At 46.2% G+C, this 230,686-nt stretch carries 165 protein-coding genes, 2 tRNA genes and 5 pseudogenes (1 of these 172 cut by a window edge); 87 read left to right on the top strand and 85 right to left on the bottom strand.

Features of this window, described 5'->3' with window-relative positions:
- Nucleotides 1-308 precede the first annotated feature (308 nt).
- From M2134_RS03600 to M2134_RS03615, 4 genes are all read right to left on the bottom strand, one after another.
- Nucleotides 309-1,055, bottom strand: coding sequence for a hypothetical protein (locus M2134_RS03600; protein WP_280749968.1), 747 nt, complete (start codon nt 1,053-1,055; stop codon nt 309-311).
- A 403-nt stretch (nt 1,056-1,458) separates the two neighbouring features.
- On the bottom strand, nt 1,459-2,031 hold the full coding sequence (locus tag M2134_RS03605; protein WP_280750161.1) for an N-acetyltransferase: 573 nt from the start codon (nt 2,029-2,031) through the stop codon (nt 1,459-1,461).
- A 28-nt stretch (nt 2,032-2,059) separates the two neighbouring features.
- Nucleotides 2,060-2,836: a class I SAM-dependent methyltransferase gene (locus M2134_RS03610; RefSeq protein WP_280749969.1), complete on the bottom strand. Its 777-nt coding sequence runs from the start codon at nt 2,834-2,836 to the stop codon at nt 2,060-2,062.
- Nucleotides 2,837-3,058: 222 nt separating this feature from the next.
- Entirely contained in the window at nt 3,059-3,805 is a 747-nt protein-coding gene (locus M2134_RS03615; protein ID WP_280749970.1) for a DUF5131 family protein, read from the bottom strand.
- 119 nt (nt 3,806-3,924) lie between these two features.
- On the opposite strand from M2134_RS03615, the gene M2134_RS03620 reads away from it, so the two are divergent.
- On the top strand, nt 3,925-4,431 hold the full coding sequence (locus M2134_RS03620) for a GNAT family N-acetyltransferase (protein WP_280749971.1): 507 nt from the start codon (nt 3,925-3,927) through the stop codon (nt 4,429-4,431).
- On the opposite strand, the gene M2134_RS03625 is transcribed toward M2134_RS03620, so the two are convergent.
- The 5 genes from M2134_RS03625 to M2134_RS03645 form a co-directional block, all read right to left on the bottom strand.
- Nucleotides 4,428-5,252, bottom strand: coding sequence for a DUF2202 domain-containing protein (locus M2134_RS03625; RefSeq protein WP_280749973.1), 825 nt, complete (start codon nt 5,250-5,252; stop codon nt 4,428-4,430). The genes M2134_RS03620 and M2134_RS03625 overlap by 4 nt on opposite strands.
- Before the next feature lie 135 nt (nt 5,253-5,387).
- Nucleotides 5,388-5,675, bottom strand: coding sequence for a hypothetical protein (locus M2134_RS03630; RefSeq protein ID WP_280749974.1), 288 nt, complete (start codon nt 5,673-5,675; stop codon nt 5,388-5,390).
- A gap of 96 nt (nt 5,676-5,771) precedes the next feature.
- Entirely contained in the window at nt 5,772-8,225 is a 2,454-nt protein-coding gene (locus M2134_RS03635) for a TonB-dependent receptor (protein ID WP_280749975.1), read from the bottom strand.
- A 1-nt stretch (nt 8,226) separates the two neighbouring features.
- The gene (locus tag M2134_RS03640; RefSeq protein ID WP_280749976.1) at nt 8,227-9,009 is read right to left on the bottom strand and encodes a FecR domain-containing protein; all 783 of its coding nucleotides are present in this window, start codon (nt 9,007-9,009) and stop codon (nt 8,227-8,229) included.
- Nucleotides 9,010-9,011: 2 nt separating this feature from the next.
- Entirely contained in the window at nt 9,012-9,509 is a 498-nt protein-coding gene (locus tag M2134_RS03645) for a sigma-70 family RNA polymerase sigma factor (RefSeq protein WP_280749977.1), read from the bottom strand.
- Nucleotides 9,510-9,659: 150 nt separating this feature from the next.
- Here M2134_RS03645 and M2134_RS03650 point away from each other — a divergent pair, with 150 nt between their 5' ends.
- Nucleotides 9,660-10,013 carry a DUF1801 domain-containing protein gene (locus M2134_RS03650; protein ID WP_280749978.1) on the top strand — a complete coding sequence of 118 codons (354 nt, stop codon included), beginning with the start codon at nt 9,660-9,662 and terminating at the stop codon, nt 10,011-10,013.
- An 18-nt stretch (nt 10,014-10,031) separates the two neighbouring features.
- Here the strand turns inward: M2134_RS03650 and M2134_RS03655 are convergent, their stop codons facing one another.
- A complete protein-coding gene (locus M2134_RS03655; RefSeq protein WP_280749979.1) occupies nt 10,032-12,164 on the bottom strand; it encodes a hypothetical protein in 2,133 nt (710 codons plus the stop codon).
- On the bottom strand, nt 12,118-13,212 hold the full coding sequence (locus tag M2134_RS03660; RefSeq protein ID WP_280749980.1) for a hypothetical protein: 1,095 nt from the start codon (nt 13,210-13,212) through the stop codon (nt 12,118-12,120). The genes M2134_RS03655 and M2134_RS03660 overlap by 47 nt, the downstream gene beginning before the upstream one ends.
- A gap of 217 nt (nt 13,213-13,429) precedes the next feature.
- On the opposite strand from M2134_RS03660, the gene M2134_RS03665 reads away from it, so the two are divergent.
- The 3 genes from M2134_RS03665 to M2134_RS03675 all read left to right on the top strand — a co-directional run bounded on the left by M2134_RS03665 (nt 13,430) and on the right by M2134_RS03675 (nt 15,573).
- Entirely contained in the window at nt 13,430-13,996 is a 567-nt protein-coding gene (locus tag M2134_RS03665; RefSeq protein ID WP_280749982.1) for a hypothetical protein, read from the top strand.
- Nucleotides 13,997-14,003: 7 nt separating this feature from the next.
- A complete protein-coding gene (locus tag M2134_RS03670; RefSeq protein ID WP_280749983.1) occupies nt 14,004-14,957 on the top strand; it encodes a hypothetical protein in 954 nt (317 codons plus the stop codon).
- 199 nt (nt 14,958-15,156) lie between these two features.
- Complete coding sequence (locus tag M2134_RS03675) at nt 15,157-15,573, top strand: DUF1810 domain-containing protein (RefSeq protein ID WP_280749984.1); 417 nt, start codon at nt 15,157-15,159, stop codon at nt 15,571-15,573.
- Between the two features lie 143 nt (nt 15,574-15,716).
- Here M2134_RS03675 and M2134_RS03680 read toward each other — a convergent pair whose 3' ends face one another.
- From M2134_RS03680 to M2134_RS03700, 5 genes and pseudogenes are all read right to left on the bottom strand, one after another.
- Nucleotides 15,717-17,396, bottom strand: coding sequence for a hypothetical protein (locus M2134_RS03680; RefSeq protein ID WP_280749985.1), 1,680 nt, complete (start codon nt 17,394-17,396; stop codon nt 15,717-15,719).
- A gap of 2 nt (nt 17,397-17,398) precedes the next feature.
- Nucleotides 17,399-17,761 (bottom strand): LytTR family transcriptional regulator DNA-binding domain-containing protein, encoded by a 363-nt coding sequence (locus tag M2134_RS03685; RefSeq protein ID WP_280749986.1) that lies wholly within the window; start codon nt 17,759-17,761, stop codon nt 17,399-17,401.
- A 149-nt stretch (nt 17,762-17,910) separates the two neighbouring features.
- Nucleotides 17,911-19,212, bottom strand: a complete 1,302-nt coding sequence (locus M2134_RS03690) for an ElyC/SanA/YdcF family protein (protein WP_280749987.1) — start codon at nt 19,210-19,212, stop codon at nt 17,911-17,913.
- A gap of 48 nt (nt 19,213-19,260) precedes the next feature.
- Nucleotides 19,261-20,655, bottom strand: coding sequence for a glycosyl hydrolase family 28 protein (locus M2134_RS03695; protein WP_280749988.1), 1,395 nt, complete (start codon nt 20,653-20,655; stop codon nt 19,261-19,263).
- 58 nt (nt 20,656-20,713) lie between these two features.
- Nucleotides 20,714-21,196, bottom strand: a pseudogene (locus M2134_RS03700) (glycoside hydrolase family 127 protein); the annotation flags it as partial.
- A 151-nt stretch (nt 21,197-21,347) separates the two neighbouring features.
- Here M2134_RS03700 and M2134_RS03705 point away from each other — a divergent pair.
- The 14 genes and pseudogenes from M2134_RS03705 (at nt 21,348) to M2134_RS03770 (ending at nt 48,646) form a co-directional block, all read left to right on the top strand.
- The gene (locus M2134_RS03705; protein ID WP_280749989.1) at nt 21,348-22,442 is read left to right on the top strand and encodes a Fic family protein; all 1,095 of its coding nucleotides are present in this window, start codon (nt 21,348-21,350) and stop codon (nt 22,440-22,442) included.
- A gap of 495 nt (nt 22,443-22,937) precedes the next feature.
- Nucleotides 22,938-24,494 (top strand): IS21 family transposase, encoded by a 1,557-nt coding sequence (gene istA, locus M2134_RS03710; protein ID WP_280749990.1) that lies wholly within the window; start codon nt 22,938-22,940, stop codon nt 24,492-24,494.
- A gap of 32 nt (nt 24,495-24,526) precedes the next feature.
- The gene (istB, locus tag M2134_RS03715; protein ID WP_280749991.1) at nt 24,527-25,258 is read left to right on the top strand and encodes an IS21-like element helper ATPase IstB; all 732 of its coding nucleotides are present in this window, start codon (nt 24,527-24,529) and stop codon (nt 25,256-25,258) included.
- 213 nt (nt 25,259-25,471) lie between these two features.
- On the top strand, nt 25,472-27,064 hold the full coding sequence (locus tag M2134_RS03720) for an Hsp70 family protein (RefSeq protein WP_280749992.1): 1,593 nt from the start codon (nt 25,472-25,474) through the stop codon (nt 27,062-27,064).
- Between the two features lie 7 nt (nt 27,065-27,071).
- Nucleotides 27,072-28,424 carry a hypothetical protein gene (locus tag M2134_RS03725; protein ID WP_280749993.1) on the top strand — a complete coding sequence of 451 codons (1,353 nt, stop codon included), beginning with the start codon at nt 27,072-27,074 and terminating at the stop codon, nt 28,422-28,424.
- 137 nt (nt 28,425-28,561) lie between these two features.
- Nucleotides 28,562-31,960, top strand: coding sequence for a hypothetical protein (locus M2134_RS03730; protein WP_280749994.1), 3,399 nt, complete (start codon nt 28,562-28,564; stop codon nt 31,958-31,960).
- Between the two features lie 45 nt (nt 31,961-32,005).
- A complete protein-coding gene (locus M2134_RS03735) occupies nt 32,006-34,768 on the top strand; it encodes a hypothetical protein (protein WP_280749995.1) in 2,763 nt (920 codons plus the stop codon).
- A gap of 53 nt (nt 34,769-34,821) precedes the next feature.
- The gene (locus M2134_RS03740) at nt 34,822-37,587 is read left to right on the top strand and encodes a hypothetical protein (protein ID WP_280749996.1); all 2,766 of its coding nucleotides are present in this window, start codon (nt 34,822-34,824) and stop codon (nt 37,585-37,587) included.
- Nucleotides 37,588-37,592: 5 nt separating this feature from the next.
- Nucleotides 37,593-38,366 carry a hypothetical protein gene (locus tag M2134_RS03745; protein WP_280749997.1) on the top strand — a complete coding sequence of 258 codons (774 nt, stop codon included), beginning with the start codon at nt 37,593-37,595 and terminating at the stop codon, nt 38,364-38,366.
- 57 nt (nt 38,367-38,423) lie between these two features.
- Nucleotides 38,424-44,018 (top strand): hypothetical protein, encoded by a 5,595-nt coding sequence (locus M2134_RS03750; RefSeq protein WP_280749998.1) that lies wholly within the window; start codon nt 38,424-38,426, stop codon nt 44,016-44,018.
- Nucleotides 44,019-44,042: 24 nt separating this feature from the next.
- Nucleotides 44,043-44,513, top strand: a complete 471-nt coding sequence (locus M2134_RS03755) for a hypothetical protein (protein WP_280749999.1) — start codon at nt 44,043-44,045, stop codon at nt 44,511-44,513.
- Nucleotides 44,510-45,166, top strand: coding sequence for a M50 family metallopeptidase (locus tag M2134_RS03760; protein ID WP_280750000.1), 657 nt, complete (start codon nt 44,510-44,512; stop codon nt 45,164-45,166). The genes M2134_RS03755 and M2134_RS03760 overlap by 4 nt, the downstream gene beginning before the upstream one ends.
- A gap of 74 nt (nt 45,167-45,240) precedes the next feature.
- A pseudogene (locus M2134_RS03765) lies at nt 45,241-47,570 on the top strand (DUF4011 domain-containing protein); the annotation flags it as partial.
- On the top strand, nt 47,546-48,646 hold the full coding sequence (locus tag M2134_RS03770; RefSeq protein ID WP_280750162.1) for a Fic family protein: 1,101 nt from the start codon (nt 47,546-47,548) through the stop codon (nt 48,644-48,646). The pseudogene M2134_RS03765 and the gene M2134_RS03770, both read left to right, overlap by 25 nt.
- 130 nt (nt 48,647-48,776) lie before the next feature.
- Here the strand turns inward: M2134_RS03770 and M2134_RS03775 are convergent.
- The 3 genes and pseudogenes from M2134_RS03775 to M2134_RS03785 form a co-directional block, all read right to left on the bottom strand.
- Nucleotides 48,777-49,274 (bottom strand): annotated as a pseudogene (locus M2134_RS03775) (hypothetical protein); the annotation flags it as partial.
- Nucleotides 49,275-49,815: 541 nt separating this feature from the next.
- A complete protein-coding gene (locus tag M2134_RS03780; protein WP_280750001.1) occupies nt 49,816-53,520 on the bottom strand; it encodes a DUF4450 domain-containing protein in 3,705 nt (1,234 codons plus the stop codon).
- 171 nt (nt 53,521-53,691) lie between these two features.
- Nucleotides 53,692-57,393: a two-component regulator propeller domain-containing protein gene (locus M2134_RS03785; RefSeq protein ID WP_280750002.1), complete on the bottom strand. Its 3,702-nt coding sequence runs from the start codon at nt 57,391-57,393 to the stop codon at nt 53,692-53,694.
- 178 nt (nt 57,394-57,571) lie between these two features.
- Here M2134_RS03785 and M2134_RS03790 point away from each other — a divergent pair, with 178 nt between their 5' ends.
- Together M2134_RS03790 and M2134_RS03795 are read left to right on the top strand one after the other, a co-directional pair.
- A complete protein-coding gene (locus tag M2134_RS03790) occupies nt 57,572-57,808 on the top strand; it encodes a hypothetical protein (protein WP_280750003.1) in 237 nt (78 codons plus the stop codon).
- A gap of 203 nt (nt 57,809-58,011) precedes the next feature.
- A pseudogene (locus tag M2134_RS03795) lies at nt 58,012-58,551 on the top strand (DUF4982 domain-containing protein); the annotation flags it as partial.
- Between the two features lie 248 nt (nt 58,552-58,799).
- Here the strand turns inward: M2134_RS03795 and M2134_RS03800 are convergent.
- Both M2134_RS03800 and M2134_RS03805 read right to left on the bottom strand, forming a co-directional pair.
- Nucleotides 58,800-59,618 (bottom strand): carboxypeptidase-like regulatory domain-containing protein, encoded by an 819-nt coding sequence (locus tag M2134_RS03800; RefSeq protein WP_280750004.1) that lies wholly within the window; start codon nt 59,616-59,618, stop codon nt 58,800-58,802.
- Nucleotides 59,619-59,745: 127 nt separating this feature from the next.
- A tRNA-Asp gene (locus M2134_RS03805) sits at nt 59,746-59,819 on the bottom strand.
- 137 nt (nt 59,820-59,956) lie between these two features.
- Here M2134_RS03805 and M2134_RS03810 point away from each other — a divergent pair.
- The gene (locus M2134_RS03810) at nt 59,957-61,270 is read left to right on the top strand and encodes a pyridoxal phosphate-dependent aminotransferase (RefSeq protein WP_280750005.1); all 1,314 of its coding nucleotides are present in this window, start codon (nt 59,957-59,959) and stop codon (nt 61,268-61,270) included.
- 145 nt (nt 61,271-61,415) lie between these two features.
- Nucleotides 61,416-62,012: a YqgE/AlgH family protein gene (locus M2134_RS03815; protein ID WP_280750006.1), complete on the top strand. Its 597-nt coding sequence runs from the start codon at nt 61,416-61,418 to the stop codon at nt 62,010-62,012.
- Here the strand turns inward: M2134_RS03815 and M2134_RS03820 are convergent.
- From M2134_RS03820 to recR, 3 genes are read right to left on the bottom strand one after another with little or no spacing between them, the layout of a single operon-like run.
- Nucleotides 62,009-62,536: a GNAT family N-acetyltransferase gene (locus tag M2134_RS03820; protein WP_280750007.1), complete on the bottom strand. Its 528-nt coding sequence runs from the start codon at nt 62,534-62,536 to the stop codon at nt 62,009-62,011. The genes M2134_RS03815 and M2134_RS03820 overlap by 4 nt on opposite strands.
- Nucleotides 62,537-62,540: 4 nt before the next feature.
- On the bottom strand, nt 62,541-63,722 hold the full coding sequence (locus M2134_RS03825) for a glycosyltransferase family 2 protein (protein ID WP_280750008.1): 1,182 nt from the start codon (nt 63,720-63,722) through the stop codon (nt 62,541-62,543).
- Between the two features lie 5 nt (nt 63,723-63,727).
- Complete coding sequence (gene recR, locus M2134_RS03830) at nt 63,728-64,351, bottom strand: recombination mediator RecR (RefSeq protein ID WP_280750009.1); 624 nt, start codon at nt 64,349-64,351, stop codon at nt 63,728-63,730.
- A gap of 211 nt (nt 64,352-64,562) precedes the next feature.
- On the opposite strand from recR, the gene M2134_RS03835 reads away from it, so the two are divergent.
- The 6 genes from M2134_RS03835 to M2134_RS03860 all read left to right on the top strand — a co-directional run bounded on the left by M2134_RS03835 (nt 64,563) and on the right by M2134_RS03860 (nt 70,702).
- Nucleotides 64,563-64,766 (top strand): hypothetical protein, encoded by a 204-nt coding sequence (locus tag M2134_RS03835; RefSeq protein WP_280750010.1) that lies wholly within the window; start codon nt 64,563-64,565, stop codon nt 64,764-64,766.
- A gap of 516 nt (nt 64,767-65,282) precedes the next feature.
- Nucleotides 65,283-66,554 (top strand): replication-associated recombination protein A, encoded by a 1,272-nt coding sequence (locus M2134_RS03840; RefSeq protein WP_280750011.1) that lies wholly within the window; start codon nt 65,283-65,285, stop codon nt 66,552-66,554.
- 52 nt (nt 66,555-66,606) lie between these two features.
- A complete protein-coding gene (serC, locus tag M2134_RS03845) occupies nt 66,607-67,677 on the top strand; it encodes a 3-phosphoserine/phosphohydroxythreonine transaminase (RefSeq protein ID WP_280750012.1) in 1,071 nt (356 codons plus the stop codon).
- A gap of 13 nt (nt 67,678-67,690) precedes the next feature.
- A complete protein-coding gene (locus tag M2134_RS03850; RefSeq protein ID WP_280750013.1) occupies nt 67,691-68,608 on the top strand; it encodes an NAD(P)-dependent oxidoreductase in 918 nt (305 codons plus the stop codon).
- A gap of 93 nt (nt 68,609-68,701) precedes the next feature.
- Nucleotides 68,702-69,949, top strand: a complete 1,248-nt coding sequence (locus M2134_RS03855; RefSeq protein ID WP_280750014.1) for a DUF1015 domain-containing protein — start codon at nt 68,702-68,704, stop codon at nt 69,947-69,949.
- Nucleotides 69,950-70,075: 126 nt separating this feature from the next.
- Entirely contained in the window at nt 70,076-70,702 is a 627-nt protein-coding gene (locus M2134_RS03860) for an HAD family phosphatase (RefSeq protein ID WP_280750015.1), read from the top strand.
- A gap of 47 nt (nt 70,703-70,749) precedes the next feature.
- On the opposite strand, the gene M2134_RS03865 is transcribed toward M2134_RS03860, so the two are convergent.
- The gene (locus M2134_RS03865; RefSeq protein WP_280750016.1) at nt 70,750-71,718 is read right to left on the bottom strand and encodes a hypothetical protein; all 969 of its coding nucleotides are present in this window, start codon (nt 71,716-71,718) and stop codon (nt 70,750-70,752) included.
- A 336-nt stretch (nt 71,719-72,054) separates the two neighbouring features.
- On the opposite strand from M2134_RS03865, the gene M2134_RS03870 reads away from it, so the two are divergent.
- Both M2134_RS03870 and M2134_RS03875 read left to right on the top strand, forming a co-directional pair.
- Nucleotides 72,055-73,176, top strand: coding sequence for a hypothetical protein (locus tag M2134_RS03870; RefSeq protein WP_280758119.1), 1,122 nt, complete (start codon nt 72,055-72,057; stop codon nt 73,174-73,176).
- 73 nt (nt 73,177-73,249) lie between these two features.
- Nucleotides 73,250-76,096, top strand: coding sequence for a hypothetical protein (locus M2134_RS03875; protein WP_280750018.1), 2,847 nt, complete (start codon nt 73,250-73,252; stop codon nt 76,094-76,096).
- Here the strand turns inward: M2134_RS03875 and mnmA are convergent.
- A complete protein-coding gene (gene mnmA / locus M2134_RS03880) occupies nt 76,074-77,153 on the bottom strand; it encodes a tRNA 2-thiouridine(34) synthase MnmA (RefSeq protein WP_280750019.1) in 1,080 nt (359 codons plus the stop codon). The genes M2134_RS03875 and mnmA overlap by 23 nt on opposite strands.
- A gap of 185 nt (nt 77,154-77,338) precedes the next feature.
- Here mnmA and M2134_RS03885 point away from each other — a divergent pair, with 185 nt between their 5' ends.
- The 15 genes from M2134_RS03885 to M2134_RS03955 all read left to right on the top strand — a co-directional run bounded on the left by M2134_RS03885 (nt 77,339) and on the right by M2134_RS03955 (nt 100,959).
- The gene (locus M2134_RS03885) at nt 77,339-79,387 is read left to right on the top strand and encodes a dihydrofolate reductase (protein WP_280750020.1); all 2,049 of its coding nucleotides are present in this window, start codon (nt 77,339-77,341) and stop codon (nt 79,385-79,387) included.
- Nucleotides 79,378-80,031 (top strand): DNA alkylation repair protein, encoded by a 654-nt coding sequence (locus tag M2134_RS03890; protein ID WP_280750021.1) that lies wholly within the window; start codon nt 79,378-79,380, stop codon nt 80,029-80,031. The genes M2134_RS03885 and M2134_RS03890 overlap by 10 nt, the downstream gene beginning before the upstream one ends.
- A gap of 59 nt (nt 80,032-80,090) precedes the next feature.
- A complete protein-coding gene (locus tag M2134_RS03895) occupies nt 80,091-80,561 on the top strand; it encodes a transcriptional repressor (protein ID WP_280750023.1) in 471 nt (156 codons plus the stop codon).
- A gap of 18 nt (nt 80,562-80,579) precedes the next feature.
- The gene (locus tag M2134_RS03900) at nt 80,580-81,851 is read left to right on the top strand and encodes an adenylosuccinate synthase (protein ID WP_280750024.1); all 1,272 of its coding nucleotides are present in this window, start codon (nt 80,580-80,582) and stop codon (nt 81,849-81,851) included.
- Between the two features lie 131 nt (nt 81,852-81,982).
- Nucleotides 81,983-82,669, top strand: coding sequence for a zinc metallopeptidase (locus tag M2134_RS03905; protein ID WP_280750025.1), 687 nt, complete (start codon nt 81,983-81,985; stop codon nt 82,667-82,669).
- Nucleotides 82,670-82,717: 48 nt separating this feature from the next.
- Nucleotides 82,718-83,623: an EamA family transporter RarD gene (gene rarD, locus M2134_RS03910; protein ID WP_280750026.1), complete on the top strand. Its 906-nt coding sequence runs from the start codon at nt 82,718-82,720 to the stop codon at nt 83,621-83,623.
- An 82-nt stretch (nt 83,624-83,705) separates the two neighbouring features.
- Entirely contained in the window at nt 83,706-84,896 is a 1,191-nt protein-coding gene (locus tag M2134_RS03915; RefSeq protein ID WP_280750027.1) for a uracil-xanthine permease family protein, read from the top strand.
- Nucleotides 84,897-85,007: 111 nt separating this feature from the next.
- A complete protein-coding gene (locus tag M2134_RS03920; protein WP_280750028.1) occupies nt 85,008-86,624 on the top strand; it encodes an alginate lyase family protein in 1,617 nt (538 codons plus the stop codon).
- 32 nt (nt 86,625-86,656) lie between these two features.
- Complete coding sequence (locus M2134_RS03925; RefSeq protein ID WP_280750029.1) at nt 86,657-89,650, top strand: family 43 glycosylhydrolase; 2,994 nt, start codon at nt 86,657-86,659, stop codon at nt 89,648-89,650.
- A gap of 76 nt (nt 89,651-89,726) precedes the next feature.
- Nucleotides 89,727-90,911 carry an exonuclease SbcCD subunit D C-terminal domain-containing protein gene (locus tag M2134_RS03930; protein WP_280750030.1) on the top strand — a complete coding sequence of 395 codons (1,185 nt, stop codon included), beginning with the start codon at nt 89,727-89,729 and terminating at the stop codon, nt 90,909-90,911.
- Nucleotides 90,908-93,988: an AAA family ATPase gene (locus tag M2134_RS03935; RefSeq protein ID WP_280750031.1), complete on the top strand. Its 3,081-nt coding sequence runs from the start codon at nt 90,908-90,910 to the stop codon at nt 93,986-93,988. The genes M2134_RS03930 and M2134_RS03935 overlap by 4 nt, the downstream gene beginning before the upstream one ends.
- A gap of 399 nt (nt 93,989-94,387) precedes the next feature.
- On the top strand, nt 94,388-96,241 hold the full coding sequence (mutA, locus tag M2134_RS03940) for a methylmalonyl-CoA mutase small subunit (RefSeq protein WP_280758120.1): 1,854 nt from the start codon (nt 94,388-94,390) through the stop codon (nt 96,239-96,241).
- Nucleotides 96,242-96,362: 121 nt separating this feature from the next.
- A complete protein-coding gene (scpA, locus tag M2134_RS03945; protein ID WP_280758121.1) occupies nt 96,363-98,510 on the top strand; it encodes a methylmalonyl-CoA mutase in 2,148 nt (715 codons plus the stop codon).
- A 133-nt stretch (nt 98,511-98,643) separates the two neighbouring features.
- The gene (locus M2134_RS03950; RefSeq protein ID WP_280758122.1) at nt 98,644-99,828 is read left to right on the top strand and encodes a helix-turn-helix domain-containing protein; all 1,185 of its coding nucleotides are present in this window, start codon (nt 98,644-98,646) and stop codon (nt 99,826-99,828) included.
- A 51-nt stretch (nt 99,829-99,879) separates the two neighbouring features.
- Nucleotides 99,880-100,959, top strand: a complete 1,080-nt coding sequence (locus M2134_RS03955) for a TlpA disulfide reductase family protein (RefSeq protein ID WP_280758123.1) — start codon at nt 99,880-99,882, stop codon at nt 100,957-100,959.
- Between the two features lie 12 nt (nt 100,960-100,971).
- Here the strand turns inward: M2134_RS03955 and M2134_RS03960 are convergent, their stop codons facing one another.
- Complete coding sequence (locus M2134_RS03960; protein ID WP_280758124.1) at nt 100,972-102,093, bottom strand: DUF1887 family CARF protein; 1,122 nt, start codon at nt 102,091-102,093, stop codon at nt 100,972-100,974.
- Between the two features lie 120 nt (nt 102,094-102,213).
- Here M2134_RS03960 and M2134_RS03965 point away from each other — a divergent pair, with 120 nt between their 5' ends.
- On the top strand, nt 102,214-102,822 hold the full coding sequence (locus M2134_RS03965; RefSeq protein WP_280758125.1) for a porin family protein: 609 nt from the start codon (nt 102,214-102,216) through the stop codon (nt 102,820-102,822).
- A gap of 101 nt (nt 102,823-102,923) precedes the next feature.
- Here M2134_RS03965 and M2134_RS03970 read toward each other — a convergent pair whose 3' ends face one another.
- From M2134_RS03970 to M2134_RS03985, 4 genes are all read right to left on the bottom strand, one after another.
- A complete protein-coding gene (locus M2134_RS03970) occupies nt 102,924-103,865 on the bottom strand; it encodes a ribose-phosphate pyrophosphokinase (RefSeq protein WP_280758126.1) in 942 nt (313 codons plus the stop codon).
- A 160-nt stretch (nt 103,866-104,025) separates the two neighbouring features.
- On the bottom strand, nt 104,026-105,717 hold the full coding sequence (locus tag M2134_RS03975; protein ID WP_280758127.1) for an alpha-amylase family glycosyl hydrolase: 1,692 nt from the start codon (nt 105,715-105,717) through the stop codon (nt 104,026-104,028).
- Nucleotides 105,718-105,719: 2 nt separating this feature from the next.
- Nucleotides 105,720-106,568 (bottom strand): patatin-like phospholipase family protein, encoded by an 849-nt coding sequence (locus M2134_RS03980; RefSeq protein WP_280758128.1) that lies wholly within the window; start codon nt 106,566-106,568, stop codon nt 105,720-105,722.
- Between the two features lie 538 nt (nt 106,569-107,106).
- Nucleotides 107,107-107,592: a low molecular weight protein-tyrosine-phosphatase gene (locus M2134_RS03985; protein WP_280750040.1), complete on the bottom strand. Its 486-nt coding sequence runs from the start codon at nt 107,590-107,592 to the stop codon at nt 107,107-107,109.
- A 123-nt stretch (nt 107,593-107,715) separates the two neighbouring features.
- Between M2134_RS03985 and M2134_RS03990 the strand changes: the two genes are divergently transcribed.
- Nucleotides 107,716-108,456, top strand: coding sequence for a hypothetical protein (locus tag M2134_RS03990; RefSeq protein WP_280750041.1), 741 nt, complete (start codon nt 107,716-107,718; stop codon nt 108,454-108,456).
- An 8-nt stretch (nt 108,457-108,464) separates the two neighbouring features.
- Here M2134_RS03990 and priA read toward each other — a convergent pair whose 3' ends face one another.
- The 4 genes from priA to M2134_RS04010 are packed head-to-tail and all read right to left on the bottom strand — an operon-like array spanning nt 108,465 to nt 116,087.
- Nucleotides 108,465-110,930 (bottom strand): primosomal protein N', encoded by a 2,466-nt coding sequence (gene priA / locus M2134_RS03995; RefSeq protein WP_280758129.1) that lies wholly within the window; start codon nt 110,928-110,930, stop codon nt 108,465-108,467.
- 1 nt (nt 110,931) lies between these two features.
- A complete protein-coding gene (uvrA, locus tag M2134_RS04000; protein WP_280758130.1) occupies nt 110,932-113,772 on the bottom strand; it encodes an excinuclease ABC subunit UvrA in 2,841 nt (946 codons plus the stop codon).
- A 30-nt stretch (nt 113,773-113,802) separates the two neighbouring features.
- The gene (locus M2134_RS04005; RefSeq protein ID WP_280758131.1) at nt 113,803-114,762 is read right to left on the bottom strand and encodes a lytic transglycosylase domain-containing protein; all 960 of its coding nucleotides are present in this window, start codon (nt 114,760-114,762) and stop codon (nt 113,803-113,805) included.
- A gap of 8 nt (nt 114,763-114,770) precedes the next feature.
- Nucleotides 114,771-116,087, bottom strand: a complete 1,317-nt coding sequence (locus M2134_RS04010; RefSeq protein ID WP_280758132.1) for a gliding motility-associated C-terminal domain-containing protein — start codon at nt 116,085-116,087, stop codon at nt 114,771-114,773.
- Nucleotides 116,088-116,418: 331 nt separating this feature from the next.
- Between M2134_RS04010 and M2134_RS04015 the strand changes: the two genes are divergently transcribed.
- From M2134_RS04015 to M2134_RS04030, 4 genes are all read left to right on the top strand, one after another.
- Nucleotides 116,419-117,033 carry an HU family DNA-binding protein gene (locus tag M2134_RS04015; protein WP_280758133.1) on the top strand — a complete coding sequence of 205 codons (615 nt, stop codon included), beginning with the start codon at nt 116,419-116,421 and terminating at the stop codon, nt 117,031-117,033.
- Between the two features lie 224 nt (nt 117,034-117,257).
- Entirely contained in the window at nt 117,258-119,063 is a 1,806-nt protein-coding gene (locus M2134_RS04020) for a LysM peptidoglycan-binding domain-containing protein (RefSeq protein WP_280758134.1), read from the top strand.
- Nucleotides 119,063-119,755: a porin family protein gene (locus M2134_RS04025; protein WP_280758135.1), complete on the top strand. Its 693-nt coding sequence runs from the start codon at nt 119,063-119,065 to the stop codon at nt 119,753-119,755. The genes M2134_RS04020 and M2134_RS04025 overlap by 1 nt, the downstream gene beginning before the upstream one ends.
- A gap of 78 nt (nt 119,756-119,833) precedes the next feature.
- Complete coding sequence (locus M2134_RS04030) at nt 119,834-121,867, top strand: DUF2264 domain-containing protein (RefSeq protein ID WP_280758136.1); 2,034 nt, start codon at nt 119,834-119,836, stop codon at nt 121,865-121,867.
- Nucleotides 121,868-122,000: 133 nt separating this feature from the next.
- Here the strand turns inward: M2134_RS04030 and M2134_RS04035 are convergent, their stop codons facing one another.
- The gene (locus M2134_RS04035) at nt 122,001-122,558 is read right to left on the bottom strand and encodes a 30S ribosomal protein S16 (RefSeq protein ID WP_280758137.1); all 558 of its coding nucleotides are present in this window, start codon (nt 122,556-122,558) and stop codon (nt 122,001-122,003) included.
- A 145-nt stretch (nt 122,559-122,703) separates the two neighbouring features.
- Here M2134_RS04035 and M2134_RS04040 point away from each other — a divergent pair, with 145 nt between their 5' ends.
- A complete protein-coding gene (locus M2134_RS04040; RefSeq protein ID WP_280758138.1) occupies nt 122,704-124,908 on the top strand; it encodes a sodium-translocating pyrophosphatase in 2,205 nt (734 codons plus the stop codon).
- 137 nt (nt 124,909-125,045) lie between these two features.
- On the top strand, nt 125,046-126,443 hold the full coding sequence (locus M2134_RS04045; RefSeq protein ID WP_280750053.1) for a Gfo/Idh/MocA family oxidoreductase: 1,398 nt from the start codon (nt 125,046-125,048) through the stop codon (nt 126,441-126,443).
- A gap of 177 nt (nt 126,444-126,620) precedes the next feature.
- Here M2134_RS04045 and kdsB read toward each other — a convergent pair whose 3' ends face one another.
- Entirely contained in the window at nt 126,621-127,370 is a 750-nt protein-coding gene (gene kdsB, locus M2134_RS04050; protein ID WP_280750054.1) for a 3-deoxy-manno-octulosonate cytidylyltransferase, read from the bottom strand.
- Between the two features lie 73 nt (nt 127,371-127,443).
- On the opposite strand from kdsB, the gene M2134_RS04055 reads away from it, so the two are divergent.
- Nucleotides 127,444-128,085 carry an ATP-binding protein gene (locus M2134_RS04055; protein ID WP_280750055.1) on the top strand — a complete coding sequence of 214 codons (642 nt, stop codon included), beginning with the start codon at nt 127,444-127,446 and terminating at the stop codon, nt 128,083-128,085.
- Here the strand turns inward: M2134_RS04055 and M2134_RS04060 are convergent.
- Nucleotides 128,074-129,435 carry an NfeD family protein gene (locus M2134_RS04060; RefSeq protein ID WP_348525026.1) on the bottom strand — a complete coding sequence of 454 codons (1,362 nt, stop codon included), beginning with the start codon at nt 129,433-129,435 and terminating at the stop codon, nt 128,074-128,076. The genes M2134_RS04055 and M2134_RS04060 overlap by 12 nt on opposite strands.
- A 306-nt stretch (nt 129,436-129,741) precedes the next feature.
- Between M2134_RS04060 and M2134_RS04065 the strand changes: the two genes are divergently transcribed.
- Entirely contained in the window at nt 129,742-130,248 is a 507-nt protein-coding gene (locus M2134_RS04065; protein WP_280750057.1) for an RNA polymerase sigma factor, read from the top strand.
- A 250-nt stretch (nt 130,249-130,498) separates the two neighbouring features.
- Here the strand turns inward: M2134_RS04065 and M2134_RS04070 are convergent, their stop codons facing one another.
- From M2134_RS04070 to M2134_RS04115, 10 genes are all read right to left on the bottom strand, one after another.
- Nucleotides 130,499-131,665, bottom strand: a complete 1,167-nt coding sequence (locus M2134_RS04070; protein WP_280750058.1) for a glycosyltransferase — start codon at nt 131,663-131,665, stop codon at nt 130,499-130,501.
- A 2-nt stretch (nt 131,666-131,667) separates the two neighbouring features.
- Nucleotides 131,668-132,825: a diaminopimelate decarboxylase gene (gene lysA / locus M2134_RS04075; RefSeq protein ID WP_280750059.1), complete on the bottom strand. Its 1,158-nt coding sequence runs from the start codon at nt 132,823-132,825 to the stop codon at nt 131,668-131,670.
- Nucleotides 132,826-132,895: 70 nt separating this feature from the next.
- On the bottom strand, nt 132,896-134,218 hold the full coding sequence (locus tag M2134_RS04080) for an aspartate kinase (protein ID WP_280750060.1): 1,323 nt from the start codon (nt 134,216-134,218) through the stop codon (nt 132,896-132,898).
- A gap of 75 nt (nt 134,219-134,293) precedes the next feature.
- Nucleotides 134,294-134,965 carry an ATP-binding cassette domain-containing protein gene (locus M2134_RS04085; RefSeq protein ID WP_280750061.1) on the bottom strand — a complete coding sequence of 224 codons (672 nt, stop codon included), beginning with the start codon at nt 134,963-134,965 and terminating at the stop codon, nt 134,294-134,296.
- Between the two features lie 132 nt (nt 134,966-135,097).
- The gene (gene hisIE / locus M2134_RS04090) at nt 135,098-135,691 is read right to left on the bottom strand and encodes a bifunctional phosphoribosyl-AMP cyclohydrolase/phosphoribosyl-ATP diphosphatase HisIE (RefSeq protein WP_280750062.1); all 594 of its coding nucleotides are present in this window, start codon (nt 135,689-135,691) and stop codon (nt 135,098-135,100) included.
- 26 nt (nt 135,692-135,717) lie between these two features.
- The gene (hisF, locus tag M2134_RS04095) at nt 135,718-136,470 is read right to left on the bottom strand and encodes an imidazole glycerol phosphate synthase subunit HisF (protein WP_280750063.1); all 753 of its coding nucleotides are present in this window, start codon (nt 136,468-136,470) and stop codon (nt 135,718-135,720) included.
- 104 nt (nt 136,471-136,574) lie between these two features.
- The gene (hisA, locus tag M2134_RS04100) at nt 136,575-137,294 is read right to left on the bottom strand and encodes a 1-(5-phosphoribosyl)-5-[(5-phosphoribosylamino)methylideneamino]imidazole-4-carboxamide isomerase (protein WP_280750064.1); all 720 of its coding nucleotides are present in this window, start codon (nt 137,292-137,294) and stop codon (nt 136,575-136,577) included.
- Nucleotides 137,291-137,881, bottom strand: a complete 591-nt coding sequence (hisH, locus tag M2134_RS04105; RefSeq protein WP_280750065.1) for an imidazole glycerol phosphate synthase subunit HisH — start codon at nt 137,879-137,881, stop codon at nt 137,291-137,293. Before hisH ends, hisA begins: the two co-directional genes overlap by 4 nt.
- Nucleotides 137,882-138,577: 696 nt before the next feature.
- Entirely contained in the window at nt 138,578-140,026 is a 1,449-nt protein-coding gene (locus tag M2134_RS04110; protein WP_280750066.1) for an alpha-L-fucosidase, read from the bottom strand.
- A gap of 20 nt (nt 140,027-140,046) precedes the next feature.
- Nucleotides 140,047-141,129: a glycoside hydrolase family 88 protein gene (locus M2134_RS04115; protein ID WP_280750163.1), complete on the bottom strand. Its 1,083-nt coding sequence runs from the start codon at nt 141,127-141,129 to the stop codon at nt 140,047-140,049.
- Nucleotides 141,130-141,385: 256 nt separating this feature from the next.
- Between M2134_RS04115 and M2134_RS04120 the strand changes: the two genes are divergently transcribed.
- On the top strand, nt 141,386-142,240 hold the full coding sequence (locus M2134_RS04120; RefSeq protein WP_280750068.1) for a patatin-like phospholipase family protein: 855 nt from the start codon (nt 141,386-141,388) through the stop codon (nt 142,238-142,240).
- A 4-nt stretch (nt 142,241-142,244) separates the two neighbouring features.
- Here the strand turns inward: M2134_RS04120 and M2134_RS04125 are convergent, their stop codons facing one another.
- From M2134_RS04125 to mtaB, 6 genes are read right to left on the bottom strand one after another with little or no spacing between them, the layout of a single operon-like run.
- Nucleotides 142,245-142,589 (bottom strand): MGMT family protein, encoded by a 345-nt coding sequence (locus tag M2134_RS04125; RefSeq protein ID WP_280750069.1) that lies wholly within the window; start codon nt 142,587-142,589, stop codon nt 142,245-142,247.
- A complete protein-coding gene (locus M2134_RS04130; RefSeq protein ID WP_280750070.1) occupies nt 142,586-143,593 on the bottom strand; it encodes a tetratricopeptide repeat protein in 1,008 nt (335 codons plus the stop codon). The genes M2134_RS04125 and M2134_RS04130 overlap by 4 nt, the downstream gene beginning before the upstream one ends.
- Before the next feature lie 58 nt (nt 143,594-143,651).
- Entirely contained in the window at nt 143,652-144,578 is a 927-nt protein-coding gene (locus M2134_RS04135; protein ID WP_280750071.1) for a hydrogen peroxide-inducible genes activator, read from the bottom strand.
- Nucleotides 144,579-144,618: 40 nt separating this feature from the next.
- Entirely contained in the window at nt 144,619-145,644 is a 1,026-nt protein-coding gene (locus tag M2134_RS04140; protein ID WP_280750072.1) for a glycosyltransferase family 2 protein, read from the bottom strand.
- A complete protein-coding gene (locus M2134_RS04145; RefSeq protein WP_280750073.1) occupies nt 145,641-146,537 on the bottom strand; it encodes a lysophospholipid acyltransferase family protein in 897 nt (298 codons plus the stop codon). The genes M2134_RS04140 and M2134_RS04145 overlap by 4 nt, the downstream gene beginning before the upstream one ends.
- 5 nt (nt 146,538-146,542) lie before the next feature.
- Nucleotides 146,543-147,856: a tRNA (N(6)-L-threonylcarbamoyladenosine(37)-C(2))-methylthiotransferase MtaB gene (gene mtaB / locus M2134_RS04150; protein ID WP_280750074.1), complete on the bottom strand. Its 1,314-nt coding sequence runs from the start codon at nt 147,854-147,856 to the stop codon at nt 146,543-146,545.
- Between the two features lie 112 nt (nt 147,857-147,968).
- Here mtaB and M2134_RS04155 point away from each other — a divergent pair, with 112 nt between their 5' ends.
- On the top strand, nt 147,969-149,633 hold the full coding sequence (locus M2134_RS04155) for an AMP-binding protein (RefSeq protein ID WP_280750075.1): 1,665 nt from the start codon (nt 147,969-147,971) through the stop codon (nt 149,631-149,633).
- Nucleotides 149,634-149,706: 73 nt separating this feature from the next.
- On the opposite strand, the gene M2134_RS04160 is transcribed toward M2134_RS04155, so the two are convergent.
- Nucleotides 149,707-150,582: a sugar phosphate isomerase/epimerase family protein gene (locus M2134_RS04160; protein WP_280750076.1), complete on the bottom strand. Its 876-nt coding sequence runs from the start codon at nt 150,580-150,582 to the stop codon at nt 149,707-149,709.
- A 347-nt stretch (nt 150,583-150,929) separates the two neighbouring features.
- Here M2134_RS04160 and M2134_RS04165 point away from each other — a divergent pair, with 347 nt between their 5' ends.
- The 3 genes from M2134_RS04165 to M2134_RS04175 are packed head-to-tail and all read left to right on the top strand — an operon-like array spanning nt 150,930 to nt 153,399.
- A complete protein-coding gene (locus M2134_RS04165; RefSeq protein ID WP_280750077.1) occupies nt 150,930-151,436 on the top strand; it encodes an RNA polymerase sigma factor in 507 nt (168 codons plus the stop codon).
- A gap of 47 nt (nt 151,437-151,483) precedes the next feature.
- Nucleotides 151,484-152,512, top strand: a complete 1,029-nt coding sequence (locus M2134_RS04170; protein WP_280750078.1) for an agmatine deiminase family protein — start codon at nt 151,484-151,486, stop codon at nt 152,510-152,512.
- A gap of 8 nt (nt 152,513-152,520) precedes the next feature.
- On the top strand, nt 152,521-153,399 hold the full coding sequence (locus tag M2134_RS04175; protein ID WP_280750080.1) for a carbon-nitrogen hydrolase: 879 nt from the start codon (nt 152,521-152,523) through the stop codon (nt 153,397-153,399).
- Here M2134_RS04175 and M2134_RS04180 read toward each other — a convergent pair.
- From M2134_RS04180 to M2134_RS04215, 8 genes are all read right to left on the bottom strand, one after another.
- Nucleotides 153,396-153,974: an LUD domain-containing protein gene (locus M2134_RS04180; RefSeq protein WP_280750081.1), complete on the bottom strand. Its 579-nt coding sequence runs from the start codon at nt 153,972-153,974 to the stop codon at nt 153,396-153,398. The genes M2134_RS04175 and M2134_RS04180 overlap by 4 nt on opposite strands.
- Before the next feature lie 272 nt (nt 153,975-154,246).
- On the bottom strand, nt 154,247-156,442 hold the full coding sequence (locus tag M2134_RS04185; RefSeq protein WP_280750082.1) for a glycoside hydrolase family 97 protein: 2,196 nt from the start codon (nt 156,440-156,442) through the stop codon (nt 154,247-154,249).
- Nucleotides 156,443-156,488: 46 nt separating this feature from the next.
- Complete coding sequence (locus tag M2134_RS04190; protein ID WP_280750083.1) at nt 156,489-158,978, bottom strand: alpha-amylase family glycosyl hydrolase; 2,490 nt, start codon at nt 158,976-158,978, stop codon at nt 156,489-156,491.
- A gap of 74 nt (nt 158,979-159,052) precedes the next feature.
- The gene (locus M2134_RS04195) at nt 159,053-160,417 is read right to left on the bottom strand and encodes a DUF5115 domain-containing protein (protein ID WP_280750084.1); all 1,365 of its coding nucleotides are present in this window, start codon (nt 160,415-160,417) and stop codon (nt 159,053-159,055) included.
- 20 nt (nt 160,418-160,437) lie between these two features.
- A complete protein-coding gene (locus M2134_RS04200) occupies nt 160,438-161,607 on the bottom strand; it encodes a SusE domain-containing protein (protein WP_280750085.1) in 1,170 nt (389 codons plus the stop codon).
- A gap of 19 nt (nt 161,608-161,626) precedes the next feature.
- A complete protein-coding gene (locus tag M2134_RS04205) occupies nt 161,627-163,240 on the bottom strand; it encodes a RagB/SusD family nutrient uptake outer membrane protein (RefSeq protein WP_280750086.1) in 1,614 nt (537 codons plus the stop codon).
- A 20-nt stretch (nt 163,241-163,260) separates the two neighbouring features.
- On the bottom strand, nt 163,261-166,335 hold the full coding sequence (locus M2134_RS04210) for a TonB-dependent receptor (RefSeq protein ID WP_280750087.1): 3,075 nt from the start codon (nt 166,333-166,335) through the stop codon (nt 163,261-163,263).
- Nucleotides 166,336-166,414: 79 nt separating this feature from the next.
- Complete coding sequence (locus M2134_RS04215; RefSeq protein ID WP_280750164.1) at nt 166,415-167,503, bottom strand: glycosyl hydrolase 53 family protein; 1,089 nt, start codon at nt 167,501-167,503, stop codon at nt 166,415-166,417.
- 258 nt (nt 167,504-167,761) lie between these two features.
- Here M2134_RS04215 and M2134_RS04220 point away from each other — a divergent pair, with 258 nt between their 5' ends.
- Both M2134_RS04220 and M2134_RS04225 read left to right on the top strand, forming a co-directional pair.
- Nucleotides 167,762-169,231 carry an IS66 family transposase gene (locus M2134_RS04220; protein WP_280750088.1) on the top strand — a complete coding sequence of 490 codons (1,470 nt, stop codon included), beginning with the start codon at nt 167,762-167,764 and terminating at the stop codon, nt 169,229-169,231.
- A gap of 199 nt (nt 169,232-169,430) precedes the next feature.
- Nucleotides 169,431-170,444, top strand: coding sequence for a LacI family DNA-binding transcriptional regulator (locus M2134_RS04225; RefSeq protein WP_280750089.1), 1,014 nt, complete (start codon nt 169,431-169,433; stop codon nt 170,442-170,444).
- A 5-nt stretch (nt 170,445-170,449) separates the two neighbouring features.
- Here M2134_RS04225 and M2134_RS04230 read toward each other — a convergent pair whose 3' ends face one another.
- The 4 genes from M2134_RS04230 to M2134_RS04245 all read right to left on the bottom strand — a co-directional run bounded on the left by M2134_RS04230 (nt 170,450) and on the right by M2134_RS04245 (nt 175,559).
- Nucleotides 170,450-171,163 carry a murein L,D-transpeptidase catalytic domain family protein gene (locus M2134_RS04230; protein WP_280750090.1) on the bottom strand — a complete coding sequence of 238 codons (714 nt, stop codon included), beginning with the start codon at nt 171,161-171,163 and terminating at the stop codon, nt 170,450-170,452.
- 101 nt (nt 171,164-171,264) lie between these two features.
- Nucleotides 171,265-172,284 (bottom strand): L,D-transpeptidase, encoded by a 1,020-nt coding sequence (locus M2134_RS04235; protein ID WP_280750091.1) that lies wholly within the window; start codon nt 172,282-172,284, stop codon nt 171,265-171,267.
- The gene (locus tag M2134_RS04240) at nt 172,275-173,348 is read right to left on the bottom strand and encodes a CorA family divalent cation transporter (RefSeq protein WP_280750092.1); all 1,074 of its coding nucleotides are present in this window, start codon (nt 173,346-173,348) and stop codon (nt 172,275-172,277) included. The genes M2134_RS04235 and M2134_RS04240 overlap by 10 nt, the downstream gene beginning before the upstream one ends.
- 66 nt (nt 173,349-173,414) lie before the next feature.
- Nucleotides 173,415-175,559 carry an AAA family ATPase gene (locus tag M2134_RS04245; protein ID WP_280750093.1) on the bottom strand — a complete coding sequence of 715 codons (2,145 nt, stop codon included), beginning with the start codon at nt 175,557-175,559 and terminating at the stop codon, nt 173,415-173,417.
- A 900-nt stretch (nt 175,560-176,459) separates the two neighbouring features.
- Here M2134_RS04245 and speA point away from each other — a divergent pair.
- Nucleotides 176,460-178,352: a biosynthetic arginine decarboxylase gene (gene speA / locus M2134_RS04250; protein ID WP_280750094.1), complete on the top strand. Its 1,893-nt coding sequence runs from the start codon at nt 176,460-176,462 to the stop codon at nt 178,350-178,352.
- Nucleotides 178,353-178,371: 19 nt separating this feature from the next.
- Here the strand turns inward: speA and M2134_RS04255 are convergent, their stop codons facing one another.
- From M2134_RS04255 to M2134_RS04270, 4 genes are all read right to left on the bottom strand, one after another.
- Nucleotides 178,372-179,703, bottom strand: a complete 1,332-nt coding sequence (locus M2134_RS04255; protein WP_280750095.1) for an MATE family efflux transporter — start codon at nt 179,701-179,703, stop codon at nt 178,372-178,374.
- Nucleotides 179,704-179,766: 63 nt separating this feature from the next.
- Nucleotides 179,767-181,116 carry an alpha/beta fold hydrolase gene (locus M2134_RS04260; protein WP_280750096.1) on the bottom strand — a complete coding sequence of 450 codons (1,350 nt, stop codon included), beginning with the start codon at nt 181,114-181,116 and terminating at the stop codon, nt 179,767-179,769.
- A 21-nt stretch (nt 181,117-181,137) separates the two neighbouring features.
- A complete protein-coding gene (locus M2134_RS04265) occupies nt 181,138-181,722 on the bottom strand; it encodes a YIP1 family protein (RefSeq protein WP_280750097.1) in 585 nt (194 codons plus the stop codon).
- A complete protein-coding gene (locus M2134_RS04270) occupies nt 181,712-182,008 on the bottom strand; it encodes a DUF2089 family protein (RefSeq protein ID WP_280750098.1) in 297 nt (98 codons plus the stop codon). Before M2134_RS04270 ends, M2134_RS04265 begins: the two co-directional genes overlap by 11 nt.
- A 563-nt stretch (nt 182,009-182,571) precedes the next feature.
- Here M2134_RS04270 and M2134_RS04275 point away from each other — a divergent pair.
- The 11 genes from M2134_RS04275 to gltB all read left to right on the top strand — a co-directional run bounded on the left by M2134_RS04275 (nt 182,572) and on the right by gltB (nt 199,392).
- On the top strand, nt 182,572-183,180 hold the full coding sequence (locus M2134_RS04275; protein ID WP_280750099.1) for a hypothetical protein: 609 nt from the start codon (nt 182,572-182,574) through the stop codon (nt 183,178-183,180).
- On the top strand, nt 183,177-183,467 hold the full coding sequence (locus M2134_RS04280; protein WP_280750100.1) for a transcriptional regulator: 291 nt from the start codon (nt 183,177-183,179) through the stop codon (nt 183,465-183,467). The genes M2134_RS04275 and M2134_RS04280 overlap by 4 nt, the downstream gene beginning before the upstream one ends.
- Nucleotides 183,468-183,533: 66 nt before the next feature.
- The gene (creD, locus tag M2134_RS04285) at nt 183,534-184,856 is read left to right on the top strand and encodes a cell envelope integrity protein CreD (RefSeq protein ID WP_280750101.1); all 1,323 of its coding nucleotides are present in this window, start codon (nt 183,534-183,536) and stop codon (nt 184,854-184,856) included.
- Between the two features lie 1,273 nt (nt 184,857-186,129).
- A complete protein-coding gene (gene dapF, locus M2134_RS04290) occupies nt 186,130-186,966 on the top strand; it encodes a diaminopimelate epimerase (RefSeq protein ID WP_280749827.1) in 837 nt (278 codons plus the stop codon).
- 38 nt (nt 186,967-187,004) lie between these two features.
- A complete protein-coding gene (locus M2134_RS04295) occupies nt 187,005-188,216 on the top strand; it encodes an LL-diaminopimelate aminotransferase (protein ID WP_280749828.1) in 1,212 nt (403 codons plus the stop codon).
- A gap of 204 nt (nt 188,217-188,420) precedes the next feature.
- Nucleotides 188,421-189,125, top strand: a complete 705-nt coding sequence (locus M2134_RS04300) for a hypothetical protein (protein ID WP_280749829.1) — start codon at nt 188,421-188,423, stop codon at nt 189,123-189,125.
- Between the two features lie 23 nt (nt 189,126-189,148).
- Nucleotides 189,149-189,505, top strand: coding sequence for a P-II family nitrogen regulator (locus tag M2134_RS04305; RefSeq protein ID WP_280749830.1), 357 nt, complete (start codon nt 189,149-189,151; stop codon nt 189,503-189,505).
- A 31-nt stretch (nt 189,506-189,536) separates the two neighbouring features.
- Complete coding sequence (locus M2134_RS04310; RefSeq protein ID WP_280749831.1) at nt 189,537-190,913, top strand: ammonium transporter; 1,377 nt, start codon at nt 189,537-189,539, stop codon at nt 190,911-190,913.
- A 94-nt stretch (nt 190,914-191,007) separates the two neighbouring features.
- Nucleotides 191,008-192,042, top strand: a complete 1,035-nt coding sequence (asnA, locus tag M2134_RS04315; RefSeq protein WP_280749832.1) for an aspartate--ammonia ligase — start codon at nt 191,008-191,010, stop codon at nt 192,040-192,042.
- Between the two features lie 148 nt (nt 192,043-192,190).
- Nucleotides 192,191-194,380: a glutamine synthetase III gene (locus M2134_RS04320; RefSeq protein WP_280749833.1), complete on the top strand. Its 2,190-nt coding sequence runs from the start codon at nt 192,191-192,193 to the stop codon at nt 194,378-194,380.
- A gap of 446 nt (nt 194,381-194,826) precedes the next feature.
- Entirely contained in the window at nt 194,827-199,392 is a 4,566-nt protein-coding gene (gene gltB / locus M2134_RS04325) for a glutamate synthase large subunit (RefSeq protein WP_280749834.1), read from the top strand.
- 89 nt (nt 199,393-199,481) lie between these two features.
- Here gltB and M2134_RS04330 read toward each other — a convergent pair whose 3' ends face one another.
- Entirely contained in the window at nt 199,482-199,838 is a 357-nt protein-coding gene (locus M2134_RS04330; protein ID WP_280749835.1) for a four helix bundle protein, read from the bottom strand.
- A gap of 82 nt (nt 199,839-199,920) precedes the next feature.
- Here M2134_RS04330 and M2134_RS04335 point away from each other — a divergent pair, with 82 nt between their 5' ends.
- From M2134_RS04335 to M2134_RS04355, 4 genes are all read left to right on the top strand, one after another.
- The gene (locus M2134_RS04335; RefSeq protein WP_280749957.1) at nt 199,921-201,336 is read left to right on the top strand and encodes a glutamate synthase subunit beta; all 1,416 of its coding nucleotides are present in this window, start codon (nt 199,921-199,923) and stop codon (nt 201,334-201,336) included.
- A 305-nt stretch (nt 201,337-201,641) separates the two neighbouring features.
- Complete coding sequence (locus M2134_RS04340) at nt 201,642-203,546, top strand: amidophosphoribosyltransferase (RefSeq protein WP_280749836.1); 1,905 nt, start codon at nt 201,642-201,644, stop codon at nt 203,544-203,546.
- 77 nt (nt 203,547-203,623) lie between these two features.
- Nucleotides 203,624-208,000 (top strand): carbamoyl-phosphate synthase (glutamine-hydrolyzing) large subunit, encoded by a 4,377-nt coding sequence (carB, locus tag M2134_RS04350; protein ID WP_348525025.1) that lies wholly within the window; start codon nt 203,624-203,626, stop codon nt 207,998-208,000.
- Nucleotides 208,001-208,177: 177 nt separating this feature from the next.
- Nucleotides 208,178-209,107: a hypothetical protein gene (locus M2134_RS04355; RefSeq protein ID WP_280749837.1), complete on the top strand. Its 930-nt coding sequence runs from the start codon at nt 208,178-208,180 to the stop codon at nt 209,105-209,107.
- 86 nt (nt 209,108-209,193) lie between these two features.
- On the opposite strand, the gene M2134_RS04360 is transcribed toward M2134_RS04355, so the two are convergent.
- The 6 genes from M2134_RS04360 to M2134_RS04385 all read right to left on the bottom strand — a co-directional run bounded on the left by M2134_RS04360 (nt 209,194) and on the right by M2134_RS04385 (nt 214,200).
- Nucleotides 209,194-209,622 (bottom strand): DUF5606 domain-containing protein, encoded by a 429-nt coding sequence (locus M2134_RS04360; RefSeq protein ID WP_280749838.1) that lies wholly within the window; start codon nt 209,620-209,622, stop codon nt 209,194-209,196.
- Nucleotides 209,623-209,708: 86 nt separating this feature from the next.
- The gene (gene coaE / locus M2134_RS04365) at nt 209,709-210,290 is read right to left on the bottom strand and encodes a dephospho-CoA kinase (protein WP_280749839.1); all 582 of its coding nucleotides are present in this window, start codon (nt 210,288-210,290) and stop codon (nt 209,709-209,711) included.
- Nucleotides 210,287-211,300: a CdaR family protein gene (locus M2134_RS04370; protein ID WP_280749840.1), complete on the bottom strand. Its 1,014-nt coding sequence runs from the start codon at nt 211,298-211,300 to the stop codon at nt 210,287-210,289. Before M2134_RS04370 ends, coaE begins: the two co-directional genes overlap by 4 nt.
- A 15-nt stretch (nt 211,301-211,315) precedes the next feature.
- The gene (gene yajC / locus M2134_RS04375) at nt 211,316-211,630 is read right to left on the bottom strand and encodes a preprotein translocase subunit YajC (protein WP_280749959.1); all 315 of its coding nucleotides are present in this window, start codon (nt 211,628-211,630) and stop codon (nt 211,316-211,318) included.
- 57 nt (nt 211,631-211,687) lie between these two features.
- Nucleotides 211,688-212,614, bottom strand: a complete 927-nt coding sequence (nusB, locus tag M2134_RS04380; protein WP_280749841.1) for a transcription antitermination factor NusB — start codon at nt 212,612-212,614, stop codon at nt 211,688-211,690.
- 149 nt (nt 212,615-212,763) lie between these two features.
- Entirely contained in the window at nt 212,764-214,200 is a 1,437-nt protein-coding gene (locus M2134_RS04385; protein WP_280749842.1) for a nucleoside hydrolase-like domain-containing protein, read from the bottom strand.
- Nucleotides 214,201-214,374: 174 nt separating this feature from the next.
- Here M2134_RS04385 and M2134_RS04390 point away from each other — a divergent pair, with 174 nt between their 5' ends.
- On the top strand, nt 214,375-214,734 hold the full coding sequence (locus tag M2134_RS04390) for a DUF3276 family protein (protein WP_280749843.1): 360 nt from the start codon (nt 214,375-214,377) through the stop codon (nt 214,732-214,734).
- A 92-nt stretch (nt 214,735-214,826) separates the two neighbouring features.
- Here the strand turns inward: M2134_RS04390 and M2134_RS04395 are convergent, their stop codons facing one another.
- Nucleotides 214,827-214,994, bottom strand: a complete 168-nt coding sequence (locus M2134_RS04395; RefSeq protein ID WP_280749844.1) for a 4Fe-4S binding protein — start codon at nt 214,992-214,994, stop codon at nt 214,827-214,829.
- 162 nt (nt 214,995-215,156) lie between these two features.
- Between M2134_RS04395 and M2134_RS04400 the strand changes: the two genes are divergently transcribed.
- Nucleotides 215,157-215,861 carry a porin family protein gene (locus M2134_RS04400; protein ID WP_280749845.1) on the top strand — a complete coding sequence of 235 codons (705 nt, stop codon included), beginning with the start codon at nt 215,157-215,159 and terminating at the stop codon, nt 215,859-215,861.
- Here the strand turns inward: M2134_RS04400 and M2134_RS04405 are convergent.
- The 3 genes and pseudogenes from M2134_RS04405 to rsfS form a co-directional block, all read right to left on the bottom strand.
- Entirely contained in the window at nt 215,848-216,681 is an 834-nt protein-coding gene (locus M2134_RS04405; RefSeq protein ID WP_280749960.1) for a phosphatidate cytidylyltransferase, read from the bottom strand. The two genes, M2134_RS04400 and M2134_RS04405, sit on opposite strands and share 14 nt — an antisense overlap.
- Nucleotides 216,682-217,511: 830 nt before the next feature.
- Nucleotides 217,512-219,464: pseudogene (ftsH, locus tag M2134_RS04410) on the bottom strand (ATP-dependent zinc metalloprotease FtsH); the annotation flags it as partial.
- Nucleotides 219,465-219,496: 32 nt separating this feature from the next.
- Nucleotides 219,497-219,856, bottom strand: coding sequence for a ribosome silencing factor (rsfS, locus tag M2134_RS04415; RefSeq protein WP_280749846.1), 360 nt, complete (start codon nt 219,854-219,856; stop codon nt 219,497-219,499).
- Nucleotides 219,857-220,034: 178 nt separating this feature from the next.
- Here rsfS and M2134_RS04420 point away from each other — a divergent pair.
- Nucleotides 220,035-220,105, top strand: a tRNA-Gln gene (locus M2134_RS04420).
- Between the two features lie 119 nt (nt 220,106-220,224).
- Here M2134_RS04420 and M2134_RS04425 read toward each other — a convergent pair.
- The 3 genes from M2134_RS04425 to M2134_RS04435 all read right to left on the bottom strand — a co-directional run bounded on the left by M2134_RS04425 (nt 220,225) and on the right by M2134_RS04435 (nt 221,173).
- Nucleotides 220,225-220,620 carry a pilus assembly protein HicB gene (locus M2134_RS04425; protein ID WP_280749847.1) on the bottom strand — a complete coding sequence of 132 codons (396 nt, stop codon included), beginning with the start codon at nt 220,618-220,620 and terminating at the stop codon, nt 220,225-220,227.
- A 70-nt stretch (nt 220,621-220,690) separates the two neighbouring features.
- Nucleotides 220,691-220,873: a type II toxin-antitoxin system HicA family toxin gene (locus M2134_RS04430; protein ID WP_280749848.1), complete on the bottom strand. Its 183-nt coding sequence runs from the start codon at nt 220,871-220,873 to the stop codon at nt 220,691-220,693.
- 123 nt (nt 220,874-220,996) lie between these two features.
- Nucleotides 220,997-221,173 carry a hypothetical protein gene (locus M2134_RS04435; RefSeq protein WP_280749849.1) on the bottom strand — a complete coding sequence of 59 codons (177 nt, stop codon included), beginning with the start codon at nt 221,171-221,173 and terminating at the stop codon, nt 220,997-220,999.
- 705 nt (nt 221,174-221,878) lie between these two features.
- On the opposite strand from M2134_RS04435, the gene M2134_RS04440 reads away from it, so the two are divergent.
- From M2134_RS04440 to M2134_RS04460, 5 genes are all read left to right on the top strand, one after another.
- Nucleotides 221,879-222,658: an ion transporter gene (locus M2134_RS04440; RefSeq protein WP_280749850.1), complete on the top strand. Its 780-nt coding sequence runs from the start codon at nt 221,879-221,881 to the stop codon at nt 222,656-222,658.
- Between the two features lies 1 nt (nt 222,659).
- Nucleotides 222,660-223,742: a type I restriction endonuclease gene (locus M2134_RS04445; RefSeq protein ID WP_280749851.1), complete on the top strand. Its 1,083-nt coding sequence runs from the start codon at nt 222,660-222,662 to the stop codon at nt 223,740-223,742.
- Nucleotides 223,743-224,322: 580 nt separating this feature from the next.
- A complete protein-coding gene (locus M2134_RS04450) occupies nt 224,323-226,161 on the top strand; it encodes a silent information regulator protein Sir2 (RefSeq protein WP_280749852.1) in 1,839 nt (612 codons plus the stop codon).
- Nucleotides 226,162-226,203: 42 nt separating this feature from the next.
- Nucleotides 226,204-229,839 carry a DUF4450 domain-containing protein gene (locus M2134_RS04455; protein ID WP_280749853.1) on the top strand — a complete coding sequence of 1,212 codons (3,636 nt, stop codon included), beginning with the start codon at nt 226,204-226,206 and terminating at the stop codon, nt 229,837-229,839.
- Nucleotides 229,840-229,850: 11 nt separating this feature from the next.
- Nucleotides 229,851-230,686 carry the 5' portion of a glycoside hydrolase family protein gene (locus M2134_RS04460; protein ID WP_280749854.1) on the top strand. Its footprint extends 241 nt past the window's final position, so the window shows 836 of its 1,077 coding nt (coding positions 1-836); its start codon is at nt 229,851-229,853; its stop codon lies beyond the right edge, outside the window.

The raw sequence follows: 230,686 nt of genomic DNA on the forward strand, positions 1-230,686 counted from the left end.
GAGGTTCATATTATTGTAATTTTACCGCTCGTCGGGACGGGTGGTCCCGCCCCTTGCCGCTAGGGCGCTCCCCGACCGATGAGTATTGATTTATTAAAAAAAGATGCTGACACAGTTTCTCGGACACGCCCGGAAATTTCTCGTTCCTTGTTCCCTGTTCCTTTCTCCTTTCTCCCTGTTGGTGATTTAGGAGTAGAAAGGTGAAAGTAGAAAGCCTCTTTCCTTGTTCCTTTCCACCCTCTTTCTCCTTTCTCCTTGTTCCTTTCTCCTCTTCGTCTTTCTCCTTTCTCCCTTCTCCTTGTTCCTTCTTAGAAGCCGTCTTCTTTAGGCATCTTCTGAAAAATGGATGCTGACCGGTCTTTCTCACTGCTGACTATCGCGGTGATTACTTCTTTTACATCGCTATATCCCTCCGGGTAATGATCGTCGAGGTCGAGGTCGGGGAAGGTGGTTCCATTGATCTCGAACTGGTTTTTCACCGGAAGTTGATCCACATCTTGCTGGGTAAGGGTCTTGCTGTACATCTGAATCGCTTCAAACATAGATCCGACCAGCATATAGGTAGAGCAGACTGCCAGCGTGATCGTATCGCCGGCAAGGAAGTCGCGGCTCAGGTACATCTTGCAGGTGAGTTTGTCTTCGCTGTTGAAGGCAAATACATTCGTGAGGTTGAGGTTGCCGTTGGCTATCACGACTTTGCCTGTGAAGTTGCTGTCGTTGATAGCTTCATAGAGGTAAGCGATTTGTGGGCGGTTGACATCGTAGTCTGATTTGACCTTGATGTAGTTCATGTAGTCGCCGTTGTGTTTTACAAACTGGTTGTTGGGCGAGCCTGCTTTGCCTTTTTCAAATCCGATATAGACAAGCGGATTGATTGCTTTGGCCAGCTTCACCGTTCCGGTAAAGCCTTGCCGTTGCTTTACTTGCAGCGGGGTGCGGCTGTTGTTTGTTGTCACTCGCTTGGAAGCAATTGTTTTCCCGTTTACATAACGATAGGTAATGTTGCCAAGGGATTTGCGGCCTTCGCCAATGGCGGTACTTTCGATTTGTGCCATGATGATCAGGTTTTAGTAAGTTAACAAATAAATAGGTCTATTATCGTAATAGTTTTCTTTTGGTTAAATCTTGGTCAAATCTTAACGTATCCCAAAGATAAATCTTTCCTGAATACGAAGCAAGAGCGAAGGCATACCGAAGGCATATCGAAGGCATGCCGGATGAGGTGTGTATTTGCAAGCCGGGGTTCGTAGTCGGTCTTGCTTTCTGATTCGGGGTGTTTCGGGCGGGGTTTCATTTTGTTAGTTGATATACGAAGGGGTTGGGCGGCGGGGTGACAAAATGTAAAGGGGCGGGTGGTAGGGACTTTAACATTAAATAACACAATCGGTCGTAAGAAGTAACTATTCAGCGACGGGCGCTGAATAGTTACTAAGTTAAATATGGTGAAGCGCCACAGCATTAGCGGTCTGACTCTTCATCGCGCCAGTGCTGGGGCTTGTTGAGCTCGTCGCAACAGCGGATCTTGCCTTTCACAGTCTCGAAGCCTTTCGGGCCGATTGCCTGAACCATCCAGTAGTCGCGGTATTCCTCGGCGATCGGGTAGGGGGCGGGATAGCCCAGTCGGGCGGCATCGGGGCGGAAACCATACTTCGGGTAGTACTCCGCGTGGCCTAAGACGAAGACGAGGGCTGAGTCTTTCTCGCGCAGCTTCTCGATGCCCGCTTCGATCAACATACCGCCTATGCCTTGCCGTTGGTATTCGGGCTTGACGGCGAGGGGGGCGAGTATGTGCATCATGGGCTGCGACTCCGGGTCGTCGAAATAGACGCGGGTGAACAGGATGTGGCCTACCGGTTCGCCCTGGTAAAGGGCTAACAGCGAGACAACCGGCTCGGCAGTAGGGTCGGCCAAGAGGTCGGCTACCAGTCGGGCCTCTTTGTCGTAGCCAAAGGCTTGCTTTTCGATCGCCATGATGTCGTCGAAGTCGTTCGTGTTTGTTTCTCTGATTTGGATGTCTTTTACTTGTTTCATCTCTTTTATACGTTTGTTGTGTAGTGAATTAAATCTTTTTCCCGATATAGAACACGTAACCGTAATAGGCTTTGTATTTGTTGTACAATACCTCCTCACGGCGTTGGTTGTATATGAGACTCTCAACTGTCTCGTTGCCGGGATACTTCTTCAGGAAATCGTCCTGTGCCTTGTGGCAGGGGGCGAAATAATGATCGGTCCAACAGGTTTCCGGAATGATAAAGGTGGCGACAGGGACGTAGCCCGCCTGTTGCATTTGGGCGACCTTGTTGGGGATGGTATCGATCTCCGGATAGCTCGACATCCAGAACTCGTTGATCTCATCGGGGCGCTCGTCGGTAAACCACGTGGCCTCCGACACGGCTATGTAGGCACCCGTTTTCAGGTATTGTCGCCATTCGTTCAGTCCGCGTTCGAAGCCGATGTTGTAGATCGCCCCTTCCGACCACAATAGGTCGAGCGATTCTTTTTCAAAGGGAAGGGGATCGGTCATGGAGCCGATGAGGCCTTTCATGCGGCTTTGCAGCCCGAGTCGTTCTGCGTTCCGGTTGAAGATCCGGATAAAGTCGGGGAAGAGGTCGAGTGCGGTGATCTTGCCGGGCACATACTGCGCCAGCGTCACCGTTTGCCCACCTGTTCCGCAGCCGATATCGGCAATGCAGGAATCGTCAGTCAGCTTGCCGATGAAGTCCAACGCTTTACGCGTTGTTTCGGGACTGCCCGGTCCCTGACGTTCTACTTGTGCGAAGTATTCGCAGATTAAACTAAAGTCGAAATCGTATACTGTTTTGTTTTCGTTATTCATGATTGTTACATATTATTATTATGACATAGGGACAGGGACGTAATACGCCTTCCGCAAGTCATAAGTTATTCTTGTATAGATGTGAAAATAACTCCGGCAAGAGCATGCCTGAGTATAGACTAAGGGATAAGCCCGACAGAACGCCAGAACTTATTTACTACACCAAATCCTTCTTTGTTGTTGTCATAGGGAGGCAAAGATACAATAATTTTCGGAAAATACTTATACGCTGTGATTTATTCCCGCCTTGCGAGCCTGTGCGTGTTGCAGGCGGCGGTTGATATTGTACAATTTGCCCTCCTTGATAAACTTGGCGCCGGTTTGTTTGAACCAGAATGCGACCTGCTGCGCAAGGCATAGGTCGTGCAGTTTCATCACCCAGTCGTAATCGCAGGGGCGGGCATTATACCCCGACTCGCCGCCGACCACCACCTGTTCGACCCACGAACCGATGGCGTACGCGCTGAGATCGATAGCCTCCAACAGCGGTTCGCAGATGATGATCTTGTGCATTATGGGTGCCTCTCTGTAGATTGGCAGGCGGTAGTCGGCACGGTCTTGGTTCTCGACCGTACAGCAGATGGTTACGTTCTCATAGCCCTTGCCCCAGTCGTCGGGCAAGGATAATATCAGGCGATCAATACGCTTGGTAATCATCATAAAGTGTAGATCCTTGCGCAGGCGCATCATTTGCCAGGCTTCCGCACGCCACTCGTCGGCCTCTTCCACAAAGAAATCGGAGGTGAAGCAGGTATAGACCATCGATCCCGGAGGAATCTTGTAGTCCCCATTGCGCTTCTTCTGGATAGGCAGATCGAAGTTCTTGGTCTTGCCGACAATACTGCTATCGACTCCCCGCTTCGCATCGCCCCGGTAGACGTAGCAATGCCGGCAACCCGCGCTCAGCTTGTGACAGCCGTGCCAGGGATTCCACATCTTGGACTTGGGATAGATGGCGTTGCGGGGCATACCTGTTTTATCTGAAGCAAAAGTACGTATTAAAAGAACTTCAACATAATTATGGGCCTGATGATTGATAATTTTCTGTATCTACCTTAAATACGCTACTTTTGTATTTTGACCATGGTATGACAGTCAAACAAATAAAAGAGAATAAGAAAGACTATCTGGAAGGAGAAAGGAGAAAGGAAAAAGGAGCAAGGAACAGAAAAGAAATCTCTTTCTCCCCTTCTCCTTTCTCCTTTCTCCTTGTTCCTTGCTCCCGTTATCTGGAGGAGGGTGATCTGTTTGCCCTGTATGATGAGGACCTGAAAGCAGTATGTGTCGTAGCTCACATAGACAATGATGTTTGCGAGTTGAAGAATATAGCCGTCTACCCGCAATTTCATAGACAGGGCTATGGAAGGGCGCTTATCTCGTATGTCTCAACGCTCTATACCGGATACAAAACGATGCTTGTCGGCACAGGAGAAACGCCTTCGATCCTTTCATTCTACAGGCAATGCGGGTTTGAGGTGTCCCACCGTATCAAGAACTTCTTTACGGATCATTACGACCATCCGATCGTTGAGGAAGGGGTTCGGTTGGTTGATATGGTTTATTTGAGGAAGAAGTTGGGGGGATCCGGTTTTTAGAGTGTGTTATAGTTAATTCCTGCCTTGTATTTGGAACCTTTTCTACTTTGTTGCTGATTCCCTTTTCCGCTATTGGTGTTTTTCTCCTGTTTGCCTTTCTGCTGATATTTATTGCCTTTCTCCGGTTGGGAGGTAATAATATCCTGATAGCTGATATCGTCTAATAACATCGGCATGTAGACTTCTCCTAATGCATTTATTTGACGAACAATAGATCGTAGATGATTCCTAGAACTTCTAAGTAGATTGGAAACAATGATTTTAATATTAGGATTTGAGATACTCTCTAAAATATGATTATACGTTATAATATTCTCTTCTTCCAACAAGGCAATCACTTTATAGGCGTTTACCAGGCTATTGCCTTCAGCTACTAATTCGTTATAACGGCTTTGCCTCTTTTCATCCGTAAAAACACCCGGAGAGCTTAAGGCCGGATAATCAATTTCATAGTAATCGAAAAGTTTTTCAAGCGTTGCGATATGTGTTGCTTCAGCCAGGCTGATGTTAATAAACGGCAGAGTAGCAGGATAAAGAGATGAAAATACTATGTTCAAATCGCGCGCCATTTTTTCATCTTCCCGTACCCCATACAAAAACTCAATTTCGTCAGCCGTCAATGGCGATGTGGCTTCTAAAACTCGACAGATATTCTCCACCACAAAAGAAGAGGTTCCTTCTGCCGACACTTTCAGAATACTTATAGTTTCCGAATTGCTAACTCCGGCATTATCATCGAAATCAGTATCACTGTTGCATGAGAACAATAGGAACGAGAATGCCAGATATGCCCATGTGAATAATTTGTTGTTCGTATTCATACCTTTTTATTGTTACTTGTTTAATGTTTTTATAAATAAACCGCATGGGATAGGAGATACCCCACTGGCTGGCTTAATAAAAAATGCCACCTTATATCAAAGTGGCATTTCAAGTTTTAAAAAACAGGTGTTCTGTTATTTTCGACCTTTCTTTTGACCGCTACCGTCTTTTTTCGGAATACCGGTTCCATCGCAATTTCCTGTACAAAGGCCTAATGCTACATTATCGCATATTCCGTCGTTGTTCGCATCAACAAAGTTAACGCACGGTTTATCCGTTTTTGATTGAATGCATACTCCGAAGATCTTTTCGATAGTTGTTTTTTGCTTCTGGTTTTTCCCTTTTTTGTCCCCGCTTTGTGCAGAGGCAACTCCCATTGACAGAACAATGGCCAACGCCGTCATAAACAGTCTTGTCTTCATTTTTTTCTCTTTTTGGATTAATAAATAGAATTATGTCTTTACATGCTGCATGCTTTACTAATCAACCGCATGAGCTACATTTTACCCTACTTGTTTTCAGAATAAAATTTCGATAAAGATCATAGGAGTGAAGGGAGTGGCTTTTGTATAGATGTTTGTAACTTCTTTCCGGTCGGAAAAAAGATAATTGTATTTCATGTTTTCATTATTCAATACATTCAGAATGGATGCACCCGCCTGCAACCGGAAGGAACGGAATTGATGATTATATCTAAGTCCGATGTCCAGCCTCTGGTAATTGCTTTCTGACTCCTGAATCGTATTGTTCCCCTGCAGAATGCCTTGTCCGTCTTTAAAAGCAGGAGAGAAGCCGGTGCCCCAAACATAATTGGCCGACAGGGTGATTTTTCTGATAGCGAATATGCCTCCCAGTTTGACTTCATGTCCGGTTTCCTTTTTTCGATCAGTGATATGACACAAAGAGTAAGAGCCAAACAGCGATACCCGATCGAATTCTTTTTTCAAAAACAGATCCATGCCTGTGATGTCCACATTTGTTTTATAGGGCTCGTTCGATAAACGCATAATATTTTTATTCTTTTTGTAATAGCCTTCGAGATTTACTAAGAATCCATTTTGGCTGTATGCTAAGCCGGCAAGCGTATGCATGGAGGACATGATGCTGTCCGGGTGTATCTTCCATACAAAATCGGTATACTTGTCGGTTTGTATCGGAGTGCGGGAAATATATTGGCGATACAACCCCCAGGAGGCTGTGGCCGTTATTGCTTCAGAAAAAGCGTATCTGCCGGAAAAGCGGGGTTGGATATAAAAAGTATTGTTTGCCAGGTCGGCCCGCACGCTTCCGTTCAGGGAGAATTTCCCCCAGGCGAAGTTGTCAGACAGATATAGAGCCGGCACTGTTAAGTTGTTTTTATTCTCATCTACCAGATCCTTATAGAAAAGAATTTCCCCGCCCAGTTTTATCTTCTGATGTGTCCCCCAATGAAAGGAATGATTCAGGTCTATCCGCATTTCTTCGATGCGGTTTTTTGTCGAAATAGTTATTTCCGGTTCGGATTGGTTTCCCTGACGTTTGGTAACATGGTCGTTTTGCGTATCCAACCGAGAATAGCTTACCGTGAAGCGAGAAGAGAAGGCATTTCGCCATACTTTATTATACATTGCGCTTCCGGCATATTGATGACTGTTTTGCGAAGCATTTAGGTCATAGGCGTCCTCTTTTGCAACCGAATAGTCAAAGTCATCATTTGAGGTGTAAAGCGATATCTGGTAACTATCGTTGCCGGAAGTGTTGCCTGCGTATTTTATGTTAATGTCATGGAATTGATAATCCGGAGATAGATAAATATCACTTATCGTTTCTTGAGGTTTGTTATTACCCTGTCCATTCCCGTTTCCGTTTCCATCTCCATCACCTTTTCCTTTGCCATCACCTTCCTCATTACTATTTTTGCCATACGGATTTAATTCTTCCACATCATACAGGTTATAGAACGTTTGCCGGTAAGATGCCATTAAGACAGAGCGTTTAGACACAGGAACAGAGGCAAAGACATTCGCCGTAAGATTACTTACGGTCGCTTTGACAGTCGGTTTATTCCGATTGCCATCGATCCCTATGATTTCGGCGATTCCGCCAATTCGGTTTCCGGACGAAGCGTCATACCCACCTTTCAACAAGCGGATCTCTTTTACCATGAATGGATTGATAAAGCTGATGTGGTCGCTAAAACTCTTTAAGCCGAAAAGAGTGAATCCGTCGAATGTTATTTTGCTCTCACCGTTATTGCTTCCCCACACAATCAAATCGTCGGACGGCTCCCCCGATGCTCTTACGCCCGGCATCATGCGCAAAAGGTTGAACACGGAATTATCGCCGCTTCCCGGCATTTGTCCGGCAACCGCATAGTTCAATCGCATCTCTCCCGATGTTTTGCCCGATTGCATCATCATGGCAGTTGAAGAGGGTGATACGGTTATCTCCGGTATCATCATCAGGCGGGGAGTGGTATGCAGTGCGTGATGTCCCGCCGAAAGGATGGTGTCTATACTGTTGTATCCCAGATAGTAGGTTCGTATCCTGGTAGAACTCTCATGGCTTTTTAAGGAGAAAAAACCCTTTTCGTCTGTGATAATTGTCCCGTTACCGGTTTGGATATGGGCATACGCCAGCTTTTCGCCATTCGTATCATCAGCTATGACGCCCGACAGGATATATTCTTTTTTTGGAGGAGAGGGTTGTTTCTGTGTTTCTTCCGGATAAATAACATATACATTCCCTGTTTTCTTGTACACCAAAGGTTTATCTTTCAATAGATAAATCATGGCGTCGTCCATGGTTTCGAACACTTTCGTTTCTGTAATCCGGTATATCGAAACAGCTTTACTGTCGAACGAAATCTCTACGCCCAGGTTCTGAAGGACCTTATCCAAAGACTCGTCGATTGCATTGATTTTTATCTCCTGCGCATACATCACAGGATACACACACAACAATACAAAAACAATATACAAAGATCTATTCAAGTCATTTTCTTATTTTAAGTTCTATGCCAAAAGGTTCTTGTATGATTTGCAAAGCCTCTTCCGGATGATCCGGCTTGGTGAAGTTTCCGCTGTAAATATAATCCATATTTTCCGGAACGATGATTTTTATATCGTATTGCCGTTCGATTTCCTGAACAACGTGTATCAAGGGCTCTTCGCGGAAGATAAACCGATTGTTTGTCCAGCCTATCTTTTGCATGATTTCTTCGTTATTGACCGCCTGCAACACACCTTCTTTAAAAACTGTTTGCATACCCTCGGTCAACACCACCGATTGATTGTCTGAATCAACTTTTACTTTTCCCGACAGGCAAGCCACCTCGTATCGTGCCGAACGGGTAAAGACATTGAAACTGGTTCCTAACACAGTCACGATTCCGCGCGAAGCGTGTACCTTAAATTCTTTTCCTTTTTCTACCTGGAAATAGGCTTCTCCAACTAAACACACCTCTCTCGATAGGCGCCACCAAAGAGGTTTGTAGGTCAGTTTGCTTTCTGCATTTATGGTCGCTTGCGAACCATCAGGAAACGTCAGGGCAAAATGCTCTCCTTTCGGAACCACCACTTCTTTGCTATACAGGAAAGCAACCGAAGGAAGTAGGATCAAAAGAATGGCTGCAATGCTCGCATAGCGAAACAACGAGCGTTTATAGAAAGGTACTCTATTATCCTTTTCGTCTTCCAATCCCGCAAATTTCTCCGCCCAGATCTCTTCTTTCGACCGGCTCCAGGTAGGTTGTATTTTTATCTTTTCTATATTCATAATTATAAAAGTTTCGTTTTTAGAAATTGCAAGGCACCTGTGATTCGCTTTTCCACAGCCTTTACGCTGATGCCTAACCTGTCGGATATTTCGTGGTATTTCAACTCCTCATTCCGGCTCATTAGAAAGGCTTCGCGTTGCAATTCGCCCATTTCACTTAAGGCAGATGAATACACGGCTTTCAATTCCTCAAACTGCAACATCTCCTGAGGCGACAAAGGCTCAATACCTGTTCCAACCATATCTTTGGCATAGTCGAGTCGGGTTGCACTTTTCCTATAATCGCTTATCACCATATCATTGGCAATCTTATAGAGAAGAGCCTTGATGTTCTTCGTGTCAAACACATCTCTCTTCTCCCAGACACGCATAAATACATCCTGTGCGATATCGGATGCGACATCTTCATCCGCACATCTGTAATAGATATAATTACGGATAGGGTCAAAATACAGATCAAATATGTCTTTAAACTCCGGCTTTGTCAATGTATTCTTCAATTACAATTTATATATATACCGTATAAACAAAAAGATACCCTACTAAGAAACGGCGTAAAGATCCGAAAGTTTTTTGATTTGAAGACAAAAGCACTCAATGGGAGTGAAGTATTTATTAGATTTGTAACCGTACCTAAAAAAAACAAAAATATGAAGGACGAAACAGTTGCCAAAGATATAGATACTTATATCGCCGCTTCTCCCGAAGAACACCACGCGCGTCTGAATGAAATGAGAGAGCTGATTCTGCAAACGGTTCCTCAGCTTCAGGAAACCATCAGCTGGGGAATGCCTACATTCAAACTGCGAGGCAAGAATCTAGCACATTTCGCTACGCATAAACACCACTTAGGCTTCTATCCGGGAGAAGAGCCCATCGTTGTGTTCAAGGAGCAATTGACAGCGTATAAGACCTCGAAAGGAGCAGTGCAACTGCCTTGGAATAAATCGCTTCCCAAAGAGTTGATTCGGGATATGTTATTGTGGCAGGCGAAACATATTTAGAAGCTGTAGAAATAGTCTTTAAAGCTTTTTCGACCTTTTTTTGCTCAACCAATCTTTACGTGTGTCGCAAACAGCTTGACGATACAGATAAAAATCGGCCGTGCGGTACTCTTTTCGCAACTGCTTGGCTACATCGCGCTCCGGCGAATGAGGCTGCCAACCGGCATTGAGAAAGATATTCAACCATTTGTAGTTAAACTCTCTGTCAGTCGTGTAAGTAAAAGCCTTGACCGTGAGTTGTTGCGCCTTTTTCTGAAGACGGGAGATCCACACCTGATAGTCCTTCGGTTCTCCACTACCTTGCACATATTGGGTTAAAGCCCAACAGTCGCAGGTAGCACGCAGCAATCCCAATGCATAACGGAAGGTGGCTTCGGCCTTTAGGTGAGGCGATTGTGCGGTATACATCACTTGTTGCAGATCGTTCATCTGTGTGGCGAAGCGTAACTTATAGTGCATGGGCGATGAAACTTTTTTTCGTGCATATAACGGTTCGGCAAAGGGCTCATAGTAAAAGCTGTCATATATATTGAGTGTAGTGTCATAAGCGGCATGGTGTTCGGCCAATAAGCTGGCGGCTTTATCGAACGACTCTTCGCGCATATATTTCGTGGCGAGAATCTCTTTGAGGTAATCGGGATTCTTGTAGCAGTGTGTTGCACAGAAACGTTGAAAAGCATTTTCTCCCCCTTTTTCGAGCACCTGTATATAACCAGCTACTCCCTGGGTAGAGAGCGTATCCATCATCTCGAATATATCGGTGCGGAAATCGGGGTTCCAAGGGTTGCCCCAAGCATCTTTCTCTTCAAGTTTTTTTCGATAATCTACGAGGGTGCGATAGCGTTCGCTTACCATCCCGGCCAACAATAACGCCTCTACCTCTTTGTCTTTTTGCAGATAGCGGGGAATCATTACCGTCAAAGCAATCCGACGCAATGCATCGTTATAATAGTAATGACCCCAGTTTGCAAACATATCCCAGTCGTCATATCTTTCGATAATGGCGGGGGTGATGTTTGCCCGAATACGCTTGTCGAGCCATGTCAACTGCCCCGTAATGGCGTTGTCGAAAGCCTTATCGTACGTTCCGGTGAGTGCCTGGAGGTAGATTTGAAAAATGCGAACGTAGTCGTGTGTAGCTTTACTACCTTTAGCTTGGATAGCCTGGTTGATATAATATAAAGAGGCATAGTTATCCCCTTGCTGATGGGCGCTGTAGGCAAGTAGTTGCCACCACATGGCGGGCTGCTCGACACGAGAATCATGGATCGCCTGCATAGCCAGTTCCGTCCAGGCTGCCCGTTCCTTGGGACTACAGCTATCGCTTTTTATGAGGTGGCGATTCGCCTCTTCAATAATCCATTGTGTGTTGGGCGTTTGACGCAACAGGAAGTGAGCTTTCTCCAGTGGAGTATCCTCAATATTCAGTTGCCGAATACATGTCCAAAACTCCTCTCCAAACCGATAGATATTGCCATAGTGTGTCATGGCTGCATGCCAATTTTCCGCACGGTATTCAACACCTGCCAGATATTCCTCCGCCATCTCTCGGACTGCAGAGGGAGGAAGCTGTTTGAACTGTTCATGCCACAACCGCCGACAGAGCGTATAATCTTCCATCGTTACGGCTGCCCGTACGGCCTGCAACAGGTAGCGCGCTTTCAATCGACTGCCTTTATATGCTAATGCCTCTTCGAGGATCTCCCGCATATCCTGATAATCCAGTTCCTCTTTGGTGGGATACCACCAGGGATCAAATCGTTTGAATCGTTCTCGTTCGCATTTCTTGGCCAACAACAGAAAACGGATCGCTTCTTTATCGTTCTGTTTTCTAAGGTAGGCGACAAAATCGTTGAAACGCATCCAGTCAGGCAAGTTTCTTTGTTCAATCAGTAATAGCTCTTCGTAGGTGTACTGATACACCACTTGTCGGATATCTTCGAGAGCTATGTCCCGCTGCCCGGTATAGGTCTGCCAGTCGCGCAGGTTGGCTTCCGTTTGCTCTTTCAGTTCTTTTTCTAAACTCCAATCAAATCGGAAAAGGGGCAAATCCTCAGCCGACTCCGTGTACATACGGAATGGTCCGCAGGCAAATGCCGGAACACTACTGAACAACAACAGGAGAGTAATTATAGATACGCTTGATTTCATCGGGTGTATAATTTGACAGTTGGGTAGAATCGAGGTGATAAAGAAGTACACTATGCCGGTCTAATTGCGGCTCTATCAGTGCCTGACTGGCCATGATTTCTTGCATCTCCGCTTTCTCGAAGCGGATCTCCATACCCGTCGAAAGCCATTGTTCTTCTTGTTCAAAGTCGGTGGTGACGATGTAGAGATTATCTTTCTTCTGTTGCAGATTCGGATGATCGGGCGAGAGTCCGCGTAATAGAAACCGAAACGCTTTGTTTTCGAAACAGACAGCCCAGGAGAAAGCAGGATAACCCACGTCCAGGGGCAATGTATAATCCTTCAATCGGTGGGCATACGGTGCCACATCGCGTGCCGATAGAATAGAGTTGACAGTTAAATAATCGCGCACACTTCCGGTATTATAACACATCAATATACCGTGATCGGCAGGTGGCACAGGCATATTGAGCTGATGCAGCCGAATCGTAACGGAGAGGCGGATACGTTCTTTGATGAGCAAATCGCGCAGTTTCTCCAAAAACATAAAATAGGGTTGCTCGGTTCCTTTTGTCCAATCGCAATCGATCTGTATCTCGCGGATAGGCCCTATGTCATGGGTTTCCGACATCGTCCGGATACGCTGAAGCAGTAGCTCCGGCAGTGTATCGACAAACCGGGCATGGGTAAATAGTTTATGTTCGAGAAAGACTGTCGGGATTATCTCCACCCCACGAGGAATCGGATCGATAAAGCGGAGCGTAGCGTTGGGCACGGCATCGTTATTCTCGTCTACTACATCAAAATAGCGCAGATAAAGCCGCTTGATATTGTGATCGGCCAGGAAGAGGCTGTCAGATTCCGCAAAACGAAAGGTGGTTTTCCAATAATAGATCGCGTTATCGCCCCGAACTGGTGTTGAGGTTTCCATGGGGTGAGTCTCTTTCTCTTTCGGCTGCTCCTTCTTTTTTGATGCTGTTTGTTCCTTTTGGCAACCAACCAAAGCGAGTGTCATAAGCAGCGAAAAGAGAAGAGTATTGCGCCACAAAAAATAGTTTATGTGTGTCATTCTGCGAGCCTTTTATGTTATGTTGGACTTTCTACAAAGATACCCACCCGGCAGGGGTAGAAAGACTATAAATATCCCGGATTGTATGAAATAGCCGCCTTGCTGTATGAAATGATCCACCAACGCATCTTTCCTACAATCCTATTGATTATCTGTTTGTTTTGTTCTATTTTTGCGAATAAGAGTAGTTTCGATTTATATAATGAATATAGGTGTGATGAAAGAAAAAGGAGAAAATATACTGATGTTTCTTGCCTATGCCTTTGCGATTTTTACGGGTTTAATTCTATTGGTGGGATTAGCCCATTGGATTTATGCAAATTGGGGAAGTGCTTTAACGATTATCGGCATTGTAATGTGCCTTGTCTTAAGCCTAATACTCTTCTATTTTATTGCGTGGATAAAGGAAAAAGTAAGTGATTATAAGAAATTCAAGCGAGGTGAGTTTCCGCCTGTATATATTGACATTAATAGAATTGACAAACTTTTTCTTCCAGATCCACGCTCCCAGATTTCATTAGAAGAGCGTTATAAATCTGCTTTTTCATTTGGAATAAGAGTTCCCCGAAAATACCTGAGCAATTTAACCGTAAAAGGGGATATGCCCCTGATCTGTATGGAAGAGATTCTAAAAATGAAGAATCTTTCCCGCTTAGACTTAAGTAGAGTCCGATTTATGGACACACCGGACAAAGGCCTGTTAGAACAGATTTTTTGCAAATTAGAAAAGCTGGAGGTGCTTATACCTCCTCCTTTTGAATATTGGGTAGAAAACTATAAATAATCCTTTTATGAATATCGATTTATTACATCAATTATGCACTCTTCATTCCACTTCCGCAGCAGAGGAAGATGTGTTTGCTTGTATGAAACAATGCTTTGAGAATAATGGTTTTGATGTAGTTTCAAACAATTATTATGTTGCGGGGAGAAAGCATTTGTCGGATGACTTTCCCACTCTTCTGCTGACCGCTCATGCCGATTCACCGGGATGGGCTATTGCGGATTCAAAGGCGATACATGATGAGGTGTTTCTATCCTATCGTGTCAGGAGTATCGGAGATATATCTTCTTGGCTTGATGCGGCGGTTGTTCTCAAGACAGGTGATATGAAAATAGAGGGGCGATTGTCGAATGGATGTTTTCTTGTGAAGCCCGAGGAGTTGAAAGGGGGGACAATCCGGAAAGATGACCGGATCTGTTTCTGCCCAAAATTCCAGCTAAAAGAGAACATCCTGGAGGCCACCTTTTTAGATAACCGAATCGGTTGCTTTTTGTTAGCGAAGATAGCGGAGGCGTTTTCCGAGTGGGAGATGAAATATAATCTGGTTTTAGCTGTTTCTTCTTCAGAAGAGACAACAGGTGACGGTGCAGATAAATTAGCGGAGGATGTGAAGGCAGATGTTGTCGTTGTACTTGATACTACCTACGAAGAAAAAAATGTGCGGTTGGGGAATGGCGCTGTTTTAACTCTGAAAGATGATGGTATTCAGTTGGATGATAAGATAGCGACAAAGCTCATTGACTTAATCACCGGGAATGGAATAAAATTGCAAACAGAAAAGACGTATGGCTATACCGATACGATCTCGTTTATAGAGAGTCCGAACGATGCTCTTATCATCTCGTTATTGATAGCCCAGAAGAATAATCATTCATTCTTTGAGCAGATTGACACCAGAGATATCGACTCCTATTTTGACGCACTTAAAACACTCTGTTGTACTGATTTTTCCTGTTTTTAAGCATCTTATTTGTGGTTGTTTTGAATTTATTATCAAATTAGCACAGCACAACTTGTTTACTTGCAATGTGAGAAAAAAAGGACGACTACAACGAACAAATATTACATCAAATTGTTATAAAATCAAGATTTCTTGATATCATTTTTGAGTGATTATTCTAATTTTTATTCTTTTTGTTTAATCATTAAATTCCTGCATCATGTCTTACAACTTACATCGATATATCACTGCACAAGAGGCCGTTTACGAACAAGTAAAACAAGAATTGCTCGCAGGTTATAAACACAGCCATTGGATGTGGTATATTTTTCCACAGATTAAAGGTTTAGGACGTTCCTCAACTTCTGTCTATTATGCTATTGAATCATTGGATGAGGCAAAGAATTATCTGGAACATCCCGTATTGGGAAGTCGCTTGGAGGAGTGTTGCCAAATACTTTTGGAATTAGAGGATAAATCGGCAGAAAGTATATTTGGAGGGATTGATGCTAAAAAACTGAAATCATCAATGACATTATTTGCCTTAGTATCCGAAAAGGAGATTTTCCGAGAAGTTCTTCAGAAGTATTTTGGAGGGAAAGAAGATGTTAGAACAAAAAAAATAGTTTCAAAATAGGCATTTACTAATAACATAAACCGTTTAGATATATACTAAAAAGACTGAACTGTCAACCGGAAATAGAAAAAGACAGAGAAGCTTTATTCGTTACATTTTCTTTTCAAGGAGGACACGAGGCATTATCTCGGATATCTGGTGTTTCATCTTTCATTCCAATAAATCATTGAAGCTTCTTGATGTACTATTACTTCGCCATTGATCCATTCAAACTCGTCAACAGTCGCATCTTTATAAATTGTTAATTCCAAATTACAATCCAAGCACCCCCACATTCCGGCATGACATATATAGATGTAATTATCATGTTCAAACCGATAATGAGTATATAAACCGCTTCCTCCAATGATTTGCACTCCATTAGTCAAAATTAGATCAGGTTTATCACTTATCGAACGACCTTTTTCCCATGAAGCATACCGATATACATTATTGTTTTCGGACGCTTCAATACAATCAATCCGTACCATATATGTGTCGGTTTCAACCAAGCAGACTGGAGAAATAAACGTCTTTAGACTCTCATGCAAATCATTTCTCTCGTCTTCAATCAACTTGTTCCTGATCGTTTTCTCGCGATTTGATGTGTGTTGTATTAAACAAATATCATAATCTTCATAAAAGCAATTAAATGTTATCAATGGCATATGGTAAGAACCGGTTTCTTCATTTATCACAGCACCACGCCAACTAACAAAGATGTTTTCAAGATCGGCATTACTGATTTTATCAATCAATACTGGACAAAACACTTCATCAAATCGCTCAATGAATTCTTTCTCATTTTTTATCGGAGGTATGGGGTAAGTTCTTTCAAGAGGATATGAGATGATGTGACTCAACCCCTCTTTATCTTTTCTTTTTGTCATTTCGACAATATGCTTTGCTCTCTCATTAATTCTCTTATAGTCAAAAACATTATCTTCTTCGGCATGTCTTCTCCACACAATATAACTGGCCTCTTCCGGGAGGTTGGGGTCTTCGATTCCAAATTCCTGACGGATATTGTTTTCATCCATCCACCAACCAAAGGAATGGCTGCCCACCAGGTAGATGGCGTTGGTAACCTGTAGGTCTACTAAGGCTTGTGCGAAGTCGTGGAAGGATTCTGCGCTTAGGCTTTCGATCATCATAATCTCACCGTTCCGGTCGCATAGGGAGCGGCGGATGGATTTGTTCTTGGGGTTGTTCTCTACCAATCGACCGTTATCGACCAACGGGTATTGGCGGAAGAAATACCCTTCTTTCTCCGTGGCACGTTCGAAGAGTGGTGAATTATCAGCTACACCGATGGTGATTTGATTGTCAATAATGGCACAATACCCTTTTTTTGATAATCCCCAAGCAAGAGGTTTGCCCTTTAAGACAAAGGCGCCTACAATCTTGTGGTTATCCCGGCGAATATCTGCCGCCTGTGCCGCGTAGATAATCGAGGGGTCCTGTTTGTCCAGAGGCCCCACATGCAGTGTCATCTCTGCGCGGTGCGGGATATAGATGCGCAAAGGGATATCGTTAATCAAGGTATCAATCGTTTGGATATACCCTGTGGTGAGGGTGTCAATGGGTAATTCCAATGGAGTGATCTCAGGTTGCACAGGTGCGGAAGCCTCCACCTCCGGTTCAAAAAAACTCTCCGCTTCTTCTTTACTCTCCGCTTTTTTTGTCGACAACAGGTAAGCAACGAGCAGCCCGCCCAAGATTAGCACTAAAACGATAACAGCCAATAGCCAACCTTTCGATCGATATCGAGAAGTTGAGCGCATAGAGATGTTTTTTCCTCCGATCACGCGTATTTCATTGTCCTTAATATCTTCTTGTTTCATAGTCATTTCTCCTCTTTTTCGATAAATTCCTTCAATTGTTTCAACGCTTCGCGCGAGGCCGATAGCGTATAGTTGATCGTTTGGGCATCCGACAATACAATCTTTTGTTTGGCGATATGAATGTAATGTATGTATTGGCGGTTGATAATCAAAGACTTCCCGATGCGTATAAAGAAATAGCTCTCGTTACCCAGTTGGCTGGCAATCATCTTTTCTATCTGTCCCAGTTGATACGAGAGCAATTTCGACTCTCCATCCGCCTGAATTAGGTTCGAATAGTTTCCATCCGATGAGATGTAAACGATCCGTTCGGGCAGAATGCGTACCAGGTCGTTCGAGGTCGATATGATAAAATGCTTTTTCATGGTGTATTTTACAGTATACAAATATAAGCGGATTACCTTGTTTTTTTATTCTCACCCGCATGAGAATTTTTTCTCACGCGGGTGAGAATTTTTTTATAGGCTCAAAACAGGTTACTTGATATGTAGCCTTCCGGTTCGAGCAAACGCTCTTATTTGAAGAATGTGATCCAATTTGTTGCGCAAGGTTGGATTGTGTGGTGTATTTCAACCGGCTTGTTTTTTTCATTCCGATACCAGGAATAATTCCAGCCTGTTCCCATATCAAGATAAAGCGCTTCTATTGCTCCTGCTTTTTTTAAGCTATTAATGAAATTGTCAAACCGAACCATGCCTTTTGAATCGGCAATGGCCAGGCGATTTCCAATCATACACAAAGCTCTGAACTCATTTATATCTGAAGCAGGGCGAGTGTATGGAACTTTTTCGCCTTCATGAATTAACATCTCCTGTGCAAAACCACATCCACCGGCTTTTGCAGCCTTGTTAAACTCTGCGGAGTAATTTTTATATAAGAACTTGGGGCCTCCGTTATAATATACAAAAGCGCCCGTATTACGGGTACATGAGTATCCCTTTTCTCTTTTCCCCTCACTCACATGGTCACCGGCAATGTTTTCATGCTTGAATTTATACTGCATGGCTCCGGTGAATGCCGCTGCGGCAAACATGATGACGGTTTTTTCGGATTTTGCAGGCCTTACTCCGCAACGCAGATCTATATGTCGGTAGTTGGGGTAGTAAATGGTCAGATTACAGGTATCAACTATTTCGACAGGATTCGGTGTTTTGGATTGTGGAAATGCATCCTCCTTCTCTTGAAATACCGGCTTTTGGGCAGTGAGGATATCTATAAACATCTTGACACGTGCCAAACATTCTCGTAGTCCGTTTTTGAGGCGACTTTGTTTTACGGGTGATGGAGCTGCGTTGATGGCTACGGCATGAATCCCATTGTTCTCGGCAAGCCATATGGCTCTTTCGTTATGATATTTTTGAGAAATAAGTATGAGGCTGTCCAGACCATATACCTCTTTGGCTTTAACGATGGAATATAGCGTTCGCGTTCCTTCATAATCAAGGATGATCCTTCCTTTCGGGACACCTCTGGCTACCAGTGAATCGAGAATTGCCTTTGGCTCATCGCATCCGTTCTTCTGTGTGATAGAATAATCGCCTCCGCTTGCAATGATATAATCCACCTTTCCCGCCTTGTATAACTCATCGGCGGTCTGGATGCGGTAATCGAAATAATAATTGTGCGCGCCGGCAGGCGTTATCGGTGATGTTGCCAACAGTAAACCGGCCTTATGAGCGGGTATCTCTTCAACCGTATCATAATTCTTCCCCGAAGCATTCCACGACACAAGGAGATAGCATCCCGTAATAACCAACCCCATAATAGCCAAAATGACTACGGTAGCCCTTAAAAATATTTTTGATTTGACTGTCATAGGGGGCTTGTTAACGTTTTACGATAAGCTGTCTGTTTTTCACTATGATCATTTCACCGTAACCCCCTCGATGAACTCATTTGTGGTGAAATAATTGATATCGTCTATTCTTTTCCCGTTGATGATGATATTCTCGAAAAGGATATTTTTTACCTTACGGTCTTTATCATAGCCTTTTAGGATAGGCGGATTTTCGCCTATGCCATTATAAGTTATATTTCGGAATGTGACATCTTCGATGCCTCGCCCGGGAGCATGATCGTACTTATCATTGAAACGCACATTCACATTAATAAGACGCCCTTCCTGAATACTCTCCACGCGGATGTCTTCAAAAAGGACACGTCGCACCAGGTTGCGGTCGCCAACATCAATCGTCATAGCTCCCTGGTATGGAATATCGTCCTCATCGTGTTCTAAGATATCGATATTTTGGAAGGTGATATCTTCCAAGGTATCGCCCGGCTCACGCTCGTAGTCTCCATGCCCACCGATATTGATCGGATGAGCTATATCGGCCCATAGGGTAGAATTCTTTACTGTTATGTTTTTTACATCGCCGTAATAACTCCAACGATGTGCATAAAGGGCTATACAATCATCGCTATTGCGCATAAAGACATTATCGATTTCTACATTCCGGCAACTCATCAGGTCTAATCCGTCACTCCATCCTTTACAGCTAAAACTCTTTAGGTTACGAATAGTCAGTCCGTCGGCTTCACCGCCAAAGACCGTATAATGATCGGGATTGATGACTGTGATACCCTCAATCAATACGTTTTTTGAATGGGTTACTTCCACACCACGAATCGGTTGATCCAGTATGCCTCGGCCAATAATACGCACATTCTCCGCTTTATCTACCAATAATTTGGCTCTTACCACCGCTCCGGGCGCCAGATAAACCGTCGTATTCGATGGGATACGAATCTGATTATTGGGTTGGTCTTTCGGCGTATGTACTCCGGGACCCATATAGATCACACCCTTCTCACTTTTCGTATAAGTTTCCGTTTCCAGCGGATTGGCGAAAAGATGCAGGTTATGCAAACGGTCACCATTGAACTCAATGGATAAGTACGCTGGTTTCTCTAAGGTAAAGAGAATCGTATTTTGATGAACCGTATGCTTAATCCCTTTAGAATAGGGACGAATGGCTACCTCTCCGATCAATCCGTTATTCTTTTTTACCATTACTTCTACAGGAGTTCCCATATCGAATTGCACCATAGAAGCATTCTGCACATTATCCATATCAACCCGTACGTTATATTCAAACAGATCTTGCCATTCCCCTCCGGGAATGCGTACACGCACGGTATAGTCGTCATTGTGACGACTATACAATAGTTCGCGAGGAACAGGATGAATTACCAAATCTCCGGCTAATATATAACCACTTATCAATAAAGAGAAAAATAGGAATAAGGAGCGTTTCATATGCATATCATTTATATTGAAATACGAATATAAGAAGTTATTTACCTAAAAGCGTAAATTACTTAATCAGATTCCAATAGACCACATAACGTTGATGGTGGATTCTATGGATAGGCTCCAGGCGAATCTGCTCGTTGATGGCTTGGAACACCAATGGTTTATCGGTCGTTTGAATATAGTCAGACAAACGCTTCTTATCTATTTTTAGTCCTGTCTTTAGGGTTGCCGGCACCCGATAGTCATAGGTGTAATAATCATTATGTAGTTCCGGATCAGAGAAAGGAGCGGGAGACTGCATACCCTCCATTCCCATCGCACCCGCCAACACCAACGGACCATAGGTGATGGCAAAAACATCCGGATTGTCATTGGCTTCCGCTACTTGCAGTGTCATCGGGAAGGTTATTTCAACCCTATCGCCCTCTCTCCATGTTCTATTCAATACGATATAGCTGGATGGCTTTTGTTTTACAGCGACTCTCTTTCCATTGATCTTTACCGATACCTGTTGAGCCCAGGAGGGATAGCGCAAACGCAGGGCGTATTTTACAGGCTTTAAAGGTACTTTTCTTTGATTCCATAATAAACTCTTTTATTGGTTTTCTTTGCAAAATATGCGAAGATAATTTGTGGTGCGGAGAAAAAGGAGTATATTTGTCGCAATAACTGCGTAGAATAAAACTGTAAACTTTATGTATATATATCAGACTAAGGATTGGCCGAATTTCACATGGGATAATGGCAAACTGCTTATATTGTTAGCTAATGTAAGACATTTGCAGGGTCGTTTATTGGGACAAATGGAAAGTTTAGGGTTTAAATTAAAAGAAGAAGCCGTACTTTCTACGTTGACTTTGGATGTTCTGAAATCAACTGAAATAGAAGGAGAAATCCTGAATAAAGACCAAGTGCGTTCGTCTATTGCCCGTAAATTAGGCTTGGATGTATCCGGCCTGGTCGATTCGCCCAGAAATGTGGATGGTGTTGTAGAAATGATGCTTGATGCCACGCAGAACTATATGCGACCGATAACCACTGAAAGGCTATTGGGTTGGCATGCCGCACTTTTCCCGACCGGTTTTAGTGGTATGTGTAAAATAGAGGTCGGCAAGTATCGGAGTGGTGATATGCAAGTCGTTTCCGGAGCAATGGGCAAAGAGAAAGTTCATTATGAAGCTCCTAAACCGGATCAGGTGGAAGCCGAAATGAGTTTATTCTTGAAATGGTTTAATGATACATCATCAGAGATAGACCCTGTACTGAAAGCTGCAATCGCACATTTCTGGTTTGTTATTATTCACCCATTCGATGATGGGAATGGTCGTATTGCGCGTATTATAACAGACCTTCAACTTGCTCGAAGCGATGGAAGTTCACAGCGTTTCTACAGTATGTCAAACCAGATACTTGTTGAGCGTAAGAAATACTACGAAGTATTGGAAAAGGTTCAGCATGGAACAAGCGATATAAGTGAATGGCTTGTCTGGTTTCTTTCCTGTCTTGAAAATGCGCTAATAAACAGTGGTGATGTATTGGAGTCCGTTCTAACAAAAGCCAAGTTTTGGGAAAAGCATAGCCAAACGCCGCTTAATGATCGGCAACGGTTAATGCTTAACAAATTGTTAGATGGATTTGATGGAAAACTAACGTCTTCCAAATGGGCTAAAATAACGAAATGCTCGCAAGATACAGCTATCCGCGATATACAAGATCTCATTAATAAGAAAATTTTGCAAAAAGAAATACAAGGAGGTAGAAGTACAAATTATGAATTGATTGTAACATAGGTGCTTCCCCATTTTTCAACATCTTGTGCTTTCTTAGTAGAAAGTTCACATTAAAGGTACTTTTCTTTAATCCCATGATAAACTCCTTTCGTGGTTACAAAATTACTATTAAGAGTTCATTTATGAGCTATGTAAAATCCTGAAATACAGTGAATAAGAATCCAAAAAGTGGGACTTTTTGTGAGAATTATAAAGTCCCACGAATTAGCCTTTTTTGATTGCGTTTTAATGGGATTTTTTGCTGGGGTAGGTAAAAAGAAAAAGTCCTGTATTCTATTGAATATCAGGATTTTTCTTTGATTTTCTAAATCTATTAGCGGTGGAAAATCCACTCCCCATTGACCCCTGTTCGCCAATCAAAACTGATCCCCTTCGCCAATCGAAATTGACCCCGTTTGCCAATTGAAATTGATCCCCTTCAATCGAGTCATTTGTTAGTTGTTATTGAGCCTTCTTAAAGCTGTTACTTTAAACAGATTTTAAGAAAACAGGATTATGGCCAATAAACAAATTAGTATGCAAAAGATTCGCCAAGTGCTACGTTGTTATGCACAAGGAAAAGGGACTAAAGCAATGAGTAGTATGCTCAGTATGTCCCGCAACACGATTAAAAAGTATCTTCAAAAGTTCCAGACATTAGAATTGAGTTATGAACAGGCACTGGAACTGAGTGACAGTGAACTGGCAGAACTGTTCCAGGAGAAGCCGTCAGAGGAGATTGTCTCCAAGCGTCAACAGGATTTAGAGAAACTGCTTCCCTCTTACTGTAAACGCCTTAAACGTAAAGGGGTTACTCGTGAGATGTTACACGCAGAATACCTCGCACTTTACCCTGACGGCTACGCCCGTTCGCGCTTTAATAGTTACATTCAACGTTATGAACAGCGTTCGCGTCCCATCATGCATTTGGAGCATAAAGCGGGCGATAAGGTTTTTATCGATTTTGCGGGCAAGAAACTATCTATAGTGGACAGTTCTACGGGTGAAATCAACGAAGTCGAGGTTTTTGTAGCCATTCTCCCTTGTAGTCAGCTCACTTACGTAGAAGCGGTCCATAGCCAAAAGAAAGAAGATCTGATTACAGCCTGTGAACATGCTTTTTTCTTTTTTGAAGGTGTTCCTCAAGCCATTGTGCCGGATAACCTCAAGGCAGCCGTAACCAAGAGCAGTAAGTATGAAGCTATCATCAATGATGACTTCGCATCTTTCGCCGAACATTACGATTGTACAGTAATCCCCACCCGAGCTTACAAGCCACGCGATAAAGCACTGGTAGAAGGAGCGGTAAAACTCATTTATCGTAGTATCTATACTCGACTTGAAGACCGGGTGTTCCATGATCTGACTACATTAAACGCGGCTATACGTGTCGCATTGGAAGTGCATAATAATACACCATTCTCCGGTCGTGATTATAGTCGTCGTGAACAATTTGAGGAGATAGAGCGGATGTATCTTAGCGGGCTAAACCCTATTCGTTATGAGCTCAAAAAACAATCTCAAGTAACAGTTATGAAGAATGGGCATATCCGTTTAAGTGAAGATGCGCATTACTATAGCGTGCCCAGTAAATACATAGGCAAGAAGGTTAAATTGCTCTATACATCTTTTCTTGTGGAAGTTTATTATAAATACGAAAAGATTGCCGAGCATCCCCGTGATCTCTCTCGTTACCGATATACAACCCATGTGGACCACCTGGCATCTCATCACAGGTTCCAAACCGATTGGAGTGCGGAGAAGTTTATCCAGGAAGCTGCTGTTATCCATCCTGATGTAGCAACATACATAGGTAAAGTCATAGAATCTAAAGCGCATCCGGAGCAGGCTTACAAGTCTTGTAGTGGGATATTAAGCTTCGTTCGTCGTGTTGGAGCCAAGCGGTTAATTAATGCCTGTCGTTGGGCTGAAAGCTATGGTTTATATAACTATCCGGCTATAGAAAGAATACTTAGTAATCGTCAGGATGAACTGCCGTTGGAGAATGAAGCAGATATAAACAAAGATCTCCCTTCTCATGAGAATATCCGGGGGAAAGAGTATTACCGGTAAGAAGAAAACAACAATACAAAAGAACAGAAGAAATGGAAATGAATAAAGAAACGCTTGATAAGATGACTCAAATGCGTCTTCAGGGAATGTATTATGCTTTTAAAACCTCGCTGGAATCGTTACACAAAGAAAGCATGACCATTGATCAGTTTGTATCATGGCTTATTATCTCAGAGTGGGATGACCGTCGTAATCGCAACATTCAGCGGGCTCTCCGGCAAGCTTCCTTTCGTCATAAAGCCTCGGTGGAAGAAATAGACTTCTCCATAGAACGGGGATTAGACCGTAACCAGGTTCAGCGATTAGCTGAGCTTGGTTTTGTGGCAGAGCATAAAGACCTGTTTATAACCGGAAGTACAGGAACTGGAAAGAGTTACCTGGCTTCGGCTCTGGGACATCAGGCCTGTTTAAAAGGATATAAGGTGCTATACTCTAATACTTCCCGGTTAATGGGAGCACTTAAGGCGGCAAAAGCTAAAGGAACGATATTGACCGATCTGAGGAAAATAGAAAGAATGGATCTGTTGATATTAGATGACTTTGGATTACACCCTTTTGATGCAACAGCCAGAATGAACCTCTTGGATGTAATAGAAGACCGGTATGGAAAGAAGTCGACTATCATTACATCACAAATACCCGTAGGAGATTGGCATGATATGATTGGTGACAAAACAGTCGCTGATGCTATACTGGACCGCATTGTTCATCAGGCGATCAGAGTAGAACTTTACGGAGAATCGCTCAGAAAAAAGAAAATCTAAAAAGAAATGATTATTTTTGTGAAATTAATTAAAATGTAAACCCGGCTAAATAGAATGTTTACAAACCTCAAAAACAACCTCAAAAACGACCTCGCTTTGAAGCGCAACTTTAAGGGGTCACTTTGAATTGGCCGAAGGGGGTCACTTTCGATGGAATTTCCAGTGGTGAATGAACTGGTTGTGGAATGAGATTTTAAAACACTATGCGAATTAATGATTAATTACGAAAGTATGATAGCAATCGGCTATGATTATGGAACCACCACCTCCTGGATGGCGACTCTAAAAGAGAATGGAGAATCTAAGCTCGCCTCTATGTGCTCGGATCTTTTCTTGTGCAATAACGGGAATAACTTGCTCTTTGATGAGCACGCCCTGCGTAGTAGAGGCACCCAAGGCGCATATATTAAATCACCCAAACGTTTTATTGCAAGAGCCGATTGGACAGGCTTCGAGGGAAAATACGGTCTTTGTTTACGCGATGCGATCGGGAAATTCACAGCCAACCTCATCGATCGGATAGGCGATTGTCGTCCGGCGGAGGATCGTCCGGCACATATCACCATCACGATTCCCAACAGCTACGATGGCGAGCGTATGCGTTATATGCGACACTGTTTTGAGCGGTTGTTTGCTGAGCGTTATGATAAGTTTATCCTTCATCTTCTGCCGGAGCCTATCGCGGCAGCCCTTCATTATGCGATGCACACGCCTATTCCGGGAGGGGTGGAAGAGCGTCGTTACTTGGTGATTTGCGATATCGGTGGTGGCACGACCGATCTGGCAACTATCTTCCTTCACCGCAAGAAGGTGGCAGACAACCGCTATGATGTCTGTTTTCGGGTGGTGGCAACCACGTCAGACAGTGTCTTGGGGGGTGACGATATCGATGAGATGCTTTTTAATTTCGTATTGAGAGATATTCACAATGACCCGACGGAAGGTCTTTCGCGTTTAGCCGATCAAGTAGATGCTCGCAAGCGAATCACCGACTCCAAGATACAGCTGTCCGGCACGGAGGCGTCCGATGTGGAGTTGACATTGCATGATAACAGCCGAAAAGTATATCGTTTGACACGTAAGATGATCAAGGATGAGCTACAGCTGACGGCACTTGAAACGCACTCTCATACGTTTCATGAACGCCTCAACGGATTGATGCATCAGCTCAAAAACGAAACGGAAATGCAATACAAAGAGGCGGGCTTCGGTACCTTCGATTGGTCAAATGTTATCTTATTGCCCGTGGGCGGAAGTATGCGTATGCCCCTGCTTCGTGAGGAATTTCAACGGGTATTCTCTAAAGCTACGATGCATGATATGGCCACTGAAGCGCGTGAGACCTATGACAGTGTGGTCTATGGAGCGATGTACTATTCGATGATTATGAACCATATGCCATCCAACATTCGAGAGGTGAAGATTGAGGGACGCTCTCGCCATCCTCTCTCCGTGGCCTACTTGGATAATCGCCTGCATTCCCTCGTCCATGCCAATATGCCGGACGGCATGTATCAGACAGATGCCCTTCGTCCGCTACGCATTGAGGCGGACGGAACGTTCGAACTCACCACCTTACGTCTCTTTTTACGCGATGGCGACTCGGTAAATGCAAACGATCAAGCCGATTATGTCTTTGAGATCAATCAGGTGTTTCAATCCAACGGACGTGCGGCCGGTGATATCCCTATCACCTTGCGTGTGGAGATGAAAAATGGCGAATTAGCGAGTGCAATGATTTTCATTCCTGCCGTTGATGCGGAAGGGAATGATTTTGAAAAGAATGTTTATCCATATAACAAATAAGTGGAATATGAACCGAAGAAGTCTATTGATTAGTTTCATCGCTCTGCTCTTGTTCTCATCGATCGGCACCCGCGCCGCTTCGACCGCCGAGGAAGAGGAGGTGCTGAAGCATCATCTGATACTGGCCATCAACTGGTCGCCAAGACCGAATCCGACGGATGGCTGGGAATCATCGCATGAAACGAAAGAGGCGGTGAAACGACTTTCCAAATATATAGTAAAGGACGGCAAAGGGGATGATCGTGAAGTGTTAACAACGGGTGATTATTATTCATGTGTCGCTTTCCGAGCCGAAGTCTTACATAATACCCTCGATCACTTTGTGCAACCTATTGTTTACCAGGATCAACCGGTTGTTTTTTGGAATGGTCGAGATCATAAAGACTTCTCCAAGCGCGTGAGCAATGACTGGAGAAACTGGTTGCGTAGTTCGCCTTTTCAAAGTCCAGACAATGCAAGCTTCTCGTTGCTTACTGTCGCTAAACCCTATTGTTTACACTATTTTTCCGGGGTGCCGGAGAAAAAAGAGATAAACCGTACCTTTATGATTGTTGTCACTGACCGCACATTCAACGGGGATATGTATAATGAGATACTCAATTTACAGCAGTTTAACATACATAACCATTTGACCGGCATAAAGGACGATGATGTTTATCCGATCTGTTATGCAGTCAATCAATCCTATTTTATACGGCATATTAAAACAGAAGCTATCCGGCACAATGGCAACGCATGGAGTAATCCGCAAGGCTATGTCGACCTGTATGAATTTGTCCCTTTGCAGAAGAACTTCCAGCTGGCTACCGTCCTTGATCTGCCGGCACATTTGAAGGCGAGGCGGGTGCGTGGCAATAAGTATGCTTGTGACTTATCTTTGAGTAATCGCCGCCATCCGTCGTATATGCCTGTTCGCTTGGAAGCATCGCTCGACAGCACGTTGCTGAAACGATGGAATGAGAACGAATTGCCGGAGACCACGACGTATACCTTCGAGGTCGAGAGTAGCAATCGCCCGAAGACGCTCCACCTCAAAGGGTGGGTGCGACTGATCGACGATGTGTACAACACCACGCTGCTTTCTCCCTCTCCGCGAGCGACGGAGGAAGCCGGTCGCGACGGCTTGCATGTTGCCTTTGAGATAGCATATGAGCCGAAAGCAAAGGTGTTTTTTCTTCCTATGCCCGATATTATGTGGTTCTCGTTCTTCCCCGACGATCAAGCGACGGCGGCCTTGGTGTGGGAGCTGATCATCGGCTTTCTCTTATTGGTAGCGACGGTCATATTGGTGATCTATCTCTTCAATAAGAATCAATATTTTACCCCGTCGGTAGACGAAATAAAATTCAAATTATCATAACCCCTTTCAATCTATATATGATGAACGTTACAATCAAAGACTCACAAGTCTACCCTATATCGTTAGATAGATCTCAACCCGATCAACTCATTCGTATACCTACCGGTTTATACGTGCAGGAAAAAAACTATTTAGGTATGAAATGCAAGCCTCGGGGTAGTTATACCTTATCTGTCGAGAATCTTGATGCGGGCGATCTTATCCTACGAGAAGGAGGCGATAAAGAGCTGATAAAGCTGCTGTGTGGCGACCGGGAGGGCTCTTCGCTGGATCTCACCCTCTCGGACTATACCACCCACTTCCATATATCACTCGATGCCTCGGCGGTAGTTGGGTATAAGAAGCAGCTCGATCAGATATCGGAAGAGAAGGCATATACAGATGTAAGCTTTCAACTTCAGCTTAGCCACGAGGGGGTAAAAGGAAAGCTCTCGGATACCATCACGATCCGAGTGAAAATTGAAGATCCGAAGCTGAAGCTGGCTTTTCGCTTCGAGCTTGACCGGGAGCCGATCACCTATGATGCCGAAGTGACCGACAAGCAGTCCGTCGGGTCGTTGGTGATAAACCATACGATGCAGCTTGCTTGTGCACCGGAGATGGCTGTCTCCTTTACCCTGCGTGTAGAGAGTGAGGGAAGCCCCTATGAGCAGTTTATCATGCTCGACTTTGAGGCACTTAAAGAGTCTAATCCCATCAAAGCCGGTGGGGAAGTGGTGATAGATGGGGTATCAACCTCGGTTTTAAGGCGCAGCACTGAAATCAGAGCCAATCGTCCGACTTTATTCAAGCTGGGACGTATCAAAAGTAATGATCCGACAAATGAGATAAGCATCCCTTTGCTGCTTGATATGACCAAGATCGTCAATCCCGGAGAGGACGAACAAGCATTCAAACTCACGCTGGAAGCAGATTGCTTTGGTAAACTCTTTGGAGAAGATATCCTTCAAAACGAGGTGCTCACCCAAACGGTGACCGTTCACAAAAACCGACAGTTGAATGAGTTGAAGGTCATGTGCTGCAATGGAGCAATGGATCACGAGAATGAGCTCGTTGACGGAGTGTACGATTGGGGACGCAAATTGCTCAGTCCTAATATGACCAATAAATGTGTTATCCGACTACGGAATGCAGCTGCGGCTACCGATACCGCTCACCCGAACGCCAGTGTGATCATTCGCCATCTCCGGCAGACGCGATTGGATTGCGATACAAAGCGTGTTGTACTTAAAGGCAATAAGAAACCTGAAGCCTATTTCCGCTTGACAGATGCCAATCTGGTAGCGATCGATACGCTTGAGGAGAATACGTATCATCTCTATCCGATGCAAACCAATCGCGGAGCAGAGCTTGAACTACATCTGGCCATCGAGTCAAACGCGGTGAGAGAAATTCGCCGGGATGCGAATGGCAGCTTTTCCTCGCCTATGTCCATCTCTTTTGCCTTCGATTATATCATCAGCCTTTCGGGCGAACTCCCTGCCGATGAAAGCGCATGGGAGCACTATGACGGGTCTATCCGGTGGGTGATGGAGCAGGTTCCCAACCCCGAATGGCTGAGTGTCGACTTCGGGACATCGGCGATTGTTGCCTCGTATGCTAAGAATTTTTCCGTTGATAAGGATCCGTTGCTCGATCTCAAGCAGAACAAAGATGTACTCCTCCGCCGAACACATAAGGGACATCTCAGGCAGAAGGATGAAACGCTCGAGCCTAACCCTTTTATTCCTTCGGTTATTTCGCTGAACTCTGTCGACAATGAAGGTGACTTTGACAAGAGACGTAGTGATGCGGAGTTTAAGGAGTATCCCATTTGGTTATCACCCTCTACCGGTATGATGGATATCATGCTTCCTTGTCTGAAAACGCTGATTGGCTATAAAACACTCCCCAATATCCTTTCGGAAGGGGAACGCATACGCTTCAAATATAAGGTGGATGGGAATGAAGTGCTACTCTTCGATGAAGAGGGGGAAGCCGTCGAATGTGGTTTGGCCTATGTCAATACCATCTTGGAAGAGGTCTATAAGCAACTCTTTCAGCATTATATCTGTCTTGAGCACGAAGAGAACCCCATCGATGCAAAGAGGCTGCATAAGGTGGTGCTTTCGGTACCCAATACGTTCACGCCCAAACATCATGCCTTGCTGAAAAACATCGCAAAGAAGAACTTCCCGAATTTACGACCTGAATACCTGCAAGTAGTGAGTGAGTCGGATGCGGTAGCCTGTTACTATTTAGCCAAAAGAAACGAATTTTTCGAGAATGCCCGTTTTTTGGACGAGGAACGTAAGAGTAAGCTGAGTGAGAACGAGCGAGTATTGGTGTTCGATATGGGAGCCGGGACGCTCGACCTTACCTATTTCATCAAGAAAGTAACACCTGACGGACGGACCTTTATTGATATGCAGGGCAAAATAGGACTGAACAAGGCGGGGAACTACCTCGACTACCTGCTTGGCGAGATCTTATGCGATCTGTTAGAAACGAAGGTGAAAGATGTCAAGCCGAAAGATGTGCAACGATTTAGACAATGGCTGGAAACAGACAAGGCACAGCGCGAGAAGAACGTGACGGACAAGAAGGAGTGTGAGTCGTTGAAGAATTTCCTGAAAGATAAGATAAAGCCGTTTTTGAATAATCGAGAAATGGAGATTCCTGCGCATGACACGTTTGAGTTTGTATCGGCTGAAGGGTCACTTTGCATGAAGGATATTTGTCAGCACCCCAAATACAAAGCATACATCAAGGAATGCACCGAAGAGGTGTTGGACAATCTACAAGCACTTCTCCGGACAGAGGATACAGGGAGCATGATGGGCTACAGGAATGCTTCTCTTCCTATCGATGTGTTGGTGTTCTCCGGTCGTAGCACAGCTTTGTTGGATATCCGACAGGCTGTCGCAAGACATATCAACCGGAATGCCGATAGCGACGAGGTGCTTTGTGCCGATCTGACTACCACTTCACTCATTCGATTGAAAGATGTGTTGACCGGCAATCATCAGAACGATGATCCAAATAACGGAATATCACTGAAAACAGTCGTTACTTTCGGCTCGCTGATCTATGCCGACTGGATCAATCGCCCGACTCTTTTCCATTTTACCGGAAAGAAAGTGTTTGCCGATTATGGTCTGTTGATACGGCATGTCAATAAAGGCTGGGAATGGTATCCGCTGATTACAAGCCAAACACCGGAATTGCCCTCTTCCGCCAATCGATATGCTGCTCAAGTGATGTTTAGCAACAGCTTAATTTATTCGATGGAACAGGCGCAAGAGATTATTTTTGCTCAAAGCTATAGCCGAGATCCGGCAAGCGACTGGAGAGACGGTCGCAAAGATATGATCACGGAAATGGCCTATTTCAATGTGCCGGATGGTGCGCATGGCAATCAGCCTATCAGCATGACGATTGATGCCAATAATACCATCACCTGTTTCATCGACGGTTTTGGACAGATCAGTTTGGAACCTCATGATGATTTCCAAAACGAATCACTCCGCAAAAGTCTTTGGCCGGTGGTGTTCTAATAGGATGAAAAACAAAATCTAACAGCAACGAAAAGATACATAAGGATGAAAAGAAATAACACATACACTGTGATGCAGTACTCGAAATGGATATGCCTCCTCCTTGCATTCACCTGCATGGGGATGGATGTTTTGGCACAAGAGACAACAAATGAGCCGCAACCTGAAGAATATTTTGACTTGATAGGCGAAAGAGACGGAAATGGCAATCTTCGCTTTGTGATGGGTAAGGATGAAGTCGGGTTCCTGAGAGATCCCAATGACTATGCGGGATACAATGAATTAAGATACTACATCTTTACCAATAAAAGACTGATTAGAGTTTCTGATAGTGATTCGGAAGGTTTGTCAGGCATTAGGACTGTAGTGCCTTTCGACTCGTTGGTGATTAACGACGTTTATAAAAAAGGAGGCTCGAAGTCCTTAGAGATTAGCAATGAACGCCCTCGAGGATATAAAAAGATCAACTCGGAAACGTTTGTTCTCAAAGATGGGAATAACAATAAGACAATCACTTTTTTTGTCGTAAATACCGGAGATTGGGATTGGAAAGAGTCGGAGGTGCGCATTGCAAAAAATGGAAGCAACTATGGAATACAAAAGTTGACAGAAGAAGAGTCTATGGCGTGTGATAGCATTTTTATGTCGGGAGACTCTATCGCGTTGGAAGTTAAGCGAAAATTAAGGGGCTTGATTCAGCATGTTACGCTTGCCGGGAAGACCTTGGAAGGCAAGTATAGGCTACAAAATGATAACACTTTGCGAGAAAAGGACGATATTGCACCTACTGCCGCGACCTTCATGGTAGACAAGGCTATCCTTCCCGCCGTAACAGATACGACAGAAGTACCTCTTAAAATAACGTTTGGCTTTGTCAAGGATGGAAGCTATCAGCAAGTAGTAAAAACAGTAAACATCAAAGTGGCTCCTAAGAAGGAGGACAGTAAAATAGTGGCATGGTTAGGTACGATATATGGGAAAATCATCGGAGGTTTTTTCCTAATCCTTATCCTAATTATTATCCTCGCCGCTGTAGCTCTTGGGATAAAAAAAGGGTTTCATCTTCTTAAAAAAAGAATGAGAGCTTCACAATCAGTCATAACGGCTCCTCAAGAAGATGTCGGTCCTATTATTCCTCCTCTGGAAAAAGTAGAAGAACCGAAAGGTAATGTTCCTCTACAAGTATTTGATAATCTATCAGACAACGAGGGCGCCAATTTGTTGAAGGAGTATCTTTTATATGTTTATCCCTCTTCAGTATGGAAAGATAACGAAAGTGAATTAAAAAATAAAATCTACAAGTCTTGGGTGCGTCAATGTTGTAAAGAGCTGAATAAAATACCTTTGGTGCAAATTGACAAGTCGCAATATACAGCCGACAACCTGTCTAAAACGATTGAAGAAGGCTTTATCGGGCAAGAGGCTAAATCTATTTTGGATGCGTTTCGGGATAATGCCTGTCAAGGGGAAAAGGATTACAAAAAGATTCTGGAAAGATATCAAAAAGCATTAATAACCGAAGGGCAAAATAAAGCCGCTATGAGCGGCAATGATGCTTCCTCGTCTGACAGCATTATCAAGGAAAGAGAAGAAACAATAAGATCGCTTGAGCAACAAGCAAAAAAACTTGAGGAAGCGCTTAGGGCCGAACAGGATAAAAATGAGAAAAGCATCCTTGCATGGCAGGATGCAGAGAGCAAGATTCGCAAGCTACTCATGAACCTTCGATCGATGCTGAAAGAGCAACGTTTTGACGTAGAAGACAAAGAGCCTCAAACCGTTTTTGAGGCTATCCAGCTGATAGAAACTGCCGTGAAGGGAGGCGTGAATGATCCGGACAAACAGGTAGAAATTGATGATCTGAAGCAGTCTTTAGCGGATGTAACTGCTCTGGCGGAAAAAGAAAAGGAACAAGCTAAAAACGACCTCGATGCGCAGAATAAACTCTTTGAAGAGGAGAAAGCACGACTCGAGGAAGAGCATACAAAGGTGATAGAAGCCCGGAAAGAGGAGCTTCAATCGAAACATGAAAAAGAGCTTCAGGACAAAGAAAACGAATATCAAGAGAAGATCGAGAAACTCCAGAATGATCATATGGGAGTATTGGGAGATAAAGATGGGAAAATAGATAAGTTGGGTGTAGAGATTGGCGATCTTAAAATGAAGATGGAAGAGCTCGGCAAGGAAGCTCATTCCGACTGTGCCTTTTATATTCAGACGTTGATGGATCAGATGAACGCTGCACAAAAGCTTATGGATATACTCTACCAAACGACTTGCAATACCAGTGGAGAGAAAAGTCAGTATGCCAATGTGATAAGAAAAGTGAAAGAGAGCTTTGAGAAGTTCGGCGAACAAGTAAATCAAAGAAATACGCCTGATCAATGGGGAGCCCTGAGCACTAAACTTCCACAGGTGCGTGAAGAATTGCAAGACTTCATAGCCGCCGGACTGCGGAATACCGGATGGGTGAATATGGTGAATTACCTCCATCTATATGCCGGTGCGAGCCAAGAACTCAATGATTCGTTTAATGCCAATGGCCTGTCGACAACCGCTCTTGCTCAACTCTGTGCGGATACGCAGAGGATGATCGGGTTGTTCGGTGTCAAAGTGGTGGTGCCCCATCTACTTGTCGATAAATTTGATGTTCAATCGTTTGACTTTGACAATGGCGACAAATGGATTCAGTCGTTTGCGGCGGATTTGCGCCCCAAAGATTACGAATCGAGGGTGTTCGATATGAGCTGCATCGGCTATCAGATAGAAGGTAATTCATACAATAAACCCAAGGTGTTCTATCTGTAATTGTATTATTCTTTTTTTCTATATATACACACACAATAAACGGAGGATAAGTTATGAGACTGCAAAACCTGTATATTAACGACTGTTTTGATCATGTAATAGATTACGACTCGACGAGCGATTTTGTTGAGAACTTTGTTGTGCAATCGCCGGATACCGGAGATGATATGCCGCTTCTTACCTTCAGTGCATTAAAGGGAGAGAATGCATTCGCGATAGAAACAGAGCGCAAGACCGATCGCGCTTCTTTCCGTTCTGCAACGATGATGTTGGCAGACAAGACAGGAGAGGTGGATGAGTTGACGATCGTTCTTGATTTTGTAATAGAAGAGGATATCCCGGCTCCCACACAAACAGCTCCGGAAAGTGAGGATAATCGAGATCCTTTTATTGTGGATGATGAGGATGATGCTGATGAGTCAGCGAATGCAATAGATGAGGACAATACTGCTTTGTCTGTGATAGAAGGAATCGCTGCCCTGAGGTGGAGATCCTTCGATGCTCCCGGTGACCGAATACTCTCGCTCCAAATGGCGAATCTTCGTAATCGATGTGTGAAGATCTGTGTTGAATGTAAGTTGACTTATCAAACACCTTTTGGTAAAAAAAATCCTACCAAGAAGATTCTCCTTTATGTAGGGCCCAAAAGTGTTATATCCGATGTGGTGCTTGATTTTGGCTCGGAGGCAACACAAATGACTGTCTTCTCAAGAAATTGTCCAATAGATATTAGGGGTTTTTCCAATCTTTTCCCCAATATCAAAGCCTCATATCCTACTATGAAAGAGGAGAAAAATGATAATTTCTATCAATTTGATGCGTCTAATCCAAAGCTCTTTCGTTCTCACTTTTTCATAAAAAAAGAATTTGCAGAGAGCGATGTGAAGCAAGCCAAAAAGGATCTTTCTTCAATGCCCAATGGTGATTTGCTCAAAGTGTTGACGACCAAATCGGAAGTACAAGGGTACGGGAATAACTATATAGTCTCGCCGAATGTTAAATTGACCAGTTTTGGAGGCATCGAGCTTCCTCAGGTGACAATCGGTGATAGATCTGTGTCAACGGGGCAGGTAGACGGGAATGATGCTTATTTCTTTTATCGCTCGAGTATTTCTTTGTTTATCCAGCAAGCATTGAAAGAATTGATCACACAGAACGCAGGTACTCGTTTTGTCTCGTTCCACTTCTTGATGCCAAACGTCTATCTGCAGACTGAGATAGTTAAAATCCTGCGACTCTTACAAGGTGACATTGCTTCGCTTCTTGAAAAAGAGGACTACGCAGCTATTCAAGGATTTGAAGTAACGGCTGTATCTGAGAGTGATGCCTCGGTTATGGGGGTTTGTGAGTATAAAAGGCACGATAATCAACAACTTGATAAAGGTAACTACTTGTTGTTGGACGCAGGTAAAGGGACACTTGATTTCTCGCTCGTTAAATATGACTATAACCGGGAAAGGAATCATTACACGTATGAAAATTTGTGGCGTTCGGGAATCATCGGTGCCGGAAATAGTTTGACGTATGCCTTCCTCATAACGCTTCTGCACCAGTACTTAGATGAGCGCTATGATAAGGAAGGTGGAGTGACAAAGTCTGACCTGCGTCGATTTATCTATCGGAATATGCTCGGACAAGATACAACGAAGCAAATTGCAGGAGCAGGTGACCCGGCAGAGCTTCTCAATATGATGCGGACGGCAGATAGATACAAAATGTATTCATCCAAGGAAGGCGTGGTGAGAGAGCATGAAGAGGCCTCAGCGAACGATCTTGATTCATTTCAATTGAACGGTTTCAATGGTTGGTTGGAGAGTGGAATTGCCGGAAACAGGGTTCATACACTAACACACAAAGAATATATCACACAAATGATAGATTCTCTTGTTAATGAAACGATGAATACTATTCTCGAATTGCAAGCCGGGCGAGGGGAAAAATACAAAATCGACTATGTTATATTTGCCGGACGCGCTTTTCATCTGAACTTATTCAAAGATGCGTTGTTCAATGCGCTGAAGGAACAATACCCACATCTGAAGGAGGTAAAGTTTCTTTCTGATCATGCGGCAGTCTCGATGAAAGATATCTGTATGGTTTGTGTTGATCCGTTAAGAATGGGTCATTATAACCGAAAAATTCTTTCCAAACCGGTGTTACAACAGAAAGCTCCAACAACACAACAAGCCGCCCCCCAAACGCGGGATCTAAAAACAAGAAGTTTTCTCGATACAATTTTGAGGCTACTAAAAAAAATCAAAGGTATGCCGGATGAGGAAGACATCAAACAAGCGGAGACCTCGGAGCAACTGCCTTCGGGGAATATTGGAGACAAATTGTTGGGTTGGTATGATAATGTACTCGTATACGATAATGTACCGCAAACAACAAAAATGCCTCTTAGAGGAATAGAATGGGAAGCAATACAACACCCGGAGTGGGCACGTATCATTATTGGTGGGGTTATCTATCCATTAGACGGAATAGGGAAAGGGAAGATCAGAGTCTTTTTTGATGGAGAAAACTATGTGGTTCGATCGGAGAATAGTTGTATTCATTTGACTCCTCGATTTGCTTTGAAAACATCACCTTTCTTGCAAAACTCTTTTTTCCCCAATATCAGACCTGCGGAGCAAGGAAATGTAGAGCTGGTGACGGTCATAAAGTCTTATTATGAAGCTATGAACGAGGATGAAAACGAAAAGAGTAATGATGAATACAAGGATCTCAATGAGAATGAAGAAACTACAACCTCTTCTTCTAAAAAGAATGAAGACATTCTGGATAAAAGTATTAATGACGCATTTTCTGAACTTTGATTAATATGGGAACAGTAATATTGATAATACTCGGAATAGCCCTTGGTTTTGGTTTGGGAATATTCGCATGGGGGAAAATGGGTGGCGCTAAGCTCAAGGAAGATGTGGTGCGGTTGAGAAAAGAGAAGAAGGAGTTGGAGGTGCATTATCAGGAGCAAAAGACAAAGCTGAGCAACCTTTCCAAAGCGGCTAAAGCGGTCAGTGATCTTCAGAAGGCGATTAAGAATGGAATCCCGGACTTTTCGTCTGAGTCGTCCGAAGAGAAGAGGTTGTACTTGATGGAAAACTTTTGGAATGCCTATTATAATGGGGAACAATTTATTAAAGAACGTTCTCCTGAAAGTGATCGTTTTTTTCGTGATCTCTATCGTGCGTTGAAGGCGACCGAGACCCTGAAAGAATTGCAGGAGAAAGTGACCACCCCTTTCTATGAAGCGATGGATCAAGCTTCTCTTGATGCGGAAGGTGTACGAGAAAAGTTGTTGAAGATGGCAATGCAGATGTATGATGTGGTCAGCTCGTTCCAATCTGTCAACATGCGAAAAATAGAACAAGGGTTAAATATAGGGATTGTTAAAGGTGATAAAACAGAAGAACAAGCCCTGGAAGAAGCGAAGATAATTACAGATATAGAGCAGGAGACTCCCCGCTGGATCAGAAGCATTGCTTCCGGCGTGAAGGGTATAGGAGTGGAAGATAAAGGAATCATCATTTCCGGGTACAAATTGGCTCCTCAGCGAGAAGATCTCGTGGCAGAATCGCCAACGGAGGAATCCTGATCTATTAGCTAAAGACGAAGAATAGGAGAAAAACAAAATATAGAGGAGAGCAAAAAGATGAAATCAAAGGTAATTCAAATAGGGTTAATTGTGTTAGCTGTCGTGTGTGTAGCCTATATCATATACAGCAATATCACTTTAAATTTTACGGTGTTAGCGTTTCTCTTTCTCTTGGGCGCTTTTTTGATCACTCGGGAGGATTCCTCTACGCAGCCTGATCCTTATCTACGGGATCTGGGAAAATCGAATACAGGGATTCTAATCCTTTCTTTTGCCGTTTTGCTTACTTGCTATACGTTGAGTAACTATTTCTTTGCAAGGAATGAGATCTATTCAAACAGTGATCACCATGCGGTACGTATCGATGGAGTTAACATCCATAATCCGAAGGGTTTTGTGGTGGCGGGTGATCATGAACATGCGTTCTTTGATAATAGTCATTTTCAGGGGACCATGCGCATCAGAGAGTTCGATGATCAGCATGTCAGGTTGAGGCTGGATGGGTTCACCCAGGCTCTTTATCTTGACCGATATGGGGAAGAGAGTATATTGGTATCATCAGAGCTGCTCAATAGAGAGTCGCTGATTCCTGTCCAAGCGACCGATAAACTGCAATTTATTGGGAATAGAGATACGTGTGAAATAGCCTGGAATTATCACTTTGTGAAAAAATGGAGAGGAAGTGATACGGCAGAATGCCACTATAGTTACACCAATAAAGGGGTGACTCATAGGGTTGCTGAAAACAGAATAATTAAGAAAGGACTTGATCTGAATACCATTTTAGGCGAAGTGGTAAGCAATATTGATTTTAAGGGTGTGAACTTGCTACGGGATAGGCATTCTTCCAAGTTGAAGCCAAAGGACTATGCCCAAGAAAGCTTTGTGATAGAACTCAACCGTGAAGCTTTCGAGCAGCCCTCGATCCGTGAGATTAGGGTGCTTAGCCTCGACGGGACGGTTAGAACCTATGCGATAAATGCCTTGAAACGTACATCCGAAGAGGTCGTGATTCCTATAGGTCAAGCTTTTACTATAGGGTGTTTGGGCGGCTTAAAGTCACTACCTGTCCGTTTAATGAATCACAATGGTTTGTTGTCCCTCGAATATGTTACACCTCAATATCACTATCTTTCTTCTCAGCATAAGGAAGGTGCGAACACTGTATTTATCACCACCTCGCTCTCAAGAGAAATTATTGAAAACCAGAACCCGCCCGAAAACATAATGCTGTTTGACTTTTTCAACAGTGAAGAGAACGGGAATAATTTTCAATCACCCATTTATCTTTCTTATGTGGCCGGTCCTACAACGCAAGAGATGAGTTTCTTGATTAATAGAGAGACTAATCTCATTGCCGGCGAGCAGATCCCGGCTGTTATGTCACAAAACGGCCGTCTGATGTGGCAGATAGAGGTAGAAGATTTCAAAGCGACGGCTCCCTATATAAATGAGAATAATATCCTCCTGTTTATTATTATCTTGGGCGCCTGTTGTATACTCAATATTGTTTTTGGACGTTCATTAGGACATCGAAAGCCTCACACCGCTATTGAGCAGATTGCTTATTTAGCTTTGATACTTTTCTTCTCTTTCCGTCTGTTGTTGATGTGGAGAGCCGCAGTGTTTCCCCCGGTTGAACTCGCCTCTATCTATGAGTTTCTCCACTTTTTCAGAAGTGAAGCCGGCATACGCTATCAGTTTATCGGATTAACGATCTTTTTCGCTGCTATCCAATCTATCAAATTGATACAAATTCCTGCCACTGGATCAAGAGGTTTCAAGATCTTCGCAGACTTTCTGTATTTGTTTTTTCCTACACTCCTCTTGGTCGGTGCAGAGATTTTTCTGTTTGACCTTTCAGCGTATGGTCTGTTTGCGCTCCCGTTTGGCATCTATTTACTACTCAAAGGCTGCTTCTTTTTCTTTCGACGTTTTCTCGATAAGCCGAAGTGGTTTAATCGCAAGTGGGCAAAGCTGATGAAGAATAAATGGTGGCCCGTTTGGCTTTTTCTTCGTTTTTTGGTAACCGGGTTGATTCTTCTCGCAGTCTTTAAACTCATTCCGCTTGGAGGTGCCGTTGTATCTCTCTTGCTTCCTATTTGCCTCTATTTCTTGTTCGAGTTTTTCTTTTGGCGTTATTGGCCGGGTGCAAGTGAAGGTATATATAAGGAAATAAAAAGAACGAAACGTCTCACCTTATCTCAGCTTTTCTCCACGGGATTAGGACTTTCTCTTCTGAATGGATTAATGTTTTCATGCGTTTTCTTTTTCTTGGATGGTGGTTTCGGCCTCATATTTATTTCGTTCTTTCTTTTAGTCTCCCTGTTGAAACTCTTTGACTTTGTGAATAGTTTTTATGACTATACAGACAGGAAATACATACGAATTGCTTACTCTGTCATCATCATCGGTCTGCCCATTCTTTTTATTGTATTTCTTTTTTATGAGAAAGACATTTTGGCTTGGCTTGCTACGGCTTCTCCATCCCTCTGTATTATTGCCATAGGAGTAGCACTCGTGGCTGTTGCCGGGCTCATCGGGGCTTTGGTCCTCAGGATTAAACCTAATCTGAAATCACTATCCATTACAATTGTTGCGGCTTTGGTGCTTAGCAGTATATTTACTTTTGCATATAAAGAGGTCGTACTCACCAAACATACGGCTCAACGTATGTTGGTTCATATTCTGACGCCTGAAGAAGGATTGAAAAATACGAAAACGGCAGAGGATGAACGACGTTTCTTTGAAGCCTCCATCAACGACTATATTTTGAATGTATATAACCGGCAAGCGAATGAGGTCGGTGTGGTTGGAGGGAAGGCAGACACCTACTTCAAGATGCAAAAGCATAGTCGTGTGGGTGCTATGTTTGGTGCACAAACGAGTGATATTCTCATGGCACGTTTTGTTATTGCCGAGCACGGCAAGTATTTGCCCATTCTTTTCCTCTTTCTATATCTGTTTATGCTCTATCTCGGTGTGAAGATGAAAACAACCTATCGAGCGAGCAAGATGCTGTTAGTCCAAATCCCGGCATTGCTTTTTATCCATAGTCTTTTTGTCTGGTTAGCCAATACGCAGATGTTTATCTTCGTGGGGCAAGACTTCCCTCTTTTCTCTCTCCATTCGAAGTTTGCGCTGCTTTACTACTTTGTCTTGACGACTCTTTGGGTATGTGTGGCGACGATAGAGAAAGCAGGAGAAATACAAACAATGAAAGATAATAATACGGATGCTCCGCGCTACTATCATAGAACCTATGGGCGAGTGTTTTCCATTGTATTTGGTTTTATGCTTTTGCTGTTTGTTGGCAGATATGCTCCCGAAAAAAACGAGAGTTTTGCGGACAAACGGTACACATTGACAGATTTGTTAGAAGAAACAAAAGATAAAATATCGCGATTAAACGTAGAATTTGCCAAGTTCCAGGATTCTACCCGGATAGCTACGCCTAACTTATCGGATGTATCCTATGTCACGTCTGCGTTCCATTATCAGCAGGAGGGTTTCATTAAATCAACTTTAGGTAGTGATTCCACCTTTTTCTATCGCATCTGGGAGCGGTTTGCCCTCAAGGGAGGGGCTAAGTCAAACAAAAGCAGTTCGTTGATTCACGCTCGTCGAAAAAACGATGTGCTATTTTTTGATGTGCGCACCAATTATTTCAATCGAAATCTTCCAACGATAGAGGTCGATTCTTGGCGGGGAAGCATTGTGGCCGGCAAGCCACAAATCCATACTGACAGAATGATGACAGAAAATAATAGCTTCCGTCAATTTGTTTTGCCTCGCAGTTGGGTTCGCTCGACGGATGATGTGGTTCTGCTCAAGCACTTGCGTCAGCGAAATACCACCATAGGCAACGATAGGGAGAACTATGGCGACTTTACGCTCGAAAGCGGATATGCGTCCGCTTGTCGCCGATTCCCGTATGACCGGTTCAATTCGGAGGGATTGGAATCGGTTGCCGCTGATACATATTTTGCACGCAATGTCGTTATTAATGGCAGCCGTTCATTTGTCTATCCTATGGCTGAACGCTTTTTTTGGTCTTATACGTTTGCCAACGAGGTGGCTTGGCAGAAGAATCGCCAAACGGTGAAAACAGCATCGTTTCACGATGATATAGGTATTACAATCGATCGTGAGCTCACCTCCGATATATATCAAACGATCGGTAATGCTTTTGATAGCAGAAATCTCCATGCGCCGTATATGTCGGTTGTCGTGGCTGATGGCGATGGACAGATCCGTGCGATGGTTGATCGAAAGACGGAATATGTTCTTAATCCGAACAATAGAAAAGAGTTGCAAAAAGTGGAAGATGATTTGTATATGGACTCCGATTCTGAAAAGAATGATGGTTACTTCGGGAATATGAACCTGTTCGCTATGCCTGACGGGCCGGGATCAAGTCAAAAGCCTATTGTTTGGACGGCTGTGGCATCAGGTGTCGATTATGATTGGAAAAATTTGCAGATCTTGCGCTTCTCCGATCAGAACGGTAATATCGGATTAGACCTTAGCTCGGAGGGAAAATATTACACGCGTTTCTTCAATGGTGAGCGCCTGTATACGGATCGGAGAGAGAGTAGATTGACCTTCGATGCCTTGCGAAGTGATGAAAACAATGGCGCGGGTGTTGGCCTTCGTGATTATATTCGCAAATCAAGTAACTACTATAATGCCTTGATGCTCTATATCGGTTCATTCCATAGTTTTCAGATGAATACCGCTACAGAGAGTCGGCCGGATCCCGCGGCAATGTTTGTTGAGGTTAACCGGAGAGAGCTATTTACTCCTCAAGGACGGGTTATCAGAAGTGCATATGATTTGGCTTTCCCCGTGCTAACACGTAGCCAAGAAAATTACAATCGTTTGTTCAAGCTAAACCGGACGATGCCGCGAGATTATGAGAACTCCTTGTTGTTTACGCGTCTGTATACTATGTTTGGCTTTAATAGCGGTGAAAAAATATCCTCGCTCTATGAAGGACTTAATTTAAGCACTCACCCGACGAAGCGTACGAATACGTATGCATTTGTGGTTAATCCCATGTATACCTATAATTTACTTTCTAACTCCGACAGAGAGTTTCTGCTTAATGCGATCCACTATGCTGCGGTAGGCGGTGGCGTCCCCTGGCAAGTATCTCCTTTGTCGATGGCTCAAATCTTCGGGCAGTTAACGATGCTGAAGAAAAACTATCGCCTGACGCTTGAGCCTATTCGGGAGGAAAAGAAGGAGCATGAATCATATACAGACCTCTCGGCCGGTTACTTAGAGGCGCGGAGCGAATTCCTCGCAGGGATGAATGGGGTATTTTCTTCTGTCGGTACAGCCGGCTCGATTGGTGCCACTCGAGAGAGTACTGCCATGAAGAAGGGCGGTTATTATCTCTATGGAAAGACAGGGACGAGCAATGAAATCGGTACCACAAACTCCAACCTCCATCGGTTGGGTGTAGTTATCACCAATCAACCGATCGAGGCACTCAGCGTCGAGCAGTTAGAAAGGGTGAAGTTCTATACCGTTTATTTCACGGCCAGGTATAACCGGTACGTCCCATTTTACGGGATTATTTTGGATCAAATTATCGCCTCGGATAGCTTTAGAGAATATATGTCCGGTGATCAGGAACAGGACTAAAAACAATTTTGAAAAGAAATGATTATGAAAACAAAAAATAGAAATAGCATCTTCCCGTGGCTTATCGCCCTGATATGCTTGTCGCTGGCATGTTTCTCCTTTCAATTCAAGAAGGACAAACTGGTTGAGGTGAAGGATGACACTCGTATCCTTGTCCATTTGAACACCGATACCATAAAAGATGCACTTGATGCTCGAGCTGCCGACTGGGGTACCATCGATAGTGATTGGTCGCCTAACTTTTTCAAGAAAGAGTCAGGTGGATTTATCATCGAGTCACTCCCGGGACAAAAGTTTTATGATATACTATGTGCCGATAGCGCTGCTTTCAGGATTGCCCGTGATTATCCCTATCTTTTCCACTTTAAAGAGACCGAGGAGGGCGGTTGCCGTTTTAGGATGGCGCGCAAACAGGGTAAAGACGGCTATGTGGTGTTCCCCACCTGGTTGCTTGTAGAACTGATTGAAAGAAAAGTATTGATTCTACCCCAATGAAACGATTATCTACCCTGATAGGGAGTTTATTGTTGCTTATCTTAGCCGCATTGACGATCTATGACGGATACTATTTCTTAGTGGCCGCCTTCAAGCAATTGAACAGCTATCTCTGGCTGGGTGTCGGTTTTCTATCATGTATTGTCGTGAATAAGCTTTTGTTTGATCAGCTTAGACTTATCAAGGTGCATATTCACGAGTCGGCACACGTCATAGTGAGTTGGATGTTCTTCCGGCGAGTGACCTCGATAGAAGTGCGCGAAACCGATGGGATGATGTATCACATTCCGGGAAGAATAGGCTCCTCATTCATCAGCTTGGCGCCCTACTGCTTGCCCTATCTGACCTATTTCTTTCTGATAATCCGCTGCTTTGTCATGGGGTCGTCGGTTTGGATATTCGATATGATCATCGGTTTCACCTTGGCGCTACATGTGGTCTGCTTCAAAGAACAGACCAACTCCAATCAGCCCGATTTGAGACAAGAGCCTCTCTATTTTTCATACCTTTTCATCTGGACCTTCCGACTCTTTAATCTATTGCTTATCCTGCTTTGTTTCTTCAAAAAAAGTGGTAATAGCCTCAATCTGGATGGAGCCATAGCTTACATTTTCTCTAATTTTTACAGTACTATTCTAAATCTCTTCTCGTAATCTTTACTGGTCGAATAAAATAACAATATTTCGCGAAGAAAGAGGACTGCAGATCGAACAAAAAACAGCAAGCCATGAATAAAGAATCTAACCTAATCCAAGTGGAGTTTATCTATCTCCCTGTTGTTAATTTTGCTTTGCAGCAGAATCGAGTATCTGTTATTCGTCTCTTCTCTATCGAGAATATCTCCGATAAGGAGCTGAAAAACATAAAGATAAATCTCCAAATAGAGCCCGATTTTGCAGACTCAATACCCTATATGATTGAGTCTATCCAAGCTCATGAAACGGTTCGGATCAGTGATCTAAAGTTGAAATTGTCGACCAATTTCTTTGCTCAAATCACCGAACGGATGGCCGGTCACATCTCGTTACTAATCTCCTCCGAGAACGAAACGCTCTATCAAAAAGATTACGCGATTGATATCTTAGCATTTGACCAATGGAGTGGGATCTCTATATTGCCCGAAATGCTATCGGCTTTTGTCACGCCTAATCATCCCGCCATTACTTCCATCCAGAAAAGAGCCACCTTAATCTTGGAATGGCTAACAGGAAGTCCCGCACTGGATGAATACCAGAGTCGCAATCCGAATCGAGTAAAAACACAAATTGCAGCCCTATATTATGCGATCGTCGAACAAGAGATTATCTATAGTTCTGTACCCGCTAGCTTCGAGTCGGACGGTCAACGGATACGATTGGTCGATAATCTCTTGTCTCAGAAGCTGGGAACCTGTCTCGATATGGCATTGCTCTATGCGTCTTGTTTGGAGGCAATCGGCATCCATCCCTTAATCATTATTACCCAGGGACATGCTTTTGTAGGGGCTTGGCTTATCCCTGACACTTTTCCTGATGCGGTGATTGATGATCGCTCTTTCTTGACAAAGCGCACAGCTGAGGGAAATAATGAGATCATCTTGATTGAAGCAACCTGTATGAATAAAGGGGATAAGATCTCTTTTGACGAAGCTGTAAAAAGAGCCAACAACACGCTCCAGACGAGAGATTTTGTATTGGCATTGGACATTAAACGAGCTCGATTCTCCGGCATCAGGCCTTTACCTCAAAGAATATTGAACGGAGATCATTGGGAGATAAAGGAGGAGGAACCCGAAATGTCGGAAAAAGAGATGGCTTCCCCTGAGGCAATCAATCCTTATGATTTATCTGCCTTCTCGGCCGATATTCAAGTAACCAAGCAGCTTTTGTGGGAACGGAAGTTGTTGGACTTGAGTCTACGCAATAACCTATTGAATACCCGAATAACTAAAAATACGCTTCAACTCATCTTAGCCGATCCGGATAAGTTTGAGGATGCCCTAGCTTTAGGCTTCTCCCAAAGCCTTTGGACTGGGAAAACCCACTTTATGACTTTGGTATATACAACTCGATCGCTCCTACCGATCCCATCATTGATCTGATTAAGTCGGAGCTTACTCAGAAGAGGCTAAGGACTTACCTTTCCGAAACCGAGTTGGATCGGGCATTGAAACATCTATACCGCTCATCGAGGATGTCGATAGAAGAGAATGGAGCGAATACCCTCTATATTGCACTAGGTCTATTGCGTTGGTACGAGACTCCCATTAGCGAACGCCCACGTTATGCTCCTATCCTACTTCTTCCTGTCGAGATGATCCGAAAATCGGCAGCAAAGGGCTATGTTATTCGTTCTCGCGAGGAGGATACAATGCTGAATATAACCTTACTTGAAATGCTTCGGCAGAACTTTGGCATCCAGATCCCGGGATTAGATTCACTGCCCATTGATGAGAGCGGGGTGAATGTCCGGCTTATCTATTCCATCTTCCGAAACTCTATAAAGAACCAACCGAAATGGGACGTCGAGGAACAAGCTATATTGGGGATATTCTCTTTCAATAAGTTTATCATGTGGAATGATATCCACAACAATGTAGGTAAATTGATGGAGAATAAGTTGGTGCTTAGTCTTGTTAGTGGGAAAATAGAGTTCGAGGTGAATGATACGATGATAGACGCTTCCTATTTGGATAGAACAGTAACTCCGGCTGATATCGTTCTTCCTATAAGTGCCGACTCCTCGCAATTGGAAGCGGTCTATGAAGCTGTCAATGATAGAACTTATATCTTACATGGTCCTCCGGGAACTGGGAAATCACAAACCATTACAAATATCATAGCTAATGCACTCTACAAAGGGAAGAGAGTTCTCTTCGTAGCTGAGAAGATGGCTGCTCTTTCTGTCGTGCAAAGTCGTCTGGAGGCTATCGGACTAGCCCCTTTCTGCCTAGAGCTTCACTCCAATAAAGCTAAGAAAAACGCGGTATTATCCCAACTAAAAAGGAGTACCGAAGTAGTGAAACCGAGTTCTCCCGAGAATTTTGAAAGAGAATCCAATCGTTTGTTCAGACTAAGGCTTGGCCTAATTTTACTTGGGATAATGGGAAGCTACTTGTATTGCTTGCCAATGTTAGGCATTTGCAAGGGCGCTTATTGGGACAGATGGAAAGTTTAGGCTTCAAGCTACAAGAAGAAGCCGTCCTTTCTACGTTGACTTTGGATGTGCTGAAGTCAACTGAAATAGAAGGAGAAATTCTGAATAAAGACCAAGTGCGTTCGTCTATTGCCCGTAAATTAGGCTTGGAGGTATCCGGCCTTGTCGATTCGCCCAGAAATGTGGATGGTGTTGTAGAAATGATGCTTGATGCCACGCAAAATTATGCTAAACCGATAACCTCTGAAAGGCTATTGGGTTGGCATGCTGCACTTTTCCCGACCGGTTTTAGTGGTATGTGTAAAATAGAGGTCGGCAAGTATCGGAGTGGTGATATGCAAGTCGTTTCCGGAGCAATGGGCAAAGAGAAAGTTCATTATGAAGCTCCTAAGCCGGATCAGGTGGAAGCCGAAATGAATTTATTCTTGAAATGGTTTAATGATACATCATCAGAGATAGACCCGGTACTGAAAGCTGCAATCGCACATTTCTGGTTTGTTACTATTCACCCATTCGATGATGGGGATGGTCGTATTGCGCGTATTATAACAGACCTTCAACTTGCTCGAAGCGATGGAAGTTCACAGCGTTTCTACAGTATGTCAAACCAGATACTTGTTGAGCGAAAGAGATACTATGAAGTTTTGGAAAAGTCTCAACATGGAACAAGCGATATAACAGAATGGTTGGTTTGGTTTTTAGCTTGTCTTGAAAATGCCTTACTCAATAGTACTGATACGTTAGATTCCGTTCTGAAAAAAGCTCGTTTCTGGGAAAAACACAGCCAAACTCCACTGAATGATCGCCAGCGGTTGATGCTTAACAAATTATTAGATGGATTTGATGGAAAACTGACATCTTCCAAATGGGCAAAGATAGCAAAATGCTCACAAGATACAGCCATACGGGATATACAAGACCTCATAAACAAGAGTATTTTACAGAAAGAGGCACAGGGAGGAAGAAGCACGAATTATGAATTAATTGTCCCGTCCTAAATGAGTGTAACAGTCTTTTTATAGTACGGGACAATACATAATATCAAAATTATTCCTTTACTCTTTTCTGGGAATAACATTTTGATCCGTCCAGGGAAAGAAAAAAATCAAATGTTTCTATTGCCCTCTTACCCCCACCCTGCATAGAGCTGTATAAACCGCATTTGTTACCTTTGGGGATATATATTTCAGAGAGGTTAAAATCTGATTTATAGAGATCACGGATATCTATTGTAGCTATATAGGTAAGCAGATTGGCACCACAACATGAATTAATCAACTCCTCATAAAATTGCTGGTAACAGACTTGTTCTTTTCCGTTTCTTGATTTTTTATCAGGAAAACGTCCGATTGCTTTTTCTCCATATTGGAGTAGTATTTCCTTCACTTGGGATGGATTCAGATTTAGGGCATCTACCATGTCACCGAAATAACTTTCTTCATAGGAATAACCTCTGGAAGACTCCAACCAGTGCGAATTGATGCAATCATAATTAGAGAGTAACTCAATCCGAACAGGAATTTTACTTGAATTACGGATAATATCTTTTAGCGGATCGGAGTCATCTCTATCATAAATAGTATCCTTAATCTCATCTTCATTTTCTTCGAAGAACTTTTCTGCCTCCCATTTCTTATACCCCATATGGGTCAATTCTTTTTTTAGGTTTTCCATAATAGCCAATAGATTGGAAAAAAGAAGATTGGGGTAATGAAATATCAGGTTATTCGCATCATACTTTATATGATTTTCAAAGTATTCTCCCCGGTATATTTGTTTATGGAGACGGAGAGGCTAAATTTAGTCATTTTACGTTTGAAATAATCGAATAAAAAAGATTAATTATTATAGAATATACTCTTTAAAAGAGATTCATTTGGTGATTATTTTTTCATCTGGAATAGCCGGACTAGATATCTGTAGGACACTCCATCTACTTTTATATTTGCACCGGTAATCAGAGTTTCTAAATAATTGACAACTATGCTGCTAATTGTTTTCTCATGAATGAATAGTGATGAAGTTGTTATTAAGAACAATCCGAAGAATATCTCCTTTAGGAAAACTGTCCTCTTTTTTATATATAAATTGAAAATTGGTAAATAAAAAAATGGGGCAGACTTTCAGCTATTGAGATAGCTTTAGAGTCTGCCCCAGTTTTAAGTTCTTATTTCATAAGTGTAATACCCATCAAGCCAATAACAACTTCGTTGGCAACAGTTTCCAGAGAGAGCGATTCCAGTTCTTTCTCGCAATCGAGCGGAAGATCGAGCAGGGTAACCATACCTCCCTCTATATAAATAGGACTGTTTGACATGCGTTTACCAAGTTCACCGGCATGATATTTGCTCACACTTCCATCCTGTAACCTGATTCTCCATGGGCGAGGTTGACCGGAGCGATAAGCCCATCCGTCAATGAAGATATCCTGATCGAGAGGTAACAGATTGTCGGGTAATACGAGTTCAAGTTTATCTTTTGAACCGTCTTTGTAGGTAATCGTGATTTCTCCGTTAAGCACATGGGCTTGCATGTGGTAAGTAGATCCGGCCACAAACAGATAGGCTTTTGATGCATTTCCGGTTATGGGAACAGTCACAGAAGAGGGGTAATTATCCCACAATGTCGTAAAGATGATATTCTTTTCTCCTTTCTCTCCCGGTGTCAGAAAAGGAACGCCTTGTGGCATATTGATTACACCATCATTCTGTGCCGAAAGTGCCCTTAAACCTGCATCGTCAATAACAGAAAGATCGGTTGGATGACACCATTGTCCCATACCTTGGGTAGGTACCTGGAGAGTAGTATATGGCCATCTGGGAGCCAGATATTTACCATATTCAAAGATATCACTTACCTTATCGTTGAATGCCTGCGAAACAGATACGGTTCTGTATTGTGTTTGAGCAGAATTGTCAATATTCCAATTGATTGTTTCCAAGGTATATGAGCCTGTTGTACCTTTAACCAGTATCTTATTGGTTCCCATTGTAGCCAACTGATTGTCAAAACTAAAATTAGTATGACCGCCGGGTGAAAGATTGATGTCTTTTCGGGTATCTACACCGTTCAGGTAAAGGCGTCCTTGCAGGGTTTGATTCATATTGTTTATCAAGGCAAACTCCAACTGTCCGGATTCCGGGTTAGATTTGATTTCAACCGGCTGCTTAATATGAACATCCACCGGTTGCCAGAAGGTAAAATCACCTTGCTCCACCTGAATAAATACTGTTCGGTGTCCTTCTATACCAATTACACGTCCTTTTACTCCTGTTGCCGTCAATGAGGGCTGACTGAAAACATCCTGAGGGTCATTCAAGGCTAACGGAGTATTCTTCAATGGAACAGTAATTTCATCACCTTGCGCCACAGCTACGGATATCATTTCCTTATGAAGGGGTTGTCCTTTCCACTCTACGGTGATTTCATATTTCTCCGATATTCCGGCAGAGATTCTGATGGCAGATTGCCCGATTGTATTGTCTATACGTTCGCAATATACTTTTTTACCGTTTACCTTTACGATTGGAAGCTGGTCGAAACGGGCATTCAGTTCAACGGTAAGTTCAATACCGGATGTCTTGAATAACGGTTTAACGATGTAACGGTCGGTATTTCCTTTCCGGTTGTAGCTGAAGTTCATATTCTGCGTTTCCAGTTCCGCGTAATTCCAATCGGCAGGGAAGCCCGGACGGATGGTTAACTTGTTATCGGTCAGGTCGGGGATGATGCCGAACATACCTTGCACCATAGCCCTAACGCCCATAGATACGGGATCGGCAAAGTCGCGGTAGGTTTCTCCGCGGGCAGCATCATAGTAAGAAACCTGTGTAATGTTGCCAGGGCCGGAACCGAAGTACATGGCATCTAAAATGGCACCTTTGTACATGCGGTTGGCTTCTTCATACCGTCCGGATTGCCAGTAGGCCAAAGCCGTATGGACAATTTCCGCAAAAGCAACGTTATTGATCGACCACATATAGGGCTGCCAGTTGGTTGTACCTACTACATAGTTGGTGGTATCCGCATAGTTTTTGGCTACAACGGGGATATTGATGAGCCGGGTATCTACATAGCGGGATGCCTGATAGGCTTGGAAAGGGTCGTGTATGTCTGAGTCAATGGCATGGTAGAATGTCCATAATGCCGGTTCTTCATGACGCATTTGATGTCCCATATTATCTTTGAATTCTGCCCACCAGCCTTTTTCTTTTATCCATAATTTCCGGTTAAGTGCCGAAAGTATCCGGCCGGCTTCTTTTTCGTAAGGAGCCGGGTCTTCACCTATTTTCCGGGCAAGGTCGGCCATTAACTTATTGGCACGGTAACTATAGGCGGTTGAGTGGGTCACTTCGCCTCCATTGTATTGCAAGGCATCGGATGCCCAGATACAACAATATGCATCATAAAGTCCGTCGTTATTAGGGTCGTATGTATTCTTTTCCCACGCCAAATGAAGCTTCAGGGCCGGGAATACTTGTTTGACATAGTCCATATCACCTGTCCAATTGAGATGCCACAACAGTTCGTCGATAAAAACAACATTCATATCATAGTGGTGCAACACGTCTGTTTTGTTCGGAGAACGACAGATGTATCCGTTACTGTACATCGGGGTACCCCATACTTTGGCCGAACGAGCTAAGTATAACGCAGAGTCCTGTAAATGAGGCAAGGTGATAGGTACATTGGTTAATTGTGAATTGAGATAACCATTGAAATGTGTTCTGGCTCTGTCTGTCAGCCCCATAAGGTCGGCAAGGTAGGCAGCACGCCAACCGGTTAATGGTACACGCCAGCCAATGGCTCCATGCAAATATCCCGGGTCTTCCCAGATGGCATCTTCTGCTCCCGAGAAAACGCCGCCCAATGTATTTAGGTAAGGGTCGGGTGTATTGACTTTCATGGTAGACGCAATCTTTGTTCTAAACTCTACACCTTTGTCAAATGCTTTACCCAACTGGTTATAAGCAAAACCGGCATGACTTTTTGGGTTGTGCATCTCAAAATAGAAAGGTACACTGCTTATTGCATATTCAGCAATAATAACCGGAGTTTTGGTTCTTTCCGATTTCACCAGTTTATCCAATTGGTCAATCAGGTTACCGTCGGCTTCACGAATAGTAGCTCCTTTAGGGAATGTTCCGGTAATACTCAGTGTATTGGCAGGAAGGGTTTCGGATATTATTTTCGATTTATCTATCGTTTTAGGATTTTCGTAAGCCTCATCTAAGGATAACGGACGTGTATTCATGCCATAGAACAAGGTAAATGTATTCTTATCTATATCATATACATTATCTTTACAGTTCGTAGCCTTGATATAAAAGCTGTTGGCCGGATCGGCTCCAATATCTCCTTCACGCGAGAAACGTTCGTTGCTGGCACCTCCATAAATCCATAGTATTTTTGTACCCGCAGGAATGTTTTTGGTTTGGTATTTTACAACCAGACCGTCACCATCGGATAGGGCTACGGCGTCAATCGTCAGCACACCACTTCCTAAATACTTCTTATCTTTTATTATATAAGTACGTTGACCCGATTTGAAACGAGACTCGATAGACTCCATATCTTTTATCCATGTGGTAGCGGTGGGAGTAGCAATAGCCATGTAAACGCTTCCTCCCAGATTAGGCATATAAAGCCCGAACTCCGGGAAATCGCTTGTTTCAAAGCGAAATCCGGTATTGGTACCGTATATGGCGCGGGTAAATCTTTTATCGCCATTGGTAATTACAAACTCTTCACCGTCGGGTGTATACCGCAAGGTTCTTTCTTTTCCCTGCCAGTAAAGTGCAGGATTAATGTCTTGTGCTTTTGCTGCTGTCACTAATAAGGTGAACAACAGGAATAGAACTTTCATCTTCATGATTCTCATAATACTTTTTTAAAATATAAATAATAAAGCAAAAGTATGAGACATTGCTGTATGGGGGTTATCACAGCGTATTATTGATTTATCACAGCGTATCAAACATTATAAGGAACAATGCTTCAAGCATCCTAAGATAATGCCGAATGAATGAAACATGGACGGGCTCTAGCTATTATCTTTCATATAAGCCGAAGGAGTTTTTTTGAACTTCTTAGTGAAACTGCGGGTAAAGTTAGATGCTTCCGAGAATCCGGTCATTACAGCGACTTCACCAATAGTATGAGTCGTTGTCAGTAACAGTTCGCTTGCCTCATTCAGTCTGATCGTAACTATAAACTCCTGAACGGTCTGATTGGTCATGGCTTTGATTTTACGAAAAAGTTGGGCGCGGCTTACTGCCATTTCGCTTGCAAACAAATCGGGAGTAAAATTAAGGTCGGCAAGATGCGAGCGAACGACTTCAACGGCATGATTGATAAACTTCTCATCGGCGGCGTTCACGGATATTTTCTTCAATTCCATTTTTGTTGCGTTCCCGAATAATGACCTTAACTTTTCACGGGATTCAATGAGGTTCTGAATACGAATTCGAAGTAATTGGGTATTGAAGGGTTTGCTGATATAATCGTCTGCTCCGGTTTCATATCCTTCCATACGGGCTTCATCGGACTGGTGGGCCGTAAGCAGGACTACAGGTATATGACTGGTACGCTCATCTTTCTTTAATTTTCCGCAAAGTTCGAAGCCCGACATTTCGGGCATCATTACGTCAGATACAATAAGGGTCGGGATGGTTTCAAGAGCCCTCTCCCAGCCCAGTTTTCCATTTATGGCAGTTATTACCCTGTAATTATCCGACAGGGATTCTTTTATATAATTCCGAATATCGTCGTTATCTTCGACTACCAATATCAAAGATTTATCGGATGTGTAGTTTTCCTCTTCTATGGATTCGTTTTCTTCGATGTTTTCTGTTTCCATAAGAAGTATCCGGGCATCTTTTTCAGAGATTTGGTTGTTATCGGAGATTTTGATTTCTGCTTTTAATGCATTAGGAAGAAGTACTGTAAAGGTAGAACCTACTCCAGGTTCGCTATCAACAGTGATGTTTCCTTTGTGGAGATAGATGAGTTCACGGGTCAATGCCAACCCAATACCCGATCCGATGTTTTTGTTCTTCCCGTTGTCTTCTACACGGAAGAAAAGGTCGAATATCTTTTCTTTCATTTCAGACGAAATGCCTATACCCTGATCTATGACTTGTATGGTGAACAATGAATCGCTAACCGATAATTTCACCGCAACCATTGTATCTTCCGGTGAGTATTTGATAGCATTGGATAAGAGATTAACCAATACCTTATCCAGTATACCTGCATCAAAAACAAGTATGTGGCTTTTCATGGATGTTTCGAGCTGCAATGTGATGTTCTTCTTTTGAGCAGCTAATTCAAACATTCCCAGCACATTCTTTACGAACACAATGATATCGCTTTCGTGAAGATGCAATTCCTGCTTTGAGGATTCGAGTTTTCGAAAATCCAGAAGTTGGTTAATTAAGGTTAGTAAGCGTTGTGCATTACGGTACATCAGTTGATATGTTTTCTGTACTTCCCTGGGGGCGTCTTGCGTTTCGACCAATTTTCGCAAAGGATCGATGATTAGGGTTACCGGACTTCTAAGTTCATGCGAAATACCTGTGAAAAAAGTAGAGCGTAGTTGGGATACTTCTTCTGCTTTCTCAGCTTTCACTTTTTCCAACTGCATGCGGTATTTCAGGTTTCTACGTGCATTAATATTCCTTATTATGACAATGCAAATAAGCAGGAACAGTAAGATGTATATGCCATAGGCTAACCCGGATGCCCACCAGGGAGGTAATATCGTGATTCGCATTTCAATGGGTTCTTCGTTCCATATCCCATCACAGTTGGCACCTTTTACTTTCAGGGTGTATTTACCTACCGGCAGACCGGAATAAATTACACTGCGTCGGGTGGCATTGGTGTATATCCATTGGTTATCAAAGCCTTCGAGTTTATAGGCATATCGGTTTTGAGTAGGATTGGAATAATGTAGCGCCGCAAATTCCAATTCAAACTCCTTATTTGTATGATTGAATATGAGATGATTGGTTTTAAATACGGGATTTTCCAGTATCACCTTTCCGTTTACTTCCTGATGGACTTCCACGGATTTATTGTGTATCTTCAAACCTGTGAAAACTATCTTTGGAGGATAAGGATTATCTTTGATTTGATTAGGAAAGAAAGCATTCAGGCCATTATTTCCACCAAAAAACAATTCTCCCGTACGTGTATTCTTACCGTAGGCGTCCTCAGAGAACTCATTATCCTGCAATCCATCCGACTTATCGTAATGACGATAAGTTACGTCTTTTCTATTTAAACGGGTAAGTCCATGACGGTGACTGACCCACACTTCATCATTAATACAAACAATTCCCCTTATCAATGCATTCGACAGGTATTCAATATCTTCAAAATGTATAAATTGTCTCCGGTTGACATCGTACATATTCAATCCTCTTGCTGTCCCAATCCATATATTGCCATCGTCATCAACATCCAGAGCATAGAGATAATCATTATTTAGGGAATGCAGATCGCCTTCCTGATGTTGATAGTAGGTCGCCTTTATGTTGACCGCAGTCTGCCCACTGATTTCATAGTCCATGAAAGTTAATCCATTCTCTGTAGCAATCCACAGTCCGCCGTCTTTTCCGGGAGCGATGCTGCGGACAGAATTATAAACTAAGGTTTCATCAGGGTTATAGGATACGAAGTCTTCTGTTTCGCTGTTGTAACTCAACATACCTTTCCATGTACCTATCCAAAGTATACCATGACTGTCTTCCTGAATAGCATATACAAAGTTATCATCTATGGCGGTAGCGGTTTTATCTACGAAATGTTTTATATCACCAGTCAGGCAGTTATACCTGTACACACCATATTGTGTTCCTACCCAGATGACACCCTTGCTATCCTGATATATTTTCCGAATACGTTTTTCCTGTAATGTGGTTTTTTTAGATGGTGAGTAATTGAAATAAATATATTGAGAACGGTCGGGTGACATTCGTATCAACCCATTATTACGTGTGCCAACCCACAAAAAGTTTTCGTTATCTTCGCATATCACTCTGATGGCATTGTCGGATAAGTAATCTGAATGGGCGAACTCAAAAGTATAATGATTGAACTTTTTACGGTTTACATCTGTATAATGAAAACCCCCGTTTTCGGTTCCAACCCACAGAATATCATTGTCATCAAGGTATATGGACAAAACATAGGAATCAAACAGGCTGCCTTCTTCGGATGCTTTCCCTTTATAGACGTAACGCTCTCCGGTTTGGTTGTTCAGTTGAACCAACTGATGGTTAACCACTTCCCAAGTGTGTTTCCCATCTGTCACAGGATCGGGGACTATTTTGCTTATTGTAGACCTTAGGTGTTTTTGTAACTCAGAACTGAGTTCATCAAGCTGAAAACGGGTAAAATCGTCTTTATCGTCATTGTATTTACATACTTCGGTTGTAGTGAAAAAAGAGATCCATACATCGCCATTATCATCCCGAAACAGATTAGCTGGACGGTTGTTGACGGGGGTATTGGGAGATTTACCGGAATGGTAGATTTTAATTCTATAACCATCAAAACGACACAAACCTTCTGCAGAAGCAATCCACATAAATCCATTCTTGTCTTGAGCAAAAGCGTTGACAGTGTTATGAGGCACCCCATCATCTACTGTGAGGCGATGAAAATAGAGTTGTTGCCCATGGAGGCAAAGGGAAATGGGGATAAGAATGAATAGGATGATTATGACTCTGATGTTCATTAGTTCTGTAGCTTTATATATTCTTCAAAAATAGAACTTTTTATGGTTTTTCTGGAGATTTCTCAAAATAGAAATTTCAATGGCTAAAATTTGATTAAAGGCTTTTATTGTATATCAGGGAAATGAAAGTAGTTATGAACTGGGGCGTTCAACCGCAGAAGAAACTAAAAATTTTATAGTGGAACTGTTGGATGACGCCGCAAAAGTCCTTCCCTGGGCCTATGAAACGTCCAATCCGGGCGACTACGACAATGCCGAAAATGATATGGGTCGATGGACACGTGCCGGTGCGATGGCCTTGAAATGTAAGGTATTGCTTTTTGCCGCTTCGCCGCTTTTTAATAGTGCTGAACCTTTTTATGGGGGGGGCTTCGGAAGCCGAAGAGCAAAGACTTGTATGGTACGGTGGTTATAAGCCGGAATTGTGGGCCGACTGCCTGAAAGCTTGCGATGAATTCTTTACTGAACTGGAACAAAAAGGTTATTATAAGCTTGAAACGGCTGTAACTGGCAATCCCACTCCCGGAGAGTTCAGGGTAGCTTAAAGATGGAGACGGTCCTGAAATGTATAAATCGACTGTAACCAACACTATAAACAAAAAAACTAATGCTCGTGCCTATAATAGAAATCAGGATTCATTTACAGTTGAATTGGTGCGTCGTTGGTATGATTACTGGCGTGAAAGACCTGGCACTGGGAAACGAGTTAGTTCAGGAGGGGTAAAAATTATTTTCTCAGATAGCAATACACATTTCCGCGGGGCAGAGAACTATCGTAGAAGTGGTGTCGTAGATCCAATGCGTATTGAAAAAGATGCTTTTTTTGCTCATCAAGTAATGTGGAACGGTTGGGTAGACACAGATAAGTATCAAACCTATATTGTGGGACATTGGAATTATCCGGAAAACACAATAAAGCCTGTTTATGTAGTATCTAATGGTGAAGAAGCAGAGCTATTCCTAAATGGTAAATCATTAGGAAAGGGGAAGCGTGGCTATAACTTTCTTTTTACTTTCGAAGACATATCTTATGCATCGGGAAAGCTGGAGGCAGTAAGTTATGACGGATCAGGAAAAGAAGTTAGCCGATATGCATTATCATCGGTTGGTGAGCCTGCAAAACTCAAACTGACTGTCATGCAAAATCCGGAGGGATTTAAATAGTCGTTCATACAAATATTACTGAATACAGGTAGAACAACACCATTAATGACACAATGAGGATGACCTTTGTATTTCTCTATAAGTTTAATTGCAGGAGGGAGTAAGGGGATATTGCACATAACTTCCGTATCAGTTCTGTTATACCCAAAGCGCACTCTGCAACCCGTTCGTAATTGACAACACTCAAATTATCTTTGGGTGTAATATTAGGAATTGAATCAATATAGTCAATACAACTCTTATTATCTTTCAACATTTGCTCTAACACTCAGACTAAATCCAATTGGTGCCGTTTCCCATTTCCCTTGACTCGTTTTCCTGTGATAAGTTTTTTGTTTCAGACTCATCGGGAACCAAAGGCCTCCATTTCCTAAGTCCCTGATGTGTTCTAATGTTACCAGGAAATTTCCGTTAACAACAACATTATACCCCGTTAAATCAATCTTTAAACTGCCGTTGAGAATATCTTCTTTCGAAGCAATTACATATATTGGCTCTACTAAAATGTTCTCAAAGTTGTTTTTCTCTTTCACTTCATAAATATTCAAACGATAGAAAATGGTATCGTATGCACACGAGGAGATATTGACATTTACACTTCTGAGTTCTGCTCTTTTTTTGTTCTTCATCAACAGGCCACATTCGTATCCAAGATTATTATTTTCAAATCCTGTAACGCCAATTCCCTTTTTCGCGGTTATCCCAAACACTTTTTCTTTAAATTTCCGAGGTGTAACAACCACTTCGTTGAGCAAAAATGGTTTTTCTTTTAAGTGTATTGTATCGTTTTCTTTCATGTGTGATATTCTCATAGAATAAGATTCATAACCAACGCATGAAAACAACAAAGAATCGTTTAAGTATTGAGTTTCTACCGAAAAGTCAAATTGTCCATTCATATCAGAAACAGTCCCTATGTTTTTCCCAACAATCCCAATATTAGCATATTCTATTGGCAAGTTATTCTCCGCATTCAAGATGCTTCCTGTAATTCTATTCTGCCCGTAAAGTGTGCTGAATATCAAAATAAAAACGAGTACTAAGGTTGTTCTCTTTTTCATAACACATCTTTTATTTACTTTTTACCACCTTGTGTTAGTGTGTCCTAAAGGGATAAAAAGAAAGCCTGTAAAATGCTATTTTACAGGCTTTTTGTCTTCGTAATCGACCGATTGTTAGTTTTTTAAGCGGTATGGACGGGACTCGAACCCGCGACCCCCTGCGTGACAGGCAGGTATTCTAACCAACTGAACTACCACACCAAATTTGTTTGAGAGGCTATTCCTTTGAATAGCGATGCAAAGATAGGGGGTTTATTTGATTTTGCAATAGATTTGGGTGAAAAAATGAGAGTGAGCGATAAATTTCCTATTTTTGCGTAGACATAAAAACAACGAAGATGAAAAGAGAAACACCGGTAGATTTCCAGACCGCAAAGCGCGTTATCGAAGGGTATGGATTGCCTGATTTCGGAAAAGCAACCATACGTGAAGTAGTGGCTATATCCACACAGTTAGAAGAAGAAACGGGTGTGGAGTTTATCCACATGGAGATGGGGGTGCCCGGCCTCCCCGCAGCACAAGTAGGCCTCGATGCCGAGATAGGCGCACTGCAACGTGGTGTGGCCTCTATCTATCCTAATATTAATGGTATTCCGGAGGTGAAACAGGAGGCGTCCCGTTTTATCAAGGCATTTATCAACGTCGATATCTCCCCGGAGGGGTGTGTGCCGGTGACCGGATCTATGCAGGGTACTTACGCCTCTTTCCTGACGGCCACGCAATGTACTCCCGGCAAAGATACGGTTCTCTTTATTGATCCCGGTTTCCCGGTACAGAAACAACAAATCGCCGTGATCGGTTGCCATTATGTTTCTTTCGATGTGTATGAATATCGGGGTGAGAAACTTCGTGAGAAGCTGGAGTCGTATCTCTCTTCCGGTCGCATTGCTGCATTGATCTATTCTAATCCCAACAACCCGGCCTGGTTTTGTTTGACCGAGGAGGAGTTGAAGGTGATTGGCGAATTGGCTAACAAATACGATGTGATAGTCATTGAAGACCTGGCCTATTTTGCGATGGATTTCCGGAAAGAGTTGGGTACGCCATTCCAAGCGCCTTATCAGGCTACGGTAGCCCCTTATGCCGATCATTATATTTTGCAGATATCGGGCTCTAAAGCCTTTAGCTATGCCGGTCAGCGCATAGGGGTGACGGCTATTTCCGATAAGCTCTATCGTCGTGCCTATGAGGGATTGACTCAGCGTTATGGCGGCGGCACTTTCGGTACGGTTTATAGTCATCGCATTCTTTACGCTCTCTCGTCGGGCACCAGCCATTCGGCGCAATATGCCTTGGCGGCTATGTTTAAGGCAGCCTCCGATGGGTCGTTTGATTTTATCTCGGATGTGAAAGAGTATGGACGTCGTGCCGCTCGTTTGAAAAATATATTCACAAATTATGGTTTTGAGATTGTGTACGATCATGACCTGGAAGAGCCAATTGCCGACGGTTTCTATTTCACCATCGCCTATCCCGGCATGACGGGCGGCGAGCTGATGGAAGAGCTGATCTATTATGGTGTAAGCGCTATCTCCCTGAGTACGACGGGAAGCGACCAGCAAGGATTGCGTGCCTGCACCTCCTTCATCAAGGAGCATCAATATGAATTATTAGAAAAACGTTTACAACAATTTAAGGAAAATCATTCCTGATAACAGGGGTTGAAATAGATGGAAAAGGAGGCATTTGTCTCCTTTTTCTATATCCGCTAATACACTTTAGCGATCTTTTGTTTTGTTTATTCATTAGAAATGTTATATATTGTCATGGTTTTGCAAACATCCAAAGCTAAGGACAATGCCTACTAATAAGAACATATTCAAAATAACGCATAATAATCTCTATCCCAATCAGGGCAGTATACTCATCTCTGATCCGTCGTTGCAAGATCTTTATTTTCAGCGATCGGTTGTTCTATTGGTGGAGCACAACCGAAAAGGTTCTATGGGTTTTGTCTTGAATAAGAAAACCGAATTGCTCGTTAACAACTTCTTCGATGACTTTGCTAATGAAGCGCCTATCCCTATTTATCTGGGTGGTCCAGTCAGCCCGAACCGTTTGTTTTTCATTCATTCCTTAGGTCCTAAAGTCATACCCGGTGCTCTTTCGATCAATGATTCGCTGTTTTTCGACGGCGACTTCGACGCCTTGAAAGAGTATATCTTAAGCGGTCATCCGGTGGAGGGGAAGATTAAGTTTTTCTTGGGCTATTCGGGCTGGACAGAAGGGCAACTCGGGCAGGAAATAGATAGTGACGCCTGGGTGGTGGCTCGTCCCCAGAATGAAAGCATTATACCAGCTGATGGCGATTCCTACTGGAAACGATCGCTGGAAGTGTTGGGGCAACGCTATCGCGCCTGGATCAATTACCCCAAAGATCCGCAATTGAATTAAGCGGGATGCTGTAATTGCATGATAATGACATCCTCATATCCCTCTTCCGCTGTTATCCAATCGGTTAAACATCCTGTTTCTTTGAACCCGCAACGGAGGAAAAGCGATCGGCTGCGTTCGTTTGTTGCGGGGATATGTGCATAAAGCTGATGCAGTTTCAGGAAAGAGAAGGCATAGCCGATCAGTAGTCGAAGCGCCTCGGTGGCCCAACCTTTTTGTTGACAGGCGGGATCGATCAATATGCCCACTCCGGCCCGGCGGTTGTGCGGATCGAAATCGAACAGGTCGATCATACCGATCGTTTTCTGTTCTGCCGTGATTTCTATCATAAGGCGCAACTGTTTCAAGTCATAAATATCGCGTCGCGACTCGGCAATATATTCCCTGAGTACATATTGGGAATAGGGCGCCAAGGTGCTGCTGACCGACCAAAGCGCGGAGTCATTCTCCCACCGATAGAGCCGATCAAGATCTTCCGGTTCCAAAGCGCGCAGGCGTATTTCATCATTCTGTAACAGGCTCATAGGCTTATTTTGAAGGTGATATCAATTGACCATTTTCTTTGTGATAGATATGGAAAACAGCCTGCTTATTTGGCAGTTTGTCCATAAATAGCAGCATCTGCTCGTAGCGTATATCGGGCGCACAAAAAACATAGTCGGTAAACTCTTTCATCTGGTTGCGCCGGTTGATCGCGTCCATCGCCCGCTCCGTATCTAAATCCCACAGATTGACATGTTCCAGATCCGGCATTTTTTTCACTGCCACATTTTTTATCGCCGGAAAATCATCTTCGTGGCAGAGTATCAACAGGCGACGATGTTTGATAGCTTTCCGTTTCTTAGTCTTATCTTTGGAAGAACCGAAAAGGGAGCCGGCAAACACCATCATGCCAACACCGGCCTTTATTAGTCCGCTCATCAGCCAACCCGAGCGGGGATAATATTTCTTATAAAATATAAGCATCGCCCCATAAAAAGCTTTGATATATTTCATATCACCATGTTTGGTCGACTCTCCTTTATAATGTAGGATACGCTCCGGCAGGTAATAATTCTCATAGCCTGCCAGTTTGATACGGTATGACAGGTCGATGTCTTCTCCATACATAAAGAAAGCCTCGTCGAACAGACCCGATTGCTTCAGTGCCTCCTGACGCGCCAGGATGAAAGCCCCGGCCAATACATCTACTTTATGTTGTTTCTCCGGCGAGAGATAGGGCAGGCTGTAGCGGGCAAAGGTGCGCGACCGGGGGAACAACCGGGCCAATCCGAATAATTTACAGAACGAGACCCATGGGGTAGGGAAGGCCCGTTTGCTTTCGGGCAGGAAAACACCATTTGCGTTCAGCATTTTCACCCCGACAGCGCCGGCTTTAGGATGCTCATCCATGAAATAACAAAGCGTGCGCAAGCTCTCTTCCCCGACAACTGTGTCCGGGTTCAATATCAATATATATTCTCCTTTTGCCTGTCGGATCGCTTGATTATTGGCTTTAGCAAATCCCGGGTTGTCGTCATTGGCAATGAAAATGACATCCGGAAAAAGCGGTCGAAGGTATTCGACGGAGCCGTCCGTAGAATTATTATCGACCACAAAGATCTCCCGATCCATGCCGACGGTAGCCGCCCGAACCGAATACAGGCATTGCTCCAATAGATATTTTACATTGTAATTGACAATGACGACCGATAACTTCTCCGTGTACATACGCTTTACATTTTTATGGAATCGGAATAACAGGTACGGTTCAGGATCGACCGTCCGAGTGTCACCTCGTCGGTATACTCCAGCTCATCACCGATCGATACGCCGCGCGCGATCACCGATATCTGTATATTCAAAGGAGATAATTTGCGGTATATAAAGAAGTTGGTCGTGTCGCCATCCATGGTTGTGCTTAGGGCCAGGATGACCTCTTTGACCCCCTCGCTCTGCACCCGCTCAATAAGGCTGCTGATCTGTAAGTCGCCGGGACCAATGCCTTCGATAGGCGAGATACGCCCGCCGAGCACATGATAGACACCATGATACTGCCCCGTATTTTCAATGGCCATCACCTCTTTGATGCTTTCTACCACGCACACCAGGGAATGATCGCGTTTGTCGCTGGCACAGATCGTACATAAATCATCATCGCAAAGGTTGTGGCACGACTTGCAATACTTCACCTCCTTGCGCAGAGCCAAGAGGGCACCCGCGAATTTTTCCGTATAGGACTCTTCCCTGCGGAGCATGTGAAGCGCAAGGCGAAGGGCCGTTTTCCGACCTATCCCGGGCAATGAGGAAAGTTCGGATACAGCATTTTCTAATAAAAGCGACGGATATCTTTGGCTCATGGCAGTTTTCTTATATAAAACACAAAGATAATACCAACGAAACGATTTCGGGGAATGCGTGCAGGAAATTATTTGGTTTTTCCGCCCAAAATCCCAAAATCGAAGTGTAAGCAAAAATGGGCGATTTTTGGTGGTTTTTCCCTTTTTTGCTTACACTTCGGTTTGTTAAAAAGTGTTACCCGCGGGACTAATTTTAAAAACCCCTACGTTTTTGAAAAAATTCTCGGGCGGTTTTGACAAAATGTCAAAATGGAAGATCTTCGAAAGGGAGAAGATGGGAAGGAGAAGGGAGAAAGGAGAAAGAAGAAAGGGAATAGGAATCGAAGATCGCTTAGCCGAAGGCGCAGAGCAAATAGGAGATGTTGGCACAGGTGGCACCGTTTTTTCAAATAGGAGGAAATGGGAAGGTTTGTAGAAAGCCCGGAAGGGCTTCAATCTGGATAACCCCGTGCAAGCCGCTAGGCGCAGCTCGGGGTAGAAGTAATGTCTATATAATGAGCTCCGTAGGAGGTCAACTGTTAAGCCCCTACGGAGCTCGTTTTTATTATACTTTCGTCCCCCGAGCTGCGCCTAAACGGCTTGCACGGGGTTATCCACATCTAAGTCCTTGCGGACTTTAGAATCAAATCTTACAATATCTGAAGACGCCCCTTTCTCCCTTCTCCTTCAATTTTTCCAAGATCCCCTCCTCCCTTCTCTGTCCAATAACCCTTTACTATATTCGGATAATGAAGAGATTAGGGAGGAAAATGATGCCCAATTTTGTGTGCGAACAATATCATTCTGATAGCGTGAATGGCTGATTGGGTGGGTTGAGGCGGTGTTTTGCTTTCATTTTGATAGTTTTTTCTGCTTTTTAACATCGTTTTTTGCTATTTTTTTTGAGGCAAAATTGTTGATAAAGTAAAGAAAAAACCCGACTTTTGTCCCCATGTTGAGTCAGCCTTTAGCAGAACGCATGCGTCCGAAGAGCTTAGAAGATTATATCGGACAAAAACATTTGGTGGGAGAGGGTGCCGTCCTACGGAGGATGATTGAATCCGGGCGTATTCCTTCTTTTATCTTATGGGGACCTCCGGGGGTTGGTAAAACAACGCTTGCCCAGATCATCTCCAACAAACTGGAAGCGCCTTTTTACACACTGAGCGCGATCAGTTCGGGCGTGAAAGATGTGCGGGAGGTGATTGAGAAAGCAAAGAGTAACCGGTTTTTCAATACGGTTTCCCCTATCCTTTTTATTGATGAAATCCATCGCTTCAGCAAATCGCAACAGGACTCGCTCCTGAATGCGGTAGAACGAGGCATTGTTACACTGATTGGAGCCACAACGGAAAATCCTTCGTTTGAAGTGATCCGTCCTTTGCTGTCGCGCTCCCAAGTGTATGTATTGCAATCGTTAGGCAAAGAGGATCTGTTGGAGCTATTACACAAGGCGGTATCGGAAGATATCCTCCTGAAGGAGAAACATATTAAACTGACAGAGACCGATGCCCTTTTGCGCTATTCCGGCGGGGATGCGCGTAAACTGTTGAATATATTGGAATTGGTTATTGCCGCGGAGGAGACTGACGATATTGAGATCACCGACGATAAGGTGGTTGAGCGTCTGCAGGAGAATCCGGCAGCCTACGACAAAGGCGGGGAAATGCATTACGACATTATCTCGGCCTTTATCAAATCGATCCGGGGCAGCGATCCGGATGCCGCCATCTATTGGCTGGCACGCATGGTGGAAGGCGGGGAAGACCCGGAATTTATCGCGCGGCGCTTGGTGATCTCGGCGTCGGAAGATATCGGACTGGCGAATCCGAATGCCCTATTGTTGGCCAATGCCTGCTTCGATGCCCTGCGCAAAATAGGATGGCCGGAGGGGCGTATCATTCTGGCGGAGACCACCCTGTATCTGGCAACCAGTCCGAAAAGTAATTCGGCTTATATGGCTATCGACGACGCAATCGCTTATGTGCGTGAGAGTGGCAATCTGCCCGTTCCGTTGCATCTGCGAAACGCACCGACCAAATTGATGAAAGAGTTGGATTACGGAAAGGAATATAAATATGCCCACAGCTACGAAGGCAATTTTGTCAAACAGGATTTTCTGCCACCGGAAGCCTTAAAAATGCGTTTCTGGAAAGGACAAGACAATCCGGCGGAGGCACGTTTGACAGAACATATGCGCAAGCTTTGGGGAGAAAGATATTGATAATTGATATTACTAAATAATGGTTTTATACTAACATTTAAAAAACATTCGTATGAAGAAGCACAATTTTAATGCAGGACCTTGCATTTTGCCGCAATCAGCCATTGAGTCAGCTATTGCTGCTATCAAAGATTTTGATGGAACAGGCATTGGTATTCTGGAAATCTCCCACCGTACGCCAGGATGGGAACGGATTATGGCAGAAACAGAACAACTATGGAAAGAATTGCTGAACATACCCGAAGGATACAAAGTGCTTTTCCTGGGTGGTGGCGCAAGCACGCAATTCTGCTACGTACCTTTTAACCTCTTAGGCAAGAAGGCCGCTTACTTACAAACAGGTGTTTGGGCGAAAAAAGCCATTAAGGAAGCGAAACTCTTTGGCGAAGTAGAAGTGGTGGCTTCTTCGGAAGATGCTAACTATACCTATATTCCGAAAGACTATACAATCCCTGCTGACGCGGATTATTTCCATATTACAACTAACAATACGATCTACGGAACAGAGATCCATACCGATATCGATTCGCCGGTGAATCTGATCGCCGATATGTCGTCCGACATCATGAGCCGTCCGGTGGATGTATCTAAATATGCTATGATCTACGGTGGATCACAGAAGAATGTAGGTCCTGCCGGGGTTACTTTCGTGATTATCCGCGAAGATATCTTAGGCAAGCTCGACCGTCAGATCCCGACGATGATCGACTACCGCACACATATCAAAGAAAGCTCTATGTTCAACACACCTCCGGTATTCCCGATCTTCGTGATGCACCAAACCCTGACATGGGTGAAAGAACTGGGTGGCCTGGAAGCGATGTATAAAATCAACAAAGAAAAGGCTGATCTGTTGTATGGCGAAATCGATCGCAACCCGATGTTCGTAGGTACGGCAAAAACAGAAGACCGCTCGTTGATGAATATCTGCTTCGTGATGGCGGAAGGATATAAAGAAAAAGAGGCTGACTTCATGGCATTTGCTAAAGAAAAAGGCATGGTAGGTATCAAGGGACACCGCTCGGTAGGTGGATTCCGCGCCTCAGTTTACAATGCTTGTCCGCTGGAGAGCGTGAAAGCGTTGGTTGCCTGCATGCAGGAATTTGAACAAATGAACAAGTAATCCGGATAATAGAATGAAAGTACTTATAGCAACCGATAAACCATTTGCGAAGGTCGCAGTGGACGGAATACGTAACGTGATCGAGGGGGCCGGTTTTGAATTAGCCCTGTTGGAAAAATATACGGAGAAAGCGCAACTGTTGGATGCCGTAAAAGACGCCAATGCGATCATTATCCGTAGTGATATCATCGACGCGGAGGTATTAGACGCAGCGAAGGAATTGAAGATTGTGGTACGTGCGGGAGCAGGATTCGACAATGTCGATCTGGCAGCTGCTACGGCTCACAATGTCGTGGTGATGAACACACCGGGACAGAACTCCAACGCGGTAGCCGAACTGGTATTGGGTATGCTGGTATATGGTGTACGTAATTTCTATAACGGCACATCCGGCACCGAACTGAAAGGTAAGAAACTGGGTATTCTGGCTTACGGAAATGTGGGTCGTAACGTAGCACGCATCGCCAAAGGCTTTGGTATGGAGATCTATGCCTACGACGCCTATACGCCGCAGTCGGCGATTGAAGCGGATGGTGTGAAAGCTGTAGCCTCAACCGAAGCCCTGTTCAAAGAATGTCAGATTATCTCTTTGCATATCCCGGCCACTGCCGAAACAAAGGGATCGATCAATTTCGACCTGATGAACTCGATGCCGAAGGGAGCGATTGTGGTAAACACAGCCCGTAAAGAGGTCATCGACGAAGCCGGTCTGGAAAAGATGTTCGAAGAGCGTCCTGACTTCAAGTATCTGTCGGATATCAAACCGGCGAACGACGCGCTGTTGAACGAGAAATACCCCGACCGTTACTTTGCCACTCCTAAAAAGATGGGTGCTCAAACGGCAGAGGCTAATATCAATGCCGGCATTGCTGCGGCAGAACAGATTGTTGATTTCATCAAGAATGGCAATCAGAAATACAAAGTTAATTAAATAAAGATTTTCCTATAAAGTCCTTGAGGTCTTTAAAGTCTTTAATGACCTTAAGGGCTTTAAGGACTTTAAGAATATAACAGAAAAACAACCATGAAAATAAAACCATTTAAAGGAGTACGCCCTCCCAAAAATCTAATCGAAGAAGTTGCTTCGCGCCCGTATGATGTATTAAACTCGGAAGAGGCACGCGCGGAAGCCGCAGGTAATGAGAAGTCTTTATATCGTATCATCAAGCCGGAGATTGATTTTCCGGAAGGAATGGACGAACACGATCCGGCAGTCTATCTGAAGGCAGCTGAAAACTTCAACATGTTTCAGGAAAAAGGATGGCTCGTTCAGGATCAGAAAGAGCATTATTATGTGTATGCACAAACCATGAATGGCCGCACGCAATATGGTCTGGTTGTTTGTGCCTACGTGGAAGATTATATGACCGGTAAGATCAAGAAACACGAACTTACCCGTCGCGACAAAGAGGAAGATCGCATGAAACATGTTCGGGTGAACGATGCGAACATCGAACCGGTATTCTTTGCCTATCCCGACAATGCGGAACTGGATCGCTTGGTGATGAAATATACCGAACGCGAACCGGAATACAATTTCGTAGCCCAATTGGATGGATTCGGCCATACGTTCTGGATCATCGACGACGAAAAGGATATGGAACGCATCACCGAGATGTTTGCTGAGATGCCTTCGTTGTATATTGCGGACGGGCACCATCGCTCAGCTGCCGCAGCTTTGGTAGGTAATGAGAAGGCAGGTTTGAACCCGAATCACCAGGGAGATGAGGAATACAACTACTTTATGGCGGTTTGTTTCCCGGCGGGTCAGTTGACCATCATCGACTACAACCGTGTGGTAAAGGATCTGAACGGTCTGACAGAAGAAGAATTCCTTGCGAAAGTGGGAGAGAACTTTTATGTAGAAGAAAAGGGAGCGGAGATATATAAACCCGAAGCACTGCATAATTTCTCGCTCTATCTGAACAACAAATGGTATTCATTGACAGCGAAACCGGGCACTTACGACGATAACGACCCGATCGGTGTGTTAGACGTAACGATCTCTTCCAACTTGATCTTAGATGAAGTATTAGGCATCAAAGACCTTCGTTCAGACAAACGCATTGATTTCGTAGGAGGAATCCGTGGATTAGGCGAACTGAAACGCCGCGTAGACAGTGGAGAAATGAAGGTCGCCCTGGCTTTGTATCCGGTTTCTATGAAACAGTTGATGGACATCGCCGATACAGGCAACATTATGCCGCCGAAGACCACCTGGTTCGAACCGAAACTGCGTTCGGGTTTGGTGATACACAAGCTGACGAATTGATAATTGATAATTGATAATGGATAGTTAATGAGAGGTCGTTGTCTCTTGTTAATTATCCATTTTTTTATTGTGGGTTATCAATTATCAACTATCAATTATCAATTATCAACTATCAATTAACAACAGATGATAAAATATGTAGTTTTTGATTTAGGAGGAGTCATTATCGAATTGGATCCGCAGCGCCCTATCGATCGTTTCAGGGAGATGGGCGTGAAGGATGCGGAGAAACTGATCAATTCGTATGAGCACAAAGGCATTTTTCTGCAGTTTGAAAATGGAGAGCTCGACCTCGAAGGGTTTCGGACAAAGCTGAGCGAGCATGCCGGCAAGGAGCTGTCGACCGACGATATCTATTGGGGTTGGATGGGATTCATGCTCGATGTGTCGCAGGAAAAATTGGATTATATGCAGTCGCTCCGCGAAAAATACCAGGTATGTATTCTCAGCAACACGAATCCGATCATTATGCATTGGGCCAAAAGTGGCGTTTTCTGTCCCGCAGGCAGGCCGTTGACTGACTATTGTGACAAGATTTACGCCTCCTATGAGATGAAAATGACAAAGCCCAACCCGCTGATTTTCGAAGCGATGATGGCCGATCAGCAGATGAACCCGGCAGAGATTCTCTTTATTGACGACGGAATACGAAACATAGAGGCAGCTTCCCGCTTGGGCATTCATACCTATCTGCCGAAAAACGGCGAGGACTGGCGCGCAAAAGTCGATGCCCTATTACAAGAACTGGGCTGAAGCAAAAAAGGAACATCTGTATGGTCGACAAATCGCGCGCTTCTACCCTAAAGTTTGTCGACCATTTTTCGTTGTTCCTTGAAAAACAGGATGCGCTCTTTTTCCGCACTGTTGGATATTAATACAGAGGTTAGTTTTAGATTGTTGATTCTGCGACACATCTCCTGGCATACATGAGGCTTAAAGGTTAGGAATGACCGGATGCCATAGGCTTCGACCGAATAAAACCAATAATCGCCAAAGCGCATATAGACCTGAGAGGTATCAATATTCATGGGCGATATATAGAGATCGAACGGGTTGCCACTCTCTTTGAATCGACCTTCTGCGGCTCTCGTCTCACAATCGTCAAGCAATGCGAACAACTCTTTCTTCAAGCCATCAGTTTCCTCTTTCGATAAGAGGGATATACTCTTGAAATATTGTATATCATCAATCAACTTTGCTATGATCTTACTGTCCCATATGTAGAAGGTATGTTTGATTTGACTGTATTCTTTCATATGGTTTAGGAAGAGGGCTGACAACCGGTTGGGCATTTCCACCGTGTCGAATCTTTTGAATGACTCTATATCGCTGTAGTAGCGTCCCCATTTGAACAGCATAAACCGCGAAAGCTCCTTGTACTGCATAAAGAAATGCCTGGTGAGGAAACCGATGGCTCCGCCGGCTTCGGTGTGAGGCTCTTCCAACAGTTGCCTCAAGAGGGGGATGCTCTGTTCCATCGTCTCCATGTCGAACCCCTGCTCGGTGACTGTCAGCGGGAGATCCATTTTCCAGGAGGGGTAATCGCCTTCCGGCTGTTCACTGAGCAGTTTGTCCAAAGAAATCGCGTATTTATGCGCCAAGATGCCCATCTCATCCGCGCTAAAGCGTACATCGCCCCGAAGCCTGCGATAGACCGATACCTCGTCCATATCGAATAGGTTGGATATCTCATGGACAAGACCTGGTTTGTTTTGACGTATCTTGTCCATCACACGTAAGAATAGGGTGTTTAATAATGGATTGTTCATAGTATAAGGTTTTTGTAATTAGCAGACTGACTGCCTTTTATTTTCGCTGAAGATACTGAAAAGAATCCAATCTACCGCCATTTTGCGCAAACAGTTTTGCCGCTTTCCCCATTCTTAACATTTATTGTCTGAAAACGCCCTTCACCCTGTTTAATATCTTTTTCTGACAATAAAAACAGGCTCTTTTTGACATTTATATACTTGACATCAAATCTTTTACTCCCTACCTTTACCGACGGTCGATTATGGGTGGCGGCTGTTTTTACTCCTTAAGGCAGCGGCTGCCGGAATAATCACTAAGCGAAATAGAAGGTATAACTTTTAAAACGTAAGATAATGAAGACCAAAACTATTTTTTCTATGTTGATCATAGCGTTATTCGCATTCGTTTCATGTAGTAAAAACGATGTCCCTCCCGGCAATCGTGACACCAAATCTTTTTACATTCAGATCCGGAAAGCCAGCGAGAAGAGCCGTGCGGAAGGGGCTGATATGTCGGATCAGGAGGTGAACTTCTCGGATGGTTACCTTATTTTTACTACGGCTGACGATATCGGACGCGTGATTCGTATTGTCGCCTCTAACGCCGGAGACAAGCAAGTATTGGTGTCGCAGCTGGAGGCAGGGGTTGAGATCGAGAATATTCCCGCCAGCACGACGCATGTATATCTCTATGGAAACCTGGGTGAATCCCTATCGGGTATTGCCGCCGCGGCGATAGAAGGAGGCAGTATCTCTACGGTGGAGGCGCTGACATGGGGGCTGGGCGACATACAGAATGAGACGAATGATGTCGCCAAGGTGCCGGTTTACGGGAAAGGGGATGTGGCTCCGGGTGAAGAAGAAACCGATCGGCTTGAATCCCGCTTCGATGTTTACCCCGTTGCTTCCCGTCTGCAGATAGGGGAGATCAGCTGTTCGGATGATGAGCGGGTGACTAAATTGACCCTGAGTGGTATCTACATCAATGGCTTCTATCACAGTATGGATGCGGATAATACGTTTTTGGACACCTACCTGGTGGATAATGGCATTGACATGACAAAGTATCCCGCAACCGGTTATGAAGACTATCCGACAATGAGTGATGTCGGTTTGGCAACCGATCTAATGGACGAAGCAGCTACGCCCACCTTGACCGATGGCTATTGGGCATACAACTTCTTCCCGGCTACCATGCCGCATATTGTGTTGCATTTCACAGAATTGGAGGTGGGAGGTGAAGCCGTTTCGGGTAATAAGTACGCAACGGTCTCCCGATACAGTACCTCTCCCGAAGGAGGTGAAGAAAATGTCTTTACCACCGCGTTGGCAGGCTATGTTTACACCTTGAATATCGATATAACGGACTATGAGCAACAACTTTCGGATCGTCCCGAATCAAGTAGCTCGGTTATTGGATATGTTATTATCAATATCATTGACTGGCAAGGTGTGACTCTTTATCCGGAATGGTAAGAGGATAAACCCTTTCGGTCGACGAAAGAGGCTTGGGCTGCATCGGGTAGGGGCAACGGCGGATAAAAAAGTGATGAATTGGCATGATATGATAACCAAGATCTTAATACGGAAATTGTTTACGTTGCTAATTGTAGCAGTGGGGTTGGTGTCTTGTAGCTGGGAAGTGCCGGTAAACACCGGTATCGACCCGGTTACCGACCCCATCATCGTTACGCTGGAAATGCGCGTTTCGGGCAATTCCATACCGGCAACACGCGCCCTTGGAAAGCAACACGAAGAGGAGGTATCTGAGGTCGTCGTGTTTCTCTTTGAGAAAGGAACGGAACTCCGTTGGGATACCGCCTTGAAGTATGTTGGTCGATCAGTAGGTGAACCGCAAGAGACCGGCGCAAGCAAGCAATTTTCCGTGGAGCTCTATTCCGGCGAATGGGATCTATGGGTGCTGGGCAATGCGCAAAGCTTGATAGATAAATTGGAGGGATTGCATAATGATACGGATATTTATTCGGAAGCGTTTATAGCGCTGGGATTGACGAAGTCGGATTTGCAGGCCGAACTCACCAAGACGGTGACCGGAAAATGGCCTGTGGATCCGACAGGTCCGAGCGGAGTCTTCCTTATGCCCATGTGGGGGATGTCGGACGCCGTTCTGATAGACCCCTCATCTCCCCATATTACCCAAACAATCAATCTATACCGTATGCTGGTGAAGATCGATGTGGAGGTGCAACGTGAGGCTGATACAGAAGAACCGGAACTCTATCCCGGTATCCCCTTGTCGCAGTTTGAATTGACTTATGTCAGTTTACATAATTATACTACTTCAGGTCGTCTGGTGCCGGGGCTTACGGCAGAGGATGGCGATTGGATCAACAGCAGCGGGGGATTTGCTCTTCGGACAAGTCTACCGGAAGCACCCGGTGGTGTCTACGGCTGGGAAAGCAATAAGCGCTTGGAATGGAGTGATGAAGCCGATTTTACCACTGCCGGAACCGCCCTAAATGGTGTGATCTACACCCTGGAAGCCGATTCCGGAACACAAAATACGAACCGTCCCTGTCTTATTATTGGCGGGAGGTACAATGGCGATGATGACATAACCTACTACCGCGCGGATTTTTTAGACAAAAACAAAAGCCATCTGGATCTCTTGCGCAATCACAGATATACGTTTCTTATCCGTAAGATAGGAGGTGTTGGTTCTTCTACGATACAGGACGCGTATGAAGCCGGGCCGACCAATCTCGAAGCCCAAGTGGTCGAATGGAACGAAGGCGGATACCTGGATGGGGTATGGAATGGAGCCTATGAAATCCGTTTCTCCGGCAGGAGTGTCCACTTCAATCAGTTCGGTGAACCCGATCATCAGGTTCTCAAAGTGCGCTCGAATGTGCCAACGCTTACGTTCGATGATTTTGCAAATATTACCGCCGGACCGAACGATCAGGTTTGGACAGCCCAAAGCGACAATCGGTGGTCGAATAACCATTTTTCTCTGCAGATCGATGAGGTATCAACCCTGGGTGGTTATACCGAGTACACCTTGACCTTTGAGGCATTGCCTACGGCCATAGGGGATCCGGCGCGTAATAGTCTGTTTTATGTGAAAGGCTATATGCTCCAGGCAACTATCGAAATAACGCAGGAGCGGCATCAGCCCTATCGTTTGTTGACCTCGCCGAACCCGGCGTATGCCATTGCCATCGATGGTACACCGCAGCGCGTTAAGGTAGAAGTGATTAGTACGCATTCTTACAAAATAGATTTTATGGAATATACGGATATGTTCGATGCCGTTTACGAAGTGCCCGTGGGCGGGGCGCCTCTGGTGATGACCAACATACCGGCCTCCACCACTGAGTTATATGTGGCGGTTAATGAACATACCGAAGATGTGGCGCGTGTGGGAGAGTTTTATCTTCAACATATGGACTCTCAGAGCGATGCTCCGGCGTCTGTCTATAGCGTTTTGCAGATGACACCGATTCTTCTTGCGGAACTTGAAGAGGGAGGCCATGAGATGCAAATGCCGAAACGGGGTGGAGAGGTAACAATAAAAGTAACCTCTAACCTGGCCTCCTGGTATCCTGTTCTTTTTATCGACGGTGAGGAATATGAGGGAGATAAGTTAGCTTATTTCAACGTGGAGACCGGTGTGAAGAATCAGACTGTTCAGTTTACCGTTCCCGAATTGCCGAGTGATGCTACAAGCAACAAGCTGTATGAAATCATGTTCAAGGACACCCGTGGCAAGACAGAAACGGCCATCCTTATCACAATCACACAAAAAGCTCAGAACGGTGTCCCTCCGACGGGTGGAACGAACGCGCCTGAAGCTATTCTTGCTGTCGACGAAAATGGCGTTCTCAATCTCGACGGTCGGGGATATATTGTCTTCTTTAAGTGGGGCTCTACCATCGCTATCTCCGGAGCGGCCACCTCCTTTGATGCTTCGCAGATCGCTTGGGCACCTGAAGAATATGATGTGAGTCTGATTGGCGACGATTGGGCAAAGGTTCCTTATGCCAGTGATAATATCTACCTGAACGCGTTGCCGCCTAATCTCCCCGCGGATGGTTTGGGCGATCCTTGTCGACTGGCCTCGAAAAGCGGGGTGGTAGGCGGATGGAAAATGCCAACGACGGCGGCCTTTACTGGTATTGAAGCTTGGAACACCAAGACGATACAAAATGTAACTGTATGGGGACGTCCGGGGAATAATGGCATATTTTATCCGGCAGCTGGAAGGCGTTTGAGTGGAACCCTTACTGAAGTCATGCAGACAGGGTATTATTGGAGCTCAGTGCCCAATGGTATTTATTCAGCTCTTGTCTTCTATTTCAATTCGGGAGCGCTATTCCCGGGCAATAATGGCGGACGAGCTGTTGGGCATGCTATTCGTTGTGTTCCTGAATGATCATTCCGCTTCCCAAGCAGAGATGATGATCCCGGTCATACACTACCCCAAACTGTCCGGGGGCGATTCCCTGTATCTTGTCTATGGACTCAATCCGGTAGAGGTCGCCGATGCGGCGGATAACGCCAGGGGTAAATTCCGGGGTATGGCGAATCTTGAAGGTGATTTCTTTTTCGTCCGCAAACTCTCCCCATGGGTCTTCGGTGATGAAATTGAAGCCCTGTAGGTTTATCGTTCGGCCATATTGTGTCTCCGGGTCATATCCGTTAGACACATAAACAATATTACGTCGCGTATCTTTCTTGATAACAAACCAAGGGCCACCGCTCAGTCCCAGCCCTTTGCGCTGCCCGATGGTGTGAAACCAGTATCCGTTGTGCTTACCCAGTATTTTACCGGTTTCCATTTCTATGATCTTGCCGGTACGTTTGCCCAGGTAGCGTTCGATAAAATCGTTGTAATTAATCTTTCCAAGAAAGCAGATGCCTTGACTGTCTTTGCGCTTGGCACTGGGGAGCTTTTCGCGTTCGGCTATTTCACGCACCTCGCTTTTCATCAGGTGACCGATCGGGAACATCAGCTTCTGTATCTGCAAACGGGTGATCTGCCCCAGGAAATCCGTCTGATCCTTCAGCGGGTCTTTGGCAGTTGATAACCATACCTTGCCATCTATTTCGGTTGTTGTGGCATAGTGACCGGTGGCAATCTTGTCGAAGTCTTTTCCCCATTTCTCTTCGAAACAGCCAAACTTGATATATTTATTGCACATCATATCCGGGTTGGGTGTTAATCCCCGTTTAACCGATTCAATGGTGTAGCTTACCACCTTTTCCCAATATTCATCGTGTAGCGAGACCACTTCCATGCGACAGCCATACTTGCGGGCTATGTATGAGGTGATTTCTATATCCTCTTCAGCCGGACAGTCGATATACCCATCCTTATCCTCCATCCCTATACGGATATAAAAAATGGTTGGGTCATAACCTGCCTCTTTCAGCATGTGTACGACAACCGAACTATCCACTCCTCCGGAAACCAATGCAGCTACTTCCATACGTTTATATCTATTTTACGTCTGCAAAGGTACAAAATAGTTAAGTAACAATTTGGGGCAACCGGGGGCTTCTCAAAAATTCTCACGCGGGTGAGAAAAAATTCTCACCCGCGTGAGAAAAAAGACACTATCTTTGTTCCCCGTGTATTATACAACCGAAATTTGATAATATAAAATAGGAATGTATGAAAAAAATAATTGTAACATGTATGGCTGCATCCGTATTATTGGCTTGTACCGAATCGAAAAAAGAGGCGAAAGATATGCCTCAGGAGTTTACTTATGTGGTAGATCAGTTTGCCGATCTGCAGATACTTCGTTATCAGGTGCCCGGATTTGAATCGCTTTCTTTGCAACAAAAACAATTGTTGTATCATCTGTCGGAAGCGGCATTGATGGGACGTGATATTCTTTTCGATCAGAACAACCGTTATAACCTGCCTATCCGGCGTACGTTAGAGGCTGTCTATAATGCCTATACAGGTGATAAGAACGATACAGAATACAAGGCGCTGGAAACCTATCTGAAAAGGGTTTGGTTCTCCAACGGTATACACCATCACTATGCGGAGGATAAAATCCTTCCGACCTTTTCCGTGGATTATTTCAAGGCTTCGGTTTCAAAGCTCGATAAGTCATTGCTTCCATTGCGCGAAGGACAGTCGGTTGAAGCCTTTTTGGAAGAGATCGTCCCGGTTATGTTCGATCCGGCAGTGATGTCTAAACGCACGGTGCAGAGCGGCGAGCAGGACATCATCATGGCCTCTGCCAATAACTATTACGGAGAAGGTCTCACCCAGAAAGAGGTGGAGGCGTTCTACGACAAGATGAAAGATCCGAAAGACAATACCCCTATCTCGTATGGCTTGAACAGTCGCTTAGTAAAAGAAAACGGCCAGTTGACAGAAAAGGTCTGGAAGGTGGGCGGACTGTACACGAAGGCCATCGAACCAATTGTCGCTGAGCTTCAGAAGGCGATTCCTTTTGCGGAGAATGAACACCAGAAAGCGGTGATCGAAAAGCTGATTGAATTTTATCAAACAGGCGATTTGCGCACCTTCGATGCCTATTCGGTGCTCTGGGTGGAAGATACGGCTTCGGAAGTGGACTTTGTCAACGGTTTTATTGAAACCTATGGTGATCCGTTAGGGTTGAAGGCCAGTTGGGAATCAACCGTTAATTTCATCAACCATGAAGCGACCAAACGCACGAAGATTATCAGCGACAATGCCCAATGGTTTGAAGACCATTCGCCGGTGGACGATCGCTTCAAAAAGAAAGAGGTCAAAGGGGTGACGGCAAAGGTGATCACCGTGGCGATGATTGGAGGCGATTGCTATCCGGCCACACCGATCGGTATCAACCTGCCGAATGCCGACTGGATCCGCCGTGATCATGGTTCTAAATCGGTTACGATCGAAAATATTACGGAGGCCTACGACAAGGCTTCGCAAGGTGGTGGCTTGGGAAGTGAATTCATCTGGAGCGATGCCGAGCGTGAACTGATTAAGAAATATGGCTTCGAAACAGGCAATCTGCATACCGACCTGCATGAATGTTTGGGGCATGGCTCAGGTCAATTGTTGCCGGGCGTTGAAAGTGATGCGTTGAAGGCTTATAGCTCTACCCTGGAAGAGGCGCGTGCCGACCTGTTCGGGCTTTATTATATGGCCGATCAGAAATTGGTGGATCTGGGTCTGGTGCCCGATGCGGAGGCCTATAAAGCAGAATATTACAATTTTATGATGAACGGGCTGATGACGCAATTGGTTCGCATCGAATTGGGCAAAAACGTAGAAGAGGCGCATATGCGCAACCGCCAACTGATTGCTAAATGGGTGTATGAAAAGGGAGCGGCCGACAACGTGGTGGAATGGAAAAAGAAAGAGGGAAAGACCTATGTGGTGATCAATGACTACCAGAAGCTGCGCGCGTTGTTCGGCGAATTGCTGACCGAGGTACAACGCGTGAAAAGCGAAGGCGACCTGGAGGCAGGCAAGAAATTGGTGGAAGAATATGCCGTTAAGATTGATCCGGCGTTGCATGCCGAGGTGTTGGAGCGTTATGCCAAACTGAATCTGGCCCCCTATCGTGGTTTTGTTAATCCGGTGATGAAAGAGGTGAAAAACAATGCCGGTGAGGTGACCGATATCCAGCTGGATTATACCGAAGGCTATGTAGAACAAATGTCACGTTACGGTCGCGACTATTCTTTCCTGCCTGCATGGAACTAAAAGAGATCCGCAAACAACTCCGTCTGGCGATGAATGGCGTTACATCGACCAGCATGCGCCAGAAAGGAGTTGGTTATAAGATCAATTTCGGTGTTTCGCTGCCGCAACTGAAAACAATTGCGGCAACGCATACGCCTGATCGCATATTGGCCGAAACGCTCTGGAAAGAGGATGTCCGGGAGATGAAAATCCTGGCCGTTCTTCTTTATCCGCAGAGCGAATTCGATGAGGCACGAGCTGATGCTTGGGCAGTGGATATCGCCGATCCGGAAATAGCCGGGCATTTTTGTTTTCTCCTGTTGCAACACCTCTCTTTTTCAGAAGAATTGGCCATGCGCTGGATTCGCCGTCGGGAAGGATTCTTCAGGCAGATGGGCTTCCTGTTGCTGGCTCATCTTTTTCGATATGGAGATTTCAGCCGAAAAGAACACCTGATCCTTTTCTCGGAAGAGGCGAAAGTGGCGGTTCGCACAGGAACATTGCCCGAAAAACAAGCTGCCGCGGCAGCTGTCAAACGCTATGGAAGCCAGTCGAAAGAGCAGGCTCTTTTTCTGTTGGATTTATTTAAGGCAGGGGAAGGATCGCCGGAGGAGTGGCAGGAATTTCAGGAAGAACTTGAATTTGAGTTCGATTATTCTCTTTAATCGGGTATGTGGTTTAGAATAAATGCGCTACCTTTGCCTTTCGTGTGAAATAATACCTGATGGAAACAAAATTATATAGTGAATTAAAGCAACAGTTCACCGACTATCTTGTGGATAAGAAGATGCGGAGAACGGAAGAAAGGTACACTATATTAAAGCACATCAGTGAGATAGACGGTCATTTCGACATGGTCAGCCTGCATGAACTGCTTGATAACAATAATTTCCATGTCAGTTTAGCTACGCTTTATAACAATGTAGATCATTTCATCCAGGCCGGATTAGTCGTACGCCACCATATCAGTCCGCAGATTGTCCATTACGAATTGCGGGTGCATGCCGAAACGCATCAACATTTGGTATGCACACATTGTGGCGATGTCAGGGAGATACGGAACAAAACACTACGGGCAGATATTAAAAACCTGAAGTTGCGTCGTTTCACACCGGAATATGCGAGTTTGTATATTTACGGTATTTGCAGCAAATGCACCTTCCGTATCCGACAGGAAAAGCGAAAGAATAATTAACAACGATATTGAAACACAATGAAAGTAGACGTTTTATTAGGATTACAGTGGGGCGACGAAGGCAAAGGAAAGATTGTCGATGTGTTGACACCGAATTACGATGTGATAGCTCGTTTCCAGGGTGGACCGAATGCAGGTCATACGCTGGAATTTAATGAACAGAAATATGTCCTACGCTCGGTTCCTTCGGGTATTTTCCAGGGAGGAAAAATGAATGTGATCGGCAATGGTGTGGTGCTCGACCCACTGTTGTTCAAACAAGAGGCGGAAGCGCTGGCTGCCAGTGGACATGATCTGAAGAAGCGACTGTTCATCTCCAAAAAAGCCCATCTGATCCTGCCTACGCATCGTGTGTTGGATGCCGCCTATGAAGCAGCCAAAGGAGAGGGTAAGATCGGTACGACCGGGAAAGGCATTGGTCCGACCTATACGGATAAGATCAGCCGCAACGGAGTGCGGGTAGGGGATCTCCTGCTCGATTTCGAAACGATCTATGCAAAGGCCAAGGCGCGTCATGAGGAGATTCTGAAGTCACTTCATTACGAATACGATATCCGTGAGTTGGAAAACGAATGGTTCGAAGGCATTGAATACCTGAAAGAGTTTACATTGATCGACAGCGAACATGTGATAAATAATTGCCTGAAAGAGGGAAAAGCGGTGTTGGCAGAAGGTGCCCAGGGCACGATGCTGGATATCGACTTCGGCTCTTATCCGTTTGTGACCTCTTCCAATACGGTTTGTGCGGGATGTTGCACCGGATTGGGTGTGGCTCCACGTAGTATCGGCGAAGTATATGGCATCTTTAAAGCCTATTGTACGCGCGTGGGCAGCGGACCGTTCCCAACGGAATTGTTCGATGAGACAGGTGATAAATTGTGTGACATAGGCCATGAGTTTGGCTCGGTGACAGGACGTCGCCGTCGTTGCGGATGGATCGACCTGGTGGCGCTGAAGTATGCGATCATGGTAAACGGCGTGACCCAACTGATCATGATGAAGAGCGACGTGTTGGATAGCTTTGAAACAATCAAGGCTTGTGTCGGTTATATTGTAAATGGGGTAGAGGTAGATGAGTTCCCATACTCGATTGAAGAAGATGTGAAGCCGGTGTACGTGGAACTACCCGGATGGAAGACCGACATGACAGATATGACAAATGAGGATGAGTTCCCGGAAGAGTTCAATGCTTATCTCTCCTTCTTGGAAGAGGAGCTTGAAATTCCGATCAAGATCGTTTCTGTTGGACCTGACCGCGAACAGACAATCATTCGCTACACAGAAGAATAAAAACGAAGAAAAATAGTCTAAAAGAAATAAAATGGCAGAAGACCACACACCCGAGGGTAGGTCGTCTGCCATTTTTTGTATTTGGCAAAGTTTTTGCTTTATAGTTTTTGAATAAATAAATATAATAGAAGATGTCAATTTATTGGATTATTTTTATTGGAACCGCGTTACTAAGCTGGTTGGTATCCACCAATCTTCAACGCAAGTTTGAACGGTATTCGCAAATCCCTCTGCCGGCGGGATTGACAGGAAGGGAAGTGGCTGAGAAGATGTTGCGTGACAACGGGATTCATGATGTGCAGGTAGTGGCTACGCGTGGCATGCTAACTGACAATTATAATCCGACAAATAAAACGATTAGCCTGAGTGAATCGGTCTACGCCAGCCGTAGTGTGGCGGCCGCAGCTGTGGCAGCACATGAGACAGGGCATGCTATTCAGCACGCGACGGCGTATGCACCGCTGAAGATGCGCTCGGCATTGGTGCCGGTGATCAGCTTTTCTTCCAATATCATGACCTGGGTGTTATTGGCCGGTATGTTGTTGTTGAAGACATTCCCGGGTTTAATGCTCTTTGGTATAATCTTGTTTGCTACCACCACGTTGTTTAGTTTCATTACCTTGCCGGTAGAAATCAATGCCAGCCAACGCGCTTTGGCCTGGTTGAGCAACGCAGGATTGACCAATGTCAATACACACGACAAAGCGGTTGATGCGCTTCGCTCCGCTGCTTATACCTATGTGGTAGCTGCTTTGGGTTCATTAGCAACCCTGCTTTATTATGTTATGATATTCCTTGGAGGACGAAATAGGGATTGATAGATTCGACAGACTTCTTACCTTTGTCTGCTCAACAAACAAATAAAGATGTCGTCTAATCATAAGAAATTAAGTTATAATCAAGGGATTGTTTATGCCCTGGGGGCTTATGTCGCCTGGGGACTTTTCCCTATTTATTGGAAAGCTATAACGGGTGTGCCGGCCGTCAACGTGCTGGCACATCGCATTGTATGGTCATTTGTTTTTCTTCTTATCTGGGTATTACTTACCAACCGGCAGACGTTTATCAATTATGTAAGGCAACCGCGCCTTCTGTTGCGGTTAGGGCTGGCCGGATGCCTGATCAGCATTAACTGGGGCATATACATCTATGCGGTAGCGAGCGGTCATATTGTTGAAGCCGGTTTAGGCTATTACATCAACCCGTTGGTGAATGTGTTTCTGGGGTATGTATTCCTGAAAGAGCGGCTGGCAACGATGCAGAAAATAGCCGTTGTATTGGCGCTTATCGGGGTGGTCTATTTTACCGTTAGTTACGGCCAGTTCCCTTGGATATCGCTATTGCTTGCCATTTCATTCGGTCTGTATGGTTTGTTGAAAAAGAAGGCAAATCTCGAATCGATGCCGGCGTTAACCATAGAGACCATGATGGTTTTTCCGATCGCTTTGACCTATTTAATCTATACGGCGGAGAGTGCTGTGGCTATTCCTTTCTTCCCTTCGTCGGGCATCACAAGCGCGTTGCTGATTCTGGGCGGCCTGGTCACGGCGATTCCGCTCTTTTGGTTTGGAAAATCTGCCCAGGTAATCCCTTTATCCACCATGGGGTTTATTCAATACCTGAATCCGACGCTGCAACTGCTTCTTGGCATATTTGTCTACGGTGAAACCTTTGGTATCGAATATGGTATTTGCTTTGCCTTTGTTTGGGCCGGGTTGATCTGTTATACCATCAGCATTCTGAAAGGTAAAAAGGTGAGAATTGCCAAGTAGGAGGGATGCCTCTTAAAAGAGAATTCGCTAAATACTACCATATTGTAATTGAAAAAACTATTTTTGTCTCAAAATACATAAAATGGAGACAAACAATCTTTCTCCTTTGCGTAAAGGGGTTATCGGAGTGCAATTTTTGTTTGTTGCTTTTGGGGCAACTGTTTTGGTACCGCTATTAGTTGGACTTGATCCGGCAAGTGCTTTGTTTGTAGCAGGTGTCGGAACGCTTATCTTTCATCTGGTTACCAAAGGCGTCGTTCCGATTTATCTGGGGAGTAGTTTTGCCTTTATCGCTCCTATGATTAAAGCGACTGAGTTGTATGGTTTGCCGGGCACCATTTTTGGATTAATAGGCGTGGCACTCGTCTATTTCCTTATGAGTGCGTTTGTGAAGTGGCGAGGTATTCAATTTATTCAACGCCTGTTCCCACCGGTGGTCATTGGCCCGGTTATTATTCTGATTGGTATCTCCCTCTCATCTACAGGTGTGAATATGGCGAAAGAAAATTGGATCCTGGCACTTATCTCTCTCTTTGTCGCTGTTGTCGTTTCCATCTATGCAAAAGGAATGTTGAAACTGATACCGGTGTTTTGTGGTATCATTGTCGGGTATATTGCTGCACTTATTTTCTTCGATATCGACTTCTCCGGCGTGCATGAAGCGGCCTGGTTTAGTTTGCCTCATTTTGTTTTCCCTCAGTTCTCCTGGGAAGCGGTGGTTTTTATGATCCCGGTGGCTATTGCTCCGGTCATTGAACACATCGGTGATGTGTATGTGGTAAACACCGTGACGGGCAAAGATTTCGTAAAAGATCCGGGACTTCATCGTACATTCCTGGGCGATGGGCTGGCTTGTCTGTTTGCCTCTTTTGTAGGTGGGCCTCCTGTCACCACCTATTCGGAAGTAACCGGAGCGATGGTGTTGACCAAAGTGTTTGATCCCTTGGTGATTCGCATCGCGGCCGTAACAGCCATCCTGTTTTCTGTCGTAGGAAAGATTAGCGCCCTGTTGAAATCTATTCCTAACGCCGTTTTGGGAGGCATTATGTTATTGCTTTTCGGGACAATCGCCTGTGCCGGCATATCCAATATGATTCATAACCGCACCGATCTATCGGACACCCGAAACATCATAATTGTTTCTTTGACGCTCACCATCGGTATTGGCGGAGCTGTCTTCACCTGGGGTAATTTCTCCTTGTCGGGCATTGGATTGGCTGCCTTAACCGGGGTTTTGTTAAACTTGATATTGCCTCAGAAACAAAAACAATGAAATGGTTTACAGTTTGTTTGCCTAATATCTTCTCGTGATACTTGGGTGAATGACACCGTACATTCGTATTAGTAGTGATATAGAACTAATATAATTAAAACCATTTCTGTTATGATATCAAGAAAAATACTATTTCTCTTTGTCCTTTTAGGCATTATTTCTGGTGCCTTTGCTCAGCAGTTTATTCATCCCGGATTGCTTCATTCCGAAGAATCGTTGGAAAGAATAAAGCTTTTAGTTGATAAGAAATCGCAACCGGCTTATGGCTCGTATGAAATCCTTACTAAGTTGCCGGAAGCCCGGAGCGATTACTCCATGGGAGGACCTTTTGAGATTATAAGCCGCGATGGGAAGTATAGTTACACCAAAGGTCCGAGTGAGCATGATTTTAATGCAGCCTATTACAATGCACTCCTTTGGCAGATAACGGGGCATAAGGCACATGCGGATAAATCGATGGAGATCATCAGGGCATACGCTGCTACCCTTCGGGAAATACCCCCGACGAATGATGCGCCGCTTTGTGCCGGATTGCAGGGCTTTATGCTGGTAAACGCGGCAGAGATCATGCGATATACCTATCAGGCGCCCCACTGTTCGGGAGGCTGGAACGAACAGGATACGGAAGCGGTAGAAGCGATGTTTCGGAAAGTGTTTCTGCCGGTGTTGAATAAGTTCTTTCAAACCAAACCTTATACGAATGGGAATTGGGGTATTGCCGTGGCCAAGGCGAAGCTCTCTTTTGGGGTGTTTTTGAATGATCGCGCACTCTATAACGAGGCGATTGATTTCTTTTATCACGGGAAGGATAATGGCAGCCTACCCAATTATATCGCTGAGAGCGGCCAATCACAGGAGGCGGGCCGTGATCAACAGCATGTGATGCTGGGTGTGGCCTGTTTTGCAGATATGGCCGAGGTGGCCTGGACACAAGGGAATGACCTGTATGGCGCATTGGACAACCGTATCATGAAAGGGTATGAATATATGGCTAAGTCGAACTTGGGCTACGAGGTTCCCTTTGTTACCTGGAAGGATATAACCGGGAAATATTCTCATCTCTCAACCTTTGGAAAAGATGGTATGGGCCGTTTTCGTTCCGTCTTTGAGATTGCTTACAACCATTATGTTGTGCGGAAAGGATTAGAGATGCCCTATACGAAAATTGTGTTAGGCCTCGTACGTCCCGAAGGAGCCGGATTTACCTGCGATAATACAGGCTTTGGTAGTTTACTCTATTATTTAGGAGAGGATCTGAATGCCGGTAAAGAGAAAGATCGAATAGAGGAAGATTTAACCCAACTAAAGGCATGGACTTTCTCAACAGGAGCATATCGGGCAGTGAATGGGGTGATGTCGTTTGTCTCCTCAGGCATCAAACTACAGAAGCGTATTTCATACGATCCGTCGACGTATCCGAATATTGTCGTGAAAGCTCCCGCGATCCCTACGACGGCGAATAAAAAATGGTTAACTTTGTCTTATAGTATACAGGCAGCTCCTGAGTTTTGGGAACTAGACTCAGACAAAGCTACAAAAATAGGTGAAGATCTCTATGTATTTAAGATCACCGATTTCCAATCAAACAATGGGGCACCCTTTTCAATACGTCCAACGAATGTAACTTTGATATTGAATTTTGGTGATACCTGTGGCAGTCCCGTGGTGGTTGAATGGGTGCGTTCATACACCGATGCGGAGATCTTATCCTTGCGTGCAAACGAATGATTGTTGCCATTATTTATTTAGTACCTAATGATATGAGAACACGTCTATTTTTCTTTTTTATTATTTTTTCTTCATTACTCGCAAACGCTCAATATTTCAATCCGATTATTCCGGATAATGTGGCCGATCCTTCCATCTCGAAATTCGGGGATACCTACTATTTGTATGGGACAACTGATATCGACAAAGGATTAGATCAAATGGGACCTCCTGTTGTATGGAAATCAAAAGATTTTGTGAACTGGAGCTTCGAAGGCACTATCCTGCCGGAAATAAAATGGAATACCCCCTATCTCTACACCAATAAAGAGGGGATTCAGAAATATGGCTATTTCCGCTATTGGGCACCGGGGAGAGCTGTGAAAAAGGGTGACCTGTATTATCTGTTTCCGACGATTGTGTCGCCCGATGGTACCTGCCCGGTCTATACTTTGGTCTCTGAATCGCCGGAAGGACCTTTCCGATTCCAAAATGGTGATGGTCTTTTCTGGGGAGAAGTGCCCGAAGGCAAGACTGCCAGCCAACCCTTTTTGCCGGATATCGACGGGGAGCCTTTTACGGACGATGATGGACAAACCTATATGTACTGGCGTCGTTGGAAAGCCGCGCAGGTGAGCCCTGATTTTACACAAATTGAAGGCGATATCGTGACTATTCCTACCAAACGAACCGCTTACTCCGAAGGACCAACCCTCTTCAAACGAAACGGTCTTTATTACTACGTCTATACTCAAGGGGGAGATCAGAACTACCGCAATGCCTATATGATAAGTAAAGAGGGGCTTCTCACCGGCTATAAGGCGCCGGCAGGAAAAGATGTCTTTATCTCTTCTTCGCTGGAGAATGGCGTATGGGGACCTGGTCATGGAAATGTCTTTTATGATGAGGATTCCGACACCCACCTGTTTACCTATCTGGAATTTGGCGAAGGCAGCACCACGCGGCAGGTTTTTGTTGATAAGATGGAATTCAATCGGGACGGTACGATAAAAACCATTGTTCCCGGATTCGAAGGGGTTGGGTATTTAAACAATACGCCCGATAAGCGAATCAACCTGGCGTTGAAAGCTAAGGTGACAGCGTCGAGTCATAAAGCCCCGCTGACCTCCTCGAAAAAAGTATATACCAACTTTGATGGTGCGGAACCGGACGAAGCTACAGCCGTTATGGCCACGCGTGAGTTTACCTATGAGCCGAAAAATGCAATAGACGGCTCGAACGGAACACGTTGGATGGCTTCAGGCGATGACAAACGCCCCTGGCTGATGCTCGATTTCGGAGAACAGAAAAGCTTGGCTACCTGCGAGATGTCATTCAATTTCCCGGCGTTTGGCCATGCCTGGATACTCGAAAAATCACTGGATGGCAAAAGCTGGGAGGTCTGTGCCATGCAAAATGAAGCGGTGGCTCGTTCGCCACATGTGGCTTGTGATTTAGGAGAAGCAAGATATCTGAGAGTTAAAATAATCCAAGGCGATCCCGGACTGTGGGAGATAAAGGTGTATGAAGATGATAACACATGGGGAGCCTGGACCCAGTGGGGTGATCAGGGCAACGGTACCTATCGTAATCCTGTCATTCCATCCGACTACAGTGATATCGATTGCATTCGGGTAGGCGACGACTATTATGCGATCTCCTCTACCTTTCAGTATTCGCCCGGTATGGTGGTTCTCCATTCCAAAGACTTGGTGAACTGGACAATCAAAGGGCACGTGGTGTCCGATCTGAATCAGATCAGCGAAGAGATGAACTGGACACGTATGAACCGGTATGGTCGGGGCATTTGGGCAGGAGCTATTCGCTATCATCAGGGCAAGTTTTATGTCTATTTCGGTACACCCGATGAGGGCTATTTCATGTCGACCGCTTCCGATCCGGCAGGCCCGTGGGAACCATTGCACTGCATCAAAGCCGAAGCCGGATGGGACGATTGTTGCCCTTTCTTTGATGAGGATGGGCAAGCCTATTTTGTCGGCACTCATTTTGCCGATAACTACAAAACCTACCTCTACCGGATGACGGCAGACGGACGAAACCTAATCGAAGACTCAAAGATATTGATCAACGAAGGAGCCGGTCGTGAAGCCAGTAAGCTCTATAAAATCAATGGCACCTATTATCATTTCTTTAGTGAAGTAGGGCAGGGAGGACGTTATATCATGATGCAACGTGCCTCTTCCATTACGGGACCCTACCTTGAAAAGAAGCAATTGAGCCATGTGCAACGCGAATACAATGAGCCCAACCAGGATGGTCTGCTGGAAGGACCTGATGGGAAATGGTATTTCTTTACTCATCATGGTACGGGCGACTGGGCAGGCCGGATAGCCAGCCTATTGCCGGTGCATTGGATCGATGGGTGGCCAATCATCGGTCGGCTGGGGCAGGATGGTATCGGCACCATGGTTTGGCAGGCAACTAAGCCTTCCAACCAGTATCCGGCTCAAACACCACAGGCATCCGATGACTTTAGTAAAGCCCAGCTTTCTCCTCAATGGGAGTGGAACTACCAGCCCCGTAATGAGATGTGGTCGTTGACCGAAAATCCCGGTAGCCTGCGTCTAAAAGCTTATCGTCCCTTGGTGGCGGATGAATTGCTGAAAGCCGGAAACACCCTGACGCAGCGCTGCTTTCGCACAAACAAGAGCGAAGTAGTTGTTAAGATTAACCTGGAAGGTATGGTAGACGGGCAGAAGGCCGGTTTATGTCATTACTCTAAAGCTTACGCCATGTTGGGTGTCAGTCAGTCGGGTAAAAAACGCGTGTTAGCATTTCAAACCGATAAAGAGATAATCAAGGGCCCCACCATCAAGGGATATCATATATGGCTTAAATCGACTTGGGGGCTGGATGGGAAATGCCAATTCTCTTATAGTCAGGACGGAAAGCACTTCCTGCCGTTTGGCGAAGATTATCAACACACATGGGGCTATTACCGCGGAAGCCGTATCGGTATCTATAACTTCAATAATAAAGAGGATGCCGGATATGTAAATGTCGAAGATTTTACCTATCTTTATTGAGGTTCGTAAACGCACCAACCAAGTTCGCATGCCGGACTTGGTTTTTTTACATTGTTAGCTATAAAGTGATAGAATTATGAGACTTATTCACACCGCCGACTGGCACTTAGGACAACTATTCTTTGATTACGATCGTAAAGCGGAGCATATGCTTTTTTTGGAATGGTTGAAAGGCAAGATCGGGGAATTGCGCGTAGACCTATTATTGATTGCAGGCGATATCTTTGATAGCCCAAACCCCTCGGCAGAATCCCAAAGGATGTATTATCATTTCCTGCGCGATGTGACGGCCGCCAATCCTGAATTACAAATCATCATCATTGCCGGAAACCATGACTCCGCCGCCCGTTTGGAGGCTCCCAATCCGTTGTTGGAAGATATGCGTATCTCGGTGCGTGGGGTGGTCAAGCGATTAGACGATGGAGAGATCGATTTTGAGCACCTGATTGTTCCGCTGGATAAGGGGGGCTATTGCCTGGCTGTGCCCTATCTGCGGCAGGGCGATTATCCCGATGCCGAAACCTACACACAAGGGGTTCGCAATATGTATGAAGATATCTATCGTAAGGTAGAAAACAGGGGCGCGCCTATTATCGCCATGGGACATTTGCAGGCGACGGGTTCAGAGATCTCGGAGACCGATCGCTCTGAACGAACCATCATCGGCGGCTTGGAGTGTGTCTCTCCCGATTCGTTTCATCCGGATATTGTTTATACGGCTTTGGGACATCTTCATCGCGCTCAACGGGTATCGAAGCGTGAGAACCTGCGCTATGCTGGTGCGCCGTTGCCGATGTCATTCGCCGAGAAAAATAATAAACAGGGCGTTACCTTGGTTGAGATAACCGATACAACGAAGATTGAACGTATCGAGTTTGATGCGCCTGTTAAGCTGTTGAGCATTCCGGCCGAGCCTATGCCGTTGAGTGATGTGTTGCTTGCGATCGCGGAACTGCCGGAGGGTGAGATAGATGCCGCATCACCCTATCTGGAGATCAAAATAGCGATCACCGAACCAGAGCCCTCGCTTCGCCATCAGATAGAAGAGGCATTGAAAACAAAATCCGTGCGATTGGCCCGAATCGTAGCCATTACGCCCAAGCGCGATACTGAAATGCCTACCATCTCTTACGAACAATTACAGACAATCAATCCGATGGACATGGCTATTGATATTTATCGTCGCCGCTTTGGTGGCGAGGATATGCCGGAAAAGATGAAAACGCTGTTACAAGGATTAATACGGGAGGAAGGAATATGAAGATATTAGCCATAAGAGGAAAGAACCTCGCCTCGTTGGAAGGCGAATTTGATATTGATTTCACGACAGAACCGTTGCTGTCGGCCGGTATTTTTGCCATAACGGGGAGTACCGGTTCGGGAAAGTCTACCTTGCTCGACGCGCTTTGCCTGGCGCTGTTTGATGATACGCCACGTGCTAACCGAGCAGGGGAAAATGTGAATGTAATCGATGTGCGAGATCAGACAATCAACCAGAGAGATTCCCGTAATATCCTGCGTCGCGGAACAGGGGAGGGGTATGCGGAGGTGGATTTTATTTCGCTTGCCGGGGAGAAATACCGTAGCCGTTGGAGCGTACGACGTTCACGAAATAAAGTGGATGGCGCACTGCAGAGTATCGGGTTTACGTTGACCAATCTAACAACAAACACGGAAGAGCAAGGCCGAAAGACGGAACTGCTTGCCAAAATAGAGCAACTCATCGGATTGACCTTCGACCAGTTTACACGTGCCGTATTGCTTGCCCAGGGTGATTTTGCGACCTTCCTGAAGGCTAATCAGAAGGAAAAAGCCGAGTTGCTTGAAAAGCTGACAGGCACTGAAATCTATTCCCGTATATCGGTCGCTATTTTCGATAAGTCGAGAAGTGCCGAGCAAGAATTGAATAACCTCAAAGAGCGTATCAAAGATATTGAATTGTTGTCGGATGAAGAGCAGGTGGCGCTGTCGGAAGAGAAGGAGACGATCGCGAAGGATGTGTTGGCGTTGAATGCGAATATAGAAATATGGACTAACAAACTGAAGTGGATTGCCGACGAGTTGGCACTGAAACAGGGTGTTGAGCAGGCTGAACGCACGTTGGCTACAGCGCAACAAGCCATCGATGAGGCAAAACCCCGATACGATTACCTGGCTCGGCTGGATAGCGTGCAGGAGATTCGGGATTGTTTTGGTGAACTAAAAAATGCCAATCGTCAGCTGACGGATAACCAAAAAAGTCTTATAGACCACGAAGAGGCGCTGAACAAAAACGGGTTGTTGTTGAAAGAGGCGTTGGAGAAGATCACCGTTTGTGAAGCGGATAAAAAAGCGCATGAGAAAGATCTACTGGCTGTCATGCCGAAGATAAAAGAGGCTCGGGTGTTGGATATTCAACTTATAAACGCGAAAGCTAATCTCTCTGCGGCCGACAAAGAGAAAAAAGGGGCGGATGACAAGAAAACGAAGCTCGAAAAGAGTATCGCAGCAACACAGGCATCGCTTGACGCTGCAACAGCGAAAATCAAACAGATAAACAATTGGTTTGAGCAACATGCCCAATACCAAACCATAATGCCACGGGTGGATTTGATTGTGAACCTTCTGAGCGATTTGGAGAATGTAATCAAGCAAAAGGCAAAGAACGAAACAACTTTGGCATCATCTAAAACGGTTCTCGACGGTGAAACAGCTCAATTGCTGGAACTAACCAATGAGGCCGCGCGCTTGAATAGCCTGCTCCCTTCTGAAATCGCTGCGTTGCGCGCGAAACTGGAGGATGGGATCCCATGTCCGGTTTGCGGCAGCACGCATCACCCCGCAAGCCAAGTAAGCGGCGAGAGCCTGGAAGAGGCGGAATTGAACAAAGCCAAAAAAGCGGTGGCGAAGAAGCTGGAGACCTTGACGCTTCAGGTAGAGGAACGAAAAGCGGATCATATCCGTTTGACTACGGTTATTGAGAATTACACGACGCAAGCGAGCGGTGCTAAAAAACAGTTGGATGGTTATCTCGCCAATTTCCCGGAATGGGAGCAGGCCTTCAAGCGAGGTGGTATGCAAGCCTCGCTGAAAGAGATGGCGGCTGTCTGGGATAAAAATGAAAAGGCAAAGAGCGAGGCAAATGCCCAGATAGCGAATGGTCAAACCAGCTTGCAACTCGCCGGCGAGCAGTTGACAGAGGCCATAGATAGCTGTGTTGCGAAAGAGAAGACATGGGAAGATGCGAAGGTGCTATTGGATAATCTCCAAAAGAATAGAGCGGTCTTGCTCGATGGAAAGGATGCCGATGAGGTGGAAGCGGCTTATTCGAAAAAAGGGGAGAAGCTGGCAGCAGCGTGGACCGCTTTGGAAAAGAAGCAGAGCGATATCACGGCAACGAATAACACGCTGTCGGGTACAATCGCCCAAATCAAACAGGAAATAGAAAAACTGACGAAGCAAAGCGCTTTGGCTCAAACAGCGGTCGACGACTGGTTGTCATCGAAAGAGGGAACGATTTCCTTGGAACACTTATCGGAGCTATTATCGAAAAATAACACTTGGATAACCGTCGAACGCGAGCAGTTAAACCGACTGCATCAACAGAAAACAACCTCTTTGGCAACCCTTGCCGAGCGAAAGAAAACCCTGGAGAATCATGCTTCGAAGGAGAATAAACCAACGGAGGAGGAGACAACAGAAGTCTTACAACAACTGTTGGCGGAGAACAAACAACTATGGCAACAGAAAACAGAGCGTAAGGCGGAAATTGATCTCCTGTTTGTCAACCATCGACGAGGCCAAGCGCGCGTCAAGGAAATCGAACACGAACTAAACGAAAAAAGCCTGTTGTCGGAAAACTGGAAAAAGCTCAACGAGGTGTTTGGCTCGGCTGACGGATCGAAATTTAAGGTCCTGGCACAAGGCTACACCTTGGATATCCTATTGTCGTATGCCAATAAGCATTTACAGGAACTGACCAAGCGATATGCCATTCAGCGCATTCCCGGCGTATTGGCTTTGCAGGTAGTCGATTTAGATATGCTTGGCGAAACCCGTTCGGTCCACTCACTATCCGGGGGAGAATCCTTTCTGGTGTCGCTGGCGTTGGCACTCGGTCTCTCCTCACTCTCTTCGAACAGAATGAAAATCGAGTCGTTATTTATCGACGAAGGCTTTGGATCGTTGGACATCGAAACCCTACGTGTCGCCATGGACGCCTTAGAGCGTTTGCAAACACAAGGACGAAAAATCGGTGTCATCTCGCACGTCGCCGAAATGACCGAACGAATCACCACCCAAATCTGTGTCGAAAAAATGGTAAACGGCCGAAGCAAAATTGAGATAAAAGGGGCATAGCCCCAACTTACGATTTAAAACTTCAGCAGGACTTTTTCATCAAAAACCAAGGACTATTTTTTCAAACTCCCGCGGGTAACACTTTTTAACGTACGAGATTGTAAGTAAAAAGCCCTTTTTGCTTACAATCCGTATTTTAGCACTTTTGATGAAAATACATTTTAGAGCTAACTTATTAAATCGATAGATTTGCCTCCTGAGTTCTCCAATTATGGCATAGGAGATATTACACAGGATATCGTTTTAAGCTATTGAACACATCCCCTAAAAGGCGTTAAATCCGTGTGGATTTTAGGGGGTATTCCATTGGCTGTCCTATTTATTTATCCTACCTTTGCACCCTGTTATTAAGCTATATAGTAATTATTACTAATACCAGTATTATAAACAAAACATATTATGGCAGAACTAAAAGAGAAACTTTTCTCGGAATTCGCTCCTGTTTCTACGGAAGAATGGATGGCGAAGATCACGGCCGACCTGAAAGGAGCGCCGTTTGAGAAAAAGCTTGTTTGGAAAACAAGCGAAGGATTCAATGTAAATCCTTTCTATCGTGCGGAAGACATCGAAGGTTTGAAGACGGCGACGTCGCTTCCCGGTGAATTTCCTTACGTTCGTGGAACAAAAACGGACAACGACTGGAAGGTACGCCAAAACATTGATGTAACTGATTTCAAAGCGGCCAATGCGAAAGCGTTGGATGTATTGAACAAAGGGATTACCTCTTTGGGATTCCATTTCTGTGGCGAAGATGTGACGGCAGAAAACATCGCTACACTGTTGGAAGGCATTTGTCCGGAATGTGTAGAACTTAACTTCAAAACTTGCAACAACAAAGCGGCTACACTGATCGGTCTGTTGGCAGACTACCTGCAAGCGAAAGGTGTTGATCTGGAAAAATGCGAAGGTTCGGTGTCTTACAATCCGTTCAAAAAACCGTTGGTAAAAGGTGTTGCCTTCGACGGTTGGGTAGAACAAGCAACGGCTGTTCTGAACGCTGGCAAAGCGCTTCCGGCATTCCGCGTATTGGCAGTTGATGCTTGCACGTTGAACGATGCCGGTTCTTATATCTCTCAGGAGCTGGGTTACGCCCTGGCCTGGGGTAATGAAATCATTGCCAAACTGACGGAGGCTGGTTTCTCGGTAGACGAAGTAGCGAAGAAGATTAAATTCAACTTCGGAACGACTGCCAACTATTTCATGGAAATCGCGAAGTTCCGCGCAGCCCGTTGGTTGTGGGCGGAGATTGTGGCAGCCTACCAGCCGGCCTGTGACTGCGCCTGCAAGATGGTGGCTCATGCTCAATCATCGAACTGGAACATGACCGTTTACGACGCGCATGTGAACCTGCTTCGCACACAAACGGAAGCCATGTCGGCTGCTATTGCCGGAGTGGATTCTATTACGGTAGCTCCGTTCGACCAAACATACCAGGATTCGGATGATTTCTCAGAACGCATCGCGCGCAATCAGCAGTTACTGTTGAAAGAAGAGTGTCACTTCGACAAGGTGGTTGACCCTTCTGCCGGTTCTTATTACCTGGAGGTATTGACCGGTTCGATTGCCGACGAGGCATGGAAACTCTTCTTGGAAGTGGAAGACAAAGGTGGATTCTACGCAGCAGTAGCTGCCGGTGAGGTACAGAAAGCGGTTAACGCCTCTTCCGTAGCCCGTCGCAAAGCGGTTGCTACCCGTCGTGAGATCCTGTTGGGAACTAATCAATATCCTAATTTCACTGAAGTGGCTGCCGGAAAGATCCAAAACGAAGACGATTGCAACTGCGGATGCGGAGCGAACGCAACGATCGAGAAGCTCGACTTTTCACGTGGTGCTTCCGAATTCGAAGCCCTTCGTCTGGCAACAGAAAAGAGCGGTAAGACTCCGAAAGTATTTATGTTGACAATCGGTAACCTGGCAATGCGCCTGGCTCGTTCTCAGTTCTCCGGTAACTTCTTTGGTTGTGCCGGTTACAAACTGATCGACAACCTCGGTTTCGAAACCGTTGAGGCTGGTGTGGATGCAGCCTTGAAAGCCGGTGCTGACATTGTCGTGCTTTGCTCAAGTGATGACGAATATGCGGAATATGCTCCTGCTGCTTACAAACTGCTGGCCGGAAAAGCTGAGTTTGTTGTAGCCGGTGCCCCTGCCTGTATGGACGACCTGAAAGCTCAGGGTATTACTGAATTCATCAATGTGAAGAGCAACGTGCTTGAAACATTGAAGGCGTTTAACTCCAGATTAGGTATTAATTAAGAAGTTAGAGAAGTCAGAGGAGTTAGAGAAGTCAGAGAAGTATTCTTAACTTCCAATGAGCGAAGCGAATGGTAACTTCTTTAACTTCCAGGCGAAGCCGATGACTACTAAAAAAGAAATTATGAGACCGAATTTTAAGAATATAGATATTAAGAATGCCGGATTTGCAGCGACGAATGCTGCGGAATGGGCAAAAGAGAATGGAATCTCGGCAGATTGGAAAACACCTGAGCATATCGAGGTGAAATCTGTTTATACAAAAGAAGACCTGGAGGGGATGGAGCATCTGAATTATGCTTCCGGTTTGCCTCCTTTCCTGCGTGGACCGTATAGCGGTATGTACGCGATGCGTCCCTGGACGATCCGTCAGTATGCCGGTTTCTCCACCGCAGAAGAGTCAAATGCCTTCTATCGTCGTAACCTGGCTTCTGGACAGAAAGGTCTGTCGGTAGCGTTCGACCTGGCAACCCACCGCGGATACGATGCCGACCACGAACGTGTGGTAGGTGACGTAGGTAAAGCAGGGGTGTCTATCTGTTCACTGGAAGATATGAAAGTGTTGTTCGATGGTATACCTTTGAACCAGATGTCTGTTTCGATGACCATGAACGGTGCCGTTCTTCCTGTATTGGCATTCTATATCAATGCCGGACTGGAACAGGGCGCTAAACTGGAAGAGATGGCCGGAACAATCCAGAATGATATCCTGAAAGAATTCATGGTGCGTAACACCTATATCTACCCACCCGAATTCTCTATGAAGATCATCGCCGACATCTTCGAATATACTTCACAGAAGATGCCGAAGTTCAACTCGATCTCTATCTCCGGTTACCATATGCAGGAAGCCGGTGCTACAGCTGATATCGAGATGGCTTATACGCTTTGCGACGGGATGGAATACCTGCGTGCCGGTATCAATGCCGGTATCGATGTGGATGCCTTCGCTCCGCGCTTGTCGTTCTTCTGGGCAATTGGTATGAACCACTTTATGGAAATCGCCAAGATGCGTGCTGCTCGTATGTTGTGGGCGAAGATCGTGAAGAGCTTTGGAGCGAAGAACCCGAAATCACTGGCATTGCGTACGCACTGTCAGACTTCCGGTTGGTCGCTGACCGAGCAGGATCCGTTCAACAACGTGGGACGTACCTGTATCGAAGCCATGGCTGCTGCATTGGGACACACCCAATCACTGCACACCAACGCACTCGACGAAGCCATCGCTTTGCCGACCGACTTCTCCGCACGTATCGCGCGTAACACGCAGATCTATATTCAGGAAGAGACCCAGATCTGTAAAGAGATCGACCCATGGGCCGGTTCCTATTATGTGGAAACGCTGACCAATGAGTTGGTTCACAAAGGCTGGGCATTGATTCAGGAGATCGAAAGCATGGGTGGTATGGCGAAAGCTATTGAGACAGGCATTCCAAAGATGCGTATCGAAGAAGCGGCAGCTCGTACACAGGCTCGTATCGACTCACAGACACAGACCATCGTGGGTATCAACAAATATCGTCTGGAAAAAGAGGATCCGATTGATATCCTGGAGATCGACAATACGGCGGTGCGCGAACAGCAGATCGAGCGCCTGAACACCTTGCGTGGCAAGCGCGACGAAGCAGCAGTGAAAGAGGCGTTGGCGGCTATTACCGAATGTGCTCGCACAGGCAAAGGAAACCTGTTGGAACTGGCCGTGAAAGCTGCCGGTCTGCGTGCTTCCTTAGGAGAGATTTCAGATGCCTGCGAAGAAGTTGCAGGACGTTATAAAGCAATTATCAGAACTATATCAGGCGTGTATTCATCAGAAACAGGTAAAGATGCCGACTTCCAGAAAGCGACCGAACTGGCTGAGAAGTTTGCCAAGAAAGAGGGTCGTCAGCCACGTATTATGGTTGCCAAGATGGGTCAGGACGGACACGACCGCGGTGCGAAAGTAGTAGCTACCGGCTATGCCGACTGTGGCTTCGACGTAGACATGGGGCCGTTGTTCCAGACACCGGCCGAGGCGGCTCGTCAGGCTGTGGAGAACGATGTGCATGTGATGGGCGTCTCTTCGTTGGCTGCCGGTCACAAGACATTGGTTCCGCAGGTAATCGAAGAACTGAAACAGCTGGGACGTCCGGATATCATCGTGATAGCCGGTGGTGTAATCCCTGCCCAGGACTACGACTTCCTTTACAAAGCAGGTGTGGCCGCGATCTTTGGTCCGGGTACCTCTGTGGCGAAGGCTGCCGTACAGATATTGGAAATCCTATTGGCAGAATAAGCTAATGGCATAAAATTGAAAGCGGATTCGTTTGAGAGTCCGCTTTCAATCTTTTTACACAAAGTCTGTCTGATGAGGGACAGTACACACAACACACAACACAACTAACCGAGAGTTTTAATACCATTATACTATGTGGGCTCGATTTTTATTACTACTTCCTTGCTTTACCTGTTTGTTTTGGAGCATCACTTTTCTGCTTCAATGGAAGACAAACACCCGGTCGCGAAAGATATGGACCGGTACTGTTTTTGTGATGGGAATAAGCACCTTTATTTGGGGCTATTATATGGGGGGAATCCAAGATCATGCGTTGTTCTATAAGGTAGAGGTATTAGAGATTTTCACCACCTTATTGTTTTTTCCGTTACTTTATTTTGCTTTTAAATCGTTGACCAGCGAAGAGCCGTTTAACTGGAAAGATTATTTGTGGCTCTTGCCGGCTCCTATGATTGCTATTAGCCTGATGACGATGTACGCCTATATGGGCGAGGAGCAGGTGGTAGTCTATATGACGAAGCTGGTGGAGAATAAGGGGGATATCACCGCCTTCACTGCTCCGGTCTTTCAATTCCATCATTTTGTGAGCGTCTCTTTGTATAAGATATTGATTTTTGTGCAAATCTTCTTCCTGTTGGTGCTTACGACGATTCGCCTTGTGCGCTATCGGCATCGGTTGGACGATTATTTCTCTACCCTGGATGACAATTCTATGAGGCATCAATATGCTTTGCTGGCGGGGCTTTACGTTGTTCTTCTTCTGGCTTTATTCACCTGCAGAGGGGACTTCTATTATAATGGCGATGCTTGGTTTGTTCAGTTTACCATGTTCCTATGGGCCGCCACGCTTTATTTTATGTGTTACCACCTGAGTCGCCTGGAATATACGGCCGATAATTTAGCCTCCGATTTAGTAGAGGCTGACTGGGCAGAAGGAAATGGAGAATGTGTCGATGCGAATGAACAATATAATGTTATAAAAAACCTGTTGCCGCTGTTTAATCAGATCATAGATGAAGAACAGGTCTTTTTGCAGAATAATCTCCACCTGGACGATGTCGCGCGCGTGATGCGTACGAACCGCACCTATATTTCACGCCTTATAAATGAGGAGTTTCAGTGCAACTTCTCTGACTATATTAACATGAAAAGAATCGAGTATGCGCAGGAACTTATGCGTACGAATCCGGATATGTCCCAAGAACAGATCGCTATTCAATCGGGCTTTTCACACCCCTCTTCTTTCAGCCGCACCTTCAAACGGCAAACAGGCGTTACTTTTCGGGATTGGCAACGGGAGAATCTGCGTGAAGTTTAATTATATTTGCCGTGTTTTATAATCGGAAATAAATCGTATAAATATTACTATATGAAAAAGTATAGCGCCTTTTTGTGTTGTTTTCTTATGCTTGCCGTATGCATGTCTTGCGGTTTTGAGAATGGATTTTTATTGGAAGGTAAACTGACAGATCCTCTTTTTGACGGAAAAGAAGTTATTTTGATAACGGAAACGGGTGCCCCGTCCGATACCGTACGGGTAGAGAAAGGCAAATTCACGATAACCGGCACGGTTGCCTATCCGGTGCGGGCGGCTTTGCAGATAGAGCATCTGACCATTCCTTTTACGTTGGTCAATGACCGGATTGACTTTTCAGAATCGGTGAACACAGAGAATGAAAAGGCCGTTGCCTATAAAAAGTCAAAAGCCGCGTCGAATATCGCCGCTTATTACGAGGCGAACAAAACACTTTTCTATCAGAAGTATATGGATTTATTATCCGCTGAGGTGGAAGCAACGACGGAAGAGGAAAAGAATAAATGCAATTTGCAGAAAGACAGCCTTGTGGAGTATTACCTGTCGGTATTGATCGACCAATATAAAAAGGAGAAGAACCGGGAGGGGTTCTCTATTATTGTGAGCGATCTCTCCGGATTGTTTGGCGTTCGGGAACGACCGGATCTGATTGGCGAATTGTTTCTCTTAGTGCCGCAGCAGGAGAAAGAGGGGTATATGGGTGAGAAGATCGAAACTTATCTGGCACGATCCGAGAAGATACGGATCGGACAAACGGTCGACTTTGCTTTTGTAGATCATAAGGGAGTTGCCGGACGCGTTTCCGATTACGCCGGCAAACTGGTATTAGTAGATTTCTGGGCAACCTGGTGTGGCCCCTGTCTGGCACAAATACCACAGTTGGAAGATATCAGCGCTCGCCATGCGGATAAGATACAGTTTGTAATGGTATCGATCGATGAGGATAAGGATGCCTGGTTGAAGAAAGCCGCTGAAATGAATCCTTTGTGGCGAAACATACATTATCTCCAGGATGTGGACCTGAAAAAAGAGTATTTTGTTACCGGTGTACCTGACAACCTGCTCCTGTCGGAAGACGGGAAAATAATGCAGCGCAGAATCTTCACAGGCGACCTGTTGAAAATACTCGAATAATCCGGCGGGGAGTTACAACTGCAACTCCCGCGTCAGCTGATCCAGCCAGCCTGGTAATTCATAGAGGTGGCTGATACGGTCTTCGAAATAGGGCGGGGCGAATACGTTTATCTGTAGATCCCGGCATTTTTCCAATAGATAGGTCTCTACCGGATAGTAGCTCGCCAGCACGGCACGTGAGATATCTCCCCCGTAGGTCTCCCTGACTCCATCGATTTTATAGATATCGTTCTGGGTGACTTGGCCCGATTTACACTCGATGAAGATCAACTTCTGCTTATTGTTAACCAATACATCCACTTCGTTTTTCGACTGGGTATTCTCCGAGTCGGTCTGAAACAATACATTCTGCCAAGCCTCCGGTGGATTCTTTTGCTGTTCTGTCCAGATGCGTACCTGATGGGCTACCAATGTCTCCCACCAACTGGCTTTGAAATAGAGATATAAGGCGTTCGGATTAGAGACGCGAAGGAGTATCTGGCCCCGCTGGGTGAAGAGCAAGGTGCCGTTTTTTGTCTTAAAGCGCAATTCGTTTGTCAGTAGTTTGGACGGTGGCAAACGGGAAATCTGCCGGTGACAGATCACGCCGAAGAATTTCATGATACGCGCATGCTCCTGCGGGTAGTTCTCGATAAAGCGTTTGATCTGCTTGGAGGTTTGTATATTCTCTTCCCGGAGCTCTTTGATGTCATGGAACTGGGAGAGTATGTTTCCGCTTAGTTTAATGATCTCTTCATTGTCGAGCATGCTTCGCATCGGAAGGATCTCGAAGGTGTCCAGCCAAACCAGTTCACCCAGTTGTGTCAGATAGAAGGCACGGCATCCCATCTCCCGGGCGATGTCGAACGCCGCCAGTGCCATGGGCTTGGTGCCTTCGGAGAGGTGGTAAAGGAATTCTCCTTCATACTCCTGGTGGATCACACGGCACACCTCTTGCACCCGGCTTCCGTCGTAGGGATCTGTCTGGTAGGCACATTTTCGGATATGTGCCGGCAACAGCGGAAACATGGTGTCGGCAATGCCGCGTGTCGCCTCCGTATAGAGCAGGTGGATGTAATCGGGACGAAACTCTTTGATCCCGTGATAAACCGAGGTGATATCTTTCCCTAAAAGGATGATCTGGTGTTTTGTCATGGTTGGAACACTATGGATTTATCTGCAAATATATTCTTTATGCGTAAACACTCTTCCTTCTTTGTTTGTTTTATAAACGTAAAAAGTCTTATTTTGCATTAAATAAAAAAATAGAGCTATATGAAAAAGATATTTAGTTTGTTGGTTGTCTTGTTTGTGGCCTCGTATGCTTTTACGGCAAACGCGCAGTTGCGCTTTGGTTTGAAGGGTGGGGTTAATATTTCTACCGTGCATTTTAGCGATGTGCGCGAGAATTGGAATCCGAATAATGTAACCGGCTTTCATATCGGGCCGATGATTGAAGCAACGGTTCCGCTCTTAGGCTTAGGCTTTGATGCCGCATTGCTTTATACGCAGAAAGGGATGGAACCTCAGGGCGTAGAGATAGGTGATACCAAAATAGGCGATGACGCGATTAAGATCGATTATATTGATGTGCCCATCCATTTGCGCTGGAAGATCGATCTACCTTTGATAAAACCCTACCTGGCTACCGGTCCCTATTTTGGTTTCCGTTTGTCGAAAGACAAGGTATGGAGTGTGTTGGAAGATCAGATCAAAGCGAAAACCTTTGGTATGGGTTGGGATTTTGGCGCGGGTGTGGAATTGTTCAACCACCTGCAGGTAGGTTTTAATTATGGTTTAGGCCTTACCGACAACTATAAACTCGGCAAAAAAGAGGGCGGTAAGAACCGGGGCTGGATGATTTCTGCCGCTATTATGTTCTAAAAACAGATGCAATATATCATAACAAAAAAGCCATTCGAAAGAATGGCTTTTTTGTTGTTATATCTGTCGGAACCTTTTTTCGTTCCTGTTTTGTCGGCAAATTAGATAACATACAGGGAACTGATCGATTCGTTATTGCGTACGCGACGGATCGCTTCGGCAAACATATCCGCAACGGAAAGCACTTTCACTTTCGTACAGTCTTTGGCATAAGGGATAGAGTCGGTAAAGATCATCTCTTGCAAAGCCGATTCGCCGATACGCAGGGTAGCCGGATCGGACATCACGGCATGGCTGGCGATGGCACGTACCGAGCGGGCGCCATTTTCCATCATCAGGTTGGCAGCTTTGGTAATCGTACCGGCTGTATCAACCATATCGTCCACCAGGATCACATCCATATCCGTCACGTCACCGATAATGCGCATCTCGGCCACTTCATTGGCACGCAGGCGCGACTTATGACAGATCACCATCGGCGTGCCGAGGTATTTGGAATAGGTGCTGGCGCGTTTTGTACCACCTACGTCAGGCGTTGCAATACATAATGTTTCCAAAGGATAAGTCGCTTTGATATATTCCAGGAAAACGGTAGAACCATAGAGGTGATCCACCGGCACATCAAAGAATCCCTGTATCTGATCCGCGTGCAGATCCATGGTGATCAGGCGATCAATCCCCGCCACACTGAGCATATTGGCTATCAGCTTGGCGCCGATAGAAACGCGCGGTTTGTCTTTTCTGTCCTGACGTGCCCATCCGAAATAGGGAATCACCGCAATGATAGATCGGGCAGAGGCACGCTTGGCCGCGTCGATCATCATCAATAGTTCCATCAGATTGTCGGAGTTCGGGAAGGTCGACTGTACCAAAAACAGATCACGGCCACGAATAGATTCTTCGTAAGAAACTGAAAATTCACCGTCTGCAAAGTGTTGAATATTCATTTGCCCCAGCTTACAGCCAAGACTGTTACATATTTTCTCTGCTAAATAACGGGAGTTGGTACCTGAGAAGACCAGGTAGGGAGCTTGTGTACTCATTGATGCCTAATTTTTCTTAAATTGAATAGATTTGCATTGCGCTGCGAAATTACAAAAAATAGTAGTTACTATTAAGCGTTTAGAGATTAATTCTTGCCATAGGGTAGAATTAATCTCTAAACGCTTGAGAAATCAACGAGCCAGCTCTTTATGTCATAAATTAATAGGTGAATTTCAGGATCCGGCCGGAGTAGGGGGGCAATACCACCTGGTAGGGCCAGGCATCGGTCAGTGTGCTGACAGAGGTTTGGCCGGTGAACAGATCCGTCAGGCGGGCTGCCTTATTGTCTTTTATGCCACATACCCGGAAGGCGTTTTCCGGAATCTGTACCCTCACCGTCTGCTCGGCTTTGTCGAAGTTGGCCACCACGAGGATCACCTCATTCTCCTGTTTGCGCAAAAAGGCATATTGACGATGCGGATTGAAGTAAGGATTCTTTAGGTTGGCATACGTAAGATCATGGAATATTCCCTGGCTAATGACCGGTTCGGTGAGCGCGATGTTTAAGAGTGCTTTGTACTTGTCGCGCAATTCTTTTTGCTCTTTTGTCAGTTGCCCGTCATCCGGTTGTCCATCGTTGAACCAGTGGCGCACGCTTTCCATGCTCCAATAATCAAAGATGGTTGTTCTTCCGTCGAGTCCGCTGAACCCCTCTTCGTCCATGCCGCGTTCGCCCAGCTCCTGTCCGTTATAGACCATCACCGGGTTTGTGTTCATCAGCGTTGAAACCATCATGCCGGGAAATCCTTTGCGGGCATCTCCGGCGAAAAAGTCCGACGCGATGCGCTGCTCGTCGTGGTTCTCCAGGAAGTTGAGCATGCGCGATTGGATACCGTCCAATGCCTGCCAGCAACCGGTGATCTGGCTTGCCGGTGCCTCTCCGGTAATCACCAATCGAAGCGTATCGTATAATCCTACCTTATCATAGAGGTAGTCGAAGTGTCCGTTTATTAAATAGTTATGATATTCGGCCGGGTTATAGACTTCGGCGATAAACAACACATCATGTTGTTCCTTAACTTTCGGGATGACCCACTGCCAAAATGCCACAGGCACCATCTCCGCCATATCGCAACGGAAGGCATCGACCCCTTTCGATGCCCAGAACAATAAGATCTGCAACATCTTTTCCCATGTGTTCGGGACAGGATCAAAGTGAGTCGTTCGCCCGTTCAGGTAATCAATGCCATAGTTTAGTTTGACCGTTTCGTACCAATCATTCCGACTGGGGTTGGGTGAGAAACAGTCGTTCCCCGTTACCTTGGCAGGGAATTCACTGTATTCAAAATCCTCCTGCTTCGCACCGAAATGAAGCTCCAGCGCCTGTCCGGGGAGATAGTAGAAGTTATTGTTCGCATCGAATGCCTTTGTAGTATCGTCTGTCTGGCCTAAGTCTTCAATAAAAGGAGCGCGGACATCCGAATGATACTGACGGGCTACATGGTTCGGCACAAAATCGATAATGGCTTTCAGGCCTGCCTCATGTGTCCGTTTGATCAATGCCTCGAATTCCTCCATGCGACAGCTTATATCATCCGCCAATGCCGGGTCGACATCATAGTAGTCTTTGATGGCATAGGGGGAGCCGGCTGTTCCTTTGACCACCGCATTGTGGTCTTTGGGGATGCCGTAGGCGGTGAAATCCGATTTGGTGGCATGCTCAATAATGCCGGTGTACCAGATGTGTGAAATCCCTAAGGCTTTGATCTCCGTTAATACGTGCTCGGTGTAAGCGGAGAGTTTCCCTACGCCGTTTTCTTCTATGTTTCCATATTTAACATGGGACGATTGCTTGTTCCCAAAAAGACGGGGAAGCGTCTGGTATATGACCATTTTCTTGTTTGTTTCCATATTCATTCTTTTCCTTTTAGTTGGTTAATTTCTATACTTTTCTTTTTGATGGTACTGACTAATTGGTCGAAAGTACTGTCCTGTATGAGATCGTCGAAAGCTCGGATTGCTGTCTCATAGCCTATTTGTGCCACCTTGTCGACATTCTCCAAATCGAACATCTTCACATCATCGAAGGCCTCAGTTTCGATAAGTACATCACACAATAGACGATCTTCTGTCGTATTGGCGCGGAACATATAATGGTAAGAACGTTCGGCAATATGGAAGAGTGTCTTTTTGTATTTCTGGGGCACCAGGGGGCTGACATTGACTCCGATAACCTTGTCGCACTCTTCGCGGATAGTGCTCACCGGGAAGTTGCGAAACAGGCCACCATCGACATAATGGATTCCATCGATCTGCACCGGGCTGAATATGATGGGTACACTACAGGAGGCGGTGACAGCTTCCACCAGGGGGCCGGTTCGGAATTCATGGCTTATGCCATGATCCAGGTCCGTAGCTACCACCACCAATGGGATAGCCAGATCCTCGAAGTTTTTCGCATGCAGATGGCGACGCAGGAATTGCGTCAGGCGGGAGTTGTCGAAGAGACCAGACATGGGGATTTGCACTTTGGCAAATTCGGAGAACTCTTTTCCGGTGAAGATATGGCGTATCTCTTCGGAAGAATAACCATCCGCAAAGAGACATCCGGCTAACGCACCGGCGCTGGTACCTGAAATAATATCCGGTTTCACGCCACACTCTTCTAATAAGCGGAAAACACCTACATGGGCAAATCCTTTCGCGCCTCCGCCACTAAGGGCTAAGCCGATTTTGTAAGGTTTTTGTTTTTTCTTTATCATAGCCACGTACCTATTAATTAAGACAAAGATAATCAATACATCCAAAAACCCAATAGCGGAAGAATGTTTTCACAGGGGTGCTTTTTAATAGGATTGGGATGGGGTGCGGGGGGATTCAAGTATGGGGATAATTGAAGATCCCAAAGTCCGCAAGGACTTTTACGTGGATAACCCCGTGCAAGCCGTCAGGCGCAGCTCGGGGACGGGAGTAAATAGAAACGAGCTCCGTAGGTGCTCTATGGTTGAGCACCTACGGAGCTCATGAATAATAGGCATAGCATCAACCCCGAGCTGCGCCTAAACGGCTTGCACGGGGTTATCCACGTCTAAGTCCTTGCGGACTTTTCTGAATCCTTCCAGCTCCCTCAAATCTCCCCAAAATCAAAAAATCAAAAATATCATTTTGTCAAAATCGTAGGACTTTTTTTCCGAAATGGCAGGAGTATTTTGAAAAAGTCCCGCGAGTAACACTTTTTAACGTATCATATTGTAAAGCAAAATGCCCTTTTTGCTGACACTTTGCTTTTTTGAGGTAGGCTTATTTTTCGTCCGACAGGATATGTTCCAACAGGCCTTCGCAGGCATCTTCCAACAGGTCGAGCACCAGTTCAAAGCCGGCATCTCCACCATAATAGGGATCGGGGACATGGTCGTAGGTCTTGTGGCGGGAGAAATCAGTCATTCGATGAATTTTCTCAACCGACTCCCAATCGGGCGCTTTGCGTTTGAGGTCGGAGATATTCTGGTCGTCCATCCCGATAATCATATCGAACTCATAAAAATCATCCGTTACCACCGGACGAGACAGCGATTCCAAGCGATATCCCCGACGAGATGCATGCGCCCGCATCCGCGAATCAGCCCGTTCCCCCGCATGATACCCAATGGTACCGGCCGAATCGATCTCAATCCGATCCGTCAACCGCCTATCTTCCACGATCTTTTTCATCACCGCCTCTGCCGATGGCGACCGGCAGATATTACCCATACACACAAAAAGCAGTCTTATTTTCTCTTGTTTCATAATGCACATGTTTATTGGGGGCAAAAGTAATTATTTTTCGTGTATAGGCGCTTTCCCTATTCTTTTCTTATCTTTGGGCGAAATTTCACAGCGGACTAACTACACACTATAATAAACTAACGTATGAAAAAAGTATTTTTTGTGTTTGCATTGCTTATGGCATGCGTGACTACTGCATTTTCTCAAGAGACAGTAAGGGAGACCGTTTACCTTAAAAATGGAAGTATTATCAAAGGGCTTGTGATCGAACAGGTGCCTAATGAGTCTCTGAAAATCCAAACGGCTGACGGAAGCATTTTCGTCTACAAGATGGAGGAGGTAGAAAAGATTACCAAAGAGATTCTGCCTACTACAGCCCGAAGAGAGCGTACCGTGCGTGTTTCGACCAAGAAACCGGTTAGTGATATCCGGGGTTATCGCGGGTTTGTGGATATGGGTTATATTGCCGGCTTGGGCGATTACGGTTCGGATGGTATCGAGATCAATACCAGTCATGGGTATCAGTTCAATGAACATTTCTTTGTCGGCGGTGGAATGGGTATTCATTATCATGGCGATTACGATGTGGCGACCGTGCCGGTATTTGTCGAAGGACGAGCCAATTTCATCAAGGGACGGATTGCTCCTTTTGCCAGTGTTCGGGTAGGGGTATCTGCTATTGTCGACGATGATGAGCCGGGCGGTTTCTATTTCTCTCCTACGGTAGGGGCGCGATTTGCTATTGTACGTAACCTGGCGCTTTATCTTTCGACCGGTTATAATCTACAAATGGCGGAAATCTATTTCTATGGCAGCGGGTATGGCTCCTGGTATGATACCAAAAACATCGGCGGATTAACCTTTAAGTTCGGGATTGAATTCTAACCCCGCTGTTACAGCGGATCGACATCATAGTGGAGGATGAGCTGGCGGAAAGCCGGTTGATCCTCCATTTCTTTATGTACCTTGGCAAGCAATTCGCGCACAGGGGCAACGGCTGCCGTTACCTCCAGCTTAAGCACGATCTGCCGGATATGCAGTGTCTGTATGCGGGTAATGACCGGCGTGACGGGACCGAGTACGCGTTCGCCCAGGTAGGCACGCAGTTTATCGGCATAGAGGGTGGAGAGCTCGCGCAATACCTGCTCGTTGCGTGAACGCAATACCATCACAATCAAGCGATAATAAGGCGGATAGCGGAACATACTCCGTTCGGTCTGTTGCAGGTCGACCATGCCTTTGTAGTCGTTCTGCTGCACCATTTGAATGATCGGATGTTCAGGTTGGGTGGTTTGTAAAACGACCGTTCCCTGTTTGTCGCGACGCCCGGCACGACCACTCACCTGGAGCATCAGTTGGAAGGCGCGTTCATGGGCTCGGAAATCGGGGAAGTTCATCAGGTTGTCCGCGTTCAGTATGCCGACTACGCTCACATTTCCAAAGTCCAATCCTTTGGATATCATCTGTGTGCCGATCAGTATCTGGGTTTTCCCTTTCTCGAAATCACCCAGGATTCGCTCGTAGGCCGAACGGGTGCGTGCCGTATCGGTATCCAGACGCTCTACATTCGCTGCCGGAAACAGGGCTGAAACTTCTTCTTCCACTTTTTCGGTGCCGAACCCCAGCATGCGCAAATCTTTGCCTTTGCAGGCGGGACACTCCGAAGGGGCATACTGCGTAAATCCACAATAATGGCAAACCAATACGTTTCTGAACTTATGATAGGTAAGGCTTACATCGCAATGCTCGCAATGGGGCACCCAACCGCAATCCTTACACTCAATCTGCGGCGCGAACCCTCGGCGGTTCTGGAACAAGATTGCCTGCTCGCCTTTGTCTAAGGCTGTTTCGATCTGCTGTATCAACAGCGGAGAGAAAAGCGATTCTTTCGGCATCATCTTCTTGCGACGCAACTCTTTCAGGTCGGCGGTGAGGATATCGGGCATTTGGCAATCGCCATAGCGTTCACCCAATTCCACCAGGCCATATTTGCCTGTTGTGGCGTTGAAGTAGGAGTCGATCGAAGGAGTTGCCGAACCTAATAGGGTTTTGGCTCCATGCATGCCGGCAAGCACCATCGCCGCGTTGCGGGCATGATAGCGGGGAGCCGGTTCCTGTTGCTTGTAACTGGGCTCGTGTTCCTCGTCGACAATCACCAACCCCAGGTCGTGGAAGGGCAGGAAAAGCGAGGAACGGACACCAAGCACCACGATCGGTTCTTTGTTATGCAACAGGCGATTCCATATCTCTACCCGTTCATTGTCGGTGAATTTCGAATGATACACCACCAGTTTGTCGCCGAAAAGCCGTGCCAGCCGTTCCGTTATCTGCGTCGTGATGGCTATCTCCGGCAATAGATAGAGCACCTGCCTGCCCAATGCCAACGCGTCTTTGATCATGTGTACATAGATCTCCGTCTTGCCGCTCGAGGTGACTCCGTATAACAGGCAGACATCCTTTTCTTTGAAGCATTGATGAATGGCATCGTAGGCCAGTTCTTGTTTTTTGGAAAGGGTCGACAGGGGTTGCAGTTTCGTAACCGATGCCTGCAGGCGCCCCACCTCTTTCTCATAACTCTCCAGGATACCCCGCTTGATAAGCCCGTCCAAGAGGGCGGGAGAGGAGTGGCTGTATTCCAACAACTCCTTACGGGATATTTCTTTGGCGAGGGTAGGGTGAAGCGCGTGGCTGAGTTCCAGGAAGGCAATCAACAACATCTCCTGCTTTTTGGCTCGTTTCAGTTCGTCAAAGGCAGCTTTCAGACGCTCCTCCTCTTTGTAGTCGGCTGCCAAACGAATGAAAGCCTGCTTCTTCGGAACGAATTTCTTTTTAAGCTCTTCACTTACCATCACCGCACCTTTTGAGATTAAGGAGGTGATGACCGGCATGATATTCCGCAGTCCTGTCTTTCGTTCCAGTTCGGAAACGGTCAGTTTCACCACACCCGCAAAGGCATCTAATACCGATTGTTCGTTTGGACGCAAAGGGGCGTCAGCTTCAAAATCTTCGTTATAGGTCACGGCTGTCTCGCTCTCCAATTTCAATCCCGATGGGAGTGCCGCTTTGTACACATCGCCTAACGCGCAGAGATAGTAGGAGGAAATCCATTGCCAGAAGCGTAGTTGCGGACGGCGCAGGATGGGTGTCGGATCCAATAGGGCAAAGATTTCTTTGGTTTCGTAGGCCGAATCGGGTTGGCGGGTATGTATCTCTAATACGATCGCGGTATAATAGCGCTTGCGTCCGAAGTGAACAATGACCCGGCTTCCCGGCACCACCGCCTTTTCCAGATCGGAAGGTATCCGGTAGGTGTATTTTTGTTCCAGGGGAAGAGGCAGGATGACATCCGCGAACTTCATATTATTTTCCTTTCAATTCGTCTTTCAGAAAACCGGAGGTAAAGCCAATACCGCTTGCCGCCAGCTCTTCGGGCGTTCCGGCAAACAGGAGTTGCCCTCCGCGGCGTCCGCCTTCAGGCCCCATATCGATGAGCCAATCGGCGCTTTTTATCACATCCAGGTTGTGTTCAATCACCAGAATGGTGTTTCCTTTCTCGACCAGACGGTTCAATACGCCCAGCAATACGCGGATATCTTCGAAGTGAAGACCGGTTGTCGGCTCGTCTAATACATACAAGGTCTTGCCGGTATCGCGTTTCGCCAGTTCGGTAGCCAATTTGACACGCTGGCTTTCGCCGCCCGATAGGGTGGTCGAAGGCTGCCCGAGCTTGATATATCCCAGGCCTACATCCTGCAATACCTTGATCTTATTCAGGATATTGGGCTGGTTTTCGAAGAACTCCACCGCCATATTGATGGTCATATCCAGTATGTCGGCAATCGATTTGCCACGGAAACGCACCTCTAATGTCTCACGATTGTAACGCTTGCCGTGGCAATCCTCGCAAGGCACCAATACATCAGGCAGGAAATTCATCTCGATAGCCTTGTAACCGTTGCCTTTACATGTTTCACAACGCCCGCCGGATACATTGAAAGAGAAGCGGCCGGGTTTATATCCCCGTATCTTCGACTCCGGCAATTCGACAAACAGGTTGCGGATATCCGAGAAGACACCCGTATAGGTGGCCGGATTGCTGCGCGGCGAACGCCCGATAGGCGACTGGTCGACGTTGACTATCTTATCGACATGGTCAATGCCTTCGATGGAATCATAGGGGAGAGGATCCTCTAATGAACGGTAAAAGTGCTGGCTGAGTATCGGTTGCAGGGTATGATTGATCAGGGAAGACTTACCACTTCCCGACACGCCCGTTACACAGATAAACGTGCCCAAAGGGAAAGAAACGTCGACATGTTGCAGGTTGTTACCCGATGCCCCTTTGATAGTGATGAACTTCCCGTTCCCTTTCCGTCGCTCCGTGGGAATAACAATCTCCTGCTTCCCGTTCAGATAGGCGGAGGTGAGTGTGTCGGCCTGGAGCATCTCTTGAGGAGTACCCGCGAAGACCACCTCGCCCCCTTTGCGTCCGGCAAAAGGTCCCATATCGACCACGTAGTCGGAATTTAGCATCATATCTTTATCATGCTCTACGACCACCACGGTATTTCCCGTGTCCCGCAATTGCTTCAGGGAGTGGATCAGGCGCATATTGTCGCGCTGATGGAGCCCGATGCTGGGCTCATCCAATATATACAGTACATTGACCAACTGGCTTCCGATCTGAGTGGCCAGGCGAATGCGCTGGCTTTCGCCGCCCGAGAGGGTGGCCGACGCACGGTTCATCGCCAGGTAATCCAAGCCCACATCCAACAGGAAGCTTAGGCGGGAACGTATCTCTTTCAGTATTTCTACGGCAATAGCCCGTTGTTTGTCATCCAGTTTCTCCTCAACTCCATCGAGCCATTCGTAGAGTTCGGAAATATCCATCTCCGCCAATTCGGCAATGTTCTTGCCGGCGATGCGGTAATGCCGCGCCTCCTGGTTCAATCGTTGGCCGTCGCACTCGGGGCAGGTAGATAGTTTGATGAATTGACCGGCCCATTTCTGTGCCGTAGCGGAGGCTTCGCTCTCCTGTTGCATCATGATATATTTGGCTACCCCTTCGTAGGTGAGGAAATAGTTGGAGCTGCCCAGCGAAGCATTTTTGATGGTCAATCGCTCGTCGGTTCCGTTCATGATCTCTTCCATGGCCTCTTCCGGAATATCCTTCACCGGTGTCTTGATGGTTACGCCATGTTTCTCACATAAAGCCTCGATCTGCCAGAAGATAAGCGCGTTGCGGTATTTACCTAAAGCCGATATGCCGCCGTTGTAGATACTGACGTTTTTATCCGGAACGATCTTGTCCATATCGAGGATATTCACCTGTCCCAGTCCTTTGCAGCGGGGGCAGGCACCCTGTGGTGAGTTGAAAGAGAAGTTATGCGGCGCCGGTTCCGTATAGGATAGCCCGGTGGTCGGGTCCATCAGTCGTCGGCTGTAATGGCGCACTTCGCCCACTTCGCCATCCAATATCATAATCAGTCCGTCGCCCTGTTTCATAGCAATCCGAAGACTCTCTTTCAGACGGCGTTCGTCTGACTGGGTAACTTTCATCTTATCGATAACGACCTCAATACTGTGCATTTTGTAGCGGTCGAGCTTCATGCCGTGATATACCTCTTTCAGTTCGCCGTCGACCCGCACATTCAGGTAGCCCTTCTTGCGAACCTGTTCGAACACCTCTTTGTAGTGCCCTTTTCGGTTGCGCACCAGCGGCGCCAACAGATAGATCTTTTCGCCTTCGTATTCGTCGAGTATAAGGCGGAGGATCTGCTCTTCGGTATATTTCACCATCTTCTCGCCACTCAGATAGGAGTAAGCCTCTCCGGCGCGGGCAAACAACAAACGGAAAAAGTCGTACACTTCGGTCGTTGTGCCTACAGTTGAGCGCGGATTACGGTTGGTTGTCTTCTGTTCGATGGAGATCACCGGGCTCAATCCGGATATCTTATCCACATCCGGCCGCTCAATGTTTCCCAGGAAATTGCGGGCATAAGCGGAGAAGGTCTCCACATAGCGCCGCTGTCCTTCGGCAAAGATGGTGTCGAAAGCCAGGGAAGATTTGCCGCTACCACTCATGCCGGTAATCACCGTCAGTCGGTTACGGGGGATTTCTATATCGATATTCTTCAGGTTATGCACACGGGCGCCAAGCACCACGATCTGGCCGCCTTCAATTTGCTCTTTGTTATCCATTAATCTTTATACTATTTTTACAATCAGACGCTATCGCACCACCCATTTCGGGTTATGTACAATGGTATTGGGCGTATGGTAATAAATCTCTTCCTGTTTCGGAACCTGTAAGGTATATTTCCGGCCTCCGGTTTGCAGTTTGCGGTCGCGCAGCCAGGGGTTAAAGCGTTTCAGGTCGGCGTATGTCACGCCACGTTTCTTTGCCCAGTCCGCCAGGTCCAGGATATCGGCTGTGACTGCAACCTCTTCACATTCGATCGGCTTGTAGAGATCCTGCGCGCGGAGTACAAATCCATACCGGTAGGGATTCTCAAAAATTAGTTTGATCGCCATGATCCGATAAGGATAGCGGGTCGTCTCTTCCACCACCCAGAGATCCATGGAGTGATCGACGAACTGTTTCTGCAGCTCGCCCGTGATACGCCCCATGCCGGCATTATAGGAAGAGGCCACGGTGGCCCAGTCGCCATATTTTGCATAGGCATCTTTCAGGTATTTGCAAGCGGCCACAGTCGCCTTCTCCACATGACATCGTTCGTCGACCGTCGTCGTAATGGTCAATCCATACTGCTTTCCGGTCGTTTCCAGAAACTGCCACATGCCAACGGCCCTGGCAGGAGACGATACACGTGGATCCAGACTGCTCTCGATCACTGCCAGGTATTTGAAATCATCAGGCACACTCTGCGCTTTCAGAATCGGTTCGATCACCGGAAAATAACGGTTGGCTCGCTTGAACAGCAATAGGGTGGTGGAGTGGAAATAGGTGAAGCTCGACAATTCCCTGTCGATCCCTTCGTGCCGATCGTAGCGTGTCAGGTCGTATTCTTTCTCACAAAAATGCACGGAAGTGGGAACCTCCGGCGTAACAGTCATCGACGAAACGACGGGGCGTTCTTCCCTCACTTGTTGGGCGTCATGGGAGCCAAGGCAGAACCAGCAGATCAGCCCTATTACCAATATAAGCCCCGGAATATATATTCTTTTCATTGTTTATTTTATTCTTGTGTTGTTTTAGAGCGGAGGATATTGATATCGCCGGCCTTTTTGTATTTGATGCCATCCGACCCTTCGGCTTCGATCACATAAAAATAGACACCGGGCGGCACATATTTTCCACCCTTCTTGCCATCCCATCCCTGCGAAGGATCGGACCAGCGGAACTGCTCCACGCCCCAACGGTTATAGATCCATCCATTGAACCGTATCAGCGAGCGATAAGAGACCTTGAAAATATCATTGATGCCCGGCGTTGTTCCCGGTGAAAAGGCATTGGGTACGGTCAGATACGAATCAGAGATCTGAATATCAAACGTAATATCTTTATTAATGCAAACCACCTGCCGGTCGACCACTTCGAGTTCGACCATATACCGGCCAGCCTGCGTAAAGGTATATTCCATCTCCTCGCCGCGGTAGCGCACCAGCGGGTTCTCCGCACCATTCTCTTCATCCGCGCGATAGATGATCCAGGTATACCCGGCAGCTACCGGTTCGTTGGCATACGCCCGGAAAAGAATGGTGGCTGGTGCCGACAGCCCGTCTCCTCCGGAGGAGAATGGATCGACAATCAGCGTCGTATCGGCATGTGCCTCGACGGCAACGGTTGTGTACACATCCGAATGTATCTGTTTCTCCCGATCGAAATGGCGGGCATACTGATCGCCACGCAACACATAATCGGTATCTACTAAAGGTGCTTTCAGGGTGATTGGAAAAGGAACGCTGTTTACCAATGTCGTGTCGACCTGTCGATGGCTAAACATTTTACTATTCTCTTCCCATTGCAGGGTCTGGTAGGATATATCAAACGAGCGTTCCAGCCATTGCCTTCCGCCGATAGGGGTGGTGTAGGCAATCAGGGGCACTTCGGTGGTCGTGTTTAAGGAGATGTTGCGGCAGGGATCGACGCCTCCGGTGACTGTTAAGGCCTCCGGCGTGAATTCATACCTGCTGTAATCGATCAGCCATACATATTTCTTCATCGTTCCCGGATCATCCACATAGTAGCCCCATCCCTCTTCGAGGTTTGTAATCACGGAGGTGTTGCCTTGTTGTGTGCTGCTGATGGGTTCTGCTTCGAGCGCTCTGGTCCTGTAGCGATACCACTGGTGAGAGGCCGACGACGAGGTGTAACTGATCTCTACCCCCTCCATACCATAGACCATCCAAACCTGTATGTCATTTGATGTATCGTTCTTGGCCATCAATGGGGTTCCTTTGCCTCCTTGTACTGCATATTGAGCCGATAGCCCCCATACAATCAAGAGAAAGCAGGTCATCACCGCCCACTTCCGATATTCTTTTATCCGCATATACGCTCTATTCGCTTTCAAAGTAAGTGTTCTTCTTAAAACCATACAAAGATAACCTTTTATCAACATATTTCAATAACTAAAATCCCATGCCCCGCAAAGAAAGGCGGGTAGTATGTAAACGTAAATTTTTAATCTGATTGTATATAGCTCCTGTTAAATTTCCGAATTTATTTTGTATGTTTACTGGGTATTTGTTGGCTGACCATGCTCAGCCAACTGGTCGAGCTTAGTCAGCCAATTGGCTGAGCATAGTGAGCCAACTGGTCGAGCATGGTCGGCCACCAGCTTAACGATGGGAAATTACTAACTATGAGAAATAGAATTAATTATGAAAATCAAATTTGGAGTCTATGAAAACCCGCCTGCTCCGGGTAGTGAAGAAACATCTTGTCAATTACATGGAAGAATAATCAGTAAAGGAACGTTCCGATTGCCGGAATTGTGTGAAAACCTGCGTGAATTGGGCGTTAATTCGGCTCAGGTGAAAGCGGTATTGGACGCGACCGCTCGCTTTATCCGTCAGTCGCTGACCGACGGGTACCATGTTGAATTGGACGGGATCGGTACTTTTTCCCTTTCTTTGCGTAGTCAGTTTGTTGAAGAAGAGGGTGAAGGAGAAGAGGCAGAAGTGAAAAAAATGACTCGGTTGACAGTCGACCGAATCAATTTCAAAAGCAACAGGCGGCTGTTGGAACAGATCAACCGGAATATGGAGTTGATGAATATATCTTCGATCCAGCCAATTCCTCCCTTTGTCTATAGGAAGCAACGCCTGTTGAAACATCTGCGAAAAAACGGTTTTATCAGTGAAAGGAAATATGCCGAGCTCAATAACTGCTCTCGCTACCAGAGTCACAAAGACCTGTCTCTTTTCGAACAGGAAGGCCTGATTGCCCGAAAAGGCACTGGAACCCATAAAGTGTATGTGCTGGTGGAGGAATAGGGTGTATATGGGTTATTTAGAAGTGGTTGAGTGGAACCATAATTTTGAGACAGAGACTTTGTTTGATATAGAAGATGCTTTAGACATACATATCATAAACAAATCATCGGATATGCAATAATGCAGCCTTATAGATTGTTTGGGAGAGGCTATTTTCAATCGGAAAGATTAGCATTTTATACCGACATACACTATCTTTGCCTGCAAATTATTCCAATCTGCAGATGAACAGACATAGTCTTTTTTTATGTGTCATTCTACTTTTTACGGCTCTATCCGGGCTGCAGGCACAAGTCAACCGTAACGGACAAGCTATCGCGTCGAACGTGCAGGGAGATGATATATTCTATCATACCATTGAGCGTGGACAAACTGTTTATTCCATTGCCACGATGTATGGCGTGAGCCCGGATGATATATACCGATTGAACCCGGGAAGCAAAGAGGGCATTCGTGCGGGTGATGTGTTGAAGGTACCCCAGCGCGATGTGGCGGTCAATCCGGTGGAGGCCGATGGATCCGACAATTTTATCTATCATACGATTCAACCGAAAGAGACGCTTTACTCTTTGTCCAAACGCTACAACGTGGTGGCGCAGGATATCGTGCGGGCGAACCCGGGATTGACCGTGCTTAAGTATGGGCAAACCATCCGTATCCCGGCTACGCGCATCGAAGAGTTGCCAACAACAGAGGTGAAAACCGTACAGAAAGAGCTGGAATATACGGTGGAGCGTCGAGAAACCCTTTACCGTATCTCTCGCAAATTCAATATGTCTACGGCAGAACTTATCCGCCTGAATCCACAGCTCAAAGATGGATTAAAGGAGGGTATGGTGCTTAAGATCCCGATGCAGTCCGAGGAGGTGGTGACCGAAGATGTGAGCCGTCCTATGAGCGAACGCGAGGTGAATGCGCTGTTGACCGAGACAAAACCGGTGGAACGGGTAGACCTGATGAAAGTAGCCCTGTTGCTTCCTTTCTCAACCACCGAACGGCAGGCGATTCCCCGTTTTGTGGAATATTATGAAGGCCTGTTGCTTGCTGTCGATAGCCTGAAGAACAGAGGCTGTTCGCTGGAATTGTCTGTGTATGATACGGGCGACGGCTTGACAAAGGTCAATCAGATACTGAACGAACCGGCACTGCAGGAGGCGAATCTCATTATTGGTGCCGTGCAGAATGATCAGATACACCGTGTGTCGGAGTTCGCGCAGGAGAAGCAGATCAAATATGTGATTCCTTTCACCTCACGCAACGATGATGTGCTTTCCAATGCCTATGCCTACCAGGTAAACATACCGCATTCCTATCTCTATGCCAATGCGGCGAAGGCAGGGTGCGACCTGTTTGCTAATGACAATATTATTATTTTGAAAATAGGCGACAAAGACGAAAAGACGGAGTTTGTTCAGACGTTTAAGAGCGAGATGGAGCAGCGTAGTATTCCGCACAAAGAACTGGCTTTTGCCCGGGAAACTTTTGTGGATGATATTCAGAAACTGCTCGATTCCGAACGCCGGAATATTGTGCTTCCGACCTCTTCTTCGTTGGAGGCCTTGAACAATATCCGTTCCCATTTGCGTATGTTGTCTGAAGTGGCCTACAACGATCATCCTCCCTATAGCATCAATCTGTTTGGTTACCCGGAATGGCAAACCTATACACAACATGCGTTGGATGATTTGTATGCTTTGAATACCTATATCTATAGTCTTTTTTATGCCGACAACCTGTCGCCCGATGTGCAATCGTTTTATGCCAATTATAAGAATAAGTACAGCAAAAACCTGATAAATACCTTCCCTAAATATGGTATGTTGGGCTTTGATACGGCGATGTTTTTCTTTGATGCCTTGCGTCAGTATGGAACCAACTTCGAGGCCAACCTGGATAAAATTGATCATAAGAGTTTGCAGACCGGATTTAATTTTGAGCGGGTAAACAACTGGGGTGGATTTATTAATACCAATGTCTTTATTGTGCAATACCGCGACGACTATACAGTTGTTCGCAACAACATACGATGATGAAGAAATACAGATATCTGTTGCTGAGCCTTGTTGCATGTCTTCTTGCTTTTGCGATGGAGGCACAAGAGCCTTTCCGCCGGGAGTTTTCCCTGGGGCTGGGAGGGGGAGCCAGCCTTTCCAATGTTGGTTTTGTGCCGAGGGTCGACCAGACCATGCTTCTCGGTATGCATGGCGGGCTTACGATGCGGTGGATCACGGAGAAAAACCTGGGGTTGATCATTGAACTCAATTACGCCCAGCAGGGCTGGCAGGAGGAGTTGCCCCCGATCAATCCCGATTCGGAGAGCTCGCTTCGTTATCATTACGCGCGTACAATTAATTACATCGAACTGCCCCTGTTGACACATATCTATTTCGGAGGTAAGAATGTTCGCTTTATACTCAATCTGGGACCTAAGTTCGGGTATGCCATTAGCGAAACAACCTGCCGCCGCTTGAAAGGGACAGAGCCCAATAGTGGAGCGAATGCCCAGCATGATATGCCGCTTGAAAACAAATTCGACTGGGGAATATGCGCCGGTCCCGGGGTGGAGTTTCGTACGCCTATCGGTTCTTTCCTGTTGGAAGGACGTTATTATTTCGGGTTATGGAATATGTACGGCAATTCGAAAGCCGATTATTTCAGTAAATCCAATATGCAAACCCTCTCTGTGAAGGTGAGCTATCTGTTCAATTTCAAGAAGAAATAGCGAAACAGGCTGAAGATATTTATTTTTCTTTTTATATACTCCGTTGGGAGTGACTTATTACTCTAATAACTTATTTTTATGAACTCTAAATCATTTTTGGTAGCCCTCGCGGGCTTTGCACTCGCTGTCTGTGTTACCTCCTGTAACGACAAACAGGCTGCGAATCAATCCACAAACGTAGAAAACACGTTTCAGTTACAACAGCCGGACTATACCCTTAGTCCCAAGACAGGCATGACCCGTCGGCATTGGGTCGATGCGGCGGAATACTTGTTAGAAGGGGCGTTTACTTATATCCATAGCTTGGATGATCCGATGAAATTTCCCAAACAACACGACAAAACCTATCCGCAAAACGAAGGACAGGTGCCGACCGAGAAATTGGAAGGGCTCTGTCGTACACTGTTTGTGGCTGCCCCGCTTTTGCGGGAAAGGCCGGACCTGGTCTTGAACAATATCAAGGTGGCCGATTATTATCGTCATCAGCTGTTGAACCTGATCGACCCGGATAGCCCGAGCTTTATCCGCCACCGGGCACCCAACGGAGGCCCCAGCCAGATATTGGTTGAGTTCGGCGCATTGGCTATTTCGCTCTCGGTGATTCCTGAAATATTATGGGAGCCGTTGAGTCAGGAGCAGAAAGACGCGCTTGCCGCTACGATGATCAGCTATGGCGATGGCCCGACGGTTGATTCCAACTGGCGCTTTTTCAACATCTTTGTCTTGAGTTTTTTCAAAGACCAGGGCTATGAGGTGAACGAAGAGCGATTGATCGAAAACCTGGATAAGGCGTTGGCTTTTTATCGTGGCGAAGGATGGTATAACGATGCGCCGGCGTACGATTATTATAGTATGTGGGCTTTTCAGATGTATGGCCCGGTATGGTCGAAGCTGTATGGTGAGAAATATTATCCCGAATACGCCCGGCGGTTTATGTCGAACCTGAGGGATATCGTCGATAACTATCCCTATATGTTCAACCGCGATGGGCAGATGAATATGTGGGGACGTAGCATTCCCTACCGCTTTGCCTCGGTGGTTCCCCTTGCTCTGTTGGGTTATTTCGACGATCCAGCTGCGATCAATTACGGCTGGATGCGCCGGATTGCTTCGAGCACCATGTTGCAATTCCTGCAAAACCCCGATATGATGGAAGATCATGTGCCGACCTTGGGCTTCTATAAGGCATTCGAACCGGCTACTCAAATCTATAGTTGCCGCGGTAGCGTGTACTGGTGTGGCAAGGTGTTTTTGGCGCTTCTTCTTCCGGAGGATAATATTTTCTGGACTGCGAAAGAAAATAATGGAGCTTGGGAAGAGGAGCTGAAACCGGGTCAGGTGTATAATAAGTTCCAACCGGCCACCAACCTGATGATTACTGATTATCCCAACTCAGGTGGCGCGGAGATGCGTTCCTGGTGTCATGAAACGGTTGCGCGCGACTGGCAGAAGTTCCGTAGCAGCGAGAACTACAATAAACTGGCCTATCATACGGAGTTTCCCTGGATGGCCGATGGCAAAGAGGGCGAGGTGTCGATGAATTATGCTGTCCGGAATGACAAAGGGGCGTGGGAGGTGCTTCGCCTGTATACCTTCAAGAGCTTTGAAGATGGCATATATCGTCGGGATGCCGTGTTGGAAACGAACCAAGAGGTGCGCTTCCAGCTGGCGGATATCCTGCTTCCGGATGGTGTGTTGCGTGTGGACAAGGTGACGACGCCTGTGGCAACCGATATTCGCTTGGGGCATTACTCGCTGCCCGAACTGGGGAAAGCCATCGCGGAGAAGAATCAGAAGGTGAAGGAATACGATGCGCATATCATTGACAATGGTGCCTATCAATTAGCATTGATTCCCTTGGTAGGCTGGCAGGAGACTGTAGCCGCCTATCCCGAAGGACTGCACCCGGTGAGCGATCGCTGCGCTACCCTGATGGCTACCGACCGGATCGAACAGGAGGCTATCTATGTGACGCTTCAATTATGGAAAAAAGGCGATAAGGCATTTACTTCCACAGAATTAAGTCCGGTCAAAGAGGTAACGGTCTCTTCTGATAAGAAGCAGGTGGAGATTGTTTTTCGTGATGGGACGACGAAAACGGTTGAATTCTGAACCGGGATTTCGCTGATTTAGGGATTTTCTTGATTAGATTTCCCAATCAGCGTAATCCAGGTTCAAAATAAAAAGGGATGATATCTTGCGATACCATCCCTTTTATCTTTTCCTTTGAAGGAAAGCCGTAGAATTACTCTGCGCTTTCTGCAGCAGGAGCTTCTTCTGCCACCTCTTCGGCCGGAGCCTCTTCGGTTGCTTCGGCAGCTGCTTCAGCAGCTGCAGCCGCTAATTCGGCTTTCTTCTTAGCTACTTCTTCTGCTTTTGCTTTGTTCACCTCCTGCTCAGCTTGCAAACGAGCTTTGGCGTCTGCTTTCGCAGCTTCGCGCTCTTTGTCTTTGATAGCTTGAGTAGCAGATTGTTTGTCGCGCAACCAAGCCTGGAACTTCTGTTCTGCAGCAGCTTCGTCGAACGCGCCTTTTTTTACTCCTTCCAAAAGATGTTTTTTCAGTAATACACCTTCGTGAGAAAGGATATTACGAACTGTGTCAGTAGGTTGTGCACCCACTTGTAACCAATACAAAGCTCTCTCGAAATTCAAATCTATTGTAGCAGGATTAGTGTTCGGATTATAAGAACCTACCCTTTCAATAAACTTTCCATCACGTGGAGCCCTGCTGTCTGCGACAACGATCTGGTAAAAAGCATAGTTTTTACGACCGCGTCTTTGCAATCTTAACTTTGTTGCCATGTTTGAATAATTAATTTAAGCTGTTTGTATTAGCGGGTGCAAAGATAAGAAAAAAGTTATTAGAAAATCTCTTTACGTTTAGTTTTATTTCTTATATTTACGCGTAGAGACCGCATTTTCATAACCTTTATATAAAACTACTGCTATGATTACTCCTATTTTCTGGGTTATCCCTATCGCTTCGGTCGTGGCTCTCCTTTTTGCCTGGTACTTTTTTAGGCAAATGATGAAAGAGAGCGAAGGTACAGCTACGATGGCAAAGATTGCTTCTTATGTGAGAGAAGGGGCTATGTCTTATCTGAAACAACAATACAAGGTTGTTCTCTTGGTATTTTTAGTGCTAGTTATTCTGTTTGGCTTGATGGCTTATGTGTTTCATGTACAAAACGAATGGGTGCCGATTGCTTTCCTCACCGGCGGATTCTTCTCCGGGTTGGCTGGCTTCTTGGGTATGAAGACTGCCACTTATGCCTCGGCACGTACGGCGAACGCGGCCCGCACCTCTTTGAATCGGGGGCTGCAGGTGGCTTTCCGATCCGGTGCCGTGATGGGCTTAGTAGTTGTCGGATTAGGTCTGTTGGACATCTCTTTCTGGTATTACCTCCTAAACTGGTTTATCCCTGCGGAGATGATGGAGCCGACTCATAAGCTCACGATTATCACGACAACTATGCTGACATTCGGTATGGGCGCCTCCACGCAGGCCTTGTTTGCTCGTGTTGGGGGTGGTATTTATACGAAAGCCGCCGATGTGGGAGCTGACCTGGTGGGCAAGGTAGAAGCCGGCATCCCCGAAGACGACCCGCGTAATCCGGCGACGATAGCCGATAATGTGGGGGACAACGTAGGAGATGTGGCAGGGATGGGTGCTGATCTGTATGAATCGTATTGTGGTTCTATTCTGGCGACAGCTGCTTTGGGAGCAGCTGCTTTTGTCTCTACAGGAAACGTTGAATTACAATACAAAGCCATTATGGCGCCGATGCTGATTGCTGCTGTCGGCATTATCCTCTCTATCCTGGGTATATTTGCTGTCCGAACAAAGGAGGATGCAACAATTAAGCAACTCCTGAAAGCCTTGTCGTTGGGTACGAACCTAAGCTCTGTATTGATCGCCATCTCGACCTTTGGAATTCTTTATCTGTTGGGCATGGATAATTGGTTTTGGATCAGTTGCGCTGTCGTGGTTGGCCTGGTCGTGGGCATCGTCATCGGGCAGTCGACCGAATATTTTACTTCCCAGTCCTACAAACCGACTCAACGCGTATCGGCTGCCGGGCAAACGGGGCCTGCTACGGTTATTATCTCCGGCTTGGGCTTGGGTATGCTTTCTACGGCTATGCCTGTGTTAGCGGTTGTGGTTGGTATCATCTGCGCTTTCTTGTTCGCCTCCGGCTTTGATTTTGCGAATGTCGGCATGGGGTTGTATGGTATTGGCATTGCGGCGGTCGGCATGTTGTCGACACTGGGTATCACCTTGGCTACTGATGCCTATGGGCCTATCGCGGACAATGCGGGTGGGAATGCGGAGATGGCCGGCTTAGGCCCGGAGGTACGCAAACGCACCGACGCCTTGGATTCGTTAGGCAATACCACCGCTGCCACAGGCAAAGGTTTTGCCATCGGCTCGGCGGCATTGACGGGGCTGGCCTTGTTGGCCTCCTATATCGAAGAGATCAAGATAGGACTGATTCGTCTGGGAGAAAATACTTTGGCTATGGCCGACGGGCGTTTGCTTGAAACGGCGAAAGCATCGTTTACCGACTTTATGTATTATTACGATGTGACCCTGATGAACCCCAAAGTATTGTCCGGTATTTTCATCGGCTCCATGATGGCCTTCCTGTTCTGCGGGCTTACGATGAATGCCGTCGGGCGCGCTGCAGCCAAGATGGTGGAAGAGGTGCGTCGACAATTTCGCGAGATAAAAGGCATATTGACGGGAGAGGCTGAGCCTGATTATGCCCGTTGTGTGGAAATTTCCACCAAAGGAGCACAACGGGAAATGGTTGTTCCTTCGGTATTGGCTATTGTTGCGCCAATCGTTACCGGATTGATTTTTGGGGTGACGGGTGTTATTGGTTTATTGATTGGTGGATTGAGTACAGGTTTTGTCTTGGCTATCTTCATGGCGAATGCCGGAGGGGCGTGGGATAATGCCAAGAAATATGTTGAGGAGGGTAACTTCGGCGGGAAGGGGCTCGATTGCCATAAGGCGACTGTCGTAGGAGATACGGTGGGCGATCCGTTTAAGGATACGTCGGGGCCTAGTCTGAATATATTGATTAAACTCATGAGTATGGTGGCTATTGTGATGGCCGGATTGACCGTTGCCTGGAGTGTTTTTTAGGATTTATTGAAAATCTTGCTCTCTGTACTATGTTTGAAACAATTTTTTTAATATGTTTGAACATCGAAAAAGTATGGATAAGTAAAACAACACGATTATACATTTATTAATACCTAAAAAACAACACAACAAAGAAAATGAGTAGAGAAGTAAATCCTATGTCAAGACGGAAGTTCCTGGCATCAACCGGCGCACTCACCGGCGCGGCTTTGTTATCATCAGCTCCTATCAGTGCTAGTACAAACGAATCTCCAATTGCTGCCCCTGTGCAGAACGGCCCTAAGCTGCGAGTAGCTTTGGTGGGTACCGGCTCGAGAGGGAACAGTATGTGGGGTCGCGACCTGGTACGTAACTATTCCGATTACCTGACCTTCGTCGGTTTGTGCGATAAGAATGAAGGCCGTGTATTGACCGGTAAAGAGATGATCGGCGCCGACTGTCCTACGTATACTGATTTTGAAAAGATGATGCGGGAAACGAAACCCGATCTGTTGATTGTGACAACGATGGACAGCACGCACCATGAGTTTATCATCAAAGGTATGGAGATGGGCGCTGATGTGATCACCGAAAAACCATTGACGACCGACGAGCAGAAGGTACAAGCGATCCTGGATGCTGAGAAGCGCACGGGAAAGAATTGCCGTATCACGTTCAACTACCGCTATTCTCCGCATCGCGCAAAGATGTGGGAATTGATCCGTAATGGTGAGATTGGCGAACTTACATCTGTTGATTTCCATTGGTATCTCGATACCTCACACGGAGCAGATTATTTCCGTCGCTGGCACCGATTGGTGGAATGCGGAGGTTCGCTTTGGGTACATAAGGCAAGTCATCACTTTGACCTGTTGAACTGGTGGATCGATAGTGACCCGGAAACTGTTTTCGCTTTGGGCGATTTGGAACATTATGGAAAGAATGGCCCCTACCGGGCAGAGAATTGCCGTACCTGCTCACATACGAAAGAGTGTAAGTTCTATTGGGACATTATGAAGAACCCGACGAACGTGAAGCTCTATGTAGAGAATGAGAAGTATGACGGCTACCTGCGCGACGGATGTGTGTTCCGGAATGATGTGAATATTTTCGATAAGATGGCTGCTACCATTAAATATAAGAACGGTGTACAGGTGTCATATTCATTGACAGCTTACTCTCCTTATGAGGGTTATCGTATCGCGTTTAATGGCACGAAGGGCCGTATCGACGCCTGGATCCAGGAATCACGCGCGGTATCGGATGTGAATTATGACGAGATTGTCTTGTTCAAGAATTTTGGTCGCCGTGAATATATCCATGTACCGTTTGGTACATCCGGTCATGGTGGTGGAGATAAATTGTTGAAAGACCAGATCTTCCTTCCGAATATAGAAGACCCGTTCAAGCAATGTGCCAGCGTACGCGACGGCGCCTTGGCTTGTTTGGTGGGTATCGCTGCTCGTAAGAGTATCGCTTCGAAGCAGGCAGTCAATATTGCCGACCTGACATCGATCAAGCCGGTGGCGAAGAAAGAGTATAAGCGGATACGCTAACATGTAGAAGTCAGAGAAGTTAAAGAAGTAAGAAGTTAAGAAGTTAAGAAATCAGAGAAGCAAGAAGCCTGACCTCTAAACTTCTTTAACTTCTTTAACTTCTTGACTTCTCGCTTCTTTAACTTCTTAACTTCTTAACTTCTCTGACTTCTGACTTCTTCTTAAGCCGCAACGCGACTACAACAGCCCCAACGCCTTTTCCATATCTTCCGGCGTATCTATGCCTATGGTTTCGTGGTGGCTGATGCCTGCTTTGATGCGGTAACCATTCTCTAACCAGCGCAGTTGTTCGAGGCTCTCGGCTATTTCCAAAGGCGATTGCGGCAATAGGGTGATCTCCCGCAATACGTTAGCCCGGTAAGCATATAGCCCGATATGTTTATAATAGGTATGGTTGACCAGCCATTCCTCGTGATGTTTTCCACGCAGGTAGGGGATAACCGAACGACTGAAATACATAGCTTCGTTATTCCTGTTTAATACAACCTTCGGGGTATTGGGATTGAACAGGGCCTGTTCGAAGTCGTCTTCTTTATGGAATGGTTTGACTAAAGTCGCAATATCCACTCCGTTATCGTCAAAACATTCTTTCAATGTCTCGATCTGGTTCGGATGAATAAAAGGTTCATCTCCCTGGATATTAACTACAATATCATATCCTTGGCCTACCTTGGTATAGGCTTCATAACATCGGTCGGTTCCGCTTTTGTGTTGATCGGAGGTCATAACCACCTCGCCGCCGAATCGTGCTACGGCTTCGGCAATGCGGTTATCATCCGTAGCTACACACACCTTTTCCAATACCTGGGATACCTGTTCATATACCCGTTGTATCATAGGCTTACCTTTCATGTCAGCCAGGGGTTTTCCTGGGAAACGGGTCGACGCATAGCGCGCCGGAATGATTCCAATGAATTTCTCTTTCATGACAGCTCTCTTTTTTATTGCTTGGCAAAGTTATCTATTTAATTTATTTTTGCCCTCAAATAGAAACCGTAAGATGAAATCCCATCCCATATTGTCGTTAATTGCAGAAGGCGAGCATCAGCAGCTTGATTTTAAGTTCGAGGTGAGCGATAGCAAGAAGATTGCCCGCACCCTCTGTGCCTTTGCCAATACCGATGGAGGAAGGCTGTTGATTGGTGTGAAAGATAATGGCGTGATTGCCGGTGTCCGCAGCGAAGAAGAGTATTATATGATCGAGGCGGCCTCAACGATGTACACCCGCCCTGTCGTCCCATTCGAGGCTACCCGCTGGGATATACAAGGGAAAACGGTCTTGGAGATCTATATTGCCCCCAGTTCGGAGAAGCCGCATAGCGCTCCCGATAAAGAGGATAAATACAAGGCCTACATACGCGTGGCCGATGAAAACATATTGGCCAATGAGGTCTTGATGCTTTCCTGGAAGAAAAAAGGTATGCAAGAGGGCACCCTATTGAGGCTGAGTAAGCCGGTAGAGATCTTGTTTCATTGGCTGGATGCGCATACCTATATACATATAAACCAATTTTGTCGCTTGGCTCATATCAACTATTATACGGCACGAAACATCCTCAGTGATCTGATGGCATTGAATGTGCTTCGCTACCATGTGGTGGATAAGCGCATTGTCTATCAACGCGTGGCGTCAACCGATTGAGACAACATACACCTGGGCGTTCTCAAAACGCACCACCCGCACCGGTGTTCCTTTTTCGATGAAGCCCAATTCCGATACGCCATCATAATGCTCTCCGTCGATCTCAACCTTGCCGGCCGGACGAAGTACGGTAGCAGCCACGCCCTCTTTTCCTATCATATTATCCAAAGCAAGGCTGGATACCGACTCTTCCAGATCGGTATGAAGGGCAACCCGCCGGAACAGGCTGTTTTTGTGTCCGATCCGACTCGATAGCCACAGCATAGCCACAAAGGCAAAGGTAATCCCCATCAGAACGGTTAACGCCGCTCGGCCGGAGTCGGCGGAGGTGACTCTTTCAAAGTCGAAATAGAAGTTGTCGAGCAGGCTCATGGTTAAGCCTGCGATTACGCTGATGATTCCCGCGATACCGGTCACTCCGAAGCCGGGAATGACAAACACCTCTACGGCAATCAGGATAAGGCCGATTATAAATAATAGAATCTCCCAGTTTTGCGCCAGTCCGTCTATATACAGAGGGGCGAAATATAAAATAGCCGCTGCAATCGCGGCGATTGTTGGGAATCCGACTCCCGGTGTCTGAAGTTCAAAATAAATCCCGCCGATAATCACTAAGATCAATAGTGATTGAAGTACAGGACTCATCAGGAATCCTTTCAGATTATCGAACCAGGAGGGGGTGTATTTCTTTATTTCATAGGTGGGGTAACCAATGAATTCGGTGATCACCTCATCCACCGTCTCGGCAATGCCGTCGCAGTAGCCCCATTTCATAGCCTCCTCGGCTGTTAAGGTTAACACCTTGCCGCTGTCACTCACACCGGGTACTACGGTGCGCTCGTCGACCATTGCCTCTGCGATCAATGGGTCGCGCTTCCATTTGTATATAGTATCGCCGTTTTGTATGATCGTGTCCTTTCCATGCGCCTCGGCCGTCGAGCGAATCATCGAACGCATATACGACTGGTACTTGTCGGGCAGTATCTCACCCGTTTGGTTCACTACAGAGGCCGCGCCGATATTGGCTCCCTTGCGCATATAGATCTTTTCGCAGGCGATAGAAATCAACGCACCTGCTGAGGCTGCATTGTTATCGATAAAGACATACACCGGAATGGGACTGTAGAGAATGGCCGTTCGCATGGAATCGGCCGCCTCCAATAACCCTCCATAGGTATTCATATGGATCAGGATAGCATCAGCCTCCATTTCGCGTGCTTCTGTCAGCCCATTGTGCAGGTACAACTGCGTGGTGTTGTCGATCTCTTTTTTTATATCAATCGTGTACACCGTTTTTTGCTTGTCCGTTTGCCCTGTTTTTGCAAAAATGGCAAATGGAAAGGCAGATATGAAAATAAATAATACGATAAGAACTTGTTTTCTGTCCATTGAATATCAAATGATGCGTTATTAAACTTGTATTATATGTTCATTCTGTTGAAGAATCTGAAAGTCGCTACATGCGCGTGTTGTGAAATGTGCTTATTTTAGGAATTTTAGGTGTAAAACAGCTAAAATTCTATTTTATATATTAATATTTTGAAAACACCAGACTTATTCATAATAAAAGTGCTATATTTGTGTAGAAACAAAACGAAAAGAGAAATAAACCAAGCCAAACTTTTCGCAATTATTAATCAAATAAAACTTTAGGTTATGAACGCGTTGCAATTTCAGAAAAAATTATTGAGCATGCAAGAAAACATGATGAATTTTGCGTTAATGTTAACTGCAGACCGTGACGATGCTCAGGATTTGATGCAGGACACAACGCTGAAGGTTTTGAACAATCAGGAGAAATTCGTAGACAATGTGAATTTCAAAGGGTGGGTCTTAACCGTCATGCGCAACCTCTTCATCAACAATTATCACAAAATCGTGAGAACCCAAACAATCATCGACCAAAACGCTGATTTGTATAATTTGGACGTCATCAATGATGCCGGTATCGACAGCCCGGATGGAGCTTACCGTATTCAGGAGATCACCAAAGCGATTGACGCTTTGGAAGAAGATCTGCGGATTCCCTTCTCCTTGTATTTGAGTGGTTTCAAATACCATGAGATTGCTGAAAAATTGGCATTGCCTCTTGGTACCATCAAGAGCCGCATCTATTTCGCCCGTCAGGAGCTACAAGCTGTATTGAAAGATTATAAACGATGATATTTAGAAGCTGTTTTGAATTTTATGAAACAATTTATTATTGCTTATTATTGGGCTTCTTCAGCCTTCTTTTCCGCTTATCCGCGCCTTTGCTTTTAGTCACATAGCTCGCTATGCTCCCAAAAGCAAAGACACAACTAAGCGAAAAATAAGACTAAATAAGCTCCAATAAAATTCAAAACAGCTTCTAAAGCAATCCGATTGCTTTTCTGAAAGACCGTTCTGTAGCGACAGGGCGGTCTTTTGTGTTTTAAGACAGTCGGAAGGTGTAATCGTTTTTCCCTCGGAACATACGGTAGATCCGGATGTAGAGGCCGTGTAGAGGCTGGATGATTTCGAGTAGGAGCAATCCGGCGGTAGTCGGCTTTTGCTGAAGCATTTTGGCCGATTTGTGGAGGATCATGGCTTTTGTGATGAAGCGGATTATGAAAAGTAATCCGGCGAATAGGCTGATGAGCCAGTTGCCCGCGATGCCTATGATGGCAGTGGCGATAACAGCAGCCAGGAAAAGGAAATAGGTCACCTCTTCCATCCGGTAGAAGAATAGTTTGCCTCCTTTGTAGTAGCGTTGCGTAGCGGCACGCGATACCTTCATCTCCCGCCATATCTTATAGCGCTCCACCTCTTGCATTTGCGTGATGCTTTCCGGGTTGTAGACCACCCGGGTGTTTCGCTTGTTGGCCACCTGGTTGATGAAAAGGTCGTCGTCGCCGGCGTGAAGGCTTAGTGTCTTCTGGTATCCTTTGTGTTGGAAGAAGAGTTCTTTCCGATAGGAGAGGTTGCGCCCATTCCCTGTGAAAGGATGATTCTTAAGTGCCGACGAGATATATTGAAGTCCGGATAGTAGGTTGTCGTACGCGATGAGCTGGTGCATAAAGCCACTCTTTTGTTCATACGCGCAAAATCCTAAAGCAATCTCTGTCTTGTCTGTATAGGCATGGGCGAATGAGGCGATCCATGCTGTCGACAGGGGTTTGCAGTTGGCTTCCGTGAATAGGATAATGCTGTTTTTAGCCGCCTTGATACCTACCGTTAGGGCGAGTTTCTTGCGACTGAGGTATTTGACATCTTGCGGAATATAGGTGTGATACAGATGTCCGTATTCCTGCTCGAATGTTTTAAGCACATTGTCACTTTCGTCGGTCGATCCGTCGTTCACGACAATGACTTCATAATCCGGATAGTCCTGCTTAAGCAGTGAAGGGAGATTTTTTTGTAGGTTCTCTGATTCGTTTTTCGCGTATACCACGATTGAAACGGGCGGGTATTGTTTGGTCTCCGGCTGGGTTATTTTCTTTGCTCGGCGCAAGGGACGGGCAAAAGTGACCAGCCAGTAAAGCAATTGGATCATAAAGAAAAAACCAACAATACCGGTCAAAAGGAGTTCAAGCGGAGTAAATACGAATAGATGTTCCATGGTTATAATTCATCCGAATAATAGGCAACAGGTAAACGACGGCAATTGTATTGAGAAGCCATCACCTCTCCATAAGCGCCGGCCGAACGCAAAGCAATCAGGTCGCCACGGTGGGCGCGATTCAGTTCAACCTCTTTCCCAAATACATCCGAAGATTCGCAGATGGGACCGACCACGTCGTATAGTTCAACCTCGTCGTCGTTGCTGATGTTCTCTATGCGGTGATACGCATCGTACATGGCAGGACGGATCAGCTCGGTGAATCCGGCGTCAAGAATAGCAAACTGCTTCACCTCGCCCTTCTTTACATACAAAACCTTTGATATCAGGCTACCGCATTGGGCAACAATGGAACGTCCCGGCTCGAAATGAACCTGTTGTCCCGGACGCACCTGCAAGAGTTTATGGAAGGCGGCAAAATAATTATCGAATGGCGGGATAGGCATATGATTCGGATGATAGTAATCGATGCCCAGTCCTCCTCCGAAATTGATATACTCCACCTGTAATCCTCTTTTCTCTAACTCATCCTGCATCTCATTGAAGCGGATGGCCAGGTTGCGGAAGGCGGAGATATCGGTGATCTGCGAACCAATATGGCTATGGATGCCGATCAGTTTCAGATTATTCAATGTTTTCAGTTGATCAAGTACATCATTCAGCATACTCAGGTTGATGCCGAATTTGTTCTCTTTCATGCCGGTGGTTATCTTGGCATGCGTATGGGCATCCACCTCCGGATTAATGCGAAGCGCGATAGAGGCTGTTTTTCCTTTGGCCGCAGCTATTTCGTTGATGATCTCAAGTTCGACAGCCGACTCCACATTGAAGCAGAAGATATCGTTATCGAGACCTAATTCAATCTCCCAATCGGCCTTCCCTACGCCGGCAAAGACCACTTTGTCAGCCGGAAAACCCGCGTCGAGTGCCGCGCGTATTTCACCGCCACTGACACAATCAGCCCCGAAGCCATGTTCAGCAATGATAGAAAGGATGCGTGGGTTGGCATTGGCCTTGACCGCGTAATGCACATGGTAGCCATACTTGCCAGATTCGGCTTTTACGGTCTCTAATGTCTCTTTCAACAGCGCAATATCGTAATAATAGAAAGGTGTTGGAATCGCTTTGAATTTTTCTGTAGGAAATGTTCCTTTGAGCATAATGAATTGGAAAAGCCCCACCAACCTCCCCCAAGGGGAGGCTTATGAGGCAGTTTATACTATGTTTTATTTAAACCGTAGGGTTGTTGAACAAATGATCGCTTAATGCCTGTAGCGCCTTTTTCTTGTCGTCGGCTTTGATCAACAGGGAAACGTTGTAGTTGCTACCGCCATACGAGATCATACGCACCGGGATATTCTTCAGTGCCTGCACGATGCTGGCCTCGAATCCGATGTTTTCCCAGTCCATATCGCCTACCACACAAACGATCACCATATCGGAGTCAACCGTTACCGTTCCGAATTTCTTCAGATCGTCGATGATCTCTTCCAGGTGTTTGCGGTTGTCGATCGTAACGGATACACCCACTTCCGAGGTGGTCACCATATCGATCGGTGTCTGGTAGTTTTCGAAAATCTCGAATACCTTACGCAGGAAACCGGTGGCTAATAACATACGTCCACTCTTTATCTTGATCGAAGTGATGTTTTCTTTGGCAGCGACCGCTTTGATCTTACCCTTTTCTGTCGCGTTAGAGATCAGTGTGCCGGGTGCTTCCGGTTCCATGGTGTTCAATAGACGTACCGGGATATTATTCAATTTGGCCGGAAGAATACAGGTCGGATGCAGGATCTTGGCTCCGAAATAGGCCAACTCGGCCGCTTCTTCGAAGTGAAGATTGCGAACGGGTGCTGTTTTGTCGACAATACGCGGGTCATTGTTGTGCATACCATCGATATCGGTCCAGATCTGAATCTCTTCCGCAGCGATGGCGGCTCCGATCAAGGACGCGGTATAATCGCTACCTCCGCGTTGCAGGTTATCTATTTCACCATACGCGTTGCGGCAAATATATCCCTGGGTAATAAACAGATCCGCGTTTTTATTCTCTTCAAGTAGTTTGCTGAGTTTCTCTTTGATATAAACCGGATCGGGTTCCGCATTCTTATCCGTACGCATATAATCCAATGCCGGCAGAAGAACTGAGTTAATGCCCTGCTCCTGCAGATACAGATTCATCATACCGGTAGAGATCAATTCGCCCTGCGCCAGGATTACGCGCTCTTCAAACAAGGTGAAGATATCTTTGGTAAAGGTGCGGATATGGTCGAAATGTGTTTTTATCAGTTCTTTGGCTTTCTGTTTATATTCGGGTGTATGATAAAGAGCTTCCACATGGTCATAATATTTCATGGCCAAACGGTTGATAATCTCATTGGCTCCATCCGGATTTTTCTTATACAGATAATCAGATATTTCCACTAATGAGTTGGTTGTACCGGACATGGCTGAGAGGACAACGATATTACGTTCGCCCGCAATCAGTTTTGCTACATCTTGTATTCTCTGTGCTGATCCCACAGAAGTACCGCCAAACTTTAAAACTTTCATTTCCTTCTTTTGTAATTCTTATTAATAATCTTCTCTATGTCAGTCTCTAAAACGCTTGCAAAGTTACATAAAATATTATTCCCCTACATCACTCAGGCAGGCATTCTCGCATTTTACTACACGAGCCGGGTAATTATGTACCAATGTATAGTTGTGCGTGGTCATCATTACCGCTGTCCCTTTCTGGCAGATATCATGCAATAATTGTACGATCTGTCCGCTTGTTTCCGGGTCGAGATTGCCTGTCGGTTCGTCCGCCAGGATCAATTCCGGATGGTTGAGCAGGGCGCGGGCAATCACAATACGCTGCTGTTCGCCGCCCGATAACTCATGAGGCATCTTATACCCCTTGGTTTGCATACCCACCTGTTGCAATACCTCTTCGATGCGGGTGTTGATCTCACTCTTTTTCTTCCAACCGGTGGCTTTGAGGGTAAACTCCAGATTTTTGATCACCGAGCGATCGGTCAACAGCTGGAAGTCCTGAAATACGATACCCAGCTTGCGGCGAAGATAAGGAATATCTTTCCGCTTGAGCTTGCGAAGATCATATCCCATCAGCCAGGCATCGCCCTCTTTGATAGGGATCTCCCCATAGAGCGATTTCAGGAGGCTGCTCTTCCCGGAGCCTACTTTACCAATGATATACACAAACTCCCCATTCTGCAATGTGAAGTTGCAACCACGCAGAATCATATTCTCATCGCGGCTGATCTCTACGTTATCTAATCGGAGTAAAGCGTTCATATTAATGATGAATTATGAATAAAGAATGAAGAATCGAAGATCGCTTAGCCGAAGGCGTAAAGCAATGGAAAAAGAACTAATTGCTTTACGCTTCGCACCAATTCTTCATTCCTCATCCTTCATTCTTCATTCTTATTTATGTCTTTTCTTCAGTTCCTTTGCCAGGTCTTCAATCCGCATGCCTTTGCTGGTAAGCAGGACAATGAGGTGATAGATCATGTCGGAGGCTTCGTAAATAAAGCCTTCGTCGGTTCCATTGGTGGCTTCGATCACTGTTTCCACAGCCTCTTCGCCTACCTTCTGCGCCATGCGGTTTACCCCTTTTTGGAAAAGTGAGGTGGTATAAGAGCCTTCCGGCATCTCCTGCCGACGCACTTCGATAAAGTTCTGCAACTGTTTCAGGAACAATACATCCTCTTCGTTTTTCTCTCCAAAGCAGGTGTCCGTGCCTGTATGGCATACCGGTCCTGCCGGATTGACCTTGATCAACAGGGTGTCATTGTCGCAATCCTCCTTGATCGATACCACCTGCAGGAAGTTTCCGCTGGTTTCCCCTTTCGTCCATAGACACTCGCGGCTGCGGCTGTAAAAGGTTACCTTTCCGGTTTTAACCGTTTTGTCGTAGGCCTCTTGATTCATAAAGCCCAGCATCAACACCTTGCTGGTGTTGTTGTCTTGTATGATAGCAGGGAGTAACCCGTTCAGTTTGTCAAAATCTAATTTCATTCTAATTCATAATTAACAATTCATACTTATCTTACGCAGATACCTTCTTTGCGCAGGTAGTCTTTTAGTTCGCTGATATTGATTTCACCAAAATGGAATACGCTGGCAGCCAATGCCGCGTCTGCCTTCCCCTGGATAAATGTATCTCTGAAATGCTCCATCTTGCCGGCGCCTCCGGATGCGATCACCGGAATATGCAGGCTGTCGGCCAGCGTTGCCAAGGCATCATTGGGATATCCCTCTTTCACACCATCGTGCGTCATGCTGGTAAACAGGATCTCTCCCGCACCCCGGCTCTCCGCTTCGGCTGCCCATTCAAACAGTGTCCGTTCCGTAGGAATGCGCCCTCCGTTGAGGTAGCAAAGCCATCTGTCGTTTTCATAATTGGCATCGATAGCCACCACGCATACCTGACTCCCGAAGTTTTTAGCAATCTCTTCGATCAAAGCGGGATTGCGCAAAGCCGCCGAATTGATCGAAACCTTATCGGCACCGGCATTCAACAGACGATCGACATCCGTTATCTCATAGATCCCACCGCCAACCGTGAAAGGGATACTGATATTAGCCGCCACTTTCCGAACCAGATCCGTGAAGGTCTTGCGCCCCTCATGCGATGCGGTTATATCTAAGAAGACCAACTCGTCGGCTCCCGCTTCGCTGTATTGAGCACCCAGCTCGACCGGGTCTCCCGCGTCACGGAAGTTAACAAAATTAACCCCTTTTACTGTCTTGCCATCTTTTATATCCAGGCATGGGATGATTCGTTTTGCTAACATAATGTCTTTTTTAATGATGAATGAAGAATAAAGAATGAAGAATCGAGGATCGCTTAGCGAAGTGAAGAGGGTGTTTTGAATTCTTCATTCTTCATTCATCATTCTTAATTACTAAAAGCGCTCAGCTCTTTTAGTGTTATCTTCCCTTCATAGATGGCCTTACCGAAAATAACCGCCGGTATCTTGGCCTCCTGTAGTTTCTCTATATCTTTTATCGAGCTGACACCGCCACTGGCAATCACATATACCTCCACCGCTTCACGGATCTCCCGATAGAGATCCACCGCCGGGCCTTGCAGCATACCGTCGCGGCTGATGTCCGTACAGATCACTTTCGTGATGCCTTTATGATGGTATTCCTCGATAAAGGGGATCAATTCCAGCTCCGTATTCTCTTCCCATCCGCTGATAGCAATCTTGCCCTCTTTCGCGTCGGCTCCAAGAATAATACGCTGGCTTCCGTATTTTTCTATCCAGGAGGTAAATACTTCCGGATTTTTAACCGCAATACTGCCACCGGTCACCATCTGCGCGCCACACTCAAACGCAATTTCCAGATCTGCCTCCTGCTTTAACCCACCTCCGAAATCAATCTGAAGGTCGGTGCGCACAGCCAGTTTCTCCAACGTACGGTGGTTGATGATACGTCCCATGCGGGCGCCATCGAGATCGACCACATGCAACCGGCGAATGCCATGATCTTCAAACATCTTGGCTACTTCAAGCGGATCTTCGTTGTAGACCTTCTTCGTACTGTAATCCCCTTGTGTGAGGCGTACGCACTTTCCATCTATTATATCTATGGCAGGAATAAGTTCGATCATATGTTTAGGAAATTTTGTAAAATGAGTTCACCAACAGAACCACTCTTCTCGGGATGAAACTGGGTGGCATAGAAATTACCCTTATGTAGAGCAGCGCTAAAGGGAAGGATATAGTCGGTCGTTGCCGCCGTATGTCTGTTGAGTGGCACATAGTAGCTATGCACAAAATAGACAAACCGGCTTTCCAGATCGGAAGAGAAAAGTTCGCTCTTCACATCTGTAATTGTGTTCCATCCCATATGCGGCACCTTGTCTTCATGCTTTTGTGGAACAAAGCGTTTCACCTCCGCGTCGAATATACCCAGGCAATCTGTATCACCCTCTTCCGAATAGCGACACATCAGCTGCATCCCCAGGCAAATGCCCAATACAGGCTGCTTCAGTTCACGTATAAGCTTATCCAAATGGTTGGCTTTCAGGTGTTCCATAGTCGTAAAAGCCTCGCCTACACCCGGGAAGATCACCTTGTCGGCCTTTCGGATCACCTCGTGATCGGCGGTGATCGTAGGAGTAACCCCTATGCGTTTCAATGCGTAGTCAACAGAATAAATATTTCCGGCATTGTATTTGATAATGGCTACTTCCATTGCTTTTTATCTTTAAATCGACCGCAAAAGTAACAAATTATCATGAGATATCGTCGTTTACTATCAATAAACTACCTGTATAACGAAAAATTGCACAATCTCCTTTTGAGGGAGCGTCCACGTATTGGCTGGAAGGAAGGGGGGGAATAGTGGGTAGTGGGGAATTAGCAAAATGTCAAAAACGCCCGAGAAATTTTCCGAAAACGACGGGGTATTTTAAATTACCCGCAGGAGTAACACTTTTTAACGTATCATATTGTAAAGCAAAACCACGATTTTGCTTACACTTTGTATTTTTAACAGACCGAAGATCCGCGCCACCCTGGGATTCCATAGATATATATAAATGAGTTCTGAATCGAAGATCGGCCTTAGCCAAAGAACGAAAGAAAAATCCACTATTCACAGGCGCTATCAGCATATATCCTATCATACTATCTATCGTTCCTTCAGAACTCGACTGCTATAATGCCATGATACCCAGGGTGGCGCAGACTTTCAGTCTGCTTACCCGTGGGCTAAGTCTTCGTCCCGCTGGGACTCAGCCCTTCGGGCTCGTGACCTTCAGTCTTATAAATAAAGTCAAACATAGTGTTATATGCACCATCTGTGCCAACATCTCCTTCTCCTTTCTCCCCTCTTCTCCCCTCTCCTCCCACTTGAACATTAGACCTGTGTAATCTATGCAAAAAAGCCTTATGTCTTGGCTTGTTGATAGCTTCCTTTGTCGGTTGAATTATCTTTCAAATCCAATACAATGACAAATGGTTGGTCAGTTTGATGGTTTTCCGGGATCGAAATATAAAAGATCCGCTCGTTTTGTTTGTTGCGTCCTCCGTCGATCACAGGCATCTCTTTCTGACCATCCAGGAAGTATGCCTTCTCGGGAATGGATCCGCCACGCGGGAAAACGGTTTTCAGTTTTTTACTGATGGAGGGGTTGAATACAATCATATAGACTTTATTCCCTTTTTGGGTGTAATAGCCCCATCCTTGTTTTTCTAACCCTGCATGCTCTGCGCCATAAATGGCTTCGTGATTGATTTTCATCCATTCGCCTATTTCTTTGGCTAACTGAGTCTCTTCCGGGCGAATATTGCCTTTTCCGTCGGGACCGAAGTTTAAGACAAAGTTCCCATTCATCGAAACGGCGTGTGCCATCATTTCAATCAGGTCATAGGATGTCTTCACATAACCTCTCCAATCGGAATGGTAACCCCATTGATTTTCCGGCACGGTCATGACACAATCCCAATCGACTCCATTCAAATCTGCCATGGTTTTGGGTAGGTCGCGTTCCCAGGTTTGGTCGTAGTCGTCGATCAGGTCGCCATTGGTGTCGTAATGACGTTTGCCATTTTCGTCGGCACGGAAACGGCTACCAATCACCAAGCCGGGTTTCATAGCCCGAAGCTCTTTCCCCAGTTCGTCGACCCAGGCAGCCTCTTCGATCCAGGCCTTGTCCCAGGAGCCGTCGAACCATAAACCTTTCACAGTGGGGTAGTTGGTCAGTAGCTCTTTTAGTTGATTGGCGGTGAAGGTAAGAAACTCTCCATAGTTATCTTTATCCTGTTTCGTCTGGGGAGGGGCGGAACGATAGCCGGGATGATTCCAGTCGATAATAGAAAAGTAAAGATGCACATCGATCCCTTCCGCGTTGTAGGCATCGACAATTTCTTTGACGATATCTTTTTTATACGGGCTGTTGGCGATGGTGTAATCGGTGTATTTGCTTGGCCAAAGGCAGAATCCGTCATGGTGTTTGGTCGTAAAGATCAGGTATTTCACGCCCATCTCTTTCGCCATCTTTGCCCAGGCTTTTGCATCAAAGTCAGTCGGGTTAAATTCTTTGTAGAGGGAGTCGTAAGCCGCTTTGGGCATCTCTTTCCAGGAACGGATCCATTCGGCTGCTCCGGTATAGAATTTACCTTCCCAATGACCACCGGGGATGGCATATACGCCCCAATGGATAAACTGCCCCAAGCCATGTTCGCGCCATTGTTGCATGTCCGCATCCGTGCGTTTCCCAATGCGGTGCGCGCCATGTTCCAGGGCTATGGATTCACGTTTTTGCTGCGCCAAACTCTCGCCTGTTCCATAAAGAAACAGGCAGGCAACGAGTAAAAATAAATGTCTCTTTTTCATTTAAATGATGTGTTTAGATATTAGTTGGATAATTGATATAATTCGCAGGCAGCCAGTAAGAAGGCTCCAACGCCATATAGCTCTGTCATCTCCCGGGTTACTTTGCGCGGATCAGCCCCTACCGGCTGTACCCAGCCCAGTTTGCCGTCGGACTCGACAGCGGCAGTCAAGGCCTTCCATCCTTTTTTAACCACCGGTAAGAAGCGTTCGGCAGGAAGATAGCCTTGGTTGATGCCGTAAGCCAGTCCGTAAACGATGAATCCAGTGGCGCTTGTCTCAGGCGAAGGGTAACTCTCCGGATCCAATAGGCTGGCATGCCAGTATCCGTCGGGACATTGCAGTTCGGCCAGGCGGGTGGCCAGTTTTACAAACAGCTCTTCGTAGAAAGGACGGTAAGTCTTGTCAGAAGCAGGCAGTGTTTTCAATATCTCGGCTAATCCTCCGATCACCCAACCATTGCCTCGTCCCCAGAATACTTTCCGCCCATTCGCCTCTTGCTGATCGAAATAGCGGCTATCCCGAAAGAAGAGGCCCTCTTCCTCGTCGAAGAGCTGGAAGTAGGTTGCCTTATACTCTTTGTCAGCGAAAGCCATATATTTGTCGTCGCCCGTAAAAGCATACAGGCGGCTATACACCGGAGGCGCCATAAACAGGGCGTCGCACCACGACCAACGCTCGTAGGTCGACGGTTTATTATAATCAATAAACAGGCTCCCCAGGGAGGGATGGTCTATGACCCAGTCGATCCGTGCGATGGTTGGGATAATCATTTTTTCTTCCCCAAACTTATGAAACATATCGATATAGGTTTGCGACACACAGATATCGTCCGCATGATACATCCGGTCGGCTACCTGCCAGTATTGGCGATTGAATACCTTTTTTAGCCAATCGAAATAGGTCGTTTCGCCACTCAATTCGGCCCAGTCGAACATCCCGAGATAGAGCGCTCCGGCTATCCAGCCTTTCGGTGCGTTTTTGCCGTGGTAGTTTTCGGAGAAGTGTTCTATTTGCCAATCGGCTACCTTTTTTGCGATAGCCACGATCTCTTGCTGTTGGTCGTTGGCTGCTTGAATGGCTTGTGATTCAATAGGGTTACCCATTCCTTTGGCGCTGAAAAAGAAGAGGAAGAGCCCCAATAGATAAAACGAACATGTTTTTCCCATACGATTATTTTTATTGTTGAAAGCTCAAATTCGACTTGAGCCATGCAAATAAACCTATAATTAGGACTGTAAAAGGAAACAATTGTCTCATTTTTGATAACGATTGTCTCAAAATAGCCATCAAAATAGCCCTGCCTCTATTTGCGTGATGAGCTAAAAATGTGTAGCTTAGCAAGCATTAATTATAGGTAGTATGATGGATAGAAAGCAGCATTCAATACAATACAAGTGGGGCGTTGCCCTGAGTGGGGGCGGAGCACGTGGATTTGCCCATTTGGGTGCCATGCAGGCGTTGTATGAGAAGGGTATACAGCCGGAGATCTTTTCCGGAACCAGTGCGGGTTCATTGGCCGGAGCCTTTCTTGCCGATGGCTACACACCGGAAGAGGTGTTTGCCATTTTCAAAGCGGTAAAGTTTACCGATATTATCGCAACCACCCTGCCACAGGAGGGACTATTCAAAACAACCGGCATACAAACTCTGTTGAAAAAGAAGCTGCGAGCCAAGCGGTTCGAAGACTTAAAAATACCCTTGCGTGTTGTTGCTTCGGATATCGAGCGGGGGAAACCGCATATATTCGATTCCGGTGAGCTTATCCCGGCGGTGGTGGCTTCCTGTTCTGTACCTATTGTTTTTACGCCGATGGAAATCGATGGCAGACATTACGTTGATGGTGGGGTGTTTCTCAATCTCCCGGTGTCGGTGATCCGCCAAGCATGTTGGCGAGTGGTTGCTATCGATATCAGTCCGGTTATTACGATGAAATACGATAAATCGCTGAAGTATATTATTGAACGTACGATGAATTACATGGTGGGAGCCAACACGGTGGAGGAGATAAAGCTATGTGACTACCTGATTGCCTCCGATGAGGTGTCTCAATATTCCCTTTTCGACCTGAAGCATGCGGAAGAGATCTACCAAAAAGGCTATGAAATGGCTGTGGTCAGCCTGGAGAAGCATCAGAAAAAATGGGATGCGGATATCCGAAAACCGATCCCTGCCAAGTGGATCAGACACACGCGTCGGTTGCTGGGAAAAAGATAATGATTCAGAGATTGATCTCTTCTAACGGGTTCCAAAACACGGTTTTCCAGGATTGTATGCGGTGGTTGTTGACCACGGTGATCCCTTCCGCTTCAAGAAGCCGTTGCATCTCCTGGTCGGATCCGAAAGCTTCGCGACCGGATAGTATGCCTTGGCTGTTGACTACGCGGTGAGCAGGCATGTTGTTGGTGGCCGATTCACACGTGGACATAATCTTGCCCACCAGGCGTGACAGGTTGGGGTGACCGATCGCTTTGGCTATCGCTCCGTAGCTTGTGGCACGCCCGAATGGGATGGTACGTACAATCTCATAAACCGCCTGACGGATTGCCTCCTTGTCGTTTATCATAAGCCTTTCAACCAATCGCTGAATGATTTCACCTTCGCACTGTTCTGATTCAACCAGTCTGTGGAGTCGGGAAAGAAATGGCGACTTATATAGTGGCAGTAGACTTTGACATAGTCCCACGAAGAGATATGCGCATAGAAAGGCACATAGAAATTCCACCAGAAACCTTCCGGCTTATTCTTTTTCATGATCTCGCCTAAAGAGGCAAAGAAGGCATTGGTCGAGCGGATCAGCCTGTCTACATCGGTTTTGCCGTCAGCTACCTCCCGCTCATTTAGGATGGCCAGGCGGGAAAGGATCACATCGGCCACCTCCAGCTCCGTGAGGGAATCGTCGTTCACCTCTTCCACACCTTCAGGGAAGGTGTTTAGATTCAACAGAAAGATAAGATTATTATAAGCCCATTCCGTGTCTTCCGAAAAGGGTTCGACAAGCAAATAATAATAGAGTGCAAGCAGGCTCTCCACGCGCCGGTTTTGTTGTGTCATGGTGCGTGCCAGGTTTAGGTGCGCTTTGCCATACTGCGGGTTTAGTTCGATTGTCCGGATAAAGGCCTCTTCTGCTTGAGAGAAGTCACCTTTGGTGTGATAAGCAAGTCCCAGGTTATAGAAGAGAAGATAAAACTCATCGGATTTGCTGATGCCCTCCAGGTAGTTGTCGATGGCTTCGTCTGTTTTGCCTAAGTAGTTCAGGCAGGATCCTTTGGTGTTGTAGGCCAACAGGGCAAATTTATCATCGCGTTCGATCAGCTTGTCACAATGTTCAATGGCCGCATAATAGTCCTCGCTCTCCACCAGTGAGATCGCGATTTCATAATGGACAATCTCCGACTCGGAATCGATCTTGAGCGCTTCCTCATACAATCGAATCGCTTTACGGTATTCTCCAGCGTCATGGTATTCAATACCTAATGCTACCAAGCTGTCGATAGCCGCCTCTTGTCCGGCAAGGGAGGCGACGGAGGTCATAAGGAGAACGGTAAAAAAAGTGAGCAATCTTTTCATGATCTTTTCCGATAAAATAAACTTTCTCTATGTTGATAAGCGTCGGTTGACGTTTGTTTCATACCACCTTATGACCCGGTTGCAGGGTGAGTGTCTCTTTGGGGACATTCGATTTTACACAGTTGATAAGCAGGTTCCCAATGGTATGGCGGATGAAGTCTTTCCGATGCACAAAAACGATTTCCCGGCAGGGACGCGGAATGGCAAAGGGACGTACCAGTTTTTTCTGTTCGTCGCTTAGTTGCAGTGTGGCCAGTTCCGGGATAAAGGTGATGCCGTTGTTGCTTTCAACCATGCGCATGAACGTTTCCAGGCTCCCCAACTGATAGGCTGCCTGACGTACCTTGACCTTTTCCATCTGGCAAAAACGCATCAGCTGGTCGCGGAAGCAATGGCCTTCGTCTAACAACCACAGATTTTCATCGCTTATATCAGCGGTTTTGATCATCTCTTTTTTGAAAATCGACTCTTGGGGAGCCACATATCCATAGAATTGTTCGTAGAAGAGCAAGGTGCCTTGTAGGTAATCTTCTGTCGGTTGGTTGGCGATAATGGCCGCGTCAATGTCGCCTTTATGAAGCGCGTGAAGCGTTTCGGCTGTTTTCATTTCCAATACGCGGATATCCAGATCGCTGTGTTTGTCTGTCAATTGTTGAAAAAAGCGAGGTAACAGGTAGGGAGCAATGGTGGGCAATACGGCGAGCCGGAACACCCCTTTCAGCGATTGCTCCTCTTCGTGCACAATTTCTTTGATTCGTTGTGTTTCAAAAAGAACCGATTTCGCCTGGGCAATGATCTTCCTCCCAATGGGGGTAGGGCATACGGGTTGCAGGCTGCGGTCGAATATTTTGGTGTTTAGTTCATCTTCCAGTTTTTGAATCATCATGCTCAATGTCGGTTGGGTCACATGGCAGTGTTCGGCTGCTTTGGCAAAGTGACGATATTGGTCGACGGCCAATATGTATTCTAACTGTTGAATGTTCATGGCGGTAAGATTGTAATTAGGTTTATATGTGTAAAGATAGTTATAAGAAATCGATTTCCTCGTATCTCTTTTTCCCTTTCAGGTAGAAAGAGGCCAACAGGCTTTTGGAAAGTATCTCCGGCGGAAAAGGAACGGTAGCTTTCTGCAGGTTTTCCTGACGTAGCGGCAGGTAATCGGCGCGTAGCTTACGAAACGCTTTGCGTGCCCGATAGACTGCCCGGACATTGGCGAACTGTCCTGTCAACAGGAACTGAATAGCCGCCAGGTAATCGAGCCAGAAGCGGAGACGCATGGTGGTGCGCAGTCGTTCTTCCGGTAGGTTTTTGTAGAGCATTAGGAGGTTGTTGCGGAAATTAAGAAAGGTCTTACGCGGGTTCGCCTGGTTGAGTGTGGCTCCTCCGACATGATAGACCACCGAATCGGGCAGGCAGACCAGGCGGTAACCCCTTGTGCGCAGGCGCCAGCAGAGGTCGATCTCTTCCTGATGGGCAAAGAAACCGGCATCCAATCCACCCTCTTTCCGGTATACATCCGTGCGGATAAAGAGAGCTGCGCCGCTTCCCCATAAAATATCACAAGGTGTATCGTATTGTCCTTCGTCTTTTTCTACTACATGAAACATCCGGCCCCGGCAAAAAGGATATCCGTATCGGTCGATAAAACCTCCGGAAGCGCCGGCGTATTCAAAACAGTCCCGTTCTTTCTCCGCCAGTATTTTAGGCTGTACGGCGGCGATCTCCTGCTCTGCATCCAATGCTTTCAAGGGCGCTTCCAACCAATGGGGTGTGACCTCCACGTCGCTGTTTAGTAATACCGTATAGGGCGTTGTGATCTCCTTCAGGGCGCGGTTGTATCCTTCGGCGAATCCGTAGTTCTCTTTTAGCTCAATGACACGCACTCCGGGAAACTCTTTTGCCAACATCGCGAGCGAATCGTCGGTGGAACCATTGTCAGCCACGACAATTTCCGCTATCTCTTCCGGGCTATGCGCCACGACAGACGGGAGGAAGCGCTTCATCAGATCGCTCCCGTTCCAGTTCAGGATAACAATGGATACTTTCTTCATTTTTGTTCGAAATCACTACGTTTATATTTCCAACGCTTATGCGTCCAAAGCCAATAGGCGGGATGGCGGAGAATGCTTTGCTCCAGTTTGCGGGCATAGGTCTCTGTTATCCAGAACTCCGGCGTCTCTTTCGGTGTTTTGGTCAACAGATCCAGGTCGACGGTATAATAACCTCTCTTTATCTTCTTTACATCCACAAAGACCACCGGCAGATCCAGTTTGCGGGCAATGCGCTCCGCGCCGGTAAACATCGGTGTATCCTGGTTGAGGAAGGTGGTCCAGTAATGGATATTCGTTTTACTGGGTGTCTGGTCTGCCAGGAAAACCACCACCGAAGGGGTCTTTTCCTGTTTCAGGCGGATCATCTCGCGGATCGTATCATTCTTCTTGATGCCTCTGGCCTCGAAGCGGGTGCGCAGGTCGATCAGTAATTTGTCGAACGCTTTATTTGTGAGCGGGCGGTAGATGTTGTACGCCCGGGCTTTCTCGAACTGTGTGGAGATGCCCGAAAACCATTCCCAATTGCCGTAATGTCCCATCACAAAAATGACGCAGGTATGACCTTCTTCGACCAGTTGGTCGACCAGTTCCGGGTTGCGCATATAGGCATGACGCAATAATTCCTCGGAAGAGATATGCGCCAGCTTCATGGTCTCGACAATATAGTCACAGAAATGGTGGTAGAACTCCTTCTCGAGTTGACGCAATTCGCTTTTACTTTTTTCCGGAAAAGCATGGGCCATATTCCGGCGAACCACCTTTTTGCGGTATCCGACCACCCGGTAAGCCAGGAAATAGAATATATCCGAACAGATATATAATAGGGGCATCGGCAGCAAAGCATGCAGCTTTACCCAGGTGTATAACAGGGCATATTGTATCTTCGTTCCCATACGTGTTATGCTTCTTTAATCAACAGGGCATTCCTCTCGTCATTCCAACCGGCTAACAGAATCGGTTGAACCTGATTGACCCACTCTTTCTTATATTCCGTTTCTACCTTGATGTAGTTTTCTGTGAAGCCATACATCCGATTGTTCTTGCGGGTATGCTCGAACAAAACCTTCGCCGGTTGGCCGATGTGTTGCTCATAGAACGCGTGCCATTTGCGGTCTGAGATATCGAGCAGCGTCTGACTGCGACGATGCTTGGTTTGCGGATCGACTACATACTCTATTTTCAATGCCTGTGTGCCAGCCCGTTCGGAGTAACTGAATACGTGAAGCTGGCTGACCGGCAGCTCTTCGAGGAAAAGACGTGTCTCTTCAAAGAGCTCATCCGTCTCACCCCGTGTGCCTACAATCACATCCACCCCGATAAAAGCGTGGGGGATAACCGATTTAATCTTTTCTATTTTATGCCGAAAAAGTGCCGTATCGTAGCGGCGACGCATCAGGCGCAATACCTCGTCGCTTCCGCTTTGCAATGGAATATGGAAGTGAGGCGCGAAACGACGACTTGCTGCTACAAAATCAATGGCTTCATCCGTAATCAGGTTTGGTTCGATCGAGGAGATGCGGTAGCGTTCGATTCCTTCCACCCGGTCGAGGGCGCGCAACAGATCGATAAAGCTTTCGCTGGTTGTTTTGCCGAAGTCGCCAATATTCACTCCGCTGAGCACGATCTCTTTGCCACCGCTTCGGGCCACCTTTTCCGCCTGTTTGACCAGGCTTTCGATCGAGCCGTTGCGACTGCGACCCCGGGCAAACGGAATGGTACAGTACGAGCAGAAATAATCGCATCCATCCTGCACTTTCAGGAAATGACGTGTGCGGTCGTCCGCCGAGCAGGAGGGTGAGAAGGTGCGTATCTCTTTTGATTGGGTAGAAACGATGGGCGTAGCCTCTTCATCTCTGTTTTGGATATATTTCAGGATGTCGAGCTTTTGCTCTGTGCCCAGTACCAGGTCGACGCCCTCGATGTGCGAAACCTCTTCCGGTTTGAGTTGGGCGTAACAACCGGTCACCACCATAAAGGCACCCGGATGTTGTTTGCCGATCCGGCGGATAGCCTGGCGGCATTTCTTATCGGCCAGTTCAGTTACGGAGCAGGTATTGATCACACAGATGTCTGCCTTTTCTCCCGGACGAGCCTTGCGAATGCCGTTTTCAGCCAGCGTTTTTCCTATGGTGGATGTTTCGGCAAAATTGAGTTTACAGCCTAAAGTGTAGTAAGCGGCTGTCTTATATTCGAATATTGTCTTATCTATCATCACATGCAAATTTCCCGGCAAAGTTACGCAAAAGGATATTTATTCCTCCCCTTTTTAGTTGTATATCTGCCCTTTTGTCTCTACTTTTGCACAAATTTATCATATTTGTGCTATGATACAAGAAAACTTTATTAAGCTCTATGAAGAGAGCTTCAAAGAAAATTGGGACTTACCAGCCTTAACGGACTACAGCAAGAACAAAACATTCACCTATGGTGATATGGCAAAGGATATTGCCCGTATGCATATTATCTTTCAGGAGTGCCAGATCAGGCGGGGAGATAAGATTGCGTTGGTCGGAAAAGACTGCTCCCGTTGGTGCATTGTGTATATGGCTGCCGTTACCTATGGTGCCATTATCGTTCCCATCCTGCAGGATTTCAGTGCGAATGATATCCATCATATTATCAACCATTCCGAGTCGACCTTCCTGTTTGTGAGCGATCGCATTTGGGATTCGCTGGAAGAGGATAAGATCGACAACCTGCGAGCTGTCTTTTCGCTTTCCGACTACCGTTGTTTGCATCAGCGCGATGGCGAACAGATCCAGAAATTGATGCTCGCTTTGGACGATAAAATGCGTGTCTATTATCCGAAAGGATTCACCCGTGAGAACATCAAATATGCCGAATTGGAGAACGATAAGGTGGTGTTGCTCAATTACACCTCCGGCACTACCGGATTCAGTAAAGGCGTGATGCTGACAGGCAATAACCTGGCGGGAAACGTGACCTATGCCAAAACATTGGATGTTATCTTCCGTAGCGAGCGGATGATCTGTTTCCTTCCGTTGGCTCATGCCTATAGCTGTGCGTTCAATTTCTTAGTGCCGCTGGCCGTTGGCGCCCATGTCTATATACTTGGCAAAGTGCCTTCGCCCAAGATTCTGTTGAAAGCTTTTGATGAGATCAAACCGAATCTGATCATTACCGTGCCGCTTATCCTGGAAAAGATCTACAAGAAAATGATCCTTCCCCAACTGAATAAGCGCACCTTGAAGCTGGCATTGAATATCCCGTTGTTGGATACCCGCATTTATGCGCAGATCCGCAAGAGCCTGATAGATGCGATGGGTGGACGTTTCCGCGAAGTGATTGTTGGTGGGGCAGCCATGAATCAGGAGGTGACCGATTTTCTTTACAAAATCAAATTCCCCTTTACGATTGGCTATGGCATGACCGAATGTGGCCCGCTGATCAGTTACGACAATAACAAAGAATTTGTCCCCGGATCCTGCGGGCAGGTGTTGAAAGGCATTATGCAGGTGCGTATCGATTCGGACGACCCATACGAAAAGGTTGGCGAGATCCAGGTGAAAGGCGAAAACGTGATGTCGGGTTATTATAAAAACGATGAAGCGACCAACAACGTATTCACCAAAGACGGTTGGTTGAAGACAGGTGACCTGGGCACGATCGATAAAGGCAACCGCATTTATATCAGAGGCCGTAGTAAGACTATGATACTCGGAGCCAGCGGGCAGAATATCTATCCGGAAGAGATCGAATCGAAACTCAATAACCTGCCTTTTGTAATGGAGAGTGTCGTGGTGGAGAAAAACGGCAAGCTGGTCGGATTGGTTTATCCTGATTATGAAGCGGTCGACCAAACGGGACTCTCGCATGACGACCTGGGGGTTATTATGAATCGCAATAAAGAGGAGTTGAATAAACTGCTGGCGCCTTACGAATCGGTGTCGGCCATCCAGCTCTATCCGACCGAGTTTGAGAAGACACCCAAGAAGAGCATTAAGCGGTATCTTTATAGTAATTACTAAGGAGAAGTTTATATAAAAAGAAACGTCCTTATGACTTCGTGTCGTAAGGACGTTTCTTTTTATGTTAGTTGTATTAGTAAACGTACTTGGCCTCTTTCAGGAAATCATAGCTTTGCTGTACGCTTTCCACCGGGTTGTTGTTGGTGTACTGTTCCACTTCCACATACCAGTCTTTGACGTTGTTAGCCTTCATCTGGTTGAATATTGCCTCGAAGTTCATCTGACCACTGGCGCCAATCTCTTTGGCGTCTTTGATATGGATATTCTTGAACTGGTCGGCATGTTTTTTCAGGTATTCCACCGGATCGTATCCACCTTGTTGACACCAGTAAACATCCAATTGGAAGAAGCAATGGTTTTTGCTTACGTTGTTCAGCATATAGTCATAGATCAACTGATCGTCAATCTTTCTGAATTCAAATGAATGGTTATGATAACCAAAGGCAATGCTTGCCGCAGCCGTTTTATAACCTACCGCGCTGAAATAGTCGCAATACATTTTTATATCGTCCAACGTCGTTTCATTGTTCACCGGCATAGAGGGCTGTACCATATATTTCACACCGATCTGGTCGTATGTTTCGATCGCTTTGTCCCACCAGGCCATGACTTCTGCCTCTTTCTCTTTACTGAACGACTGTCCCAGGTGGGCGCTGGTGCATTTCAGACCATTATCATCGCATAGCTTTTTGAATTCGGCAGGAGCTAAGCCATAGACTTTGCCATCGCTATAGTTGGCGGTTTCCACATGTGTGTAACCCATCTTGGCTACGGCTTCGATGACCGGTTGGATACCAGCATCCTTAACCATTTCGCGCAAGGAGTACAATTGCAGCCCCATGTGTTTCCCGGGAGTACCGGCGGCACACGATGATAAGAGCTTTGGAGCCACTATACCTCCGGCAAGCAATAAGGAGGCTTGCTTTAGAAAATCACGTCTGTTTTGCATAATACTTAGATTTTTTTGAGAATAACCACAAAAATAGGATTATTTCCACGGGGCAGCGATATTGATCTGTTAAAATCTTCAAAATCCATCGATATTCCCTTTCTATTTCATGGAATCCCTGTTTTTTCACTGGGAGAAGTTGTTGGCTGAGCATGGTCGACCAATTGGCTGACCATGCTCAGCCAATTGGTTTACCTCGCTCAGCCATTTGGCCGACCATGCTCGGCCAACAACTATCGGGAGGGGGCTGATAGATTTCCTATATAAGTATATAAAAAATATCTGTTTGACAAGCGCATAAAGCCACCTTATCTTTGTGACATAAAGAAAAGCAAAAGGTAAAACTTATGAATACAAAAGAATTCCAACAAGAAATTATCGGCTTACAACGCAATATGTACAATTTTGCCTTGTCCTTAACCGCAGATAGAGAAGATGCTGAAGATCTGTTACAAGATACCACGCTGAAAGTCCTGGATAGTCAGGATAAATTTACCGACAATTACAACCTCAAAGGCTGGGTGTTGACCGTGATGCGTAATATCTTTATCAACAATTACCACAAGGTGGTGCGCAAACAAACGGTGATCGATGCGCATGCCGATCTGTATAATCTGCATGTCTTGAGTGAATCACCGCTTGACTCACCGGAAGGCTCGTATCAGCTGAGTGAGATCAATCAAGTTGTAGAGAACCTGAGTGATGATTTGCGGGTGCCTTTCCAGCTCTACCTGGGAGGTTACAAATACCACGAGATAGCCGATCGGCTGGATATGCCTCTGGGAACGATCAAGAGTCGCATTTTCTTTGCGCGTAAAGAATTGCAGATCCAATTGAAGGATTTTAATTCTTAAGCGGAAATAACTACTTTTACGTCTGAAAACGTAAAAGAACAAAGCTGATGTTAAAAGAATCCATCCTGTTTCCCGCGGAGTGGTATCCGCAAAGTGCTGTGCAACTGACCTGGCCGCATGAAGATACCGATTGGGCACCTATCCTGGATGAGGTCATTCCCTGCTTCGTGGCGATAGCCCATGAGATACTCAAACGTGAAAAATTAGTGGTTGTTTGCCGGGACGAACAGCTCCTGCGCAACCAGTTAGGCGATATCGACGACTCACGCCTGATCGTTCGTGAAATAGAATCGAACGATACTTGGGCACGCGACCATGGGGGCATCTCTGTGTTCGATGGCGGAGTTCCTTCGGTTTATGACTTTGTATTCAACGGTTGGGGCATGAAGTTTCCGGCCGATAAAGATAATCAGATCACCCGTCAGCTGTTTCTGTCGGAGACTTTCCGGGAAGAGGTGGCCTATGTCAATATGCAACCATTCGTATTGGAAGGGGGAAGTATTGAATCGGATGGGCAGGGGACGCTGCTTACCACCGAAGAGTGTTTGTTTTCCTTGAACCGCAATGAGTATCTGAATCCCGAACAATTGGAATATCACCTGAAAGATCTCTTTGGGGTGGAGCGTGTTTTGTGGCTGAGTCACGGATACCTCGCCGGAGATGATACCGATAGCCATGTGGATACCTTGGCGCGTTTCTGCAGTGAAGATACGATAGCCTATGTGCGCTGTGAAGATGAGGCCGACGAGCATTACGACGAGTTGAAGCAGATGGAAGAGGAACTGAAAGGCTTTACCCGGACCGATGGAACGCCTTACCGGTTGATTGCCCTGCCGATGGCCGACAAGGTCGAGTGGGAGGGAGAGCGCCTTCCGGCTACCTATGCCAATTTTTTGATTATCAACGATGCTGTCCTGCTTCCTTTCTATGATTCCCCTCGCGACGAGGTGGCTAAGAAGGCCTTGCAAGCGGCTTTCCCTGATCGGGAAGTGATCGGAATCAATTGTTTACCATTAATCAAACAACACGGATCCCTGCATTGTGTGACGATGCAGTATCCGCAAGGTTTTATCTAAATTGCCGTATGAAAGTAGGAATTATTCAACAAGCGAACAGCGGTGATATCCGCGCCAATATAGACAGGTTACAAGAACGCATCCGGGCATGTGCTGCCGAAGGAGCAGAACTTATTGTTTTGCAGGAATTGCATAATGGGCTTTATTTCTGTCAGGTAGAAGATCCTGACTTGTTTGATCAGGCGGAACCGATACCGGGACCCTCCACGGAATCTTATGGGGCATTAGCTCGTGAGCTGGGGGTGGTGATTGTGTTGTCGTTGTTCGAGCGCCGTGCGCCCGGTTTGTATCACAACACGGCTGTGGTGATGGAAAAAGATGGAACGATCGCCGGGAAATACCGTAAGATGCATATCCCCGATGATCCGGCTTATTATGAGAAGTTCTACTTTACACCCGGCGACCTGGGCTTTGAACCTATCGATACCTCTGTCGGCCGACTCGGCGTCTTGGTGTGTTGGGATCAGTGGTATCCGGAAGCTGCGCGCTTGATGGCTATGCGGGGTGCCGAACTGTTGATTTACCCGACAGCCATCGGGTGGGAGAGTACCGACGCTCCGGAAGAGAAGATGCGTCAGCTCGATGCCTGGGTAACCGTGCAGCGTGGTCACGCGGTGGCCAATGGATTGCCGGTAGTCACTGTGAACCGGGTAGGGCATGAGGAGGATCCTTCCGGACAGACCCGCGGCATTCAGTTTTGGGGTAATAGTTTTGTGGCAGGTCCTCAGGGCGAGTTACTGACGGTGTTTTCACAGGAAAAGGAAGAATACCGCATTGTGGAGATCGACAAAATGCGCAGTGAACAGGTGCGTCGTTGGTGGCCGTTCTTCCGCGACCGGCGGATCGATGCTTTTGAAGGACTAACAGAACGATACTTGACTCGTTAGATGAAACATACGGTAACCGATTCCGGTCCGTGTTGTTTGCGTTGTTTGCCCTTTGTTCTGCCGCCGGGGAAAGGTCCTGAAATAAAGCTGCCGAAGTTGATATCTCCCGCGTAGACCTCTTCGTAGGCTTCGCGCATATCTTTCACCAATCGGTCGGGATGTAATAATATCACCAAATGACGAGACAGATGATCTAACGCATGGATCGGCATATCCTGTTGCGATACCCAGAGCATACCAGTCTCCGCAACGCCGAATTCCGCACGGATGACCGCAACATCAACCTCTTCCAGTTCACATGGATTGTACATGTGATTCAGGTCTTTGTTTCCTCTCACATCAGATGTGGCTGAGCCAATTACGCTTGATTCAGGGTACAAAACACGAATCAAAGGCTTGACATCTGTCACATTATCAACCTCGTACCAGTTGGTAGAGGAACGTGTTAGATTTTCTTTAAATGCTTCAAGCATAGATTTATATTCTGTTGTAAGCAAAGGAACGTTCTGAAGAACGAACACTTCACTCGTGTTGTTGAGCCTCATGGCTTCCATCAATAATTCTCTCGTACTCATCTTCTTTTTCTTTTTGTTGCTTTTCGCTAATTCTAAAAACAGGCGGAACATATTTGGCCGACTCCAGGGTCGGGCTGTCGCCTAAAAACGGTTGTATATATACAGAAGTCATCTCTGTATAGTAGGTCTTTTTTAATAACAAATTTTTGTATCAGATGTTCGGTAAGGTTTTGTTTTTTTCGAATTGGTCTGATCTCCGGATAAAAAAAAGTTGGAGAGCATGGCTCCCCAACTTTAAATATTCCGTTTGAAAGTGTTTTACTTTCTTGGGTTTATAGCTTTTTCAATCCTTTGGTTTGCGCCTTGTCGGCTTCGATGATGCTGATGGCATAGCCGCCACCCGGTGCCGACAGTTGTGTCAGTTTCGATTTGTTGGTGACAACGACCCGGCGGATGGTGTATGCCTGCGGATTGGTTTTATAATGCGCCTCCTTCGCGTCGGCGTAGATGGTCGCGATATAGGTCTTGCCGGCCTCCAGGAAGTCGAATTTGATGTTGGAGCGATGTCCCTCCTGTCCGGTTACATGCCCCACAAACCAATTGTTAGTGCCTTTGGCTTTGCGGGCAACTGTGATGTATTCGCCCGGCTCGGCTTCGAGGTAACGGCTGTCGTCCCAATCGAGGGCTACATCTTTGATAAACTGGAAAGCATCGGGGAACTGCCGGTAATGCTCAATCAGGTCGGCGGCCATTTGCAATGGACTGTACATGGTCACATAGAGAGCCAACTGGTTGGCAAGGGTTGAGTTCACGTGCGAGGTGTTGTTCGGATTGATCTTCTCGATATCCATCTCAAAGATACCGGGTGTATAGTCCATCGGACCGCCGAGTAGACGGGTGAAAGGGAGGATGGTTACGTGGTTGGCATTGCTACCACCGAACGCCTGGTATTCCGTTCCGCGTGCGGATTCGTTGCCGATCAGGTTGGGCCATGTGCGGCAAATACCTGTTGGACGTACGGCTTCATGGGCGTTTACCATGATTTTGTATTCGGCCGCTTTCTGAACAGCATAGAGGTAATGGTTGTTCATCCACTGACCGTAATGGTGCTCACCGCGCGGGATCATATCACCCACATAGCCACTCTTAAGCGAAGTGTATCCATTGTCGACCATAAACTGATAGGCCTTGTCCATATGGCGTTCGTAATTGCGTACGGAAGAGGATGTCTCGTGGTGCATCATCATCTTAACGCCTTTACTTTTCGCGTAATCGCGGATTTCTATTACGTTGAAATCGGGATAAGGAGTTACAAAATCGAACACATAATCTTTGGAGTTACCGAACCAGTCTTCCCAACCAACGTTCCAGCCCTCGACAAGGACTGCGTCCATGCCGTGTTCCGCAGCAAAATCAATGTATTCTTTCACATGGGCTGTCGTGGCACCGTGGATGCCATTTGGCTTCACCTGGGTGTAGTCGGTCACGCCCAGTTGCACGCTGGGCAGGTCGTCGGTGTATGCCCAGGAGCTCTTTCCTGTGATCATTTCCCACCATACACCTACATATTTAACCGGTTTGATCCATGAGGTGTCCTCAATCTTACAGGGCTCATTCAGGTTGAGTGTCATGTTAGATGCCAGGATATCGCGCGCGTCGTCGCTGACGATGATGGTACGCCATGGGGAAACGCATGGTGCTTGCAGGTAGCCTTTATTCCCCTTGGCATCGGGTGTCAGGTGGGATTCAAAGATGAAGTTTGTATCATCCAGATCCAGGTGCATGCAGGAGTAATTGATCAAGGCTGCTTCGTGCAGGTTGATATAGATGCCTTCAGCCGATTTCATCATCAAAGCGGTTTGTACACCCGTTTGCGAGAAAGGGGTTTGTGACGAGTTGGGGGTAATGGCCGTTTGCATCAAGCCGCGGATCTCCGACAGCCGTGAAGTGGTATAGTCGTACTCCTGGGTGTCGTAGTCGCCGGGCAGCCAAATCGCTTTGTGGTCGCCGGTCATGGCAAACTGGGTACGCTCTTCTTTCAGGACAAAATAAACGAGGTTTTTCTGCTGCGGAAACTCATAGCGGAAGCCCAATCCATCGTCGAACAGGCGAAAGCGTATCAATAGCTGACGCTCGGTAGTGGGCTGATTTAACAGGATAGCCAATTCGTTGTAATGGTTGCGGATATCCTTGGTCTCTCCCCAAACCGGTTGCCAGCTCTCGTCGAAGGTGGCGGTGGTCACATCGGCCACCTCGAACCCGTCGTAGAGCGAGGTGCGCGCATCGGCCATCGGATGTACTTTGCCTTCCGGTTCGAAATCCCAAAACTCGCGCGAGGCGGCTTCCGGAATTAGTTCCAATCCGAGGCGGCTGGTTTTGATTACTTCTTTCCCTTTATATTGCAAGGAATAGGTCGGAACTCCTTTATCTTGTAAAGAAAAATTCATTTCAAACTCGCCATTGGGCGAAGTGAGTGTTTGTGCAAAGCTTGTCGCACAACATAGGCAGAGGCCTACTGCGCCTGCCATTTTACTTTTTGAAAACATAGTTGAAATAGTTGAAATTAATAGTACGTTATGGTTTGATAAATTTATGGGTGTACAGTTTGCCTCCCGTTTTTATCTGCAGGATATAGATATCAGATGCAAATGGTTGAAGTAGGCAACTGTTGGTTTGTTTCCATTCTCCCACCTTGGCGCCGCTGACGGTGTACAGATGAATTTCATCGACGGTATGTGTGGAGGGCACGGAGAACTCTTCGGTGATGGGGTCGTATTGCCAATCGGGCTTCTCTTCTCCGGCATCGATGCCGATTGTGCCGGATGTTTTTTTGTCGATGGAATACAACCTGAACGAGTGAGGCGGAAGCGTTACTTTTTTGTTTTTGGTCTCTTCGGTAACGACGTAAGGCGTCTCTGAGAACAGGACATCCCAGTTTCCGCTCTGAGTAAACCCGGGAGCTACTTCGATCTCTTTCTCCGTGAAGTTTCCTAAGAGCACAAGATCTCTGTCTTTACCTTCCAGGCGAATAGCCCGCCCATTATCCCAGTCGTTGCCCGTGGTCTGCATGGTTATCTTCGTTGGCGAAATAAACAGGTCGGGGTTCTCCATACGGAAGTCGATCAATGCGCTGTAGGTGTTATACAACTCTTTGCGTTCCGGTTCGTCGTAATATTCCCATAAGACCGGTTTCTTGCCTGTCCGGCCATTCTGATCGATGGAAATATCGTAGCCTATTTCTCCAAACTGCCAGATCATTTTAGGTCCCGGCGTGCAGAACAGGAAGGCGGCTCCCAGGGCAGCCCGTTGCATACGCAGGGCTTTGTCGGCTTTCATGGTCCAGTTGCCATACTGCTGCATCTTATACATCAGGCGTTCCTCGTCATGGCTTTCGCTATAGGTCATCAAGGCCGGAATGGTCCAATTACGATCGGTATAGCTTCCCCGGTTCAAGCTGCTTTCGGCGTTTTTCCAACCCATATTGCTTTCGGCATATGCCTTGTTCAGGTTGTTCCACAACAGGGCACCGTCTTGCGCCAGTTCCAATTCTTCGCGCGTGTCGCAGAAATGCTCGAAGATCACAATCGCATCTTGCTTGACTCCTTTGATGTGGTCGTTGTAATTCTTAAGTATAGCAACCCGGGAGGCATCATAGTTGCTGGCGGTAGCTTCCGTCGATTGCTTTTGCGTGAAGCCTTTGGTCAGGTCGAAGCGGAAACCATCTACCTTGTATTCTTCCAGCCAATAGCTTAATACCCGTTTGAAGAAATCTTTTGTGCGGGCCTGTTCATGGTTGAAGTCGTTGAATACATTGTAAGGATGGGGAGCCGTCACGTTGAACCAGGGATTATTGGCTGCCGGGGCATCTCCCTCCCAATAGAGCCGTGCAAAAGGATGCTGTCCGGTGGCATGATTGAACACCACGTCTAAGATAACAGCCATGCCTCTGCGGTGCGCTTCGTCGATAAAGGCTTTATAGGCATCCGGTGTGCCATAGGCTTTATCGGGTGCAAAGTAGAAGCAGGGATTATATCCCCAGCTGTCGTTGCTGTCGAACTCCTGGATAGGCATCAATTCGATTGCGTTCACACCCAGCGCTTTGATATAGTCCAGCTTTTCCTGCACAGCGGCAATCGTCCCTTCCTCCGTGAAGTCGCGTATAAGTAATTCGTATATGACCAGTTCTTCTTTAGCCGGTGTTTGGAAATCTTTGGTTTTCCAATTGTAAGCTTGTTTGCCCGGTTGCAAAACGGAGACGATATCTTCCGTTTCGTTGGGATAGGGTTTTAGGTTTGGATAGGTGGAGGCGGCTATTTCACCATCAAAGCGCGGATCTAAAATCTTTTCGCAATAGGCGTCGCCAATCTTAAAGGAGTTGTCAATAAGGTATTGAAAACCATATTCCTTTCCTTTCTCCAACCCGGTCAGGGTGTACCACCAGTAATCACCGTCTTTATATAACTGATAGGCATTGTCTTTCTTCCAGTCGTTGAAGTCACCCATCAGGTGAATATGTTTTTTCCCGGGAGCATAGATCAATAGAGTGACGGTTTGGTTGTCGATATAGTTGATACCGTCCGTGATTCCTTTAGGCCGCTCTTTCGTGACAGGTGCTGCCGGGGTGAAAGCCTCTTCGTTCAGGTTCAGGAACAAATCGCTGTTACCCGGCCCTTTTCCCTCTTTTTTCGTGTCCGCGCTGCGGAAGACAAATGCCAGTTTCAGGATCTTTTCTCCTTCTGGAACGCCATAATAGGCACGAACATCCGGGGTGATAGATAGCTTCCAGCGGTTGTCACCCAGGGAGGTTAGTTTATATTTCTCGCTGTTATCTCCCCAGGTCGGAGCATATTTCCAATCCTGGTTGGTACTGCTTTTATCGGTAATTACTCCTGTATGGGCATATACATCACCGGTATGTCCCATTAACCCCTTTGATCCTTCGGCAGCGTTGAAGATAACCTCTATAATATCTTTATCGGAAAAGTTGGCGGGGGTGCTACTGACCTGAGCGTTTAAGGATAGTAGGCTAAGGAGAAAAAGATAAATCAGATTATTTTTTCTCATGATAGAATTTTATTAAAAAGGGGGCTAATCCTCAAGAGGAAAAGCCCCCGGATAAATAACCTAAACGTTGTTTTTTATTGCTTCGTTATTGTGCAATACATATTCTCTGAATCGGTACGTTCCAGATAGAGCTCGATGTAATAGGTGCCTGCAGTAACAGACAGGTTATTGCCATCTTGCGACAGGTTGTCTGTGGTGCCACCCAGGTTGATAGCCCAGTCATCGTTCGCACGGAATTTGATGGAACCATCCGTCAGTGTCAAGGTGGCTGTCAGGCATTTCTTTTCAGCATCCCAGGTCATGTCCTGATCCGCATCCCAACCACCGGCGGTTGCGTCACCGATAATACCCCAGGACACGGCTGCCGCTGTTAGGGAACCATTCGCTACATCAGCCACCATTTGGTAGAGTCCTGCTGTTGCCATATTGATATTCGTACCGCCGCCTTGTGCCAGGCCTTCACTGAAGGTGATAAAGTCGTTGTAGTTATACTCACCATCCCAGTTACGCTCTTTCGTAAACTTGAAGTCGCCATTCAGGTAGCAGAAGCCTTCGTATTTGCCATCGAAAGAGGCACCACGTAATGCCGGCGCGTTACCCGGATTCCAATCCTGGTGATTCCCCGGGATATAAACAAATTCTCCGAAAGCGAGTTTCTGAAGCGTGTAGGTATAATCCATCATATTCAAGGTCATCTTATACATACCCGCTGCCTCTATCTTACCGGCATTCGCTCCTACATTCACCAAAGCACCTTCCAGGCTGGCATCGCCATCTACCGCTGTACCGACAACACCCGGATTCGCCCAGAAGTCATTGTCGACATTCTCCTGCGGGATGATTTTCCAGTATTGGTTGTCAGCCGAAGTCGTGAAGGTGAGCGTAAAGATCGGATCTTCATACACATCCTTGCCGCTATGGTTGAACGCTATCATACTTGTAGCATCCCAACCGGCCATATCGCCAACCAGGTAATAAGCCGTTGATATAACAGGCGCCTCCAGGGTAACCAATACATTGAAAGCCGATGACTTGGTATACAGACCAGCTTCGTTCTGTTTGATCTGGGCGGCCACTACAGCCGATAGGGTTCTTTCCACCGGGCGTTTGCCATAGAGTTCAGTCACGGCACTAATTAATTCCTCCGTAGAAACACGTCCGCTTAAGTCCGCGTTCAGCTTCTTTTTTCCATCCAGTGTCACGCTATAGGAAACGACAGAAGCTCCTTCGGGTATCGTAGCGGATGGCGTAAACAGCGAGACTGTTTCTGAGTCTATCTCTGCCATATTGATGGCCGCAGCCGCGGAGGCCGACAAAGAAACGCCAACGGCTTCTTCCGGTTCAAATCCCTGCGGATCTGCCCAATCGTCATACTCTCCTTTACATCCGAAAAAGGTTACACATGTAAGGAGTAAACCATATAATAATGTCTTATTCATATTGTTTTATTGTTCTATTGTTATTTACTAAAGAAATGATAATAGCCATCAATGTCATTAAAGACCACTACATAGTTGCCGGCAGTGACAGGAATATTCGGCCCTCCATTGACACCAAAGCCAAAGGGGAATTCCGCCGCGCCCCAGTTGGGAGACCAGCCGTCGTACAAGATTTTCGCTGTCGTATCACCACCTGTCGCATCCAGTTCGAATGTCCAGTTGTGGTTGATCACGCCTTCGACCGTATTGACAGGTGTCAATTGCATGTCAGTAGCCCATCCGTTGAAGTCGCCGGAAATAAATAGGTGATCATAGGAGTACTTCGGAGCATCCGTAGCCACGATAGAGAGTGTGTTGCTCTTTGTATTCAACGTGATGAGGTAGTATCCGTCGGCAGGTACTTTGAAGTCACCACCTTCTCCATCGGCATCTTTCTTATACGGCTTGGTGATGTCATTGTTTTCACCTCCCCATTGTTCGTCCCAGGCTCCCGGTACTTTCACAATCTTGAATCCTTGTGAGCTCAGGAAATAGCCGGTGTAAACCAATTCGCCTTGTCCGGTTGTTTCATCGTATTTGAATCCTTCCACCGGTGACATAGGCATGACAGCCTTACCGATTTCCGATCCCCATGAACCATCACCGATGCAACCGCCAATCAGATACCACAGTTCAGGATCGGCAGCAATCAGGGCAACGAAATAGGGACGAACAGAGAGTTCCAATACATTCGAGAAACATTCATAACCGGAATAGAGGGTCGCTCTCATTCTCACATAGAGGGTGATCGGATCGCTGGGTAACTGGCTCTCATCCGTATAGTTTCCCAGTTTCATGATCGCCTTATTGATCTGAACGGCTTCTGCCGGAAACTCACATTCATTCATTGATCCATCCAACTCCACGTAGGTGGCGTCTTCGGCATCGGCCGAGGTGGCCTCATCCCATGTGTTGGTAAGAGAGACCTGTGTGTAGTAGGTAACAGGTGCCGTATACCCGTAGTCGGGTTGTTTGTATGTCAGGTTGATGGAAGCGGTGCTCTCCAAGTCGTACGTGTTGCCACCCAACGCCGGCATATTCAGTTCAAAAGAGTCGGGCTGTTGTACTGTCGGGTTGGAATCTCTGTCGTCTGAACAGGCAGAGAATAGTACGATACCCGCCAGTAACGAAGCATATACATATTTTTTCATCGTTTCTTCTTTTATTAAATTAATACCCCGGATTCTGAATCAGATTAGAGTTGTTTGCCAAGTCGTTTTCGGGAAGACCGAAAATACTTTTACTATTGGCAAACTGTGCACCGGCATAGGTGCCACCCATCCATTCCCATTTGTAAGCAGCCTGGCCGGCATAACGTCCGAAACGAACCAGATCCATGCGGCGACGGCCTTCAAACCAGAATTCTCTGGACCATTCATCACAAATATCTTCCAGTGAATAGAGATTCTTCTGAGCGGCATTGGCGCGGCTACGCAACGCGTTGATTTTCTCTTTCGCATCCGCGTTAGAGCCATTCAAGCGGGTAGATGCTTCGGCGTAGGTCAGGTAAGCTTCAGCGATACGGAACAGAGCCAGGTCGGTATTCACGAAGTCAATCACTTGGTTGGACTGACCGTCGGAACGTACATTACGGAACTTGATACAGGCAAAGCCGGCATTGGCATCGGTCTCGTCATCAATCGAAGCAGAGAATCCATCACCATAGAACAGAGCCCGGTCGTCGTTGGCTGCCGTCGTCATCTCGGCTACCGTTTTTCCTGTAGGAGGAGCAGAGGTGTAGAACTTATCAAGCAATTGTTTGCGTACGCGTGTACATTTACCCCAGCTACAGTTGGTGCCGGAAGGAACGTTTACGTCCATCGTTGAGCTATAGGTAGAGAGAATCAGGAAGTTCATACCTCCATAGCTCTTCGAAGTTACACCGTCGAACAATACCGGGAAGATATTCTCATATTGTGCCCCGTTGGTATCATTGTCGGCCAGGAACAACATCTGGTAAGCCGAGTATTTCTCGCCTGTCACCGGATTGGTGGTGCCTGTCGTACACAGGTGATAATAACCATTGTCGATCACCTTGCCAGCATAATCCAGGGCTTTTTGCCATTGTGCCGTTCCGGTATATACTTCGGCATTCAGGTAGAGACGAGACAAGAGGTTCCAGGCAGCTACCTTGTCTACGCGACCATAGGTGTTTTGTCCGGGTGCAGCCATGAGGGCTTCACATTCTGTCAGTTCCTTTTCAATATAGTCATAGAACTGAGAACGGGTATAACGCTCTGCCAATTCCGAAGATACGGTTTCGGTGAAAGCCGCGTTGCCATACAGATCCATCACATAGTAATATTGCAGGGCACGGATAAAGCGTACTTCCGCCCGTTGCACAGAGCTGTCGCCACCATCGTCGGGTACCTGTTCGAGGAAGAAGTTACACAATGAAATGGTGAAATAGAGGCGATAGTAAAGCCCGATAGAGAAGGCGGCACTCGCGCCATAGGTGTTGTGAAGCATTTCGCTAATACCGGTATCTGTCAGCCAAATCCAGTGTGCTTCGTCTGAGGTGAACTCATTCAGGTTCCATGCCATACGGAAGAAATCGGAACGACCTTCGTCCATGTCGGCAATGTCTCCGTTGTCGCTCGGTCCTTTCTGACCGGTCAAACAGAAGCTGGCGTATATCTTATTAAAAAGAGCCTCCTGGTTCAGGGTCATGGTCTGTTGCGGATTGATAGGTTTCACATCTAAGTCGCCGATGCAAGAGGTGAATCCCATGGTAAATACCAGAGCCATAACCGGAATAAATGATTTTATACTATTGAATTTCATATTATTCTTGTTTTTATGATTTAGAAATTAAGGCTAAGCCCAAAAATACCAACAAAAGGACGCGGGTAAATGCTACCGTCGTATCCACCACTGATTTCCGGATCGATCCCTTTGTACTTAGAGATGGTAAATACATTCTGCGCCGTCAGGTAGGTACGTCCACTGATATTCTGTCCGAACAGTTTGTCGAAAGAATAACCTAACGTGATATTATCGCACTTCAGGAAAGAGGCGTTCTGAATAAAGTAATCAGAAAGAGCATCCATGCTGGAAACATTCTTCCAGTTCTTATCAATAGCCATTTGCGGAATATTATGCCAGGCACTTCCGGAATAGATACCGGAAACAGACAGGTTGGAACGGTTACAGTCGACAGCATTATAGGCGTAATTGCCTAAGCTGGCGCGTAGTGAGAAGTTGAAGTCCCAATTCTTATAGATCAGCTTTGAGGTCAATCCCATCAACACATCAGCGTCGGCTTTCTTATAGAAATAGCGGTCGTTGTCGTTGATGATACCATTTCCGTCACGGTCTACAAACTCGCCTTCGAGGGGTTGGCCATTCGCATCGTATACTTGTTGGTAGGTATAGAAAGCGGAAACCGCTTCGCCAACCGACCAGCCTTTGATACCGTTTGATCCGGCATCACCTACGGCAATACCTCCGTGGCGGATAATGTAGCGGTCGCCGGTGCCTTTCACCAATTCGTCGATCTCATTGGTGTTGTGTGTCAGGTTGAATCCGATCTCCCAACGCCAGTCTCTCTGCTGGATAGCCCGCCAGGTCATGGCAAACTCAAACCCTTGGTTGTGCAACGAACCGATATTGCTGGTTACCTTATTCTTAAAGTTTGAACCGGCAGCTACATATACATCATTGATCAGGTCTGTCGTTTTGCGATAGTAGTAATCGAAATTAGCCGTAAAACGATTGTTAAAGAAGCCCCAGTCCAGACCGATATTATAGGTTGTTGTCTTTTCCCAGGTCAAATCGTTGTTGTACGCGTCCGGACGATAGGTACTACCGTCGCCCAGGATCATATAATAAGCACCTTCCGAGTTGGGCGTATAGGAAGCGAAATAGGTATAGTCGCCAATGCCTTCCTGCTGACCAGTCATACCATAACCGGCACGAAGTTTCAAATCAGAGACAGCGTCTACATCTCTCAAGAAGCTCTCTTCCTTAATTTTCCATGCAAAGGCAGCCGATGGGAACAAGCCCCAACGGTTTTTCTTGGCAAAGCGGGAAGAACCGTCGTCACGCAGTGTGAAGGTAAACAGATAGCGATCCATTAATGAATAGTTCATACGTCCAAAGAAAGAAACCAGGTAGTTTTCTGTCTTGTAAAGCGTATTCTCAGACGGGTTGTAGATCTCACCCGGGTGTTCCAGGCTGGACATAGGATAGGTACCTTGGTAATAATAGTCTGTTTCCTTATGGAAATGTTGCCATTCGTAACCTCCCATGATATCGAAGTGATGATTCTCATTGAAGTCTTTCATGTATTGAGCATACATATTCAACGAGAGGTTATAGGTGTCTTGCGTGTTCCATCCAGTACTACCGAAATAGTAGTTGGGTTCATTGTAACGTGAGTAATGCTTATTGGACTTACCCGTTGCAATGTCCATACCCGCATTCACATGCAGATGCAGATCTTCCAATCCGTGTACCTTATAGTCGGCTTCAAAATTACCCATCAACACTTTCGAACGACCCTTGTCGGAGGTGGTGTTCAGCGTAGAAACCGGATTGACAGGTGCCAGGGTGTTGATCTGATATCCCCATTCCGGGTCTTTGCGGTCAACAGGCTCTGCCCATTGCCAGTAGCCACCGAAGTTCTTATCATAAAACTCAGTGCCACCATACACCGGTTTGGTTGGATCCATGGAAGAGGCTCCCCCGATAGCACCTGTGTTGGCATAGGTTGTTTTTGAATACATCCCTTTCGCATTGAAGTTGATCTTCAAGTGGTCGTCGATAAAAGAGGGAGAAAGATTCAAGCTGGCGGTATAACGCTCAAAGCTGGAAGTCTTCAAGATACCGTCCTGGTTGGTGTATCCGACAGAAACGCGGTAAGGCATATTCTTCAAACCGCCTGAGATGGTCAGGTTATGGTCGGTGCTGACAGCCGTGCGGTAGATCTCATCCTGCCAGTCTGTATTGGCAAACAAATGATTTCCCTGCGCGTCGTAATAACCCAAAGCGGCATATTCCGGGCTGGCCAGGAACTCTTCGTCTGTATAGCCATACAGGTTTTGCACAAAGTCCACATATTCCTTGCCATCCAGCATGTCGACCTTCTTGGTCACTTGGCTGACCGACACATTTCCGTTATACGAAATGCGTGGTTTGGAATCGCGTTGTCCTTTCTTGGTGGTGATTAAGATAACCCCGTTGGATGCACGCGAACCATAGATAGCAGTAGCAGAAGCATCTTTCAATACGGTGAAGGTTTCGATGTCAGCCGGGTTGACTAACGCCAGCGGGTTGGAAAGCCCCTGTACGCCATAGCTGTCCATGGCCAATCCATCAATCACAATCAACGGATCATTAGATGCATTCAACGAGGATCCCCCACGGATACGAATGGTCGCTCCACCACCGGGTTCACCCCCGCCGTTAATCACACTCACACCGGCGATCTTACCCTGTAACATATCCTGAGGAGTCGTTACAAGCCCTTTATTCATTTCATCCGGTTTGATAGCGGTGACCGAACCGGTCAAGTCGTTTTTACGGGCTACCCCATAACCGATTACCACTACTTCGCTCAACACCTCGGTGTCATCCTGCAGCGTAACCACCAGTGTCGGTGCATCAACGACTACCTCCTGCGCTTTATAACCAATATACGAAATGGTTAACGTAGTACCCTTCGGAACGGTTAATGTAAAGTTACCATCATAGTCGGTGATTGTTCCCTTGGTGGGATTCCCTTTTTCCACGATATTCGCGCCTATCACTTCCATTCCCGAGGCGTCTTTTACGTGCCCTTTTACGGTAATGTCCTGTGCGTAAGCGCCAACGGACAAGAATAACCCTACAATTAGGGTCAGAATCGTTTGACAGATTCTAAGATTAACTTGCTTCATTCATTTATAAATTTAATTAGAAATACTGAGTACCTATATTAAAAGTCTATTTCCTTAAAAACAGCTTGAGAGGAGAGAATCATTTGAAGGCATCCATGATAGCGGTTGGATAACCCTCTTCGGTGAACGCGCCCAGTCGATATTGGCTTGGTCGGCATTCCGGCTCCCAATAGAAGACCCCTTTGCAGTGTCCGTTTGTGTTGTCACGGCATTCGGCGATGATACGGGTCAACATGGTTTTACCCGCGTTTAATACCGATTCCGCTACCAACTTCCCATTATCATCGGCACATTCCATGCCCGTTTCTGCCAGCATTACGTCACAGTCATATCGTTCGCTTACCTTTTTAATATTAGCGATACAGTTCGTTATGACCTTATCAGCCGAGGTCTCTTTGCCACTTTCTTTGGCCCAGTAAGGATAGAGCGACATGCCGACCATATCCCATGTGGCTCCGTTGTTTTTCAGAATATCTAAATTCCAACGATAGAGCTCTTCGTCGAAACCATTATCCAGGTGTACCATGGCAATCGTTTCCGGGAATACCTTTTTGGCAGCCTTATATCCGGCGGCGAATAAACCGGCATATTGCGCCGGGTTTTTATCGGCTTGACCCATTGGCCACAAAAGACCGTTGCTTGTTTCATTGCCAATCTGCACCCATTTGGGGTTGATTTGGTTGTCTTTTAATAATTGTAATACCTCCGTCGTATGATTGGCTACTGCGGCTTTCATCTCTTCATACGAATAGGAAGCCCATGCTGCGGGGATGTTTTGTTTTCCCGGATCGGCCCACCAATCACTGTAATGGAAATTCACCATAAGATCCATGCCCAGCTCTTTTGTTCGCTTGGCTTTTACCAACAGGTCTTCTTTGTTACACCAGTTGTCATGCGCTGTGGGATCAACCCATACCCGAAGTCTGATCGCGTTCAATCCCAGTTCTTTCATCAGACGGAAACAATCGGCTTCTACACCGTTCTTATGATAGAACTTCATGCCCTTTTGTTCCATCTCTGTTACCCAGCTAATGTCTGCTCCTTTGGCAAATTCAATCGTTGGAGTTGGCTCTTCTTCGGGGTCGGATTCCGACGTTTTATTATTGCTGCATGCCCATAAGACAAGAGCCATACACGAGAAGATAGCTAATCGCTTTACGTTTTTCATGTTCATACAAAATCTTATTTTAGTTTGTTTTATGAATACTTTATTCAGCTCTGACTTCATCATTTGTTTCATGCATTAGACAATTTAAAGATTGGTATTTGATGAAATAGGGTAACTATTCAGCCACCCCCTCCCCCCTAATACTACCTTCAAACAAAAATACCATAGGGAGGGTACAGGCTTTTTATTTCACGCCACCCATAAAGCTTCAACCATTTGACTGTCAAATAAATAATTAAATTATAATCCCTGTTTTCCTTGTTTGTATTCTATGTTTTTTGTATCTTTACACCTGTGAGCGAGTCGATTAATGACATACAGCAGGCTATTGCTAATCTCAATAAAGAGATGCAATCGATGGGGGAAATAATCAATCACCAGCATGATGAAATATGTCAACTTAATCGTAAATCTGAGGCTCAATTGCGTGAGATTCGTTCTTTGAAGAAAGAAAACACGGATCTTCGAAACCGTCTTTCTAAACACGAAGAGCCCCCGAAAAACAGCAATAACAGTAGTACGCCTCCGTCTAAAGAGAGCTTCAAATCAGAGGTAAAGCGTCGCACAAAGTCTTTGCGGGAGAAATCCGACAAACCGGTTGGCGGACAAAAGGGCCATGAAGGTTCTACCCGTGAAATGTCAGCCAATACAGATGAGATAGTGGATCATACATCCAATTACTGCACCTGCTGCGGGAAAGATCTTTCCACAATCACACCGACGCTGGAATATACCACCCAAGAGATTGATGTACCTATTATACAACCAATTATCAGAGAACACCGCCATTATGCCAGCGTATGCACCTGTGGTTGTTATAACCGTCCATACGCTCCCCGCAAGAAAAGAGGAAACGCCGTAACATTCGGCAAGAACATACAGGCACTTGTTGTCTACTACAATGTTGTTCAATGCGTGCCATATGCTCGGTTACAATCCATGCTGAAGACAATCTTTGGTATAGAAATGAGCCAGGGCACAATCAGTAACATTATACAGGAGGCCAGGAGGAAATCCGAACCGGCCATTGCTTTAATCAAAGAACATATCATGCGTTCCTCAGTCGTAGGCTTTGATGAATCGGGATGCTATCTAAATAATCGATTGGATTGGTCGTGGATCGCTCAAACAGTATACCACACGTTGGTTTTTCGGGCAAGCGGACGCTCAGCTAGCGTACTTGAAGGTATGTTTGGTGATTCATTAAAGAACATGACGGCCGTTACTGATCGCCATTCGGCTTACTTTGCGCTAGACTTCATCTCTCATCAAATCTGTCTGGCACATATCCTGCGTGAAGTGCAATATTTGAATGAGTTAGATGACAAACAGCAATGGTCGGTAGAACTACAAACGCTGTTGCGAGAAGCCATTCACGAGCGAAACCAAAACCCAGACAAAGCAATCGACACGTCTCCTTGGCTAACACGCTTAGATAATATCCTCAAACAAAGTGTCGAGCATTTAAAGGATGACTTCCGACGACTCAAAAATGGATTAATGAAATGCCGGGATTACATCTTTAAATTTCTTGAAAATCCGGCCATACCACCAGACAACAACGCTTCGGAACGTGGAATCAGAAAACTAAAGATCAAACAGAAAATCAGTGGTACTTTCCGTTCCGACGACGGAGCAGATGCCTTTATGGCATTACACTCCATCACAGATACTGCGTGGAAAAACAATCAATCTCCATTTGACGCAATACTGGCAACACTGCAATAAGGTTTGTAGGATCTTGGGGGTGGCTGAATAGTTACTGAAATAGGTAATTATTGCAAATGTATATTAAGAAAACAAGTATAAATGTTAAAATGTTTAGCGAAGCCAAGATTATGTTATGCAAACGTTAGCGGAATCGTTTGCATTATTGTTGTTGGCTTGTATGATTTTTATATCTTTGAAAAGTGCAGAAGAAAATACCATGGAAAAAAGACAGATTACTATCAAAGACATAGCAAAAGCATTAGCTATATCCCCTTCTACCGTATCCCGTTCTTTGTCCGATCACCCGGACATCAGCCGGGAAACCAAAGAGATGGTTACGGCCTATGCCAAGAAACATAACTATAGACCCAACCCGTTGGCCACGAGCCTTCGGACGAATCGGAATAAAACGATTGGGGTCATCCTGCCGGAGATGGTACATTATTTCTTTTCCTCCGTGCTTTCGGGCATAGAAGATGAAGCGGAGAAAGAGGGGTATCGTATCCTGGTGAGTCATAGTCGCGAAGACTATGAGCGCGAGATCAAATGTGTGCAAGCCATGCTGGAGGCTCATGTGTGTGGTGTCCTCTCGTCGGTGGCTAAGTCAACTTCGACGTATGATCATTTTCAGGAATTGGCCGATAATGGAATCCCGATGGTTTTTTTCGACCGTATCTGCAAGGGCATTCTGACCGATCGGGTGGTGGTGGATGATTATAACGGAGTCTATTCGGCGGTCGATTATTTGGTGAAAAGCGGATGCCGGCGGATTGCCTTCTATGGCTCGCCTTCTCAGTTGGTTATCTCCAATAACCGCCGCATGGGCTATGAAGATGCCCTGTTTAAGAATGGCGTAGCGATCAATCCGGACTTTATTGTGGTCTGTGACAATTACCATGATGCCTTGTCGGTTACTGAAAAGCTTTTGGCACTTCCGGAGCCTCCCGATGCCTTTTTTGCGGTGAATGACGAAACGGCGATCGGTATTTTGAATGTGGTTAAGAAGTTGGGTTATCGTGTGCCTGAAGAAATCTCTGTCTGTGGCTTTACCAATAATTCGATTTGCGAGTTAAGCGAACCGACACTCACTTCCGTCGATCAGCATGGCTATGAGGTAGGTGCGACAGCGATGCGCCTTCTGTTAGATCGCATCCGTGGAAAAAGAGACAAAGAAGAGATTGCCAGCCGGATTATCAAAACCAAGCTGATCGTGCGTGATTCCACGCGGTGAATAATTTATGATGTGTGTGGAGAAGAGGGCTGCTGGTCTTGAAACGCCATTGCTAACACAGGGCTATTCTCAATATAAGCCGGATCTTCGGAATAGATAAAGAGGATAGAACCCTGTTTGATCGTGTCGATAATGGTTTGGCTGATCTTCAGCGGCAAGGCCGGACATCCCTGGCTGCGTCCCAGTCTTCCGGCGTAACGAATCACCGAAGGATCGGAGTAGGGGGCACCGTGCATGACAACCGCCCGCTCTCTGGCTTTGTCGTTAATACCTTTCTCTAATCCATTCAATAAAAGCGAATAACCGTTTTTGCCCTGATAGGTGCCGTCTGTCCGGTAGAAGCCGAGTGAACTCTTATACGAGCCCGGCTCGTTGGAGAAGGAGGTTGCCCAGTTATCTCCGCTGTTACGTCCATGGGAAACATGCGAAGAATAAAGCAGTTCCTTTTTTTGCATATCAATCACATACAGGCGCTCTTCCGTAGAGGGTTTGGAAAAATCGATCAGCGTCAGGATCTCTTTCTGGCGGTCTTCAAGGCTGTAAAAACCAGTTACCGCCTGCATAAATGCTTCCTGGCTGACCTTCCCTTCCATCTGCATCTGTCGGTATAAAAGATCATAGCCGGGCACGATCGGGTCGGACGTATCCTGCTCTACATAATCACTTATCGAAATAGTAGGGAATAGGTATAAAATTAGAATTAGTAGCAGTCTTTGCATCTTCTCTTTGCGTACATTTTGACAAATGTATATAAATAGGCAAAGAGAAGCACTTTGCGTTAAGTATTATTTGGAATCATTAGCAGTCTGACAAAAGGCTTTTACTCAATCACAAAAACAATCGAAGCCAGTGTCGGTGCCCAGTCATAGATGAATTTGGCATGCGAGGTAGCATTACGGACACACATATGCGAACGCGGCGTAGTGCCTAATGTCTGGCTGTATTCGATGGTGGATGTGCGAGGCGCATTTACCGGAACGCCATGCAGGTAGGCCCCATTGGTAAACCGGCTGGCATGCGGGGCAAAACCACCGAGTGCCGATGAACCATCCTTCAGGTAGATCATTTTGGGTTTCTTCTCCTGAATGACAAACATGCCGATCGGCGTCGCATGTCCGTACGGTGGATGATGCAATCCGGTGGTTGCCGGGTTTATACTCCGTGCGTACCATATGGAATCGACCTTCTCGAGCGTCACAATGTTTTGATTCTCCCGATCGACCACAACGGTGTGATGAAAACTCACCGTATCGCCAATCACTTTCAGGTATTTATTGGGCACCAGCCATTCGCCGCCGATCCAGACGGCTTCCACACGTGTGAATGCCGTAGAGTCCTGTTTGATTATCTTGACCAAGGAACCATCCCGAAGATATCTCTCCGCCGTATCGCGATCATGCACCGCATAAAGCGGTACCGACTGATAGCGGGCTACGCCCCAGTCATCGGCTACCAATTTATATTCATCCCTATGCCATTTTCGGATCAGGGGCGCTTCGCCATTCAGGTTCTTATAGTTTTGAACAACTCCCCACACGGCAGGCTCCTGCTGAATGGAATCGAGAAAGAAGAGACGGTCTCTGATTGTTTCCCATTGAACCATACGGGTGGTGTCGCGGTAAGGATAGGTGTCGTCGAGGGTGTACTGGTCGTATGCCAGTTCCTTTTCGATCACGATACGGCCGCGGGTAAATACCGGTTCCTTCTCCTCTTCTACCAGAAGGGAGTCGGCAGCAGATGCAGTCTCATCCGCTCTCTCGTTCACCTGGGGCGTACATGCCACGGTGAACCCAACAAAGAGGGCGAACAGCTTGGGTACTATGTTTATTTTTATATCCATCTCTTTTTCTTCATAAACAACCAGGTGCCTATGCCTGTGATCAGAATAATACCTAAAGAAACCAGGTAGCCATACTCCCAGTCCAATTCAGGCATATACTTGAAATTCATTCCCCACAGCCCTACCAGGAAGGTGATGGGAATAAACAATGTCGATACCACCGTTAGGCGCTTCATCACCCGGTTCATTTTCAAATCATTGTTCGAGGAATACAGATCCATCAATGAAGAGAGAATCTCTTTATTGTTTTCCGATGTCTGAATTGCGTATTTCAATTGGTCGAACAAATCGTCGAACAGGGCAACCAGTTCGGCATCGATCATGTGTTGCTTCGGGCGGATCAGTTTCGGGAAATCCTCTTTCAACGGATAGGTATTCTTCCGTATGATCAGATTGGCATGGCGGCATTCCTGAATATACTGTCCGATATGATTCTTAGGAGTAGGCACCGGAGCCAACAGGCCGTCTTCGAGCTTTTCCAGCAATACCTCTACCTTGGCCGCCACCTCGATGATATCCACCAGAATGGAATTCAACAGAAAAGCCAACAACAGGCCGCTCTTTTGCGTACGGATATTCAAGGTGTTATTCTTCAGGCTGTTTTCTACATTCTTAAACAGCGGAGCGTCGCTTTCCGTCAGTGTGATCACTACCCGTTCCTTTATTATAATGCCGATATGTTCGGATGCCACTCGGCTCTTGTGATTCATCGAACAGCTATTCATAACAACCAGGACGTTATCTTCGTTATCTTCGATTTTTACCACATGGTGAGGAGTCAGGATATCCCGGATGTCGATGTTGCGCACACCAAACTCCTGCAACAACCGGCTGATAGTCGCCGCATCCGTCATGCCCTGTATCTGAAACCAATTGATACGGTCGCTCTTTGCCAACTCCCTGAAAGAGGGAGTGTTCAGGCTTACGTTTTTCTTTTCCATGCCTTCGGCATGATACTGGATCAGCCGTATCGTGGTGGGCGTGTCGTGATGACCCACATACACATACTTGTCGGAAAAATAACGATTGGTATGATGTTGCTGCACTTCTTTGTTGTTTTGCATAACGGATAAATTGTATTCCTATTATTGAAACAACTCGGGAAGGCCGTTTGTTTTTGAAAGCCTTGGTTATATCCCTTTTGCTTTCCGATAGGATAGGATCATCTGCAACAGCGTCTCTCCATATCGCTCGGCGACCTTCTTTCCGATGCCGGGGATTAGTAATAATTCTCTATCGGATGAGGGTAATAGGTTGGCGATGCCGATCAGTGCTTTTTGCTGCAATATGGTGTAGGCGGGCAATCCCTGCTGGGTGGCTTCTTGGTAACGCCAGCGCTTGAGGGTGGCCATCAGTTCCGGGTGGCGGATGTCATCGGATAATGCCTCTTCGGCTTCGGCTTTTGCCGCTTTGCGCGAGTTGGTTTCGCTACGTTTCTTTTTCGATGTGGTGGCAGCGGCTTCTTCCAGTTGGGATTTGGCTTTTGCTGAGAGGTATTTCGCGGTACTGAATCCGTCGCGGCTCGCAAGAAGCGTCGTGCGTTTCAGGTGCAGCTCTTCCGCCAAAGTGGCCACTGCCTTTTTGATCTGCTTCCGTGCCTCTTTGTTGTCGATGTCAGGATCGGCCGCTTTTAGAAACGAGTGATTGTAGGCATCGAGTTGCTGCAGGAAGTATTCTGCCCCTTTTTGGATGCGCTCCTGTATTGAAGGGTCTTCCCGGTAATCCGGCTGGGTCGTGATCATACGGCGCAACTGTTGCTGAAAGCGCAGTCCTACCTCGGTCACATCCGTGCGGAATTGATCCCGATGCTCCGAATAACGGCGGCAGAGGTCGGGGTATAATTTGACGGCATGGTTGTTCAATAGATGGGTTACGTATTGAAGGCGTTGCTGGATGGTTTCAAACTGAAAGAGTTCGACTACCAGTTTTAGGAAGTATTCGTGTTGTGCCTCCTGCAGATAGTGGCGATTGGCCTGTCGTTCGTCGAGCGAGGTGGTATATTGGTCAATGCGCTCGTCGTTCACCAACGCTCGTTGCGAGATAGGGCTGTTCAACACCATGCCTTCCAATGTGCGGCAACGGCTCAATGCTACATACACCTGTCCGTGCGAGAAGGCCGAGGCCGCGTCGATAATGGCGCGTTCGAAGGTCAATCCCTGGCTCTTGTGGATGGTGATGGCCCAGGCTGTTTTCAAGGGATACTGGGTGAAAGCACCGATCACCTCTTCGGATATCTCTCCGCTTTCCGAGTTAATGGTGTACTTCATGTTTTGCCAGGTCTCCCGGTTGACCTCGATCCGTACCCCTTCCTTATCCGTCACCAGGATATGATCGGCATTGATCTGAGTGATACGCCCGATTTTCCCGTTGTAGTATTGCTTTTCCGGGGAAGAGTCATTCTTGATAAACATCACCTGGGCACCCTTTTTCAGTTCCAATACCTCATCGGTCGGATAGAGATAGGCGGGATAGTCGCCCTCCTGGGTCGCATAAAAACGATAGGGCTCGGAGGGTAGTTCCGCCAGTTTGCGCTGATTGATCTGGTTAGCCTGATAGTTATGGGTGGTCAGGGTGATATAATCCTCTTCCTCGGGAGGAGTGAACTGCGGAATGTAACGGGCGTTCAATTGCTGCAACGTCGCTTCGTCGGGGCGGTTGTCGCGTATCTTATTTAGCAACTCCACAAAATCATCATCCCGCTGTCGGTAGACATGGGTCAGCTCTATGCTGTGATACTCGCTCTTGCCCAAAGCCTGGCTGTCGAAGAAATAGGGCGAATGATAATGTTGTTGCAACAGCGCCCATTCTTCGTCTTTCGCTACAGGCGCTAATTGCTGCAGGTCGCCGATCAACAGTAACTGAACACCTCCGAACGGACGGGAGGTCTTTCGGTAAAGACACAACACATCACTGATCGCGTCTAACAGATCGGCACGCACCATGCTGACCTCATCGATCACCAACAGGTCGAGTGTGCGGATAATCCGTATCTTCTCCCGGTTGAATTTATGCTGGAAATCCTTCTGTTTCGTGGCGCTTCCCGGAATATAAGGCCCAAACGGCAATTGGAAAAAGGAGTGAATCGTCACCCCTCCGGCGTTGATAGCAGCCACCCCCGTCGGAGCCACCACGATCATGCGCTTGGGTGAAAGATCTTTCAGGCGGCGGAGAAAGGTTGTTTTCCCTGTGCCCGCCCGTCCGGTTAGGAAGAGATTCGTATCGGTGTTCCGGATATATTCCAACGCAAGTGTTGCCTGTGCGTCCGTTTGTGTCATATGAGGTCGTTTTTTATAAGTACTCAAAAGTAACCATTCTATCCTTTTTAAACAAATGCATGACAAAAAACAGGTGCTTTTTTTGATCGAAATCCTTTGAAAATGGCGAAAGGTAAATTGTCAAATTGATAGCAAAAAGTGGTTTTTGCTTTACAATATGATACGTTAAAAAGTGTTACTCGCGGGACTAATTTTAAATACCCCTACGTTTTTGGAAAAATAGTCGTGCGTTTTTGACAATTTGTAAATCGCTTAGCGAAGCGTAAAGCAAAATGACAAATCGTCTTGAACCGAGATTACACAGATTTAGGGATTTTCCGGATGTGATTGGTTTGATTGAAAGGATTGCCCTGATGGAGGGGATCTTCAAATCGGAGAAGACGATAAAGGCAAGCAATCGTAGATTGCTCCGCTCTGTAGCCAGTTGCCTCAGGCTGCTGGTCTTCAAATGGGAGGGGAGGGGAAGGTTGCGGGGAAGCACGCCGCAGGCGTGAGATTATGCATAACCGTATGCAAGCGTAGCGCAGCTTACGGTAGTGAATCCTCTATATAAAAAGCCCCGCATGGGGCGGGATTATGGCAGATCTCGCACCTGCGGCGCTTGATTGACAGGTAGTCGCTATACCGTAAGCTGCGCTACGCTTGCATACGGTTATGTATAATCTCGCGCTTGCAGCGCGCTCTCCACCTTCAAACTTTCCAATATTTGAAAACACTTCCCCTTCCCCTCCATTTTCAACTTTCCATTTCTTCCAATTCCCCCAAATCTGAAGATCCTTTCCTATAAATCCCTTTGGGTTGAGCATTTTTAAGTGTGGATAGTGCGATTCTCGTTGTTTTATTGCGTAATTTTGTCCTTTTATTTTTTAGTATAAACCATTTTAGTGCAAGGAACAGAAAATGAGAAAGTGGCGCATTGAGGATTCGGAAGAATTGTATAACATCCCCGGATGGGGTATTAACTATTTTTCTATCAATGAAAAAGGAAATGTAGTGGTTACTCCCAAGAAGGACTATGCCGGCGTTGATTTGAAAGAGCTGATCGACGAACTGCAGATCAAGGACATTTCCACCCCTACGCTGATCCGTTTTCCGGATATTCTGGACAACCGGATCGAACAGATTTCCAAATGTTTCAAGATCGCTGCGGAAGAGTATAAATACGAAGCAGAGAACTTTATCATCTATCCGATCAAGGTCAACCAGATGCGTCCTGTGGTGGAAGAGATCATCAGCCACGGAAAGAAATTCAATATCGGACTGGAGGCAGGATCGAAGCCTGAACTGCATGCGGTGATTGCCATGTATCCCGATTCGGAGTCATTGATCATCTGCAACGGCTACAAAGATGAAAGCTATATTGAATTGGCGCTGTTGGCTCAGAAGATGGGGAAACGCATTTTCCTTGTAGTAGAGAAACTAAACGAATTGAAGCTGATCACCAAGATTGCCAAGCAACTGAATATCCGCCCGAATATCGGTATACGCATCAAGCTGTCGAGCTCCGGCAGCGGCAAATGGGAAGATTCGGGAGGCGATGGCAGCAAGTTCGGCCTCAACTCGAGTGAACTGCTCGAAGCGCTCGAATTTATCGAAAAGAATAAGATGGAAGACTGCCTGCGCCTGATCCATTTCCATATCGGTAGCCAGGTGACTAAGATACGCCGCATCAAAAACGCATTGCGCGAAGCCTCGCAGTTCTATGTGCAACTGCGTACGATGGGCTTCAATATCGAATTTGTCGATATAGGCGGTGGCTTGGGCGTCGACTACGACGGATCGCATTCGTCCAATAGCGAAAGCAGCATCAACTATACCATTCAGGAGTATGTAAACGACTCGATTGCGACTATGGTGGATGCCAGCGACAAGAATAATATCCCTCATCCGAATATCATTACCGAGTCAGGCCGTTCGCTTACGGCTCATCACTCCGTATTGATTTTCGAGGTATTGGAAACAACCACCCTGCCCGAATGGAATCCGGAGGATATGGTATCGGAGGATGATCACGAACTGGTGCATGAACTCTATCAGATCATGCAAAACCTGAATCAGCAGCGTATCCTGGAATCCTGGCATGATGCGCAACAGATACGTGAAGAGGGCTTGGACCGTTTCGGATTGGGTATGCTCGACCTGCGTACACGCGGACAGATCGAACGCCTCTACTGGACGATTGCCCGCGAGGTATATGCCTTGACCAGTCAGATGCGCCATGCTCCGGAGGAGTTGAAGCAGTTGGCGAAGATATTGCCCGATAAGTATTTCTGTAACTTCTCGCTCTTCCAGTCGTTGCCCGACTCCTGGGCTATCGACCAGGTATTCCCGATCATGCCGATACATCGCCTCGACGAACGTCCGTCGCGCACAGCGACCTTGCAGGATGTTACCTGTGACTCGGATGGGAAGATTGTCAACTTCATATCGACCAAGAACTATTCTTATTACCTGCCCGTGCATCCTTTCAAGACGAAGGAGTCCTATTATATCGGAGTCTTTTTGGTGGGTGCCTATCAGGAAATATTGGGCGACCTGCACAATCTGTTCGGCGATACGAACGCGGTGCATGTCAGCGTAGATGAAAAAGGATATACCATCGATCAGATTATCGACGGGGAAACAGTAGCCGAAGTATTAGACTACGTGCAATACAACCCCAAGAAAATGGTGCGCACACTCGAAACCTGGGTGACCTCTTCGGTGAAAGCAGGCAAGATCACGGTAGAAGAGGGCAAAGAGTTCCTGTCCAACTACCGCTCCGGTTTGTATGGGTACTGCTATTTGGAGTAAATAGAATCTTTCTCCGATATTATTTGAATTTACGGAAGCGCAAATAGAGCATAATTCCGGCACTGGTCAATCCGAACGGGAAGGCCATCCAGATACCGAAAGCGCCCCATCCCAAGGTGAAAGCAAAGAAATAGCCTAACGGAAGAGATATAATAAAATAGGCAATAAAAGCAATCAGCATCATGGGTTTTACGTCGCCAATGCCACGCAGGGCATTGGCGTAGGTGATCTGCAGACCGTCACCAAACTGATAAATAATAAACGGAATAACCAGGCTGGCTACCATGGCTGCCACCGGTTCACTATCAGTAAACCAGGCACCGATCTGGTGGCGCAACAGGTAGAGCGGGATAGATACCACCACGGCCATCAGCATAATAATATGAAATCCGGCAGAGGCCGAGCGTCGGACGTTGACGCTGTCGCCTTTACCGCGGTAGTTGCTCACCAACACCGCTACGGCGGCTCCCATACCATAGTACATCATAAAACCAACCTGCGAGACCGACAGCATAATCTGGTGACTGGCCAATGCCACCGTGCCGAGCCATCCGATCATAATCGCGCTCAGACTGAAAGAGGCGGTCTCCATGCCCATTTGCAGGCCGACAGGCCATCCCATATTATTCAACAGACGGAAGTCGCGCTTATTGAAAGGACCTTTTCGGAAGCCTTCCACATAGATCCGGTAACGTTTGGCTTTCAGGAAGATCACGACAAAGACGATAAGCATGACGATGCGTGAGAACAATGTACTGATACCGGCTCCGACCAATCCCATCTCCGGGAATCCACATTCCCCATAAATCAACACATAATTGCCTACGATATTCAATAGGTTGCCCCCTAATAGGATCCACATAGCGGTCTTCGGATCGGTAATCCCATCGGCAAATTGCTTGAACGCGTTGAACAAAAGGATAAACAACAGCGACACAAGCAGGATCAGGTAGTAGGGCTTGATCAGCGGAATCAATTCGGCAGGCTGCCCCAGGCGTTCGATATTGAAATAGAGCGCTCCCATAATGACTGTCAGTAACAAGGCCACCAGTGCGTTTGCCAACAAGCTGTTCTTCAATGTCCGCCCAATAGCCTCCGGCTCTTTGTTGCCAAACAGGGTACCCACCACAGGCGTCAGCCCGTACGAGAAACCTGTGCTAAAGATAATAGCCAGGTTGAACATACTGTTTACGAAAGAGGCAGCACCCAGTTCGTCGGTACTATGCTGCCCGATCATCAAGGTGTCGGCAAAGGAAAGGATGATTTGTCCTACCTGCCCGATTACAATGGGCACTCCCAGATAAATAAGGGACTTATAATGGCTTTTATAGAGTTGAAAATGGCGACGCATGCATACTTTTTTAGCTTGCAAAGCTACGCATAATCTTTTAGGTGGTAAAACCTGTTTTCCCTTCTATTGTTTCAGGATCCATTCGCCCATATCTTTCAATACCTCCGGGCTGATGGTCTCTTCTATCTGGCTGTATTCTGCCGGCAGTCCGGTGGTGGCATGTTGGAAGAGGTGGTTCAGGCCGGGGTATTCTTTGATGGTTACTTGGTTGTTGCCATTCGCCGTGATTTGTTTGAAACCTTCCAGGTTGGGCCGGGCAATTACCTGCAGGTCTTTATCGCCATTCAATGCCAAGACGGGGCAAGTGATCTTTTTGAAATAATCAAGCGGATCGAAGCGCAAGAGGGTGAGCATGGATTCGGAAGTCATTTGGGCAATAATAGTCTGTTCCTGTCCCGCCAATACGGTTCCGGCAATAATGGCCGTGATCGACTCCTTTTTCACGGCATTCTTGTCTGTCGTTAGGATATAGTCTTCCAACTTAGTCATCGTCTCATTATAGCGGTTGATATACGCATCGGTAGCGCCGGATGTTTTGAAAAGCGCTGCCCGCTGTTTTTGCATCAGATCCCGGCCATTTTCTCCGGGTCCCGCCAGTGAAACGATAAAGGCAGGGATCTGCTGTGCTGCCAACAGGGTAGCCACGGAGCCTCCTTCGCTATGCCCAATGATGCCGATCTTTTGCTTGTCGACCTCCTTGCGATTCTTTAAGTAGGCTATAGCGGCGGCGGCATCTTCTGCGAAATCGGGTATGCCACACTCATTGTATTTGCCTTCCGACGCACCTACGCCGCGTTCGTCATAGCGAAGTACGACTATACCCTGGCGGGTCAGGTAGTCGGCAATCACCCAAAAAGGCTTATGTCCCATCAGCTCTTCATCCCTGTTCTGTGGGCCGCTGCCGGTCACTAATACTACTGCCGGATACTTGCCCGCTTGCTTGGGAAGGGTAATGGTTCCTGCCAGCCGCACATTTGCCTTTTCGTTGCGGAAAGTGATCTCTTCCGTGAGGTAAGGGTAGGGTGGAACGGGATGTTGCGGACGGTTGGCCACTATCTCTTCGCGGGAAAACTTGATCGGGAATTGAGCCCCCATCTGCGTAAATGAACCGTCGATGGTATTGTCCTCTTTCCATACGCCTTGGTATTTGAATCCTATCTGGGCGATTTCCAAACTCAGCCGGTTTGCTTCAAAGGTGATTTTATTGAAAGGTATCTTTGCCGAACTTTGATCGGGCGATACCATATAACCGGTGTATGTCTCCCCTGATTTCTCGAAGGTGAGGTTCATTCTTAACTTCATCCCGCCGACATCGGCGCGGCCATACCAGTTGCCGGTAATATCCTGTGCGGAAGCCGAAGCGGATGCCAAGACAAAGAGGCTGCATAGTAGCCATACATAGACTTTTTTCATAACATATCTATTTTAGATTGATTAATAACACAAACGAATAATCATGCGGCATAACACGTCACCGCCTATGATAGCAATAGTGTATAATACCCCCAATTTTGTTCCTTTCAGATTACACGAAACCTTCAATGCGTTATACATCCATACCAGTACCCACACCAGGAAAATGATTGAGATAAGTGAGAACCAGATGGATACTAATAAGCCCGGTTGGTTCAACAGTTGGCTGGGCGGCAGATCGAAATCAAATGTCTTCAACTGTTGCATTGGCGGCAGAAGCGTAAACAGGTTCATCAGAATAAACGGCAGTTGTGCGAAAGCGACGGTGCCGAATATATCTACGATCCGTATCCGGGAGGTGGACAACAATAGTCCTCCGATATAGAAAAGAAGAGCCGGCACAAGCCATACAACCAGGTGCTCTACCACATAACACCACCAGGCATCATTGGGCGCAGGGCCAAAATGCAATAATCCATGATAATGGTAGCCCGAATAAAAGGAGACGGCTGTTGCCACGATTACGCCTAAGAGGCCCCATAACAGTGCTTTCCCGCCGGCTATTTTCACAAAAGGATTCAAACATAAAGTCAATTTATTGTCCATCACTCGGTTCCTCCCTCTTTTTTAAGTTTGCAATTAAATCATCTAATAGATTCCGTACCGTCGGGTAGCTGATCCCCATATTCTTCGCCATGTCTTTCAGGCTCCCGCTGCTTTTTACGAAATCAAGTATAAAGGCCTGTTCTTTTTCCGACAGCCGAGCGAGTAGGGGCAGGGCAAAGCTGCCGGTCACCTCCGTGTCGCAATGGGTGCAATGCATTTTCCGAACATGAAGATCTGATTCACAACTCGGGCACTTTAAGGGTAATTTCTTTTCGATGTTACTCATACGATCTTTTTTTTACAAACATACAATATGGTTTAATAAAAACAAGGAAAAAGTAAATAAAATGTATGTATAAGTGAATAAAATTGATGTTTGCCTTGATTTATATAGGTCTATTTTTCACCTTAAATCGGGTCGTATGTTAAAAATACATAAATAAATTCCCGAAAATATCATTTTAACGAAATTCAAAAAGATACTTATTGCCTCGAATATGTTTCTTTATGATAGTTATAGTTAAAGAAATACTATCAAAATGATATAAATTAGGGGTGGTTTGCTTGCGCTTTCATAGTGCCTAGGGAGTGCCTATATAGTGCCTACATAGTGCCTACATAGTGTCTACATACTTTTGATATAAAAAGCATGCTTTTACGATGGAGGGAAAACGGTAGCAATGTGGAGGCAATAATAACCCAGATTGGAGTGAGTAAGATGTGATTAATAGCCTCCCTACCGTCGACCAACTCAAAAAAAAATATAAAAAGCGAAAGAAAAGAGGCGTTTGCATTGTTTCAACAATAATTCTCATTAGCTTTGCGGCACAAAGTACTTTAATTGTCGCCATGAACAAGCAGATAGAAGATATAAAGGCCATAAGAGAGATGATGGAGAAGTCATCCAAGTTCTTATCACTTAGTGGGTTGTCGGGTATACTGGCCGGTGTGACAGCTATTGCCGGAGCGGCATTCGCCTACTTTTACCTATTGCGCGACCCGTCGCTGACCGATTACAATCAAACGCAGGAGTTATTGATTTTGCTGGCTGATGCCTTGATTGTTTTGTTTCTGTCGGTCGGTTTTGCTGTTTATTTTTCCTGGCGTAAGGCAAAGAAAAACAAGCAGTCTCTCCTTAATAAGGTAACGATGCGCACGGTGTATAACCTGGGGCTCCCGTTGGTGGGTGGCGGGCTGTTTTGTTTGATTCTATTCCTTCGGGGGGATATCTATATGGCCTTGGCCGGCACCTTAGTGTTTTATGGTATCGCGCTTATCAATGCCTCTAAATACACCTTTGAAGAGGTGCATTATCTGGGGATCACCGAGGTGGTATTTGGTGTGATAGCGGCTGTTTTCCAACAATATGGGCTACTGTTCTGGACCTTGGGCTTCGGTGTTTGCCATATATTGTATGGCTTCATTATGTATAAAAAATATGATTTGAAGAAACGATGAAAAGCATCATCGCCAACTTAAATAAAGCCTTTGAAAGCCGGATCCGTCTGGGAATCATGTCTATTCTTTCGGTGAATGAGGCGGCTGACTTCAATACCATGAAGCAGCTGCTTGAGGTGACCGACGGTAACCTCGCCAGTCACCTGAAGGCGTTGGAAGGATTAGCCTATATCCAATCAACAAAACAGTTCGTTGGACGGAAACCCAATACGCAATATCACATGACGGAAACGGGAAAGCAAGCCTTTCAGGAACACCTGAATGCGCTGGAAGCCCTTCTTAGGTAATTTTTTTTACCCATTAACTTTGAAATGCAAAGTACTTTCTTTATTCATATTTAATAAATAATTCAAATGGAAACACAAGAAAAGAGATCGGAGAAATTCTCCCAGTCAATCACCGTGAAAGCCTTAATAGTAGGTTTTCTCAGTCTTTTATTGCTCATACCCAGTGCGATGATGCAAGAATTGATTTCGGAGCGAAAACACCGAAGTGAAGAGACCATTGAAAAAATTAATAACAAATGGAGTGGGGCGCAAACCCTTTGTGCCCCTGTTTTGTCAATTCCGTATACAGTTTCTACTCTCAATGCGGAGGGAAAGATGGTAAACGAACAGCATCTTTTGCACCTAACGCCCGAAGATCTTCATGTCGACGTCGCGCTCTCCCCCGAAGAGAAGCATTATGGCATCTATAAGACGATTCTCTACAAAAGCGAGGTTCGCCTCAAAGGCGGCTTTGAGATACCGGACATAGAAGAGGCTGGGCGCACATATCACTGGGACAAAGCCATTGTATATATCGGCATCTCCGACTTGCGAGGCGTAACCAATCGTGTTGATTTTTATATAAACGATCGCGCCTATGCGGCCGCGGCAGGCAGTCGTCGTGCCTGGTTTGCCGGAAATGAGCTGGTGGTTCCTCTAAACGATGAGGCAACACTGGCAGCCAAAGAGAGGGTGGATTTTCATTGTACGATCGATCTGAATGGCAGTGGCAGTATGCATTTTATTCCCATCGGCAAAACCTCCCAGGTGCATATTGCCGGTGCCTGGAAGGCACCAGGCTTTGTTGGTCACTTCAGTCCGGAACATACCATCACAGAGAGTGGCTTCGACGCGACATGGAAGATCTTGCATTTCAACCGTAGCATACCGGATAGCTGGATTGACAACGGGGTGCAGCCTTTTGCAGAATCCTCCTTTGGTGTGAACCTGGTAGATACCGTCGATCATTATCAGCAGAATATGCGATCGGCCAAATACGCCATTCTTTTCATTGCCTTGACCTTCGTGATCTTCTTCTTTGTGGAGCTCCTGACCAAAAAGCGGATACATCCTATTCAGTATCTCTTGGTCGGATTGGCTTTGGTTCTTTTCTACGCGCTTCTGCTTTCTATATCAGAACAGGTCGGTTTTGCTATCGCCTACCTGATAGCCTGCGTGGCAACCATCGGCATGATCACACTCTATGCGCATAGCGTATTCAAAAACCGCAAACAAACCGCTCTGCTTACCTCAACACTCTGCCTGTTGTATCTATTCCTCTATGTTATTTTGCAACTGGAAGAGATCGCCCTATTGATCGGAAGCATCGGCTTGTTTCTCGTCCTGGCAGTTATCATGTATTTCTCCCGAAAAGTGAACTGGTATAAAGAGGGAACGGTAGGGGAATAGCACCGGATTTTTTTATTCTCACCCGCATGAGAATTTTTTCTCACGTTTTTTTAGGGCGTGAGAAAAAATTCTCAGCGTATAGAAAAACGTGAGAAAAAGACGGTAGGCATATACTTGTATGGTTCATCCGGTAAATGCGTATTTTTTACATTATAATCAAATCGGAACAGATTGAGAAGGTGGGCGGATCTTCGAATTGGAGGAGATGGGAAGGTGGCTTTTGGCACAGATTGCACAGATTACACAGTTTTAAATATTCAATCGGAGAAGACGATAAAGGCAAGCAATCGTAGATTGCTCCGCTCTGTAGCCAGTTGCCTCAGGCTGCTGGTCTTCAAATGGGAGGGGAAGGTTGCGGGGAAGCACGCCGCAGGCGTGAGATTATACATAACCGTATGCAAGCGTAGCGCAGCTTACGGTAGTGAATCCTCTATATAAAAAGCCCCGCATGGGGCGGGATTATGACAGATCTCGCACCTGCGGCGCTTGATTGACAGGGAGTCGCTATACCGTAAGCTGCGCTGCGCTTGCATACGGTTATGTATAATCTCGCGCTTGCAGTGCGCTCTCCACCTTCAAACTTTCCAATATTGGATTCCCACAGAGCGCTGCCAGCGCGATTCAACCCAGCCCATGGGTGACCGTAGGGAACCCTGGGTATCAGAGTATAATAATAATGGAGTTCTGAAAGAACGACTGTATATATACAAATACTCAATAGTCACTCCTTCAGAGTTCCATTTAGTGTAACCTAAACGACCCAGGGTTCCCTACGGTCACCCATGGGCTAAGTTGAATCGCGCTGGCAGCGCTCCTTGGGAATCAAATTTTCCAATATCTGAAGCCCCCCCAGGCCGTCCGAAAACTTAATTTATCCTCTGGAGAATCGCCTATTCGCATTCACGCTCGGGTAGGTACCCGAATAAAAAAGCCTTGCGAGGTAGTTTTCGGACGGTCTCCCCCTTCCTCCTTTTCCTTCATTTTCCATTTTCAACTTTCAACTTTCAATTTCTTCAAACTTTCCAAAATCTTCCAAAAATATGAAGATCCGCCCCGCCTTCATCATTACACTGCCTGAATTCAAATAGGTATTCGCCGGATGAACCACTTTTGTCAAAAAGCTATCCGAAAGCTATTTATTGTGACGTTATGATAGGTAAATGAAAATAAAATAAACAAAAAGCTTGAAAAACTTGCGTAAAAAGAATAAAATGCTCATATTTGCGCCGTATTAGTTTCTTTATGTTATTCTAATAACTAAAACAGAGTGAAAATGAAGTTTACGAAGATGCATGGAATAGGCAATGATTATGTTTACGTAGATTGTTTTAGTACGCAAGTTAAACGACCTGATAGGTTAGCTGTTATAGTCAGCAACCGGCACAAGGGGATCGGCTCCGACGGATTGGTTTTAATAATGCCATCTGACGTAGCCGATTTTCGTATGCGGATGTTTAATCCGGACGGATCGGAATCGCAGATGTGCGGGAATGCTTCCCGCTGCATAGGGAAATATGTCTTTGACAAGGGATTGACGCAAAAGACGGAGGTGTCGTTGGAGACAAAAGCCGGCATCCGACAATTACAGTTGTTTCCAGAGAACGGAAAGGTAAAACGGGTGTGTGTCGATATGGGTGAGCCTATTCTTTGCCCTGCGGATATTCCCGTGGTGGCGGTAGGCGAGCGGGTGGTAGACCAGCCCGTTCATTTTGCCCCGGAACAGTATGAGATAACCTGTGTATCCATGGGGAATCCCCATACGGTTATTTTCAGTCATGAAATAGAAAAAATAGATTTGGCTTATATAGGTAAAAAGATTGAGTTATCAAACCTGTTTCCCGAACGCACAAATGTCGAATTTGTGGAGATCCTATCTCCTCAAAAGGCAAATGTGCGGGTCTGGGAACGTGGTACCGGCGAGACACAAGCCTGTGGCACCGGGGCTTGTGCAGTATTAGTAGCCGGGGTGTTGACCGGGCGCTTGGAACGAAAAGCAACCATCTCTCTTCCCGGAGGAGAGTTACAGATTGAGTGGGATCCGCAAAACAATCATGTCTATATGACCGGTGAAGCCGTTACAGTCTTCGAAGGCGAATTGCTAAACCTTTAATTCTTCATTCTTTATTTTTCATTCTTCATTAAGAAAGTATGGCACTAATAAACGAACATTTCTTGAACTTATCCGAAAGTTATCTCTTTTCAGAGATAGCGAAAAAAGTATCTCATTATAAAACGGCACACCCGGAAGCAAAAGTCATTAGTCTGGGTATCGGAGATATTACCCGGCCATTGGCTCCGGCAGTTATCCGGGCGATGCACAAGGCTGTTGACGAAATGGCTGATGCCTCTACCCTGCGGGGATATGCGCCCGAATGCGGGTATGACTTTCTGATTGATGCGATCATCAGAAATGACTTCCAGACACGAGGCATTCAACTGGATGGCGATGAGGTGTTTGTGAGCGATGGGGCTAAAAGCGATACCGGAAACATCGGCGACATATTGAGTGTAGAGAACAGGGTAGCGATCACCGATCCGGTCTATCCGGTCTATTTGGATACAAACCTTATGGCCGGACGCGACATCGTTTACCTTCCGGCAAGTCCGGAGAATGGGTTTATACCTGCTATTCCCGATAAAAAGGTAGATGTCATCTATCTCTGTTATCCGAATAACCCGACCGGGACGACATTGACAAGAGAGCAATTAAAGAGCTGGGTCAACTATGCTTTGGAGAAAAAAGCGTTGATATTATTTGATGCCGCATACGAAGCATTCATCACCGAAGAAGATGTGCCGCATAGCATTTACGAAATAGAAGGGGCAAAGCAGGTGGCGATAGAGTTCCGGAGCTTCTCGAAAACAGCCGGGTTCACCGGTGTACGCTGCGGATATACCATCGTACCGAAAGAGCTGAAGATAGAGGATAGAAACGGACAGTTGCACGCCTTGAATGCATTGTGGCGCCGTCGGCAATCGACCAAGTTCAACGGCACGGCCTATATTGTTCAACGCGGAGCCGAAGCGACCTATTCCCCGGAAGGGAAACAGCAGATCCGGCAGACGATTGATTATTATATGGAGAACGCCCGAATCATAAAAAGCAGTTTACAGGCTTTAGGGTATGAGACCTACGGCGGAGTAAACGCGCCATACATCTGGGCTAAAACACCCGAAGGGATTACTTCCTGGGGCTTTTTTGATACCTTATTGCATGAATGCCAAATCGTTTGCACTCCCGGTGTCGGATTCGGGACAAATGGAGAAGGTTTCGTACGCATGACAGCTTTCGGCACAAGAGAAAATACCATCGAAGCAATAGAAAGATGGAAGGCTAATCTCAAATTCACGACATTATGATGTTGTACTTCTATTTGTATCCCCGCATACAAAATCCCCGCTAAGGGGAATATCAACAAAAAGAGCAGCGGATTGAAATAACGCGGCATGTCATTTCATCCATACGAGCCGGAAGGGTAATCCTTCCCGGACAGGGAGAGGTACAGCCTTTTCCTAACACAAAGACAATCGTTTAAGTGTTTAATATTCAAAAGAATAATCAAAATGAAAAGAATATATTTTATCACCTCTTTATTTCTTCTTCCTATCTGTATGCAAGCGCAAGAAGAAAAGGAAAATAAAGTCTCTTTCGACCTGGGAGCCGATTTAGTCAGCTCTTACGTGTGGCGTGGAGCCTATCAGACAAGTGCCGCTATCCAGCCTTCTATGGGCCTGACGGTTGGAGGATTCTCCTTATCCGCATGGGGTAGCGTTCCTTTCTCCGGAACAGCCAAAGAAGTCGATTTTACTCTTGGCTATGAGCTTGGTGGATTATCCGTAGCCATCACCGATTACTGGTGGGCCGGTGAAGGTGCCTACAAATACTTCACCTACGATGCACACAAGACGGAACACCACTTCGAAGCTTCCTTAAGCTACTCATTGCCCGTGGAAAAGTTCCCACTCTCTCTTTCCTGGAACACCATGTTCGCCGGCGAGGACTACTACAAAGCGGACGGCGAAAGAGCCTATTCTACGTATGTCTCAGTGGGCTATCCATTTAGTATAAAAGGGGTTGGTCTGGAAGCCGAAATCGGACTTACTCCCTGGGAAGGGATGTATGCGGACGGGTTTGCCGTTGTCAACATCGGACTGAAAGCTTCAAAAGAAATCCGTATTACGGACGGGTTCTCATTACCTCTGTTCGCACAAGTTCTGGCAAACCCAGAAGCAGAGGATATATTTCTCGTATTTGGACTTAGTTTTTAAGTATTCATTAAAAAGGCAAAAAGATGAAAAAGATTGAAGCAATTATTCGCAAAACTAAATTCGATGATGTCAAAGATGCATTAGATTCCATCAACATCGAATGGTTCTCTTACTATGACGTAAGAGGTGTTGGGAAAGCCCGGCAGGGACGTATTTACCGTGGTGTTGTGTACGACACCAGCAGTATCGAGAGAATACTGATCAGTATCATTGTACGTGATAAGAATGTGAAAAAGACCGTAACAGCCATACAGGAGGCCGCACAAACCGGAGAGATAGGCGATGGACGTATTTTCGTTATTCCGGTGGAAGATGCCGTACGTATCCGTACCGGCGAACAGGGGGATATCGCCCTGTATAACGCGGAACATGAAGAGTAAACAGGGGTTCAACTATTAAAAACAAATCAAAATGAAACGATCTATATCTTTAAGAATAAAAAGCCTGTTTGTATTGATCTTATTATTGTTTATGACAACCGGACTCTCCGCACAGGAGCTGGCGGAGACAGAAACAGAAACCATAGAGTCCTTCAGTAATATTGCTGATCTGGCTCTATCGCTCGATACGGTCTGGATGCTGTTGGCGGCTATGTTAGTGTTCTTTATGCAGCCGGGCTTTGCCTTGGTTGAAGCCGGTTTTACCCGTATGAAGAGTACGGCGAACATTCTGATGAAGAACTTTGTCGATTTCACCTTAGGATCAATTCTGTTCTTTGCCGTAGGATTTGGGTTGATGTTTGGAACCGGCGCATTTGCCGGTACGCCGAATTTCTTTCAAATAGATTTCCTGGAAATGGATCTGCCTATTGAAGGATTCCTGGTTTTCCAAACCGTGTTCTGCGCCACTGCCGCTACCATTGTTTCGGGAGCCATGGCCGAACGGACTAAATTCCACATGTACCTGATTTACACCGTTTGCATCAGTGTATTGATCTATCCGATCTCAGGGCACTGGACCTGGGGAGGCGGCTGGCTGATGAATGGCGAGGAAGGCAGTTTCATGATGAACCTCTTCGGAACGACTTTTCATGATTTTGCCGGATCAACCATTGTACACTCCGTCGGTGGCTGGATTGCTTTAGTGGGTGCTTGGATTGTCGGCCCGCGTATGGGTAAGTATGGAAAAGACGGGAAGTCGAAAGCTATTCCGGGACATAACTTAACGATTGGCGCACTGGGTGTTTTTATTCTCTGGTTCGGATGGTTCGGTTTTAACCCCGGCTCCCAATTAGCCGCCTCGGGAGAGGGGAACCGTGTAGCTATCTCACATGTATTTCTGACAACCAACTTAGCAGCCTGCGGAGGTGGATTTGCTTCTCTTATAACAGCATGGGCTCGTTATAAAAAGCCAACATTATCCTTGACACTGAACGGTATATTAGCCGGACTGGTGGCCATCACAGCCGGATGTGATATGGTTTCTCCCGTAGGTGCTTTAATCATCGGTATACTGGCCGGTATTCTGATGGTGTTCTCTGTAGAGTTTATCGATCGTATTCTCAAGATCGATGATCCGGTAGGTGCCTCATCCGTACATGGTGTTTGCGGCGTCTTCGGAACGTTGATGACCGGACTATTCTCTACCAGCGAAGGCTTATTCTACGGACAGGGTTGGAGCTTCCTCGGGGCACAGGCCTTCGGAGCTTCCGTTGTCGGAATATGGGCGCTCGGAATGGGCTTCATCATTTTCAAGTCATTAGATATGCTCTTTGGACTCCGTGTTTCTAAACGCGTGGAAGAAGAAGGCTTGGATATATATGAACATGGTGAAACAGCTTATAACTAATAAGTAATTGAAAATTGAAAGTTGAAAGTTGAAAATGGATTGCTTTCACTTCTCACTTTCAACTTTCAATTTTCAATTTTCAATTTATATAATTATGAAGACAACAATTCCCCAAGGCTACAAGCCTACTCTGGTTCCCGAAGAAATGGAACAAGCAATAAAAGCGATAAAACTAAAATTTCAAGATGAACTGTCGCACGCATTAGACCTGAGACGAGTGACGGCACCCTTATTTGTCCTTGCAGGGACAGGTATTAATGATAACCTCAACGGGGTAGAACGCCCTGTTTCGTTCGAGATTCCGGCTGTCGGAGGTAAGAAGGCGGAAATCGTTCATTCATTGGCGAAATGGAAACGCATGAAACTCGGAGCTTACGGCATTGAGCCGGGTAAAGGGCTTTATACGGATATGAACGCTATCCGTGCTGATGAAGAACTGGATAACCTCCATTCGCTCTATGTCGACCAATGGGATTGGGAGCGCACCATTACCGCTTCCGACCGGAACCTGGATTTCCTAAAAGGGATGGTCAAAAAGATTTATCAGGCACTGAAGAATACAGAGCAATATGTATCCCGGCAATATCCAAATATAAAACCTACACTGCCTGAGGATATCGTCTTTATCCATACGGAAGACCTACAAAAGGAATATCCCTCCCTTACGCCAAAAGAACGTGAAAACAAGGCTGCTGAAAAATACGGAGCCATCTTCCTGATTGGTATCGGCGGAGAGCTTCCCGACGGAAAGATACACGATGGACGTTCACCCGACTACGACGACTGGAGCACACCAACCCGGGATGGCTATAAAGGCTTGAACGGTGATATCATTGTTTGGAACCCAACCTTAGAGCAGGCTTTCGAGATCTCTTCTATGGGTATACGTGTCGACAAAACCGCCCTATTACTCCAATTGAAGATCAGAGATTGCGAAGAGCGTAAGGAACTGCAATTCCACAAAAGCCTGTTGGAAGATAAGATCCCTTTGTCCATAGGAGGAGGAATCGGGCAGTCACGCCTCTGCATGTTCCTGTTGCATTGCGCCCATATCGGTGAAGTGCAAGCCAGCATCTGGCCGGAGGAAATGATTGACGAGTGTTTGGCACATAACATAATACTTAAGTAATTGAAAATTGAAAGTTGAATTGTAAATCGCTTAGCGGAGCGCAGAGCAAAATGGATTGCTTCACTTCTCACTTTCAACTTTCACTTTTCAACTTTCAATTAACTAATCACTTTCACTTTTCAACTTTCACTTTTCAATTAAGTAAACTATGGCAAATTTAAGATTTAGTGCAGTAAAACAAGCTTCCGGACGGGAAGCGGTAGAAGTATCGGCACCGGCTCCTAAGGCTTCCGAATACTTCGGTAAGTATGTATTCGACAGAAATAATATGCGTAAATACCTGTCGAAAGAGACTTTGAAATTAGTATTAGGCGCTATTGACAAAGGCGAACCGCTGGACAGGCAAGTGGCCAACCATGTAGCTGCCGGTATGCGTATGTGGGCGATGGAAATGGGGGCAACACATTATACCCACTGGTTTCACCCGTTGACTGATGGTACGGCTGAAAAGCATGATGCCTTTATTGACTTCGACGGACAGGGTGGAGTGATTGAGGAATTCTCGGGGAAACTATTGGCACAACAGGAGCCGGATGCTTCGAGCTTCCCTTCCGGCGGTATCCGCAATACGTTTGAAGCACGCGGGTACACTGCCTGGGATCCTTCTTCTCCTGCTTTTATCGTAAAAGATACACTTTGTATTCCTACTATTTTTATCTCCTATACGGGTGAAGCGCTGGACTACAAGACACCTCTGCTCAAATCGATCGCTGCTGTGGATAAGGCGGCAACCGATGTATGTCGTTACTTCGACAAAAACGTTAAAAAGGTCTTTTCCTATCTGGGCTGGGAACAGGAGTATTTTCTGGTAGATAGATCCTTATATAATGCCCGTCCTGATTTGGCGCTAACAGGTCGTACGCTGATGGGACATGAAAGTGCAAAAAACCAACAGCTGGAAGACCATTATTTCGGTTCCATACCGACACGAGTATGCGCCTTTATGCGTGATCTGGAATACGAATGTTATAAGTTGAGTATTCCCGTAAAGACCCGCCACAACGAAGTAGCTCCCAATCAGTTTGAAGTAGCACCGATCTTCGAAGAATGTAATCTGGCGGTCGATCATAACCTCTTATTGATGTCTACCATGGATATCGTTGCCGAACGCCACAACTTCAAGGTGCTTCTCCACGAAAAACCGTTTAAGGGGATAAACGGTTCGGGCAAGCACAACAACTGGTCATTGGGTACCGACACGGGCATCAACCTCTTGGGAGCAGGTAAAAACGCGAAAGAGAACCTGCAATTTATCACCTTTGTTGCCAATGTGTTAATGGCAGTTTATAAGAATAATGCTTTATTGAAAGCCAGCATCTCATCGGCTACCAATGCACACCGTCTGGGAGCTAACGAGGCACCGCCTGCTATCATCTCCGTCTTTATGGGTTCACAGATCTCGGCTTTACTCGACGAAATAGAATCGAGCAAGGGTATCAAAGATATTGAACTCAGCGAAAAGACAGGTAAGCGTTTGTCATTGAATTACATTCCGGAGATTATGGTCGATAATACCGACCGTAACCGTACTTCGCCGTTTGCCTTTACCGGCAACCGTTTCGAGTTCCGTGCCGTGGGTTCATCGGCCAACTGTGCCGCTGCCATGCTTGCACTGAACACGGCTGTTGCCGGACAGTTGAAACAGTTCAAAGCGGAAACCGATGCCTTGATCGCTTCCGGTAAATCAGAAGAAGAAGCCGTCTTCCAGATGATTCGGATGTACATCCGGGACTCGAAAGCGATTCGTTTCGATGGCAATGGATACAGTGACGAATGGAAAGTCGAAGCGGCAAAGCGCGGATTAGACTGCGAAACACGGGTGCCTGTTATTTATGATGCCTATACCACCTCGCAAACGATTGACCTTTTCGCCAAGACAGGTGTCTTGAATGAGCGGGAATTACATGCCCGTAACGAAGTGAAGTGGGAGCAATATACCAAAAAGATTCAGATCGAAGCCCGTGTGCTGGGTGATTTGGCACTGAACCACATCATTCCCGTTGCCACCCGCTATCAAGGTCTGCTCTTGGATAATGTTTCCAAGATATTTGCTTTATATGATAAGGAGAAGGCGGCAAAGATTGCTTCGCAAGATTTATTGATTATCGAAGATATTGCCGATCACCTGAACTTTATTAAGAAGAAGGTCGATGAGATGGTGGAAGCCCGTAAGCAAGCCAATAAGATAGAAGATGAACGCGAAAAGGCCTTGGTCTATTGCGAGAAAATAGCGCCTTACTTCGATGAAATCCGCTATCATATCGATAAGCTCGAACTGACGGTAGACAATGAAATGTGGACCTTGCCGAAATACAGGGAACTGCTTTTTATTCGATGATTTTGCCCCAACTTACAACACCTAAGCTACACCCTAGGATCACCCTAGGATCACCCTATGCAGATCCTATTTGTAAGCATGGCTTAGGTAGAAAGGAGTCAGATTGACAGGTAGGATTTTAGGAAAAGTAGCAGAATGATAGATAATATTGATCTACTCTTTTCAGAATGATAGAAAAAGAGAGAAAAACAGGGTGAATTTAAGGCTCCTAAAAGAAGTATTTGGGGATAAGAAAGAAGGACATAAAGAGGTCATAAAAAGGAGATGAAGAGAACGGTTCTTCGATATGCGTATTAACGTATTGTCGAAACAGTATTAAGACAGGGTCGTGATACTATTAAGACGGGGTCGTGATACTATTAAGACAGGGGTAGAAACACCTTGACGTTTTCACCTTGATTTCTTTACCCTTCGGAAAGGGTTATTTGTCGCTCATAATAAGTAATATGGAAAAGAAAAAAAACAATCAACAGAACTTATACAATCCCGAGTTCGAACACGATGCCTGCGGTGTCGGACTGGTAATTGATATACACGGAAATAAATCGCATGATATAGTTGAAAAGAGTTTGCAAGTACTGGAAAACATGCTCCATCGTGGAGCTGAGAGTGCAGACAATAAGACGGGCGATGGGGCAGGCATTATGCTTCAGATTCCGCACGAGTTTATTCTATTGCAGGGGATCCCTGTTCCCGAGAGAGGGAAATACGGAACCGGTTTGGTTTTTCTGCCTCAGGATGAAGAACAAGCCAAGCTTTGCATGGATACGCTGAAGAATGTATTGACGCAGGAAGGTTTGGATTTACTGGCTGTACGTGATCTGCCTGTCAATAGTGATATTCTGGGCGAGATATCCCGTGCAAACGAGCCACTGATCAGGCAGATCTTTGTGGTCGATCAGGATCTTTCGGGCGATCATTTGGAGCAAAGGCTGTATGTCGCCCGTAAAAAGATTGAGAAAAACATTCTGCAATCAGCTTTACAGGATAAGCGGAGTTTCTATATCGTCAGCCTCTCCACCAGTCGGATTGTGTATAAAGGCATGCTCACATCGACTCAGTTGCGTGAGTATTTCCCGGATCTGACCAGTCCCTATTTCACGAGCGGATTGGCATTGGTGCATTCACGTTTTAGCACGAATACCTTTCCGACCTGGGATTTGGCACAGCCCTTCCGCCTATTAGGACATAACGGTGAAATCAATACCATTCGCGGTAACCGGTATTGGATGGAGGCGCGCGAAAATCTCCTGGGAGACTTTCAAATGAAGAATGATGAATTAAGAATGATGAATGATGATAGTGATTCTTCATTCTTCACTCTTCATTCTTCATTCTTAACTCCGATTATTCAATCGGGGATGAGCGACAGTGCTTCGTTGGATAATGTGTTGGAGTTTCTGATGATGTCGGGCAAAACACTTCCGCACGCTCTGGCTATGCTGGTGCCCGAAAGCTGGAATGATAAAAATCCGATTTCACCCGAACTCAAAGCGTTTTATGAATACCATAGTATCATCATGGAACCTTGGGATGGACCGGCTACGCTGTTGTTTACCGACGGACGGTATGCCGGTGGTATGCTCGACCGCAACGGCTTGCGCCCGGCCCGTTATCTTATTACAAAAAATGATGTCATGGTGGTAGCCTCTGAAGCCGGAGTACTGCCTTTCGAAGCTTCGGAAATCAGAGAAAAGGGGCGGCTTCAACCGGGTAAGATGCTGATGGTGGATACCCAGGAAGGTACAATCCAGTATGATGCCCAGTTAAAAGAAACCCTGGCGAAAGCCTATCCTTACGAAGAATGGCTATCGAAAAACCGTATTATTCTCTCTGATATTCATTCGGGAAGAACGGTAAAGCATAAGGTGGAGAACCAGTCGCAACTATTGCGAGCCTTCGGGTATTCCAAAGAAGATATGGAGCGGATTATTCTGCCAATGACTACCGACAGCAAAGAACCGATCGGCTCGATGGGGAATGATACGCCTTTGGCGGTATTGTCTGAAAAGCCGCAACGCTTGTTCAATTACTTCCGGCAGTTGTTCGCACAGGTAACCAATCCGCCTATCGACCCTATCCGGGAAGAATTGGTTATGTCGCTTTCGCTGTATATCGGCAGGCAGGAGGGCAATCTGCTTGAGCCCTCTCCCGAATTATGTAAAATGGTGAAACTGCAGACACCCGTTATCAATAACCGGGATTTGGATATCCTACGGCATTTGGGTTACAAAGGTTTCCGCACATTAACCATTCCGATGCTCTTTGATATAGACGGCCAGGCGGAAGAAAACATGGAGAAGGCCATCCGTACGATTTGCACCCAAACCGAACAGGCAGTAAACGAAGGATACAATTATGTCATTCTGAGCGACAAAGGCATAAATGCGAAGCAGGCAGCTATTCCTTCTTTACTTGCCGTTTCGGCGGTGCACCACCATTTGATCAATAAAAAGAAGCGGATGCAAATCGCCATTGTGGTGGAGACCGCCGAAGTGCGTGAAGTAATGCATTTCGCTCTATTGCTTGGTTTCGGGGCAACAGCCATCAACCCCTATATGGTCTTTTCTATCTTGGAGCATGCGGTCGACTCGCATGAGATCCAACTGGATTACCACACTGCCGAGAAGAATTACATCAAAGCGGTCAACAAAGGGCTGTTGAAAATTCTTTCTAAAATGGGGATCTCTACTTTGAGGAGCTACCGTGGTGCGCAGATATTCGAGGCGGTCGGGATAAGTCAGAAACTGTTGGATAACTATTTCCGTGGAATGGTGTCACGTATTGGAGGCATTGAGTTGGACGATATTGTCAAAGATACCCTACACGATCATTTCTCCGCGTTTTATAACCCAAACGAAACGGATGCCTTGTTGCAAAACAGGGGCTTCTATACCTATCGGAAAAACGGAGAGTACCATGCCTGGAATCCGCAGACGATTAGTAAATTGCAGATCGCGACCCGCCTGGGCGATTATGAGAAATTCAAGGAATATACGCATATCGTGGACGAGAAATCACATCCGGTCTTCCTGCGTGATTTCTTTACATACAAGCGTAATCCGATTGATATCTCGGAAGTCGAACCGGTTGAATCAATCACCCGGCGCTTTGTGACCGGTGCTATGTCGTTCGGTTCTATCAGCAAAGAGGCGCATGAGGCTATCGCTATCGCACTCAACAAGATACATGGACGTAGTAATACGGGAGAAGGGGGTGAAGAGCCCGCCCGTTTCCAGACCGGTGAAGACGGACTGAATCGCCGGAGTGCCATCAAACAAATCGCTTCGGGACGTTTTGGGGTAACAGCCGAATACTTAGTCAATGCCGACGAATTGCAAATTAAAGTGGCGCAGGGAGCGAAACCCGGCGAGGGAGGGCAGCTTCCGGGCTTCAAAGTCGATAAAGTCATTGCGAAAACACGCCATTCCATCCCGGGCATTACCCTGATCTCCCCTCCGCCCCATCACGATATCTATTCGATCGAGGATTTAGCGCAGTTGATATTTGATTTGAAGAACATCAACCCGACAGCCGAGATCAGCGTGAAGCTGGTCGCCGAAAGTGGTGTCGGCACGATTGCCGCCGGTGTTGCCAAAGCCAAAGCCGACCGTATCATTATCAGTGGGGCGGAAGGCGGTACGGGAGCCAGTCCGATCAGTTCGGTCAAACATGCCGGTATCCCGGGCGAACTGGGACTTGCCGAAACGCAACAGACCCTGGTGATGAACAACCTGCGTGGCTTTGTGCGCCTGCAGACCGACGGACAATTGAAAAGTGGTAAAGACATTATCGTTTCGGCATTGCTCGGTGCGGAAGAGTTCGGTTTCGCTACCAGTGCCTTGATAGTGCTCGGTTGTGTGATGATGCGTAAATGCCATCAGAACACCTGTCCGGTTGGGATAGCTACCCAAGACGAGAAGCTGCGGGCACGTTTCAAAGGGAAACATGAATACGTCATTAATTTCATGACATTCCTGGCGCAGGAAGTACGTGAACATCTGGCAGAAATGGGATTCCGGAGTATGGATGAAATTATCGGACGTAGTGACTTGCTCGCACTCAAACCGATGGAATTAAGCGAAAAAATAAGAAAGTTAGATTTAAATAAATCAATGTACTTCGCTGGTGATGGGAATGATATCCGCCATACCAAAAGCCAGGAACATAAAATCGATAAGGTTATTGATCGCGAACTTATTCGCAAGGCACAACCGGCAATCAAGACTGCTTTGGCAGTCGAGATAAAACAAACCATCACCAATACCGATCGCTCCGTAGGCGCTATGCTGTCAGGTGAGATTGCGAAGCATTATGGAGGCGCCGGTTTACCTGAAAATACCATTGGCGTAAAGTTCAACGGATCGGCAGGGCAGAGTTTCGGCGCCTTTCTTTCATCGGGAATCACCTTCCGCCTGGAAGGCGAATCGAACGATTATCTGGGGAAAGGCTTGTCGGGTGGAAAGATTATCCTTGTTCCGCCGACGAATGCCGATTTCGTTCCCGAGAACAATATCATTGTGGGCAATACTTTACTGTATGGCGCTACTTCGGGTGAGGTGTATATCAACGGGAAAGTCGGTGAACGGTTTTGTGTACGAAACAGTGGAGCCATTGCAGTGGTTGAAGGTGTAGGCGATCATTGTTGTGAATACATGACCGGTGGGCGTACCGTCGTATTGGGTGAAACGGGTAAGAACTTCGCCGCGGGTATGAGTGGCGGATTGGCGTATGTGTTGGATATGGACGGTACGTTCGACTCGAACTGTAATATGGAGATGGTCGAGTTGTCATTGATTGAAGACCAATCGGACAACCGTGAACTATTCCAACTCCTCTCGAACCATGTACAACATACGCAAAGCCCTCTTGCTAAAAGAATACTGAACGATTGGGACAACTATTTGAAACACTTCATCAAAGTAACTCCGATTGAGTACAAGAAAGTTTTGCAAGAAGAGAAGATGGAGGCGATTAATCGCAAAATTGCGCAGGTGGAACGTGATTATTAGTTAAGTGAAAGTTGAAAAGTGAAAGTTGAAAATGGATAGGGTTTCACTTTTCAACTTTCAATTAAGTAATCACTTTCAACTTTCACTTTTCAATTATTTAACTGTTTCTTCGTCGTCTTAACAATGCTTGCTAAAAGGCGAATCAGTTCAGAACAATCGGTATGGATAGAATTATAATCGGAAATAGAAATGTACTCACTGTCTTTCAACAGCATCAACCAATATCCGGTTTCATTGGCTTCTTTTAAGGAAATGTTCATTTTGTTCAGGAAATCAGGTTTGGATTGGGCATGTTCGGCTTCTCTGATAAGAGCTCCGATGGCAGTGCCACTTCTTAAGACTTGTTTGGATAGAACAAACTCGTTCTTTTCCGCACATAACCATTTGTATAGTTTTATGATCCGTAAAGCAAACTGGTAAGATTTGACAGCAACGATATTTTCCATGTAAGTATAAGGTTTTAGTTATATATAGGAGCAAAGATATACATTTTCAACTTTCAACTTTCAACTTTCAACTTTCAATTAAATAAGTATGAAGAAAGCATTTTTAAGTATACCGAGAAAAGAGGCAGGATATCGTCCTGTGATTGAACGAATAAATGACTACTCGGAAGTCGAGCAAACATTAAATAATGAAGACCGCATCCTACAGGCCTCGCGCTGTATGGATTGCGGGGTGCCCTTTTGTCATTGGGCTTGTCCGCTGGGCAACCTGATGCCCGAATACCAGGATGTCCTCCATAAAGGGAAATGGCAAGAGGCCTACTATATTTTGACGTCGACAAACAACTTCCCTGAGTTTACGGGACGTGTATGCCCCGCACTCTGCGAGAAAAGCTGTGTGTTGGCATTGACAAACGAAGCGGTTACCATCCGCGAGAACGAAGCGGCAGTGACCGAACATGCTTTCCTGGAGGGGTATGTCAAACCTTGTCCCCCGGCTACCCGCACCGGTAAGAAGGTAGCAGTGGTTGGTTCGGGACCCGCCGGATTGGCTGCTGCCGATATGCTCAACAGGCAAGGACATACGGTTGTTGTCTACGAAAAAGATAAGAAACCCGGCGGATTGCTTCGTTTTGGTATTCCCGACTTCAAGCTGAACAAAGAGATTATCGACCGGCGCCTGGCTCTGCTCGAAGCCGAAGGTATCACTTTCAAGTGCGACACAACGGTCGGCAAGGAGCTGAAGGTGAAGCAATTGATGGACGAATACGATGCTGTCTGTCTCTGCATAGGGGCCGGGCAACCGCGCGATCTCGCCCTCGAGGGTCGCTCGCTCAAGGGGGTGCATTTCGCTCTGGAGCTGTTGCGACAACAGAACCAATTGGTCGCAGGGATGGATATCCCGAAGGAAGAACGTATCTCCGCGAAAGGAAAACAGGTAGTGGTGATAGGAGGGGGCGATACAGGCTCCGACTGTGTGGGAACCTCGAACCGCCAGAAAGCGGCGAAGGTAACGCAGATAGAGATCATGCCTCAGCCGCCGGTGGGCTATAACGATGCTACTCCCTGGCCGATGTATCCCCAGATATTAAAAACCTCGAGTTCACACCTGGAAGGTTGCGAACGCCGCTGGAGTTTGGCTACTAAACGCTTTCTCGGCGAAAACGGGCAACTCATCGGCGTGGAGGTGGCCGAAGTGGAATGGAGTGTCTCGGCAGAAGGGAAAATGGAGATGAAAGAGACGGGGAAGACAGAGATTATCCCGGCCGATCTGGTGCTCTTATCGATGGGCTTTGTGCACCCGGTGCATGAAGGATTGCTGGATAAACTGGGTGTAGCCTACGATGCGCGTGGCAATGTCAAGGCCGAAAAACCCAATCAATCATCGGTTGCCAAGGTTTTTGTAGCAGGTGATGTGACCTTGGGGGCGAGTTTGGTGGTTAGGGCTATCGATTCGGGGCGGAGAGCGGCAGAGGCGATTGGTACGTTTCTGAAGTAGATAGGGATTTTTTTTGCCTAATTTGGGTAGGATTGTTGAAAATTGAAGTGTAAGCAGCAAGGGGTGATTTTTAGTTAAAATGAGTGCCTCTTGCTTACACTTCAAATGTTAACAAATGTTTACCCGCAGGAGTAATTTTAAAAACCCCTGCCATTTTGGAAAAATTCTCCCGCGGAAATATCAAAATGATATTTTGGGGTTGACTGAAAATAGGCTATTGAGGCGTATGCCCCAACCTCAAGAATGCGATAGTTTACGAATTATTCCGTACCTTTGCGTACGCAAACAAAACAAGACTGTTCAACATGGAAGAATTGAAGCATGAGTGCGGTGTGGCCATGGTCCGTTTACTGAAACCTTTGGAGTATTATCACGAGAAGTATGGTACCTGGATGTATGGACTCAATAAGCTCTACCTGCTCATGGAGAAGCAGCACAACCGCGGACAGGAAGGCGCCGGTTTGGCTTGTGTGAAGCTGGAGGCAAACGCCGGTGAAGAATATATGTTTCGCGAACGTGCTATCGGCACAGGGGCTATCCCGGAAATATTCGCGGCGGTTCACAGTCATTACAAAGACTATACGGAAGAACAGTTGAACGATCCCCTTTTTGCCAAGCGACATCTTCCTTTTGCCGGAGAGCTTTATATGGGGCATCTGCGTTACAGCACGACCGGCAAGTCGGGCATCTCTTATATCCATCCTTTTCTCAGACGCAACAACTGGCGGGCCAAGAACCTGGCCTTATGCGGCAATTTCAACCTGACCAATGTCGAAAATGTCTTCGAGGAGATCACCTCCATCGGGCAACATCCGCGGCAATATTCGGATACCTATATTATGCTCGAGCAGATGGGGCACCGGTTAGATCGCGAAGTAGAACGCTTGTATCAGCAAGGTGAAGCCGAAGGGTTGACCGGTATGGACATTACGCATGCCATTGAAGGACGGATGGATATGTCGAATGTATTGAAGCGTTGTGTGCCGGGCTGGGACGGAGGTTTCGTGATCTGCGGATTGACCGGTAGCGGTGAGTCGTTTAGCGTGCGCGATCCCTGGGGTATACGCCCTGCCTTCTATTATGTGGATGATGAGATCGTGGTGCTTGCCTCCGAACGTCCGGTTATTCAGACGGTGATGAATGTGCAATCGTACGAGGTGAACGAACTTAAACGGGGCGAATCGCTTATTGTCAACAAGGCGGGCGAGGTGCGGATGTCACAGATAGTCGAGCCGCAACCCAATCAGGCCTGTTCTTTCGAGCGGATCTATTTCTCCCGGGGTAGCGATGTTGATATCTATAAAGAGAGGAAGCGGCTGGGGTATACCCTGGTCGAACCGATCCTGAAGGCGGTCGATTATGATATTGACCATACGGTTTTCTCCTTTATTCCCAATACGGCGGAAGTGGCCTATTTCGGTATGCAGGAGGGACTCGACGAATACCTGAACAAACGAAAGAAGGAGTGGATCGCCGATCGCAACCATCTGTTGCAGGAGGAGGAATTGGAACGTATTCTCTCTATGCGGGTGCGTACGGAGAAGGTGGCGATCAAAGATATCAAACTGCGCACCTTCATTGCCGAAGGAAATAGCCGGAACGACCTGGCGGCGCATGTCTATGACATAACCTACGGAAGTCTTGAACCTTTTGTCGATAATCTGGTTGTAATAGATGATAGCATTGTGCGGGGAACAACCCTCCGACAGAGCATTATCAGCATCCTGGACAGGTTGCATCCGAAGAAGATCATCATCGTATCGTCCTCTCCACAGGTGCGTTATCCCGATTATTATGGGATTGATATGTCGCGTATGAGCGAGTTTATCGCTTTCAAAGCGGCGATAGCCTTGTTGGAAGAGAGGGGACTGACGCAGGTGATAAAAGATGTATATCATAAAGCGAAGTTGCAGGATCGCCTGCCGACCCATGAAGTGGTGAATTATGTGAAAGAGATCTATGCGCCGTTTTCGGATGAAGAGATCTCGGCCAAGATGGTCGAACTGCTTACTCCGCCGGAGGTGAAGGCACGGGTAGAGATTGTTTATCAGACATTGGAAGGGCTCCATACCTCCTGTCCCGATCATCCGGGCGATTGGTATTTCTCAGGTAACTACCCAACTCCCGGCGGCGTGATGCGGGTCAATCGGGCTTTTATCCAATTTATGGAAGATGAGTATTTACATAGGAGTGTTCCTTTACATATTTGATATTTAGAAAGACAAGTTAATCCTTGTCTTTTTTTGTACGTGATGGTATTTAGTAGAAACTTTAGCAAATAGAGAAAATGCAAAAAGACAAAGCAGCAACGCTGATCCTTGATGATGGTAGTGTGTATCAGGGATATTCGTTTGGTTATGAAGGACCGGTAACGGGCGAGGTGGTGTTTAGTACCGCCATGACCGGTTATCCGGAGAGTTTGACCGACCCTTCCTATGCAGGACAAATGATTGTACTGACCTATCCGTTGGTTGGAAACTACGGGGTACCTCCGCGTACGTTTAGTGCAAACGGGATTGCTACCCGGATGGAGAGCGAGAAGATCCATGCCAACGCCATTATCATAAGCGATTACAGCCATGAATTTAGCCACTGGAACGCAGTGGAGAGCCTCGGACATTGGCTGAAAGACGAGAAGGTTCCGGGTATTTATGGGATTGATACACGGGCGTTGACGAAGAAACTTCGTGAGACGGGAGTAATGATGGGGCGAATCGTCGTAGACGATTCTACAGTTGAAAGTGGACAGTGGACAGTGGACAATGAAGAGTTTGGGAATTACGGTGATGTGAATTATGTCGATGTGGTTTCTACAAAAGAGGTTATTACTTACAACGAAGGCCCTGGCAAGAAACGTGTCGTATTGATCGATTGCGGCGTGAAACACAATATCATACGCAGCCTTATAAACCGGGATGTGACGGTGATCCGTGTGCCCTGGAACTATGACTTTACTCAATTGGAATACGATGGCCTCTTTATCAGTAACGGGCCGGGTGACCCTGACACCTGTGTGGAGGCAGTCGAAAATATACGCAAAGCCCTCGACGGAGATAAACCGATCTGCGGGATCTGTATGGGAAACCAATTGTTGGCAAAAGCGGGAGGTGCTTCTATCTTTAAATTGAAATACGGACACCGCAGCCATAACCAGCCGGTGAAGATGGTTGGCACGGATCGTTGCTTTATTACTTCACAGAATCATGGTTATGCGGTGGATAACGATAGCCTGGGAAGTGATTGGGAACCCCTGTTTATCAATATGAACGACGGTACCAATGAAGGGATCCGCCATAAGACAAAACCGTTCTTCTCTTCCCAGTTCCACCCCGAAGCTTGTAGCGGGCCGACGGATACGGAGTTTATGTTTGATCTGTTTGTCGACACACTACATACCGGCAAACTGAATCTATTGAATAATCCCGCAACAGCGCCGAAAGAAACTCCCGCGCCCGGAAAGGTGAATAAAGTATTGGTCTTAGGATCGGGCGCTTTGAAGATCGGCGAAGCCGGTGAGTTCGACTACTCGGGCAGCCAGGCATTGAAAGCCTTAAAAGAAGAAGGGATCGAAACCATTCTGATCAATCCGAATATCGCGACGGTGCAAACCTCGGAAGGCGTGGCCGACCGGGTTTATTTCCTGCCTGTTACGCCTTACTTTGTGGAGAAGGTGATTGCCAAGGAACGTCCGGAAGGGATTCTTTTGGCCTTCGGTGGGCAGACAGCATTGAACTGCGGTGTCGCGTTGGAAAAAGAAGGTATTCTGCAAAAATATAATGTTAAGGTACTCGGAACCCAGGTGCAGGCCATTATGGATACCGAGGACCGTGAATTGTTTGTCCGCAAACTGGATGAGATCGGAGTGAAAACCATCAAGAGCGAAGCGGTGGAGAATATCGCCGATGCCCGACGGGCAGCTCGTGAACTGGGCTATCCGGTGATTATCCGCGCGGCTTACGCGTTGGGTGGATTGGGTTCCGGCTTCTGCGATAACGAAGAGGAACTGAATCTGCTGGCGGAGAAAGCATTCTCCTTCTCACCACAGGTATTGGTGGAAAAGAGTTTGAAAGGATGGAAAGAGGTTGAATATGAAGTGGTGCGCGACCGGTTCGACAACTGTATTACGGTATGTAATATGGAGAACTTCGACCCGCTGGGTATCCATACGGGAGAAAGTATCGTGATTGCTCCTTCGCAAACCCTTTCCAATGCGGATTATCATAAATTACGTGAGTTGGCCATCAAGATCATCCGTCATATCGGTATCGTTGGCGAATGTAATGTGCAATATGCTTACGACCCGGAAAGCGAAGATTATCGGGTGATCGAGGTCAATGCCCGCCTGAGCCGTTCATCGGCATTGGCATCGAAAGCAACGGGTTATCCTTTGGCTTTTGTGGCGGCGAAGTTGGGATTGGGTTACGGGTTGTTCGATCTGAAGAACTCGGTTACCAAGACTACCACCGCTTTCTTCGAGCCGGCATTAGACTATGTGGTCTGTAAGATCCCGCGTTGGGACTTAGGCAAGTTCCATGGTGTCGATCGTGAACTGGGATCGAGTATGAAGTCGGTTGGCGAGGTGATGGCGATCGGGCGTACCTTCGAAGAGTCCTTGCAGAAAGGATTGCGTATGATCGGGCAGGGGATGCACGGTTTTGTGGAAAACAAAGAACTGGTGATCGAAGATATCGATAAAGCTTTACGCGAACCGACCGACCGGCGAATCTTTGTGATCAGCAAAGCTTTCCGCGCCGGATATACCATCGATCAGATTCATGAGTTGACGAAGATCGATAAGTGGTTCCTGCAAAAGCTCTATGAAATTATTGAAACAGCGGAAGAACTGGAGAAATACGGTGAACTATCGGAAGTCTCCGACCTCCTGTTGCGCCATGCCAAGCAACAAGGCTTCTCGGACTTCCAGATCGGACGCGCCGTCTTTAAAGAAGAGGCCGACCTGGAACAAATGAGTCTTCGGGTACGTGCGGATAGAAAGAGTAGGGGAATCCTGCCCGTTGTGAAGCAGATCGATACGTTGGCTGCCGAATATCCGGCGCAGACCAACTATCTCTATATGACGTACTGCGGCACGGAGAACGATGTGCAATACCAGGGCGATCATCGCTCGATCATCGTTTTGGGTTCGGGCGCTTACCGGATCGGTAGCTCGGTCGAGTTCGACTGGTGCGGCGTACAAGCATTGAATACCATACGCAAAGAAGGCTGGCGTTCGGTGATGATCAACTACAATCCCGAAACGGTGTCGACCGATTACGATATGTGCGACCGGTTGTACTTCGACGAACTGACGTTCGAACGGGTGATGGATATCCACGAACTGGAGAACCCGCACGGGGTGATTGTATCGACCGGCGGACAGATTCCCAATAACCTGGCGATCCGCCTGGATGAACAACAGGTACATATCCTGGGTACTTCGGCCCGAAGTATCGACAACGCGGAAGACCGCGAGAAGTTCTCCGCCATGCTCGACCGGATCGGTGTGGATCAACCCCGCTGGAAAGAGCTTTCTTCCATGGAGGATATCAATAGCTTCGTCGAAGAAGTCGGTTTCCCGGTATTGGTACGTCCGAGTTATGTGTTGAGTGGCGCGGCGATGAATGTCTGCTCCAACCCCGAAGAACTGGAACGTTTCCTGAAGCTGGCAGCGAATGTGAGCAAGAAACATCCCGTGGTGGTCAGCCAGTTTATCGAATATGCCAAAGAAGTCGAAGTCGATGCTGTGGCCGATAAAGGCGAGATCGTGATGTATGCTATCTCGGAACATATTGAGTTTGCCGGCGTCCATTCCGGAGATGCCACGATCCAGTTCCCGGCCGAAAAGCTTTATGTCGAGACCGTACGCCGGATCAAGCGCATCAGCAAAAAGATCGCCAAAGAATTGAATATATCGGGACCCTTTAATATCCAGTACCTGGCAAAAGGAAACGAGATCAAGGTGATCGAATGTAACCTGCGCGCTTCCCGGAGTTTCCCGTTTGTGAGCAAGGTATTAAAGATCAACTTTATCGAACTGGCCACGCGCATTATGCTCGGCCTGCCGGTAGAGAAACCCGCCAAGAACGAGTTCGACCTGGATTATGTAGGGATCAAAGCCTCGCAGTTCTCTTTCAACCGCTTGCAAAAGGCCGACCCCGTCTTGGGTGTCGATATGGCCTCTACGGGCGAAGTCGGTTGCCTGGGCAATGATGTGTCGGAAGCGATCCTGACCAGTATGCTGTCGGTCGGTCAACGCGTTCCGGAGAAGAATATCCTGCTTTCGACCGGTACTACTAAACAGAAAGTCACGATGCTCGATGCTGCCCGAATGCTCTCGGCCAAAGGATACAACCTTTACGCGACAGGCGGAACTCATCGTTTCCTCGAAGAGAACGGTATCGCCAATACGAAGGTCTACTGGCCCAGCGAAGAAGGACATCCGCAGGCACTGGATCTGTTGCGTGAGAAGCAAATCGATATGGTAGTTAATATCCCGCGCGACCTGACCGCCCGCGAACTGAGCAACGGATACCAGGTGCGCCGTGCCGCGATCGACCTGAACGTGCCGTTGATCACGAATGCCCGCCTGGCAAGCGCCTTTATCGAAGCCTTCTGCACGCTGAGTCTCGATGATATTCATATCAAAAGCTGGCAGGAATATTGATTGGTAAAAAGATAGTGTACCGTGCTGAAATAGTGAATAATAAGCCGGTATTTGTGAATGACTTTGCACAGGCAATACACTAAATTCGCCTCCTATTAGCGATAATAGGGGGCGAGTTTTTTTGAGGCATACTCAAGTAATTAGGCCGCCGTAATTTAATAATAAACTCACTGTATCATGAAAAAAGTTATTGTGTTAGTTGCGGCTATATGCTGCATTCCGTTTGTGTTTAATTCGTGTGATAATGCGCTGACAGAAGAAAAGGGGCATGAAGTCATGCTGACAAAAGCAGATGTTCCCGAATTTGGTTATTGTGGGGAACCGTATGTGACTCCCCTTATTGCCGGCAAACAAACCCCGGTAGGAACGATTACGGTAGGGAATGATAAGGAAAATCTGTATGTGACCTATGCCTTGGATGCCTCCTGGAGTTTGAGCGATACCAAATTGTTTGTGGGTGATGATGCCGATATTCCGTTTAACGGTAATAATCCTCAAATGGGACATTTTCCTTATAAAACGACTCATTCTCCGGCAGTGAATACCTTTACGTATGTTATTCCTTTGGAAGAAATTTCAGCATGTGTGACGGTTGCTGCACAAGGTGATGTTGTTCCGCTGGAAGGAAAGAAGGAAAGTGCCTGGGGCGAAGGGGATGCGCTCGGAAAGAATGGCTCGATGAAATTTGAATACTGCGTGCAGGAGTGTATCGAAGTTCCGGCTGAACCGATCGATTATCAGACAGAATCCGCCTGGTCGGCAGGTGATCGTTATACAGAACAAGGAAACTGGGCAACCTTCACGGCTTATACCGGTGAGGAGTTGACGGTTCCTGTTATAGCCGGGAAGTCGATTGAAGTCGGTACGGTTACATTCTCTGAGGTAGTTGATGGCAATATCACGATTACAATCGCCTTGACCGGTGGTTGGGAACTGAATGCAAAGAAAACGGAAACCGTGAAGATCCAGGGATATGACGTGGCACCTTCAGGAAATCCGGCTCCGGGTCAGTTCGCTACCTATAAGGGAGAATCATTGGTTGTCGATGTGCCGGCGTCTGAATATTATGGCATCCACCTGGATGTACGATTGCCTATTTATGAATAAGGTATAGGCCAATAAAAAAGAGTTAGAGCAGTCAGCGTAGTAATATCTTAACTACGCTGACTGCTCTGACTCTTTTAAATATTTCTTTATGCCTCTTCCTTCGTTTCCGGTTCTTCTTTCTTAGCCGGAGAAAAGTCTGTTATGCCATTTTCAATTAACAGATTGTACCAGTTCAACAGTTTCTTAATGTCGTTGGGGTATACGCGGTCGCGGTCGTGATCGGGCAATACTTCCAGCATATAGGCTCTCAGTTCGTCTGGTTTGGCCTTTGAGGGCACAAAACCTACCTTCTGTCCGTTTTCCTTTTCTTTGACGAGGGTCAATACTTCGTGTAAAGGTTTTTCTTCCTCTATCGTATATATGGCGATATCTCCCAGGGAGATGATTTTGTCGGTTGCGTAGGCTGGTATTCTTTTTTTGTCGATTAAGGATTCAATGATCAACATATTTTTTCCTTGTGATACAAGTTTGTATAATCCGGGTCTGCCGGAAACGGATAAAATTTCTTTCAACATAATCGGTTTCTTTTGTGTTTAACTTTGAAGCTGCAAAAGTAATATAACTGTTGGATAAATAAGCAAACCGAAGGAGGAAAAACGGTTTACCCCTGGCGTATAGCTGCGATAATGGCTTCGGTTTGTGGGATAATGGCCCGAAGATCATCGTTGTAAATCACGTAGTTGGCTTTTTCTTTTTTTATTTCATCAGAAAGCTGGCTTTGTATGCGGCGTTCTACCTCTTCGCGGGAGACAGCATTGCGTCGGCAGGCTCTTTCGATGCGTAATGCCTGCGGGGCATATACCATCAGGCTGACGTCTACGATTCGGTCGAATCCCGATTCAAACAATATGGCCGATTCGATGGCAGCCAAGTCGCTCTCCTGTTGTTTTACCCATTGCAGGAAATGGCGGTTGACCTCCGGGTGGATAATGGCGTTCACCTTTTCCAGCCGTTCCGGATCTCCGAATATATGCGAAGCCAGGAGCGGGCGGTTGAGCCCTTCCGGGGTGTATAGCTCGCTACCGAACAGGGCGGTGAGCTGTTCTCGGATGATAGGGGAGGAGTCGGTCAGTTTTTTACTTTCTTCATCGGCGATGTAGACAGGGATGCCCATCACGCCTAATAAGGTAGCGACAACTGTTTTCCCGCTTCCGATTCCGCCTGTGATGCCAATCGTTTTCATTCTGTCCGGCGATCTTGTTCGAGGATAAACTCGATCTGCTCCGGAGAGATCGATGCCGAGCGTATCCAACCCGGTTGTGTGGATAAAGCGATGGAGGTGACTCCCGTCAGGTTCTGTTCCAGTTCCGAGAAGGGAACTAATATGCGGAAATCCTTTTCCGTCAGGTCGCGGAAGCGGCTCATGGGAACACTGGATACCACCTTGGCTGTAGGCGGAAACAGGCGTACGGTGAAATCGGCCGGCAGGCCTGTGACGGTGATTGGTATTTCCAATGTCTTTTCTGTGAACTCTTCGACAGGCACCGTGAGGGTGACCATCTCCTGGTCGAAAGAGACGCCGGGTTGTTTCTCCAGTTTTACCTGGCGGGTTGTCGTTTTGTTTACTTTGGTGATTTCCGTATAGGCCGTTTTTACCTCCGTGATGGAGTCGAGAATGGTTTCGGCAGCATATATATCCACCGTTCTTGGTGATATGATCACTTCGCCTGAGCGGTGGAAACCGGCAGAGGGCTGAATCCTGCCGTTGAAAACAATGGGCACCCTTTTCTCTTTCATACGGCTGTAACGGATCTCGAACGGTCCCGGTTCGAACCCGGTCAGCGAGGTGCTTGCCAATAATTGTTTGTAAATATCGGCTTCAATCTCTTTCCGCTCGATGGTGAGCTGTCCCTTTTCGATAGGCAGCTCTTTCAGATTGAGCTCGATAGGGTTGAACTTACGGCCAAACGAATAGTTGAGCAACACGCTTCCCTTGTCTCTGACCCGGGCGGTGACTTTGGTGGGTATCGTGTCGCTGAAGGCGATCTCGGCGGGCACATCTTTGTAGCGGATAGGGAGTGTGATCTCTATCTCATAATCCTGTTGCAGGCTCTGCAGATACCAGAAGCCAAACGATAACAGGACAAAAGCCAGGAAGATCAAGGTCTCTTTCCACTTCTGACGATGAAAAATGACCCTGATCTTTCGCTGAACAGACTTGAATGGTTTTTTATTCTCCTCAAGCCGTGACATATAAACTGTTTTTAATTATTTCTGTTGTGCGTCTTCCGTAGAGGCAAATACGGAGGTTTTGTCGATACGGATACGAACACCGTCGGCTATTTCGATCAGCATATATACGTCGCCAATCTCTTTGATCTTGCCATAGATACCTCCGGCAGTAACGACTTTATCGCCTACGGCTAATGCTTCGCGTGCTTTCTGTACGTCTTTTTGTCTTTTCTGTTGCGGACGAATCATCAGGAAATAGAAGATAGCGATGATCGCAACCATCATCAATAAACCTGACCAGGGGTTTCCTCCGGTGGCAGGCGCTTGTAATAAAATGCTCAATAAATTCATATTCATTTGATTTTTATGTTAATTCCATGCGGATAGTTACAAATGTAGGTATTATTCTTAATCTTTGAACAAAACCTTTTCTTTTTTTAACTCACCGATAATGGAATCAAGCACTCCGTTGATAAAGGTACCGCTCTTGGGGGTGCTGTAGTATTTGGCGGCATCGATGTATTCGTTGAGGGTCACACTCACCGGGATGGTCGGGAAATTCATGATCTCCGCCATGGCCACCTGCATAATGATGAGGTCCATTTGCGCGATGCGCTCTGTCTCCCAGTTTTTCAAATGTTTCTCGATGCGCTCACGGTATTCGTCCCCATGCAGGAGCGACTGCCGGAAAAGACGAACGGCAAAATCGCGGTCTTCCATATCTTTAAACATCGGAAGAAGCGTTTGGCTCTCGCCGGTCTGTTCTTCAAAACGTTTGATGGTCTTCAAGGTGAAGGTGGCAACAATATCGATGTCGTCGTTCCAGTAGATACTTTTCTCTTCCAGGTATTCTTCCACCATTTCATTGCCACAGATATGCTTTTTGAAGAAAGCGCGCCAGAACTCCTGATCGGCCTCATACGAATCGTTTGCGTCGTTGAGATAATCGGCATATAGATCGGATGCCAACAGGATATCTAACAGGTTTTTAATGAAATCCGCATCGTTGCTCCATGACAAGGAATGCTCTTCGGTGTAAGCCAGCAACTCTTTGTTTTTGGCCAACTGAGCCGCAAAACGATTGTCAGCGAGCTTCATGTTGGGATGCAGATCCGTTTCCGTCGGGCGCAGTTTGTGCTTGCGGTTGTCGAGAATACGTTGATGCAGATAGGTGATTTCTGTGATGAGGAGTAGAAAACAATGGTATAAGTCATACGACTTTTGCAGGCTGAAGAGCAACTCTTTTTCAGCCACTTTGAGGTCTCCGTTTCCGTTTTGGCAAAAGGAATAGACTATTTGCAAAACTTTGATGCGGATAAGAATTCTGTTAATCATCGTTTGAAGGAACTTCTTTTGTTGTTATCGCCGGCAAAGGTAATGAATTCCCCGATATTATTCGATATACAAAAAAAATTCTCACCCGCATGAGAAAAAATTCTCATGCGGGTGAGAATAAAAAAAAGGCACGATTACCTCCTTTGAATTCATTGGATGGCTTCGAGGATGACTCTCCTGTAGCTCTTCAGCAGATGCGCTCCGTCGTCGGTTACTTCGCAAATCACATGCATGGTTTTGCCTGCGGCATCGGTCGGTATAAGGAGGGTGGCGCGAGGGCTGTTTGCGTTTTCTATCTCGATCGAGCCGTTATAAGTTCCCGGTTCGGGCATGGCCCACCAGTGAAAACGGAGGTTGTCGCCGTCTGGATCATACGACTTTGAGGCGTCCAGCGTTACTGTTTTACCTGTTTGGGTAGCGATATGGATCGCTTCGAGTCCTTTTTCTTTGTTCACGATAACCACCGGGTTGCGATTGCCTTTTCCTTCGTTCGCCCAATCCATGCGTGCCGCGAAGTTGGCAAAGGTAGCGGGGTAGAAATAGTGTTCGTAGCGATTGGAAATCTCCTTGACGCGTTCGTCTACATTGGTATAGCAGGAGGTGATGCCGTCGCGGCTCATGCCCCATTCGAAATAGCCTCCCCAGCCGGTCTCTTTGCTTTCGCTCGGGTCGTGCAGCCCGTTAGGCAATACATGCAGGAAGGAGGGGGTGTCGCCCTCTACGCCCCATTTGTTCTTCGGGTAAATGCGTCCTAAGTTCCCATGTTTTTGGATGTGTGTGGCATACTCATTCCAGCTTTTCGAGCCGAGGTCGTTCTGATTCAACCAAGCGCTTTCATCCCAGATGAAATGAATATCTTTACCAAACTCCTTACGCATCCACTGGTGCGAGCTGAATGCGAAATTTTTGGCATCACCAATAGGTACATCCTGGTCGGTGATGGTGTACACACGCAATTTACGTGCAAAGGTCTTCGCCTCTGCCTCACTGCGTTCCTGCTTCACTTTCCAAAGGGCTTGCGCCAGGGTGTTGGCTCCTCCCCAGGCTAATACCCAGAGGGGACGATCGTCGGTTTCGTCGACCAGTCGGATAATGAAATCACTGCCGTCCGAATGATTCTCCTCACCCAATTGGGCAACGCCCAGTTCGAGGCTGCCATACATGGCGCGGCTTCTAAGGTAGTCGGGGCTTGGCCAATAGCCTATCATCTGCTTTTCCGATTCTTTCTCGACCGGAAGAAACGAGGTCTGCTCCGAACGTTTCATCAGGTTGGGCAGATCCTTTTCGTAGGTATCGATCACCGTCGTCAGACTGTCTTTCCAACTCTTTGGATAGGCGCGGCCGCTGCTGTTCCATCCGCCCGATACGATCAATGCTTCGATTTCATACAAATCGGCATGAACCAACAGCCGGATCATCGACTCCATATCATCGGGCTCAATGTCGCCCGGCGCAATATCGGTCAATACAACAATACGGGGCTTCAAGGAGTCGCTGCCGAAAACGGGCTTATTCTCCGTTGTGGCACACGATGACAACAGGAATATCATCAGTAGGCAGATGATAAAGGCAGGTTTGTTTTTCATGATATATTTTATTAGATATAATTTCTACAAATGTAAGCCTGCTTTCGGATTAAAACAACTTGAATTGGGGCTTGTTTAACTGTTTTCTTTTGTAAAATAGTTGTTATTTAAAAAAAAATTCACATATTTGAGCGAGTTATGAATTTGGGTGGGAAATAATAAATGTTAGCTGTCATGGAAGACTTGAACAAAAAATCGCATGTTGAAGGTGGCGACAAAGAGATCTTGTATTCGAAAGCCATTAAAGCCGGGAAGCGTATCTATTACTTAGATGTTAAGAAGAACCTGAAAGATGATCTGTTTCTGGCGATAACGGAAAGCAAAAAGGTACAATCGAAAGATGGAGTACAAGTAAGCTTTGAGAAACACAAGATCTTTTTATACAAAGAAGATTTTGAGAAGTTTATGGATGGAATGGGTGAAGTAATCAACTACATCAAACAACGGAATGCAGAAAAGGATCAGCTCCCTATCGCTGAAGAAAAAGGAGATGAAGCCGCTTCCGGTGATATTCAAATCGATATAGAATTCTAAAAATAAACAGCCAAAAAGGAAACGGGCTATACATGATCAGATGTATAGCCCGTTTTTATAGGTATTGGTAACCTATTTCTTTTGCATGGTGTTTAAGCCTGGTGGATTGCTTCTGTCGGACAGGCGTCAGCACAAGTTCCGCAATCGGTGCATAATTCCGGGTCGATAGCATAGATATCACCCTCTGAAATAGCGCCTACCGGACATTCGTCAATACAACTACCACATGCAATACAATCGTCGCTAATTACGTAAGCCATTGTTCTAAACTTTAAATTGATACTATAATTACTATTAATCGTACAACAAAAGTATGTCTTTCTTTGGAGATATAAAAATAGTAGGCGGTAAATTTCTTATTTCACCCTCTCTTTGCAATAACTTTTCGAGTTTTACGTTACTACTAATAAACTGTTGAATAGGTGAGAAAAGGACTCTTTATTCTATCTGTATTTCTGTTTGCTGTCGGATTAGCAAACGCACAGACCGAGCGGGTGAAGAACCAGCCCTATGCCGATATGAAATTGTATCATCTCGGTTTTCATGTGGGGCTTCATTCGCAAGATATGATATTGACCCATAGTGGTTTGATGGAGAACGGGGAAACGTGGTTTGCGGAAATCCCCTCCTATAATCCCGGCTTTAGTGTTGGGGTGATAGGCGATATGTATCTAAGCCCTTACTTCAACCTGCGTGTGGTTCCTACCCTGCATTTTGGTGACAAAACTTTTATGTTTCGTGAGAAAGAGACTGGCGAAGAGTTTCGCACGGATATACGTGCCAACTACCTGACGCTTCCGGTCAATATAAAGTATAGTGCTTTGCGCCTGAATAACTATCGTCCCTATCTGATCGGAGGGGTGTATGGGCAAATGGATATCGGTCGTAAGAAGGGGAATCCCCTGTTGATGAAAGGGTTCGATTTTGGTGTGGAGTTTGGTGTTGGATGTGATATTTACCTTCCTTTCTTCAAATTGTGTCCGGAAATCAAATTCTGTTTCGGTTTGGGCGATATGCTGGATAAAAAGCGTAGCGACCTGAAAGACGATCTCAATCTAATGAAATACACCAATGCACTCTCCAGGGCAAGCTCCCGGATGGTGGTGATTACCTTTAATTTTGAATAAATAGTTCGATATAGATATAGGCGGCGGGAATGGCTAACAGAAGACTGTCGAAGCGATCCAGCATGCCTCCGTGACCGGGTAATACTTTGCCTGAATCTTTCACTGCAAGGGTCCGTTTCAGTAACGACTCCACCAGGTCTCCCCAGGTGCCAAACACACTGACAACAATTGCAAATCCCACCCAGAAATACCAAGGCATTTCAGGTACGAACCAGGCAAAAGCCAGAGAAGAAAGGATGGCTGTAATACAACCTCCCCAGAACCCTTCCCAGGATTTTTTCGGTGAGATGCGCTCGAACAGGCGATGTCGTCCGAACAGGGAGCCTATCAGATAGGCACCGGTGTCGTTGAGCCAGATAAAGACAAATATCGCCAATACAAATAGAGGAATATGAGAAAACGCTCCGGTTGTATTAGGCATGACAGCCAGGAAGTTCAAGAGTGAAAGCGATCCGGCACAATAGGCCTGGGCAAAAAAGGAGATGCCCCAGTTCTTTAGCGGATTGGTGTCTTTATAGTAGAGTTCAAAAATAAGAATGAACACCAGAAAGGCGATATAGGGAAGGAAGACCATTTTTCCAAAAATCCCTTGGGCGTAAGCAAAGGTGGCAGCAAAAAGATAGACCCCCCCCAGGGTGTAGAACAGACGTTTGATGGGTGAGCTTACATAGTGCTCGGTGATTCCATAAAATTCCCATATAGTGAATCCCGTAATGCCACACAATAAGAGAAGGAAAGTATAGGGGTGACAGCATATGCCTCCAATGATGACGGCAACAAAAATAATACCTGTCAGGGCTCTTTTTATCAGGTTTTTCAGCACGATCGTTCCAATAGTGAATTTATTTCATGCAAATATAAAGAATTAATTCAAACAGGCTACGGTTAACAGCTTTATTACCTATAAAAACAAAAAAGGCACCTCCGAAGGGGCGCCTTTTCTATACTTATAGGTGATTAATCGAATAGGGAAGGATAGGAGGGAGGAGTCTTTTTATCCTTTACCTCGGGTTCCGGTTCCTGCACTTTGGGTTCCGGTTCCAATTCGAATGTCAGTTCCAGGGGTTGCTCTGCAGGGGTAATCTTTTCTTCCTGTACTATCACTTTCTCTTCTTCCACTACTTCCTGTATCTCTTCTACCTGCATCTCTGCCGGTTGTTCAATAACGGGCTCTTCCGGTTCGGGTGTAGGTTCCGTTACGATCTCTTCTTCTACAACCGGTTCTTCTTTCTTTTTCCGCGGAGCTCTCTTTTTGATAACAGGCTCTGGCGTGGGTTCCGGCATAGGCTCCGGTTCCGGCGTAGACTCCGGTTTAGGGTCAGGGGTAGGAGCAGGATCTGTATTGAATTTCACAACAAAATCGGCAAATTCCTCTTCCTCGGCAAGGGGGGCTTCTTCTATTACCTCCTCTTGCTCCATATGGGAATTGGTTTCTGCGATTGCCTCCGGCTCCATAACAGGTTCCTCTTTTACAGGCTCCGGATCTTTTGCAGTTTCAATCGATTCGGATTCCTGAGGCTCATCTACTGCTGCCGGTTCATTGATCGGTTGCTCTTCAGCAGGTGTTTCTTGAGGCTCAACAATAGCTGTCGCTTCTTCTGTTTCTTCTTTTTGAGCATTCAGTTCAGCCTCTTCTTCGGCTTTCTTTTTATTTGCCTCTTCCTGCAAAGCCATGATCTCCTGTGAGCGCGATACCCAGGCTCGTTTTCCGAATATATGTTCTACGTCTTCGGTATAGATCACCTCCCGTTCAAGCAATACTTGCGACAGTTTGTTGTGCCCTTCGCTATTGTCTGACAGGATTTGTTTGGCGCGATCGTATTGCTCGTTGATGATACGCTGCACCTCCTGGTCGATCAGTTTCGCTGTGTCTTCACTATAAGGCTTGGTGAATCCCCAATCCTGGCCGGTTGAGTCGTAATAGTTCAGGTTGGGCAATTTGTCGCTCATCCCGAAATAGACAACCATGGCATAAGCCTGTTTGGTAACACGCTCCAGGTCGTTGGATGCACCGGTCGAGATCTTTCCGATAAAGAGCTCTTCGGCTGCGCGACCTCCCAAGGTGGCACACATCTCATCCAGTAATTGTTCGCGGTTGGTGATTTGTCGCTCTTCGGGCAGGTACCAGGCAGCGCCCAATGCCTTGCCACGTGGCACGATAGTCACCTTCACCAGCGGGTTGGCATGTTCCAGCATCCAGCTTAGTGTGGCGTGTCCGGCTTCGTGAATAGCAATGCTTCGGCGTTCGTCAGCGGTGGTGATGCGCGAGCGTTTTTCCAGACCGCCGACAATTCGGTCGACCGCGTTCATAAAGTCCTCTTTCTGTACGAACTTCTTGCCTCCACGCGCGGCGATCAATGCCGCTTCGTTACATACATTGGCTATATCAGCTCCCGAGAAGCCCGGTGTCTGGCGTGCCAAAAATTCAGAATCGACAGACTCATCTATCTTAATCGGGCGCAGATGTACGCTGAAGATCTCTTTGCGTTCGTTCAGGTCGGGCAGCTCCACATGGATCTGGCGGTCGAAACGTCCGGCACGCAAGAGGGCTTTATCGAGAATATCCGCGCGGTTCGTTGCCGCCAGAATAATCACTCCGCTGTTCGATCCGAATCCATCCATCTCTGTCAGGAGCTGGTTCAGGGTGTTCTCGCGTTCATCGTTGCTGTTCATATTGGCGTTCTTTCCACGGGCACGCCCTACCGCATCGATCTCGTCAATGAAAACAATACAAGGTGCTTTCTCTTTTGCCTGACGGAACAGGTCACGCACACGCGATGCCCCTACACCGACAAACATCTCGACAAAGTCGGAACCCGACAGGGAGAAGAACGGCACATTGGCTTCGCCAGCAACTGCCTTGGCCAGCAATGTTTTACCGGTTCCCGGAGGGCCTACCAACAAGGCACCCTTCGGTATCTTACCTCCCAGTTCGGTATATTTGCCCGGATCTTTGAGGAAAGAAACGATCTCTTCCACCTCCTGCTTGGCTTCGGCCAGTCCCGCCACGTCGCGGAAGGTGACCTTTTTATCATTATCCTTGTCGAATAGTTGTGCTTTTGCCTTGCCTACGTTGAAAACCCCTCCGGCACCTCCTCCGGCAGCGCCCGACATCCTACGCATCATAAAGATCAGGAATGCGATCATCAATATAAAAGGAATAAGAGACAAGAGCGAGTTCCAGATGGCATTGTCGCCCTCCTCGAACCGAACAGGTGTTTTTATGCCATATTCTGCCACGACACTGTCGTAGAAATCGGTAAACTTGTCGGCAGACGGTATCTTTATGTAGGCTTTGGGGTTTACTCCCAAGTCTGTATTTCCTCCTTTGAAAACAAGGCCTAATTTATTGCTTCTGACAGAAGCTTCAATCAGATTCTTCTTGTTTAAAACGACTAACTTCTCGAAGGCATCCTCTTTCATGAGCTGCTGAAACTCCGTCCAATCCAACTCTTTGCTCGACGATGTCTCATTGGTCATTAACAAACCTGCCAGAACAATAAAGATAATCGCGTACATCCAATACAGGTTGAAACGCATGAACTTTGGCTTGTTGTTCTTGGGGTTCTTATTCGGTAATTTGTTGTTGTCTTCTTCTTCCATCTCTTTGTCTTGACTATTGTTGTTATTACAGCTTAATCCAAGTCAGGAACGGCTGTCAATTTGGCATCAGCCCATAAGGTGTCCAAATTGTAAAAGGCGCGTAACTCTGGCAAAAAGATATGGACAAGAACCGTGCCATAATCCATGCCGATCCACTGCGCTGCCTGATATCCGGCTACAGACAGGGGTTTTTCCTTTGCCTCTTTTCGGGCAAATTCCCATACCGAGTCTGATAAGGCCGATACCTGCGATGGGGTATTCCCTTCGCAGATCACCATATATTGGCAAATAGTGCCTGCTATCTTTGTTAAATCAACTGTTACTATGTTTTTTCCCTTTTTTTCCTGTAAACCGGAAACAATTGTGTCTACTAATGCTTTTGCTTCATCCATGTAATTAACCTTCTATTTTTGAGGTGCAAATATACTTTATTCTTTTCATAAAAGGAGCCAGTCCATTTCTAATAATGAAACAATCCTTCTGTTTGAAAAGTTGAGACAGTAAAAAAACTATTCCTATTTTTTGTTACTTTTCAAAAACTGCCTATATTTGCAGCCGAAAACAGGTAATTGTTCTATGGTGTAATGGTAGCACAACAGATTCTGGTCCTGTTTGTCCAGGTTCGAGTCCTGGTAGAACAACAACAAAAGCCGCTTAATAGCGGCTTTTGTTGTTTAAATATACAGAGAAGTAAAGGAGCGTGTTTCAAAAAATCCCCCCCCCCGAATCTCAACTGAAATCTGGGGGATCCTGATACTATTCAGAATTTAGCTGCTGCTAATTCGTTTCCTATAGCATGGACACTGGCCATTATTTTACCGTATTGCTTTTCACTTGCTTGTGCCAATCCGTTTTTGTATCTACGAAGTAACGAGGGGTTAATGCCTGTTTTGCGTGCCAACTCGGAGACATTCAAAATTGTAAAGTAATTAAAGAAAGATTGAAGATCGTATTTCCACTCAAACTCTATTTCGGGTGTATCTTTGCCTTCTTCCGCATTCATTGCCTTTATGTCATTATAGGCACTCAATAGGTCATTTTTAGCTTCTTCTGCCGTATCTCCATAACCAAGCAGTCCGAAACCGTCAAACTCCTGATCTGTATAACAGGAATAAAAGCCATCCGAGGCTTTTTCAATAACAAAAACTACTTTCATATTCTTATCCATTTTAATGTAAAGATAAAGTTCAAAATTATGAGATTCATTACCGAAAGAAAGGTTGGTCTTAAATCCCCGCCAACTTCCTGATTGATTTCTCTGTAGTCTTGGCAACCTCATGGCTGGCGTGCCGTGGTACTGGAAATCTCTTTCCGGTTATCGGGCTGAACCACATATCATGCTTGCTCCCATGTCGTACAAGAAAACAACCTGCAGCTTTTAATTCTGCAATCAGTTCTGAATACTTCATAAATAAGAAGAACTTTAATTTAACACCACAAATGTAACGATTTTGTTTCAATTAGGCAAGGCTATAGGTAAGACTAAATGTAACGTTTTTGTTCTTTTTAACATAGGTACGGTTTCTGGATAATTATTTAGATGTCCTAGTTCGTATCACCATCTCTAAAAAATACTCTCTGTGTTCTTCTTTGTCGGCAATCTGCTCAAATACAGACAAACAAATGACATCAGACTGCAGAGCTTTCAAAACGGCAATCTTACCGGAACGATCAAGTACAATAAACGCTTGATTATCAGATTTTGTCATGCTTGGGCATTTCACAACTAAATAAAAACCAGCAATATAAAGTGGTGTAAATCTATTGTATAGCAATTTGTTTATATTTTACTTATTTCTAATATCTTGGTAGAACAACGAAGAAAGCCGCTTAAATAGCATCTTTTGTCGGTTAAATACGCTGCTTTACTTAAATTAATGCTTCTTGTTGGTTCGACATACCTCTATTAATACCGCACTTTTCGTCCTTTTTTCGTACCTTTTTCTTACATTGCGAAAAATTGGTACGAAAAACGGTACGAAATATGGATAATGCAGTTTTACGCTATTTTTTTCGATAAGAAAAAGTAGCAAGCGAAATAACAACTGATCTGCTTCAAATCGATGTTAGAAAGATGGAAACTAAAAATTGTTTTAGTAAAGAAACTTTCATTCTGTGCTTACGGAAGATTTGAAAACATTTTAGATAAACTTGATCTGGATTTCGACGAGTGGGATGATGTGTCATTTATATGGACAAAATAGGACATGGGCAATACTACGCCTTTGAGGTGAAAGCATGGATAATGAAGGATGAGATAGTATTGTTGAGGGAGATGTTGTGTTCTCCGTAAGGTTGAAAAAATGCGAAAAGATGAGTGCCATTTTAATCAGCATCCATACAGGGTGATTTTTAAATTAAAGAAATGCTTGAGTATGATGTAGAGAAAGGAGTAAATTTATATATTTGTGTGCATGAGAAAAATTCTTCTAAATAGCAAGTTTATAAACATTGCAATTATAGCAAATGCATTCGTTGTTTTCTTTCAGGAGTTTAGCGATTCACATTTGTTCTTGCAGTATGTGGATTGTTTTTTTACAGCATTGTTTGTTGCGGAAGTTATAATAAAATCTATCACTTATGGAATTGGCTACTATACTAAGAGCAAACTAAACTTGTTAGATTTGTTTGTTATTGTAATATCAGCTATATCTATTGTTATAATGACATTTTTTGACTCTGAAGTTGTGAGTTTTAGTTTCTTGACATCTTTACGAGTACTTAGGCTATTTAAGTCTTTTAGGCTGCTAAAAGTAGTCCCTAATATGGATCAAATTGTGTCAGGCGTAAACAGAGCTGTTAAAACGTCATATGTTGTTGTTTTATCATTCCTTATATTACTTTTTATTGTCTCAGTGTTTACGTGTGCATTATTTAAGGATATAGCACCAGAATATTTTGACAACCCACTATCTTCAATTTATTCTGTCTTTCGTGTTTTTTCGGTTGAAGGATGGTATGAAATACCTGATATAATAGCTTCAAGAACATCTGTTGTTGTAGCATTCTTTTCAAAGATATATTTTGTTATAATTCTTTTCGTTGGAGGTATACTTGGGATGTCGTTGATAAACTCTATTTTTGTGGATGCTATGGTAAGCGACAACAATATAGAGCTAGAGAAAGAGGTTAGAAACTTGTCTAAAAAAATAGAAGAATTAACATCTGTAATTAATAACAATAAATCTAATTGATATGGACTTGAAAGATGTATTAAAGCAGTTATCAGAAAGAGCTGGTAAAGTAAAGGACAGCCTTCAAACAGAAGAAGCAACAAAGAACGCATTGATCATGCCGTTTATTCAGTCTTTAGGATATGATGTTTTCAATCCACTTGAAGTTGTACCTGAGTTTATTTGCGATATAGGAACAAAAAAGGGAGAGAAAATAGACTATGCAATCATGAAGGGAGATGACCCTATCCTTTTGATAGAATGCAAACATTGTAATCAGGATCTTAGCTTACATGACAATCAGCTTTTGAGGTATTTTCATGTCACAAATGCAAAGTTTGGAATATTAACAAATGGACTTCAATACCGATTTTATACTGATCTAGAAGTACCTAACAGAATGGACGAAAAGCCATTCTTTGAATTTAATATTCTTGAAATAAAGTCTCAGCATATCGAAGAAATAAAAAAATTTCATAAGGCATACTTTGATGTTGATAATATATTGAGTTCGGCAAGTGAGTTAAAGTACACAAACGAATTAAAGGAGATACTAAACAGAGAGTATGCAGATCCAAGCCCTGAGTTTACAAAATTTCTTGTTAAACAGGTTATGCCTGGTTCTATGGCTACGGCAAAAATAATAGATCAATTCGCTCCTTTAGTGAAAAAATCTATCGCATCTATTATTAATGATGCTATTTCAGATATGCTTAAAAATGCTTTAAATGCAGGAGTTGAAAAAGAGAAGGAAACTCCAAAAATTGAAGTGTTAAAAGAAGATGAGAAAAGTGTTGATAGTAAGATTGTTACAACGGAGGAAGAGCTGGAGGCTTATTATATTGTTAAGTCTATACTTAGGCAGACATTCCCATGTGAAAGGATTACATATAGAGATGGGCAGACATACTTCTCGGTTCTTGTTGATGATAATAATAGAAAGCCAGTATGTCGTTTGTATCTAAATTCTCCAACAAACAAGATGATTTCTTTTGTTGGTGATGATAAAAAGGAAATAAAAAATAAAATCCAATCATTAGATGAAATTTATAATTTTTCGAGCGAGATTATCGGAGCGGCCGGGAAGTTTATAAGTATAGATTGATATGATCTCTGTATATGATGAAAAAACTCCTTGTTTTTTTCTCCTATTTTACACATTGGGCTTAATCGATTGATCTATAATAGAATGCTCCTGCTACAACAAAGAAAGCCGCTTAAATAGCGGCTTTCTTTGTTTAAACACGCTTCTTTACTACTCTGTGTGCCTTCATATCAGGTTGCATGCTTTTCTTATTTCAGATTCACAAGATTATGGGGTGATCCCGTATATGGCCGGAAACAACAAAAATTCTCACGATGTTGTCAGGCGTTGAGAATTTATTCTCACGATTTTTTTGAGCCTGAGAAAAAATTCTCACCGGCGTGAGAAAAAATTCTCATGCGGGTGAGAATGAAAATAGCCTGTAGTTTTACGTTTTTAGTTGACTCTTTTTTGTCTTATCTGTACAAGCGGTTGACTCGGTTTACCGTTAGTTGTAAATTGGGTTTACCTTATGGAATATCGTACAAAAGGGGCCTTGTGTACAAATTTACACAAATACGTATAGAATTCACCGGGAAATGTGCTCGGGAAGGCTTTCTTTTGTAACTTGGAATAATAACATTACTAAAATCAATCTATCATGAAACACTATTGGATATGGGCTATTTTGTTATGTGCCTTTTCTGTTCAGATGAAAGGACAGGATCCGCGTGAGAGTCATTACTATTATGAAATGTTGAATCCGCAGCATGCCGTGAAACCCTTGGTGGAGGGGTATGCCGACCAACGGGTCGAAGAGACAATGAACCGGGGACTGGTTGCCGCCCAAGCAGCCGATGGGAAAGGTGTCTATCTGAGCTGGCGTCTATTGAAGATCGATAGTCCGAATGCTCTCTTTCATGTCTATCGTTCTGTCAACGGAAAGACAAAGAAATTAACCGGCAAAGCCTTGGCGACAACAACCGATTTTACCGATAAAACACCTGCTGCCGGTCAAGCCGACTATTGGGTAGAGTGTATAGAAGGGAAAAAGAAAACTGCGTCAGAAAAGATAACGGTAGAGGCAGCAAAGCTGCAGGCACCGAATTACCGGAGCATTGCCCTGAGAAACGGGGTGACAGCCGGTAAGGTAGCCGTGGGCGACCTCAATGGTGACGGCACCTACGACTACATCATTCGCCACCCGCATACCAATGTCGATCCGGGCGTGAAAAGCCCGAACGACGGCACCACCTATAAGATCGAAGCCTATCTGAGTGACGGCACCTATCTGTGGACAAAAGACCTGGGGCTTGGCATCGAGCCGGGTGTTTGGTACTCCCCGTTTATGGTGTATGATTTCGATGGTGATGGCAAAGCGGAAGTCGCTTTGAAGACAGCCGGTGATGACTACCTGAAAAATAAAGAAGGACGCATCTATGGAGGAAGCGAATACCTCTCGGTATTGGATGGTATGACGGGCGAAGAGGTGGCACGCGTCGACTGGCCGGAACGCAACGATCGCTACGGTAACCTGGTGCGTCAGAACCGTAACCAAATCGGTATGGCTTACCTGGATGGGAAGACACCCTGTATCCTGGCCGCGCGCGGCACCTATAAATTGATGGTAGTTGATGCCTGGCAATTCCATGATGGTGAATTGAAGCAACTATGGCATTGGGATAGTGACGAAGAGAATCCTGTCTTGCGTAGCCAGGGAGCGCACAATATGGTGTGCGGCGATGTGGATGGTGACGGACGAGACGAGATCCTGTTGGGAGCTTGTATGCTCGACGATAATGGAACCCTGTTGTGGTCGTCCGGTCTGGGACATCCTGATAAGGCCTATCTGACCGATATCGATCCCCAACGTCCGGGTATGGAGATATTCCTGGCTCTTGAACCACCTAAAGATAATGGATACGGCGTATGTGTGTTGGATGCCAAAACGGGAGAACGTGTATGGGGCATCGGGCATAAAACGTTTCATGTGGGCGACGGCATGGTGGCCGATATCGATCCGACAAGCCCTGGACTGGAATGTTTTGCCAGCGAAGATAAAAAGGGCGGTTCGACCGATAAGTATCTCCTGAGTGCCGACGGCAAGAAGCTGACAACCGACAACGACGAGGTGCCACCTTGTCGCAATTGGATCTGGTGGGACGCGGGACATATCCGTCAGATGTTCTTCGGTGATGATAATCGTTGGGGAGCAGAGTCGATGTCGAATGGCAGAAGCCAGTCGATCGGTTACTGGAAAGGAGAGAAGATTGCGGAAGGCATCATGGGCGATATCATCATGATTGCTGATGTGTTGGGCGATTGGCGTGAAGAGGTGATCACGGCTTTGCCGGGCGAATTGCGCATTTATCACACGAATATCCCGGCAAAGGATCGGAAAGTCACCCTCATGCAGGATGCTATTTACCGGAGTTATGTGTTGGAACGTTCGCAGGGCTATCCGCAAGCGCCGGTTCCTTCTTATTATATCGGAGAATAATCGGGTATAAACGTTTTGTTTACCCACACAAAGAAATAAAAAATGAAAGATAAAATGAAGATGCCGCTTTTATGGGCTTTGTTTGTATGTCTTGCCTTTTCGGCCTGTCAGCCAAAGGGTGACAAAGAGACTTTGCGCTATTGGCAGGGAAAAGAGAGAGAGCTTCGGTATCATCCGGAGGGAGAAGAGTTTGTGATTACGAACGGTACGAAACGGTTTACGCGTGCTATCTACGGCACCAATACCGGTTTTCGTTTCGAGACGAGTGACTTCCCGGAGTTTGGTCTCTATATGCCCCGGTTGGGAGGTAGCGTTTATATGGCGGTTACTACCCCGTCGGAAACGGTGTGGATGAAGGATCTGGCGTCGATCGAGTCACGCTTTAAGTCCGGGCAGCGCACCTATATCCTACGGGATAGTCGCGTGCTGGGCGACGGTGTCCTGACAGTCGACGCGGTAGCCCTGTCGGATGCCGACGGTTTGGTGGTGAGATATAAGGCAGAAAACCTGCCGGATGATCTGAAAATTGTTTGGATATACGGAGGAGCCAACAATCAGCGTTTTAGCCGGGAAGGCGATCTCGGGGTCGATCCTGAAGACAGCTTTTTTATCAAGGCGGAGAACTGCCAGGGTAATCAATATGATATGACGGGAAGCCAATTCACCATCAGCTATGCTACCTCAAACCGGATAACGGGAACTTTCCCAACGGGTAGCTCCCTGCGATTGGGCGACGCCCGACAGATCGATACGCTGCCGGAACTGTTGCGCTCTGAAGCTTCAGAGGCGCCTATTATGATAGCGGAATACCCGCTCACCTCTGATCCTTTTTATATCGAGCTGCATAACCCTAAGAGCCATGTGGATTTCACCTATACGGATCTGGAGAAGGCTTTCGATGATGGTGTGGCTTATCGCACACAGGTGTCTTCGACCATGAAGATCAATACCCCCGATCCGTTTATCAATACGCTTGGTGGTATATTCTCTGGTGCAGAAGACGCGGTATGGGAAGATCCGGGCTATCTGCATGGGGCTATTGGCTGGCGTGTGCCACTCACCGGTTGGCGGGCAGCCTACCTGGCCGACTTCTTGGGTATTCAGGACAGAGCACGCAGGCATTTTAATGGGTATGTGAATTCACAGGTGACGAATGTGCCTGTTACTCTTCCTCACCAGCAGGATCAAAAGTTGCATCTGGCAAGAGCTGCGAAAATATGGGGAACGCCCATGTATAGCAATGGATATATCTGCCGGACGCCGAATACGACTAATGTGATGCATCATTACGATATGAACCTTGTCTTTATCGATGAGCTGTTGTGGCATCTCAACTGGACGGGTGATATGGCGTATGCCCGGGAGGTGTTTCCTACGCTTCAGCGACACCTGGCCTGGGAGAAGAACACGTTCGATCCCGACGGTGACAGCCTCTATGACGCGGTTTGTTGTATTTGGGCTTCTGACGCTTTGCAATACAATGGCGGGAAAGTGACTCACTCGAGTGCCTACAACTACCGATCAAACAAAATGATGGCCGAAATAGCAGAGAAGTTGGGAGAAGATCCGACCCCATACAAAGTGGAGGCGGAGCGTATCCTTACGGCGATGAATCGGGAGCTCTGGATCGGTGAGAAAGGCTGGTGGGCTGAGTTTGTGGATGTGATGGGACATCGTATGCGGCACGACCGGGCAGCTCTCTGGAGCGTCTATCACTCGATCGATTCCGAAGTGCACGATCCGTTCCAGGCCTATCAGGCAACGCGTTATGTGGATACCGAGCTGCCACATATCCCTGTTCTGGGAAAGGGACTTGCCGACACGGATAACTATGTGGTGGCAACAACCAACTGGCAGCCTTATGACTGGTCGATAAACAATGTGGCCTTTGCGGAGAATGCGCATACGGCACTTTCTTTCTGGCAGGCCGGAAGGGGTGATGAGGCGTTCAAGCTCTTTAAAGGTATTATTTTAGATGCTATGTATCTGGGCTCGGGACCGGGTAATATTACGCAGGTCTCTTTCTACGACGCGGCTCGTGGGGAGCTCTATCGCGACTTTTCCGACCCGGTCTCTATGGGTGTCAGAGCGGTGGTGCAGGGTATGTATGGCATTGTGCCTGATCTGATGAACAACCGTTTGGTGATACGTCCGGGATTCCCCGAAGCGTGGGAGTTCGCCGATATAAAGACAAAAAACATGGCCTATTCCTTTAAGCGTACCGGTCTGAGAGACGAGTACACGGTGGAACCGAATCTGTTGAAGCAGGATGTTCAATTGATAATGGAACTGAATGCGTTAACAAACAGTGTGAAGTCAGTGCAAGTGAACGGCAAAGAGGTGGCTTATTCGCTGATAGAGAACGCAATCTCCTGTCCGAAGATTTGCTTCGACGCGGGAACGGCATCCAAATACGATATAACGATTGAATGGAAAGGAGAGAAGATCTCTCGTGAGCCGATCGCTGCCACGGTGGCTAATGGTGGTCGACTGGCATTGAAACTACCCTTCTCATCGGGTGATATCTATGATCCACAGGGCATTCTTACGGACGGACAGCTGGATAATGGGCTGTTGAGTGGAATGGTCTCTGCAGAGGAGGGACATCGCACACTGTTCGTGCGTGTGGCTTCCGGAGAGATGTCTTATTGGATTCCTGTTGATGTGAAGGTGGTCAAGGCGGCTGATCTGGTAAATAACCCTGACTCGGAAAAATTGGAATTTACACTTGTTAATCATAGCGAAGAGACCTTATCGGGTGATCTCTATCTGAATCACCAAAAGACGGATAAGAAGGTACATATAGCCGCAAACGGAAAAACCTCCTATACCTTTGATGCGCCAATGGCTTCGCTTGGAACCAATCTGGTGGAGGTCCGTTCGGGTGAAGAGATCCTCTATACGTTCCATGCCACCAACTGGAATATACCCTCTTCAGCCGATAGGGATTACCAAACGGTAGACATGCAGGCGGGCTTCAATGACCGGGTGCGGGATATCTTTGCCTATGATAAATACCTCACGCCTCGTTATGAATACACGACGCTTCAGGTGCCCAGCCAGGGCATGGGGCAATGGTGTCATCCGGAAAGACTCTCTTCTATTGATGACAGAGGACTCAGAAGCATAGCAGCGAAGAATAATAACCTCTTCACCATGCCTCAGGGTATACCTTTCGCTACGCCGGGAGGAAGCGATGAACCCAATGTGATGTTTACCACTCTTTGGGATAATTATCCCACCGAGGCAACCCTGCCACTCAGCGGAAAGGCATCGAAAGCCTATCTGTTGATGGCTGCTTCGACCTATCATATGCAGTGTCATGTACTTAATGGGCAGGTGCGTGTCTGTTACAAGGATGGCACCGGGGAGACGCTCGATCTGATCTTCCCCGACAACCTGCTTCCGCTCGATCAGGATATCTTCATCGATGGATGGGCCTTTAACTGCCCGCAACCTCGCCCGTGGCGGGTGAGCCTGAAGAACGGTGCCGTGTCGAAGTATCATGCCGGTGAACTGGGTGTGCCTATGTCGAACAACCCGATGTATATAGATGGTGGGATGGCAACCCTGCTCGATTTGCCGCTCGATCCGGAGAAAGAGTTGGAAAGCCTTACGATCGAAACGATTGCCAATGAGGTGATCATTGGTGTGATGGGTGTTACCTTGATGAAATAAGGAGATTGGGTATGAAGCTTTTTCTATATGGAGGATTATGCCTTCTGTTGGGGATGTCTGCCGCGTCGGCACAAACGGTTGACCTGTCGGCAAACTATCCCCGGGAGGCAATCTCCTCCTTTGCTGATCGGCTGGAACCGGTCGGACGGATCCTGGAGGATGATAGTTTGTATGTTTGGTGTTGCGCGCCTATTATGGGAGATGACAACAAGGTACATGTCTTCTATTCACGTTGGGAAAAGCGATATGGGATGAGTGGCTGGATCGGTCGTTGCGAGATTGCTCACGCGGTGGCTGATCAGCCGGAAGGCCCCTATCGCTATGTGTCGACGGTATTGGCCCCTCGTCCGGGCTATTTTGATGCCACGACCTGTCATAATCCGAGTATCTACAAGGTTGATGGGCGTTACTGGCTCTTCTATATGGGTACCTCCGATGGTAAGTTTGGCACCAAGCGGATCGGGTATGCGGTGGCCGATTCCCCCTGGGGACCTTGGGAAAGATGTGAAGAGCCATTATTGATGCCCGGGGAATCGGGGGAGTGGGACGATTACATAACGACCAATCCCGCTTTTCTGCCACATCCCAATGGTGAATACTGGCTCTATTATAAATCATGTAACAAAGAGGAATACCTGAATCAACGGATCAATGGCATCTCCGGCAACCGGAAATACGGGGTGGCCATGGCGAATCATATCATAGGTCCTTATCGCCGTTATGAGAAGAATCCGGTAGTCGACTTCTCCTCTTACGGGGAGAACCGGCAGGTGGAAGATGCCTATATCTGGTATGAAGCGGGTGTCTATAAGATGCTGATGCGCGATATGGGTTTTTATGATCATAC

The organism is Parabacteroides sp. PM6-13 (assembly GCF_029892605.1).
Lineage (GTDB): Bacteria > Bacteroidota > Bacteroidia > Bacteroidales > Tannerellaceae > QVMG01.

Coding starts and splice junctions, on each gene's coding strand:
- M2134_RS03600 (WP_280749968.1), bottom strand. CDS start 1,055: ATGGCACAAATCGAAAGTACCGCCATTGGCGAAGGCCGCAAATCCCTT.
- M2134_RS03605 (WP_280750161.1), bottom strand. CDS start 2,031: ATGAAACAAGTAAAAGACATCCAAATCAGAGAAACAAACACGAACGAC.
- M2134_RS03610 (WP_280749969.1), bottom strand. CDS start 2,836: ATGAATAACGAAAACAAAACAGTATACGATTTCGACTTTAGTTTAATC.
- M2134_RS03615 (WP_280749970.1), bottom strand. CDS start 3,805: ATGCCCCGCAACGCCATCTATCCCAAGTCCAAGATGTGGAATCCCTGG.
- M2134_RS03620 (WP_280749971.1), top strand. CDS start 3,925: ATGACAGTCAAACAAATAAAAGAGAATAAGAAAGACTATCTGGAAGGA.
- M2134_RS03625 (WP_280749973.1), bottom strand. CDS start 5,252: ATGAATACGAACAACAAATTATTCACATGGGCATATCTGGCATTCTCG.
- M2134_RS03630 (WP_280749974.1), bottom strand. CDS start 5,675: ATGAAGACAAGACTGTTTATGACGGCGTTGGCCATTGTTCTGTCAATG.
- M2134_RS03640 (WP_280749976.1), bottom strand. CDS start 9,009: ATGAATATAGAAAAGATAAAAATACAACCTACCTGGAGCCGGTCGAAA.
- M2134_RS03650 (WP_280749978.1), top strand. CDS start 9,660: ATGAAGGACGAAACAGTTGCCAAAGATATAGATACTTATATCGCCGCT.
- M2134_RS03655 (WP_280749979.1), bottom strand. CDS start 12,164: ATGAAATCAAGCGTATCTATAATTACTCTCCTGTTGTTGTTCAGTAGT.
- M2134_RS03660 (WP_280749980.1), bottom strand. CDS start 13,212: ATGACACACATAAACTATTTTTTGTGGCGCAATACTCTTCTCTTTTCG.
- M2134_RS03665 (WP_280749982.1), top strand. CDS start 13,430: ATGAAAGAAAAAGGAGAAAATATACTGATGTTTCTTGCCTATGCCTTT.
- M2134_RS03670 (WP_280749983.1), top strand. CDS start 14,004: ATGAATATCGATTTATTACATCAATTATGCACTCTTCATTCCACTTCC.
- M2134_RS03675 (WP_280749984.1), top strand. CDS start 15,157: ATGTCTTACAACTTACATCGATATATCACTGCACAAGAGGCCGTTTAC.
- M2134_RS03680 (WP_280749985.1), bottom strand. CDS start 17,396: ATGAAACAAGAAGATATTAAGGACAATGAAATACGCGTGATCGGAGGA.
- M2134_RS03685 (WP_280749986.1), bottom strand. CDS start 17,761: ATGAAAAAGCATTTTATCATATCGACCTCGAACGACCTGGTACGCATT.
- M2134_RS03690 (WP_280749987.1), bottom strand. CDS start 19,212: ATGACAGTCAAATCAAAAATATTTTTAAGGGCTACCGTAGTCATTTTG.
- M2134_RS03695 (WP_280749988.1), bottom strand. CDS start 20,655: ATGAAACGCTCCTTATTCCTATTTTTCTCTTTATTGATAAGTGGTTAT.
- M2134_RS03705 (WP_280749989.1), top strand. CDS start 21,348: ATGTATATATATCAGACTAAGGATTGGCCGAATTTCACATGGGATAAT.
- istA (WP_280749990.1), top strand. CDS start 22,938: ATGGCCAATAAACAAATTAGTATGCAAAAGATTCGCCAAGTGCTACGT.
- istB (WP_280749991.1), top strand. CDS start 24,527: ATGGAAATGAATAAAGAAACGCTTGATAAGATGACTCAAATGCGTCTT.
- M2134_RS03720 (WP_280749992.1), top strand. CDS start 25,472: ATGATTAATTACGAAAGTATGATAGCAATCGGCTATGATTATGGAACC.
- M2134_RS03725 (WP_280749993.1), top strand. CDS start 27,072: ATGAACCGAAGAAGTCTATTGATTAGTTTCATCGCTCTGCTCTTGTTC.
- M2134_RS03730 (WP_280749994.1), top strand. CDS start 28,562: ATGAAATGCAAGCCTCGGGGTAGTTATACCTTATCTGTCGAGAATCTT.
- M2134_RS03735 (WP_280749995.1), top strand. CDS start 32,006: ATGAAAAGAAATAACACATACACTGTGATGCAGTACTCGAAATGGATA.
- M2134_RS03740 (WP_280749996.1), top strand. CDS start 34,822: ATGAGACTGCAAAACCTGTATATTAACGACTGTTTTGATCATGTAATA.
- M2134_RS03745 (WP_280749997.1), top strand. CDS start 37,593: ATGGGAACAGTAATATTGATAATACTCGGAATAGCCCTTGGTTTTGGT.
- M2134_RS03750 (WP_280749998.1), top strand. CDS start 38,424: ATGAAATCAAAGGTAATTCAAATAGGGTTAATTGTGTTAGCTGTCGTG.
- M2134_RS03755 (WP_280749999.1), top strand. CDS start 44,043: ATGAAAACAAAAAATAGAAATAGCATCTTCCCGTGGCTTATCGCCCTG.
- M2134_RS03760 (WP_280750000.1), top strand. CDS start 44,510: ATGAAACGATTATCTACCCTGATAGGGAGTTTATTGTTGCTTATCTTA.
- M2134_RS03780 (WP_280750001.1), bottom strand. CDS start 53,520: ATGAAGATGAAAGTTCTATTCCTGTTGTTCACCTTATTAGTGACAGCA.
- M2134_RS03785 (WP_280750002.1), bottom strand. CDS start 57,393: ATGAACATCAGAGTCATAATCATCCTATTCATTCTTATCCCCATTTCC.
- M2134_RS03800 (WP_280750004.1), bottom strand. CDS start 59,618: ATGAAAAAGAGAACAACCTTAGTACTCGTTTTTATTTTGATATTCAGC.
- M2134_RS03810 (WP_280750005.1), top strand. CDS start 59,957: ATGAAAAGAGAAACACCGGTAGATTTCCAGACCGCAAAGCGCGTTATC.
- M2134_RS03815 (WP_280750006.1), top strand. CDS start 61,416: ATGCCTACTAATAAGAACATATTCAAAATAACGCATAATAATCTCTAT.
- M2134_RS03820 (WP_280750007.1), bottom strand. CDS start 62,536: ATGAGCCTGTTACAGAATGATGAAATACGCCTGCGCGCTTTGGAACCG.
- M2134_RS03825 (WP_280750008.1), bottom strand. CDS start 63,722: ATGTACACGGAGAAGTTATCGGTCGTCATTGTCAATTACAATGTAAAA.
- recR (WP_280750009.1), bottom strand. CDS start 64,351: ATGAGCCAAAGATATCCGTCGCTTTTATTAGAAAATGCTGTATCCGAA.
- M2134_RS03840 (WP_280750011.1), top strand. CDS start 65,283: ATGTTGAGTCAGCCTTTAGCAGAACGCATGCGTCCGAAGAGCTTAGAA.
- serC (WP_280750012.1), top strand. CDS start 66,607: ATGAAGAAGCACAATTTTAATGCAGGACCTTGCATTTTGCCGCAATCA.
- M2134_RS03850 (WP_280750013.1), top strand. CDS start 67,691: ATGAAAGTACTTATAGCAACCGATAAACCATTTGCGAAGGTCGCAGTG.
- M2134_RS03855 (WP_280750014.1), top strand. CDS start 68,702: ATGAAAATAAAACCATTTAAAGGAGTACGCCCTCCCAAAAATCTAATC.
- M2134_RS03860 (WP_280750015.1), top strand. CDS start 70,076: ATGATAAAATATGTAGTTTTTGATTTAGGAGGAGTCATTATCGAATTG.
- M2134_RS03865 (WP_280750016.1), bottom strand. CDS start 71,718: ATGAACAATCCATTATTAAACACCCTATTCTTACGTGTGATGGACAAG.
- M2134_RS03870 (WP_280758119.1), top strand. CDS start 72,055: ATGAAGACCAAAACTATTTTTTCTATGTTGATCATAGCGTTATTCGCA.
- M2134_RS03875 (WP_280750018.1), top strand. CDS start 73,250: ATGAATTGGCATGATATGATAACCAAGATCTTAATACGGAAATTGTTT.
- mnmA (WP_280750019.1), bottom strand. CDS start 77,153: ATGGAAGTAGCTGCATTGGTTTCCGGAGGAGTGGATAGTTCGGTTGTC.
- M2134_RS03885 (WP_280750020.1), top strand. CDS start 77,339: ATGAAAAAAATAATTGTAACATGTATGGCTGCATCCGTATTATTGGCT.
- M2134_RS03890 (WP_280750021.1), top strand. CDS start 79,378: ATGGAACTAAAAGAGATCCGCAAACAACTCCGTCTGGCGATGAATGGC.
- M2134_RS03895 (WP_280750023.1), top strand. CDS start 80,091: ATGGAAACAAAATTATATAGTGAATTAAAGCAACAGTTCACCGACTAT.
- M2134_RS03900 (WP_280750024.1), top strand. CDS start 80,580: ATGAAAGTAGACGTTTTATTAGGATTACAGTGGGGCGACGAAGGCAAA.
- M2134_RS03905 (WP_280750025.1), top strand. CDS start 81,983: ATGTCAATTTATTGGATTATTTTTATTGGAACCGCGTTACTAAGCTGG.
- rarD (WP_280750026.1), top strand. CDS start 82,718: ATGTCGTCTAATCATAAGAAATTAAGTTATAATCAAGGGATTGTTTAT.
- M2134_RS03915 (WP_280750027.1), top strand. CDS start 83,706: ATGGAGACAAACAATCTTTCTCCTTTGCGTAAAGGGGTTATCGGAGTG.
- M2134_RS03920 (WP_280750028.1), top strand. CDS start 85,008: ATGATATCAAGAAAAATACTATTTCTCTTTGTCCTTTTAGGCATTATT.
- M2134_RS03925 (WP_280750029.1), top strand. CDS start 86,657: ATGAGAACACGTCTATTTTTCTTTTTTATTATTTTTTCTTCATTACTC.
- M2134_RS03930 (WP_280750030.1), top strand. CDS start 89,727: ATGAGACTTATTCACACCGCCGACTGGCACTTAGGACAACTATTCTTT.
- M2134_RS03935 (WP_280750031.1), top strand. CDS start 90,908: ATGAAGATATTAGCCATAAGAGGAAAGAACCTCGCCTCGTTGGAAGGC.
- mutA (WP_280758120.1), top strand. CDS start 94,388: ATGGCAGAACTAAAAGAGAAACTTTTCTCGGAATTCGCTCCTGTTTCT.
- scpA (WP_280758121.1), top strand. CDS start 96,363: ATGAGACCGAATTTTAAGAATATAGATATTAAGAATGCCGGATTTGCA.
- M2134_RS03950 (WP_280758122.1), top strand. CDS start 98,644: ATGTGGGCTCGATTTTTATTACTACTTCCTTGCTTTACCTGTTTGTTT.
- M2134_RS03955 (WP_280758123.1), top strand. CDS start 99,880: ATGAAAAAGTATAGCGCCTTTTTGTGTTGTTTTCTTATGCTTGCCGTA.
- M2134_RS03960 (WP_280758124.1), bottom strand. CDS start 102,093: ATGACAAAACACCAGATCATCCTTTTAGGGAAAGATATCACCTCGGTT.
- M2134_RS03965 (WP_280758125.1), top strand. CDS start 102,214: ATGAAAAAGATATTTAGTTTGTTGGTTGTCTTGTTTGTGGCCTCGTAT.
- M2134_RS03970 (WP_280758126.1), bottom strand. CDS start 103,865: ATGAGTACACAAGCTCCCTACCTGGTCTTCTCAGGTACCAACTCCCGT.
- M2134_RS03975 (WP_280758127.1), bottom strand. CDS start 105,717: ATGGAAACAAACAAGAAAATGGTCATATACCAGACGCTTCCCCGTCTT.
- M2134_RS03980 (WP_280758128.1), bottom strand. CDS start 106,568: ATGATAAAGAAAAAACAAAAACCTTACAAAATCGGCTTAGCCCTTAGT.
- M2134_RS03985 (WP_280750040.1), bottom strand. CDS start 107,592: ATGAAACAAGAGAAAATAAGACTGCTTTTTGTGTGTATGGGTAATATC.
- M2134_RS03990 (WP_280750041.1), top strand. CDS start 107,716: ATGAAAAAAGTATTTTTTGTGTTTGCATTGCTTATGGCATGCGTGACT.
- priA (WP_280758129.1), bottom strand. CDS start 110,930: ATGAAGTTCGCGGATGTCATCCTGCCTCTTCCCCTGGAACAAAAATAC.
- uvrA (WP_280758130.1), bottom strand. CDS start 113,772: ATGGATAACAAAGAGCAAATTGAAGGCGGCCAGATCGTGGTGCTTGGC.
- M2134_RS04005 (WP_280758131.1), bottom strand. CDS start 114,762: ATGAAAAGAATATATATTCCGGGGCTTATATTGGTAATAGGGCTGATC.
- M2134_RS04010 (WP_280758132.1), bottom strand. CDS start 116,087: ATGCGGATAAAAGAATATCGGAAGTGGGCGGTGATGACCTGCTTTCTC.
- M2134_RS04015 (WP_280758133.1), top strand. CDS start 116,419: ATGAAAATCAAATTTGGAGTCTATGAAAACCCGCCTGCTCCGGGTAGT.
- M2134_RS04020 (WP_280758134.1), top strand. CDS start 117,258: ATGAACAGACATAGTCTTTTTTTATGTGTCATTCTACTTTTTACGGCT.
- M2134_RS04025 (WP_280758135.1), top strand. CDS start 119,063: ATGAAGAAATACAGATATCTGTTGCTGAGCCTTGTTGCATGTCTTCTT.
- M2134_RS04030 (WP_280758136.1), top strand. CDS start 119,834: ATGAACTCTAAATCATTTTTGGTAGCCCTCGCGGGCTTTGCACTCGCT.
- M2134_RS04035 (WP_280758137.1), bottom strand. CDS start 122,558: ATGGCAACAAAGTTAAGATTGCAAAGACGCGGTCGTAAAAACTATGCT.
- M2134_RS04040 (WP_280758138.1), top strand. CDS start 122,704: ATGATTACTCCTATTTTCTGGGTTATCCCTATCGCTTCGGTCGTGGCT.
- M2134_RS04045 (WP_280750053.1), top strand. CDS start 125,046: ATGAGTAGAGAAGTAAATCCTATGTCAAGACGGAAGTTCCTGGCATCA.
- kdsB (WP_280750054.1), bottom strand. CDS start 127,370: ATGAAAGAGAAATTCATTGGAATCATTCCGGCGCGCTATGCGTCGACC.
- M2134_RS04055 (WP_280750055.1), top strand. CDS start 127,444: ATGAAATCCCATCCCATATTGTCGTTAATTGCAGAAGGCGAGCATCAG.
- M2134_RS04065 (WP_280750057.1), top strand. CDS start 129,742: ATGAACGCGTTGCAATTTCAGAAAAAATTATTGAGCATGCAAGAAAAC.
- M2134_RS04070 (WP_280750058.1), bottom strand. CDS start 131,665: ATGGAACATCTATTCGTATTTACTCCGCTTGAACTCCTTTTGACCGGT.
- lysA (WP_280750059.1), bottom strand. CDS start 132,825: ATGCTCAAAGGAACATTTCCTACAGAAAAATTCAAAGCGATTCCAACA.
- M2134_RS04080 (WP_280750060.1), bottom strand. CDS start 134,218: ATGAAAGTTTTAAAGTTTGGCGGTACTTCTGTGGGATCAGCACAGAGA.
- M2134_RS04085 (WP_280750061.1), bottom strand. CDS start 134,965: ATGAACGCTTTACTCCGATTAGATAACGTAGAGATCAGCCGCGATGAG.
- hisIE (WP_280750062.1), bottom strand. CDS start 135,691: ATGAAATTAGATTTTGACAAACTGAACGGGTTACTCCCTGCTATCATA.
- hisF (WP_280750063.1), bottom strand. CDS start 136,470: ATGTTAGCAAAACGAATCATCCCATGCCTGGATATAAAAGATGGCAAG.
- hisA (WP_280750064.1), bottom strand. CDS start 137,294: ATGATCGAACTTATTCCTGCCATAGATATAATAGATGGAAAGTGCGTA.
- hisH (WP_280750065.1), bottom strand. CDS start 137,881: ATGGAAGTAGCCATTATCAAATACAATGCCGGAAATATTTATTCTGTT.
- M2134_RS04110 (WP_280750066.1), bottom strand. CDS start 140,026: ATGAAAAAGAGACATTTATTTTTACTCGTTGCCTGCCTGTTTCTTTAT.
- M2134_RS04115 (WP_280750163.1), bottom strand. CDS start 141,129: ATGGGTAACCCTATTGAATCACAAGCCATTCAAGCAGCCAACGACCAA.
- M2134_RS04120 (WP_280750068.1), top strand. CDS start 141,386: ATGATGGATAGAAAGCAGCATTCAATACAATACAAGTGGGGCGTTGCC.
- M2134_RS04125 (WP_280750069.1), bottom strand. CDS start 142,589: ATGATAAACGACAAGGAGGCAATCCGTCAGGCGGTTTATGAGATTGTA.
- M2134_RS04130 (WP_280750070.1), bottom strand. CDS start 143,593: ATGAAAAGATTGCTCACTTTTTTTACCGTTCTCCTTATGACCTCCGTC.
- M2134_RS04135 (WP_280750071.1), bottom strand. CDS start 144,578: ATGAACATTCAACAGTTAGAATACATATTGGCCGTCGACCAATATCGT.
- M2134_RS04140 (WP_280750072.1), bottom strand. CDS start 145,644: ATGAAGAAAGTATCCATTGTTATCCTGAACTGGAACGGGAGCGATCTG.
- M2134_RS04145 (WP_280750073.1), bottom strand. CDS start 146,537: ATGGGAACGAAGATACAATATGCCCTGTTATACACCTGGGTAAAGCTG.
- mtaB (WP_280750074.1), bottom strand. CDS start 147,856: ATGATAGATAAGACAATATTCGAATATAAGACAGCCGCTTACTACACT.
- M2134_RS04155 (WP_280750075.1), top strand. CDS start 147,969: ATGATACAAGAAAACTTTATTAAGCTCTATGAAGAGAGCTTCAAAGAA.
- M2134_RS04160 (WP_280750076.1), bottom strand. CDS start 150,582: ATGCAAAACAGACGTGATTTTCTAAAGCAAGCCTCCTTATTGCTTGCC.
- M2134_RS04165 (WP_280750077.1), top strand. CDS start 150,930: ATGAATACAAAAGAATTCCAACAAGAAATTATCGGCTTACAACGCAAT.
- M2134_RS04170 (WP_280750078.1), top strand. CDS start 151,484: ATGTTAAAAGAATCCATCCTGTTTCCCGCGGAGTGGTATCCGCAAAGT.
- M2134_RS04175 (WP_280750080.1), top strand. CDS start 152,521: ATGAAAGTAGGAATTATTCAACAAGCGAACAGCGGTGATATCCGCGCC.
- M2134_RS04180 (WP_280750081.1), bottom strand. CDS start 153,974: ATGAGTACGAGAGAATTATTGATGGAAGCCATGAGGCTCAACAACACG.
- M2134_RS04185 (WP_280750082.1), bottom strand. CDS start 156,442: ATGGCAGGCGCAGTAGGCCTCTGCCTATGTTGTGCGACAAGCTTTGCA.
- M2134_RS04190 (WP_280750083.1), bottom strand. CDS start 158,978: ATGAGAAAAAATAATCTGATTTATCTTTTTCTCCTTAGCCTACTATCC.
- M2134_RS04195 (WP_280750084.1), bottom strand. CDS start 160,417: ATGAATAAGACATTATTATATGGTTTACTCCTTACATGTGTAACCTTT.
- M2134_RS04200 (WP_280750085.1), bottom strand. CDS start 161,607: ATGAAAAAATATGTATATGCTTCGTTACTGGCGGGTATCGTACTATTC.
- M2134_RS04205 (WP_280750086.1), bottom strand. CDS start 163,240: ATGAAATTCAATAGTATAAAATCATTTATTCCGGTTATGGCTCTGGTA.
- M2134_RS04210 (WP_280750087.1), bottom strand. CDS start 166,335: ATGAAGCAAGTTAATCTTAGAATCTGTCAAACGATTCTGACCCTAATT.
- M2134_RS04215 (WP_280750164.1), bottom strand. CDS start 167,503: ATGAAAAACGTAAAGCGATTAGCTATCTTCTCGTGTATGGCTCTTGTC.
- M2134_RS04225 (WP_280750089.1), top strand. CDS start 169,431: ATGGAAAAAAGACAGATTACTATCAAAGACATAGCAAAAGCATTAGCT.
- M2134_RS04230 (WP_280750090.1), bottom strand. CDS start 171,163: ATGCAAAGACTGCTACTAATTCTAATTTTATACCTATTCCCTACTATT.
- M2134_RS04235 (WP_280750091.1), bottom strand. CDS start 172,284: ATGGATATAAAAATAAACATAGTACCCAAGCTGTTCGCCCTCTTTGTT.
- M2134_RS04240 (WP_280750092.1), bottom strand. CDS start 173,348: ATGCAAAACAACAAAGAAGTGCAGCAACATCATACCAATCGTTATTTT.
- M2134_RS04245 (WP_280750093.1), bottom strand. CDS start 175,559: ATGACACAAACGGACGCACAGGCAACACTTGCGTTGGAATATATCCGG.
- speA (WP_280750094.1), top strand. CDS start 176,460: ATGAGAAAGTGGCGCATTGAGGATTCGGAAGAATTGTATAACATCCCC.
- M2134_RS04255 (WP_280750095.1), bottom strand. CDS start 179,703: ATGCGTCGCCATTTTCAACTCTATAAAAGCCATTATAAGTCCCTTATT.
- M2134_RS04260 (WP_280750096.1), bottom strand. CDS start 181,116: ATGAAAAAAGTCTATGTATGGCTACTATGCAGCCTCTTTGTCTTGGCA.
- M2134_RS04265 (WP_280750097.1), bottom strand. CDS start 181,722: ATGGACAATAAATTGACTTTATGTTTGAATCCTTTTGTGAAAATAGCC.
- M2134_RS04270 (WP_280750098.1), bottom strand. CDS start 182,008: ATGAGTAACATCGAAAAGAAATTACCCTTAAAGTGCCCGAGTTGTGAA.
- M2134_RS04275 (WP_280750099.1), top strand. CDS start 182,572: ATGAACAAGCAGATAGAAGATATAAAGGCCATAAGAGAGATGATGGAG.
- M2134_RS04280 (WP_280750100.1), top strand. CDS start 183,177: ATGAAAAGCATCATCGCCAACTTAAATAAAGCCTTTGAAAGCCGGATC.
- creD (WP_280750101.1), top strand. CDS start 183,534: ATGGAAACACAAGAAAAGAGATCGGAGAAATTCTCCCAGTCAATCACC.
- dapF (WP_280749827.1), top strand. CDS start 186,130: ATGAAGTTTACGAAGATGCATGGAATAGGCAATGATTATGTTTACGTA.
- M2134_RS04295 (WP_280749828.1), top strand. CDS start 187,005: ATGGCACTAATAAACGAACATTTCTTGAACTTATCCGAAAGTTATCTC.
- M2134_RS04300 (WP_280749829.1), top strand. CDS start 188,421: ATGAAAAGAATATATTTTATCACCTCTTTATTTCTTCTTCCTATCTGT.
- M2134_RS04305 (WP_280749830.1), top strand. CDS start 189,149: ATGAAAAAGATTGAAGCAATTATTCGCAAAACTAAATTCGATGATGTC.
- M2134_RS04310 (WP_280749831.1), top strand. CDS start 189,537: ATGAAACGATCTATATCTTTAAGAATAAAAAGCCTGTTTGTATTGATC.
- asnA (WP_280749832.1), top strand. CDS start 191,008: ATGAAGACAACAATTCCCCAAGGCTACAAGCCTACTCTGGTTCCCGAA.
- M2134_RS04320 (WP_280749833.1), top strand. CDS start 192,191: ATGGCAAATTTAAGATTTAGTGCAGTAAAACAAGCTTCCGGACGGGAA.
- gltB (WP_280749834.1), top strand. CDS start 194,827: ATGGAAAAGAAAAAAAACAATCAACAGAACTTATACAATCCCGAGTTC.
- M2134_RS04330 (WP_280749835.1), bottom strand. CDS start 199,838: ATGGAAAATATCGTTGCTGTCAAATCTTACCAGTTTGCTTTACGGATC.
- M2134_RS04340 (WP_280749836.1), top strand. CDS start 201,642: ATGGAAGAATTGAAGCATGAGTGCGGTGTGGCCATGGTCCGTTTACTG.
- carB (WP_348525025.1), top strand. CDS start 203,624: ATGCAAAAAGACAAAGCAGCAACGCTGATCCTTGATGATGGTAGTGTG.
- M2134_RS04355 (WP_280749837.1), top strand. CDS start 208,178: ATGAAAAAAGTTATTGTGTTAGTTGCGGCTATATGCTGCATTCCGTTT.
- M2134_RS04360 (WP_280749838.1), bottom strand. CDS start 209,622: ATGTTGAAAGAAATTTTATCCGTTTCCGGCAGACCCGGATTATACAAA.
- coaE (WP_280749839.1), bottom strand. CDS start 210,290: ATGAAAACGATTGGCATCACAGGCGGAATCGGAAGCGGGAAAACAGTT.
- M2134_RS04370 (WP_280749840.1), bottom strand. CDS start 211,300: ATGTCACGGCTTGAGGAGAATAAAAAACCATTCAAGTCTGTTCAGCGA.
- yajC (WP_280749959.1), bottom strand. CDS start 211,630: ATGAATTTATTGAGCATTTTATTACAAGCGCCTGCCACCGGAGGAAAC.
- nusB (WP_280749841.1), bottom strand. CDS start 212,614: ATGATTAACAGAATTCTTATCCGCATCAAAGTTTTGCAAATAGTCTAT.
- M2134_RS04385 (WP_280749842.1), bottom strand. CDS start 214,200: ATGAAAAACAAACCTGCCTTTATCATCTGCCTACTGATGATATTCCTG.
- M2134_RS04390 (WP_280749843.1), top strand. CDS start 214,375: ATGGAAGACTTGAACAAAAAATCGCATGTTGAAGGTGGCGACAAAGAG.
- M2134_RS04395 (WP_280749844.1), bottom strand. CDS start 214,994: ATGGCTTACGTAATTAGCGACGATTGTATTGCATGTGGTAGTTGTATT.
- rsfS (WP_280749846.1), bottom strand. CDS start 219,856: ATGGATGAAGCAAAAGCATTAGTAGACACAATTGTTTCCGGTTTACAG.
- M2134_RS04425 (WP_280749847.1), bottom strand. CDS start 220,620: ATGAAAGTAGTTTTTGTTATTGAAAAAGCCTCGGATGGCTTTTATTCC.
- M2134_RS04430 (WP_280749848.1), bottom strand. CDS start 220,873: ATGAAGTATTCAGAACTGATTGCAGAATTAAAAGCTGCAGGTTGTTTT.
- M2134_RS04435 (WP_280749849.1), bottom strand. CDS start 221,173: ATGACAAAATCTGATAATCAAGCGTTTATTGTACTTGATCGTTCCGGT.
- M2134_RS04440 (WP_280749850.1), top strand. CDS start 221,879: ATGAGAAAAATTCTTCTAAATAGCAAGTTTATAAACATTGCAATTATA.
- M2134_RS04445 (WP_280749851.1), top strand. CDS start 222,660: ATGGACTTGAAAGATGTATTAAAGCAGTTATCAGAAAGAGCTGGTAAA.
- M2134_RS04450 (WP_280749852.1), top strand. CDS start 224,323: ATGAAACACTATTGGATATGGGCTATTTTGTTATGTGCCTTTTCTGTT.
- M2134_RS04455 (WP_280749853.1), top strand. CDS start 226,204: ATGAAAGATAAAATGAAGATGCCGCTTTTATGGGCTTTGTTTGTATGT.